General features: G+C 53.4%; 193 protein-coding genes, 5 tRNA genes, 2 rRNA genes, 1 other RNA gene and 1 pseudogene (2 of these 202 only partly in view). 116 read left to right on the top strand and 86 right to left on the bottom strand.

Annotation, left to right across the window (positions count from 1 at the left end; genetic code table 11):
• The 7 genes from infB to ubiM all read right to left on the bottom strand — a co-directional run.
• Positions 1-2,764: the 5' portion of a translation initiation factor IF-2 gene (gene infB / locus ACJJIK_RS19040; RefSeq protein ID WP_444929818.1), read on the bottom strand. It extends 131 nt beyond the left edge of the window; only the first 2,764 of its 2,895 coding nucleotides appear in the window; the start codon lies at positions 2,762-2,764; its stop codon lies off the left edge, out of view.
• Between the two features lie 70 nt (positions 2,765-2,834).
• A complete protein-coding gene (gene nusA / locus ACJJIK_RS19035; protein WP_444943577.1) occupies positions 2,835-4,331 on the bottom strand; it encodes a transcription termination factor NusA in 1,497 nt (498 codons plus the stop codon).
• A 42-nt stretch (positions 4,332-4,373) separates the two neighbouring features.
• Positions 4,374-4,838 carry a ribosome maturation factor RimP gene (gene rimP, locus ACJJIK_RS19030; protein WP_444929816.1) on the bottom strand — a complete coding sequence of 155 codons (465 nt, stop codon included), beginning with the start codon at positions 4,836-4,838 and terminating at the stop codon, positions 4,374-4,376.
• A gap of 467 nt (positions 4,839-5,305) precedes the next feature.
• Positions 5,306-5,382: transfer RNA gene (locus ACJJIK_RS19025), tRNA-Met, on the bottom strand.
• Between the two features lie 40 nt (positions 5,383-5,422).
• Positions 5,423-5,499, bottom strand: a tRNA-Met gene (locus ACJJIK_RS19020).
• Between the two features lie 36 nt (positions 5,500-5,535).
• Positions 5,536-5,612, bottom strand: a tRNA-Met gene (locus tag ACJJIK_RS19015).
• Positions 5,613-5,901: 289 nt separating this feature from the next.
• Complete coding sequence (gene ubiM / locus ACJJIK_RS19010; protein ID WP_444943576.1) at positions 5,902-7,065, bottom strand: 5-demethoxyubiquinol-8 5-hydroxylase UbiM; 1,164 nt, start codon at positions 7,063-7,065, stop codon at positions 5,902-5,904.
• 173 nt (positions 7,066-7,238) lie between these two features.
• Here ubiM and ACJJIK_RS19005 point away from each other — a divergent pair, with 173 nt between their 5' ends.
• The 3 genes from ACJJIK_RS19005 to ACJJIK_RS18995 are packed head-to-tail and all read left to right on the top strand — an operon-like array spanning position 7,239 to position 8,764.
• Entirely contained in the window at positions 7,239-8,030 is a 792-nt protein-coding gene (locus ACJJIK_RS19005; RefSeq protein WP_444943575.1) for a PhzF family phenazine biosynthesis protein, read from the top strand.
• A 39-nt stretch (positions 8,031-8,069) separates the two neighbouring features.
• Positions 8,070-8,492 (top strand): GFA family protein, encoded by a 423-nt coding sequence (locus ACJJIK_RS19000; protein ID WP_444943574.1) that lies wholly within the window; start codon positions 8,070-8,072, stop codon positions 8,490-8,492.
• Between the two features lie 20 nt (positions 8,493-8,512).
• Complete coding sequence (locus ACJJIK_RS18995) at positions 8,513-8,764, top strand: hypothetical protein (protein WP_444943573.1); 252 nt, start codon at positions 8,513-8,515, stop codon at positions 8,762-8,764.
• Positions 8,765-8,892: 128 nt separating this feature from the next.
• On the opposite strand, the gene ACJJIK_RS18990 is transcribed toward ACJJIK_RS18995, so the two are convergent.
• Together ACJJIK_RS18990 and ACJJIK_RS18985 are read right to left on the bottom strand one after the other, a co-directional pair.
• On the bottom strand, positions 8,893-10,053 hold the full coding sequence (locus ACJJIK_RS18990; protein WP_444943572.1) for an NnrS family protein: 1,161 nt from the start codon (positions 10,051-10,053) through the stop codon (positions 8,893-8,895).
• A gap of 431 nt (positions 10,054-10,484) precedes the next feature.
• Complete coding sequence (locus ACJJIK_RS18985) at positions 10,485-11,867, bottom strand: MFS transporter (RefSeq protein ID WP_444945087.1); 1,383 nt, start codon at positions 11,865-11,867, stop codon at positions 10,485-10,487.
• Positions 11,868-12,386: 519 nt separating this feature from the next.
• On the opposite strand from ACJJIK_RS18985, the gene ACJJIK_RS18980 reads away from it, so the two are divergent.
• From ACJJIK_RS18980 to ACJJIK_RS18970, 3 genes are all read left to right on the top strand, one after another.
• A complete protein-coding gene (locus ACJJIK_RS18980) occupies positions 12,387-13,682 on the top strand; it encodes a hypothetical protein (RefSeq protein ID WP_444943571.1) in 1,296 nt (431 codons plus the stop codon).
• A gap of 710 nt (positions 13,683-14,392) precedes the next feature.
• Positions 14,393-15,688, top strand: a complete 1,296-nt coding sequence (locus tag ACJJIK_RS18975; RefSeq protein ID WP_444943570.1) for a hypothetical protein — start codon at positions 14,393-14,395, stop codon at positions 15,686-15,688.
• Between the two features lie 271 nt (positions 15,689-15,959).
• Positions 15,960-17,255 carry a hypothetical protein gene (locus tag ACJJIK_RS18970; protein ID WP_444943569.1) on the top strand — a complete coding sequence of 432 codons (1,296 nt, stop codon included), beginning with the start codon at positions 15,960-15,962 and terminating at the stop codon, positions 17,253-17,255.
• 114 nt (positions 17,256-17,369) lie between these two features.
• On the opposite strand, the gene ACJJIK_RS18965 is transcribed toward ACJJIK_RS18970, so the two are convergent.
• From ACJJIK_RS18965 to ACJJIK_RS18955, 3 genes are all read right to left on the bottom strand, one after another.
• The gene (locus ACJJIK_RS18965; RefSeq protein WP_444943568.1) at positions 17,370-19,829 is read right to left on the bottom strand and encodes a glycoside hydrolase family 19 protein; all 2,460 of its coding nucleotides are present in this window, start codon (positions 19,827-19,829) and stop codon (positions 17,370-17,372) included.
• 599 nt (positions 19,830-20,428) lie between these two features.
• Positions 20,429-20,965 (bottom strand): hypothetical protein, encoded by a 537-nt coding sequence (locus ACJJIK_RS18960; protein WP_444943567.1) that lies wholly within the window; start codon positions 20,963-20,965, stop codon positions 20,429-20,431.
• 230 nt (positions 20,966-21,195) lie between these two features.
• Entirely contained in the window at positions 21,196-22,626 is a 1,431-nt protein-coding gene (locus tag ACJJIK_RS18955; protein WP_444943566.1) for an MFS transporter, read from the bottom strand.
• Between the two features lie 109 nt (positions 22,627-22,735).
• Here ACJJIK_RS18955 and ACJJIK_RS18950 point away from each other — a divergent pair, with 109 nt between their 5' ends.
• Positions 22,736-23,173, top strand: coding sequence for a helix-turn-helix domain-containing protein (locus ACJJIK_RS18950; RefSeq protein ID WP_444943565.1), 438 nt, complete (start codon positions 22,736-22,738; stop codon positions 23,171-23,173).
• A 20-nt stretch (positions 23,174-23,193) separates the two neighbouring features.
• On the opposite strand, the gene cueO is transcribed toward ACJJIK_RS18950, so the two are convergent.
• Positions 23,194-24,765, bottom strand: a complete 1,572-nt coding sequence (gene cueO / locus ACJJIK_RS18945) for a multicopper oxidase CueO (protein WP_444943564.1) — start codon at positions 24,763-24,765, stop codon at positions 23,194-23,196.
• A gap of 200 nt (positions 24,766-24,965) precedes the next feature.
• On the opposite strand from cueO, the gene ACJJIK_RS18940 reads away from it, so the two are divergent.
• Positions 24,966-25,637 (top strand): endonuclease V, encoded by a 672-nt coding sequence (locus tag ACJJIK_RS18940; RefSeq protein ID WP_444943563.1) that lies wholly within the window; start codon positions 24,966-24,968, stop codon positions 25,635-25,637.
• A 751-nt stretch (positions 25,638-26,388) separates the two neighbouring features.
• On the opposite strand, the gene cas6e is transcribed toward ACJJIK_RS18940, so the two are convergent.
• The 6 genes from cas6e to ACJJIK_RS18910 form a co-directional block, all read right to left on the bottom strand.
• Positions 26,389-27,159: a type I-E CRISPR-associated protein Cas6/Cse3/CasE gene (gene cas6e, locus ACJJIK_RS18935; RefSeq protein ID WP_444943562.1), complete on the bottom strand. Its 771-nt coding sequence runs from the start codon at positions 27,157-27,159 to the stop codon at positions 26,389-26,391.
• Positions 27,160-27,169: 10 nt separating this feature from the next.
• Positions 27,170-27,928 carry a type I-E CRISPR-associated protein Cas5/CasD gene (cas5e, locus tag ACJJIK_RS18930; protein ID WP_444943561.1) on the bottom strand — a complete coding sequence of 253 codons (759 nt, stop codon included), beginning with the start codon at positions 27,926-27,928 and terminating at the stop codon, positions 27,170-27,172.
• 8 nt (positions 27,929-27,936) lie between these two features.
• Positions 27,937-29,013, bottom strand: a complete 1,077-nt coding sequence (gene cas7e / locus ACJJIK_RS18925; protein WP_444929798.1) for a type I-E CRISPR-associated protein Cas7/Cse4/CasC — start codon at positions 29,011-29,013, stop codon at positions 27,937-27,939.
• A 158-nt stretch (positions 29,014-29,171) separates the two neighbouring features.
• The gene (casB, locus tag ACJJIK_RS18920) at positions 29,172-29,750 is read right to left on the bottom strand and encodes a type I-E CRISPR-associated protein Cse2/CasB (protein WP_444929797.1); all 579 of its coding nucleotides are present in this window, start codon (positions 29,748-29,750) and stop codon (positions 29,172-29,174) included.
• Positions 29,750-31,351, bottom strand: a complete 1,602-nt coding sequence (gene casA / locus ACJJIK_RS18915) for a type I-E CRISPR-associated protein Cse1/CasA (protein WP_444943560.1) — start codon at positions 31,349-31,351, stop codon at positions 29,750-29,752. Before casA ends, casB begins: the two co-directional genes overlap by 1 nt.
• Before the next feature lie 642 nt (positions 31,352-31,993).
• Positions 31,994-32,539 (bottom strand): hypothetical protein, encoded by a 546-nt coding sequence (locus ACJJIK_RS18910; RefSeq protein WP_444943559.1) that lies wholly within the window; start codon positions 32,537-32,539, stop codon positions 31,994-31,996.
• An 846-nt stretch (positions 32,540-33,385) separates the two neighbouring features.
• Here ACJJIK_RS18910 and ACJJIK_RS18905 point away from each other — a divergent pair.
• The gene (locus ACJJIK_RS18905; protein WP_444943558.1) at positions 33,386-34,057 is read left to right on the top strand and encodes a hypothetical protein; all 672 of its coding nucleotides are present in this window, start codon (positions 33,386-33,388) and stop codon (positions 34,055-34,057) included.
• Between the two features lie 40 nt (positions 34,058-34,097).
• Positions 34,098-34,322: a hypothetical protein gene (locus ACJJIK_RS18900; protein ID WP_444943557.1), complete on the top strand. Its 225-nt coding sequence runs from the start codon at positions 34,098-34,100 to the stop codon at positions 34,320-34,322.
• A gap of 707 nt (positions 34,323-35,029) precedes the next feature.
• Here ACJJIK_RS18900 and ACJJIK_RS18895 read toward each other — a convergent pair.
• The 8 genes from ACJJIK_RS18895 to rlmE all read right to left on the bottom strand — a co-directional run bounded on the left by ACJJIK_RS18895 (position 35,030) and on the right by rlmE (position 41,865).
• Positions 35,030-35,115, bottom strand: a tRNA-Leu gene (locus tag ACJJIK_RS18895).
• 192 nt (positions 35,116-35,307) lie between these two features.
• Positions 35,308-35,393, bottom strand: a tRNA-Leu gene (locus tag ACJJIK_RS18890).
• Between the two features lie 9 nt (positions 35,394-35,402).
• Entirely contained in the window at positions 35,403-35,837 is a 435-nt protein-coding gene (gene secG / locus ACJJIK_RS18885) for a preprotein translocase subunit SecG (RefSeq protein WP_444929793.1), read from the bottom strand.
• 70 nt (positions 35,838-35,907) lie between these two features.
• Complete coding sequence (tpiA, locus tag ACJJIK_RS18880) at positions 35,908-36,642, bottom strand: triose-phosphate isomerase (RefSeq protein ID WP_444943556.1); 735 nt, start codon at positions 36,640-36,642, stop codon at positions 35,908-35,910.
• A 119-nt stretch (positions 36,643-36,761) separates the two neighbouring features.
• On the bottom strand, positions 36,762-38,114 hold the full coding sequence (glmM, locus tag ACJJIK_RS18875; protein WP_444929791.1) for a phosphoglucosamine mutase: 1,353 nt from the start codon (positions 38,112-38,114) through the stop codon (positions 36,762-36,764).
• 94 nt (positions 38,115-38,208) lie between these two features.
• The gene (gene folP / locus ACJJIK_RS18870; protein ID WP_444943555.1) at positions 38,209-39,054 is read right to left on the bottom strand and encodes a dihydropteroate synthase; all 846 of its coding nucleotides are present in this window, start codon (positions 39,052-39,054) and stop codon (positions 38,209-38,211) included.
• Positions 39,055-39,144: 90 nt separating this feature from the next.
• Positions 39,145-41,064: an ATP-dependent zinc metalloprotease FtsH gene (gene ftsH, locus ACJJIK_RS18865; protein ID WP_444929789.1), complete on the bottom strand. Its 1,920-nt coding sequence runs from the start codon at positions 41,062-41,064 to the stop codon at positions 39,145-39,147.
• 180 nt (positions 41,065-41,244) lie between these two features.
• Positions 41,245-41,865, bottom strand: a complete 621-nt coding sequence (gene rlmE / locus ACJJIK_RS18860; protein ID WP_444929788.1) for a 23S rRNA (uridine(2552)-2'-O)-methyltransferase RlmE — start codon at positions 41,863-41,865, stop codon at positions 41,245-41,247.
• A 143-nt stretch (positions 41,866-42,008) separates the two neighbouring features.
• Here rlmE and yhbY point away from each other — a divergent pair, with 143 nt between their 5' ends.
• Positions 42,009-42,311 (top strand): ribosome assembly RNA-binding protein YhbY, encoded by a 303-nt coding sequence (gene yhbY / locus ACJJIK_RS18855; protein ID WP_108734403.1) that lies wholly within the window; start codon positions 42,009-42,011, stop codon positions 42,309-42,311.
• Between the two features lie 35 nt (positions 42,312-42,346).
• Here yhbY and ACJJIK_RS18850 read toward each other — a convergent pair whose 3' ends face one another.
• The 4 genes from ACJJIK_RS18850 to ACJJIK_RS18835 all read right to left on the bottom strand — a co-directional run bounded on the left by ACJJIK_RS18850 (position 42,347) and on the right by ACJJIK_RS18835 (position 47,484).
• On the bottom strand, positions 42,347-42,721 hold the full coding sequence (locus ACJJIK_RS18850) for a hypothetical protein (protein ID WP_444929787.1): 375 nt from the start codon (positions 42,719-42,721) through the stop codon (positions 42,347-42,349).
• Position 42,722: 1 nt separating this feature from the next.
• Positions 42,723-44,318, bottom strand: coding sequence for a S41 family peptidase (locus ACJJIK_RS18845; RefSeq protein ID WP_444929786.1), 1,596 nt, complete (start codon positions 44,316-44,318; stop codon positions 42,723-42,725).
• Positions 44,319-44,529: 211 nt separating this feature from the next.
• On the bottom strand, positions 44,530-45,921 hold the full coding sequence (gene pntB / locus ACJJIK_RS18840; RefSeq protein WP_444929785.1) for a Re/Si-specific NAD(P)(+) transhydrogenase subunit beta: 1,392 nt from the start codon (positions 45,919-45,921) through the stop codon (positions 44,530-44,532).
• 15 nt (positions 45,922-45,936) lie between these two features.
• Entirely contained in the window at positions 45,937-47,484 is a 1,548-nt protein-coding gene (locus ACJJIK_RS18835) for a Re/Si-specific NAD(P)(+) transhydrogenase subunit alpha (RefSeq protein WP_444929784.1), read from the bottom strand.
• Positions 47,485-48,259: 775 nt separating this feature from the next.
• Between ACJJIK_RS18835 and ACJJIK_RS18830 the strand changes: the two genes are divergently transcribed.
• The 7 genes from ACJJIK_RS18830 to ACJJIK_RS18800 all read left to right on the top strand — a co-directional run bounded on the left by ACJJIK_RS18830 (position 48,260) and on the right by ACJJIK_RS18800 (position 59,428).
• Positions 48,260-48,847: an ANTAR domain-containing response regulator gene (locus tag ACJJIK_RS18830; RefSeq protein ID WP_444929783.1), complete on the top strand. Its 588-nt coding sequence runs from the start codon at positions 48,260-48,262 to the stop codon at positions 48,845-48,847.
• Positions 48,848-48,854: 7 nt separating this feature from the next.
• On the top strand, positions 48,855-49,919 hold the full coding sequence (locus ACJJIK_RS18825; RefSeq protein WP_444929782.1) for a CmpA/NrtA family ABC transporter substrate-binding protein: 1,065 nt from the start codon (positions 48,855-48,857) through the stop codon (positions 49,917-49,919).
• 180 nt (positions 49,920-50,099) lie between these two features.
• Positions 50,100-51,563, top strand: a complete 1,464-nt coding sequence (locus ACJJIK_RS18820) for a NarK family nitrate/nitrite MFS transporter (RefSeq protein WP_444929781.1) — start codon at positions 50,100-50,102, stop codon at positions 51,561-51,563.
• Positions 51,553-53,328, top strand: a complete 1,776-nt coding sequence (locus tag ACJJIK_RS18815; protein WP_444929780.1) for a protein kinase domain-containing protein — start codon at positions 51,553-51,555, stop codon at positions 53,326-53,328. Before ACJJIK_RS18820 ends, ACJJIK_RS18815 begins: the two co-directional genes overlap by 11 nt.
• A 275-nt stretch (positions 53,329-53,603) precedes the next feature.
• The gene (gene nirB, locus ACJJIK_RS18810) at positions 53,604-56,141 is read left to right on the top strand and encodes a nitrite reductase large subunit NirB (protein ID WP_444929779.1); all 2,538 of its coding nucleotides are present in this window, start codon (positions 53,604-53,606) and stop codon (positions 56,139-56,141) included.
• Positions 56,142-56,228: 87 nt separating this feature from the next.
• A complete protein-coding gene (nirD, locus tag ACJJIK_RS18805; RefSeq protein ID WP_444929778.1) occupies positions 56,229-56,675 on the top strand; it encodes a nitrite reductase small subunit NirD in 447 nt (148 codons plus the stop codon).
• Positions 56,675-59,428: a nitrate reductase gene (locus ACJJIK_RS18800; RefSeq protein ID WP_444929777.1), complete on the top strand. Its 2,754-nt coding sequence runs from the start codon at positions 56,675-56,677 to the stop codon at positions 59,426-59,428. Before nirD ends, ACJJIK_RS18800 begins: the two co-directional genes overlap by 1 nt.
• 98 nt (positions 59,429-59,526) lie before the next feature.
• On the opposite strand, the gene ACJJIK_RS18795 is transcribed toward ACJJIK_RS18800, so the two are convergent.
• On the bottom strand, positions 59,527-60,459 hold the full coding sequence (locus tag ACJJIK_RS18795; RefSeq protein ID WP_444929776.1) for a LysR family transcriptional regulator: 933 nt from the start codon (positions 60,457-60,459) through the stop codon (positions 59,527-59,529).
• Positions 60,460-60,707: 248 nt separating this feature from the next.
• On the opposite strand from ACJJIK_RS18795, the gene ACJJIK_RS18790 reads away from it, so the two are divergent.
• Both ACJJIK_RS18790 and ACJJIK_RS18785 read left to right on the top strand, forming a co-directional pair.
• Positions 60,708-61,319, top strand: coding sequence for a LysE family translocator (locus ACJJIK_RS18790; RefSeq protein WP_444943554.1), 612 nt, complete (start codon positions 60,708-60,710; stop codon positions 61,317-61,319).
• A gap of 170 nt (positions 61,320-61,489) precedes the next feature.
• The gene (locus ACJJIK_RS18785) at positions 61,490-62,215 is read left to right on the top strand and encodes a dienelactone hydrolase family protein (protein WP_444929774.1); all 726 of its coding nucleotides are present in this window, start codon (positions 61,490-61,492) and stop codon (positions 62,213-62,215) included.
• A gap of 30 nt (positions 62,216-62,245) precedes the next feature.
• On the opposite strand, the gene soxR is transcribed toward ACJJIK_RS18785, so the two are convergent.
• Positions 62,246-62,743, bottom strand: a complete 498-nt coding sequence (soxR, locus tag ACJJIK_RS18780) for a redox-sensitive transcriptional activator SoxR (RefSeq protein WP_444929773.1) — start codon at positions 62,741-62,743, stop codon at positions 62,246-62,248.
• 83 nt (positions 62,744-62,826) lie between these two features.
• On the opposite strand from soxR, the gene ACJJIK_RS18775 reads away from it, so the two are divergent.
• From ACJJIK_RS18775 to ACJJIK_RS18760, 4 genes are all read left to right on the top strand, one after another.
• Positions 62,827-63,000 (top strand): hypothetical protein, encoded by a 174-nt coding sequence (locus ACJJIK_RS18775; protein ID WP_444943553.1) that lies wholly within the window; start codon positions 62,827-62,829, stop codon positions 62,998-63,000.
• A complete protein-coding gene (locus tag ACJJIK_RS18770) occupies positions 62,997-64,220 on the top strand; it encodes an MFS transporter (protein WP_444943552.1) in 1,224 nt (407 codons plus the stop codon). The genes ACJJIK_RS18775 and ACJJIK_RS18770 overlap by 4 nt, the downstream gene beginning before the upstream one ends.
• 93 nt (positions 64,221-64,313) lie before the next feature.
• Complete coding sequence (locus ACJJIK_RS18765; RefSeq protein ID WP_444943551.1) at positions 64,314-65,279, top strand: ABC transporter ATP-binding protein; 966 nt, start codon at positions 64,314-64,316, stop codon at positions 65,277-65,279.
• The gene (locus ACJJIK_RS18760; protein WP_444943550.1) at positions 65,276-66,037 is read left to right on the top strand and encodes an ABC transporter permease; all 762 of its coding nucleotides are present in this window, start codon (positions 65,276-65,278) and stop codon (positions 66,035-66,037) included. Before ACJJIK_RS18765 ends, ACJJIK_RS18760 begins: the two co-directional genes overlap by 4 nt.
• Before the next feature lie 77 nt (positions 66,038-66,114).
• Here ACJJIK_RS18760 and ACJJIK_RS18755 read toward each other — a convergent pair whose 3' ends face one another.
• Positions 66,115-66,747 carry a TetR/AcrR family transcriptional regulator gene (locus tag ACJJIK_RS18755; protein WP_444943549.1) on the bottom strand — a complete coding sequence of 211 codons (633 nt, stop codon included), beginning with the start codon at positions 66,745-66,747 and terminating at the stop codon, positions 66,115-66,117.
• Between the two features lie 134 nt (positions 66,748-66,881).
• On the opposite strand from ACJJIK_RS18755, the gene ACJJIK_RS18750 reads away from it, so the two are divergent.
• Together ACJJIK_RS18750 and ACJJIK_RS18745 are read left to right on the top strand one after the other, a co-directional pair.
• Entirely contained in the window at positions 66,882-68,000 is a 1,119-nt protein-coding gene (locus tag ACJJIK_RS18750) for an efflux RND transporter periplasmic adaptor subunit (protein ID WP_444943548.1), read from the top strand.
• 119 nt (positions 68,001-68,119) lie between these two features.
• Positions 68,120-71,239, top strand: coding sequence for an efflux RND transporter permease subunit (locus ACJJIK_RS18745; RefSeq protein WP_444943547.1), 3,120 nt, complete (start codon positions 68,120-68,122; stop codon positions 71,237-71,239).
• A gap of 64 nt (positions 71,240-71,303) precedes the next feature.
• Here ACJJIK_RS18745 and ACJJIK_RS18740 read toward each other — a convergent pair whose 3' ends face one another.
• The 3 genes from ACJJIK_RS18740 to ACJJIK_RS18730 are packed head-to-tail and all read right to left on the bottom strand — an operon-like array spanning position 71,304 to position 74,642.
• Positions 71,304-72,206, bottom strand: a complete 903-nt coding sequence (locus ACJJIK_RS18740; protein WP_444943546.1) for an MBL fold metallo-hydrolase — start codon at positions 72,204-72,206, stop codon at positions 71,304-71,306.
• Between the two features lie 56 nt (positions 72,207-72,262).
• Positions 72,263-73,162 carry a glycerophosphodiester phosphodiesterase gene (locus ACJJIK_RS18735; protein ID WP_444943545.1) on the bottom strand — a complete coding sequence of 300 codons (900 nt, stop codon included), beginning with the start codon at positions 73,160-73,162 and terminating at the stop codon, positions 72,263-72,265.
• A 58-nt stretch (positions 73,163-73,220) separates the two neighbouring features.
• Complete coding sequence (locus tag ACJJIK_RS18730; RefSeq protein ID WP_444943544.1) at positions 73,221-74,642, bottom strand: hypothetical protein; 1,422 nt, start codon at positions 74,640-74,642, stop codon at positions 73,221-73,223.
• A gap of 669 nt (positions 74,643-75,311) precedes the next feature.
• On the opposite strand from ACJJIK_RS18730, the gene ACJJIK_RS18725 reads away from it, so the two are divergent.
• The 8 genes from ACJJIK_RS18725 to ACJJIK_RS18690 all read left to right on the top strand — a co-directional run bounded on the left by ACJJIK_RS18725 (position 75,312) and on the right by ACJJIK_RS18690 (position 82,309).
• Positions 75,312-75,905, top strand: a complete 594-nt coding sequence (locus tag ACJJIK_RS18725) for a response regulator transcription factor (protein WP_444929763.1) — start codon at positions 75,312-75,314, stop codon at positions 75,903-75,905.
• Positions 75,902-76,330, top strand: coding sequence for a CsgE family curli-type amyloid fiber assembly protein (locus tag ACJJIK_RS18720; protein ID WP_444929762.1), 429 nt, complete (start codon positions 75,902-75,904; stop codon positions 76,328-76,330). The genes ACJJIK_RS18725 and ACJJIK_RS18720 overlap by 4 nt, the downstream gene beginning before the upstream one ends.
• Positions 76,330-76,749, top strand: a complete 420-nt coding sequence (locus ACJJIK_RS18715) for a curli assembly protein CsgF (protein WP_444929761.1) — start codon at positions 76,330-76,332, stop codon at positions 76,747-76,749. Before ACJJIK_RS18720 ends, ACJJIK_RS18715 begins: the two co-directional genes overlap by 1 nt.
• A 31-nt stretch (positions 76,750-76,780) precedes the next feature.
• Positions 76,781-77,653 (top strand): CsgG/HfaB family protein, encoded by an 873-nt coding sequence (locus ACJJIK_RS18710; RefSeq protein ID WP_444929760.1) that lies wholly within the window; start codon positions 76,781-76,783, stop codon positions 77,651-77,653.
• Positions 77,654-77,712: 59 nt separating this feature from the next.
• Positions 77,713-78,255, top strand: coding sequence for a hypothetical protein (locus ACJJIK_RS18705; RefSeq protein ID WP_444929759.1), 543 nt, complete (start codon positions 77,713-77,715; stop codon positions 78,253-78,255).
• A 555-nt stretch (positions 78,256-78,810) separates the two neighbouring features.
• Positions 78,811-79,830, top strand: a complete 1,020-nt coding sequence (locus ACJJIK_RS18700) for a hypothetical protein (protein ID WP_444929758.1) — start codon at positions 78,811-78,813, stop codon at positions 79,828-79,830.
• Between the two features lie 121 nt (positions 79,831-79,951).
• Positions 79,952-80,833, top strand: a complete 882-nt coding sequence (locus ACJJIK_RS18695) for a hypothetical protein (protein ID WP_444943543.1) — start codon at positions 79,952-79,954, stop codon at positions 80,831-80,833.
• A gap of 585 nt (positions 80,834-81,418) precedes the next feature.
• The gene (locus tag ACJJIK_RS18690; RefSeq protein ID WP_444929756.1) at positions 81,419-82,309 is read left to right on the top strand and encodes a hypothetical protein; all 891 of its coding nucleotides are present in this window, start codon (positions 81,419-81,421) and stop codon (positions 82,307-82,309) included.
• A gap of 153 nt (positions 82,310-82,462) precedes the next feature.
• Here ACJJIK_RS18690 and greA read toward each other — a convergent pair whose 3' ends face one another.
• The 8 genes and pseudogenes from greA to ACJJIK_RS18650 form a co-directional block, all read right to left on the bottom strand.
• Complete coding sequence (gene greA, locus ACJJIK_RS18685; protein ID WP_444929755.1) at positions 82,463-82,939, bottom strand: transcription elongation factor GreA; 477 nt, start codon at positions 82,937-82,939, stop codon at positions 82,463-82,465.
• 87 nt (positions 82,940-83,026) lie between these two features.
• Positions 83,027-86,254: a carbamoyl-phosphate synthase large subunit gene (gene carB / locus ACJJIK_RS18680; RefSeq protein WP_444929754.1), complete on the bottom strand. Its 3,228-nt coding sequence runs from the start codon at positions 86,252-86,254 to the stop codon at positions 83,027-83,029.
• 380 nt (positions 86,255-86,634) lie between these two features.
• Positions 86,635-87,783, bottom strand: coding sequence for a glutamine-hydrolyzing carbamoyl-phosphate synthase small subunit (gene carA / locus ACJJIK_RS18675; RefSeq protein ID WP_444943542.1), 1,149 nt, complete (start codon positions 87,781-87,783; stop codon positions 86,635-86,637).
• A gap of 329 nt (positions 87,784-88,112) precedes the next feature.
• Positions 88,113-88,688, bottom strand: a complete 576-nt coding sequence (locus tag ACJJIK_RS18670; RefSeq protein ID WP_444943541.1) for a YfiR family protein — start codon at positions 88,686-88,688, stop codon at positions 88,113-88,115.
• A gap of 168 nt (positions 88,689-88,856) precedes the next feature.
• On the bottom strand, positions 88,857-89,765 hold the full coding sequence (gene rimK, locus ACJJIK_RS18665; protein WP_444932381.1) for a 30S ribosomal protein S6--L-glutamate ligase: 909 nt from the start codon (positions 89,763-89,765) through the stop codon (positions 88,857-88,859).
• A gap of 84 nt (positions 89,766-89,849) precedes the next feature.
• Positions 89,850-90,239: pseudogene (locus ACJJIK_RS18660) on the bottom strand (ATP-dependent zinc protease family protein); the annotation flags it as partial.
• Positions 90,240-90,391: 152 nt separating this feature from the next.
• The gene (gene dapB, locus ACJJIK_RS18655; RefSeq protein ID WP_444929751.1) at positions 90,392-91,207 is read right to left on the bottom strand and encodes a 4-hydroxy-tetrahydrodipicolinate reductase; all 816 of its coding nucleotides are present in this window, start codon (positions 91,205-91,207) and stop codon (positions 90,392-90,394) included.
• A gap of 253 nt (positions 91,208-91,460) precedes the next feature.
• Complete coding sequence (locus ACJJIK_RS18650) at positions 91,461-92,084, bottom strand: hypothetical protein (RefSeq protein WP_444943540.1); 624 nt, start codon at positions 92,082-92,084, stop codon at positions 91,461-91,463.
• Between the two features lie 287 nt (positions 92,085-92,371).
• Between ACJJIK_RS18650 and ACJJIK_RS18645 the strand changes: the two genes are divergently transcribed.
• Complete coding sequence (locus ACJJIK_RS18645) at positions 92,372-92,821, top strand: hypothetical protein (protein WP_444943539.1); 450 nt, start codon at positions 92,372-92,374, stop codon at positions 92,819-92,821.
• A 45-nt stretch (positions 92,822-92,866) separates the two neighbouring features.
• Here ACJJIK_RS18645 and dnaJ read toward each other — a convergent pair whose 3' ends face one another.
• From dnaJ to grpE, 3 genes are all read right to left on the bottom strand, one after another.
• On the bottom strand, positions 92,867-93,991 hold the full coding sequence (gene dnaJ / locus ACJJIK_RS18640; protein ID WP_444929748.1) for a molecular chaperone DnaJ: 1,125 nt from the start codon (positions 93,989-93,991) through the stop codon (positions 92,867-92,869).
• Positions 93,992-94,215: 224 nt separating this feature from the next.
• Positions 94,216-96,156: a molecular chaperone DnaK gene (gene dnaK / locus ACJJIK_RS18635; protein WP_444929747.1), complete on the bottom strand. Its 1,941-nt coding sequence runs from the start codon at positions 96,154-96,156 to the stop codon at positions 94,216-94,218.
• A gap of 142 nt (positions 96,157-96,298) precedes the next feature.
• The gene (gene grpE / locus ACJJIK_RS18630; protein WP_444929746.1) at positions 96,299-96,919 is read right to left on the bottom strand and encodes a nucleotide exchange factor GrpE; all 621 of its coding nucleotides are present in this window, start codon (positions 96,917-96,919) and stop codon (positions 96,299-96,301) included.
• A gap of 230 nt (positions 96,920-97,149) precedes the next feature.
• Between grpE and recN the strand changes: the two genes are divergently transcribed.
• Both recN and ACJJIK_RS18620 read left to right on the top strand, forming a co-directional pair.
• Positions 97,150-98,817 (top strand): DNA repair protein RecN, encoded by a 1,668-nt coding sequence (gene recN / locus ACJJIK_RS18625; RefSeq protein WP_444943538.1) that lies wholly within the window; start codon positions 97,150-97,152, stop codon positions 98,815-98,817.
• Positions 98,818-99,090: 273 nt separating this feature from the next.
• On the top strand, positions 99,091-99,687 hold the full coding sequence (locus tag ACJJIK_RS18620) for a 1-acyl-sn-glycerol-3-phosphate acyltransferase (RefSeq protein ID WP_444929744.1): 597 nt from the start codon (positions 99,091-99,093) through the stop codon (positions 99,685-99,687).
• A gap of 49 nt (positions 99,688-99,736) precedes the next feature.
• On the opposite strand, the gene fur is transcribed toward ACJJIK_RS18620, so the two are convergent.
• Positions 99,737-100,147 carry a ferric iron uptake transcriptional regulator gene (gene fur, locus ACJJIK_RS18615; RefSeq protein ID WP_282931309.1) on the bottom strand — a complete coding sequence of 137 codons (411 nt, stop codon included), beginning with the start codon at positions 100,145-100,147 and terminating at the stop codon, positions 99,737-99,739.
• Between the two features lie 278 nt (positions 100,148-100,425).
• Between fur and ACJJIK_RS18610 the strand changes: the two genes are divergently transcribed.
• The gene (locus tag ACJJIK_RS18610) at positions 100,426-100,770 is read left to right on the top strand and encodes an outer membrane protein assembly factor BamE (protein WP_444929743.1); all 345 of its coding nucleotides are present in this window, start codon (positions 100,426-100,428) and stop codon (positions 100,768-100,770) included.
• Here the strand turns inward: ACJJIK_RS18610 and ACJJIK_RS18605 are convergent.
• Positions 100,767-101,120 carry an RnfH family protein gene (locus tag ACJJIK_RS18605; protein ID WP_444943537.1) on the bottom strand — a complete coding sequence of 118 codons (354 nt, stop codon included), beginning with the start codon at positions 101,118-101,120 and terminating at the stop codon, positions 100,767-100,769. The two genes, ACJJIK_RS18610 and ACJJIK_RS18605, sit on opposite strands and share 4 nt — an antisense overlap.
• On the bottom strand, positions 101,117-101,557 hold the full coding sequence (locus tag ACJJIK_RS18600; RefSeq protein WP_444943536.1) for a type II toxin-antitoxin system RatA family toxin: 441 nt from the start codon (positions 101,555-101,557) through the stop codon (positions 101,117-101,119). Before ACJJIK_RS18600 ends, ACJJIK_RS18605 begins: the two co-directional genes overlap by 4 nt.
• 189 nt (positions 101,558-101,746) lie before the next feature.
• On the opposite strand from ACJJIK_RS18600, the gene ACJJIK_RS18595 reads away from it, so the two are divergent.
• From ACJJIK_RS18595 to ACJJIK_RS18565, 7 genes are all read left to right on the top strand, one after another.
• Positions 101,747-103,165 carry a sodium-dependent transporter gene (locus tag ACJJIK_RS18595; protein WP_444943535.1) on the top strand — a complete coding sequence of 473 codons (1,419 nt, stop codon included), beginning with the start codon at positions 101,747-101,749 and terminating at the stop codon, positions 103,163-103,165.
• A gap of 15 nt (positions 103,166-103,180) precedes the next feature.
• Entirely contained in the window at positions 103,181-103,660 is a 480-nt protein-coding gene (smpB, locus tag ACJJIK_RS18590) for an SsrA-binding protein SmpB (RefSeq protein ID WP_444929739.1), read from the top strand.
• A 40-nt stretch (positions 103,661-103,700) separates the two neighbouring features.
• Positions 103,701-105,047, top strand: coding sequence for a sodium-dependent transporter (locus tag ACJJIK_RS18585; RefSeq protein ID WP_444943534.1), 1,347 nt, complete (start codon positions 103,701-103,703; stop codon positions 105,045-105,047).
• 160 nt (positions 105,048-105,207) lie between these two features.
• Positions 105,208-105,597: a transfer-messenger RNA gene (gene ssrA, locus ACJJIK_RS18580) on the top strand.
• 264 nt (positions 105,598-105,861) lie between these two features.
• Entirely contained in the window at positions 105,862-105,972 is a 111-nt protein-coding gene (locus ACJJIK_RS18575) for an Arm DNA-binding domain-containing protein (protein WP_444929737.1), read from the top strand.
• A 70-nt stretch (positions 105,973-106,042) separates the two neighbouring features.
• The gene (locus ACJJIK_RS18570) at positions 106,043-106,267 is read left to right on the top strand and encodes a phage integrase central domain-containing protein (protein ID WP_444929736.1); all 225 of its coding nucleotides are present in this window, start codon (positions 106,043-106,045) and stop codon (positions 106,265-106,267) included.
• Positions 106,268-106,727: 460 nt separating this feature from the next.
• Positions 106,728-107,375 (top strand): hypothetical protein, encoded by a 648-nt coding sequence (locus tag ACJJIK_RS18565; protein ID WP_444943533.1) that lies wholly within the window; start codon positions 106,728-106,730, stop codon positions 107,373-107,375.
• Between the two features lie 265 nt (positions 107,376-107,640).
• Here ACJJIK_RS18565 and ACJJIK_RS18560 read toward each other — a convergent pair whose 3' ends face one another.
• On the bottom strand, positions 107,641-107,829 hold the full coding sequence (locus ACJJIK_RS18560; RefSeq protein WP_444943532.1) for a hypothetical protein: 189 nt from the start codon (positions 107,827-107,829) through the stop codon (positions 107,641-107,643).
• 532 nt (positions 107,830-108,361) lie between these two features.
• Between ACJJIK_RS18560 and ACJJIK_RS18555 the strand changes: the two genes are divergently transcribed.
• Positions 108,362-108,562: a hypothetical protein gene (locus tag ACJJIK_RS18555; protein WP_444929733.1), complete on the top strand. Its 201-nt coding sequence runs from the start codon at positions 108,362-108,364 to the stop codon at positions 108,560-108,562.
• Positions 108,540-108,677 carry a hypothetical protein gene (locus tag ACJJIK_RS18550; RefSeq protein WP_444943531.1) on the top strand — a complete coding sequence of 46 codons (138 nt, stop codon included), beginning with the start codon at positions 108,540-108,542 and terminating at the stop codon, positions 108,675-108,677. Before ACJJIK_RS18555 ends, ACJJIK_RS18550 begins: the two co-directional genes overlap by 23 nt.
• Positions 108,678-108,913: 236 nt before the next feature.
• Here the strand turns inward: ACJJIK_RS18550 and ACJJIK_RS18545 are convergent, their stop codons facing one another.
• Both ACJJIK_RS18545 and ACJJIK_RS18540 read right to left on the bottom strand, forming a co-directional pair.
• Positions 108,914-109,147: a hypothetical protein gene (locus ACJJIK_RS18545; protein ID WP_444929731.1), complete on the bottom strand. Its 234-nt coding sequence runs from the start codon at positions 109,145-109,147 to the stop codon at positions 108,914-108,916.
• A gap of 41 nt (positions 109,148-109,188) precedes the next feature.
• Positions 109,189-109,329: a type II toxin-antitoxin system YafO family toxin gene (locus ACJJIK_RS18540; protein ID WP_444929730.1), complete on the bottom strand. Its 141-nt coding sequence runs from the start codon at positions 109,327-109,329 to the stop codon at positions 109,189-109,191.
• 807 nt (positions 109,330-110,136) lie between these two features.
• On the opposite strand from ACJJIK_RS18540, the gene hsdR reads away from it, so the two are divergent.
• The 7 genes from hsdR (at position 110,137) to ACJJIK_RS18505 (ending at position 119,808) form a co-directional block, all read left to right on the top strand.
• Positions 110,137-112,575, top strand: a complete 2,439-nt coding sequence (gene hsdR / locus ACJJIK_RS18535; RefSeq protein WP_444943530.1) for an EcoAI/FtnUII family type I restriction enzme subunit R — start codon at positions 110,137-110,139, stop codon at positions 112,573-112,575.
• 82 nt (positions 112,576-112,657) lie between these two features.
• Positions 112,658-114,142 (top strand): N-6 DNA methylase, encoded by a 1,485-nt coding sequence (locus ACJJIK_RS18530; protein WP_444943529.1) that lies wholly within the window; start codon positions 112,658-112,660, stop codon positions 114,140-114,142.
• A gap of 5 nt (positions 114,143-114,147) precedes the next feature.
• Positions 114,148-115,920, top strand: a complete 1,773-nt coding sequence (locus ACJJIK_RS18525; RefSeq protein ID WP_444943528.1) for a restriction endonuclease subunit S — start codon at positions 114,148-114,150, stop codon at positions 115,918-115,920.
• The gene (locus ACJJIK_RS18520; RefSeq protein ID WP_444943527.1) at positions 115,920-117,542 is read left to right on the top strand and encodes an ATP-dependent nuclease; all 1,623 of its coding nucleotides are present in this window, start codon (positions 115,920-115,922) and stop codon (positions 117,540-117,542) included. Before ACJJIK_RS18525 ends, ACJJIK_RS18520 begins: the two co-directional genes overlap by 1 nt.
• Positions 117,543-118,403 carry a hypothetical protein gene (locus tag ACJJIK_RS18515; RefSeq protein ID WP_444943526.1) on the top strand — a complete coding sequence of 287 codons (861 nt, stop codon included), beginning with the start codon at positions 117,543-117,545 and terminating at the stop codon, positions 118,401-118,403.
• Between the two features lie 32 nt (positions 118,404-118,435).
• The gene (locus tag ACJJIK_RS18510; protein ID WP_444943525.1) at positions 118,436-119,356 is read left to right on the top strand and encodes a restriction endonuclease; all 921 of its coding nucleotides are present in this window, start codon (positions 118,436-118,438) and stop codon (positions 119,354-119,356) included.
• Between the two features lie 131 nt (positions 119,357-119,487).
• A complete protein-coding gene (locus ACJJIK_RS18505) occupies positions 119,488-119,808 on the top strand; it encodes a hypothetical protein (protein ID WP_444943524.1) in 321 nt (106 codons plus the stop codon).
• Between the two features lie 45 nt (positions 119,809-119,853).
• On the opposite strand, the gene ACJJIK_RS18500 is transcribed toward ACJJIK_RS18505, so the two are convergent.
• From ACJJIK_RS18500 to ACJJIK_RS18490, 3 genes are all read right to left on the bottom strand, one after another.
• On the bottom strand, positions 119,854-120,105 hold the full coding sequence (locus tag ACJJIK_RS18500) for a hypothetical protein (protein ID WP_444943523.1): 252 nt from the start codon (positions 120,103-120,105) through the stop codon (positions 119,854-119,856).
• 145 nt (positions 120,106-120,250) lie between these two features.
• A complete protein-coding gene (locus ACJJIK_RS18495; RefSeq protein ID WP_444943522.1) occupies positions 120,251-120,952 on the bottom strand; it encodes a cytochrome c biogenesis CcdA family protein in 702 nt (233 codons plus the stop codon).
• The gene (locus ACJJIK_RS18490) at positions 120,945-121,346 is read right to left on the bottom strand and encodes a thioredoxin family protein (protein WP_444943521.1); all 402 of its coding nucleotides are present in this window, start codon (positions 121,344-121,346) and stop codon (positions 120,945-120,947) included. The genes ACJJIK_RS18495 and ACJJIK_RS18490 overlap by 8 nt, the downstream gene beginning before the upstream one ends.
• A 388-nt stretch (positions 121,347-121,734) precedes the next feature.
• On the opposite strand from ACJJIK_RS18490, the gene ACJJIK_RS18485 reads away from it, so the two are divergent.
• Entirely contained in the window at positions 121,735-122,094 is a 360-nt protein-coding gene (locus ACJJIK_RS18485) for a hypothetical protein (protein ID WP_444943520.1), read from the top strand.
• A gap of 45 nt (positions 122,095-122,139) precedes the next feature.
• Positions 122,140-122,703, top strand: coding sequence for a DUF4166 domain-containing protein (locus ACJJIK_RS18480; protein WP_444943519.1), 564 nt, complete (start codon positions 122,140-122,142; stop codon positions 122,701-122,703).
• A 1,291-nt stretch (positions 122,704-123,994) separates the two neighbouring features.
• Here ACJJIK_RS18480 and ACJJIK_RS18475 read toward each other — a convergent pair.
• Positions 123,995-124,435, bottom strand: coding sequence for a YqaA family protein (locus tag ACJJIK_RS18475; protein WP_444943518.1), 441 nt, complete (start codon positions 124,433-124,435; stop codon positions 123,995-123,997).
• A gap of 221 nt (positions 124,436-124,656) precedes the next feature.
• Here ACJJIK_RS18475 and ACJJIK_RS18470 point away from each other — a divergent pair, with 221 nt between their 5' ends.
• Positions 124,657-124,857: a CPXCG motif-containing cysteine-rich protein gene (locus tag ACJJIK_RS18470; protein ID WP_444929702.1), complete on the top strand. Its 201-nt coding sequence runs from the start codon at positions 124,657-124,659 to the stop codon at positions 124,855-124,857.
• A 25-nt stretch (positions 124,858-124,882) separates the two neighbouring features.
• On the opposite strand, the gene ACJJIK_RS18465 is transcribed toward ACJJIK_RS18470, so the two are convergent.
• From ACJJIK_RS18465 to ACJJIK_RS18455, 3 genes are read right to left on the bottom strand one after another with little or no spacing between them, the layout of a single operon-like run.
• A complete protein-coding gene (locus ACJJIK_RS18465) occupies positions 124,883-126,346 on the bottom strand; it encodes a cryptochrome/photolyase family protein (protein WP_444943517.1) in 1,464 nt (487 codons plus the stop codon).
• An 8-nt stretch (positions 126,347-126,354) separates the two neighbouring features.
• Positions 126,355-127,305, bottom strand: a complete 951-nt coding sequence (locus ACJJIK_RS18460; RefSeq protein ID WP_444943516.1) for a MerR family transcriptional regulator — start codon at positions 127,303-127,305, stop codon at positions 126,355-126,357.
• A complete protein-coding gene (locus ACJJIK_RS18455; RefSeq protein ID WP_444943515.1) occupies positions 127,305-128,267 on the bottom strand; it encodes a YbgA family protein in 963 nt (320 codons plus the stop codon). The genes ACJJIK_RS18460 and ACJJIK_RS18455 overlap by 1 nt, the downstream gene beginning before the upstream one ends.
• A 241-nt stretch (positions 128,268-128,508) precedes the next feature.
• Here ACJJIK_RS18455 and ydiJ point away from each other — a divergent pair, with 241 nt between their 5' ends.
• The 3 genes from ydiJ to ACJJIK_RS18440 all read left to right on the top strand — a co-directional run bounded on the left by ydiJ (position 128,509) and on the right by ACJJIK_RS18440 (position 133,251).
• On the top strand, positions 128,509-131,544 hold the full coding sequence (gene ydiJ, locus ACJJIK_RS18450) for a D-2-hydroxyglutarate dehydrogenase YdiJ (RefSeq protein WP_444943514.1): 3,036 nt from the start codon (positions 128,509-128,511) through the stop codon (positions 131,542-131,544).
• Positions 131,545-131,618: 74 nt separating this feature from the next.
• A complete protein-coding gene (locus tag ACJJIK_RS18445; protein ID WP_444929697.1) occupies positions 131,619-132,338 on the top strand; it encodes a tetratricopeptide repeat protein in 720 nt (239 codons plus the stop codon).
• A gap of 505 nt (positions 132,339-132,843) precedes the next feature.
• Positions 132,844-133,251, top strand: a complete 408-nt coding sequence (locus ACJJIK_RS18440; RefSeq protein WP_444929696.1) for a 3D domain-containing protein — start codon at positions 132,844-132,846, stop codon at positions 133,249-133,251.
• Positions 133,252-133,613: 362 nt separating this feature from the next.
• Here ACJJIK_RS18440 and ACJJIK_RS18435 read toward each other — a convergent pair whose 3' ends face one another.
• The gene (locus ACJJIK_RS18435; RefSeq protein ID WP_444929695.1) at positions 133,614-133,874 is read right to left on the bottom strand and encodes a hypothetical protein; all 261 of its coding nucleotides are present in this window, start codon (positions 133,872-133,874) and stop codon (positions 133,614-133,616) included.
• 196 nt (positions 133,875-134,070) lie between these two features.
• Here ACJJIK_RS18435 and trhO point away from each other — a divergent pair, with 196 nt between their 5' ends.
• On the top strand, positions 134,071-135,072 hold the full coding sequence (gene trhO / locus ACJJIK_RS18430) for an oxygen-dependent tRNA uridine(34) hydroxylase TrhO (RefSeq protein WP_444943513.1): 1,002 nt from the start codon (positions 134,071-134,073) through the stop codon (positions 135,070-135,072).
• 3 nt (positions 135,073-135,075) lie between these two features.
• Here the strand turns inward: trhO and ACJJIK_RS18425 are convergent, their stop codons facing one another.
• Both ACJJIK_RS18425 and apbC read right to left on the bottom strand, forming a co-directional pair.
• Positions 135,076-135,471: a hypothetical protein gene (locus ACJJIK_RS18425; RefSeq protein ID WP_444943512.1), complete on the bottom strand. Its 396-nt coding sequence runs from the start codon at positions 135,469-135,471 to the stop codon at positions 135,076-135,078.
• Positions 135,472-136,026: 555 nt separating this feature from the next.
• Complete coding sequence (gene apbC, locus ACJJIK_RS18420) at positions 136,027-137,142, bottom strand: iron-sulfur cluster carrier protein ApbC (protein ID WP_444945086.1); 1,116 nt, start codon at positions 137,140-137,142, stop codon at positions 136,027-136,029.
• A 246-nt stretch (positions 137,143-137,388) separates the two neighbouring features.
• Here apbC and metG point away from each other — a divergent pair, with 246 nt between their 5' ends.
• The gene (gene metG, locus ACJJIK_RS18415; protein ID WP_444943511.1) at positions 137,389-139,416 is read left to right on the top strand and encodes a methionine--tRNA ligase; all 2,028 of its coding nucleotides are present in this window, start codon (positions 137,389-137,391) and stop codon (positions 139,414-139,416) included.
• 10 nt (positions 139,417-139,426) lie between these two features.
• Here metG and ACJJIK_RS18410 read toward each other — a convergent pair whose 3' ends face one another.
• On the bottom strand, positions 139,427-140,329 hold the full coding sequence (locus ACJJIK_RS18410) for an EamA family transporter (protein ID WP_444943510.1): 903 nt from the start codon (positions 140,327-140,329) through the stop codon (positions 139,427-139,429).
• A 154-nt stretch (positions 140,330-140,483) separates the two neighbouring features.
• Between ACJJIK_RS18410 and ACJJIK_RS18405 the strand changes: the two genes are divergently transcribed.
• From ACJJIK_RS18405 to ACJJIK_RS18390, 4 genes are all read left to right on the top strand, one after another.
• Positions 140,484-141,428 carry a D-2-hydroxyacid dehydrogenase gene (locus ACJJIK_RS18405; protein WP_444943509.1) on the top strand — a complete coding sequence of 315 codons (945 nt, stop codon included), beginning with the start codon at positions 140,484-140,486 and terminating at the stop codon, positions 141,426-141,428.
• Positions 141,429-141,628: 200 nt separating this feature from the next.
• Positions 141,629-141,880, top strand: coding sequence for a hypothetical protein (locus tag ACJJIK_RS18400; RefSeq protein ID WP_444929688.1), 252 nt, complete (start codon positions 141,629-141,631; stop codon positions 141,878-141,880).
• Between the two features lie 39 nt (positions 141,881-141,919).
• Positions 141,920-142,426 carry a hypothetical protein gene (locus ACJJIK_RS18395; RefSeq protein ID WP_444929687.1) on the top strand — a complete coding sequence of 169 codons (507 nt, stop codon included), beginning with the start codon at positions 141,920-141,922 and terminating at the stop codon, positions 142,424-142,426.
• Positions 142,395-142,637 (top strand): hypothetical protein, encoded by a 243-nt coding sequence (locus ACJJIK_RS18390; protein ID WP_444943508.1) that lies wholly within the window; start codon positions 142,395-142,397, stop codon positions 142,635-142,637. The genes ACJJIK_RS18395 and ACJJIK_RS18390 overlap by 32 nt, the downstream gene beginning before the upstream one ends.
• A 64-nt stretch (positions 142,638-142,701) precedes the next feature.
• On the opposite strand, the gene yghU is transcribed toward ACJJIK_RS18390, so the two are convergent.
• Positions 142,702-143,580, bottom strand: a complete 879-nt coding sequence (yghU, locus tag ACJJIK_RS18385) for a glutathione-dependent disulfide-bond oxidoreductase (protein ID WP_444943507.1) — start codon at positions 143,578-143,580, stop codon at positions 142,702-142,704.
• Positions 143,581-143,907: 327 nt separating this feature from the next.
• Between yghU and rsxA the strand changes: the two genes are divergently transcribed.
• The 7 genes from rsxA (at position 143,908) to ACJJIK_RS18350 (ending at position 150,746) form a co-directional block, all read left to right on the top strand.
• A complete protein-coding gene (rsxA, locus tag ACJJIK_RS18380; RefSeq protein WP_444929684.1) occupies positions 143,908-144,483 on the top strand; it encodes an electron transport complex subunit RsxA in 576 nt (191 codons plus the stop codon).
• A gap of 9 nt (positions 144,484-144,492) precedes the next feature.
• Complete coding sequence (gene rsxB / locus ACJJIK_RS18375; RefSeq protein ID WP_444929683.1) at positions 144,493-145,107, top strand: electron transport complex subunit RsxB; 615 nt, start codon at positions 144,493-144,495, stop codon at positions 145,105-145,107.
• A gap of 71 nt (positions 145,108-145,178) precedes the next feature.
• The gene (gene rsxC, locus ACJJIK_RS18370; protein ID WP_444945085.1) at positions 145,179-147,230 is read left to right on the top strand and encodes an electron transport complex subunit RsxC; all 2,052 of its coding nucleotides are present in this window, start codon (positions 145,179-145,181) and stop codon (positions 147,228-147,230) included.
• Positions 147,230-148,282, top strand: coding sequence for an electron transport complex subunit RsxD (gene rsxD / locus ACJJIK_RS18365; protein WP_444929682.1), 1,053 nt, complete (start codon positions 147,230-147,232; stop codon positions 148,280-148,282). Before rsxC ends, rsxD begins: the two co-directional genes overlap by 1 nt.
• Complete coding sequence (rsxG, locus tag ACJJIK_RS18360; RefSeq protein WP_444943506.1) at positions 148,282-148,986, top strand: electron transport complex subunit RsxG; 705 nt, start codon at positions 148,282-148,284, stop codon at positions 148,984-148,986. Before rsxD ends, rsxG begins: the two co-directional genes overlap by 1 nt.
• Entirely contained in the window at positions 148,986-149,699 is a 714-nt protein-coding gene (locus tag ACJJIK_RS18355) for an electron transport complex subunit E (protein ID WP_444929680.1), read from the top strand. Before rsxG ends, ACJJIK_RS18355 begins: the two co-directional genes overlap by 1 nt.
• Before the next feature lie 333 nt (positions 149,700-150,032).
• Positions 150,033-150,746, top strand: a complete 714-nt coding sequence (locus ACJJIK_RS18350; protein ID WP_444929679.1) for a TetR/AcrR family transcriptional regulator — start codon at positions 150,033-150,035, stop codon at positions 150,744-150,746.
• A 102-nt stretch (positions 150,747-150,848) separates the two neighbouring features.
• Here ACJJIK_RS18350 and ACJJIK_RS18345 read toward each other — a convergent pair whose 3' ends face one another.
• Positions 150,849-152,012 (bottom strand): SO2930 family diheme c-type cytochrome, encoded by a 1,164-nt coding sequence (locus ACJJIK_RS18345; protein WP_444943505.1) that lies wholly within the window; start codon positions 152,010-152,012, stop codon positions 150,849-150,851.
• The gene (locus ACJJIK_RS18340; RefSeq protein WP_444929677.1) at positions 152,002-153,297 is read right to left on the bottom strand and encodes a parallel beta-helix domain-containing protein; all 1,296 of its coding nucleotides are present in this window, start codon (positions 153,295-153,297) and stop codon (positions 152,002-152,004) included. The genes ACJJIK_RS18345 and ACJJIK_RS18340 overlap by 11 nt, the downstream gene beginning before the upstream one ends.
• 216 nt (positions 153,298-153,513) lie before the next feature.
• Here ACJJIK_RS18340 and ACJJIK_RS18335 point away from each other — a divergent pair, with 216 nt between their 5' ends.
• Positions 153,514-154,032, top strand: a complete 519-nt coding sequence (locus ACJJIK_RS18335) for a hypothetical protein (protein ID WP_444943504.1) — start codon at positions 153,514-153,516, stop codon at positions 154,030-154,032.
• Between the two features lie 596 nt (positions 154,033-154,628).
• Complete coding sequence (locus ACJJIK_RS18330; protein ID WP_444943503.1) at positions 154,629-154,961, top strand: hypothetical protein; 333 nt, start codon at positions 154,629-154,631, stop codon at positions 154,959-154,961.
• Between the two features lie 107 nt (positions 154,962-155,068).
• On the opposite strand, the gene ACJJIK_RS18325 is transcribed toward ACJJIK_RS18330, so the two are convergent.
• From ACJJIK_RS18325 to ACJJIK_RS18315, 3 genes are all read right to left on the bottom strand, one after another.
• Entirely contained in the window at positions 155,069-156,004 is a 936-nt protein-coding gene (locus ACJJIK_RS18325; protein WP_444943502.1) for an alpha/beta hydrolase, read from the bottom strand.
• A gap of 156 nt (positions 156,005-156,160) precedes the next feature.
• A complete protein-coding gene (locus ACJJIK_RS18320) occupies positions 156,161-156,763 on the bottom strand; it encodes a Yip1 family protein (RefSeq protein WP_444929674.1) in 603 nt (200 codons plus the stop codon).
• A 352-nt stretch (positions 156,764-157,115) separates the two neighbouring features.
• A complete protein-coding gene (locus ACJJIK_RS18315; RefSeq protein ID WP_444943501.1) occupies positions 157,116-158,180 on the bottom strand; it encodes a branched-chain amino acid aminotransferase in 1,065 nt (354 codons plus the stop codon).
• Between the two features lie 618 nt (positions 158,181-158,798).
• Between ACJJIK_RS18315 and ACJJIK_RS18310 the strand changes: the two genes are divergently transcribed.
• Positions 158,799-160,097 carry a hypothetical protein gene (locus tag ACJJIK_RS18310; RefSeq protein WP_444945084.1) on the top strand — a complete coding sequence of 433 codons (1,299 nt, stop codon included), beginning with the start codon at positions 158,799-158,801 and terminating at the stop codon, positions 160,095-160,097.
• Between the two features lie 201 nt (positions 160,098-160,298).
• Here the strand turns inward: ACJJIK_RS18310 and ACJJIK_RS18305 are convergent, their stop codons facing one another.
• A complete protein-coding gene (locus tag ACJJIK_RS18305) occupies positions 160,299-160,493 on the bottom strand; it encodes a hypothetical protein (protein WP_444943500.1) in 195 nt (64 codons plus the stop codon).
• A gap of 55 nt (positions 160,494-160,548) precedes the next feature.
• Here ACJJIK_RS18305 and ACJJIK_RS18300 point away from each other — a divergent pair, with 55 nt between their 5' ends.
• The 14 genes from ACJJIK_RS18300 to glpQ all read left to right on the top strand — a co-directional run bounded on the left by ACJJIK_RS18300 (position 160,549) and on the right by glpQ (position 177,052).
• Positions 160,549-161,418 carry a hypothetical protein gene (locus tag ACJJIK_RS18300; protein WP_444943499.1) on the top strand — a complete coding sequence of 290 codons (870 nt, stop codon included), beginning with the start codon at positions 160,549-160,551 and terminating at the stop codon, positions 161,416-161,418.
• A gap of 17 nt (positions 161,419-161,435) precedes the next feature.
• Complete coding sequence (locus ACJJIK_RS18295; protein WP_444943498.1) at positions 161,436-162,656, top strand: hypothetical protein; 1,221 nt, start codon at positions 161,436-161,438, stop codon at positions 162,654-162,656.
• A 104-nt stretch (positions 162,657-162,760) separates the two neighbouring features.
• Positions 162,761-164,317, top strand: coding sequence for a hypothetical protein (locus tag ACJJIK_RS18290; RefSeq protein ID WP_444929669.1), 1,557 nt, complete (start codon positions 162,761-162,763; stop codon positions 164,315-164,317).
• Between the two features lie 275 nt (positions 164,318-164,592).
• Positions 164,593-166,683 (top strand): SUMF1/EgtB/PvdO family nonheme iron enzyme, encoded by a 2,091-nt coding sequence (locus ACJJIK_RS18285; protein WP_444943497.1) that lies wholly within the window; start codon positions 164,593-164,595, stop codon positions 166,681-166,683.
• Positions 166,684-166,692: 9 nt separating this feature from the next.
• The gene (locus ACJJIK_RS18280; RefSeq protein ID WP_444943496.1) at positions 166,693-166,902 is read left to right on the top strand and encodes a hypothetical protein; all 210 of its coding nucleotides are present in this window, start codon (positions 166,693-166,695) and stop codon (positions 166,900-166,902) included.
• 24 nt (positions 166,903-166,926) lie between these two features.
• Positions 166,927-167,721, top strand: coding sequence for a MotA/TolQ/ExbB proton channel family protein (locus tag ACJJIK_RS18275; protein WP_282934287.1), 795 nt, complete (start codon positions 166,927-166,929; stop codon positions 167,719-167,721).
• 47 nt (positions 167,722-167,768) lie between these two features.
• A complete protein-coding gene (locus tag ACJJIK_RS18270; RefSeq protein ID WP_444943495.1) occupies positions 167,769-169,073 on the top strand; it encodes a hypothetical protein in 1,305 nt (434 codons plus the stop codon).
• Positions 169,063-170,145, top strand: coding sequence for a VWA domain-containing protein (locus tag ACJJIK_RS18265; protein WP_444929665.1), 1,083 nt, complete (start codon positions 169,063-169,065; stop codon positions 170,143-170,145). The genes ACJJIK_RS18270 and ACJJIK_RS18265 overlap by 11 nt, the downstream gene beginning before the upstream one ends.
• Positions 170,142-171,146: a VWA domain-containing protein gene (locus ACJJIK_RS18260; RefSeq protein WP_444929664.1), complete on the top strand. Its 1,005-nt coding sequence runs from the start codon at positions 170,142-170,144 to the stop codon at positions 171,144-171,146. Before ACJJIK_RS18265 ends, ACJJIK_RS18260 begins: the two co-directional genes overlap by 4 nt.
• 23 nt (positions 171,147-171,169) lie before the next feature.
• The gene (locus ACJJIK_RS18255) at positions 171,170-171,829 is read left to right on the top strand and encodes a hypothetical protein (protein WP_444929663.1); all 660 of its coding nucleotides are present in this window, start codon (positions 171,170-171,172) and stop codon (positions 171,827-171,829) included.
• Positions 171,830-171,841: 12 nt separating this feature from the next.
• Entirely contained in the window at positions 171,842-172,504 is a 663-nt protein-coding gene (locus ACJJIK_RS18250) for a hypothetical protein (RefSeq protein WP_444943494.1), read from the top strand.
• Between the two features lie 28 nt (positions 172,505-172,532).
• Positions 172,533-173,993: a M48 family metalloprotease gene (locus ACJJIK_RS18245; protein WP_444943493.1), complete on the top strand. Its 1,461-nt coding sequence runs from the start codon at positions 172,533-172,535 to the stop codon at positions 173,991-173,993.
• A gap of 92 nt (positions 173,994-174,085) precedes the next feature.
• The gene (locus tag ACJJIK_RS18240; RefSeq protein WP_444929660.1) at positions 174,086-175,717 is read left to right on the top strand and encodes a long-chain fatty acid--CoA ligase; all 1,632 of its coding nucleotides are present in this window, start codon (positions 174,086-174,088) and stop codon (positions 175,715-175,717) included.
• Between the two features lie 246 nt (positions 175,718-175,963).
• Positions 175,964-177,052, top strand: a complete 1,089-nt coding sequence (gene glpQ / locus ACJJIK_RS18235; RefSeq protein WP_444929659.1) for a glycerophosphodiester phosphodiesterase — start codon at positions 175,964-175,966, stop codon at positions 177,050-177,052.
• Positions 177,053-177,097: 45 nt separating this feature from the next.
• Here glpQ and ACJJIK_RS18230 read toward each other — a convergent pair whose 3' ends face one another.
• The 3 genes from ACJJIK_RS18230 to ACJJIK_RS18220 form a co-directional block, all read right to left on the bottom strand.
• Entirely contained in the window at positions 177,098-177,877 is a 780-nt protein-coding gene (locus ACJJIK_RS18230) for an enoyl-CoA hydratase (protein WP_444929658.1), read from the bottom strand.
• Between the two features lie 214 nt (positions 177,878-178,091).
• Positions 178,092-179,012: a dimethylarginine dimethylaminohydrolase family protein gene (locus ACJJIK_RS18225; protein ID WP_444929657.1), complete on the bottom strand. Its 921-nt coding sequence runs from the start codon at positions 179,010-179,012 to the stop codon at positions 178,092-178,094.
• An 85-nt stretch (positions 179,013-179,097) separates the two neighbouring features.
• A complete protein-coding gene (locus tag ACJJIK_RS18220) occupies positions 179,098-180,345 on the bottom strand; it encodes a Zn-dependent hydrolase (protein WP_444943492.1) in 1,248 nt (415 codons plus the stop codon).
• Positions 180,346-180,475: 130 nt separating this feature from the next.
• On the opposite strand from ACJJIK_RS18220, the gene ACJJIK_RS18215 reads away from it, so the two are divergent.
• A complete protein-coding gene (locus ACJJIK_RS18215) occupies positions 180,476-181,258 on the top strand; it encodes a tryptophan 2,3-dioxygenase (protein ID WP_444929655.1) in 783 nt (260 codons plus the stop codon).
• Between the two features lie 143 nt (positions 181,259-181,401).
• Here ACJJIK_RS18215 and ACJJIK_RS18210 read toward each other — a convergent pair whose 3' ends face one another.
• Positions 181,402-181,827: an ExbD/TolR family protein gene (locus tag ACJJIK_RS18210; RefSeq protein ID WP_444943491.1), complete on the bottom strand. Its 426-nt coding sequence runs from the start codon at positions 181,825-181,827 to the stop codon at positions 181,402-181,404.
• A gap of 184 nt (positions 181,828-182,011) precedes the next feature.
• Positions 182,012-182,464, bottom strand: a complete 453-nt coding sequence (locus ACJJIK_RS18205; protein ID WP_444929653.1) for a methylglyoxal synthase — start codon at positions 182,462-182,464, stop codon at positions 182,012-182,014.
• Positions 182,465-182,799: 335 nt separating this feature from the next.
• Here ACJJIK_RS18205 and ACJJIK_RS18200 point away from each other — a divergent pair, with 335 nt between their 5' ends.
• Positions 182,800-183,204 carry a hypothetical protein gene (locus ACJJIK_RS18200; protein WP_444929652.1) on the top strand — a complete coding sequence of 135 codons (405 nt, stop codon included), beginning with the start codon at positions 182,800-182,802 and terminating at the stop codon, positions 183,202-183,204.
• Positions 183,205-184,400: 1,196 nt separating this feature from the next.
• Positions 184,401-185,303: a hypothetical protein gene (locus ACJJIK_RS18195; protein WP_444929651.1), complete on the top strand. Its 903-nt coding sequence runs from the start codon at positions 184,401-184,403 to the stop codon at positions 185,301-185,303.
• Between the two features lie 59 nt (positions 185,304-185,362).
• Here the strand turns inward: ACJJIK_RS18195 and ACJJIK_RS18190 are convergent, their stop codons facing one another.
• The 4 genes from ACJJIK_RS18190 to ACJJIK_RS18175 all read right to left on the bottom strand — a co-directional run bounded on the left by ACJJIK_RS18190 (position 185,363) and on the right by ACJJIK_RS18175 (position 191,759).
• Positions 185,363-186,358 carry a phosphoribulokinase gene (locus tag ACJJIK_RS18190; RefSeq protein ID WP_444943490.1) on the bottom strand — a complete coding sequence of 332 codons (996 nt, stop codon included), beginning with the start codon at positions 186,356-186,358 and terminating at the stop codon, positions 185,363-185,365.
• 21 nt (positions 186,359-186,379) lie between these two features.
• Positions 186,380-189,526, bottom strand: coding sequence for an efflux RND transporter permease subunit (locus tag ACJJIK_RS18185; RefSeq protein WP_444929649.1), 3,147 nt, complete (start codon positions 189,524-189,526; stop codon positions 186,380-186,382).
• Entirely contained in the window at positions 189,523-190,656 is a 1,134-nt protein-coding gene (locus ACJJIK_RS18180; RefSeq protein WP_444929648.1) for an efflux RND transporter periplasmic adaptor subunit, read from the bottom strand. The genes ACJJIK_RS18185 and ACJJIK_RS18180 overlap by 4 nt, the downstream gene beginning before the upstream one ends.
• A 392-nt stretch (positions 190,657-191,048) precedes the next feature.
• Positions 191,049-191,759 carry a cyclic nucleotide-binding domain-containing protein gene (locus ACJJIK_RS18175; protein ID WP_444929647.1) on the bottom strand — a complete coding sequence of 237 codons (711 nt, stop codon included), beginning with the start codon at positions 191,757-191,759 and terminating at the stop codon, positions 191,049-191,051.
• 345 nt (positions 191,760-192,104) lie between these two features.
• Here ACJJIK_RS18175 and ACJJIK_RS18170 point away from each other — a divergent pair, with 345 nt between their 5' ends.
• The 3 genes from ACJJIK_RS18170 (at position 192,105) to ACJJIK_RS18160 (ending at position 197,583) form a co-directional block, all read left to right on the top strand.
• Positions 192,105-193,322, top strand: coding sequence for a TonB family protein (locus tag ACJJIK_RS18170; RefSeq protein WP_444929646.1), 1,218 nt, complete (start codon positions 192,105-192,107; stop codon positions 193,320-193,322).
• 152 nt (positions 193,323-193,474) lie between these two features.
• A complete protein-coding gene (locus tag ACJJIK_RS18165; RefSeq protein WP_444929645.1) occupies positions 193,475-195,538 on the top strand; it encodes a M13 family metallopeptidase in 2,064 nt (687 codons plus the stop codon).
• Between the two features lie 158 nt (positions 195,539-195,696).
• A complete protein-coding gene (locus ACJJIK_RS18160; RefSeq protein WP_444929644.1) occupies positions 195,697-197,583 on the top strand; it encodes an MFS transporter in 1,887 nt (628 codons plus the stop codon).
• 514 nt (positions 197,584-198,097) lie between these two features.
• Here ACJJIK_RS18160 and ACJJIK_RS18155 read toward each other — a convergent pair.
• Positions 198,098-200,029 carry a cytochrome c/FTR1 family iron permease gene (locus ACJJIK_RS18155; RefSeq protein ID WP_444943489.1) on the bottom strand — a complete coding sequence of 644 codons (1,932 nt, stop codon included), beginning with the start codon at positions 200,027-200,029 and terminating at the stop codon, positions 198,098-198,100.
• A 438-nt stretch (positions 200,030-200,467) separates the two neighbouring features.
• On the opposite strand from ACJJIK_RS18155, the gene ACJJIK_RS18150 reads away from it, so the two are divergent.
• From ACJJIK_RS18150 to ACJJIK_RS18080, 15 genes are all read left to right on the top strand, one after another.
• Complete coding sequence (locus ACJJIK_RS18150; protein ID WP_444929642.1) at positions 200,468-200,947, top strand: glutathione peroxidase; 480 nt, start codon at positions 200,468-200,470, stop codon at positions 200,945-200,947.
• A complete protein-coding gene (locus ACJJIK_RS18145; protein ID WP_444929641.1) occupies positions 200,947-201,426 on the top strand; it encodes a MarR family winged helix-turn-helix transcriptional regulator in 480 nt (159 codons plus the stop codon). The genes ACJJIK_RS18150 and ACJJIK_RS18145 overlap by 1 nt, the downstream gene beginning before the upstream one ends.
• A 402-nt stretch (positions 201,427-201,828) precedes the next feature.
• Complete coding sequence (locus tag ACJJIK_RS18140; RefSeq protein ID WP_444929640.1) at positions 201,829-203,364, top strand: 2-isopropylmalate synthase; 1,536 nt, start codon at positions 201,829-201,831, stop codon at positions 203,362-203,364.
• Complete coding sequence (locus ACJJIK_RS18135; RefSeq protein WP_444943488.1) at positions 203,365-204,153, top strand: hypothetical protein; 789 nt, start codon at positions 203,365-203,367, stop codon at positions 204,151-204,153.
• Entirely contained in the window at positions 204,150-204,626 is a 477-nt protein-coding gene (gene rimI / locus ACJJIK_RS18130; RefSeq protein ID WP_444943487.1) for a ribosomal protein S18-alanine N-acetyltransferase, read from the top strand. The genes ACJJIK_RS18135 and rimI overlap by 4 nt, the downstream gene beginning before the upstream one ends.
• Before the next feature lie 120 nt (positions 204,627-204,746).
• On the top strand, positions 204,747-206,129 hold the full coding sequence (locus ACJJIK_RS18125; protein WP_444943486.1) for an MATE family efflux transporter: 1,383 nt from the start codon (positions 204,747-204,749) through the stop codon (positions 206,127-206,129).
• Positions 206,130-206,327: 198 nt separating this feature from the next.
• Complete coding sequence (locus tag ACJJIK_RS18120) at positions 206,328-207,665, top strand: YHYH protein (protein ID WP_444943485.1); 1,338 nt, start codon at positions 206,328-206,330, stop codon at positions 207,663-207,665.
• A 252-nt stretch (positions 207,666-207,917) separates the two neighbouring features.
• Complete coding sequence (locus tag ACJJIK_RS18115) at positions 207,918-209,228, top strand: YHYH protein (RefSeq protein WP_444945083.1); 1,311 nt, start codon at positions 207,918-207,920, stop codon at positions 209,226-209,228.
• Between the two features lie 406 nt (positions 209,229-209,634).
• Entirely contained in the window at positions 209,635-210,990 is a 1,356-nt protein-coding gene (locus ACJJIK_RS18110) for a YHYH protein (protein ID WP_444943484.1), read from the top strand.
• A 30-nt stretch (positions 210,991-211,020) separates the two neighbouring features.
• Positions 211,021-212,592: a YHYH protein gene (locus ACJJIK_RS18105; RefSeq protein ID WP_444943483.1), complete on the top strand. Its 1,572-nt coding sequence runs from the start codon at positions 211,021-211,023 to the stop codon at positions 212,590-212,592.
• Between the two features lie 30 nt (positions 212,593-212,622).
• Positions 212,623-213,174: a hypothetical protein gene (locus ACJJIK_RS18100; protein WP_444929633.1), complete on the top strand. Its 552-nt coding sequence runs from the start codon at positions 212,623-212,625 to the stop codon at positions 213,172-213,174.
• 273 nt (positions 213,175-213,447) lie between these two features.
• Complete coding sequence (locus ACJJIK_RS18095; protein ID WP_444943482.1) at positions 213,448-214,746, top strand: YHYH protein; 1,299 nt, start codon at positions 213,448-213,450, stop codon at positions 214,744-214,746.
• A gap of 202 nt (positions 214,747-214,948) precedes the next feature.
• A complete protein-coding gene (locus tag ACJJIK_RS18090) occupies positions 214,949-215,470 on the top strand; it encodes a hypothetical protein (protein ID WP_444943481.1) in 522 nt (173 codons plus the stop codon).
• Positions 215,471-215,731: 261 nt separating this feature from the next.
• A complete protein-coding gene (locus tag ACJJIK_RS18085) occupies positions 215,732-217,180 on the top strand; it encodes an ATP-binding protein (protein WP_444943480.1) in 1,449 nt (482 codons plus the stop codon).
• Positions 217,181-217,186: 6 nt separating this feature from the next.
• Entirely contained in the window at positions 217,187-217,861 is a 675-nt protein-coding gene (locus ACJJIK_RS18080) for a response regulator (RefSeq protein ID WP_444943479.1), read from the top strand.
• A 90-nt stretch (positions 217,862-217,951) separates the two neighbouring features.
• Here ACJJIK_RS18080 and ACJJIK_RS18075 read toward each other — a convergent pair whose 3' ends face one another.
• Both ACJJIK_RS18075 and ACJJIK_RS18070 read right to left on the bottom strand, forming a co-directional pair.
• The gene (locus ACJJIK_RS18075) at positions 217,952-219,718 is read right to left on the bottom strand and encodes an aminopeptidase P family protein (protein WP_444929628.1); all 1,767 of its coding nucleotides are present in this window, start codon (positions 219,716-219,718) and stop codon (positions 217,952-217,954) included.
• 835 nt (positions 219,719-220,553) lie between these two features.
• Positions 220,554-220,961: a hypothetical protein gene (locus ACJJIK_RS18070; protein WP_444929627.1), complete on the bottom strand. Its 408-nt coding sequence runs from the start codon at positions 220,959-220,961 to the stop codon at positions 220,554-220,556.
• A gap of 840 nt (positions 220,962-221,801) precedes the next feature.
• Between ACJJIK_RS18070 and ACJJIK_RS18065 the strand changes: the two genes are divergently transcribed.
• The 5 genes from ACJJIK_RS18065 (at position 221,802) to ACJJIK_RS18045 (ending at position 226,636) form a co-directional block, all read left to right on the top strand.
• The gene (locus tag ACJJIK_RS18065) at positions 221,802-223,382 is read left to right on the top strand and encodes a peptide chain release factor 3 (RefSeq protein WP_444929626.1); all 1,581 of its coding nucleotides are present in this window, start codon (positions 221,802-221,804) and stop codon (positions 223,380-223,382) included.
• A 63-nt stretch (positions 223,383-223,445) separates the two neighbouring features.
• Positions 223,446-224,090 (top strand): 1-acyl-sn-glycerol-3-phosphate acyltransferase, encoded by a 645-nt coding sequence (locus ACJJIK_RS18060; RefSeq protein WP_444929625.1) that lies wholly within the window; start codon positions 223,446-223,448, stop codon positions 224,088-224,090.
• Positions 224,074-224,841, top strand: a complete 768-nt coding sequence (locus ACJJIK_RS18055; protein WP_444929624.1) for a TSUP family transporter — start codon at positions 224,074-224,076, stop codon at positions 224,839-224,841. The genes ACJJIK_RS18060 and ACJJIK_RS18055 overlap by 17 nt, the downstream gene beginning before the upstream one ends.
• Before the next feature lie 4 nt (positions 224,842-224,845).
• Positions 224,846-225,196: a hypothetical protein gene (locus tag ACJJIK_RS18050; protein ID WP_444929623.1), complete on the top strand. Its 351-nt coding sequence runs from the start codon at positions 224,846-224,848 to the stop codon at positions 225,194-225,196.
• A 30-nt stretch (positions 225,197-225,226) separates the two neighbouring features.
• On the top strand, positions 225,227-226,636 hold the full coding sequence (locus ACJJIK_RS18045; protein WP_444929622.1) for a M20/M25/M40 family metallo-hydrolase: 1,410 nt from the start codon (positions 225,227-225,229) through the stop codon (positions 226,634-226,636).
• Between the two features lie 914 nt (positions 226,637-227,550).
• On the opposite strand, the gene rrf is transcribed toward ACJJIK_RS18045, so the two are convergent.
• Together rrf and ACJJIK_RS18035 are read right to left on the bottom strand one after the other, a co-directional pair.
• Positions 227,551-227,666, bottom strand: a 5S ribosomal RNA gene (rrf, locus tag ACJJIK_RS18040).
• A gap of 205 nt (positions 227,667-227,871) precedes the next feature.
• A 23S ribosomal RNA gene (locus ACJJIK_RS18035) occupies positions 227,872-230,686 on the bottom strand; it runs 81 nt beyond the window's last position.

The raw sequence follows: 230,686 nt of genomic DNA, 5'->3' as shown, positions 1-230,686 counted from the left end.
GGCGCAGGGATTCCAGTTCACCCTGGTAGATTACAACGTTGTCGCGCAGTACGCGGATCGGCTTGTTGCGGTAGACGGTACCTTCGGTAACCATACAACCGGCAATGGCGCCAAACTTCGGTGAACGGAACACATCGCGAACCTGGGCAATACCCACGATTTCTTCGCGTATTTCCGGATCAAGCATGCCGGACAGCGCCTGCTTCACTTCGTCGAGCAGGTTGTAGATCACGCTGTAGTAGCGAACCTCTACACTTTCCGTCTCGGCCACTTTGCGCGCTGCGACATCGGCACGGGTGTTAAAGCCCAGTACGATAGCGCCGGAGGTCAGGGCCAGGTTGATATCGTTTTCGGCGATACCACCCACACCGCTGGACACAACGTTGACAGAAACTTCGTCGTTGCCGATCTCCGCTAGTGCACTCAGGATAGCTTCCAGGGAACCGCGCACGTCCGCTTTGATCACAACCGGCAGTACTTTGCGCTCGCCGGCTTCCATGTTGGCAAACATGTTTTCCAGCTTGGCCGCCTGCTGGCGCTGCATGCGCTCGCGACGCTCTTTGTCACCGCGCTGCTCGGCCACTTCACGGGCTCTGCGCTCGTCCGCAACCACCATGAACTCGTCACCGGCGTTGGGGGTAGTGTCCAGACCCAGCAGCTCAACCGGGGTTGAGGGGCCGGCTTCTTTTACCTGCTTGCCCAGCTCGTTGGTCATGGCGCGCACACGGCCATAGCTCTGACCCGCCAGTACGATATCGCCGCGCTTCAGCTCGCCGTTTTGTACCAACAGGGTAGCCACAACACCGCGACCTTTTTCCAGGCGGGATTCGATCACAACACCCGTTGCCGGTACCTTGATCTTGGCCTTCAGCTCCAGCATCTCTGCTTGCAGGGAAACAGCTTCCAGCAGTTCGTCGATACCTTCACCGGTGTGTGCAGACACATTGATAAACTGGGTATCACCGCCCCAGTCTTCCGGGATAACGTCCTTCGCTGCCAGCTCGTTTTTAACGCGATCGGGATCGGCAGCTTCTTTGTCGCACTTGTTGATGGCGACAACCAGCGGTACACCGGCGGCGCGGGCGTGGTTCACCGCTTCTTCCGTCTGCGGCATCACACCGTCGTCGGCGGCCACTACCAGGATAACCACGTCAGTTGCCTGGGCGCCACGGGCGCGCATCGCGGTAAAGGCGGCGTGTCCGGGGGTGTCCAGGAAGGCGATCTCGCCCTGGCTGGTTTTTACGCGGTAGGCACCGATGTGCTGGGTAATACCACCGGCTTCACCGGAAGCCACCTTGGTCTTACGGATGTAGTCCAGCAGGGAGGTTTTACCGTGGTCGACGTGACCCATTACGGTAACGACCGGTGCGCGGGAAACCTCAGCGCCTTCACTGGCCTGAGTCTCGGCAACCAGTGCTTCCTCCAGCTCGCTCTCGGAGCGGAATACCACCTTGTGGCCCATCTCTTCGATGATCAGCTGAGCGGTCTCACGGTCCAGGCTCTGGTTGATGGTAGCCATCTCGCCCATTTTCATCAGGCGTTTGATCAGGTCGCCGGCTTTCACATTCATCTGTTTGGCCAGCTCGCCAACAGTGATGGTTTCGCCCAACTGTACTTCGTACACCTGCTTCTCCGTGGGCCTTTTAAAGCCGTGGGTGGGTTTAACCCTCAGAGTCGGACTAGACAGGGAGCGCGTGCTGCGCTTGGATGCTTCGTCTTCCTCAAATACTTCCAGCGCCTGCTCGTACAGAGCGGTCTTGCTGGATTTTTTCGGGCCGGACTTGGAGCGGCGACCGCGACGCTTGCGCGGCTCGTCCTCGGAGCGATCAGTTTCGGCGGGGGCAGTGGTCGCTGCCTCCAGCTTGCGACGCAGAGCCGGCTTGACCTCATTGGTCTTCTCAGCACTTTTCGCCGGTGCTGGTTTAGCCTTGGCTGCCTGAGCAGCTTTCTCTTTCTTTTCCTGGGCTGCGCGTCGATCGGCTTCTACTTTAGCCTTTTTCTCTTCAAGTTCACGCTTTTCCTGCTCAGCTTGCTGCTTGCGACGCTCCATCGCGGCAATACGCATTGCCTCGATATCGTCGGAGTAGCTGGAGCGGATTGGTGCGGCGGGTTCTGCCTTTTTCACTACGTTTTCCGCGGTCTTATCCTCAGATTTAGCCGGCTTTTGCTCGGCCTTCACTTCAGTTGTTGCTTTCACTTTGGCCTTGGCTTCAGCTTCGGCCTTGGCTTTCGCCTCGGCTTCGGCTTTGGCTTTTGCCTCAGCTTCGGCCTGGGCTTTCGCCTCGGCTTCGGCTTTGGCTTTGGCCGCTTCTTCCGCCGCTAGGCGTGCAGCTTCCGCCTCGGCCTCAGCGCGTGCGCGCTCGGCTTCGGCTGCCAGTCTTTCCTGCTCGTTTTGCAGGGCTTCAACTGCCGCGTCCTGTGCGGGGTTGCTGGATTCGTCACCTGCCGCTGTTTCAAGCTCAGCTTGAGGGCGCTTCACATAAGTGCGCTTCTTGCGCACTTCCACATTCACAGTCTTGCGGCCGGTGCCAGAGCCGGTCTTCAGCGTGGTTGTGGTTTTGCGCTTCAAGGTGATCTTGCGCGGCGCAGCGCCCTGCTCCCCGTGACTGCTTTTCAGGAAGCTGAGCAAGACCTGCTTTTCCTCGTCTGACACCGCTGCATCGGCAGAGGTGTGAGGCAAACCCGCTTCTTTCATCTGCTTGAGCAGACGGTCCTCGGTGGCACCAACCGATTTGGCGAGTTCACTAACTGTTACTTCGGCCATTCTCTCTCCTAAAAGTCACTTGGTCGGAGGGGGTTACTTATACGTAAGTTATCTTTCGCTGCGCTTAAGCTTATTCGCCGCTGTCATCGGCAAACCAGGGCTCACGCGCTTTCATAATCAGCGCTGCAGCGCGCTCCTGGTCGAGACCATCGATATCCAACAGATCATCAACAGCCTGCTCCGCCAGGTCTTCCATAGTAGCGATCCCTCGACTGGCCAGTTGGAAGGCCAGCTGGCGCTCCATACCGTCCATATTCAAGAGATCTTCCTGGGGCTCAGATTCATCCAGCTTCTCTTCGGAAGCCAGCGCCTGAGTCAACAGGGTATCCTTGGCGCGGGCGCGCAACTCCTCAGCGATATCCTCATCGAAGCCCTCAATTGCGAGCATTTCCTCGATGGGAACATAAGCTACCTCTTCCAGGGAGGCAAAGCCCTCTTCCACCAGTACACTGGCAACGTCTTCCTCGATATCCAGGCGATCCATAAACACCTGCATAATGGAGCTGGACTCAGCTTCCTGCTTAGTCTGCCACTCGGCACTGCTCATGACATTGATCTGCCACTGAGTCAGTTCGGAGGCCAGGCGCACGTTCTGGCCGCTGCGGCCGATCGCCATAGCGAGGTTTTCCTCGGCTACGGCTACATCCATAGAACCGGTGTCTTCGTCCACGACGATGGACTCAATTTCCGCCGGCGCCATGGCATTGATAACGAACTGAGCGGGGTTTTCGTCCCACAGCACGATATCCACGCGCTCACCGGACAGCTCGTTGGACACCGCCTGAACACGCGCACCGCGCATGCCCACACAGGCACCCACCGGGTCGATGCGACCGTCGTTGGTGTTTACCGCAATTTTTGCACGCAGACCGGGATCGCGGGCTGCGCCTTTAATTTCAATAACCTGCTCGGAGATTTCCGGCACTTCAATGCGGAACAACTCGATAAGCATTTCCGGGCAGGAGCGGCTCAGCATCAGCTGAGGGCCGCGGGCTTCCGGCTGAATTTCCAACAGGATTGCGCGCACGCGATCGCCGAGTCGGAAAATTTCACGACCAACCAGTTGATCGCGGGGCAGGCGCGCTTCGGCGTTATTGCCCAGATCCACTGCGATAAAGTCGCGGGTTACTTTTTTCACCGTGCCGCTGACCATCTCGCCTACGCGATCGCGGTACTCGTCCACAACCTTGGCGCGCTCGGCTTCACGTACCTTCTGTACGATAACCTGCTTGGCGGTCTGTGCGGCGATACGGCCGAACTCCACATTTTCCACCTGCTCGCGGAAAATATCACCGGCTTTTAGCTCCGCATCTTTCTCGTGAGCTTCTTCCAGAGTGAACTGGGTACCCAATTCCGCCAGGACTTCATCGCCGACCACTTCCCAGCTGCGGAAAGTCTCGTAATCACCGGTGCGGCGATCAATGATAACCTCAATGGTTGAATCTTCGTCGTAGCGTTTCTTCGTGGCCGTTGCCAATGCCGCTTCGATGGCCTGGAAAATAATCTCCTGGTCAACGCCCTTCTCGTTGGATACCGCCTCGGCTACCAGCAAGATCTCTTTGTTCATGCAACTGTGCCTCAAAATCGCCTGAGCTCAGGCTCCTACAGGTTATTTGGTAAATTGGGGAATGATATTTGCTTTTTCGATACTGTCGATCGGCAAAAGGTATTCGTTTTCACTATCCACACGCAGAACCACTTCATCACCCTCTACACCGGCCAGCAGTCCGCGCCACTTGCGCTGCCCATCCAGAGGCATACGCAGGCGAACCTCAATCTGGGCGCCGATAAAGCGCTCGTACTGAGCCAGTTTATAGAGAGGGCGGTCGAGCCCTGGGGAAGAGACTTCAAGTGTGTACTTGCTACTGATGGGGTCTTCCACATCCAGCACAGCACTGGACTGGCGGCTCACTTTCTCGCAGTCCTCTACGGCAATACCGTTTTCGGAATCGATATAAATGCGCAGCAGTGCGTTGCGACCGTGTGTTTGGTACTCAATACCCCACAGTTCACAACCCAGCGATGCCACCACCGGCGCCAGAAGCTCTTCCAGCAATTCGCGTTTGCTCGCCATTCTCGTCACCACATACAAAAAATGGGCCTGCGGCCCACTTCGAAAAATATCTGCAACTTTTCTTGCAGATACGAAAAAGCCCCTGACGGGGCTTTGACCGCACATCCGCACAGTCAGTGTGCACGGATGCAAATTTGGTAGCGGGGGCAGATATAATCTGGAGCCTTCGCCCGGCCATGCCGGCCAGAGGTGAAAAGGGAGCCCGAACTGTCAGGCATCGACCTAAGCGCCACTGGCACCTGAATCTGGTAGCGGGGATAGGGTTTAACCTATGACCTTCGCTCGGCTATGCCGCCAGAGGTAAAAGGAGAGCCCGAACCGTCGGACATCGACCTAAGTACCACTGGTACCGGAATTTGCTAGCGAAGACAGAGTTTAACCTATGACCTTCGCCGGCTATGCCGCCAGAGGTAAAAGGGGAGTCCGAATCGTCGGGCATCGACCTAAATACCACTGGCACCTGAATCTGGTAGCGGGGGCAGGATTTGAACCTACGACCTTCGGGTTATGAGCCCGACGAGCTACCAAGCTGCTCCACCCCGCAACAACGAAAGCGCAATCAAAGTTTTGCCCTAAAGGCAAGTTGGTAGCGGGGGCAGGATTTGAACCTACGACCTTCGGGTTATGAGCCCGACGAGCTACCAGGCTGCTCCACCCCGCAACAACAAAAGCGCAATCAAATTTTCCCTCGGGAAATTGGTAGCGGGGGCAGGATTTGAACCTACGACCTTCGGGTTATGAGCCCGACGAGCTACCAGGCTGCTCCACCCCGCAACAACTCCAAGAAACAAAGCCTGGTTGATCTTTGTTTCCTGCGGCGGGACCAGCCCAACCACTCAAGAGGCTGCGCATTCTATTGGGGCTGACTCGGCGAGTCAAGCCATAATTGGCATTTGTTTTCACCTGGCGGGTAAAAGCCGTCGCTACCATCTCGCAGATCAGTATAGAAAAAGAAGAAAATCCCGCAAGCCGAGCGCCTCTGGCCGAGCGTCTCTATATACCTTCTTCTTTCCTGCACATACCCCTTTATAAAAAGAACGAAGAACAGCCCCGTCTAAATAAGTTAGCGGGTCAGCTGATGCACTATCGCCTTGCGGATCGGCGCAAAGCGATCGCTGGCCCGCAACACCACCTTGCGCAGCAACTTGGCCGGCAGGCGATCGTCGGTAAACAAATCCACCACCCGGTTGGTACCGGAGTAAATCGGCTTGGACTCCAGCCGGTGCAGCAGCTGGTAGCGACTCAGGGCGCGGGCCAGTTTGGCCGGCTGATGTAAGCGGCCAGTACCCCCCAACTGGCGCGCCAGAGTATCCGCACCGGCCAAACCCAAATTGAACCCGTGCGCCGTGACCGGGTGCATACCTACAGCGGCATCTCCCACCAGGGCAAAGCGCTCGGCGAAAAAGCACTGCGCATAGGTCGCCACCAGTGGGTAGCAGTGGCGCTCACCAAAAGCCTCGACGCTGCCGAGCTGGGAGCCACTCTCGCGCAACACATGCGCGGCGAAGTCACGGTTATCCATCGCCATAATCTGCGCGGTAAGACTGGCGGGGACAGTGACAACCGCCGATGATACATTGGGCTGAGGCAGCGGCAGCAGCGCCAGGGTCGAACCGTAGCGGAAACACTCGCGGGCAATGCCGCCGTGGGCCAGCGCAGTGCGCACCGGGCCGACAATCGCCACACGGCCAAAATCGCGCATATCGGCGCCAATGCCCGCCATGCGCCGCACCTCAGAAAAACGGCTATCCGCTGCAACCACCAGGGAAGCGCGCACACCCTCCCCCTCTGCCAACTCAAGGTGACGCACAGCACCGTTCAATGTCATCCCGGTAACGGTCGAGTTATCGAGCAGCGTTAAATTCTCGCTCTCCAATACTGTCTCATATAAGATTCGCCGGATCGCAGCGTTGCAGACAATAAAACCCAGAGGCCCCCGCTCACCCCGACCAAAGTGGAGCGTCGAAGGGGAGTTGCCGTCGACCACCTCGGCAGCATTTAGCGGGCTAATCTCTTGCGGGGATAATCTCTGCCAGGCCCCCAGTTCTTGCAGCAGCTTGTAGGATTTGTGTGTCAGGGCAATCTCGCGGCCGTCGTTGACGGGCGCAGACAGCGCCGACTTATCCTGGCGCTCAACAATGGCCACCCGGCAACCCCTGCGGGCCAGCATCACCGCCAGGGACAACCCGGCGGGACCACCCCCCACAATAGCGACATCAGACTCCATCACTCACCCCCGGTTTGCACACAACAAATACGGGCTACTGTAGTGATTCACACCGACTGCCAAGTGATTCAGATCAGGTTAGCGTCAATCTCGGCCCGCGCTATAGCGGTGTAAAGCGAGGTTTTTTAGCGGTATAAATACGGGCTTAGCGCCAACTACCCCAGGAGCCTGCCGTGGAACTTAAAATTCATTTTATTAACGCCTTTACCGACCGGGTCTTTCACGGAAATTCGGCCGGGGTAGTAATTACCCAGGAGTGGCTGGACGCCGAACTGATGCAGTCTATCGCCACAGAAAACAATCTGCCTGAGACCGCCTTTCTGGTAAAGCACCCAGACGGCGGCTATAAGATTCGCTGGTTCTCGCCGCTAACCGAGATCGATTTTTGCGGCCATGCCACCCTGGCTTCAGCCCATGTTCTTTTTTCTCAAAACCCTCAATGCGAGCAACTCCAGCTCCATGCGAGCGCTGTGGGTAAAATGACAATCAACCGAGGAGAAAATGGAATTATTTCCATGGACTTCCCGCGCAGGGAGCCGCAAGCCGTAAATCGCATACCAGCGGAATTGCTGGAGGGGCTTTCAATAACACCGACTCAGGTATTACTTAACAATCAAGCTTACTTTGCCATCTACGATAGCGAACAAGAGGTGCTGGATGTACAGCAGGATGCGGATAATCTAAAGAAACTCGCCCCCTACGATGTGGTCGTCACGGCAAAATCCGATAAGTACGATTTTATCTCCCGCTATTTCTGGCCAGCCAATGGCGGCGCCGAAGACCCGGTAACCGGTTCAATTCATACCGGGCTCGCCCCCTACTGGTCACAAATTCTGGATAAGAAAGAGTTGCTTGCCTATCAAGCCTCCACGCGCGGCGGCCTGCTAAATTGCACTATCGCCGGAGACAGGGTCATTATCTCAGGCAAGGCGGTGCCCTACCTCGAAGGCACAATACAGCTATAAGCAATAAAACCCATATCTACGGAAAGGAATCCAGGACTAATGAACAAAACAGGATCTTGCCTCTGTGGCACCGTTTGCTACGAGATCGACGGAGACTTTGAGGGCTTCTTTCTCTGCCACTGCGGCTACTGTCGCAAAGACACCGGCTCTGCTCACGCCGCCACGTTATTTTCCTCGACCGCTAAGCTCAAGTGGCTGGCCGGTAGTGAGGCCAGCAAAATTTTTAAGCTGGCCGGCACCCGCCACAGCAAGAGTTTTTGCAGGGAGTGTGGCTCCGCCCTGCCGCTGGAGGATAAAGAGCTTGGACACCTGGCGGTGCCTGCCGGCGGCCTGGACAGCCCCATAGCGATAAAGCCCAATGCCCATATTTTTATGGCCAGCAAAGCCGAGTGGGATCAGGACCTCAACGAGATTCCACAAGTCGCCACCTTCCCGCAAGCGGACAAACCCGACACCCTTTAAAGCCGATCGGGAACTTAAAGATGAGTAGAAAACACCTATCCGAACCTACAGATACGCAAATCAAAGAGCGTCTGAAAGAATTTAGCCGCAAGCACCGCGAAAAATATCCCACTCCGCCATTCGATGAAAATGAGCCCACAGGGCTTCTTGCCGGCAACCCCGATAAGATCAATGCGCGTACCGAAGGAAGGGCTGCCAATGCGCGTCAGGGTCAGGCGCAGGGGGAGAAGCCGAAATTAAAACCTACCAGCAAGGAAGACACTAACAACTAAAAGACGGGGAAAATACCGCTCAGTTCAACGCCATTGCGCGAGAAACTGAAATTAACTCACTTTTTACATTAGCGCACCCCAGTTGCTGCGGATAAAAACCACCGCAGCAACCAACGGCCTACAGCGCATTAGCCGGGGTGGCCATCAACGCGCGGTTGGAACAACACCGGGGTGTAATACAGCAGGAAAAGCGTGTAACCGACTACCCAGGCAATAATTGCCGCGAGAAAACCGCTCGGCGCCGGCGCCCAAAAAACGCGCGCGAGCGCCGATAGCGCCAAGGCCACAAACGCCAGGGGCATCCAACGCGGCGCTTGCAGTACTCGACCGGTATGGCCGAGGCTGACCCGGCTGGTCATAGACAAAATCAACCCACCGATACCGCCAACCGCAAACGCGTGCAGGGCCGGGCTCTGCCAGGAGGGGGCAATATGACTCCAGGCCAAAGCCGCGAGAAAACAGCCTAAAATAACCAGCCAGTAACTCACGTGCAGAGACCACACCATCGGTTCTGCCCATATTTTAGTGGGGTGCCAGCGCAGTACGCGAATCACCTGCAAAACCCCCAGGGAAAATACAAAAAAGGCCCACACTATTTTCGGCAAGCCAATCGCCACCGACAGCAATAAACCCAGCACCGCAATATGGGTACCCCACTCCACAGCGGGCAACTTATCCTTTGGACTCACGTGGAAACGACGCGCAGTAAAGAACGGGATAACCCGCCCACCGATCACCAAAATAATGGCCGTCACCAGCAGCAGCGCCAACAGGGCAATCCGACTCTGCGCTGCCGGCAACAGCCAGTGACTGGCCGATAGCGCGGCAAACATCAGCATCGCCGGCAACACAAACATATTCCGCCACTGTTTGGTCCTCAACACCCTGGCGCCGAGCAGAAAAGCCGAAAACAGGAAAAAGGACACTTCGGCAATCACCGGCACCCAGATAGGCACCGCTGCCAACAGGTAGCCCAGGCGGGCCAAAAGCCACAGACCGACCAGCCCCATAAGCTGGCCACCCTTGGGCGAGGGAATACCGGTCCAGGTCTGCATGGCGGTGCCGAGAAAGCCCACCACCACCGTAGCGGCAAAGCCGAACAACATCTCATGGGAGTGCCAGACCACCCCCGCGCGCAGCGCCGGCATCTGCCAGCCCAGCAGCTGCCCCTGCCAGATCAACAGGGCAAGCATACTCCACAGCGCCGCCCCCCAAAAAAACGGGCGGAATGGCATACGCCAAATAGGTGCAATAGATTCCGCGCGCGCGCGGTCAACGATAGGTATCAAAATCCGTTCTCCTTACCAACTACAGGAACCCCAGGCTCCCTATACACATAATTCGCAGCACAAAACCATCCCGGCAGACCCGCCTATTGGGGTGGCAAAGGCGCCCCAACAGGCGGGGCGCAGAGAGATTTATCTGTTCAGCGGCGCCAGCTCAGTAGCCGCGCCGACTTTTTAGTCACCCGCATCGTTGCGGAATATCCCGCGAGAGTCCATTTCCGGGGAGCGGGAAAGCGCCCTATTCTTACTCAATTAAGCAAAATAGTTAACAAAAAAATAAGTACCGGGTAAATTAATTTGTGCGGTGTGAGAAAAATCTTACACTGTCGGCGGCAATGCAAAAACCCTATGTTTTATAGGGTTATTTCTTTTTTAGAAAAGAAAAAAGTGAGGATAAAGTGCACTTTAAAGTGCATTTAAAGTATCGCACAACTTTATGACTTCTGGGAAGCACCGGCCTTAACAAAAAATAAACTCAGCAATAATGCCACAGCGGCCAAAGCCGCATTCAGCGTAAAGGCCCGGTCAATACCCGCAGACAACTCCGGGGCCATTGCCACAACCGTGGTATTTATCGCCAGGCCGATGGCCCCACCAATAATTTGAAACATATAAATTAAGGCCGCCGCCAAACTTGCCTTAGCGGGCCCCAGCACCGTGACACCGGTGGTTGTTATAGTGGGAAAATACAAACCCAGGCCCGCGCCGAGGGCGAGCATCCCCGGCACCAGGTGCAGGTAGCGCTCGTGCAGCATTAACCCGGAGAGTAAAAGCATTCCCAAGCCCAAAAAGAAAGCCGCAGCCGCCAGAATCAAGCGGGCTCCCAAGACCTCATAGAGACGCCCCGCAATATAGGAGACCAGCGCAAAAGTTACCATCACCGGCAATAAACCGACACCGGACCAAACGGCGGAAAAGTCCAATATCCGAATCAAAAACTGGGGGATATACAGCAGCATGGAAACGAAGGTGACCGATAACAGCAGTGTTACCAAACCGACGGCAAAAAAACGCCAATTGGCCGCGACATCCGAGGGGATCAGCGGGTCCGCGCGGGTATGGGGCTCAACCCAGGCAAAAATAACAAAAAAAAGCAACGACGCGCTAATAAGCCCGATAACCAGCGGGCTGAAAAATCCCACATCAATCGCAAAATCCAACGACAGCATCAATGCCAACAGGCAGATTGACAGGGTCAGCATGCCCCAGTAATCGACTTTTTCATTATTGTTATCCGGCTTATCCGCTTCAATAACTTTCCAGCCCACCAGCATTGCCGTCAAGGCAATGGGAAAGTTAATAAAAAATATCCAGCGCCAACTGACAAAATCGGTAAAAAACCCTCCCAGCAGCGGCCCTATCGCATTGGCAAAGCCGCACACCGTCATAATCAAGCCGCCCGCCTGCCCGGCTCTATCCTCGGGCATAATCTGGTAGGTCATACCGAGGACCGCAGGCCACATCAGGGCACCGCCAACCCCCATCAATGCCCGGCTCCCCAGCAGCATCCACTCGTTGACGGCCAGGCCGCCGACAACGGAAAAGCCGGCAAAAATTGCAGTCCCGATAAAGAAAAGACGGCGGCGGCCAAACATATCCGCCAAACGACCACCGGTAACAATCACAATCCCGAACACCAGCGCATAACCATTGATCACCCACTGGAGCGTGGAAATATCGGCGTGGAAGTGTTTTTCCATTGCCGGAATGGCAACAGAAAAGGCCGTAAAATCATTGGCTACTAAAAAAAGGGCCAGCGACAAAGCCACCAGGCCAATAATCTGTGATCGTGTTAGCGGGGTTTTTGCGGCTGCCATAAATGCCAAACTTCACTCTGTGCAAGTTATGCAACGGGTATTAAAGCTTGGACCAAGCGGGGCGCAGTTGCAGCGCCAATTAGTGGACAACACCCAATACCTGCGCTCCAGTAAGAGAATGCGCATAAACTTTATTACTAATATCTCAGTGCTTTTATCCCATTCTCAGTACAACTTTCATTAACAATACTTGTGCTATTACTAAACCCACTCCACTTGGCAAGCCTATCGAACGCTCTATAGAGGAGGATTATGGAATCACTTTTAAAACCATCAAATGTGAATGCGCCAGCATAGCCGAGTATTTATGCTAACAATAATGGCTTGAAGCCAGTGCAAGTCAGCAGTCTCACTACTTCTCTCACCATTTTGGGCCGATCATCCCCCCCCGAGCGCCAGGGGCGAATCGAGTAGCCGCTCGTTTGTACCGGGATGGGATATAGATTTCACCTGTGTAATACAGGAAGCCCTATGGACGCCATCAATGCGCCATAGAGAGCCGAAGTAAAGGAGTTACTTATGAGAATCTTACCTGTAGTCGCTACCGCATTATCTCTTGCCATTAGCGGCCTAGTTTATGCTGACGACAATGAGTCTATCCTCAACCAGGAGGGTACCGATAATACCGCCACCGGGGACCAGAGCGACGCCACCATCAGCGACAATCTTATAGATCAAACTCAAATCGGAACGAGCAATTCTGTGGATGCGACTCAATCTAATAGCAATATCGGCGGGACAATTACCCAGTATCAGGAGGACAGCAATAATTACTCCCTCAGCACCCAAGACGGCAACACTAACTCAACGGTAGAAACCAGTGCTATCGGTGACAACAATGATTTACAAACCACCCAAACTTCCAACTCCACCAGCTTTATCGGCGTTTATGTAACAGGAAACGGCAATGAAATAGAAAATATGCAAACAGGAAATTCAGATACAACGGTGATCTATGCCATTGAAGGAAATAATAACGACGGGGAATCATTTCAAGCGAATAACAGCAATGTCAGTGCTAGTTTTACCGTTGTTGGTGAGGGTAACCGCCCCGATTTAAATCAGCAGGATTCGGATTCCTCAACAACAATTTCGGAAACTTATGGCGATGGCAACGATCCCACTCCAATCCAAACTGATGTTTCAAATTCTACCATTACGATTTTTCAAACGGGCAACACCCATGTTGGCACTGTGCAAGATCGCACTGGCGGCGCCAACAATATCAGCACCCTTACCCAGACTGGAAATTCCCAGCTTACCAACTCCACCATTGCCTCGAGCTTTAATCAGACCAACAACTTTGTACAAAATGGGAATGGCAACTCTATCAATGCAGAAATAAGCAGTGCAAACAATAGTACAGCGGTTGCCCTTCAGAGTGGGCGCTTCCATAATCTTACAATCTTTCAAACTAACGTTTCAGATAGTTATGTGTCGGTTACCCAAAGCGATACTATAAATGTTGCCGTAGTTAATCAATCGGGTTCCGGTCATATGGCGGAAGTTATCCAAATGGATGACTCCAGTAACATAGATGTCGATCAAGACAACGCCGACAACAGCCTGTACGCACTACAAAACGGTGAAGACAATCTGATTGATGCGATGCAGAATGGCGTCAGTGAAATAGCCATGTTAACTCAGGTCGGCACGATCAACGAGATAGACCTTAGCCAAAGCGGCCAGCAGAATGCCGCTATCCTCACCCAGGACGGCAATAATAATACGTTGACGATTACTCAAACTGGCAGCAGTGATACAATCACCGCAACCCAGCTGGGTGACAACAACAGCGCTACCTTTACTCAGTAATCTGAGGAGTCTCTGAATAACGCCGCAATACCGCTATGGGAATTACAGGCTATAGATATTAGGCACAGTCTGTGGCCTGGCCCATCCGCGGGGTTTTCTGGCGTGTTGCGGCGGAGTCCCCATCGATACGCTAAAGCAGCCATTGGGCTTTTATGGCGGCTATAAATGCCAAGCTTTACACGGTACAAATCCCACCGTGCAGATAAAATTTTGCACTCACAAAATGCAAAATGTAAAGTCAATTAGCCCGCCCCTAATTGATCGCAGCGGCAATAAACACCGGGTAGAATTTACTCCCAATATATCAGTACTTTTATCCCATTCCCCTCCCCCGCCCGATTGGCAATACTTGCCCCAAGGTTTAAAAATTCAAATACGCTAGATTTTTATTGATATGCGACTCTAGTGAGCAAGCGACGAACGCTAAACAATGAATAGCCGCCGCAAGGCTAGAATTATTGAGTTTTGTGCTTCAGGGCAACAATGATCAACCCCCGGGCATAGCCAAGTATTTATGCCGATCGCAATGGCGCAGAGTCAGCCCAGGCCGCAGCGTGCCGGCTCTGCAATCATTTAACGGGCTCAAGGCGCGGCGGGAGATATCGCTGTTTGCGACGACCGCGATTGAATATAAGTTTCAGCGGAAACATACCGAAAATTCTATGGCCGTAATCCCCACGCCATAGCCAGTTGACGTTAAGGAGTTATTTGTGAAGGCCTCCCCCATTGCCGCAACCCTACTCTCTCTTGCCATTAGCAGCCTGGTACAGGCAGATAATAATGCCTATATCCTGCAACAGGATGGTAGTGACAATAGCGCTACAGTGGATCAGAGCGATGCCACTATCGCTGACAATTTTATTGAGCAAACTCAAATTGGTGACAACAACGATACCTATGCAAGCCAGGTTGACAGCAATAGCAGCGGCTCAATCTTTCAGTACCAAGAGGGGAGTACTAATTCCTCACTTGGCGTGCAAACTACGACGACGGATTCAATAGCGGAGAGCTATGTTATTGGCGATAACAACAATGTATCAAGCATTCAAACCTCGACCAGCGATAGCACAAAGGAAGTCAGCATTACCGGTAGCAGTAATACCACAGTAGGCAGCCAAACGAATGTTTCTGACACCCAGATGAGAGAGACCCTGATTGGGGATAACAATACAGGATCATCCACCCAGCAAGACTCCACCTATAGCTTAATAAACACCACCCTTATCGGTAACAATAATAACACCACCCCCACCCAAGCTAACGCCCTCGAGGCGGTATTAATCTCGGTGACCTACGGTGATAGCAATACGATTTCTGTCACCCAAACTGACAGTTCGTATATAGAGGTATTAATTTATCAAACCGGCAATAACAATCAGGCGACTACCACAGACCAATCGAGCAGTGGCTATAATATCGGCCTAATTAATCAAGTAGGCGATACAAATACTGGCACTTTTATCAATACGGGAAGTGCTTACCAGGTTAACGTTATCAAACAATATGGCGATAACAACTTTAGCTCTGCGGTTGCCTCGAATTCCACCGGCGGTTTTGGATTCACCCTGCAAAACGGGGACAACAATACCACTACTAGCGTCTTTTCGATGGTTTCCAATAACGAATTTTCCATCAGCCAAACCGGCGACAGCAATACGGCAACTCTGTTGCAATCCGACACCGATCACTGGGTAGAATCTATTCAAATGGGCGACTCAAATACCATAAATATCAATCAGAGTAACTCTGAGAATGACTTATACACCCTACAAAATGGTAACAGCAACCAGATTACATCCCTTCAGAATGGTCTGACTGAGACGGCAAGACTCACTCAATTGGGCGATACCAACGGGGTAGTTCTAACGCAGAGCGGCCAGCAGGAAACCGCCACCATCACCCAGGACGGCAATAACAACTTCCTGCTGCTAACTCAAACCGGCATGGATGCGACGATGACCGTCACCCAGATTGGTGACAATAATCATGCGATTTATATGGAGTAACACAAGAGGGGGGGCTGGCAGACAAGGGGGCGGGCCAGCCCGCTCGGCGATTACGTGCGCAAAAATTTGTGAAAATTATTGGCAAATAACCCCAAGAAATCACACTTATCCCCTGGGCTAATATCCACATTCGATATAACTGGATAAACTGAGATAGAAATATCCACAGACAGAAAAAATAGGCGCTGTGGATAGATCACCCGGTCAGCTCAGGGGTATTCACTACAGCCGTAACCAACACACTTAGCCCACTGACCTTAAGGAGTTACCTGTGAAGTCCTCACCCATTGCCGCAACCCTACTCGCCCTTGCCATTAGCGGTCTGGTATATGCAGACGACAATGAATATATTGTACAACAGGACGGTAGCGGCAATAGTGCCACTGGCGATCAAAGCGATGCCACGATCAGCGGCAACTTGATTGAGCAGGTCCAAATCGGCGACAACAACACCGCCACTGCCACCCATATTAGCGGCAATACCAGTGGCACAATTATCCAGCAGCAGGAAGGAAATACTAATTCCACATTCAGCCAGCAAGATGCGACAACTGGCTCCACAATGAAGAGCTATATCACTGGCGACGATAATGATGTATCAATCAGTCAGGCGTCTACCAGCGACACCATTATGGAAGTCAACATTGACGGGAGCAATAATTCCGCTGGGGGCAGCCAAATCAGCACTTCTGACACCCAGCTGCAAAACACTCTGATCGGGGAGAACAATACGGGTTCACCCACTCAGCAAAACACCACCTCCAGTTCAATCAACGCCACCCTTATCGGTGACAACAATACAGTCTCCATCACTCAAACTGACGCCGTCTCGGCCGCACTTATCTCGGTGACCTCGGGTAATGACAATACTATTTCCGTCACTCAAAATAATAGCGCAGATATTGAGGTATTTATTTTTCAAACCGGGGACAATAATATCGCCACTACCCAGGATATATCTGGCAGCGCCAACAATAGCGCTATTATTACCCAGTTAGGCGATTCCAATACTGCCACCTTTACCAATAATGACAGTGCACAACAGACTAATGCCATTGCACAATACGGTAATAGTAATGTTAGTACCTCGACGGCCGAAGACACTGACAGCAGCACCGGCTCCACCTACCAATACGGCGACAGCAATAGCAGCACTGTCGACTTTTCAGGGGCGGACAATAACAGCTTTTCCATCAGCCAAATGGGCAATAGTAATACGGTGGATTTGAGTTACGTCAGCTATGATCACACCACAGAAATTATCCAAATAGGCAGTTCAAATACGATCACTAGCGATCTGAGCCTCGTTGAGAACGATCTGTACGCCCTACAAAATGGTAGTAACAATCAGATTACCACTCTACAGGATGGTACTACTGAGGCGGCCAGGCTCACTCAATTGGGCAACACTAACCAGATAGATCTGCTCCAGAGTGGCCAGCAGGAAACCGCTATCCTCACCCAGGACGGCAACAACAACTTCCTGATGGTGACTCAAACCGGCATGGATGCGACGATGATTGTCACCCAAATTGGCGATAATAATAGCGCGACCTATATGGAATAAGAGTGGAATAAGAGTGGGGTAAGAGTGAAATAAAAAAGGCGGCCAGGCTGTGGGTAGATGCCGGGCCACCAAAAGAGTGGAATTGAGGCGCTAGCGCGCCTCAGTGGTTAATGCCTAGTCTTGGTAATCGATCGTCATATCAAAGTTACCTTCAACACACTTGGCATAGTCGCCCTCGTTCAACGCCGAGTAAGCGGTCTGGTAATTTACCAGCTGGCACGCGTAACTCTCGTTGTCGGGGGTATCCGCAGACCAGCCCCAATCCTTGTCCCAGTAGATATCCAGGGAGGCGGCACCGCCGGTCTGGAACTGCCCCATATTGGCACAACCGAGCTCTTCATCTGCCGGGATTTCTACACCGAAGTAAGCTGCCGTATTCTCGTAGTAGCCGATGCGGTACTGGGAGCGGTAATCCTCGCTACCGGAACTACATTCGATCGCCCCGTTAATAATATTGGTGGTAACACCAAACCCTGCGGTTAGATTATTTGCCAGGTCCACACTGTTCGGCTCCCAGGTACCATCAATAACGTGCAGAATGCTCGGCTTGGGTGGCTGTGGGTAAACAAAGAAGAAGATGGAGCTGGCCAGGTTCAGCCAGGTATCCGCCACCAATTCCGGCGCTTCCAGCAGCGTGTAAATATCGCTATACATGGCCTGAGAGAAGGGACCGTAGTTATAGTTCCAGCTCAACTGCTTGGCACCGCGGCCAAAGTAGCTCTTGTAACCGCCGTCCGCATTAATCGCACAGGGCCACGCCTCAGCTGCCCAGCTGCTGCTGGCATCACAGGCGCCGTAACCGCCGGAGGTATCTTCGGTCCAGCCGATTTCGCGCAACCAATACAGGCCCTGGCGCCACTCCGGCACTTCCCAGCCGGTTGCGTGGGCACCGGTTTCCTGGGCGTAGTGCGCAAACATAACCGCCAGGGATTTGCGGCAGATCGCTTCGGCATCGCGGCCATCGGTATAGTCGCCGCAGAATGCGGGGAACTTGGCTACCGCGCGCAGGAAATTGGTGTAGGTGTACTCGTCCGCTCTGAGGGCAAAGAGGTAATCCCAGTCCTCTTCAGACAGAATACTCTCAACGCGGAGGACATTTTCAGGGTTGGCACTGCGGCCCGGTTGTACCGCCTCAACGACGGCGTTATCCCGAGTTTCAACCGTGTCTTTGACTTCCTGGAGCAGGGCGTCGCTGCTGGTGATCGACTCTTCCGTTGCTTCCAGCTCGCTGATACCCATCACGTATCCATCCGCTGCGGCACAGCCCTCCTGACTGATGGACACTTCATCCACATCACTGGCCTGGGTGGAATCAGAGGCTGTCAGCTGGAAGGTGTAGGTTACATCGCTGTAAGTCTCGGACAGGGTTACTGAGGTGGCGCTGTCGGTATAGCTGCTCATTTTCACAACCGGGCCACTGGTTTGGCTCCAGATATAAGAGATATCGCTGCCACCGCTGCTGCCGGAACCGTCCAGGGTAATCGTTCCGCTACAGCCGACATCAATACTGGAGGTTGAGATATTGGCCGTTACCGAGCTTGCGGAACCCTCGCTATTATCGCTGTCGTCTTCATCGCTATCCTCCACTGCGAGGTTTTGCACCGTTACCTGCGCCTCTCCGCTCGTCTCGCCATCGCTGACAATCAGACTGAAGACATAGCTCACATCCTCACTACTGGAAGGCAGGGTAACTCTGGTCGATGCACTGGTCGCAGAGGCAATATCCGCTTCCGGTGAGGCCGGAGACAGCTGGGCCCAGCTGTAAGATAAGTTGCCGTCGCCACCGGAGGCGCTCGCATTCAGCGTTACACTACCGCCACCGCTGATCTGTGCCTGCGATGCAGAAACACTGACCGTAATGGGAGTGCTATCGGAGTTATCGCCACTATTATCGCTATTGTCGTTATCGCTGTTATCACTGCCGCTATTATCACTATCGTCGTTATCGCTGTCGCTATCGCCACCGCCGCTGTCATTATCGGAAGTGCCGTCACTGGCGCAGGCATCCGCGTCCTTCAGCAGCCACGGGGAGCCCCAGGTATTTTCCGCCGTTAATGCATCGGTGGGGTGATCGTCGCCATTGACCCACCACTGGGCCACAAATAAATCGCCGTCGTAGCAAACCTCTTCGCCTTTGCGATAATTTTGCCCGGAGATATAGGTGTCGGAATCACCGGAGCTACCACTGTCACCGCCAGAGTTGCCACTGTCACCGCTGTCGGAATCCGCACCGCCGCTATTGCCGCTATCCGTATTCCCACCTGAATCTGAATCTGAATCTGAATTATTGTTGCCGGAGTCTTCATCGGTGCCGCCACTGCTCTCGCAGGCACCGGACGTCTCCAAAATCCAGGGGGAGTCCCAGCGATTTTCTGCCGTTAGGGCATCTGCGGGCGTTTGAGCAGCCGTTGCCCACCACTGGGTTTTATAGAGGTCTCCCTCATAGCAAACCTGGCTACCGCCGGCGTAACTCTGCCCGCTAACATAATCATCGGCCGGTTGTGCGGCGCCTGCACCCTGGGCGCCGAGCATCAGTGCCGATGCGATGGCTGTGCGAATAAAAATAGGTTTCATAGAAACTCCAGTTATCATTTTTAGGGTTCTATTTAAAAATAATTTTATGCGATGGGGTAATACTGGGTAGCCCGGCATTATTTCCCAAAATAGAAATCAAGGATTTGTATAAAAAATCGGTCACGGGGATCACTGTTCAAGCGAGAATCTGCTAGCGGTGTCACTGTTTTTACAGCAGAAGAACTCTCTGAACGGAAGAGAACCAAGTCCCCTGCCCCGTTTTTTTAGTCGGATGCAGCTGCCCCTGCACCTCCTATCCTAATAATTATCACAAATACTCAATTTATTTTTGCACGCTGCTTATAAAGCCCCATACGTACACAGCAATTTCGATAAATAAGCGGGGGAATGGTTCCAGATTGGGGGGGAAAATTTCTCGACCGCCTCCACAGCGGCAGCAGACAAAATCCAGATAAAATATAAAAATTAAAATTTTGTTTTACCATTCCAGTTTTGGTAGGGATAAAAAAGCACAAAAAGCACAACTCAAGGTACAAAACATAAGCCCAGATGCCGCCTGTAGCACTCGCCATCGCGGCCTAAAGGGCATTTTCTTGTATAGGGGGAGGGCCCCTGAGGGCCACCGAGAGATTGCGGAATTATTCAGGAGTTCCCCAAATAGAGGCGGTCTCAGGAAAAATTTTCAAGCGCCCAGCGCGCTTTTCTTCACTGAAATCACAGCTGGTTAGACGAAACATCAAACTGTATTCAGAGCGGCAGCGTGTATCGTGAATATCTCCGGGGAGAAAGGCACTGCAATCACCGGGCTTCATTGAATAATCGCCTCGACTCACCAATTGCTCTCGCCCACCCTGCCGGAATACCCCATAGGTGGACATCTCCACCTCACCAAATTGCAGTGCGTAAAATACCCAGCCAGCGCCATGATTATGCGGCTGGCGATAGAGCCCTCTGGGCTCCACATGCGCCAGCAGAATAAAGCCCTTATCGTTACTGCGATACAGCTCCACACTCGGCTCTTTGCGCCCGTGGAGATCGGCCAGCCAGGCTTCGGCAGAGTTGGATATGGCCAATTTCCCCAGGGCCTCTCGGCATCTCACAATCGATAAAGTATCCAGCCCCTGCCAATTGGCTTTAAGTGCCGCAATACACTGTTTTAAAGAATCATTTGCCACGACTCGGGCCCTCCCCATTATCTGTAGAAAATTATTGCGAGCTCGCACTCTCAAGATACAACTTAAAGCCCGCTTTAAGTCAAGCGGGGCTAGCACTGAAACGCTCTAGGGAGACGCTAAGCGATAGGGGAACACAGATAGATATCAACAATATTGATAGCGCAAGCATTAAACCCGCGTCAAAGCGGGTATTGCGCAGCCTATGGGGCCCTGAAAGAGGTTTTACAGAATTATTCAGAGGCTCCTGCGCTCTGCACTTTAGCTGTGAATCTGCTGGTAACAATAGATAGTACCTGGATAATCAAGGCCATAAACAACAGCAGCGATGCCAGGCAATAAACGGCATTGAGGCCATCCGCTATCTGCGGCGGGCTCATAGCCTGTATGGGTAAATTGCCAACAAAAATAACACTCATCAGCGCGGCCCCGCTCAAGAGCCCCAAACTTCTCGACAAGCTGAGCAGCCCGGAAATACGCCCGCGCACCTCGGCCCGGGCACTATTTATTGTCAGAGTGTTCACCGTCGACAGGTAGGTCCCATAGCCCACCGCCACCGTAATTGAAAATAGCAGATAGCCCATCAAGCCCTGCTCTACCCGCAACAGCCCCATACCCAAGGCTCCGCTCAGCATAATAAGCAGCCCCAATAAAACGATGCCCCGACTCTTAAACCGATCTACCGCGCGACCGGCAAAATTCGAACAGATCGCCACCGTAAATGATCCGCTGGTCATTACCAAGCCCGCGACAAACAAATCGAGTTGCAGGGCCAGGGTCAGATAAAAGGGCCCCACAATCAAACTGCTCATAACCGACGAGGCCACCAGAAAGTGGCCCGCCACATTGGCCAGGAATATCTGCTTTCCCACAGGCCCAATAAACCCTTGGCGCAGGGGCTGTACTCGCTGTCTAAAACAGGACAGTGCTATAGCGCATATCACCGCCAAAGCAACCGCTATACCATTAATAGCGGAATACCCCTCCCCCAGAGGTTTGATCGCCAGGGTGTAAAAAACAATACTAAAAAACAGCGCAGCTGCGGCCAGGTAGCGCCGGGATCGACTCCCCCTATCGAGCACTTCGCCGGCCGCACTTTCCGGCAGAGTGCGATAAGCCAGCAAAAACACCCCCAGTCCCACCGGAACCATTAAGTAAAAAATGCCCTGCCAGCTGAGGTTTTCTACAATCAGGCCACCGATAATAGGCCCCATACCGGTACCGATCGCCGACAAGCTGCCCAGTAAGCCGATCACTTTTCCGGTTTCACTTTTATCGAAAACATCACCGGCTATAGCCATAGACACCACCACAAACATAGCAGCGCCCGCCCCCTGTATCGCGCGGAAAAATACCAATATCCATACATTTAAAGACAGCGCGCAAAAAATTGTCGAAACGGTAAAGATCAATCCTCCGGCGAGGAACAGTTTTCGTCGGCCCCATTGATCGCTGAGACTGCCGGCTATGGGCAGGGTGGCGGTCATGCACATCATATAGGCCACGGTAATCCACTGGGCATGGCTAAATGAAGTTGCGAAGCTATCGATCAATACGGGCAGGGCCATATTGATCGCACTGACCCCCAGGGCCGCCAGTAACGTCGCCAGGCACAGGGTGAGCAGGATCTTCCTTTTCGCAATCCGGGTCAGTGGCTGTGTCATTGAGTCTTCGCAATAACTTTTCGCAGTGTGCATAAGCTGAAGTTTAACTTGCCAGTAATAAGGCGGGAAACTAGCATATAACTTCAAGTGAGCTTGAGGTCAAGTGGCGATGCATAATAATAGGGAAACACTGGATATTCGCGCAGTCTCCAAACTGTCGGGGCTGCCCTCTTCGACACTGCGCTACTATGAAGAAAAAGGCCTGATAAAATCCTGTGGCCGCCGGGGGATTACCCGAATATTCAAAGCCACGGTTGTGGAGCAATTGTCACTGATCTCCCTGGGCCGCTACGCCGGTTTTTCCCTGAATGAGATCGGCGAGATGTTTGCCAGCAATGGCAATCCCTCTATTGATAGAGAGCAGCTTCTCAATAGGGCCGATGATTTGGACAAAAACATCCGCCGGCTTGAAGCCATGCGCGATGGACTCCGCCATGTGGCCCACTGTCCCGAGGACAACCAGCTGGAGTGCCCCAACTTCCAAAACCTGATCAAAAAGGCGAGTAAATTACAGCACCAAGAGGATAGGAAAGCAAAGCGACGCTGAGTGATTAGCAGCACAGCCAATCAGGAAACACTAAACTCCGTCATCATCCCCGAATCCTCATGCTCCAGTACATGACAGTGCGCCATATAAGGCATATCCGCCATAGCCGCTAGCGGAAAACGGACATAAATCTCTGCTTTACCGCCAGCAGATATGGGAATTGTATCTTTCCAGCCGCGCATATAGAGTGGCGGTTCCGCCTCGTTGTATTGTATTACTCGAAACTGGCAGCCGTGAATATGCACCGGGTGCAGCATGCTGTCCTGCCCTTCAGAAATTTCCCAGCGCAAATCCTGATTTCTCGCAACTTTAAATCCCGGCTCGGTCAACGCAAAGGAAACCCCATTAATCCCATTGGCGATTAGCTGCTGTTTTAAAGACAGTGCCGGCCCTTCAGTAATCAGCTTAACGACCTTGGCTACTACATCGGGGTCTGTCGCACCTGTGGCAAGCATCGGCATTAACCCCGTTGCATTAATCGCCGCCTGCGCCTGCTGCTGCCGGTTCATTTGCATTACCAACCTCTGGCTGATTGGTGGCAGATTTTTGGGAATGGGAGGTAGGGAGACGAGGCGCTCCGGCAACTGCCCTTTTCCCTCAGAGGTTGCGGGTAGCACACTGAGAAAACTGTGAGCCCGGTCAAAGGGCGGCAGGCGCATTATTGGCTGAGGTACTGGCAGTGTCTGCAGATCGAATGGCTTGCCATCGCGGGTGTCTATCATTACTTCGTAGCGCTCTCCTGCGGCAATCGGCAGCACCTCCACTTTCACCGGTTCTGACAACAAGCCACCATCGCTAGCAATCACATAGAGCGGGCGTTTATCACTGGTGGCCAAGCGGTAGTTGCGCCCATTGGAACCATCCAAAATACGAAAGCGCACCCACCCTCTAGGTGGCCTGACCACAGGGTTGATGACCCCATTGACCAGTAACCGATCACCGCAGTAGCCCGCCGCAATTGTCACTTCATTAAAACGATGAAAAAACTGGCCATCATCGGTAAAGCGGCGATCCTGAAGTATCAGGGGAATATCATCCACCCCCCAGTGCGAGGGCAATGGCAGTGCATCGCTTTCGTCATCATCGATAATAATAAGCCCCGCCAACCCTTTCAGCACCAGTTCTGCGGTTGTCGGATAGAGGTGTGGATGAAACCACAGGGTGGCCGCAGGCTGGATTATGTTCCAGTCGAGGCGCCAGGTTTCGCCTGGCTTTAGTGGCATATAGGGGCCACCGTCGGCACTACCGGGGATAATTAACCCGTGCCAGTGTGCTGTCACATTTTGCGCCAACTGGTTAACCACACTGACGGTTACCTTCTCGCCCTTGCGTACTCTTATCGCCGGTCCTAAAAACGGGCCATTAAATCCACAGGTGTGCGTAGTCCATCCCGCCAGGAAAGACTGCCTGCCCGGGCGCGCCGCCAATTTAATCTGGCCCTGTTCATCTGCGCGCAACTGCGGGGGAATAGGCAGGGCGTGGCGGCGGTTTGTCTTTGTCTGCGCAGCTTTTGAACTCGACACCCCAGTAAATAGCGCCGCCCCCATTACCCCCGTAGCAAAGCAAAATTCCCGTCGCGATAATTGAGCCATGGACCCACCTCCCTATGCGCCAGCGGGCCAAGTGTCTGAGACACTGCCCCTTTTACCCCTGGAATCTTAGACTTCTCTCTCCATACCCCAGTCGTAGTCTGCGACAACTGCACCCCCAGTGCTAAGTGGTACGCAGAGGTATAACACCACAATCCCCAGCGCTTGTGTTCTAAGCCGGCTCAGTTAACCTTGCGATTGCGTTGTTCACATTGTTAAAGCCGGGCCGACAGGGCCAATACCTTATTCGGCGAAACCCTGCACTGGATAGGCACAATAAGGCGACTCGCAAACGGCGCTTACAGCGGGTCCAACTGGAAGTCCCCGCAGAAAACGGTGCGGATCGAAGCAGTAAGAAAGAGGTTGCCATTATGATTTTGGCGGTAGATGTAGATTATCGGGAGCCCGGTGCCCTAGTGGCCGGGGTCGCTTTTGAGCACTGGTCAGACCCAGAGCCGCAACAGCAGTATCGCAGTCATATAGACAGCACCTTGGAGTATGAGCCTGGTGCTTTCTACAAGCGGGAACTCCCCTGTATCCTCACCTTAATTGAAGAGCACCAGATCAAAGCGCAACTTATTATCATTGATGGTTATGTCAATCTGGGCAAGGAGCAAAGACCCGGGTTGGGCGCTCACCTCTATTCCGCCTTGCGCGGGGAAATCCCCATTATTGGCGTTGCCAAAAAACCGTTTAAGGACACTCCCGCAGAGGCGCAACTGTTGCGAGGCAACAGCATAAAACCGCTGTATATCAGCAGTCTCGGCCTGCCCCTGACAGAGGCCAAACAGCGGGTACTGAAGATGCACGGCAAGCACCGTATCCCCACCTTATTAAAATGGGTAGACCGCGAGTGCCGAAGAACCGCGCTATAGAGGCCTGCCGCAAGCAATTATCGCCAGTATTTATATCAGCGGGAAAGGGAGACAGGGCGGTGGTAGCCCCGCGAATGCGGGGAACGGCTAAACTACCCTTCGACAACTTCTCCATCGTCGGTTTATCCCCGAGCATTCAGGGAACATCTTGCACAGGGCACTGGGGCCATGCCTTATCCGGTTTAACCCTGCACACACAGGGAACAGCTGCGCAAAAGCAGCGCGATAATAGCACAACCCCACAAAATCCCCCGAGTTTTCGGGGAAGCCTTGACTGAGCCAATGCCTGGTCGCTATCGGCTACGGTCCAACCCCGCTGGGCGGGGAAACAAACTCAGGTGTCGGCACAATCCCGTCCCACACTCGGTTTAACCCCGCAGCAACGGGGAATCCCCAAATCAAAACCCGGTGCTTTGACGGTTTTCCACGGTTTAACCCCGCCCTGCGGGGAACAACCACAGTTAGAATCGCCCTATTGCGCAATTACCGGTGCAACTCCGACCGAGCGGAGAACCTGTTCGGCAAGAAAAGTCTCACAGGATACCCTCCGGTTTAACCCCGCAGATGCGGGGAGCAGGCTGATCATAAAACGATTAAACACCGAGGCCATGGTTTATCCCCGCACATGCGGGGAACCTATACTGTTCTCACCCCCTCGCGATGAAGTGGGCGTTTTATCCCCGCTCATGCGGGGAACATTCCAACAATAGGCACGGGCCTGCACAGCCAACCTAAAAATAGTCTCTGCCGTTCAAATACGGCGAATCAACATTAAGCCGCAGCCAAACGCTTTGGCTGGCCCCATACCGGCAAAAATATTTTGCACAAATAATTCCGGTTCGGTTACCAGCAATTCCCCCCGGTAATCCACCGAGCTAAAACCGGCACCGCGCTGTTTTTTATGCAATAGATTCCAGCGGTAACCATTGCAGTGCAGCTTGGGTGGATAGATATCGAAACCGAGGCGGAGGCCCCGGTGTATCAGCCAGCTGCGCGCAGCATTTTGACTGATATCCTGCAATTGGGATTCAATCTGCCCCAGGGCAAACTGCTGCGGTTTTACCTGTATCAAACTCTGCTTGAGCTGCCCCTTGCCGCCCTCAACGGGCAGACCATGAGATTCGCACTGCTCCCGCAGCCAGTGTAACTGAGCATCCATCAGTACATCGTGCCGCTTGCCGCGCTTTTGCCCTTCGCGCTTGCGCGCCACGGTGGGATTGGCGCGCAGGCGAAATGCCAAGCGATCGCCGGGGTTTAAGCGCGGCGCAAAGGTTTTAGTCTCTACGGAAAAAACCGGGTTATCCTGCGCCGGCCGGACTTTTGACAGCAGGTAAAATACCGGTAGGTTGCGCTTGCTGAGCAGCTGTTCCCGCGAGGACTCCTCGCGAAATAAAAAGCGCTCCCCACCATCAAACAGGTCCCACAGAATTTGGTGAATACCGTAACTGTTCTCACTGAGCAGCCGAGCCAGCTGCTTTTGCACCGCCAGCGAGGGAGATAGTTGAACTCTGGATAAATACATAGCCGCCCCCTTATGGCTGCCAGAGGTTTTCGATGCGCGGTTGGAATTGCCAGCGCTTGCGAGATAAGGGCTGATCGAGACGACTGAGCCGCTGTACTGATTCGGCTGAAAAGGCATCATCTTCCGCAGAGAAATCATCTAAGCTGCCCTCCCAGTAGTAGCGACAATGCTCATCCCTGGGCAGCCAGCGCTCCTGCCGGGCCCAGTCCGGCTGGTAGCCCAGCAGTTCCGGGGGAATATAGTGATCCAGCGCACTGCGAAAATTATCCGCACCAATCACCCGCGCAGCGGTGGGCGCCGACAGCGGAAATGCTTTACGCCCCAGATAGAGGTGGTACTTTGGCCGGGCCAGGGCTTCGCTCAGCTCCGCCAGCGACCAGTTGGCCCCCGCACAGGACCTCAGCGCGACGACGGCCTGCGCATCCACCAGATATTCCCGGCGAGACAACAGGGTGCCGAGGCGCGCCTTACCCACAACCAGCTCATCGCGGCGGGTGTGGTAGCGGCGCTTGCCGGCGGAATCCGGCACCTGCACCGTGTGGAAGTCTTTTAGCAGGGTGCCCCCATGTAGAACCTTTACCGCCTGGCGATATTGCTGTGCCAGATTCTGCTGTAGGTCCTCCTGCTCCCGGGGTATGCCCAGTGCCGCACCGAGTAATCCGGCAATGGCCGATTTGCCCGGGTAGTGTGCGCTGTGACGGGATTCGCCCACCGCCACTTCCCCCCAGGAAGCCATGGCGCCGTATAAGCGAAATACGAGGTATTCCATGGCGCCACCTATTCGCTGACAAAGGCTAGAAGTTCCTCGATATTACCTTCACCGGTTACAGCATTGAGCACATAGCGACCATCGGCACAGTCCCCGTACACCCGATCAAAACTCTGCAATTGTTTTTGCAGCGCATCGATCGCATCGTGGGCATAGTCTTCACTGTAGCGGTCTACCGGCTTCAGGTAGGCCGCCGAGAGAGAGCGCGGTTGCTGATCGCCGGCCTCGGCGACTACGTAAGAGGCGTAGGCGCGGCTGGCATAGCTATTCTGTTTACCGCTGGGGGAAACCTTGAGAATAGTCTCTGTCAGTGCCGCTACGGCGCGATCGGCCAGCGCTTTATCCCCGCCCAGATTTTCAATCAGCAGCTCTTTATTAATACAGATATAGGAATAAAATAATCCGGCCGCAAAACCCGCCTCCCCCAGGTGGGCCGCACCCGCATCTTCGCTGCGATCGTTGAGATCATCTACTGCGGTAAAGTAATCGTCCTCAATCACTACTGAGTGCGCCGACAGCGCATGGGCCACCTGACACGCAGCTTCGACGTTATAGGCGGGCTTGGAGGCAAGCATACGGCCAAACAGGGCGATATCCACCGCCATATTCTCTCTGCGCAGTAAATCCAACTCCGCTTTCTCCGGCTCGCGCCCCTCTTCAGCCAGTATTTTCAGCAGTGCATTAATCGCATTTTGCTCGGCACTACTGAGGTGGACCAACTGCTCAATTTCCAGGTCGGCCAGCGGGTTGTCTTTCTCCGGTTTTTTTAACTTGCCAAACTGCTCGGCGATTTTCTGTGCCCACAGTTTGGCTTTTTTCTCAGAGACCCCCAGTTCCAGTAAGGCATTGTAGGCCAGTAAGCCCTGGCGCTTGGTCCTGGTGCCAATAAGGCTGTCCCCCTGCTCCGAGGCCAGCGCCTGTTGGAACAACTCCGACGTTCGCCAGTGACGCTTTAAACTCTGGGAGGAGATCCGCAGACGATCACAGCCCCCCATCTTGGCTGTTTTTGGCCGCCCCAGATCATCCCGGTTCAGGTTCGCAGGGGGATAGGCGGTCAATACATGCAATTGAATAAAGCGGCTCATAAATCTCTCCTTGTGGCGACCGTCAGGCCATTTCATTATTTTGGTCCATTGCGCGGATATCCGGATTAACAACTGTGCCGATCGGCCTGGCTTCGCTGTGCGCCCAGTGTTGCAGCGGGATACACCTTAAAAATTCTCAAACAGCTCAAAAATCCCACTCAGTCTGGTAAAACTGCGTAGTAATCTGTCGCCCAGCGCACGGCCAAACGCTCCTGTGGATAGCGTGCGGGCATTGTGCGCATCTCCTTTTGCCAGTGCAGTAAATCGTTAGCGAGAGAGGCGATACTGGCTTTGCCATCGAGCAGGGCCAGGGCGCGCACTATGCGCCGGTAAAATTCGGCCGTATCGCGGCTTTTTTGCAACTGGAAAAAACGCAGCTCACTCAAAGGCGGCCGCCCTCCCCGCTCCCGGGGAGTAGCCAGGGAGCGGGCAAAACTGAAATCCCTGGATTTACTGCTATCGCCGTCAATCATTTTTGCGGGATTATCGGTTTTCACATGGGCAATCACCGTAGCGACCAGAGCGGCGTCTTCGATGCGAATCTGTTCGTCTTGCTGCCAGCGCTCGGGCATATCCTTTAAAAAACGGATAAAAGCGGGCGTCGGCATAACATCCACAGGATCAACCGCTCGCCTTAAACGCGCCCGGTCGGCCCGGCCAGCGTTATCATTGAGCCAGCGGTGCCACGCACGCAGTCGGTTTACATCTGTATCGCTGAGATATTGATATCCGGCCATCACAACTCCTCCTGTTGTTGCTCAACTTTAGCTGCATCATCCAGAGTTTTTAAACTTGCCAAGCTGGAGAGCTTGCCCTTTAAAAAACGCCTCGCCCGAGTCACCCGCTGCAATTTTAGGCCGTCCAAAGCCTCTTCCAGTGACCAGTGGTCAAACTGCACCAAGGCTGTTTTTTTCAGTATCTGAGCCCAGGCAGAGGCCACTGGTGCAGATATAAATTGAGCCTGTTTGGACTCCCGCGCGAGCGGCTTCAGCAGGCGATAAAACTGGCTCTCCGTCGCCTGCCAAAATGCCTGATCAATAAATGAAAAATCCCCCTTGGCCTCTTTGGGGTTGTTAAACCAAGTGGCCTTGACCCTAAAGCGCAGCTCTTTCAAAACATCCTGTGCCGCCGCTAATAGCTCCCCGACCAGCGAGATAAACTGCGGCCGATACTCGGAGGAGACCGTCAGCACCGGCATTTCCTGCTCATACCAGCAACGCGCCTTCATATTGTCCATGTCATAGCCAAACCCCCACAGGCGCACACCGATATTTGCGTCTGGCTCCTCAAGGATTTCCCCATAGCCCTCGTGGAATAGGCGCACTGCTCGACTGGCTTCATAACCATTGGCGGGGTCGTGCCACAAGAGCCCCAACCAGTGTCGATAACCGAGCCCACCCTGCTGCCCCTTCAAGCTCAGGGGCGGGGACTTTTTCTTGAGATCCTGCCGATAGGGCGTCAAGGGGTGAACCCAGGGGCCCTCGTAATTAATGCCATAATTCTTGCTGGTATATTCGCGAATTAACTGATCGGTCTGTTCCCCACACAGATCACAGTAGCCCCGCCCATCCCTGGGGGTATGCAAACGTATTCTACGCGGCATCCCCCAGTACACTTGCAGGGGGTGGGCGTCGTCGGGGAAAGTAGAGGAGCCCTGTTTATCGGACAGGCGGGAGGGGGCGAGCCAGGGAAAGATACTGCGGGCGGAATTTGTAGACCCCACCCCGAGCCGCTCTTGCGGCAGAATATTGAGCCACAGTTTATGCCAGAGGGTGGCACTTTCTGCCGATGGCATCAGTAGTGTGGTCAGCGGGCCACCACCGCGCAAGCTGGTCCTGTGCCCCACGCCACCGGAAGGGGCGTTTATTTGTAAGGTAAACAGAGCGCTGGCGGCACAACTGGGGCACACCCCTTGCACCCTGCCCCCCTTAATAAAAAGGTCCTGGTTATCCCGGCAGGTTTTACTGCCGGGAGCCTCAATCAATAGGCTGGCGATCGATTTTGACTCCCCCTCCAGCAGCTCTAAATCCTGCATAAATGCCGGCCCGGAATCCCGCAGCAGGGCAAAATTGGGGGCATAGATTTGCAGTTGTGATTTTAGAGTCTCCTCAGTGGGCGCTTTTTTCCAGTGGGCTCTCCAGTCATCTATATCTTTGGGGGCAGAGGCGGTCTGCAAAAGGCCAATTAAAAACTGAAAAAGCGCCCCGCGAAAATCCGGTCGCACCGTGCAGATATCCACAACCGGGTTTTCCCTCTCGGCAATTTGCCAGGGGGCTATTTTTTCCCGCATACCACATCGTCGGACAATCGGCAGCCAGGAGTCTTCAACCAAATTCACTACGACCCTCCCTGATCCGGTCTCCACTCGCTTTTTTTGTTGTAATAATGTCGACTCTCACCCGCGAGAGGAAACAGCTCTACCCCATACAGCGCAGAATCTCTTTTCGAATCCATTCAATTTCAATCTGCGATGGCATGGACACTAACCTCTTTACCTTATGCCACTCTGAGATAGGAAAACTGATCTGGCTCAAGAGCCGGGCATCTTTCTCGCTTCCAGCACCAGGAATCAGCGTCCTCTATCTGGCACAAAGTGTGCGGTTACCGCATAAACCACACGGGATATAGGGATATTGATCCTGCTATAGCCAAGCAGCAGAGCGCCTTTCTGTGCGGACAAGCTTCCCGGCTTTTGGCCTGCGCCAGCCACGGCTCTCAACTGTCAATCAACAGACATAAAAAAGCCCCTTAACGGGGCTTAAAACGAGTAACAGCGTCTATTGTGGGGTGAACTTAATTCATCGACATCCGGCTCAAGAGTAAACCCACCACTGTTAGCCGCTTCAGACTCCAGCACAGGTGGCGGCACCATTACGCTTAGATATACAGAGATCCAATACTTTCGAACGCAGGGTGATATGGGATTGGGCTTCGAGTGCAAAAGTGCCGGCAATAGTTGCCGACACTTGCCGCCTATCAACTAGAAGCGTTCATAGGTGAAAACTTTTAAATTCACATCGTTAATGGCCTCTAGATCACCCTGAATATCAACAATCAAGGTTTCGCACTGATCAGCGGCAATTGAACCATTATCTATCGTTAAGACCACATCATTGCGAAAATCTGTAATAGGCACATTGGTATAAATATTCTTGTTATCCCTATCAGCGCCTATTGCAGTTCTGCTACCGTCTCTGCCAACACAACTTGCCGTGAGTGCAACATCATACACAAAGTCAAAAATCCTGGGGTGATTTCTAGTGTAGCAATGCTCTCCCCCGTATGAGTCGCGACAAACAACATCGGGCTTTAATCGTCCCAAACCAGATACAACCGCAGTAATATCAAAACTGATTTCTTGCGCACCATCACCTAAAACTTCAATCTCGGCAATGCGCCGGGTATCCGAACTATAAGAGTACTCCGTAACACTATGCTTAACGCCACTAATAAAAACCGTCTCCGCAAACGACTGGCTCGCCAACACAAAACTCAACAGCGGAAATATGCACTTTAAATATTTCATTTTTCATCCTTAAAAAATATTTACGCGAGCAGTATAAATGCCCAACCATTAACTAACAAGAAAATTAAACTGAAAGATTAAAATTTTAAACTTAAGTCTTACACCCCAAATAACAAAGCAAAAAAAACAAAAATATTTAGCAAAACCTCCTGCAAATCCCAGCATTTTCAGGCTGCATTCATGTTTGGTGTGCCTTACAAATACCCCACATAAAAACAACGCAAATAAAATTTTTTTACCCTCGCAAATCATAAAAACACAACTCCCCCACCGACAAGAACCCACCCCGAAGCACTCAACTTTTATTTTTGACCTTACTCTATAACTGGCAAGCAACAAATAACGGAGCAAAGGGAATATCCATGCACACCGTATGCACCAACTATATATACGGGCACATTGACACCTGATGACTGTTAACGAAAGCAAACAGCATAACAATTATTCCGCTCAACTTGTTCTTGGCTTATATTGCAGCTCTATCCACGCTTCTTTCGCATCCAAACCTTACATCACTTAACTCCTTGATGGATAAGAAACGACAGATATCGCCGCCATCCAGCCATTATTTTCCAGGCGATTAACTGATATACTTCAGAATTGAATTCGGGCACACTATTACCACCGATAACGGTAAAGAGTTTTCTCTATACGAGAATATTAGTGAGGCTCTTTATGCAAAGGTCTATTTTTTATATCCTCATTAATTTTTAGAGAGGAACCTAAATAAGGATACCAATAGCCTACTGCGCCAGCACTCTCAGAAAACGACTTCTAATTTGTGAATTAAGTGGATGTCAAAGTGACAATGAATTGCCCTAGAAAAATTTTGACCTATAAAACTCCATGAAGAATAAAATCAGAATAATAAGCACCCAAAGGGTTTATTCAGCAATGCTTAACCGCCTTTTCGCCTCCCGTCGCCGCCCCTATATCCCCCACCGCAATAAACGGGAAGCAATCTCCATTGATTTTTCTGGCAACCGCCTAGAGCTTAGCCTCCCGCCCCACTCTTGCTACGACAGTTTTGCCGATCTCGACCCAACCAGCTACCCAGAAAGGGTCAATATTTTTGATCCTAGTGATTATATCGCTGATAGCGGGTACGAAGACTGGGAACGTGAAGGGGTTTCCAGGCAATGCTTTATAGAAAGGAGCTGGGAGCTATTTGGCCCCATCTGGCACAGCCGTCCTATTGGCACGATTGATTTTAGGCTTATTTTGAATCGCCACGATAAACTTCCCAGTGATATGAGCTGTTTAAATCCTCAGCATTTGGAGCAGGTGGTTATGCGCCGCTTATATTATTCAGGCCCTTGTCGCCCTGATTATTATGTGCAATTAGCCCCTGTTAACTGGAAGCTCTATGAGTTAAGCGGAGTTACAGCAATATTTTTTGAAGAGCATAGAGTCAACCCCCCCGGAAGAATTGAAGCACAACCCCCATCACGACACCTACTTTTCCAGCAGCTTATTTATACCGTTAAGCAGCGAGCATTATCTGAGCATTGTTTTTAGATATCTGGGTTATGCCCCGGTTAAACCCTGCTTAACCGCAATGAACAGTATTCGCGACTCTGTATGCAACAGCATTAAATTTCAGCCGGGTATCGATACACAAAAACAACTGGCAGAAGCCCAATATAAATGGCCCAATGCCAAGGCAAGCACCACACGTGAAATTGAGCGCTGGATTTATCCTGAGTGGCGTCGAGATGGAGAATTTAATAGCGATTTGATCATCACCAAACCCGGCAGCCCGCCCCCAGCCTGGCAAAGCTAATTCCTACTAATTCTATCTCTTAACTTACAGCAAGGATAAGCTATGAAAAAGCATTCTTCCCACTGGGTTGCCGTTATGAATAGAGGGGAAAACCCGAATATTAATCGCAATGTCTATGTATCTTCAGCTAAGTGCAATGCTGAAATTTAAGCTCGGCTTCACCTATTTCAAACCGACAAAGGGTCGATCAAGTACAGAGCCCCAAACCGCAGAAGCGGCAGTTTGATAGTCAGCTCAAAATCACATAGGCCACTGGGGCGGCACAATTCAGCTATGCAGATGCGCGCCTGTAAAAATCTTCATTCATCCTCACCATACATTCCAGAGTAAAGCCACATCGAGAAACCGACGAACATTGCACCAACGACAAGAAAGCCCACCACCCACAGCCATGAAAGGGCAAGAAACCAGTGCCCCACTCGGCCAAAGTTAAGATTTAAAGCTGAATCCTAGGCTCAAGTTATATTGGCTAGAATTGAACACTGGGGCGGAAGTGTCAGATACAGAGCTACCAGATAGCCCCCATTTATCCACAAGCCAATCGCTGGTGCTAGCAGTCCCTAAATTGAACCAGATAGCAGAAAATGCAGCAGCAGAGAGCGCTGGATGACAGCGAACAAGAAGGAAGGCTGCATACCTTGCAGATAGCAAAAAGCCCGGATCTACCGGGCTTTTTGGATGATTCCGAAGTTTTTCGGATCTTGATGTGGTGCCCAGGGCGGGACTTGAACCCGCACGAGCATAGCTCACTACCCCCTCAAGATAGCGTGTCTACCAATTCCACCACCTGGGCAAAAATCTGTTACTACTGTTTCTCACTTTCCGACAGGTTATCACTGTCGATAACCGGCAGCTATCGGCAAAATCAAAGCACCATTGCGGAAGAGCAGAGTCTTCACTGTGAGACGCATGACAAGCCTATAGCGCTTAAATAAAAAAACCCTGCTTAGCAGGGCTTTTTGCTTCAGTTTAACGAAGCTTTGTGTGGTGCCCAGGGCGGGACTTGAACCCGCACGAGCATAGCTCACTACCCCCTCAAGATAGCGTGTCTACCAATTCCACCACCTGGGCAAAAATCTGTTACTGCTGTTCCTCACCTTCCTGGTTAGCAGCGGGCTCTTCTGAGCTGTTGCTGTCTACAGGAATCTGTGGGATATCGCCAGTTTCCAAATCTGTTTCGAGCTGCGGGATATCGCTATCGATAGCCGGCAGTTCTTCGGCTGGGCCAATCTGCTCTACCGCCGCTGGAATTTGCGGAAGGTCCGCATCAACGTTGGTATCTGAGCTTTGCTTTGCCAGAATGGCCAGACCAAAACTGGTGACGAAGAATACCGTCGCAAAAATTGCTGTCAAGCGGGAAAAGAAGTTTCCGCTACCTTGACTGCCAAAAACTGTCTGAGATGCGCCGGCACCAAAGGATGCACCAGCTTCGGCACCTTTGCCCTGTTGCATCAGGATCAGGCCGATAATGCCCAGTGCAGTCAATACGTGTACAACTAATACCAATTTTTCCATCTTCTGGAAACTCTCTACCGGGGTCTCAACAACCCGTTATTCAGTATTCGCTAATCCGCGTGCTATTCCTTCAAACAGCAGCGCGACAAATCTCGGCAAACTCGCTGGCATCCAACGAGGCTCCGCCCACCAGGGCACCATCAATATCTGCCTGAGCAAAAAGCTCGCTGGCATTTGCGGATTTTACACTACCGCCATACAAAATCTGCACTTCAGCGCCCAAATCTCCCAACTGTGAGCGAATAAACGCATGTACAGTCTGGGCCTCATCAGGGCTAGCCGTTTTTCCGGTGCCAATGGCCCATACCGGCTCATAGGCAATTACGGACTGCTTCCAGTCAGCTGAATCGATGATATCGGCGACGGCTTGAAGCTGTTCGGCAACCACGCTCAGAGTGCGTTCCTGCTCGCGCTCCGCAAGGGTTTCCCCGACGCAGAGTATTGGAGTCAGTCCCGCCTTTTGGGCCGCGACAAATTTTTTCGCTACCAACTCACTGGTTTCACCGTAGAGACTACGGCGCTCGGAGTGCCCGACGATCACGTAACGGGTATTCCAATCCAGCAGCATGCTAGCGGAAACCTCACCAGTAAATGCCCCTTTGGGCTCCTGGCTGAGGTCCTGGGCACCCAGGCTAAAACCTCCGCTCTTTTCCGCCGCATCAGCCACCAGGCCTAGGTACGGGAAAGATGGACAGACAACAACACCAGACGTCACACCTTCGAGGTTGAGGTCGGTGAAAAAACGCTCGGCAAACTCGCGGCTGCCGTTCATTTTCCAGTTTGCTGCTACTAGCGGTGTTCGCATGTGTGCTCCTTCAAGGGGCGCAAATCTTAGCGACATTGGCGCCAACATACAACCAAAATTATACGAGTTTGCCCTGCGCCCCGGTAGGACCGATTTACTACGGGTTAAATCGCAGCAGATCAGTTGTTTCCAATTCGCTCCACCACGGAGGAAATATCTTTGGCCAGCTGCTCCACCAGGGCGCTGTCGCGGCCTTCGACCATTACCCGGATCAGCGGCTCCGTGCCCGATGGCCGCAATAGTACACGCCCGCTGTCCGCCAGCTGGCGCTCGGCATCGGCAACGGCGGCCTTGACCTCTGCATGATCGAGCACGCCGTCGCGATGGGCCAGCCGCACATTAATCATATGCTGGGGGAACATTGTCATGTGGGATTTAAGCTGGTGCAGGGGCTCGGCAAAGTCGCACAGACCTCGCAGCACCTGTAGCGCGGCAATAATGCCGTCACCGGTGGTAGACGCATCGGCGCAGATAATATGGCCGGAAGACTCGCCCCCCAGTTTCCACTGGTTGGCAGACATCTTCTCAAGTACATGGCGGTCGCCAACCTTGGCCCGCTCAAATGGGATCTTGTTATCGCGCAGGGCCAACTCAAAGCCGTAGTTGCTCATCAAGGTGCCGACAACACCGCCACAGCCGCCGAGGATTTTATGCTGGTGCATGGCGATGATATACAACAGCTGATCGCCGTCGACCAACTCCCCGTTGGCGTCGACAAACAGTACCCGGTCGCCGTCGCCATCAAAGGCGATGCCCAGGTCCGCACCCTGCTTCACCACGGCTCGCTGTAACTGCTGCGGGTTGGTGGAGCCGCAATCCAGGTTGATGTTGAGCCCATCGGGGCCCGCGCCAATTACGCTAACATCCGCCCCCAGCTCACGAAATACCATCGGCGCTACGTGATAAGTTGCACCGTTGGCGCAGTCGAGGACTATTTTCAAACCCTCCAGGGAGAAGCCCCAGGGAGTGGACGCTTTACAAAATTCGATATAACGCGCCGCCGCATCGTCGATGCGATAGGCACGGCCGAGATCGGCCGAGGTCTCCATCGGCAATTCGAGAGCAGCTTCAATCTCCTGCTCAATCTCGTCTGGCAGCTTGGTGCCTTCCGCACTGAAAAACTTGATGCCGTTGTCGTGGTAGGGGTTGTGCGAGGCACTGATTACGATACCCGCGCCCGCGTGGAAAGTCCTGGTCAGGTAGGCAATCGCCGGGGTCGGCATTGGCCCCAGCAGGGCGACATCGACACCGGCATTAATCAGGCCCGCTTCCAGGGCCGCCTCAAACATATAGCCGGAGACCCGGGTATCCTTACCAATAAGGATGCGGGGGCGGCGGTGGTGTTTAGCCTTGAACGTTCTCCCCAGTACCTTGCCCGCTGCATATCCCAGGCGCAGCATAAAGTCGGGAGTGATCGCCCCCTCGCCGACGCGACCGCGAATACCATCAGTGCCAAAATACTTTCTTTCCATAACGCTTCTCAATAGTGTACTTCGCCGCTTTTCTTTTGTGCCGGAAAACTACAACAGGGCCCTGCGGCTTAGGGCCTCTGTAAGACATCTCTGATTAGGGGGCGCGGTCAACCAACTGCTGCATACGCAGCACATCGACAGTTTCCGCAACATCGTGGACACGCAATATTTTTGCCCCCCTTTGCGCAGCCAGCATCGCCAGAGCCAGACTGCCGGGGAGGCGACCATCTACATCCCGATCGAGCAGACGACCGATCATCGATTTGCGCGACAAGCCCGCCAGTATGGGCATATCCGCCGGCGCCAGCTGCGACAAATTGCGCAACAATGCCAAATTGTGCGCGTCGGTTTTACCAAAACCGAAGCCCGGATCGACAATAAGCCTATCCCGAGCAACCCCCAGCCCAATACAGCGCTCGACCCTGGCTTGCAGGTATCTGGCGACATCCCCGACAACATCAGTGTAAGACGGATCATCCTGCATAGTGCCGGGCTGCCCCTGCATATGCATCAAGCAGATCGCCAAGTCAGTCTCTGCGGCGGCTTCCAGGGCACCGGGGCGCTCCAGGGCACGAACATCATTGATCAGCCCCGCCCCGGCGGCGGCCGACTCGCGCATCACCGCTGGGGTGCTGGTATCGACAGAGATAATCGCATCAAAGTTCGCTTTGATCGCCTCAACCACCGGCACCACCCGGTCCAGCTCCTGCTGCTCGGATACCGGAGTGGCGCCAGGACGTGTCGACTCCCCGCCGATATCGAGAATTGTCGCGCCCTCAGAGAGCATCTGCTCCGCTCTCTGCAAAGCCAGGGACAGATCCAGGCTGCCGGAGGCGTAGTAGTGGCCCCCATCGGAAAAGGAATCCGGCGTTGTGTTGAGAACGCCCATCACTACAGGCTGGGTGAGATCTAAGGTGTGCTTAGCGCAAATAATTTTCATTGTCTGCAATAAAAAATGCCGGATCGGGGCAGGCTATCGCCCTATCCCCAACCCGGCATTTGGTTTTGTCCAGTTAGTCGCTTCGGAGAATCAGTGGCCGTTGAGCGGGCCGCCGACCGTACTGCTCTTGTCCGCCTCAGTTGAGGACTCTGTGGTTTCAGTATCCTGGGTCGGACTGTTGCCACCGGAACCGAAGTTGTTGTCGTCCCAATCCCTCGGCGCGCGAACCTTGCGGCGAGCCATCAGGTCGTCCACCTGTTCCGCATCCAGGGTTTCGTACTCCATCAGCGCATCTTTCATCGCTTCGAGGATATCGCGGTTGTCTTCCAGCAGTGTCTGCGCCCGGTCGTAGCAGCCATCGATAATGCGGCGCACTTCAGCTTCGATCTCATAGGAGGTCTTACCGGAAACCGGGTTGCCCTGGCCGGGCTGACCGCTTTCGTCTTCGCCGTAATGCAATGGGCCGAGCTTCTCGGACAGCCCCCACTTGGTCACCATATTGCGCGCCAAATCAGTGGCTCGCTCAATATCGTTGGAGGCGCCGGTGGTAACACCATCGATGCCCAGGGTCATCTCCTCGGCAATACGGCCACCGAACAGGGAGCACAGCTGCGATTCGATCGCGCGTTTGGACAGGCTGTACTTGTCTTCCTCTGGCAGGAACTGGGTGACACCCAGGGCGCGGCCGCGGGGAATAATGGTTACCTTGTGTACCGGGTCGTGCTCGGGTACCAGGCGACCAATAATCGCGTGACCGGCCTCGTGGTAGGCGGTGTTCACCTTTTCCTTCTCGTTCATAACCATGGACTTGCGCTCGGCACCCATCATGATCTTGTCACGGGCGCGCTCAAACTCTTCCATAGTCACAGTGCGTCTATTGGCACGGGCGGCAAACAGGGCGGCTTCGTTGACCAGGTTGGCCAGGTCGGCACCAGAGAAACCGGGTGTGCCGCGGGCAATTGTCTGCGCATCGACCTTATCGTCCATCGGCACTTTACGCATATGGACCTTGAGAATCTGCTCGCGACCGCGAATGTCCGGCAGCCCGACAAATACCTGGCGGTCGAAACGGCCCGGGCGCAGCAGGGCGTGGTCGAGGACATCCGGGCGGTTGGTGGCGGCAATCACGATCACGCCCTCATTGCCTTCGAAACCGTCCATCTCAACCAGCAGCTGGTTCAGGGTCTGTTCGCGCTCGTCATGACCACCGCCAACGCCGGCGCCGCGGTGGCGGCCAACAGCGTCGATCTCATCGATAAAGATGATACAGGGGGCCTGCTTCTTGGCCTGCTCGAACATATCCCGCACTCGGGAGGCGCCCACACCCACAAACATCTCGACAAAGTCAGAGCCGGAAATGGAGAAGAAAGGCACTTTGGCTTCACCGGCAATCGCTTTGGCCAGCAGGGTCTTACCGGTACCGGGAGGGCCACACATTAGCACACCACGGGGAATATTGCCTCCCAGGCGCTGGAACTTGGTAGGGTCACGCAGGAACTCTACCAGCTCCTGTACCTCTTCTTTCGCTTCGTCGACACCGGCGACATCGGCAAAAGTCGTCTTGATCTGGTCTTCACCCAGCAGGCGCGCCTTGCTCTTACCAAACGCCATGGGCCCGGAGCGACCGCCGGCGCCGCCCTGCATCTGGCGCATAAAGAACATAAACACGGCGATAATAATCAGGATCGGGAAGCTGGCTACCAGGAGCTGCTGCCAGATACTCGGGGACTCGGGCTCGCGGCCAATAAACTGCACATTGCTGCGCACCAGCTCATTGGTGAGTTCATCGTCAATAATCTGCGGCTGAACGGTCTTGAAGCGGCTGCCATCGGCTTTCTCACCGGTGATCACCAGGCCATCCACGACCACGTTCTTAACTTGGCCCGACTGCACATCCTGAACAAAGTCGGAGTAGCTGAGGGCCTCATCCCGGGACTGCGGTTTAAAGTTTTGAAAAACCATCAGCAGTACCGCTGCGATGATCAACCACAGTACTAGGTTCTTTGCCATATCATTCAAAGGGATAGCCCTCTCGCAATCAAAATCCGTCCATTCCGGCAGCGCCGGCCACATCGATACCGGATAAACCCAGTATAGGTGCGGGGGTAAACAGCCTTTGCCCCCAGTACAGGTATCGCTTATACCATATAGGGGCCCAGACTAGAAATACGCCGATATTGTCAGTCGCCGTCAGCCCTTAAATCCTCGCGCCACCACATACACTTCACGCGAGCGGGGACGGGAGGCTCCAGGTTTACGGGTGACGACACTGTTGTAGCTACCGCGCAGGTCGCGTATCAACTCGTCGAAACCCTCTCCCTGGAATACTTTGGCAACAAATGCACCGCCGGGTTTTAACACCTGCCGGGCCATATCGACTGCCAGCTCGACCAAATACATGGAAGCGGGCTGATCAACATCGCGTATCCCACTCATATTGGGGGCCATATCGGAAATCACAAGGTCTGCCAGCTCATCGCCCATGCGCTGTAACAGCTCACCGAGCACCGACTCCTCGGTAAAATCCCCCTGGACAAAGTCCACGCCGGCCAGCGGGTCCATCGGCAGTATATCTGACGCCAACACCCGGCCTTTGTGTCCAACCAGTTCCATAGCCACCTGGGACCAGCCCCCCGGGGCTGCGCCCAGGTCGACAACTGTCATGCCCGGTTTAAACAGGCGGTCCTTGTTTTGCAGCTCCTGCAGCTTGTAGCTGGCACGGGAGCGGTAGCCCTCTTTCTGCGACTGTTTGACGTAATGGTCATTAAAATGTTCACGCAGCCAACGGTGGCTGCTCTTAGATCGGCCCATCGGGTACAATGCCTACAATCACTACAACTTAATTGTAAGAGCGGCCACTAACCGCAATCGAGTCAGCCGAACAAACGCTGGCGACGATCGCGGCCTGTGGCCGTTCCCACATCGAATTCCACAAAGTGGTAATGGAGTATTGTATGCCTTTAACCGCCGACCGCAAAAAAGCTCTTCGCTCTCTGGGTCACAATCTGAAACCTGTCGTGACCGTAGCCGGCAATGGGCTGAGCGAGGGGGTGATGGAAGAACTGAACCGCGCGCTCGAAGACCACGAGCTGATCAAGGTCAAACTGATGATTGCCGACCGGGAAGTTCGCCATCAGATCGTCGGCGAACTCTGCGAGAAATCCTCATCCGAATTGGTGCAGGAAATCGGCAAAATCGCCCTGATTTTCCGTGCGGCGCAAAAGCCGGATATTCGCAAGTCTAATTTGCTGCGTTAAATAAAAAAGGGAGCTAGCGCTCCCTTTTTTATTTCTCAACCCCTGGAAACAGGTTTACACAACACCGGCACTTCCCACGAATCTCCACTGGAAAGCCGCGTCAGCCAGCACTTTTCACCATTACCCACCAGTTGGAACTTAATCGGCCGCCCCATACCCCGGCCAATCAAAGCCATCTGCTTTGGGGTTTTCTCGACCACCAAAACACTATCTTCCACAAACGCCTTCGGGCCCAGAGTTACTTTAACCCCTCCCAGCGCTTGCGAAACCGCCGCTTGTAACACGCTCCGAATTTCGGGACTCGTTTCTTGTAGCAGTGCCGCTTGAGCCGTTTCAGCATTTTGCTGGGAGGAGCAGCCGAGACACATCATTGCAAAACCACAAATCTTAGCCAGAGCTGCCAATTTCATTTTATTTCACCATTATACGATTACTGCGGGAGACTTCTTTGGTGACTCGCGCATCGAAAACCGGAGCACTCTGGCTTTCACCCGAGATAGAGAATGCGCTGACTGCAATATCCCCACACTCTCCTGTCTCGATGTAATTTAGCGCAGTGGCAAAGCGCGCTTCATCTTCATCACCCAAGAGGTTATCAAAGTCGTCACCAATCACACAGCCGGGTAAATCGGCGTCAGTGCCGTAGCTACCATTGGGCATAAAGCCGTCAGAGTAATCGCCAAAACCTTTTGCATTCACTCCGGAGAACTGAATGGTGAAGTAAGTAGTGCCACAATTATCCAGCGGGTAAAAACCATAGGGCTTACCGCAGGTGGTCTCACCGATCTGAATAACCTCAATATCGATTCCACGCAGACCATTGATAATGGCCTCACTGGCAGAACAGGTATTTCCGCTGGTCAGAACAAATAGGCGTGACAGATTTAAAGTCGGTAGTTCTCGCCCATATAAAGAGTCGTCAATAAAACCCAGACCGGTTGAATGAAAAGGAGTTCCATCCAGCGGCTCTCCAGTAATAGGGTTGGTTTCCGGGTGCTGATCATTGAACTGGGCGGTTTCAAATGTTCGCCCTACCGTAACATCACCGGCAATCATATAGGCGAGCTGAGCAGCTAGATCGAGATAGCCACCGCCGTTATAGCGAAGGTCCAGAACTAACTCATCAACAGATTCAGATTCGAGCTGGGTAACCGCATCAATCAGTTCCGCTTCTGCGGTCCCAATATGCTCATTGAACAACATATAACCAACTTTGTGGCCCGACTCCGTCACCTGGGTTTTAACATATTGCACAGGGTCAGATTGCACCGGCGCTGCAACCAAAGTAACAGTTTCAATCGTTGAGGAACCCAGGGGTCTGATTTCAAATTTGTGAGATTCCCCCTCGGCTGCCGGCCACATACCGTAATTTAAGGTATCGACATCATCACCGTAAGCCAGGTCAACACCGTCCACACTGATAATTTCAGCACCCCGGGTTATAGTATCCGGCAGATCGCCGCCGTTTTCCTCATCCAGATACGCCACTACCGCCTTGCGTGGTGGTGTGCTGGAAAGTAGCGCCCACTGAACCCCATAACCGACGTAAACCCCGGATTCGGTTTCCGATATCCATTCATCAGTTGGAACCGTGTAATGGAAGCGATCTTTTTCCTGGCCGGAGGCCGTCAGGGCAAACGTTCTCAGCTCGTCGAAATAAGCCAGGGAATCGTCAAAATCAGCGGGGTTCTGATCTTCAATTTCGTCGTACCACAAGTAGAGCTCATTGCTCATTGAGCGCAGCCAGTTATTCTCATTCTCACGAGTGCCCGCTACATCTGCGTACGCAGAATCCGTTACCGGGTTGATGCCGCTGCGGGGAGAGACGCACCGGTTTACATAGGTTGAGGAGGGCAAAAAGTTACCCTCTTCCCAGGTGCCGTCAACAACGGTCGGTGAATCCGGCACATCCCCGGAATCAGAGCCGCCGCCTCCGCAGGCAGCCAAACCCAAGGCTCCCAGAGTAACAACCCCGGTTAAAGCGATCTTACGCAGACGGATTTCCATCCCAAACTCCTTTTAACCCTTCTATTTGTAAAGATACGTAAAGATGCGAAGCCTATCACTATTTGCTCAGGGTTCAATAGCCAAATTTTTCATCAAAAAAAATAATCAAAGCTAAATGCAAAAGGGCCTGGGGAAGTGCCTTCTAATGCGCACCACTCCAAGCCCTTCACTGCAAAACAGGTTAATTGCTTTTAATCACCCCGGTCAATAATTAACCGCTGAATTTACCCAGCACCCCCTGCAAGCTATCTTTCGCATCACCGAAAAGCATACGTGTGTTTTCTTTGTAAAACAGTGGGTTGGCAACCCCTGCGTAACCGGAGGCCATGGAGCGCTTGAGCACAACGGTTCTTGCAGCCTTCCACACTTCCAGCACCGGCATACCCGCAATAGGGGAACCGGGCTTTTCCACTGCATCCGGGTTTACCGTGTCGTTAGCACCGATCACCAGAACCAAATCCGTACTGGGAAAATCCGCATTAATTTCATCCATTTCCAGAACGATATCATAGGGCACATTAGCCTCGGCCAGGAGCACATTCATATGTCCGGGAAGCCGGCCCGCCACCGGGTGAATGCCAAAGCGCACGGTTTTACCTTTTTTTCTCAAGCGATCGGTCAAATCGCTCACCGCTTGCTGGGCATGGGCCACCGCCATACCAAATCCCGGCACAATAATGATACTGTCCGCCGCATCCAGGTCATCCGCCAGCTCCTGCTGCTCGATGGCAATCGCTTCGCCGTCGACCTCTTCATCGGAGACTTCGCCCCCATCAGAACCAAATCCACCGAGAATCACGCTGATAAACGAGCGATTCATGCCCCGGCACATAATGTAGCTGAGGATGGCACCTGAAGAGCCAACCAGAGCGCCCACCACAATCAACAGATCATTGCCCAGCATAAATCCGGTAGCGGCTGCGGCCCAACCGGAATAGCTGTTCAACATAGAAATAACCACCGGCATATCCGCTCCGCCAATGGCGGCTACCAGGTGAATGCCCAGCAGCAGTGCGATTGCGGTCATTAGCAGTAAATTGATCACCGTGCTCGCATTGACATCTGCCGGCACAAACAGCCCACCAAGGACAACACAGGCCAAAATGGCAATCAGGTTGAGCCAGTGGCGGGCGGGTAGCATCAGCGGCTTTCCGGATACCAGTCCCTGTAATTTACAGAAAGCTACCAGAGATCCGGTCAGGGTAATTGCTCCAATAAATACCCCCAGGTAGATCTCAGTGCTGTGGACAACATGAGCGGCCCCGTGCAATTCCACAACCGGATCGAGGAAACCACCCCAGCCAATCAACACCGCAGCGAGACCGACAAAACTGTGCAGCAGCGCCACCATCTGCGGCATTTGGGTCATAGCCACACGCTTGGCCAGTGCCAATCCGATCACCGCTCCGACAATCATGGCGGTAGCCACCATCCAGTAAGCCCCAGCGGCCACACCGGCAATAGTGGCGATAATGGCAACCGCCATTCCCACCATGCCGTAAGTATTTCCCCTGCGAGCCGTTTCGTGGCTGGACAAGCCTCCGAGACTTAAAATAAACATCACTGCGGAGAAGAGATAAGCCATTGCAATCATACCGTTCATCACTCTCTCCCCTCCTTAGCGGCGAAACATTTTCAGCATGCGGTAAGTCACAAAGAAACCACCGAATATATTAATACTGGCCACCAGCACGCCAATAAATGCGAGCAGACTGACCAAACCCGAACTGGTAACACCCAGCTGTACCAACGCTCCGACAATGACAATGCCGGAAATAGCATTGGTAACACTCATCAATGGTGTGTGCAGCGCGTGAGTGACATTCCAAATCACCTGCCAACCGACAAAAATGGACAGGACAAATACGGTAAAGTGAGAGACAAAGTCCGCCGGTGCCACGCGCCCCAGCCACAACAATAAACCCGCAGCCACCGCCCAAAATGCAAAAATCGATAGGGAGGAATTTTGCTTCTCAGCTTTCTCCTCAACAACTTTTACCTCCTCAGCGGGTTTTGCCGATGGCTTCGGCTGCGCGGAAATTTTTGGTGCGGGCGGCGGCCAGGTAATCTCACCGGACTTAACGACTGTGGCACCGCGAATAACTTCATCATCAAAGTTAAGATCTATCTCGCCATCCTTTTGCGGGGTTAACTCCCCGAGCAGGTGTGCGAGATTGGTTGAGAACAGACGCGAAGATTGAGCCGCTGCGCGGCTGGGCAAGTTGGTATAACCGAGAATAGTGACGCCATTGTGCTCCACTTTTTCATCGGCAACGGTATAGTCACAGTTACCGCCCATTTCCGCCGCTAAGTCCACCACCACAGAGCCCTTGGGCATACTGTCGACCATATCTGCGAGCCACAGCTTGGGGGCGGGTCTCCCCGGAATCAGGGCAGTGGTAATTACAATATCCACTTCTTTGGCCTGCTCGCGGAACAGCGCCATTTCAGCATCGATAAATTCCTTGGACATCTCCTTGGCATAGCCACCGGAGCCCGAGCCCTCCTCCTCAATTTCTACGGTAAGGAATTCGGCCCCCATGGATTCCACTTGCTCGCGCACTTCAGCGCGGGTATCGAAGGCCCGCACAATGGCCCCCATACTTTTTGCTGTGCCTATTGCAGAGAGCCCCGCAACACCGGCGCCAATAACCAGTACTTTTGCTGGAGGAATTTTTCCTGCGGCGGTGATCTGTCCGGTAAAAAATCGGCCAAAATTATGCGCCGCTTCCACAACTGCGCGATAACCGGCGATATTTGCCATAGAGCTGAGCGCATCCATTTTTTGCGCACGGGAAATTCTTGGAATCGATTCAACTGCTAAGGCATTGATATCGCGCTCGGCAAGCTTTTGCAGAAATTCGGCATTCTGTGCCGGCTTTATAAAAGCGATCAGTGTAGCCCCTTTGGGAATCAGAGCTAACTCTGGATCAGTGGGCGCCTGTACTTTTAATACTATCCCCGCATCGGCCAAACACTGCTGTATATCCTCACGGATTTCAGCACCGGCTTCAGCATAAGCGTCATCGGTAAAACTGGCTCTGGTACCAGCCCCCCTCTCCACCGCTACGGAAAAACCCAAATCGCGTAAGCGTTTTACGCTATCAGGAGTTGCTGCAACACGCGCCTCTCCCTCTGCGGTCTCTCTAGGTATGGCTATAATCACCGCCGTGCCCCTCTTAGTTGATTTTATGAACTTACCGCTACATCTACCTCAAAAAGTATTGGATTGCCCAATTTATAAACAGATCGAGTGTAAACGTCGCTACAGGGGATGAAAAGAGGAATAATCTGATAGCCGTAATTGGTGAAATTTATAAGGCTAGAATTCCAGCGAGTGCTGTAGCCATAAATAGACAAGTCAAAAGTTGTCTCACCCATAACCTTTTCTCGGCAAAAGGAAATATCAAACGCTCTCGACCACACCCGCCCGAAAAAGCCCGGCTGCATCGGATGGCCTCGACATGATTCACAGCAAATTTCTCTCCTGAAACCCGTGCCTCAACAGGGCTGACAGTCACGAAAAAACAAAAAATTACAAAGAGCGGGCATTTATTCCGATTTTTTTTGTAAATGTAAATCTCAGCAAAAATAGCGCATTACTCGAATTTAATCGAAAAACTACATCTAAGCATCAATTTGTAATAAAAAAATAACGTGTGAAATGATATTTAACTCAAACTATCATCCCAGATTAAGACAGTTTTGCTTCCCTGGAACTGAATCACATTTTTCACGACAAAAATAACCCTAAGCCCCCCACTTGTGCAGAAAAAGTAATATCCGCAGAATGTCGCACTATAAAAAGTCGTAACTACCAGATGTATCTCATGGAATTAGAGAAATATATTTGTCTTCCCGCCTCAGCGCACTTGGCACAACTATTGATTAACAATTGGGGAAACCTCAGTAAAGCTGTTAGATAAGTGCCGCGATAAACTGTGACTAATCCAAGCCCTGGAATCATGCTGGTCGATGACAATCCCGAGCGATCCCGCCTGGTTTGTGAGCGATTACGTGCAGCTGGCTATACCATTCTCGCCCAAGTGAGCAGTGCCGAGGGACTGCTCTTTCAGGTGGAGAAATACCGCCCAGATATTGTGTTGATTGATATCGAATCCCCCGATCGGGATATTCTGGAAAGTCTGGCCGTAGTCAATCGTGAAGCACCCACCCCGGTAGCGATGTTTTCCAGCAGCGGCAACGCAGACTTTATCAGCCGCGCTGTCGATTCCGGTGTGAGTGCTTATATGGCAGAGGGCATTACCCCCGAGCGCGTGGCACCGGCGATAGAAATCGCCATGGCACAATTTAAGCAGTTCCAGCAATTGCGCCTGTCCCTTGAGCGCACTCAGCAACAGCTATCGGAGCGGAAGGCGATCGAGCGGGCCAAAGGACTGCTCATGGCCAGAAAAAATCTCAGTGAAGAGGAGGCCCATAAAACCTTGCGCAACCTCGCCATGAACAGCAACTCAACGATGCATAAAGTTGCGGAGCAAGTTGTCCACCACTTCCAGAGTGAGCATTAGAGTACCGATGTCAGCCCTTCTGTGTCCGGAAAAAAAGACCCTCAAACTGCTTTACTTGCGCCTGACCGACAGCGCGCCGCTGATTGTCGCCAAGGAGCAGGGCTACTTCCACGAGTTTGGTTTGGAGGTAGAATTACAGCGAGAGACCAGCTGGGCCACCCTGCGCGATAAATTAATTGGCTGCAAAGCGGATGCTGCCGCGATGCTCGCCCCCATGCCTCTCACACTGGAACAGGCACTGCCCAACTGCCGCGAACGCTTGCTGAGTGGATTAATTCTCAGCTGCAACGGCAATGGCATTACCCTATCGGCAGAGCTATTCCAGCGCCTGCAAAATTACTGCGAAGGCGATTCACACCGCGATATTGCCTCGGCACTGAAACGTTACCTGCACGATAATAAATTCCCCCCCACGGTCAGGCTCGCTACGGTTTATCCATTTTCCAGCCACAGCCTACAATTGCGCTACTGGCTGCGCTCTGCCGATATCGACCCCGACCGGGATATCAAACTGGTGGTCTTACCCCCCGAGCAAATGCTGGAAAATCTCAACAGCGGTATTATCGATGGCTACTGCGTAGGAGAGCCGTGGAATTCCCTTGCCGCCCACAAGGGCAGCGGTGTCATTATCGCAGCCTGCAATACCCTACTGCCGGCAATGCCGGAAAAAGTACTGACCGTTACCGACAGCTGGCACCAGGCCAATCCAGCGACCCACTTGGCGCTTAGGGCCGCGCTGCTTAAAGCCTGTACCTGGCTCGCCTCGCGGGCACACAGGGCAAGCGCAGCCAAACTGTTAGCGCAGAGAGAATATCTCAATCTCCCTGAGGAACTGATTCATCGCTCCCTCAATGACCAGATTCTCTACCGGCGGGACCGCGAGATCCTCGCCAACCCCGGCTGGCACCTGTTCGCCCACCAAGACAACGATTGCGGGCGTCCAAGCCAGGAAAAAGCCCGCCAACTTCTAGAGATGTATTCAGAGTTGGACGAGTCTGCGCTTCGTGCAGCAGAAGCTTTTCGCCCAGACCTCTACCGTCAGACAGTGGAATTCCTAGCCGCACAAAAATAATGGCACATTAATTGAATGGAAGTAATTTGATGATGCAATGGCTTTATCTCGGACGCATCAGCACGGTGAAGGGGTTATTCGCCGAACATAACGGGCAACGAAGTCCATTACCTGCAACCAGGCGGCTGCGGTTTTGGGCTTTTTTTGTGTCTGCGGAATTAGTAAACAAAGGAAATATGTATGTCCAGTGACTCTCTCAATCTATTCTCGTTCCGCGGGAAGATTAAGGTGCTCCACCTAACCTGGGTGGCCTTCTTTATCACTTTCTTTGCCTGGTTTAACCATGCTCCCCTGTTGATGGCAATCTCAAAAAGTCTGTCGCTAACACCGGACCAGGTAAAAACCCTGCTGATTTTAAATGTCGCCCTGACCATCCCCGCCCGTATTGTGATCGGGATGCTCACCGATAAATACGGCCCCAGACTCACCTATTCACTACTACTGGCCATCGGTAGTGTGCCCTGCTTTATTTTTGCCCTGGCAGATAATTTTGCTCAAGCGGCAATCGGTCGCTTCCTGCTCGGCTTTATCGGTGCCGGATTCGTCGTGGGTATTCGCATGGTGTCAGAGTGGTTCCCCGCTCGACAGCTGGGTACGGCCGAAGGTATCTACGGCGGCTGGGGTAATTTTGGTTCCGCAGCCGCAGCCATGTCCCTGCCCACCATTGCCCTGTTTTTTGGTGGTGACGACGGCTGGCGCTACGCCATTGGACTCACCGGGGCTATCGCGCTGGTTTACAGTGTTATTTACTACTTCTCAGTAACCGATACCCCCAAGGGCTCAACCTACTTCAAACCCAAAAAAATCGGCGCTATGGAAGTCACCAGCACCGGGGATTTTATCCTGTTACTGGTGATGAAGGTGCCCATGTATGCAGCCCTGGCCCTGCTCACCTGGAAATTATCCAGTGGCGTAGCACTGATATCCAACCTGGCCGCCAACCTGATTTATGCGGGCCTGGCACTGCTCTATCTACTGGATGCGCGCAAAACTTATAGTATTAACCGCGAAATATTCAGCAATCCTCCCGCGCCGGTACACCGCTATAAGTTCAAGCAGGTCGCCGTATTGAACCTGCTTTATTTCGCGACTTTTGGCTCGGAACTGGCCGTCGTATCCATGCTGCCCCTGTTCTTCTCCGAGACCTTTACCCTGGACCCGGTAAAAGCGGGCTTGCTGGCCTCCGCCTATGCCTTTATGAACCTGATGTCGCGCCCTGCCGGTGGGTTGATCAGCGATCGCTGGGGACGCAAATCCACCCTGCTGGTGCTGACTGCTGGCCTGGCACTGGGCTACTTCACTATGAGCCTGATCGACGCCGAGTGGCCTTTGTACCTGGCGGTCGCTGCGGCAATGGCCTGCTCTTTCTTTGTGCAAGCTGGTGAGGGAGCGGTATTCGCCGTAGTCCCCCTGATCAAGCGTCGCCTTACCGGGCAGATTGCCGGTATGACCGGTGCCTACGGCAATGTGGGCGCGGTATTCTATCTCACCGTTCTCAGCATGGTGTCTTACCAGACCTTTTTCCTGGTAATCTGCGCTACCGCACTGCTCGGCTTTGCCGCCCTGCTTCTACTGGAAGAACCGGAGGGACAAATGGCAGAAGTACACCCTGATGGCAGCGTCTCCATGATCGATGTCGCCTAACACCGACCTGTCCACAGCAGCGAGCAGCGACGACGCCAAGCTCGCTGCGACCAACGGTTCGCAGGGCCATAAAACCAATGCCCTGCAACTGTTCAGCGCCTCCTGCGCCGGTCTTCGCCCACACAATGACGATGCCTGCGCAGTGCGGCTTGCCGAGGGCGCTGAGTTACAGTGCCACGGCAGCCTCGCCGCCGTGGCCGACGGTGTTGCCACCGCCGACGCCGGCGGTGAAGCGGCCCGCGCCGCCATCAACGGATTCTTTGCCGATTATTACAGCACGCCCCAAACCTGGTCGACAAAACACGCCGCTGCCAGAGTTCTCCACTCACTTAACAGCTGGCTGTTTCGACAAAGCGGCGGCAGTAGTGAAATTAAACGGGGCTGGCTGACCACCTTTTCCGCCATTATTTTTAAAGGGACCAGCGCCCACTTGGTGCATATCGGCGATTCCCGTATCTACCGGCTGCGCGGCGAAAAATTAGAGTGCTTGAGCCGCGACCACAGCCACGCCCTGGGACCGGGGCGCACATTTTTGAGCCGCGCCCTGGGTATGGATGCCCATATTGATGTGGACTATCGCTGTGAAGCATTACAGCCTGGGGATATTTTCCTGATCAGCAGCGATGGTATTCACGACTTCCTGTCAGAGGCGGAGGTGACTGAGCTGCTGCTCAATTTTTCCGAGTCGACCCCGCAGCAACTGATTAATAGCGCTCTGCGAGCGGGCTCCATCGATAACCTGAGCGCTGTCACCTGCCGGATAGATGCTATTGGGCTGCCCCTGTGCGATGAATTGGCCATGCGCAATCGCGAGCTGCCATTCGCACCAGATCTTCGTCCCGGGCAGCAACTCGATCACTTCCTGGTTTTACAGGAGTTGCATGCCAGCAGCCGCAGCCAGCTGTATCTGGCTCGCGATCTCAATAGCCAAGCATTGCGAGTCATAAAAACGCCCTCGGTAAATTTCTGCGATGACGCCCACTATATCGAGCGGTTTATCGCCGAGGAGTGGAGCGGGCGGCGAATTTGCCACCCGGGCATTATCAAAATTTTCCCCCCACCTCCCGACCGACGCTGCCTCTACCATATTCTCGAGTATATCGAGGGGCAGACCCTGCGACAGTGGATGCAATTAAACCCCCAAGCACAAATTTCCCAGGTGCGGGAGTTGATGGCGCAACTGGTTAGTGCGCTGCGCAGCTTGCAGCGCTTGGAGATCGTACACGGCGATCTCAAACCGGAAAATATTATGATGCGCAATGACGGGCGCCTGGTGATCATCGATCTCGGCGGCGCCGATGGGCCGGGGCTCAGGGAGCAGTTACACCTGTGTGCGGAATCCGTTCCCGGCAGTAAAAATTATGCAGCGCCAGAATTCTTTTTTGGCGATAGCCCCAGCCACCGATCGGATATCTTTTCTCTGGGAGTGATTGCCTACGAATTGCTCACCGGTAAATACCCCTATCCAGAGCGCTTCGGCAGTTACCACTACCACTTAAAGAGCTACGCGCAAATGCGCTTTACCCGCGCCGCCCTACACCGCGACGATATTCCCCACTGGATAGACGGTGCCCTGCACAAAGCCTGTGCCGCTGACCCCAAAAAACGCTACAACGCCCTATCAGAATTTATCCAGGACCTGCAATCCCCCAACCCTGAATTTAAAGCGCCGCAGAACCGTCCTTTACTGGAGAGAAACCCCGTTCTTATCTGGCAACTATTGGCTTTAGCGCTACTGCTCTCACATCTGCTCTATCTCTTTTAAGCTAATACATAAAATTTGAACAAGCACTTTTGCAGCGCAAAAACTTTGTTAAATGCACCACATTGTCGCAAAAATTGTGGACAATCAGGCCAACTGCGCTTTATTACTAGAAATAAAACTGGCATAGAGATTGAATGTATTTAAGCACCAACAATTTATTCCCCCATTACGAGGCAACGGCGCCTGTACTCTTCGGCAGAAGAGGAGGCGCCCCTGCCATACCAACGGGGCCCACCCCCTGCCGAATAAAACGAATCGAGACGGCAGGATTGTAAATGACGGACAATGTTAAACAGCAAAAGTTGATTGTGATTGGCAACGGTATGGTCGGGCACCATTTCCTCGAACAGCTCGCCAATCATCAGCGGGCTAACTCGTTTGCTATCACCATATTCTGTGCAGAGCCCCGCCCCGCCTACGACCGGGTTCACCTCTCCGAATACTTTGCCGGACGCACAGCGCAAGATTTGTCCATGGGCAATCTCGCTCAGTATCAGCAGTGGGGATTTAATCTCCTGCTCAACGACAAAGTAGTGCAAATTGATCGGGACAAGAAAACCGTTATTTCCGCAAGTGGCGCCAGTCACGCTTACGATCAATTAATACTCGCCACCGGCTCCTACCCATTTGTGCCACCAATTCCCGGGCACCAGCACCAGCGCTGCTTTGTCTATCGCACCCTGGAAGACCTCGACGCAATCCGCTCAGCTGCCGCCAGCGCAAACAGTGGCGTTGTTGTCGGCGGTGGCCTGCTCGGCCTGGAGGCCGCCAATGCCCTGAAAGCCCTCGGGCTCGAAGCCCACGTTGTCGAGTTCGCACCAGGTCTGATGGCCACCCAGCTGGATGAAGGTGGCTCCGCTTTATTGAGAAAAAAAATTGAAGCACTCGGTGTTCAGGTACACACCAGTGCCGCCACCGAACGGATTGAAGAGATCGACGGCCGCCTGCGTATGCAGTTTAGCGGCGGTCAAACGCTATTCACCGATATGATCGTTTTCTCTGCGGGAATTCGCCCTCAGGATGAGCTGGCAAAGTCCTGCGGGCTGGAGCTGGGGGAACGCGGTGGCATCGTTATTGACAGCCACTGTCGCACTTCCGATACGAATATTTTTGCAATCGGCGAATGCGCGCTCTACGACCAGAAAATTTTTGGCCTGGTCGCTCCCGGCTACAGTATGGCGCGCACCGCTGTCGCGCAACTGACTGGAGGAGAAGAAAGTTTTAACGGTGCGGATATGAGCACCAAGCTCAAACTGCTGGGTGTGCAAGTTGGCTCTATTGGCGATGCCCACGGCCGCAGCGAGGGCGCCGCTGCAATTACCTTTGTGGACGAGCAGAGCGGCGTTTACAAACGTATGATCACCGACAGCGAAGGGAAAAAACTGCTGGGCGCGGTGATGGTGGGAGACACCGATGACTATGACACCCTGCTGCAATACCACCTCAATAGTATCGACCTCCCCGAACATCCGGAACAATTAATTTTACCGGCAACCGATGGCGTCGCTCCCGGGTTGGGTGCCGCCGCACTACCCGCCTCTGCCACCGTATGTTCCTGTCATAATGTGAGCAAAGGCCAAATTATCGACGCGGTTGCCGCTGGCTGCCACTCTCTCGCCGAGGTTAAGGATGCCACCAAAGCATCCACAGGTTGTGGCGGTTGTGCGGGACTGCTGAAGAATATCGTCGACGAAGAGTTGGCGGCGCTGGGCATGGAAGTGAGCAATCACCTATGCGCTCACTTTTCCTTCTCCCGCCAGGAGTTATTTCACATTATCCAAGTGGAGGAAATCAAAACCTTCAGTGAATTATTGAGCAAACACGGCTCCGGGCGCGGCTGTGAAATTTGTAAACCCGCCGCAGCCTCCATATTTGCCTCCCTGTGGAATGAACACATTCTGGAGCAGACCCACGTCGGCCTACAGGATACCAACGATACCTTTATGGCGAATATGCAGAAAAACGGCAGCTACTCTGTCGTTCCGCGTATTCCCGGCGGCGAGATCACACCGGATAAGTTAATCGTGATCGGTGAAGTGGCCAAACGCTACAACCTCTACACCAAAATTACCGGCGGCCAGCGTATCGACTTGTTTGGCGCACGGCTGGAACAGCTGCCGGAAATTTGGCGAGAACTCATTGATGCCGGTTTCGAAACCGGACATGCCTACGGGAAATCGCTGCGCACAGTGAAATCCTGTGTCGGCAGCACCTGGTGCCGCTTTGGGGTTCAGGATAGTGTCGCTATGGCCCTGCAAGTGGAAAACCGTTACAAGGGACTGCGCGCTCCACACAAAATAAAAATGGCCGTGTCCGGCTGCACCCGTGAGTGTGCCGAAGCACAGAGCAAAGATATCGGAGTTATCGCCACGGAAAAAGGTTGGAATCTATTTGTGTGTGGCAACGGCGGCATGCGCCCCCGCCACGCCGATCTGTTTGCCACCGACCTGGATGACGAAACACTTATCCGCTATATCGACCGCTTGCTAATGTTCTACGTACGCACCGCAGATAAATTACAGCGCACCTCGGTGTGGTTGGAAAATCTCGATGGGGGCCTGGATTACCTGCGCGAAGTCATTATCGATGACAAGCTGGGCATTTGCGCGGAGCTGGAAACCCAGATGGCCCGCGTTGTCGGCAGCTATCAATGCGAGTGGAAAACGGCCATCAACGATCCGGAAAAGCTCAAGCGCTTTCGCCAATTTGTCAATAGTAACGAAACCGATGAAAACATTGTTTTCGTTAACGAACGCGGACAGCCGCGTCCTGCTGCCACTGACGAGCTAGTGGAAACCAGCGAATCCCTCTGAAGTTGTACCCGGCGGCGCAAGCCGCCGGTTTTACTGCAATAAATCAATCGCCTTTATATCCTTTCCATCCACTGTGAGGAAACTATGATGAGCTCGCCTGCCCCAAAAGAAATCTGCGTAAATTCACTGACCACACGCCCCTCCCAATGGTCACCCATCTGCCAGCGCTCGGATCTGGTTAGCAACTCTGGAGTATGCGCGCTTTGGGACGATACCTGCCGATACCCAAACGCAGCTTTACAGACACTGGCTAAAACTGTCGAGCAAAGCGCTATTGCCCTATTTTTTTTACCCGATCAGGAACAGCAGCTCTACGCCGTTGACAACTGGGACCCAATCGCACAAGCTGGAGTAATTGCACGAGGAATTATTGCGGAACTGGAGGGGGAGCTAACAATCGCCTCCCCACTGTATAAAAACCACTTTCGCCTTAGCGATGGAGTCTGCATGGAAGATAGCAGTATCAGGCTTGCCACCTACCCACTGGCATTGAATGGGGACACGGTTTACATCGGCAAGAATAAGTTACAGTAATGGCAGCACAGGATTTTTTGAGCGCACAGCGCACCTGCACTACCTGCCCTTATTGTGGTGTCGGTTGTGGTGTTTCGGTTCAACGGGAAGAGCGCACCGGCAGCAGTTCAATTAGCGTCAGTGGCGACGCCCAACACCCGTCAAATTTTGGCAAGCTGTGTGTTAAAGGTTCTGCGCTCGGTGAAACCTTCGGTGAGCACGGCCGCCTCTTGCGCCCGCGCCTACACGGACAAGACTGTGATTGGGATAGCGCCCTGTCTTATATGGCCGATGCCTTTAAGCAGACAATTCGCGATCACGGTCCCGACTCAGTCGCTTTCTATCTGTCCGGACAGCTCCTCACCGAAGACTACTATGTCGCCAACAAGTTGATGAAGGGGTTTATTGGCTCTGCCAATATCGACACCAATTCACGGCTTTGTATGGCCTCTGCCGTGGTGGGGTATAAGCGCGCATTTGGTGCCGACGCAGTACCCTGCTCCTATGAAGACCTGGAGCAAGCTGAGCTGATTGTACTGATCGGCTCCAATGCCGCCTGGACACATCCGATTTTATTCCAGCGCATGCAGGCCGGCAGTGCAAAGCTGATCGTCATCGATCCCCGTGGCAGCGCCACCAGTGAGATGGCCGACCTGCACCTGGCGATTAAACCCGGCACTGATGCAGCCCTGTTCAATGGGCTGCTGCGCTTCCTCAGTCGGCACTATTACCTCGATACCGACTACATTAAAAATCATACTCAGGGATTTGCCGACACCTTAGCAGCGGCGCAAGACTGGTCCCCAGAATTAACCGCAGCCACCTGTGGTATCTCCATTGAAGAATTACTGGAGTTTTTTCAGGCTTTTGCCGCAACGGAAAAAACCATCAGCTTTTATTCCATGGGAGTCAATCAGTCCAGCAGTGGCACTGATAAAAATAACTCGATCATTAACTGCCACCTGGCTACTGGGCGCGTGGGCAAAGTGGGCGCGGGCCCCTTTTCCATTACCGGCCAACCCAATGCAATGGGTGGGCGCGAGGTGGGCGGACTCGCCAATACCCTCGCCGCACATATGGAGTTTAATGAGCCGGATATCGAGCGGGTCTCACGCTTCTGGAATTCAGAACGTGTAGCGACAAAGCCGGGGATGAAGGCTGTGGATATGTTCCGCGCGGTGGAGAGCGGAAAAATTAAAGCCATCTGGATTATGGCCACCAATCCTGCCGTCAGTATGCCCGAGGCCGATCGAGTCACCGCCGCACTAGAGAAATGTCCGCTGGTGGTGGTCTCCGACTGTGTTGCCAATACCGATACCGCGCGCTGTGCCGACCTGCTCCTGCCCGCAAGTGGCTGGGGAGAAAAAAATGGCACCGTGACCAATGCAGAGCGCCGCATATCCCGACAGCGCGGCTTTTTACCCCCGCCCGGCGAGGCCCGCCACGACTGGCAGGCCCTGTGCGGACTGGCCCAACACTTGGGCTATGCCGAGCAGTTTAACTACTCCCACCCCGCCGATATTTTTCGCGAGCACGCCGCGCTGTCCGGCTTTGAAAACCAGGGCTCCAGGGCTTTCGATATTTCCGCATTCGCCAATATCAATCGCAGTGAATACGATGCACTGGCCCCGGTGCAGTGGCCAGTCAACCAGGAGCACCCGGGCGGATGTAAACGTCTATTTAGCGATGGACAGTTTTTTACCCCGGACAAGCGCGCGCGCTTTATCCCCATAGCGCCGCAGCCCCCCGAGCAGCAGATCAGCAGCGACTATCCAATATGGCTCAATAGCGGCCGTATGCGCGACCAGTGGCACACCATGACCCGAACCGGACGGGTGCGCAAATTACTCGACCACAGCGAGCTGCCAGAAATTCAAATCAATCCCCAGGATGCCGCCCGCTACCAGGTGAGCGATGAGCAACTCATCTACTTAAACAGCGCTTCAGCGACAATGATCGGTCGCGCCGCTCTCAACGGAGGGCAAAAAGCCGGGCAGGTCTTTGCCCCTATCCACTGGAGTGAAACCTTCTCGCAAAATTCCAAACCCAGTGCCCTGGCAGATTCCTGTGTCGACCCCTATTCCGGTCAACCGGAATTTAAACAGGTTCCCGTCAATATCCGTCCACTGGACGCCAGCTACTTTGCCACCCTGATCTGCACAGAGGAAACTGCGGGCAAATTCTGGGACTGGTTACAGCGCGCGGGCGACAGCAGTATCCTGCACTGGTATCGAGTGCCCCTGGCCAATGGTTTCCGCTATGAGATTACCGCGAGCCACCCTATCCACGGGCGGGAGTTGACCTCCAAGGTACTGGGCGAAGACATCCAGTTATTCTGGCAGGAGTTGCTGACCCCCAAAAGTCAGCGCTGGATTGCCTACGACAACCGCTTAAAACTGCTGGTTTTCTCTGGCCGCGACTGGCATCAACTCCCCAGCCGACAGCACCTGGAAAATTACCTGGCTGTGCCGCTACCGGAATTACCTGGACAACTGCTGCACCCGGTCAAACCCGGTGTGAAGATGGTTTGTACCTGTCTCCAGGTTTCCCGACCTCAGATAGAGGAGGCTATTGCCCAGGGCGTCAACACTGTCGAGGCACTGGGGGAAACCCTTGGCTGCGGTACCAACTGCGGTTCCTGTAAACCGGAAATTGCCAGTATTATCCGCACGGTTAATGCCTCTTCTATGGAGTCAACTCCGGTAAAGCAAGACCCAGCTGAGACAGGCAGAAATATCCAAAGAAATATAGTTCAGGAATTTATTCCGCAGTAAGTTTTAAATTCCCTCTTGAATAAAGGAACCTCTGCCCGCAAATGGCCAACCTTAAGGGCAGGGGCCTCTATCGAACTATTGAGAGCTTTCCAGGAAAATCAATCAAGCACTTCTGCGGGTAGCTTTTGCGCTAAATCGCGAGGATGGCAGGCGGCCAGCTGGGTATCACTAGCGGCCAAATAATCAATCAATTTCTGTATAGGACCTTCAGCGTTCCCATTTGAAGGTCTAACGGCATAGGCGGGTAAATTCGGAAGCTGCCAGTCTGGCAGCAATTTTTGTACATCATCCTGTGCGCTTATTAAAAATCGTGGTGGCGCCGATAGTCCCAGGCCACAGCTCGTCAGTCGATAAGCGGCTTCAACGCTGTCGACAGTCGCGACCGGGGTGTAGCTAACTTCATATTCGCCCTGCTGCCGATGCAGAAATTGCCGGTGATTGGGCCGCATTGTCAGCCCAATCCAAGGCCAGACTGCAAGGTCGCGAGGATGACTCGGAAAACCATAGCGATCCAGCATATCGCCGCTGGCAATTAACACCCGCTCTAATTCAAATATCTTACGCGCTTTCAAATTGCTGTCAGGCATATTACCCAGGCGAATTGCCAAGTCAAAACCACCGCCGATTACATCCTCGTGCTGATCGCTGCATTGAAGTTGTAAATGAATACCCAACTCCCGCCGAACAAAGCCCACTATTTTGCTCAGCAAGCGGCTGTGGATCAAAACGGCGGGGATTGCAACTTTAAGCCGACTGATACTGCGTTCCTCTCGCGCTTTGTATTCTCCGAGACCATCGGCGTACAAATCCAATATATTCTGTGCCGTTTTATAAACCTTTCCCCCATCTTCGGTCAGGGACAATTTGCGGGTATTGCGATACAAGAGCGCAACGCCAAGACTTTCCTCCAACCTCGCCACATAGGAACTAACACTGGCGACAGAGATATCCAGTTCCGAAGAAGCGCCTCTGAAAGAGCCACTTTCCACAACCTTGGCAAACACCAGTAAATAGCGAATATCCTTTAGCACAATAACAGCTCCCTATGAATTCTCTAAAGGTACTTCTGGGTCAGAAGGAAAGGATACACCGCTCTCGCGAAGACCTGTGAATATATTAGTGTTAGCGCCTAATCGGTATCCATGTTTCATGCGGCACACTCGTTCATACCTACTCAAGTAAATTTTTATAAACAATATATTTCAGTTTTAGGTATCTAATCATTTTCCTACCAGGCCATTAAAGTCTCCAAACAATTGATAACTGCCAGGAGCAGCGAATGTCACTACTTCTTGCTATGTTTGGGTTTTCCCTGGCTATGTCCATTACACCGGGGCCGGTGAATATGGTTATCATTTCCTCCGGGGTGAATTATGGATTTATCCGCACTTTGCCCTTTGTATCAGGAGCCACAATAGGCTTTACACTGCTACTTGCGGCTATAGGCTTTGGGCTCTATCAGGTAATAGAAATTTATCCCCAGTTACTACGATATGTTGCGATACCAGGATCAATTTATGTGGCTTATACCGGCTACCAAATAGCGGCTGCACCTACGAATCATGCGGATATTGAGCGGTTACAGGAGCCACGCTTCTACCAGGGGGTTTTATTGCAATGGCTCAACCCAAAGGCCTGGATCGCCTGCCTTTCCGGGGTGGCTATTTTTTCCAGCAGCGATAGCCACAGCAGTTTACTCACATTTATCCTGATTTACTTTCTGATCTGCTACATATCATTAAGTGTTTGGGCACTTGCCGGGGATCGGGCTCAATTATTGCTGACAAACCAATATCGACGCAAAGTATTTAATCACGCGATGGGTAGCCTGCTGATTATTTGCGCTGTATACCTTCTCTACAGTCAGATTTTTATCCCCCAATCCATTTAAACAAGCCGCGCCCAACAATTAACGCTTTTGCCCACAGAGGCAGTTAAAGCTTTGTGCTTTGCTGCCAGAGGCTGCCTAGAGCCTGCCCACTGGCAACCAGCGGAGTTTGTGCCACGCTTGCGGAGTAACCGAACTCCTTACCCACTTTCTCTATCAGCAGGCGACTCACTATGGAAACGGAAGCGATTAATTACACCGTTAATGGCGACTCCTTTTGCGGCTATCTCGCGTGGGATGCAAATATCAGTGACAAACGCCCCGGAGTTTTACTGGTACACGAGTGGTGGGGCCACAATGCGTTTGTGCGGCAACAGGCGGAAAAACTCGCCAACTGCGGCTATCGCGCCCTTGCGGTGGATATGTTTGGCGCAGGTAAACATACCGACGATCCACAGGAGGCCCAGCAGTTCAGGGATGAAGCACTGAAAAGCCCGGTGGCCCTGGAGGCGCGCTTTCGCACCGCCCTATCTCTGCTTCAGCAACATGCCAGCGTGGACCCAGCGCGTATCGCCGCGCAGGGCTATTGTTTTGGCGGCGGCGTAGTGCTCACCATGGCCCGCCTGGGCCTGGACTTGCGCGGCGTGGTCAGCTACCACGGTGCCCTGGCCAGAAGCACTCCCGCGCATAAAGAGCCGATTAAAGCGGAAATACAGGTCTATACCGGCGGCGCCGATGCCCTGGTTCCACCGGAGCAGGTGGGCGACTTTGTCACAGAGATGCAGGAGGCCGGGGCTAAATTTACCCTGGTGAGCTACCCGGAAGTCCTGCACGGATTTACCAACCCCTGTGCCACTGAGCGGGGGGAGAAATTCGGCCTGCCCCTGGCCTATAACCAGCAGGCGGCCGAAGATGCCTGGCGGGGAACCCTGGCATTTTACGAAAAAATATTTTCGTGACTAAAAATACACTCCCTCCATAAAAGGGGATCAACAACCACCTTCCCCCAAATCCAGGTAATGGGCTCCGCCGCCCTGCTGCCCCGCCTTGTCACCGGGATTGCGCAAAGGGCATTTCTGCATAGACAGACACCCGCAGCCAATGCAGCCCTCCAGGTCATCGCGCAATTTGGTCAACTGCTGAATGCGCTGATCCAGCTCTTCACGCCAGTGGGAAGAGAGCGATGACCAATCCCCCCCAGTGGGCGTGCGCCCATTGGGCAGCTCCCCAAAGGCCTCGCGTATTTCCGACAGGGGAATGCCCGTGCTCTGCGCCACCTTGATAATGGCCACTCGGCGCAGTACATCCCGCGAGTAGCGCCGCTGGTTCCCCGAGGTGCGCCAGCTGCTGATCAGGCCCTTGCTCTCATAGAAATGCAGAGCACTGACCGCTACGCCACTGCGCTCCGCCACCTCGCCAACGGTCAGCTCCCGCTTGATGGACTTTGACTTCGCCGCGCTTTTTCCAGCCGGTTTTACCGTTGCCATAAAAGTGCCTCCCACTATTGACCTCAATATTAGTTGAGGTTCTACACTGCTGCGCAACCTAATGCAAGCGAGGGAGAAGAGTGATGGAGAGGTATCCGGCAAGCAGAGTTGCACAACCAGGCGAACAGGCCTACCCCCAGCTGTTTTTACCGCTGGTGGTGGCGAGCCAAAACCCCAAACTTGCCGGTGAAATAGGCCGGCGGGAAGATTCTGCCAAGAAGCCCCAGGGCACGCCAAGCCGCAGGCAAGTATTATGAGAGCGCTGGAGAGTAAAATATCCGCTCGGGGTCGTATCACCTTACTGTGCCTGGCCGCGCTCACTATTATGTCGGGGGCCACTGTGGCCCCGTCACTGCCGGCGCTACAGCAGTACTTTACCAGCACATCGAACAGCGACTTGTACAGCCGATTGGTGCTGACCCTGCCCGCATTAAGTATCGCCCTCTGCGCTCCGCTGGCCGGCTGGATTTCCGATCGCTACGGCCGCCTGCGCCTGCTGCAAGCGGCCCTGGCACTCTATGGGCTCTCCGGTTTCCTCGCCCTGCTTCAGAACAGTCTCGCAGGTATCCTGGCTAGCCGCCTGCTACTGGGTGTTGCCGTGGCCGGCACTATGACCTCTGTAACCGCCTTGGTCGGAGACTATTTTACGCAGCAGCAGCGCTTAACCTATTTGAGCCAGCAGAGTACTTTTATCAGTATCGGCGGCATCGTCTTTCTGACACTGGGCGGACTGCTGGCAAGCCTGCACTGGCGCGCGCCCTTCGCTATATATCTCGCGGCGCTACTGCTGCTTCCAGCCGTGCGGACTTTCCTGTGGGAGCCCGCGCGAGTAAAGCTTGCCCAGCGCGGCGCCCCGCGACAAGAGAGCCCCGCCGGCCGCCGCGCATTTTATGCCCTGCTGGCAGCGGCGACGTTAAACAGCCTGGCTTTTACCCTGATACCCACGCAGATCCCGTTTTATTTGCGCGAGATAGACGTTTCCTCTCCCAGTGTTATTGCGCTGACGATTGCATCGAGCAATATTATGGGAGCCATTGCCTCACTGCTGGTTTACCGGCGGGCCCGCATCCGGCTGGGAACGCTCGGCATATTTGCCCTGAGCTTTACCGCTATGGCCGCCAGCTTTGCCCTGCTTGCCAAGGCGCAAAACCTGATAGAGATAACCTCTTGCCTCGCGCTCTACGGCCTGGGAATGGGTACCCTGATACCCCATATCTTTGCCACCGCCTTAGCGTCTGCCTCGGGTTCAAAACGGGGGCGCACGGCAGGACTTTTGACCACCGGAATTTTTCTTGGGCAATTTATTTCGCCGTTCATCAGCCAGCCCTGGATTGATCAAATGGGCTATGCCAGTGCATTTTCCTCCACCGCCTTAGCCTTGCTACTCGCCGCTGCTTGTGCGGCGTTAATAGGCGGCATTAAAATAAAAAAGAACGCTCAATCGCATATACTTTCGGGCTGGGGTCAAGGAAGCTGATTCCACAGGAAAGGTTTTCTGCCTTTCTGCCCGATAAATCCACCTGATAATACACCGCCAAAGCCGTACGAGTAATTTTGGCAAGGAGAAAAAGTGGAATCGATTATTTCGATCAAAGGCCTGGGAAAAACCTATGCCGATGGGTTTTCCGCCCTAAAAAATATCGATCTGGAAATTCAACGGGGAGAACTGTTTGCACTGCTCGGTCCCAACGGCGCGGGCAAGACAACCATGATCAGTATTATCTGCGGTATCGTCAATCCGAGCTGCGGTGAGGTCACGGTCAATGGTTACAATATCCAGCGGGACTATCGCAAAGCCCGCAATGAAATCGGCCTGGTGCCTCAGGAAATATCCACCGATGCATTTGAAACCGTATGGAATGCGGTAAAATTCAGTCGCGGCCTGTTCGGCAAAGCCCCCAATTCCGCCTACCTGGAAAAGATCCTGAAGCAGCTATCCCTGTGGGAGAAAAAAGATAACCGGATTGTGACGCTGTCAGGGGGAATGAAGCGCCGCCTGATGATCGCCAAAGCCCTGTCTCACGAGCCCAATGTGCTCTTCCTCGATGAACCCACAGCCGGAGTCGATGTGGAGTTGCGCCAGGACATGTGGAAGATGGTGCGCGAACTAAAAGAATCCGGAGTAACCGTTATTCTCACCACCCACTATATCGAAGAGGCCGAGGAAATGGCCGATCGCGTCGGCGTTATCAATCGCGGCCAGCTGGTTCTGGTTGAGGAAAAAAGTGCGCTGATGAAAAAAATGGGCGAGAAAGAACTCAGCCTGCAACTGCCCACACCACTGCAACAAATTCCCGAGAGCCTTGCCGATCTGCCGCTGAGTCTCAGCAGCGATGGCAACCAGCTGATTTATCGCTTCGATATCAAAAGTGAAGACAGCGGTCTGGCCGAGTTTTTGCGCCGTTTAAATGCCGCCAATATTGAATTCCGCGATTTGCACACCCGCGAAAGCTCCCTGGAGGAGATTTTTGTCAATTTGGTTCACGGTGCCCAGCAGGAACAGGAAGCACTGCCGCACAAGGAGGCACAGGCATGAATTGGTATGGAATCAAGGCAATCTACAAGTTTGAGATGTCGCGCACCTGGCGCACACTGATGCAAAGTATCGCCTCACCGGTGCTCTCCACCTCGCTCTATTTTATTGTGTTTGGCGCGGCGATCGGTTCGCGTATGGGAGATATCGACGGGGTCAGCTATGGGGCCTTTATTATTCCCGGATTGGTGATGCTGGCACTGCTGAGTGAGAGTATTTCCAACGCCTCATTCGGAATATTTTTCCCAAAATTTTCCGGCACTATTTATGAAGTGCTCTCCGCCCCGGTATCGCCGTTTGAAATCGTGACCGGTTATGTGGGGGCCGCAGCCACAAAATCTATTTTACTGGGGCTGTTGATACTGCTGACCGCACGCTTTTTTGTCGACTACGAAATTGTACACCCCTGGTGGATGCTCGCTTTCCTCGCGCTCACTGCGCTCACCTTTAGCCTGTTCGGCTTTATTATCGGCATCTGGGCCGATGATTTTCAGAAGCTGCAAGTGATTCCACTGATGGTTATTACACCGCTCACCTTTCTCGGTGGCGCCTTCTATTCCATCAGTATGCTGCCGGAAGTGTGGCAGAAAATCACCCTGTTCAACCCGGTGGTTTATCTGATCAGCGGCTTCCGTTGGGCCTTTTACGGCGTGGCCGATGTCAATCTGGGGCTGAGTATCGGCATGACGCTACTCTTCCTGCTGCTGTGCCTGACTGCCGTCTGGTGGATTTTCCGCACCGGCTACCGCATCAAAACCTGATAGCGCCCCGCGCTGGAATTTATCCAGCGCGGACACGCATGCAACTAAAAATGCGCGCGACAACGCAGTAAGCGGCGCTAGTGGTGGGCACACATAAAGGTTCGCACCGCTTTTTGCACACGCTCGCGGCGCTCTTGCGGCGTCGACATCTGCCGGCAGCCGATCAGTACGCGCATATGATGGCAGCCGAGCAACAGGCCGATAAAATCCTCCGCCGCCACAGCGGGATCATCCACCATCAACATTTGCAACTGGTTAGCCCTGCGCAACAGCTGCTCTATCTCCCCCAAAACCCGCTGTGGGCCGGCATCAAAAAACAGCTGGGACATTTCCGACTCCTGCGATGCCAGGGCGCACAACAGCCGTAACAGACGCACGCTATCCTCGCTCTCCACCATGCCCAGGAAGGCATCGCCGATACGCTCCAGTACCTGCTCCACCGCATCCCCCTCGTCCAGGGCAAAGATCGGCAGGGGCATCATCATTTCACAGCGAGAGGCAATCGCCGCGCTAAAAAGTGTCTCCTTGTCGGAGAAGTGGCTGTAGACCGTGAGCTTGGAAACTCCCGCAGCCGACGCCACCGCATCCACGCTGGTGGCGGCGAAACCGCCGGATAAAAACAGATCCTTGGCGGCATCCAGGATGGCCTGGCGCTTCACCGGGTCCTTGGGGCGACCGCGCGGGGCGGCCGTCTGGGTCTGCTCAGACATGGCTCTCCATATACTAGACTCTGTAGTTCATTAAATATACTATACTCGCGAGTATAACATTAATGGCCGCCAGGCCATGCTTGACCCAGTCACGGATCTACCTCGCCGCGCCAGCGCCGGGGAAGGAAGCCAATATGTACCGAATACTAACCCTCGCTGCGCTTTCACTCAGCTGTTTACTGAGCGCCTGTGCCCCCTCTGAATCCCAGGAAACAGAAACCAAGCCGCGCCCCGCCGTTATGGTGCGCCCCACCCCCGCCAGCGCCCAAACCGATGTCTATCCCGGTGAAATCCGCGCCCGCTTCGAGCCGGCCCTGGCCTTCCGCATCGGTGGAAAAATCCAGCGGCGCCTGGTGAATGTGGGCGACCGCGTAGAACAGGGCCAGCCCCTGGCGGAGCTGGATACCGAAGACTTGCTGCTGCAATTGGACTCCGCCCGCGCCCGCCTCACCTCCGCCGAGGCGGACCAGCGCCTGGCGAGCAGCGAGCTGGCGCGCCACCGCAAGTTGCTGGAAAAGCAACTGGTGAGCCTCTCCCAGTTCGATACGGTAGAGACCCAGTTTGAAGCCAGCGAAGCGCGCCTACAACAGGCCAAAGCGCAGCTGGATGTGGCCCGCAACCAGGCCGCCTACGCCGTATTGAAGGCGCCGGAGAGTGGCGTCATCGCCCGTCGTATGGCCGAGGCCGGACAAGTGGTCGCCGCCGGGCAGGGCATTTTCGCACTGGCGGCCGACGGTGAGCGCGAAGTGCGTATCGACCTGCCGGAGCAGTCCATCGGCCGCTTTAAAGTGGGCCAACCGCTCACGGTCGAATTGTGGTCCCAGCCGGGCGAGTCTTTCCCCGCCCGTATCCGCGAACTGTCACCGGCTGCCGATCCCGTATCCCGCACGTTTGAAGCCAGAGTCGCATTCGAGCATAAGGTCAGCGGCGCTGAAATCGGCCAGAGCGCGCGGGCATTTGTGCCCAGGGCGGAACAAACCGAGGTGCTGCAAGTCCCCATGTCGGCGGTCAGTGCCGACGATGGCGCCGCATTTGTATGGGTGCTGAACCCACAGACAAAAACACTGCACAAAACCCTGGTTAGCCTGGGCCCCTACGGTGAAGAGTTTGTCGCGGTATTTTCCGGGCTGAAGCGCAGCGATTGGATCGTGGCCGCAGGTACCCATCTGTTACAGGAAAATATGCTGGTGCGCCCGGTGGATCGCATGAACCGCCCCATTGGCCAGGCACTCTCCCTCGCGCAGCAGAAATAAATAGCCGGCGCGGGAAACTTCCCCCCTTCCCGCGCACAGTTATCCCGATAAAGCCTCGATAACAATTTCCAAAGTGTGGCCGCGATCAGCAGAGCCACCCTTGAAACAGAGAAACTGCCATGGGTTTTAACCTTTCCGAGTGGGCCTTAAAAAATCGCCCACTGGTGCTCTACGCCATGATCGTCCTGGGACTGCTGGGAGCTTTCTCCTACACCCAGCTGGGACAAAGTGAAGATCCCCCCTTTACCTTTAAGGTAATGGTGATCAATACCGTCTGGCCCGGTGCCAGTGCCGAGGATGTGTCCCGCCAGATTACCGAGCGGGTGGAAAAGAAATTACTGGAGACCGGTGATTACCAGCGTATCTCCTCCTTTTCCCGCCCGGGGCAATCCCAGGTATTGTTTGTTGCCCGCGACGATATGCACTCGCGGGATATTCCCGATCTCTGGTATCAGGTGCGCAAAAAGGTGGGGGATATTCGCCACACCCTGCCGCCAGATATTCAGGGTCCCTTTTTTAACGACGAATTTGGCACCACCTTCGGCAATATTTATGCCCTCAGCGGCAGTGGCTTCGATTACGCCCTAATGAAGGACTACGCCGAACGCCTGCAACTGGCCCTCCAGCGGGTTAAGGATGTGGGCAAGGTCGAGCTGCTGGGCTTGCAGGACGAAAAAATCTGGGTGGAGATTTCCAATACCAAATTGGCCTCCATGGGCATCCCCCTGTCGGCGATACAAAACGCCCTGCAAGCCCAGAACCAAGTGACCGATGGCGGCTTTGTGGATACCGTCAGCGACCGCGTGCGCATCCGTGTGAGCGGCCAGTTCACCTCGGTCAGTGAAATCCGCCAGTTCCCCATCAGCGCCGATGGCCGCACCCAGCGCCTCGGTGATATCGCGCAGATACACCGCGGCTTTAGCGACCCGGCCCAGCCGCGTATGCGCTTTATGGGCGAAGATGCCATCGGCCTCGCCGTGTCGATGAAAGAGGGCGGGGATATTTTAAAGCTGGGCAAGGCCCTCGATGAAACCTTCGCCCAACTACAGCAGGACCTGCCCATTGGTATGGAGCTGCACAAGGTCTCCGACCAGCCGGCGGCGGTAAAACGCGGCGTTGGCGAATTCCTGCAAGTGCTGGCCGAGGCCCTGGGTATCGTGCTGCTGGTGAGCTTTTTCTCCCTCGGCAGCCGCCCGGGATTAATTGTGGCGCTGTCGATTCCGCTGGTATTGGCGATGACCTTCGCGCTGATGCACTACTTTAATATCGGCCTGCACAAGATTTCCCTGGGGGCACTGGTACTCGCCTTGGGCCTGATGGTGGACGACGCCATTATCGCGGTGGAAATGATGGCGATAAAAATGGAGCAGGGGCTCAGCCGGCTAAAAGCCGCCGGCTTCGCCTGGACCAGCACCGCCTTTCCCATGCTCACCGGTACCCTGATTACCGCCGCCGGATTTTTGCCTATCGCCACCGCCCAGTCCGGCACCGGTGAATACACCCGCTCGATTTTCCAGGTGGTCACCCTGTCGCTGATCGTGTCGTGGATTGCCGCTGTGGTCTTTGTGCCCTACCTGGGCCACTACCTGTTGCCGAACCTGGCGCGACACGGCCACGGCGGTGAAGTGGAAGACCCCTACCAGAAACCGTTTTACCAGCGCTTCCGCCGCTTTATTACCTGGTGCCTGCGCCACCGCAAAACAGTGATCGCCGCCACCCTGGCGATTTTTGTCGGCTCCCTCGCCCTGTTCAAACTGGTTCCACAGCAGTTCTTCCCCTCCTCCGGGCGCCTCGAATTGATGGTGGACCTAAAGCTGGCTGAAGGTGCCTCGCTAAAATCCACCGAGCAGCAGGCCAAGCGACTGGAAGCGCTGTTGGCGCAAAACGATCAGGTGGAAAATTACGTGGCCTATGTGGGCACCGGCTCACCACGCTTCTACCTGCCCCTGGACCAGCAGCTGCCCGCCGCCAGTTTCGCCCAGTTTGTTGTAATGACCCGCAGCGTCGAAGAGCGCGAGCAGGTGCGCAGCTGGCTGATCAACACCATGAAGGAGGAGTTCCCCACCCTGCGCAGCCGCGTATCCCGCCTGGAAAACGGCCCACCGGTGGGCTATCCGGTGCAGTTCCGCTTATCCGGTGAACATATTCGCGAAGTGCGCGGACTGGCCCGGGAAGTGGCCGAGCGCCTGCGCAGTAATCCACAGGTAACCAATGTACACCTGGATTGGGAGGAGCCGAGCAAATCGATCAACCTCAATATCGACCAGGACCGCGCCCGCGCCATGGGGGTCAACAGCGCAACCCTGTCCCAGGCGCTACAGAGTTCCCTGACCGGTATCACCGTAAGTCAGTACCGGGAGGATAACGAGCTGATCGATGTGCGGGTGCGCGGCAATGAAGACGATCGCTATGCCCTGCGCCAGTTGGGCAACCTCGCGGTACAGACCGACAGTGGCCGCAGTGTGCCGCTAAACCAGATTGCCACCCTGGAATACGGTTTTGAGGAGGGCATTATCTGGCACCGCGACCGCCTGCCCACCGTCACCGTGCGTGCGGATATTTATGGCGACGAGCTGCCGGCGACTGTGGTCAATGCCGTGTGGCCCCAGCTGCAATCCATTCGCGATAAATTGCCGCCGGGCTATTTGCTGGAGGTGGGCGGTACCGTGGAGGAATCTGCGCGGGGGCAAAAATCGGTCAATGCCGGTATGCCGCTATTCGTGCTGGTAGTCTTTACCCTGCTGATGTTGCAGCTGCGCAGTATGTCCCTGTCCACCATGGTGTTTCTCACCGCGCCTCTGGGCCTGATCGGCGTGACCCTGTTCCTGCTGCTGTTTGGCAAGCCCTTTGGCTTTGTCGCCATGCTCGGCACCATTGCCCTGGCCGGGATGATTATGCGCAACTCGGTGATTTTGGTGGACCAGATTCAACAGGATATCAGCCAGGGCCTCAGCCCCTGGGATGCAATAGTCGAATCCACTGTCAGGCGCTTTAGGCCGATTGTACTGACCGCGCTGACGGCGGTATTGGCGATGATTCCGCTATCGCGCAGTGACTTCTTTGGCCCTATGGCAGTCGCCATTATGGGCGGGCTGATTGTCGCGACCGGACTCACCCTACTATTCCTGCCAGCACTCTATGCCGCCTGGTTCCGAGTGCGGGAAGAACACAATGAAGAGGTGGTGGAAAGTAACCCTGAGTTTGGCCGGCCCATGACCCCTAGCGCCACTACAGAATAAAATCACAGGCTAATCCAACAAAAAAGGCGGCGCAGGTTTTCACTGCGCCGCCTTTTTTTATTTTCTAAGATTGTGTCAGGGAGTCGTACACAATCCCGGTCCAAATATCCGGTGTCATAAATCCCTGGCCATATTGCGCATCGAACTCCGCCGTGGGTTTTGCCGAAATCACTTCCTGGCGGGTTTTACCTTCATCCACCAGTGCTTGCACCTTGTCCCTAAGCCCCGCCAGTATATTGCGCTGCTGTTGCAGTTCCTCCCGATTGCTGAGGGGACCGTGGCCGGGAATAATTTTGGTGTCCTCCCCCGCCATTGCCAGAGCGGTATCCATTGCCGCAATCACGCCGTCTACCGAGCCGCCGGAAGAGAGGTCGATAAAGGGGTAGTTGCCGTTAAAATAAATATCGCCCATATGAATCACATCGGCTTCGGCAAAATGCACGATGGAATCACCGTCCGTGTGTGCAGGCCCCACATGTTGGACTCTTACCCGATCGCCATTCCAATAAAAGGTCGTGGCATCGGTAAAGGTGATCACCGGCAAAGCCTGTGTTGGCGAGGGCTCCACCTTGCGCTTAAACACCTCGATAAACTGCTCGGTGCTCAGCCGTTTGCGCACATTTTCGTGGGCCACAATCAGAGCACTACTTTTACCCAGGTTTTCATTGCCGCCGGTATGATCGCCATGCCAGTGGGTATTAATCACAAAACGCAACGGTTGCTCAGCTAACTGAGCAACGGCCTGTTGAATTTTTGCAGTCAAAGGCGCGTACTGATCATCCACCATAAAGGTGCCGTCCTCACCCACCAGTACGGCAATATTACCTCCGGCGCCTTTGAGCATATACACATTGCCAGACACCGGCTCAGTACTAATTTCCACACTGGCAAAGCGATCCTGTGCAGAGGTAAAAGATACGGCCAATACAGCAACCGCCAGAGCGGCGCAACGCGCTAAATTCTTCATAGAGACTTCCCGTTGTTATTATTAATTTTTTAACCGCTGGCAACTGAGTATTTTATTCAGGCTGCCTGTTTCAATAGAGCCTGTCGCTGCTGCGCCAACATCGCCATCAGCAGATCCGGCCGGTCGGTGACAATACCGTGTACGCCCAGATCAATATAGCGCCGATAGTTCTCCGCACCATTTACCGTCCACACGGCCAGGTGTACCTTTTTCCTGTTCGCCGCACGCACCAGGCTTGCGCTAACCACGGGAATACCGCTCTGTTCCATGGGTAGCTGCATCGCGCTGTAGCTTGGGCACAGCAGTTTCTCGGCACGCAATAACTGCGCAAGATAAAACACCAGCGCCTCCAGCGTCGGCGAACCTGTCGCCACCTGAGGACAGAGCCGGCGAAACTCGTTGATCACCCCCTGGTGAAACGACGAAACAACCACCTGCTGCTGTTTTTCGCTGTCCGCCAGTACATCGCGCAACACTTTTGCCGCGCGATACTGGCGGCTCTTGAGTTCCAATATCATCGGCATATCCCCCACCATTGCCAGCGCCTCTTGCAGAGTAAGCACCCGCTGGGGGTTATCCCGATAGGGGTAGTGCTCCCCATCCCGAGTCCAGAAGTAGGCAATATTCAGCTGGCGCAACTGCTCAAGCGTCTTATCCTCCACCAAGCCCGCGCCATCGGAGAACATTTCCAATTCTCTGTCGTGAATGAGTACTAAATGGCCATCGGCGGTAAGCCAGAGATCTATCTCAATAGCATCCACACCCAGCTGAACCATTGCCCCAAGGTAGGCCGCCGTATTTCCCGGGTAGAGACCGTTGCCGCAGTCGTTGCCGTGCGCAATCACCATAGGCCCCTGCCCCTGTGGGAACCACAGGGGACCGGGTTTACCCGGCGCCGAGCGCGCGTAGAGGAAGAGGACTAGCAGCACAATTAAAAAAAATAACAACCAAAGCATGCTTCAGCGCACCTAATTTTTTGCAAGTTTTCTTATTCAATAGGGCTGCCCGCGCCTATCACACTTTTTCCGTCACCGGGGGCGCAGCCCCCACGGTAATATCCACGGAACCAGGCGAACCCTTGTCTAGCGATGCCTGTGCGGCGCCCTGTTGACGGCGCAAATACAGCGCCTGCAACCACAGCGGCACAAAAATAACGATATCGTAGCAACGGTTAACCAAGACTCCCAAATGCAGGGAAACCATCGCCAGAAAACGCAGAGCCGATACCGTGCCGCGCAGGAACAGCCCCAGGCCAATACCCATCACCGTGCGCGCCGCGCGGATAAACTGCTCCAGGGGAATCGCCAGAAATGCCAAAATCAAGGGAAGTACAAAGCCCAGCCCCATCTGTGCCAGCGGAATGGACCAGAGCGGCTCAGAACCCGGTAACGGCTGGTGCAGTATCCACTCCCGCGAGAACGCCAGATTCGCACCGATTGCAGCCAACAGCAGTAAGAGTGCCAGGGCTACCCCCAGCAATCCCCTGCGCCGACCCCGCCCCAGAGCACCCACCGAGGGGAACATAGCGGTGACCTGAAGACACTCCATAATCACCAGCCCCAACGCGACCTGCAAAACGATAATCACCGCCGCCGCAATACTGGCGAGACTATAACCGCCGAGCGTCGCCTCAGCGCCCATTACCGCCGCCATCGGCTGTGCCAATAAGTGGAAATTAATCAGGGCTGCGGCAATAGCAATAGCCAATACCAGCGAGGCGCTCAGAAAGCGACTGAAAGAGGAGGAGGACAGTAAATAAAGACTTCTATCCGTTTCCTGCAAGATATCCTCGTAGCGCGCCATATGGCCATCCAGCGCTTTGGCCCGCCGGATAACCGATTGTATATTTTTATTAATACGCCCCAGGGTAGAGAGCATTGCACGCCAGCGGGGCAGCATGCGTTTGAGCAGCTGGTGTCGCTCCCGCGTGGACTCCCGATAGGACTCCAGCGCTTTGGACTCGGCCTTGCGCACAGACTGGTTAATGGTATCGAGAACATCGGCTATCACCGGGTCCTCTGCGGCGGGAATTTCCGCAACCGCGCGAATCGCCCGGGCCCAGTTAGAGGGCTCCGGCGCTAGCTCCGCACTGCGCACATAGTCCTCATCCAGACTGCTGAGCTGTTCGCAGAGCTTTCGATGTAGTGTCGGATAGAGTGCCAGATCCCTCTGTACCGTTTGCTCGATACGCTCAAACTCCCGCTCGATACGCCGCTCTGCTGCATCCCGGCCCTCAGCAAAAAGTACTTGCCGATTGCGTTGCACCAGGCGCCGCTCGGCAGAATCGATACTGTTCGCGATAAATCGCAGTGCCCGGTGCCCCAGACGCGCCAGGGAATAAACTGCGCGGTGTAGCGGCTCGCGGGCCACAAACAGTAGCACCAATCCCAGGATACTCCACAGCCAAAGCGGTAAACCCTGCATTAATTGATTCATAGCTCCCCCTCAAGCAGTCCAGCTGACCTCCATCCTAACAGCTGCCGACAACACATTCGCCCACAAAATCACAGTTTGTACCCGTGTGCGACGATATGCTCCCCGGGAAAATGTGCCCCAAGGTTATAAAATAGCGGTAAAACCGACAGCAGAATTATCCCGCCGTTCGTATCGACATCGACATTGATGCCCTATGCTGGGAAGAGTGACAGTCGGGCCCCTTTCGACTAGTCACTATTTTTTATTCACTCTATAAACTACAAAATAACGGGACCTTTGCGCCCTGCGCCAGTCTATTCCGGTACAGAAAAAAACAGTATTCACAAGGTGCGCGCCGTCAAAAACCTAAATTTTGCCTTCCTTCCCATTCCCCCCATCCTCTCAGTCCCCACTTCGCGGAAACAATTCACCCCAAAAACAGAAATTACCCGCAAAAATAAATAAGGCACATTTTTTCCTGAGCGTTATTTACCTGCGTCTACACTTCAAACTAAATTCTCACTAATTGAGTATTTTGCCCTAACACGTTGCAAATTATTGCCGTTTAACCCCCGCGCCTTCACAACAGATAGAGCGGGACAATTGTGCAAACCCAAACGACAGGAGTCGACAGAAGTTCAGCCTCTTTTTAAGAGGCACCCATCTGTATCAAGGAGAGGTTCGAGGTATATGCCGGTTCTTTTTTTTAGCAATTCCGGCCTTCAAGGCGATCTATTGTTTTCACTGTTTTCCAAAGCGATACCCATACCCTGGGAAAAGTCCAGCATAGGAAAACAAAAAAACTGCCTACAACACTATCAAGCTATCGTAATAGACTGCTGGAAAATCGAGGTAAATTCTGACTCCAAGCAGTTTCTGTCAGATTTAAACAAGATTAATCACAGCAAAGCTCTACTGATCAATCTCCCCCCCAACCTACCGGTACATATATCGGAAAAGTTACGCCAGAGAGGCTTTCACCTGCTCTGCGACAGTAATAGCAGTCAGGAAAATCTGCTGCAAAAACTGGGTATGGCCATCCACAGCAACGAAGGGCGGCGGCCCAGTCGCCGCCCGCCGCCCTCGCCTCTCACCCGCAGGGAACAGGAAATACTCGGGCAGCTCACCACTGGTGAGCCCAACAGTGTGATCGCAACAAAATTACACCTGAGTGAACACACGGTGAAAAACCACATGTACAACATTTTCCGAAAAATTGGAGTAAAAAATCGCCTGCAAGCCAGCAATTGGGCCAAGCTCAATCTCCAGGAAGAGAGGATATGAGACTCCCCCTACTGATATTGACACTGTGTACATCCCTGGCCTTTGGCCAGGGTGACACAGCTGTACCCCCGGCAGATACCGACTCGGGAAAACTCGAAGATGAAATCAGTGGATTTAATATCGACCGCACAATAACCCGTACCGGGCACGACTTTGCCCGCTATATGAGTGAGTACCGAAATCTCAACTACCCGGATGCCAGTTATAACTTAACGATTTATGAAAGACCTTCGGCGCGCTGGGGAAATCTTATTTGGGTCACCTATAACGACAAAATTGTTTTTAGACGTTTTATCAGCCCGAGCACCAACAATATTCATCGCCTGGCCGATGAAGCCGCACAGCACATTCACCAGCAAGTGCTGCAAAACCGCGTTCGCAACTCTCTCTCAGATAACTTTGATTTGGGTAAGGATGAATTCTAATGAGGATAAAATCACTGCTAAGTACCACCGTTTGTTCTCTGGCCGCGCTCTCTTATTACCACAGCGCTGCTACAGAACTTATCTACACACCGGTGAATCCCAGCTTTGGTGGCAACCCACTAAACGGCACCTATCTACTACAAAATGCCCAGTCGCAGGACACCCACGAGGACCCGGATACGCCCGACAGCCTCTATGAACAGCCCAGCGCCCTGGACCGGTTCAGCGACTCACTGGAGACCCGCCTACTCAATCAACTGCTCACCGACGTAGGTGACGGCAATAGCGGCGAGCTGGTGACAGACGATTTTATTGTACAAATAATCGATGTCGACGGTGTGCTGACAGTGCTGATTACCGACCGCAGTACCGGCGATAAAAGCGAGATTGTTATCAGCGGGCTCAACCCAACCAACTAACGAACCGATAACTCTAAAGGATTATTTGGCAATGCGTAATGCAATAAAAAAAGCGATAGCTTTGCCCATCGTTACAACGCTGATGACACTGAGCGGCTGCTCTGCGGTAAAAAGTGTTAGCGATGCGCTTTTTGGTCCAGGCATAACGGACGCAATGCTCACCCCGCGAAAAAATACCTACCGGGACCTGATTAATCTCCCGGAACCGAGAGGTAAAATACTGGTAGCGGTGTATAGCTTTCGCGATCAAACCGGTCAATATAAGCCCTCGCCGAATAGCAGCTTCTCCACCGCTGTGACCCAGGGCGGCGCGGCGATGTTAATGGACGTGCTAAATGAGTCTGGCTGGTTTATTCCGCTAGAGCGGGAAGGCCTGCAAAACCTGTTAACCGAGCGCAAAATCATCCGCGCAGGGCTTACCAAACCAGATATTCCCGTCAACAACAGTGCGCCACTCCCCACTTTGGTCGCCGCCAATGTCCTGCTGGAAGGCGGCATTGTCGCCTACGATCAAAATATTCAAACCGGCGGGGCCGGCGCCCGCTACTTCGGTATTGGCACCGATGAGCAGTACCGGGTCGATCAGGTAACGGTCAATTTACGGGCCGTTGATATTCGCTCGGGCCGTGTATTGCACTCGGTGCTCACCTCAAAAACCGTTTACTCCAAGGCAATTAGTGCCGATGTATTCCGCTACGTGAAGTTCCGCCGCCTGCTGGAACTGGAGGCGGGCACTACCTATAACGAACCCGCACAGCTTGCTATGCTTTCAGCGATGGAGTCTGCGGTGATTCACTTGATCAGTGAAGGGATAGTCCACAACTCCTGGGCACTGGCCAATCCAGATGAAATTGAAAATCCTATATTGCAGTACTACCTAAACGATAGCACTGTCATTATGTAGCCCTCGGCATCACCTTCAGGGCTTATACAACAGATCCGTATTTTCAAGGTTTTAAAAAGATGTGCCACAGAATTAGAAAAGTCGTTCACGCCACTCTAATTTCCGCACTCCCGCTAATACCCACTATTAGTCTGTCCTCTGATATGGACGCCAGCAGTGAATTGGCTGTAACCAGTGAGCTGAGTACAGCCAACCTTTATTCGGTGTCAAATCTGGCCGTCATCAATCAGGAGGGCGGCGTCAACAATGTTCATATCCAGCAGAGTGGATACAATAACTACACATACGCCCACCAGGATGGAAACCGAAATATCGTTTCGGTAACACAGTCAGGGGAGGACAATATAGTGACATCGAACCAAGTGGGCGACTATAACTTCTCAACCCTGATACAAGTAGGCTATGAGAACTTTATCGATATAAACCAGTATGGCATCAGCAATAGGGCCGGGATATCCCAATTTGGGCTGCAAAACAGCGCTCAAGTCGAAGAAATAGGCAGCTGGCATACGGTCAATATTTATCAAAGTGGCAATGGCCTACATACCGCTGTCACCGTGACCGGCACTGCCACTGTAACAACCATCAATCAATACGATTAAAAGTATCCAACCCAATCTCTAATTTTTACAACAGCCCACGAGATGCGGTTTCAGCGGCAACTTAATCTGCGGAGCAAACGCCTACGCGCAAAATTGTACAGAATAAGTCTAGCCATCGCATACATAGGTATGCTCCCCAAGCAAATCGATACGGCGCCGGGCTTTATACAAATTCCGAGTCCGTTAAATATCTCAGAAATTTTATACCCTCAAAAACTACCCTATCCTCAATCTATACAGACACCGATAACAACCCGACGGACAATCCCCGCGACGACCTCTAAAAACAGAACTTTCTTCCTAAATTTTCGATACTTCCGTCCTATGGCTGAAACCAGCGGGATCAGCAAAACTCTAGTCAGTATCAAGCTTCTGTTAAAAATGATATTTCACCGGTGATGTGATGCAGTAAAAGCAGCCGGGGGCATCCCAACCTCCTCACAAACTCTAGATACGGAGGTATTGTGCCCGACCACCTCACTATCAAATGATGCTGATTTCTGATTGTTCGTGAAAAGCTGTCTATCGATATTTGACACCGCCATGGAGTTACAGATGAACAAATACAAGCCTATCGCCGCCGGTCTTCTTCTGGCGATTACAGGCAGCGGAGCTCTCGCTACAGAAAACACTGCCATTCTCTACCAATCCGGCATCGATAATATGGCCACTGCGGACCTGAGCGATACGACCGTTAAAGACGGTCTAATTAATCAGACCCAGATCGGGGACAACAACGAAGTCTACGCGGAACAATTCAACAACACCAGTTCTGGCGTCATTATCCAGGTCCAAAATGGGGATATGAATTTCGCGGAATCTTTCCAGGATGACTCCGACTCAACCCTAGTGACAATTAATCAAATTGATGATGGGAATTTCGCCTTAACGGTCCAGAGTTTTTCTGTGAACAGCGTTATGATTATCACCCAAAGTGGCGGGCCGCAATTCGCCGATGTGTTACAAATTGGCAGTACAGATGATCTAATGATCGTCAATCAATCTGGTGACGACAATACCGCTCTACTGCTCCAGGATGGTGGCTCATCCAATACCTTGCTAGTTACCCAGACAGGAGACGGTGATATTGCCTCAGTGATACAAGATAACAGTAGCGGCAATTCGGTCACTCTTATCCAGGCGGGCACCAGCAATTTATCCACCCACACACAAAATGTGGCCATGAATAACACAACCCGCTCCTACCAGGATGGCTCCTTCAATACCCTTTCATTTACCCAGGTGGATGATGACCACTACAGCGAAGGCCTCCAGAGTGGCGACAGCCAGAATCTAATCCACACACAAAGTGGCGAGGATAACTGGGCCTACACTGAGCAGGTGGGGACGAGTAACTTTGCCTTTGTTATTCAGACCGGTTTAGATAACGCTTCAGAAGCCTACCAGGATGGCAGCCTTAACCAGTTCACCATCACCCAGACTGGCGACTTAAATAGTTCCATGGCTACTCAAATCGGAGACAATAATATCATTGCGATAACACAAGTTAATGATGACAACAGTGCTACAACCTCTCAAGTAGGAAATTCAAATTTTGTAGGTATTAGCCAGTAATAGCTCAGTTAAGGCCAACCTTGGGGTAGGCCTTTTTACTTTCGCCAAGCCGGTCAATAGATTCACTTTAAACGAGTCAAAATTTCCGTTACCTGAACGTTGAAATTTCGCGGAGACAGGAATGATACGCTATCAGAGCCTGGCAATTGCAATAATACTTTGCACAGCCAGTTACAGTACTATCGCCGAAGATAATACCGCCACCATTTCCCAGGCCGGCCTAACAAATAGTGTTATTGTCAATCAAGCTGATTCCACCGCAATCGAAAATACGATCAACCAGACCCAAACAGGTAACCTGAATACAGTTTCAGCTATTCAGGAGACCAATAGCTATCTCAATCTAATCGACCAAGAGCAAGTCGGTGTCAGCAATCTTATTAATACCATTCAGGCAAATTCTATCGATACGCTAGCCGAGGTTTATCAAGATGGCAACAATAATTCAGTGGCCATTAATCAAATTAATGCGACACTGAGTGTCAGTTCCGTTGGGCAGCTCGGCAACGATAATACGGTCATTATCAACCAGAATACCAGCACCTCAGATGTCGCAACACTGGAACAAAGCGGCAGTCAAAATATGGCCACGGTTAGCCATGCAAACAGCGACTCAAATACGACGGCCTCTATACAAAACGGCAATATGAATAGCGCCGGATACACCCAGACAGGCTCCTCCCATTTAATCAGTGCCAACCAGGTTGGCAATTCCAACACCATCAGCGCTGTGCAAAGCAATCAGGATGGCTCTATTACGATCACTCAAAGTGGAGACAACAATACAGTATCCACTTTACAGCCGGGCATGTTTGTAACAGCGACATCCACCCAGGTAGGATCAATGAACACCGCTACTATAAATCAAAGCGACATGTATAGCTCAGCAGCAACCCTGCAAATAGGCACAGGTAACTCCCACCAAACCTTCCAGACAAACGCAAACCAAACCGCCAACGCCTCGCAGTATGGCGATAACAATACCGGTATTATTCAGCAGTAAATAAGTAATCTTATCGACACCAGTAGCAGGGCTGTCCTTGTAGACGCCCCTATAAAGAAGCAATCAAAAAAACAAGTGCCGTCACTTTGCGCTAACTACTTAACTTCACAAGAGAGCCCCAGTTGCAGGAATATTTTCTCATTTTTTAGGTGCTAATTTCCTATGGCAACAGCTCGGACTTGCAATAAAACTCATACCAGTAACGAAACAGACTCTAAGGTTTCTGCATAATTTGCTGATACCCCGATGAAGTCGCGCCTTGAGAGTGAAGTGCGGTACAACCCCGGGGGCACATAAGGTATGGATACCTGTGAGTTTTACGGGAGATATTGACAGCAAATTTTGAGTCCAGTGTATTCTTTCCCTCTGGCCCAGCAGTACCACAGAACTTAGCAATACACATCGGGAAAATTATCTAACCACAAAGAAATAACTGCGATGTATCACTGGCGACAATTACTCTGCTCTTATCCAGTCCCACAAAATTACTCACGCGGTATTACTGAACCCCTATAGAGCGATCGTTTTGCCTGGCAACAATTGTGCGCATTTAATCATCGGGCCTACTGTCAAACGGAGTTGACCGTGCAGAAACTGACCTTAATACCACTGGCACTGGCGCTATCGACGAGCAGTCTGCTGCATGCGGGAGAGAACTCCACACTTATCAACCAAAATGGCAGCAGCAATTCCGTTTCAACCGATCAAACTGATATTAATGCCATCGACAATCAGCTGGAAATAACGCAAGAGGGCACAGGACATACGGCGGAAGCCATCCAACAAAACGAGATAGAAAGCAGCATCATTCAAACACAGGAAGGTAGCTTTAATGACAGCTACAGCTTACAGAGAGGGGGCATTGGCAACAGTGTAGAGATAGTCCAATCGGGGTTTTATAACCGCGCCAGCAGCTACCAGATGACAGGCCAAAATGGCGCATCGACAATACACCAGGTCGGATCGGATAACGAAGCTGAAATCCAGCAGCACCAGGGCAGTGATAATCTGGCGGTGATAGCACAGGAGGGAGATCTACACGGTGCCCTAATTGAGCAAAACGCCAGCTTTAGCGCCGATGCGATGATTTTCCAACAGGGCTCGGGCCACGAGGCAATGATCAGTCAGGAGGGTATCGGGCACTATGCCAGCCTCCAGCAGATCGGCACGTCCCACAGTGCGGATATTGCCCAATCCGACATGTACAACGAACTGGATATCTACCAGGATGGCGAGGGCAATACCGCTACAATTACCCAGGTGTCCTGGTATAACAGCGCCTTTATCACACAGGACGGCTTCCTAAACTCAGCCGCGATTATGCAAGACGGCAGTGGCGGAATGGGGGGCGGCCATATGGTGATTGTGAACCAATCCGGCAGTATGAATTCCACAACCGTGTTACAAAACGGATTCTCACAGTCTGCCAATATTACCCAAACTGGCACCGGGAATACGGCCGTGGTCATACAGTAAGGGGGCACGCGATTGCCACAACGCCAACTGGCGCGCATAAAAAAATCCGGAGCCCTTGTTTAATAAAAGCTCCGGATTTTTCCTGCCTTGCGCAACAGCTAACAGGGGGTAGCGGCCTGCGCTCGCCCCTGGCCAGCTCCTAAAGCGCTGTTTTTACAGGTGCGCAACCGCGTCGATTTCGTACTCCACCGCCCCGGAAGGGGTTTGGACTACCACTATGTCACCCACTTCCTTGCCGATCAGCGCGCGGGCAATCGGCGAGTTCACCGAAATCTTGTGCTGTTTCACATCGGCTTCATCGTCGCCGACAATTTTGTAAGTGACTTCTTTATCGTCATCCAGGTGAATAATCGTTACCGTAGTGCCGAAAATTACCTTGTCACTGGGCTCGATGGTTTTCACATCGATCACCAACGAATGGGACAGCTTGCTCTCGATTTCCTGAATACGGCCCTCGATAAAGCCCTGCTTCTCCCGCGCCGCGTGGTATTCGGCATTTTCCTTTAAATCACCGTGTTCGCGCGCTTCAGCAATCGCCTGTACAACAGTAGGGCGTTCAACTTTCTTCAGATTGTCCAGCTCTGAGCGCAGCGCCTCTGCGCCTTCAACGGTCATTGGTACCCGGTTCAATGTGGGACCTCCATTATTGTTACGACGAAACCGGGCCCAGTGATATCACGGGGCCCGGTCGGATTTCACAAATTGGCTTTAAAGCGATTAAGACAGCTTTACTACACGCTGGTGCAGGTCTTGCAGGCGGCGAACCTGGAGCGGCTGCTCCTGGCGCATAGCCATCGCCATTGCCTGAGCCGCCGCCAGGGTGGTGGTGTAACACACCTGGTGGTTCTCGGCACTGCGACGGATATCCGCAGAGTCGCGAATCGCCTGACGTCCTTCGGTGGTGTTCACCACCAGTGCAATCTCGTCGTTCTTAATCATATCGACGATATGCGGACGACCTTCACTCATCTTATTGACGGTTGTAACGGGAATATTGTTTTCTTGCAAGACCTTGGCGGTGCCGCGGCTGGCAATTACCTCGAAGCCAAGCTCTACCAGATCGCGGGCAACGCCCACTGCGTCGGCCTTATCGAAATCACGCACAGAGATAAACGCGCGGCCGGACTCCGGCAGGCGATCGCCGGCGGCAACCAGGCCCTTGTCGAAAGCTTCTGCAAAAGTCGCGCCTACGCCCATTACTTCGCCGGTGGACTTCATCTCGGGGCCGAGAATCGGGTCCACTTTCGGGAACTTGTTGAACGGGAATACAGACTCTTTAACGGAGTAGTAGTCCGGTACGATCTCTTCGGTAAAGCCCTGCTCCTGCAGGCTGATACCCGCCTGACAGCGCGCAGCCACTTTCGCCAGTGAAGTGCCGATGCACTTGGAGACGAAAGGTACGGTACGGGAAGCGCGCGGGTTCACCTCGATCACGTAGATCTCGCCGTCCTGGTAGGCCAGCTGGGTGTTCATCAGGCCGACTACGCCCAGCTCGCGGGCCATGGCTTTCACTTCTTCGCGCATACGGTCCTGCACATCCGCCGGCAGGCTGTAAGGCGGCAGGGAGCAAGCGGAGTCACCGGAGTGAACACCACACTGTTCAATGTGCTGCATAATGGCGCCGATCACAACGTCCTTGCCATCGGATACCGCATCGATATCCACCTCAATAGCGGCGTTGAGGAAGTGGTCCAGCAGTACCGGCGCTTCGTCGGAAACCTGTACCGCTTCTTTCATATAAGTGAGCAGTTCGTCTTCTTTGTAGACGATCTCCATAGCGCGGCCGCCCAGTACGTAAGACGGGCGCACAACCAGCGGGTAGCCCACGTCTTTCGCCGCCTGGATGGCTTCGGAGACAGAGCGCACGATGGCGTTCTTCGGCTGCTTGAGGCCGAGACGCATAATCATCTGCTGGAAGCGCTCGCGGTCTTCGGCGCGGTCAATCTGCTCTGGGGTGGTACCGATAATCGGCACACCTTCGTTGGCCAGGTAGCGCGCCAGGTTCAGCGGAGTCTGGCCGCCGAACTGTACGATCACGCCTTCCGGCTTTTCTTTGGCAACGATTTCCAGCACATCTTCCAGAGTTACCGGCTCGAAGTAGAGGCGGTCGGAGGTATCGTAGTCGGTGGAAACAGTCTCCGGGTTACAGTTGACCATAATGGTCTCGTAACCGTCTTCGCGCATCGCCAGAGCGGCGTGTACACAGCAGTAGTCGAACTCGATGCCCTGGCCGATACGGTTGGGGCCACCGCCGAGTACCATGATCTTCTTCTTGTCAGACGGCTGCGCTTCGCACTCCTCATCGTAAGTGGAGTACATATAAGCGGTGGAGGTGCTGAACTCAGCGGCACAGGTGTCCACGCGCTTGTAAGATGGGAAAATCCCCAACTTGTGGCGGAATTCGCGCACGGTCTTCTGGCTCACCCCCAGCAGGTCTGCCAGGCGGCGGTCGGAGAAGCCCTTGCGCTTGAGGAAACGCATTTGCTCTGTGGTCAGTGCCGAGGTAGGCAGGGACTTGAGCGGCTCTTCGATTTTGATCAGCTCTTCGATCTGCACCAGGAACCAGGGATCGATACCGGACAGGTCGTAAATTTCGTCGACGCTCATGCCCATACGGAAGGCGTCGCCCACATACCAGATGCGCTCGGCGCCCGGTACGGACAGCTCGCTGCGCAGGCGGTTCTCGGCGCCGTCTTTGCTCGGGTCGATCTTGCTTTCCAGACCGAAGCTGCCCACTTCCAGGCCGCGCAGCGCTTTTTGCAGGGATTCCTGGAAGGTGCGGCCGATCGCCATCACTTCACCCACAGACTTCATCTGGGTGGTCAGGCGCGCATCGGCTTCACCGAATTTCTCGAAGGTGAAGCGCGGAATCTTGGTGACAACGTAGTCGATAGACGGCTCGAAGGACGCCGGGGTGGCACCGCCGGTGATATCGTTTTGCAGCTCGTCCAGGGTGTAACCCACTGCCAGCTTGGCCGCGACCTTGGCGATCGGGAAGCCGGTGGCCTTGGAGGCCAGGGCGGAGGAGCGGGATACGCGCGGGTTCATCTCGATCACCACCACGCGGCCAGTCTTCGGGCAGACGCCGAACTGTACGTTGGAGCCGCCGGTCTCAACGCCGATCTCACGCAGTACCGCGATAGAGGCGTTGCGCATCAGCTGGTATTCCTTGTCGGTCAGCGTCTGCGCCGGGGCAACGGTGATGGAGTCACCGGTGTGTACGCCCATCGGGTCGAAGTTCTCGATGGAACATACGATGATGCAGTTGTCGTTCTTATCACGAACCACTTCCATCTCGTACTCTTTCCAGCCGAGCAGGGATTCGTCGATCAACAGTTCGTTGGTGGGGGAGAGGTCGAGACCGCGCTTACAGATCTCTTCAAACTCCGGCCAGTTGTAGGCCACACCGCCACCGGAACCACCCATGGTGAAGGACGGACGGATAATCACCGGGAAGCCGAACTCTTCCGGTACTTTCTTCGCCTCTTCCATGGAGTGGACGATCTTGGCGCGCGGAGTTTCCAGGCCGATGGCCTTCATCGCCTTATCGAACAGGTCGCGGTCTTCCGCTTTCTCGATAGCGTCTTTGTCCGCACCGATCAGCTCGACATTGAACTCCTTCAGGACACCGTGCTTGTCCAGGTCCAGGGCGCAGTTCAGTGCTGTCTGGCCGCCCATGGTGGGCAGGATGGCGTCGGGGCGCTCCTGCTCGATAATCTTGGCAACGGTGCGCCACTCCACCGGCTCGATGTAAGTGGCATCGGCCATGGCCGGGTCGGTCATGATGGTGGCCGGGTTGGAGTTCACCAGGATCACCCGGTAACCCTCTTCGCGCAGCGCCTTACAGGCCTGGGCGCCGGAGTAGTCAAATTCGCACGCCTGGCCGATCACGATGGGGCCTGCGCCGATAATCAGAATGCTTTGGATATCTGTGCGTTTTGGCATCTTTCTTCCGTTCTACTACCGGCAAAGGCCGGCTGCGCTAAATTTCATTCGTTTCTTGTTAAGGAGACTCTAAACAACTCCGTGATGCCTCTGGCTTGCAGAGCGGTTCACAATCAAGGCGCGGCTTCGCAGGAATGTCTAGACCTTTCAAGAAGTCGCAACGCGGAGTGTGAATCGCTCTGCAAGCCCCGAAGGGCGGTCCTTGAAGGCCACAGCTGCTGCGTTGCAGCTCTTGCCAAGGGCTATGGCCATTCGCGGCGAGCTGCGCCTAACATCTGCAGCCTTCAAGGACCCGCAGAGGTATTACGGCGTCATTCAGAGTCTCCTTAAAACCGCCGCAAAAGCGGCGGTTGTTTGCCCTACCCTGAGCGGCTGCGCCCTTAGGCGCGCTCTTTCATCAAATCGATAAAGTGGTCGAACAGCGGCGCCACATCGTGTGGGCCCGGGCTCGCCTCCGGGTGTCCCTGGAAGCTGAAGGCCGGCTTGTCCTTCAGCTGGATACCCTGCAAGGTGCCGTCGAACAGGGACTTGTGGGTAACTTCCACATTTTCCGGCAGGCTGTCGGCGTCCACTTCGAAACCGTGGTTCTGCGCGGTGATCATCACCTTGGTGCTGTTCAGGTCCTGTACCGGGTGGTTACCACCGTGGTGACCGAACTTCATCTTGGCCGTTTTACCGCCCACCGCCAGGCCCAGCAGCTGGTGGCCCAGGCAGATACCGTAGGTGGGGATGCCGGCGTCGAGGATTTCGCGGATAGCGGCGATCGCGTATTCGCAGGGCTCGGGGTCACCGGGGCCATTGGACAGGAACACACCATCGGGATTCATCGCCAGTACTTCGGAGGCCGGGGTCTCCGCCGGTACTACGGTGATATCGCAGCCGCGATCCACCAGCATGCGCAGGATATTGCGCTTCACGCCGAAATCGTAAGCCACTACTTTGAAGGGCTGCTCCGGCGCGGCCTTGTGGCCTTCGCCCAGTTCCCAGGTGCCTTCGCTAAAGGTATAGGCTTCCTTGGTGCTCACCACCTTGGCCAGGTCCATACCCTTCAGACCGGCAAATTCCTTGGCCTTGACCAGGGCTTCTTCGCGGTCGATATTGTCACCGGCGACGATGCAACCGCTCTGTGCGCCCTTGTCGCGCAGCAGGCGGGTCAGGCGGCGGGTATCGATATCGGCGATACCGACGATATTGCGCTCGCGCAGGTAGTCTTCCAGGGACTGCTCATTGCGGAAGCTGCTGGCCAGCAGCGGCAGGTCGCGGATCACCAGGCCGGCGGCCCAGATATCAGCGCACTCTTCGTCTTCCTGGTTGGTGCCAGTGTTGCCGATGTGCGGGTAGGTCAGAGTCACAATCTGGCGGGCGTAGGAGGGGTCGGTGAGGATCTCCTGGTAGCCGGTCATGGATGTGTTGAACACTACTTCGCCAACAGAACTGCCGTGGGCACCGATTGCGCGTCCTTCAAAGACGCTACCATCAGCGAGCACCAGCAGCGCGGGAGTTGTACTCTGCATAAAGTTGTGGGGCATGAAGGCCTCCGACGTAGGGACAGCTTTAGTCAAATTGAACTCCAATCTTCAGAACTGCTTCCGGGCGGGGTTTGCGGGCTTCGGAGCACGCGGCTCCTGACTGGCGCGCGCATAAAAAAGCGAGATGAAACATCGCAGCTTCATCTCGCTTTAAAAATCTGTTCACGCGTGATTCTCACAAAGTGGCCGACGCTTGCCGCCAGCTTTTTAGTAGGCTCACGCTGCGCGATTCAGCTTCGCGGCACCGGCCCAAATCGGGCGCAGATTCTACGCGAATTCGCCGCTAGACGCTAGTGCAAAAATGCGCCAGGCTACTTCCCCTGAAAATCTCACTCCGGCTTGCGCCCCAGGCGGAAAAGACTGCTGCCCATTTTCAGCTCCGCCCTCTCCAGCATGGTCTTATTCATGCGCAGGGCCACCTCGCGGCCGCTGTCGGCAAATTCGATCATACCGCCGGTGGCGGCGAAGCGCTCGGCGTCGCTGACGGTCAGCACCGGGAAGAACTCCAGCGCGATCAGCGCCTTGAGCAGCGTGGCCCGGTCCAGGGTGCTCAGCACCACTATCTGACACTTGCGCGCGCGCAGCATCTCCGCCACTTCAATTTTCTCAAGCTCCACCGTGCGCCCGTCGATACGTTGGTTCTTAAAGCGCGCCGCCAGCGGCTCACTGAGAGAATCCCCACCCATCAGGCACACTTTGAAAGGGGCACGGCTATTAGAAAAGGCATTGACCGGCCACTGCAGGTGATAGGCGAAGTGTACGATGTAATCCACCATCACCCGCCGCCCCAGGGGCGTATCGGAGAGCTGCACCGCCCCCCGGGCGCCCGCAGCAAAAAACAGTGCGACCAGGAACAGTAGCAGAGTGGATATCGCGCGGAGTGAACGGGGGCGGCGTATCGTCATAGAAGCTCAAACCCTAGGATTTGCAACTCCCCAAGAGAAGCTGCGGGGCTGGTATCTGCAAGCGGCAAAAGCCCGCTGCAACTCTAATCTGCGCGCCAGCAAAACGCCCGGCCACCTATGTAGATTAGCCCAACACCCAGCCCCCCACCGGGTCTTTGCCAGGCGCCGCTAGCCCTCCTCCGCCGCCACCGCCGGGCGCCACTTCAAGGCCTTTTCAATCGACATAATCATGGCTCCGGCCACATCCTTGCGCGTGGCACTCTCAATCCCCTCGAGCCCCGGAGAGGAATTCACCTCCAACAGCAGCGGCCCCTTGCGCGAGCGAATAATATCCACACCGGCCACCTTGAGGCCCAGCGCCTTAGCGGCCTTGACCGCCAGGCGCTTCTCCTCCGGAGTCACCTTGACCACCGATGCCGTACCGCCCTGGTGAATATTCGCGCGAAACTCCCCCGGCGCCGCCTCCCGCTGGATTGAAGCCACCACCCGGCCGTCGATCACAAACAGGCGCAGGTCCTTGCCCTGGGCCTCGCGAATAAACTCCTGCACGAGAAGATTGGCCTTCAGAGACTTAAACGCATTGATTACCGATTCTGCGGCCTTGCGGGTTTCCGCCAGGACCACGCCGCGCCCCTGAGTCCCCTCCAGCAACTTCACCACCAGCGGCGCACCGCCCACCATCTCAATCAGCTCGTTGGTATCCACTGGGGAGTTGGCGAATCCGGAGGTGGGAATATTCAGGCCGCTCCGCTGCAACAGTTGTAGGGAAAACAGCTTGTCCCGCGACTGACTGATCGCGGCAGAGCCGTTGAGGGCAAAGACATCCAGACTCTCGAAGTGCCGCGTCAGCGCACAGCCGTAAAACGTCTGGCTGGGGCGGATACGGGGGATCACCGCATCTAAATTATTGAGAATTCTGCCATCCCGGTAGTGCACTTCGGGCTCATCCGCATCCAGCTTCATATAGCACTGGCGCACATCCAGGAAGGTCATACGGTGGCCGCGCTCGGCCCCCGCTTCCATAATCCGGCGGTTGCTGTACAGGTCCGGATTGGAGGCCAGCAAGCCGATACGCAGGCCGGTACCGGCGATATGGTGCTCGTCCCGGTAGTATTCATCCAGCTGGCTTTTCGGTATATCGCCGAGGCAAAAACTCTCCGCCGGGTCCACCAACATGCGCCCCACCATGGCCTCGCGCCCCAGCAGCATGCGGTAGCCCATGCTGTCCCGGTTGGTCAGGGTGAGCTCGATATCCCAGACGCTGCCGCCAATCGACAGGGATGTGCGGATCACCGGGCGCTTCTCGCTCTCACCAGAGGAGCTGCGCACCAGGCGCCGGTCTAAAAGTCGCGCCTCGCAGCGCACCGATGGGCGGTTGCGGTGTTGCAGTGGGTGCGCCTCAAAACTGACCCAGGATTCGCCGTCGCGCTTAAAGGTATGGATATTGTAAGCGTGCAAACAGGAGGTCTTGGCCCCAGAGTCCACACGCGCTTTAATCGCCGGGATACCCAGCGCGGGAAATCCACACCACTCCTCACTGCCGACAATCAATTTATTTTCCAAGCAGGCGTCCTCACAGGAAGGTTACAGGGTGGCCGGTCGCGCCGGCCTTTGGCTTTTACACAAAAAATACCGGGTAAATAAAAGTACAAAAAACCGTACAGCGCCCCTGCAGGCGCTGAAGATATTTGCTCGAGGCCGGGTTAATTCAGACCGAGCACATCGCGCATATCGTAGTGGCCGGCGGCCCGGCTGGCGCCGCCCTCCCCCATCAACCACACCGCCGCGCGCACCGCGCCGCGCGCAAAAGAGAGACGGCTGCTGGCGCGGTGACCAATTTCAACGCGCTCGCCCTCCGCCAGAAACATCACCGAGTGTTCGCCCACCACATCGCCGCCGCGCACGGTGGCAAAACCGATAGTCTCGCGATCGCGGGCACCGGTCTGGCCCTCGCGGCCGTAAACCGCCACCTTGTCCAGATCGCGGCCGAGGGTTTCGGCAATCACCTCCCCCATACTCAGCGCCGTGCCGGAAGGTGCGTCCACTTTGTGGCGGTGGTGGGCCTCGACAATCTCGATATCGGCCTCCTCCGCCATCACCCGCGCAGCGGTTTCCAGCAATTTAAAGCACAGGTTTACCCCGGTGGAAAAATTACTGGCGAGACACAGCGGCACCTGGTCCGCACGCGCCAACACTGCGGCTTTTTCCTCGCTATCAAAACCGGTAGTACCGATCACAATGGGAAGGTTTTTCTCCGCACAATAGGCGGCATTTTCCACCGTGGCCTGGGGGGCGGTGAAATCGATCAGCACGTCGAACTCCGCCTGATCGAGGCTATCCACAATAGCCAGACCACTGCGGCCCAGGCCGGAAACTTCGCCGGCATCGGCGCCGACCAAACTGGAGCCCGGCCGCACTACGGCCGCTGAGAGTTCAGCCCTATCGGACAGGGACAGGGCCTCTGCCAACGCCCGCCCCATACGACCACCAAAGCCCGTTACCGCTACCTTCACCGCCATTTCACCACTCCAATCCGAGTCCATAAGATTCCGGATTCTACATCGCCCCCAGTAGCGCGCATAGATATCCAGAGGGGGCAGCGCCGGCCCCCATCTGCGGCAGTAAAGTGGCGCTTGTGTAACGTTTAAACGGAGGGCGACTCTGGTGCAAAAGAATAAGCCGCCAGAGTCCGTCCGCAGAGGTATACCTATTTTTCCACCGGCAAAAGCTGGCTTACACGGTACCTCAGGGGGAAAGCACCTCAAAGCGGCATCACGCTGGACTCCACCAACTCCAACTGATATCCGTTAATTTATGGATACTGCACTTGGCAAAACTCTCGTTGAGGAGCTTTGCCGCTTCCGGGTTTTCCTGAAAGTATTCAATATTCGTGGGGTTTACCTCTTCAAAGGCAAACAGCGAGTAGCACCAGGCATATATAATTTTGTATCCCTTGTCGTAATACTCTCGGGTCAATTTTTTCAGGTTATCGGAAGAGCGGCTAGAGGTCTCCTCCTTCAGATCAACACAGGTAATTTCGCAGTCCAGCAGGTGTTTTCTGGTCTCTGTCGCCGCCTGTTTGTCTCCTGCGAAGTGATCCGCATCCCACATTAATCCATACAGTGCGCCATTATTCTGCGAGGGGTTCAGAATGCTTCCGTGTCGCCCACCGAAGATGGCCACCTTTCGACATCCGCGAGCGTAAAGCGTATTTACCAGGGGAATCCAGCTGGTATTCCCGGTTATTGTTACCGAAGCAAAAACCCCGCGAATCTCTACCCAGGGGCAATCTTCGGATAGGATCGGGTTGCGCGCCATCATATTTTCTTTCAGCTCATAGGGCGTCCTCTCGGAATTATATTGCTCTATGATTTTCGTTTCCTTGGCGGTATACATATTTCTACAATCCTTTGTCAGTCGAGCATTAAAAGTGGGAATGAGCACTGATCTCACAGACTCCAAAGGAGGAAGAAAACGTCCATAGCACTCATACACCAGGCTAATTACCGCCGAAATTAAACCCCCGTTGCAGGGGGCAGGATCTCCCCTAAAAACAAAGCGCCGCGCCCCGTTGGAGCAATTATTAGAAAATGGAATAAAAAATAACTTTAAAATTACCAGGGCGCGAAACAAACGTGGCAGCCACTGCTACGCTTTAGCGGGAGGGTAAATGGAGCGCCAATATGCGACTGATGATCCTGTCCAACCAGCTGCCACATATTCTGGCAGTGGTTATTTCCCTGAGCTTGGCTTTTGGCAGCGCACCGGTTTCCGCCCAACAGCAAGGTGCCAGTGCCGATTTTTGGGAAAAATATGATGATATTACCGACTGGGTGACGCTGCGTTTGCAGCTCACCCCCGCACAGAAAAAGGTGGTAGTCCCCATTCTGCAGCAGAGTTTTGCCGAGAAAAAAGCGGTGCTAAAAAGCCATGGATTACTGGGCGATAACAAGGTGACCCTCAGCCCCAAACTGCGCAGCGAAATAGGCACAGAAATGGCTGTAATTAGCAATCAGAGTCTGGAGAAATTGCGGGAGGTTTTAAGCACAACACAAATGCGCGAAGTGCAGAAAATACAGATGGAATTTATCAGTGAAGTGGCAAATAGACTGCGGGCCCAGCCCAGCCAATAAAACTGGCCTGAAGCGGTTAAGCTTCAGGCCAGCCGGATTTTCGCCCTAAAGCTTCATATCCCCAAAGAAGTTCTTCACCCCTTCAAACCAACCGGTTTGACGCGGTGAATTTTTCTTTTCACTGAGGGTATTGGCGAACTCCTGCAACAAGTCTTTTTGCTTGCCGGACAGGTTTACCGGAGTCTCCACTACAACGCGACACAGCAGGTCGCCGGTTGCACCGCCGCGCACCGGGGTAACGCCTTTGCCGCGCAGGCGGAACAGCTTGCCAGTCTGACTCTCTGCCGGAATCTTCAGCTTCACCTTGCCGTCGAGCGTCGGCACTTCCAGCTCGCCGCCGAGGGCTGCGGAAACAAAACTGATCGGCACTTCGCAGTAGAGGTTTTTGCCATCGCGCTGGAACAGGTCGTGCTCTTTTACCACCACCTGTACATAGAGATCGCCGGCGGGACCGCCGTCCGGTCCGGCCTCACCCTCACCGGACAGGCGAATGCGATCACCGGTATCCACACCGGGCGGAACCTTAACCGACAGAGTCTTGGTTTCCTCTACGCGACCGCGACCGTGGCAGCTGCCACAGGGATCGGAGATAGTGGTACCGCGACCGCGACAGTTGGGGCAGGTTTGCTGTACAGAGAAGAAACCCTGCTGCATGCGCACCTGGCCGGCACCGCCACAGGTGCCACAGGTTTGCGGGGAGGAGCCGGGCTTGGCGCCAGAACCGCTACAGGTACCACAGGACGCCAGGGTCGGAACGCGAATCTTAACCGTGGTGCCGCGCACTGCGTCTTCCAGATCCAGCTCCAGGTCATAGCGCAGATCGGAACCGCGCGCCGGGCCGCCGCGACGGCCACCGCCGCCACCACCGAAGATATCGCCGAACACATCGCCGAAAATATCGGAGAAGCCGCCGAAACCACCGGCGCCACCACCGCCCATCTGGCCTTCCACACCGGCGTGGCCAAACTGGTCATAGGCTGCGCGCTTCTCGGAATCCGACAGGATCTCGTAGGCCTCATTGGCTTCCTTGAACTTGTTTTCCGCTTCCGCATCATCGGGGTTACGGTCCGGGTGAAACTTCATCGCCACCCGGCGGTAGGCTTTCTTCAGCTCTGCATCCGAAGCGCCGCGCTCGACGCCGAGGACTTCGTAATAATCGCGTTTCGACATAAAACTATGTTCTCTGGTCCGGCATCAAGAACGGCCAAACTCTCTCTACTTCTCGGTTTCTAATTAAGCTCCGCGCGCGGAGCGCCAGCAAAGCGGCAGAATGCGGCCACTATTGCTGGGTGCCTGAAACAACACAGGGCGCGGGCCTCTAAAAGTAAGGCGCCGCGCCCCTGAAGTTCTCCAGCGACACCGCAAAAGCCGCCGCCGGAAATGCAAGCGTACGCTTACTTACCTTCTTTTTTGTCGTCCTTAACTTCTTCGAACTCCGCGTCTACTGCGTCGTCACCAGCGGAGGACTGCTGCTCGTCCTGGGCACCAGCGGCACCTTCAGCACCAGCGGCTTGAGCCTGCTCGGCGTACATCTTCTGCGCCAGCGGACCGGAAGCTTCAGTCAGCTTGGTAGTCGCCGCTTCCATAGCCGCCTTGTCGTTGCCTTTAACGGCTTCTTCCGCTTCGCTAACGGCCGCTTCAATCGCCGCTTTCTCTTCAGCGGTGGCTTTGTCGCCCGCTTCTTCCAGAGTCTTCTTGGTGGCAGAAATCAGACCGTCGAGCGTGTTGCGAGTCTGCACCAGCTCTTCGAACTGCTTGTCCGCTTCGGCATTGGCCTCGGCGTCCTGAACCATCTTGTCGATCTCGTCCTCGGACAGACCAGAGGAAGCCTGGATCACGATAGACTGCTCTTTACCCGTGGCCTTGTCCTTCGCGTGTACGTGCAGGATACCGTTGGCATCGATATCGAAGGTTACTTCGATCTGCGGCATGCCGCGCGGTGCCGGCGGGATATCGGCCAGGTCGAAACGACCCAGGGACTTGTTCTGTGCCGCTTGCTTGCGCTCACCCTGAACCACGTGAATGGTCACCGCAGTCTGGTTGTCGTCCGCAGTGGAGAAAACCTGAGACTTCTTGGTGGGGATAGTGGTGTTCTTGTCGATCAGCGGAGTCGCAACGCCACCCATGGTTTCGATACCCAGGGTCAGCGGGGTTACGTCCAGCAGCAGTACGTCTTTAACGTCACCGGACAGTACCGCGCCCTGGATAGCAGCACCCATGGCCACAGCTTCGTCGGGGTTAACGTCTTTGCGCGGCTCTTTGCCGAAGAACTCGGTTACTTTCTGCTGTACCAGCGGCATGCGGGTCTGACCGCCCACCAGGATTACTTCGTCTACGCCGGAAGCGGACAGGTCGGCATCTTGCAGAGCGATTTTTACCGGCTCCAGAGAGCGGATAACCAGCTCTTCTACCAGGCTTTCCAGCTTGGCGCGGGTCAGCTTAACCACCAAGTGCTTGGGACCAGTGGCATCTGCGGTGATGTACGGCAGGTTAACTTCGGTCTGCTGGCTGGAGGACAGCTCAATCTTGGCTTTTTCCGCAGCTTCTTTCAGGCGCTGCATCGCCAGGGGGTCGCCTTTCAGGTCGATGCCCTGGTCTTTCTTGAATTCGTCTGCGAGGTATTCGATCAGGCGCAGGTCGAAGTCTTCACCACCGAGGAAGGTGTCACCGTTGGTGGACAGTACTTCGAACTGCTTCTCGCCGTCTACGTCGGCAATTTCGATAATGGAGATATCGAAGGTACCACCACCCAGATCGTATACCGCTACAGTGCGGTCACCGCCCTGCTTGTCCAGGCCGTAGGCCAGAGCAGCGGCAGTCGGCTCGTTGATAATACGCTTAACGTCCAGGCCCGCGATGCGGCCGGCGTCTTTGGTAGCCTGGCGCTGGGAGTCGTTGAAGTAAGCCGGTACGGTAATTACCGCAGCGTCAACTTTCTCACCGAGGAAATCTTCCGCAGTCTTTTTCATTTTCTTCAGAACTTCGGCAGAGATCTGCGGCGGCGCTTTTTTGTCGCCTTTCACTTCTACCCAAGCGTCGCCGTTGTCAGCGCCAGTGATGGTGTAAGGCACCATCTGAATATCTTTCTGGACAACGTCGTCTTTGAATTTGCGACCGATCAGACGCTTAACCGCAAACAGAGTATTTTGAGGATTGGTCACCGCCTGACGCTTGGCAGACTGACCTACCAGAATTTCGCTATCGTCAGTGAAAGCAACAATAGAGGGGGTAGTGCGATCGCCTTCGGCGTTCTCGATTACACGCGCCTTGTCACCATCCAGTACCGCTACACAGCTGTTAGTGGTACCCAGGTCGATGCCGATAATTTTTCCCATTAGTCAATTCCTCGTTTGGTGCGCGCCGCCAGCTCTGTTCTGTACTCAACGCGCAAATAATTCTTCTGATGTCAGCTATATTGGTGCCGGCCGCAAAAATTCAAGGCCGCTTTACACTTCTGCCACTTTTACACTTTTGCCACTAGAGCGCTTTGCTGACCACCACCATGGCCGGGCGCACCAGGCGACCGTTAAGGCGATAACCTTTCTGAAACACCTCCAGAACCGTGTTCGGCTCTACCTCGCCGTTGGGCACCTGGGTCATAGCCTGGTGCAGTTCCGGGTCGAAGGGCTCACCGGCGGGATCGACCACTTCCACAGAATTTTTCGTCAGGGTTTCAACGAAAGATTTGTGGGTCAGCTCGATACCCTCTACCAGGGCCTTGTTGGCTTCGTCGGCGCTATCGATAGTCGCCAGGGCGCGCTCGAGGTTGTCGACAACCGGCAACAAATCCTGCAACAGTTTCTCTACCGCAAATTTGCGCGCGCGCTCGATATCCTGCTGCGCGCGGCGGCGGGCATTCTGCTCTTCCGCCTGAGCGCGCAGGGCCATATCCTTGTGCGCTGCCAGCTGCTCCTGCAACTTGATAATTTCCTCGTGCAGGGCATCGGCACCTTCGGCCTCACCCTGCAAAGCCTCTTCGGCGAGCTCGCTCTCTATAGAGGAAGGCTCTTCAACCTCTGCTGAAACGCCCTCGTCTGTAGCTGGTGCGTGCTCCGCCCCCTCTTTAATCTGATCTTCTTCGCTGCGCTCTCTGGCCACTGCTTTCTCCGTCGCGTCGACTCTGTCAGTAATGTGAGTTGAGCCCGCCTCGCGGGCACTGGAGGCTATATGGGGACATCCCCGCACAGTTCAAGTGGTTTTTCGCGCAAGCACCCCACCCCGGAGGCAATATGACCCCGCCGCTATAGCTAAGCGCCAGCGAATACTGTATAAATAACCACTAACTGGGCCCGATGCCCGTCGATTAGCAAGGACACAAAGCGACCTCTATGCTGCTGCATCTGTCTATCAGCCAATTCACTCTGGTGGACCAACTGGAGTTGGAATTTGGCCCGGGTACCAGCACCTTGACCGGTGAGACCGGCGCGGGTAAATCCATTACGCTCGACGCCCTCGGCCTGGCACTGGGTGGGCGCGGCAGCGCTGAGCTAGTGCGCACCGGCGCCAATCGCGCCGATATCAGCGCCACCTTCGATATCGGCGCGCACCCCAGCGCCGCCGGCTGGCTCGAATCCCAGGAGCTGGACGCCGGGCAGGAAGTGATTCTGCGCCGCACTATCGGCGCCGACGGCCGCTCCCGCGCCTATATCAACGGCCAACCGGTGACCCTGCTGCAACTGCGCGCCCTGGGCGAACAGCTGATCGATATCCACAGCCAGCACGAACACCAATCCCTGCTAAAAAAGGAAACCCACCTGCGCCTGCTGGATGAATACGCCCAGGCCCAGGAACTGACCGCCGAGACCCGCAGCCGCTTCAAAACCTGGCGGGATCACTACCGCCGCTACCGCAGCCTGGCCGACAGCGCCGAAGAGGCCGAAGCCCGCCGCCACCTGCTGGAATACCAGCTCAAGGAGCTGGAGCAACTGGGTTTGAACGAGGGAGAAATAGAGGCGCTGGAAAGCGAACAGCAACAGCTGGCCAACGCCGGGGAAATTCTCAGCGGCAGCTATCAACTGGCCGCTTTTCTGTCCGGTGGTGAGGGCGATATCGCCGAACAGCTGCACCGCGCCCTGCAACTGCTGTCCTCCATGCCCGGGCAGGCACCGGCGCTGGTGGAAGTGGCGCAGATGCTCGACAGTGCGCGCATCCAAGTGGATGAAGCCGCAGCCACCCTGTCCCGCCATATCGACCGCTTCGAGATGGACCCGGAGCGGCTCTCCGAAGTTGAAGAGCGGCTCAGCGCCATCTACCAGGCGGCGCGCAAACACCGGGTGCAACCGCAGGAGCTGCCGGCACTGCAACAGCAACTTCAGGCGGAGCTGGACGATATCGGCAGCCCCGACGCCCTGGAGCGCCTGGCCGCCAACTGTGAACAGCTGGAAAAACAGTACCGCAAAGTCGCCAGCCAACTCAGTAAACTGCGCGGCAAAGCGGCAACCTCACTGGCGGCGGCGGTCAACAGTCAACTGGCGGACCTGGCCATGCCCCACGCCTGCGTGGAGCTGTCCCTGCAAGAACTGGATACCCCCAACAGCCAGGGGTTGGAGGAAGCGGAAATACTGATTTCCACCAACCCGGGCCAACCGCCGCGCCCCCTGGGCAAGATCGCCTCCGGCGGTGAACTCTCCCGGGTCAGCCTGGCGATCCAGGTAGTCACCGCACAGACCTCGCGCACCCCCACCCTGGTATTCGATGAGGTGGATGTGGGTATCGGCGGGGCCACCGGTGATGTAGTGGGCCGCCTGCTGCGCCAACTGGGAGAGACCCGCGATGGCCGCAGCGGCCAGGTGATCTGTGTCACCCACCTGGCCCAGGTAGCGGCGCGGGCCCACCGCCAATACCTGGTGGAAAAGCACAGTGATGGCGAAAGCGTGTTTGTGGCTCTGCGCGAGCTCACCAACGGCGAGCGCCGCGAAGAGGTAGCGCGCATGCTCGGCGGCGCTCCCACCACCCAGTCCCTGGCCCACGCCGAGGAAATGCTGGGGAGGAGCTAAACTCCAATATTTTTGTGGGGCCGGCCATAGCGCCAGCTCCAAAGCGTTATAACTGCGCCGCATGTCGCAAAAAGGCAAAAATGGCACATTTAGCTAAGCAATCTTGTGCCATAGATCAATAAATAGCTGCCACACAATCCGGTAAATCACCCCTTTCGTCGGATATATGTGCCGATTTAGAACAAACGAACAAATATGACTGTGAGTGGCGGGTAAAGTCACCATATACTGGGTAACCTATTTTTCTATGTATGAGTAGTCCCGGCTGAGGTTATGCAGAGAACAATTTTCAACACCCCCATTGTCACCCCGATCCTGCGCCTGGTTGCGCGGATGCTACTGAAGCTGCACGGCTGGCGCGTCAAAGCTGACGAGCAGTCCCTCAAGCTCAAGCAGTACGTACTGATCGGCGCCCCCCACACCACCAACTGGGATGGCTACTACTTTATCCTCGCCGCGCTCAAGCTGAAGATGACCCCGCAGTGGATGGGCAAAGACAAGCTGTTTACCTTCCCCCTGGGCGTCCCTATGCGCTGGTTCGGCGGTATTGCCGTAGACCGCAGCAAGGCCAACAACCTGGTGGAAGCCACTGCCAGGCAGTTCAAACTGCGCAAAGAACTGATTATCGCCATTCCCCCCGAGGGCACGCGCGGCCTGGCGGAGCGCTGGAAGAGCGGCTTTTACCATATCGCCCGCAGCGCCAAGGTGCCGGTGGTACTGGGCTATATCAACTTTCCCAAGAAGGAAGTGGGCATAGGTCCTATCGCGCAATTTGGGGAAAACCTGGAAGCCGAACTGCTGAAGCTCAAGGAGTTTTACGCGGATAAAATTGGCAAGTTCCCGGAGCTTTACACTCCGCCCTGTCGCTAGTCGCAGCGCGCGTCATTGAAGGGTGCGGTGAACACCGCACCCGCAAGCATTACTTCTCTTTTTCTGTCACATACAGAACCAGGCTGTGGCCGGTCAGCTCATAGCCGTGCTCTTCGGCAATCTGACGCTGTAGCTCCTCAATCTCCTCATTGTGGAACTCGATAACCTTGCCGGTATCGGTGCAGACCATATGATCGTGGTGATCGCCGCGATCCAGCTCAAATACAGAGTGACCGCCATCGAAATTGTGGCGCACTACCAGGCCCGCGCTCTCAAACTGGGTCAACACCCGGTACACCGTGGCTAGGCCCACATCCTCTCCCGCTTCCAGCAACAGCTTGTAGACATCCTCAGCACTCAAGTGCTGCTCGCTAGTGCTCTCAAGCAATTGCAGAATTTTTACTCGCGGCAGAGTGACCTTGAGGCCAGCCTTGCGCAATTCCTGGTTTTCGTTCGACATGTATCAATATTTCCCGGCAGGATTTTAAAAGTGATCCGAAGTTGCCCAAGCTCACAGCTGCCGTTTAGCAAGGATTCCGACCTTGGAGTCCCGTCTGTCAGCGAGTCAACTCTTCGGGTATTATCCCATGCCCTGCGGAGTCAGAGAAACCCCGTACTGCTCACTTAGTGCAGAACGGCGAGGTGGAGGAACTTTTTTTCTTCGCATCGAACTAAACTGACTGTTTATAAGAAATCAGCGCGAGCGCTGCCGTTTGAAACCAAATAATGGAGCAATGAATGCCGCCTAGTCTGAGATTTCTCACCATCGCCTTCCTCTGCGCCCTACTGGGTGCCTGCACACTGGTAAAATTCCCCGGCGTACACCGCATTGAGGTGCAGCAGGGCAATATCATTACCCAGGAGATGGTGGACCAGCTGAAGCCCGGAATGACGCGACGCCAGGTACAATTTGTGCTGGGCACTCCGCTGCTGGAGGATACCTACAATCCCAACCGCTGGGATTACGTCAACCGCCTGCGCGACAAGAAAGGCAATATCACCCAGAAGACTTTCAGCGTCTACTTCGACGAAGACGCCCTGGTAGCCACCAGCGGTGACTGGCAGCCGGCGGAGTGGCCCTAGGCAGAAGTCCCCTCGGTCCCCTTTTTCTTCTCGGCCTGGCGCTTGGCCTTCTCGGCGCGCTGTTTGCGCGCCTCTTTGGGATCGGCGATCAGCGGGCGGTACACCTCGACCCGGTCGCCGGGTTGCAGGACATAGCTATCCGCCGGCGGCAGCCCCTTACTCCCCAGCGCCTGGGCAAAAATCCCCATTTTCGCACTATCCGGGTCGACTTCCGGATACTCTTCGGGGATGCCCGAGCGAATTAGCGCCTCCCGCGCAGTGGTGCCCTCCACCACCAACAAACGCATCAGGCGCTGCTCGTGAGGCAGCGCGTAGACCACTTCCACCGAAATTGTTTTTTGTTCTGTCATTGGGGTTTCCCGTAAATTGCCTCGGCGCGCTCACACATAACCGCAACCATTTGATTAGCCAGGTCGCTGAAAATTTTTCCCGCCGCCGCCGCGATCAATCGATTTTTCATCGAGAACGACAGGGTAAAACTCACCTTGCAGGCATTTTCAGCCAGCGGGGTAAACGCCCACAACCCCTCGAACTGCTCAAAGGGACCGTCCACCAGCTTGAGCGTCATCGACTCGGGGCGCACCAGCTGGTTGCGGGTTACAAAGCTCTGCTTAATCCCCGCACGCGACAAATCCAGGCGCGCCTCTAAAGTAGTGTCATCGCTGTGGATCACCTCCGCCGCGCGACAGCCGGGCAAAAATTGCGGGTAACTGGCCACATCATTGACCAGATCAAACATCTGTTCTGCGCTGTACATCACCAGCGCGCTGCGTTCTATTTCAGTCATTCCTACCGTCTAACCCAGTCCACCAGGCAAAATCACCTGGGATCACCATTCAGCGGCTAATTTTGCCAGCCGGCGCTACTCAAGCAAGACAATTCCTGTAACAATCGCATTTATTACCGCTGGGTCACGTTTAGCCCTAGCCGCAGTAACAAAAACAAGCATTCATAAAAAATAATAGCGAGACTACTTATGACCGCAGTGAGAGAGCATTTTGGCTCAAGGCTGGGCTTTATCCTGGCCGCCGCAGGTTCCGCCGTCGGTATTGGCAACCTGGTCGCATTCCCCGTAGCAGCCACCAAGAGCGGGGGCGGCGCCTTTTTACTGGTCTACGCTCTCTTTGTCTTCCTGATCTGTCTGCCGGTGATGATGGCGGAGCTCGCTATGGGGCGCAGCTCAGACAAAGACCCCGTCGGGGCCTATCGCACCATATCCCGGGGTTCACCCCTGTGGAGTATCCCCGGCTGGCTGGCCCTGATCACCCCATTTATGATCGCGGTTTTCTATCTGGTGGTCACCGTCTGGGTGATGGGCTATCTGGTAGAAATCTTTTCCGGCAACCTGGATAAGCTCGCCACACCGGATTTCTTTGTCCACTTTATTAACACCCCCACGATATTTATTTATCTGGTTATCCTGATGCTGATCATCAACGCCATTCTCGCGATGGGCGTTAAAGACGGTATCGAGCGGGCCGCCAAGACCCTGATGCCCATGCTGTTTGTGATGTTATTGGGACTGGTGTTCTTTGTACTGACCCTGGATAACGCCGCACTCGGTTTGCGCTACTACCTGGTACCCGACTTCAGTAAAATTGACGGCAACGTAATCAGCAAAGCCATGGCCCAGGCCTTCTTCTCCCTGTCGCTGGGTATGGGCATCATGATCACTTACGGCTCCTACATGAAGAAGCGGGACTCTATTCCCGGCTCCTCCCGCGCCGTAGCCATTACTGACACACTGGTGGCCTTTACCGCTGGCCTGCTGATTCTGCCGAGTATTTTCCACTTCAATCCACAAATCGACCCGACCGAGCTGAGCGACTCCTCCGCCGGTATGATCTTCCTGTTCCTGCCGAAGATTTTCCTCGCCCTGCAGGATGGTATCGGCTATATAGGCGCCAGCGCCGTAGCGGCAGTGTTCTTCTTCCTGGTACTGGTTGCCGCAATTACCTCGCTGGTTTCCATTATCGAAGTGCCCATCGCCACCCTGCGCGACGAGCGCAATATGGAGCGCAAGAAGGCAATTTGCGTGGTCGCGGCAGTTCAATTTGTGCTGGCCATCGCTTGCGCCGTATCATTCGGTATGGCCACTTGGTTTACTGAATTTGTACAACTGGCCGGCGAGAACAAATCCTTCTTCGATTTGGTGGAGATTATCTTCTACGACACCATCCTGCCTTTAAACGGCCTGCTGGTTTGTCTGTTCGTGATCTACAAATGGAAGAAATCCAATTTTGATCGAGAGCTGCAAGAAGGCGACAATGGCTTTGCAGGCTCGTTTTCGCAAAAATACGTTAACTTCTCCCTGGGCACTTTTATCCCATTGATACTGTTGCTGATCTTTATCAATACCGTGGCCCTGAAGTTTTTTGGACACAGTTTTATTTAGTTACTCGTAGTTTTCATGGCCAAGAAAAAGAAAGCACAAACCTCCAATACCATCGCCCTCAACAAGAAGGCCCGCCACGACTATTTCATTGAAGAAAAGTTTGAGGCGGGCGTTGAGATGAAAGGCTGGGAAGTCAAAAGCTGTCGGGAGGGCAAAGCCCAACTGACCGACAGCTATGTCATATTCAAAAACGGTGAAGCCTGGCTGCTGGGTTCCAATATCCAGCCGCTAGCCAGCGCCTCCACTCACTTTGTCACCGAACCCGACCGCACCCGTCGCCTGCTGCTCACCAAGCGCGAGCTCTCCAAGCTGATCGCCGCCGTTGAACAGAAGGGCCACACCGTGGTCGCTACCGCCCTGTACTGGAAGGGGCACCTGGTGAAGTGTGAAATCTGCCTGGCCAAAGGTAAGGCCCACCACGACAAGCGCGAAACGGAGAAGCAACGCGACTGGAACCGCGAAAAGCAACGCCTAATGCGCTCGGCGCACAAATAATGCACAGTGAAGCATCAGAACAATAAATACAGGATTTAGCATGAGTGCACCGCGAGGACAGTTCAGCTCGAATATTGGCTTTTTGATGGCTGCGGCGGGCTCCGCCGTGGGTCTCGGCAATATTTGGGGCTTTCCAACCAAGGCCGCCAGTAACGGCGGTGCCGCCTTTGTAGTCGCCTACTTATTTTTAGCCTTTGCCCTCGCCTACCCGGCCCTGATGGCCGAACTTACCATCGGCCGCCACGCGCGCCGCAATATGGTGCAGGCGCTGCGCTCCATTGCCAGCGGCCCCATCAGCCGTTTTTTCGGCGGCCTGACCGGCTTCGGCGGCATCCTGGTGGCGTCTCTGATCCTGAGCTTCTACGCCATTGTAGCGGGCTGGATGGTCGCCCACCTGGCCGGGCCTTTCGCCAGCCTGTTCGGCGCCCAGGAGGCCGCCCAGTGGCTGGCCGGCAACAGCACCGAGCGCAATATGGTGATGACCGCCATTTTCAGCGGCCTCACTATGCTGATTATCGCCAGTGGCGTTGAGAAGGGCATCGAGCGCTGGTCCACCCTGTTGATGCCATCGCTGATCATCCTGTTACTGCTGTTGATCGGCTACGTACTCACCCAGCCCGGCGCCCTCACCGGCCTGGAAGTGTACCTGATGCCCAACTTCGACCACTTCACCCCGGACCTGCTGATTTCTGCCATGGGCCAGGCGTTTTTCTCCCTGTCCCTGGGTGTAGGCACCATGCTGATCTACGGCTCCTACCTGAGCCAGCAGGAGAGCCTGCCGCGCCTCGGCGCCCTGGTAACCCTGATTGATGTGGGTATCGCCTTTACTGCGGGCCTGCTGATCCTGCCCGCCATGTACGTGGCCCAGGAAGCCGGCACCCAGATCTTCGCTGCCGACGGCGCTCTGATCGCCGGCCCCAACCTGATTTTGCAGGTGCTGCCCGCGCTGTTCGACACCATGGGCGAAGCCGGGATATTTGTCGCCATCGCCTTTTTCGCGCTGATGGTTATCGCCTCCCTCACCTCCTCCATCTCCATGTTGGAAGTACCGGTGGCCTTCTCTATTGAGAACCTGAATATCCCCCGCCGCATCGCCACCCCGATCGTTGGCCTGATTATCTTCGGGGTGAGCAGCACTATCATCTACAACTTCGACGACCTCTTCGGCCTGGCCGTCAGTATCAGCACCGAATACGGCCAGCCTCTGCTCGGCATTGCCCTGTGTATCTTTGCCGGCTGGATCTGGCGCCGCGACCAATTGCTGACGGAGTTAAAGAAGGGTCACCCGGATATCGAACGCACCCTGTTCTGGAAGATCTGGCCCTGGTACGTGCGCATCGTCTGCCCACTGTTGATCCTAACCGCTTTTGTGCAATCCATTCGCTGATCAAGCCCTCCCCCGGCGGCCCCCACCGCCGGGCACCCCCTCCTCCCCAAACCATCCCCTGACAACAGCGATTCTGATCGCCTAAACGCCAGTGACATAAAATTTATTACTCAGAGAAGTTTTGGGGTATACTGGACGACACACGAAAGTGTTTCTTATCGGGGATGACTTGGATTCGACGCCGGTGACGAAACCTTGGGTGCATGCCGTGATGGCAGCGAATCACGTAAATCCAAAGCTGTATTTTATTAGTTGCCAACGACGACAACTACGGTGCCCAACTCGCTGCGTAAGCAGCTTGTGAAGCACTAACTAAGGGTTCGTCCCTTAGCAGTCCTCAGCAAGGTTCCAGTATCGCGCTGTTGACTGTTATACAGAACTGGATCGCCGCAAGCCATACCCGTGGGTAAGCGGTTAAACATCTTACGGGATCGCCCTATACGTCCTGACCGCCGGGCTGTACTGGGTTAAATCAATAGACGGAGCTAAGCATGTAGAGCCTCTGGCAGAGTGCTGACGGACGCGGGTTCGACTCCCGCCATCTCCACCAGATTGCTGTCTCAGACAGCCCACAAAAGCCCCGCAAACTTAGCGTTTCCGGGGTTTTTGTTTATTTGGACCATCCCAGTTAATCTAACTCAAACCCACCAAATCCAGCCATTTTTGGTGGGGTTAATTGTGGGGTCGAGCAGATTTGAGCCACTGACCTCACCAAATTGCCGGAGGGCAAGGAAGTACGCAGGGTTGCCCCGTCGCCCTCAAGCCCCGCGAGAAAAAGTACATCGAGTCCGATGAGAAAGGGCTGGCAATCGAAGTGACCCCGACCGGGGCCAAGCGCTGGGTATTCCGTTTCCGCCTTCACAGCAAGCGTCCAGAAATGGCACCTGGGCTCTCCCCAGATGTAAGCCTGAAGCGAACTCCGTAATAAAGCTCGGTAGCATGTAGCTGAAGGCGTTGACCCTCGCGACACAAAACACGCCCGCAAAGAGTCCGCCTTGGAAGCCAACTACAACAGCTTCTCCACCGTTAGCGATGAGTGGCTCGCTGCCAAGATGGCCCATCTATCCAACTCATCAAAGGACCGTGCCACCCTCACTTTAGAGCGTGACCTAAAACCCTACTTGGGTAAGCGTCCTATCTCCGAGATAAGCCCACCGGAAGTACTTTGCTACCTGCGCCGTATTGAGAACCGGGGCACCCGGAAGGCTGTAGTGGCATAGTAAAAACAGCCCTAAAACTACCCCCTCTCCTATTCTGCCACCCTGGAGAATTACGAAAACTTGAGTGGACGGAAATCAATTGGAATACCAAGCACATAGAAATACCCAGCGAAAAAATGAAACTGGGCCAGCCACACATTATCCCTCTTGCTAAACAGACTCTAGCCTTACTGCAAGAATTGGAGCCACTAACAGGCCATGACAAATAGGTTTTGCCATCAGCTCGCATCCACTGTCTAATAACGGTGTGAAGACAGTGCTCAGATCACTGGGCTATAACAATAAAACCATGGCCGCCTACAGCTTCCGCGCAATGGCCCGCACCCTATTAGACCACGACACTCGGCAGATTTGATTTAGAAATCGCATTTTCATCAAGGAAAAGATTGAATGTGGTATATGCATCTCAAATCAGAGAGGTAGAACACATTCTTCAACGGATTTACGAGGATAAAAGGATATGTCTATCGACGCACATGCAACCAAGGCAAGGGTGGATCAACTGATTGGCACCGCTCTGGTAGAGATTAAGTCTGGAAATGTGGGCTCCTATCAGAAGCTGACTAGCATCGTGCATGACCTCAGCTTCGTCATGCGGGACCTGGATACAGCCAAAGATCAAATACATCACTATAAGAAAATGGTGCCGACCGGCCATGGACCAGAAGCCTACCGAGCCAAGCAATCTATAAATTCGAAGCTTGAAACGATCTCATCACTTGAAGTCTTCCTCATAGAACAATGGGAAAAGGTTCGTGATGCGCTTCAGGAGGCGCTGAAAAAGGCAGAACTGTCAATAGGAGGCAGGAACAAATGGGAAAGCCTAGCTAAGCTTTTCAAAGATATTCAGGCTTTCGATAAAAAATTTAATGGCACTAAAAAATTTAATGACAAGATATCACCTAAAGAAAAAACTACCCAGATTGCAAAGCTCCAGTCCATTCCATATCTAGATATGGCCAATACTAAAGCTCAAATGAAAGTCATTCAAAAAGAAATCAACCAATTAAAGGAAATACCCATTATTTCAGCGCCAATTATGCTTGCCATGATTACTCTCACCCTTCAGTTATTTGCACTATACTTCCTCAATCTCAATAATAAATGAATGGCTACAGGTACAGAGTCTCAATCTCCCTTATAGCAGCTCGCTTGATGCTTTTCATCCGACAGGCTCAATGCCTGTCGGAGCCTTCTAAATAAATGGGATCAGATCAAAAAGGTGTAACGGAACATCCATAGAAGATGATGATTACATTATTGACTACTACAGCTAAGTGCAGCCACATCAGCTCAACAACGGCTTGCCGCCAAATGTGGCAGAAGAAAAATTTCGAGATACTCAAAAGAAACTGGTCAAAAATACTTGACCGCTACACTACCACTTCTACACCGCATCCAAGACTCCACTGGTTATCATTCCATGAAGCCAGATCGTAAGCACCAAAATCATGAAGATAACGAACTACAACAACATAATTAGCAGATATTGCTGGCTCACTTTGCTCGCGCCACATAGACCCCAAACCACTACCTTCAACCACTGCCACTTCCTTATTCAAAACTTTTCAGCTTTGGCGATCACCCGATTCAGGTAATTGAATAAGTCCCGTTTAGGATAAATATAGATTGCTAGCCCTCCATATACAAAAGTAACCCCAATAAGCTATAGAGATTTCCTTAAAGCAAGTTCGTGGGCACAAGGAGAGCCCGGAAAACACAATGATTGGCACTGGACAATAGAGCACCCCGGTTATCAAAAGCTTTTCAAACCGTTTGACACAGCTTTTAAGCAAGGCCAGACATGAGTAAGCTTGTCTTATGGCATGCCCACTGCTCGTAACACCAGCTTAAAAATCAATATTATTGAACCCACACCTTTTAAAGACGACAAACTTGGCTTCAAGGGATTTAAACTAATCTCATATGCCGCACAAGCCTATGCGACTATGCTAGGAGCCGACGAAATTAGGATCATAAGACCTACCTCAGCCAAAACTCGCACCTACAATGAAGCACAGGGGTACCACTATGTCAGTACTGCAAATAAGCCATCTCTGCCAGATTACTGTGTTTTGAAGTTGAGGTAGATATATGAACGACCAAATAAAAAAAGTGCTTGAAGACGCGGAGAAGCGACTTGAAGAACTGTTGCCTGATATAGAAAAGCGTTACAAGGAAGCAGACCAAAACAGCCCCGATGAACCAGATAACCTGAAAGAAGGCATCGTAGACGATCTGGAAATCCCAAGAGCGATAAAGGAGCAAAAAGATGAACAACTCCTCAAAAAATAAAACTGATATGGGAAAAGAATTAAATGGAGCAATGGGACGGGCAGGCCAAAAAGAGCCTCATTTTATTAATAACACCAAGAAAACAGCAATTAAGCGTAACGCTGAACGGACGTAAATTTAGTCAGCAGAAGGCATAGCTCAATTTGGCGGCAAGCCATCGCTGTACTGATGTAGCCGCACTTGGCTGTAGCAACCAGTAATGTAATCGTTGATTAGCTGTTTTGCCGAAGGAAAATTTGAATAGCATACTTCCGCCCCCCTTTAAGCTCCTGAATAAGAATTCAGTTGATGTGTTATCCCTAACTATGCCTCCGGAGAGACCCCGCTTAATCACGCATAGAAAAACTGCGATTAATACCCCTCACCGTCATCTTCCCAGAAATACGGCAGCTGCTTAACAACATCCTCCAAGTGTATAAAACCTCTCACCTCGTCATTCGGAGCAATGTTTGCCCAACCCTCAACGGGACTCCAATAAGAGGCGCTACTTGAGGCGATTCCACAAGTTTCGACAGCGATAATGTATACACCCTGCTTCTTCGGGGCATCTCCCTTGATCCACTTAATATCTTTTAAGTTTGCCATCAATTTTTCATCCTAAACACTTCTGCTTCAAGTGCGCAGCCTCACAACTTAGAGTTTTCTTTTTCAAGAAAATCATGCGTATCTTCCCACACTATCGCAACTAGAAGGTATCGGTCATCATATATAACACCACCACAATAAAGCAACATTGTATCACTGTGACGACAGTCTTGGGACTTCAACTGAAAACAAGCCTTCTCTGCCAGGTTACTGTATTTTGAAGTCGAGGTGGATATATGAACGGCCGGATAAAAAAAACACTTGAAGACGCGAAGAAGCGACTTGAACAACTGCTGCCTGATATAGAAAACATCACCAGGAAGCAATCCAAAACAGCCCCTATGAACCAGACAACCAGAAAGAAGGCACCGTAGACAATTTGTAAATTTCAAGAGCGATAAAGGAGCAAAAAAATAAAAATGATATTAAAAAAATTAAAGGAAGTGATGAAATGGGCAAGCAAAAAAGAGCCTCTTTTTATTAATAACACCTCAAACTAGCGATTAAGTATAATACTAAACGGAAGTAAATGTAGCCAATAGAAGGCGTAGCTCATTGTGAATCAGTGCATCTAGCACCTACACCAACAGCCTCACTCATCAACTAAGAACCACCAACGCTAATAAGGAAAACCCTAAATCATATTGAAACCCTTGATAAAAATTCAATTGATGAAGACAGCCTAGCTGATTTGCTCAACGATGCAGAGAACCTAAAGGGTGTCGAAACACACTTGGCAGAGCTATTCAGTAAAAAATTTGGTCCTTACTAGCACTAAATTCAAAGATATTTGGGTAATTACAGCTGCCCCACACTTACCCACCTGATACGCACTTGCTTCCACCACTAAACAACCACAAAAAACACCCCCCAAACTAACCCACCCACACACATCCCCCTCAAGCCCATCCTGTGATAAATTTAGTCGCAATAATCATTCAAAAAGTGTATCGGGCCTACTATATGGCCCAGCTGTAGGCCTGCATCATATGGACAAGAAGCGGTTTTCCGAAGCGGACATCATTACGAAATACATCCTCCCCGCCATTGAACAAGCCGGCTGGGACCGGCACAACCAGCTGCGCCAAGAGGTCAAGCTGCGGGATGGCAAGGTGATTGTGCGCGGGCAAGTCGGTGCGCGTAAAACCGTTAAATCCGCCGATATCGTCCTCTACCTCAAACCCGGTATACCGCTGGCCGTAATTGAGGCCAAAGCCAATAAGCATAGTGTCGACAAGGGCATGCAACAGGCCCTCGACTACGCCAAATTACTGGATGTGCCCTTTGTATTTGCCAGTAACGGTGATGGCTTTGTGTTTCACGATAAGACCGCGCTAGACCATGGCGGCCCACTTGAGCAGCAAATCCAACTGGACGACTTCCCCAGCCCCGAGAGCCTATGGCAGAAGTACTGCACCTGGAAGGGCTACACCGAAGAGCAACTGCCGGTTATTACCCAGGATTACTACGATGACGGCAGCGGCAAAACGCCGCGCTACTACCAGCTGCAAGCCATCAACAAAACCATAGAGGCCGTCGCCTCTGGGCAAGATCGCATACTGTTGGTGATGGCCACCGGTACCGGCAAAACCTATACCGCGTTTCAAATTATCTGGCGGCTGTGGAAGGCGAAGAAGAAAAAGCGCATCTTATTTCTGGCCGACCGCAATATTCTGGTAGACCAGACCCGCACCAACGACTTCCAGCCCTTCGACACGGCCATGACCAAAGTCAGCGGCCGCACAGTCGACCCGGCCTATGAAATCCACCTGGCCCTCTACCAAGCCCTCACCGGGCCAGAGGAGCACCAGAAAGCCTACAAACAGGTAGACCCCGGCTTCTTCGATCTGATCGTGATCGACGAATGCCACCGTGGCAGCGCCGCCGAGGACAGCGCCTGGCGTGAAATTCTCGAATACTTCAGCTCCGCCACCCAAATCGGCCTAACCGCCACGCCCAAAGAAACTGATGAAGTCTCAAATATCGATTACTTCAACGCCCCCATCTACACCTACTCCCTCAAAGAGGGCATTGAAGACGGCTTCCTCGCCCCCTACAAAGTGGTGCGGGTAGACCTGGATGTAGACCTGCAAGGCTGGCGCCCCACCAAGGGCCAGCTGGACCAGAATGGCGAAGTGATTAAAGACCGCATCTACAACCAAAAAGACTTCGACCGCGTGATGGTGATCGAAGAGCGCACCCAGCTGGTGGCAGAGACCATCACCGCCTATTTAAAGCGCACCGACCCCATGGCCAAGACCATTGTCTTCTGCAACGACATAGACCACGCCGAGCGCATGCGCCGCGCCCTGGTAAACCTGAACAAAGATCAGGTCGCCAAGAACGAGAAGTACGTGATGAAAATCACCGGCGATGACGCGATCGGCAAGGCCCAGCTGGATAACTTTATTAACCCCAAAAAAGCCTATCCGGTAATCGCCACCACCTCCGAACTCATGACCACTGGCGTGGATGCCAAAACCTGCAAGCTGGTGGTGCTGGATCAAAACATCCAGTCCATGACCAAGTTCAAACAGATTATCGGGCGCGGCACCCGTATTGATGAAAAATTCAACAAACTTTGGTTTACCATCCTCGACTTCAAGAAAGCCACCGAGCTGTTTGCCGACGAGCGCTTCGACGGCATCCCGGAGAAGGTCTTAGCCGCCAATCCGGCGGAGATTATCGACCCAGACAATCCCACCTTCGATAACGAACTCAACCAAATCGAAGACCAGCCACAAGCGGACGAATCCAATACGGATAACGAAGAAAACACACTAATCGACGGAGCCTCCAGTAACTCCATTCAATACCCGAATTTGCAGGAGGAGGACGAGCCCTTTATCAAGTACCGGGTCAACGGCGTCGCCGTGAAAAAGATGGCTGAGCGCGTGCAGTACTACGATACCGACGGCAAACTGGTCACCGAATCCTTTAAGGACTACACCCGCAAAGCCGTCAGCAAATGCTTTGCCTCCCTGGACGACTTCACCCGCAAATGGAAAGACAGCGAGCGCAAACAAGCCGTGATTGACCAACTCGCCACTGAAGGCGTGATCTGGGAAGTACTGGAGGAAGAAGTGGGCCGGGATATGGACCCGTTCGACCTTATCTGCCACATCGTATACGATCAGCCGCCACTGACCCGGCGCGAACGGGCCGAGAACGTCAAGAAGCGCAACTACTTCAGCAAATACTCCGATGTTGCACAAAAAGTGCTCGATATGTTGATCGAGCAGTATGCCGATGACGGTATCAAACAGCTGGAACAGCCGAGCTACGCCGAGCTCAAGGTGCCGCAGATTAAACCCCTGGGCAGCCCCAAAACCATTGTCCAAAAAGAGTTCGGCGGTAAAAACGAATATCGCCAGGCGCTGCACGAGCTGGAAGACCAGCTCTATCGCGACGACGACCTCAGCGCCTAGCCACTAAGGCCGCCCAGCAACCACCCAAATACCCCAGCTGCGCTCAGCCAACGAGCGCAGCCATTTACGATTGAGAAGTACTATGTCCGTCAGCACTGTCATCAAATCCATCCAAGATATTATGCGCAAAGACGCCGGCGTCGACGGCGATGCCCAGCGCCTCGGGCAAATGTCCTGGCTGCTGTTCCTGAAAATCTTTGATGCCCAGGAAGAGGAACTGGAGTTTGAGCAGGACGACTACCGGGCCCCTATTCCCAAAAAATACCTGTGGCGCAGCTGGGCCGCCGACAGCCAGGGGATTACCGGCGATGAACTGCTGGAGTTCGTCAACGAACAGTTGTTCCCCAAGCTCAAGGGTCTATCGGCGCCGATCAGCAGTAATCCCCGGGGCTTTGTCGTCAAGGAGGCGTTCAATGACGCCTTCAACTATATGAAGAACGGCACCCTGTTGCGCCAAGTGATCAACAAGCTCAACGAAATCGACTTTACCGACTCCAGCGAACGCCACCTGTTTGGCGATATCTACGAGCAGATCCTGAAAGACTTGCAGAGCGCTGGTAACGCCGGGGAGTTCTACACCCCCCGCGCCGTAACCCGCTTTATTGTGCAGATGATCGACCCACAGCTGGGGGAAACCATTTTCGACCCCGCCTGCGGCACCGGCGGCTTCCTCGCCTGCTCCGTGGACCACGTTGAAAGCAACTACGTAAAAACCGCCGAAGACCAGCTGGCCCTACAAGAGCAAATCCGCGGCGTCGAGAAAAAGCAGCTACCGCACCTGCTGTGTACCACTAATATGTTGCTGCACGGCATAGAAGTGCCGGTGCAAATCAAGCACGGCAATACCCTCAGCAAGCCCCTATCCAGCTGGGAGGAAGATATCGATGTAGTGGTCTCTAACCCACCCTTCGGCGGCACCGAGGAAGACGGTATCGAGAAAAACTTCCCCGCCGAAATGCAGACCCGCGAAACCGCCGACTTGTTTTTGCAGCTGATTGTCGAGGTATTAAAAAACAAGGGCCGTGCCGCCGTAGTATTGCCAGACGGCACCCTGTTTGGCGAGGGTGTAAAAACCAAAATCAAAAAAATGCTGCTGGAAGAGTGCAACCTGCACACCATTGTGCGCCTGCCCAAATCGGTATTTGCCCCCTACACCAGTATCAAGACCAATATCCTGTTTTTTGAGAAAGGTACACCCACCAAAGATATTTGGTACTACGAAGTGCCCTTGCCCGAAGGGGTAAAAGCCTTTAATAAAACCAAACCTATGCAGCTGGCTCATTTCGATGAGTGTGCCGACTGGTGGGGCGAGGGCAAGCGCCAGAAAACCAAGCTTAAGCGCAAAAACCGCCTGGCCAACGAGCGCGCCTGGCAAGTGAGTATCGATGAGATTATCGAGCGCAATTACAACCTGGATATTAAAAACCCCCACCAGGAAGAGGAAGCCAGCCACGACCCCGATGCCCTATTGGCCCAGTACAGTAAGCAGCAAGTAGAGATCCAGAAGTTGCGCGACCAACTGAAAGGTATTTTATCCGAAGCCCTTACTGGCAAGAGCGAGGGTTAACAGCAATGAGTGCGGAAAAATTAATTACTGAGAATCTGGAACTCTGGACCTCTGCGGTTAAGGCCAAGAAAACCCAGGGCCGAGGCAGCAACAGCAAAAGAGAACTGTACGGCATTAAGAAACTGCGCGAGCTGATTCTGGAGTTGGCGGTGCGTGGTAAGTTGGTGCCGCAAGATCCGAATGATGAGCCGGCTAGTGTGTTGCTGGAGCGGATTGCTATAGAGAAGGCGAAGCTCATCAAAGATAAGAAGATTAAGAAACAGCCCCCTCTTCCTGAAATAACTAAAGAAGAAATGCCTTTTGAAATTCCAAATGGCTGGTCATATGTTCGCTTAGGGGACCTAACGAGTAAACTCGGTTCAGGAAGTACTCCTAGAGGCGGCAAAAATGCTTACGTTGATAAAGGAATACCCTTTCTTCGCTCCCAAAATATCTGGAACGAAGGCTTACGATTAGATGATATTGCTTACATTACAGATGAAACTCACCAAAAAATGGGAAATACGAAGGTAGTACCTGATGACGTATTGCTCAATATTACAGGTGCATCCCTGGGCCGATCTGTTGTGTTCCCCAAACACCTAACAGAAGCTAATGTAAGCCAGCACGTAACCATCATACGTCCGATAGAAAACCAAATGAGTAGATTCATTCACTTGGGAATTTTATCCCCTATGGTTCAGCACTTAGTCTGGGGCAGGCAAGTCGGCATGGCTATTGAGGGGCTAAGCAAAAAGGTATTAGAGCAGTTTGAGTTTCCTATTCCACCATTAAGTGAGCAGAAAAGAATCGTCAACAAAGTCGACGAACTCATGGCCCTCTGCGACCAACTGGAACAGCAAACCGAAGCCAGCCTGGACGCCCATCAACAGCTGGTGGATACCCTGCTGGCAACCCTAACCAGCGCCCAAGACGCCGAAGAACTCAAGCAAAACTGGGCCCGCCTGAGCGAACACTTCGACACCCTAATCACCACCGACTACGCCGTAGAACAACTCAAGCAAACCATCCTGCAACTGGCCGTTATGGGCAAACTGGTACCCCAAGATCCCAACGACGAACCGGCAAGTGTGTTGCTAGAGCGGATTGCAGCGGAGAAGGCAGAGCTGGTTAAAGAGAAAAAGATTAAGAAGCAAAAGCCCTTGCCGGAGATCGGCGATGAAGAAAAGCCGTTCAAACTCCCCGCAAATTGGAAGTGGTGTCGCTTAGACGATATTTGCTTCGGCATAACCTCAGGCTCAACGCCGCCTAAAAGTGAATTTATTGACGACAAAGGGATTCCATATCTTAAAGTTTACAATATTCGCAATCAGAACATTGATTTCGAATATAAAGCGCAATATATCGAACCCACTTATCACTCTACAAAACTCAAGAGATCCATTCTTTATCCAGGGGATGTAATTATGAATATTGTTGGCCCTCCATTAGGAAAGGTCGCGATAATCCCCGATACGGCTCTAGAATGGAATTGTAATCAAGCTATCACTTTTTTCAGGCCAATTGATGAACATTTTAGCACCTACATTTATACATACTTGAAAGCTGGCATTTTCCTCGCAGATATTGAACTTATTGGCACCGCTGGGCAAGACAACATTTCCGTTACCAAAAGCCGGAGTATTGTACTACCTACACCACCAATTGAAGAGCAGCAAAGAATCGTTGCTAAAGTCAACCTACTATTAAGAATCTGTGAAAAATTTGAAGCTCACTTGGAAGAATCTCGAAACACTCAACTACTGCTAACCAACACACTGATTCATAAAACTACATAATGACAGCAATCACACATAAAAACGTTGAATTCATTTTAAATGATAGGCCGGCAAGAGCCCAAGACAATCAGATTGTTGTCTGGCAAACAAGAGATGAAGACAGTGATTTCTCATACATTATTAGATCTAAATATAAGGCAAATATCCAGGGAAGGAAAGCTGAGGGAGAAATATTTACTGGAATATTAAAACAGAAGCCAGAAAAGGAGTATGTAAGTATAGATCAATACCTTGAGGCCAAAAGAAACGGAGAAGAAGACGATCTATTTAATGGAACAACTGTATATTCCATGCTTCCATCACTTGGCCACTATAGAAACCTAATCAACTCATTAGGCTGGACCGCCGCCGAAAAATTTCTTGACAGCGCAAATGATTTGATTTTTGCCAAAACATTAAAGAATCAACCGCAATGGTTATCTAGCGCAATTAAATCAAATTGCTTTAAACGTGCATTCATGAGAAATTCTGAACCATTTTTTGCTTTTCACAATGCTGAAATGCTTTTTGGAGAAGACTCACGTGAGGATTTCACTAGAATAAGCCAAAAATTAAGCCTCTCTTTTCAGCTCGATGGATTTTCAAACAGACATGAGATAGAGCTGAGATATGATGCGAACAGCCTTATCCCCAGAAGAATTAACATTCTAATTGGACGAAATGGCACCGGAAAAAGCCAAGCTTTAAATAGATTTTGCCGTGCTGCATTACAACGCAAGGTTAAAAGCACCTTACTTAAAGATACTGACTTATCTGCTAGACCAATGATAAGTCGACTTATTGCAATTGAAACTCCAGGGGAGACCGCAAATACTTTTCCCACTGAAAGAAAACAGACTCAAAAACTCTATTATCGAAGGCTCAGTCTGACTAGATCATCGGGACAGCCTTCAAAGAGCAACATTGGTAGCGACCTAGTTCAGCTATTTCGAAGTGAGGATGAAATTGGCAAAGACACTAGGAAAGGCCTTTTTTTTGAAGCTGTCACTAAATTAATCCCCAAGAACGAATTATATATTCAACATGAAAACGGCCCTATCAGCATAAAGAGACTCGTGAGTGGTGGAGAACAAGAGAAACTGGATAATTTTAACCTTATTTCTGATGGTTCGGAATTTATACGCGTTATAAACGAGCAATCATTTCCACTAAGTAGCGGTCAGCTGGTCTTTATTAAGTTCGCCTTATTATGCTGCCTTCATATAGAGAATGGTTCATTTGTGGTTATGGATGAACCTGAAACTCATATGCATCCAAACATGATATCAGATTTTGTCAGACTTCTAGACTTCATATTAGAAAATACAGGCTCCCAAGCTCTAATAGCTACGCACTCTTCTTATTTTGTTCGGGAGGTTCCAAGGGAGCAGGTTCATGTAATCAAAGTCCAAGATGATGATGTATCCAGGGTAACCATAACCACACCTCGTTTGAAAACTTTCGGCTCTGACGTAGATTCAATTTCACAATTTGTTTTTGATGAAAGATTTGAGAATAGCCTTGCCGAAAAAGTACTAGATAACTTTAAAGGAAGAACCTTTAAGGATATCGAGTCAGAAGTTGGCAAAGACATCGCCCTTGGCTGCCTTATGAATATTCGCCAAAAACTGGAAGGTGTTTAATTGAAATTTCTAAGCGCTCCCCCCGTTGATGATTTGAACGCGATCAAGAACAATTCTGAAAATTCTCGATTAAAAAAAACAAGCTACCCGTATCTTAAGCATAAAATTCATTTAATTCGCAGACAATATAAACATTATCATCTTAAGCGAGGCAATGCCTGGAATATAGAAAATAGAATAATACCCGAAGAGTTAAAAAACGGACTCTTTAAAAACTATAACAAACCGAGACCAAAAGATTTAAAATTTATAGATGATATTGAGAGTAGCTCTCCAGATACTTGCCCTATGTGTGGGTCATTTAAAACCACCGACGTCGATCACTTTTTACCCAAGAAACATTATCCAGAGTTCTCTGTATTCTCAAAGAATCTTATTCCTGCATGTAATTGTAATAGGAATAAGGCGACTAAGATTGTCGGTGAAGCAAGTACGAAGGCTAGATTTTTACACCCATATTATGACTCTTGTTTAAATCATAGGCTAATAACTTGCTTCATTGAGTTTTCATCCGAGTCAGACACGCCTAAAATTAGTATACAATCTACTGAGCAGGGTCATGAACTTGAAGCATCAATCAATTACCATATTAATGAAATTGTAATTCCTAGTGGTATCATAACTACTCTTAACTCTTTTTGGTCAAGATTATGGGTATTTCCACTCAATGTGATACAGACACTTCCAAGATCTACAGTTTCTAATAAAGAAATGTTAAATTGTCTAACAGATAGACTGGTTAGACTAGATCAACGTTTTGAGACACCAAACAACTGGGAGTCTATTTTCACTCATGGTCTAATTCACTCCCCAGGCTGCATTGCCCGCATTACAGCTAGGCATAATGAGTCACTTTCATAACTCCTAAACCAATACCTTTATGGAAAAGCTTAATGACCAACGCATGGATGATCCGCGCCGGGCGCGGTGGTATTTACAGTGAAGACTTCGAGAAAGGCTTTGCCGCAGTGGGTTGGTCACAGCCGGGAGACCTAAGCCAGTATTCAAGCACCGAGCGCTTGCGGGATGAATACATCAAGATTTACGGCAATGATAAGCCTGCGGCCACTGCCAATGCCCTCGCTATGATCCTGAAGTTTCGCGATCAGATTGCCGCTGGCGACTATATTGTGAGCTACAACCCGGAGACACGGAACTACCTATTGGGCGTCGATAAAGGGGAGTACCGCGACCAGCTGCCACAAAAAGCCAAGAACTCCCTCGGTTCAACCCTCACCCTCTTCTCCCTAAGCCAGGAAACCATTGATGCCTTCTTAACCATATTCGAGGGCCGTACAGTAACGCCGCAGGAAGACGAGGCCGCAGAAACTGATAGCGCACAGCTCAAAGACGAAACCGTGGCCCAGAGCCACGAACTCATCAAAGACAAGATCGCCGCACTGCTTCCCGAAGAAATGGAAGAACTGGTTGCGGCAATACTGCGCGCGATGGGCTTTAAGGCCAAAGTATCCCCCAAGGGCCCGGATCGCGGTGTGGATGTGATCGCCTCACCGGACGGCCTGGGCCTTACCCAGCCGCGTATTAAAGCCGAGGTTAAACATCGCAACGGCTCCATGGGCGCCCCCGCCATACGTGGCTTTATCGGCGCCCTGCGGGAAGGAGATTCCGGCCTTTTCGTGAGCACTGGCGGCTTCACCCGCGAAGCCCGCTACGAAGCCGACCGCTCCACCTTCCCCCTCACCCTGGTGGACCTCGATGACCTGGCCGATTTAATCGTCAGCCACTATGAGAGCTTCGATTTGGAAGGCCGAGCACTAATGCCGCTGGTGCGTATTTACTGGCCGGTGGATTAAAGCCGGCTTGAATATTGCGGTTCAGAAGAGGCCATTCATCACCGCAAGCTCTTCTGGACCAAGGTTAATAGTGCTAGCCAGAAGCTATTACTTATGGAAAGTGGAACACATATTCAGGCTTATAAATAGTAATGGAATTCAATAAATATGAGCTGGCCGCTAAGGATATAGCCATTCACTATGCCCGACAGCTAAACAATCAGTGGGCTGAAAATATTATCCTCGGCAATAGTGACCTTCTCTCCGAAGACAAAGCTCGCAGACTAACCCAGTTTTTCTGGGACATGGCAGATCAAGCAGCTGAAGATTACCAGGCCGACGAAGAATTAGAGTTTGAAGTAGACCTTGAGAGCTGCATGGAAAGGCTAATGAATATTTTTATCGGCCATATCCAAAAAGCAGGTTTTGGCCAGCAATGGATTGAAGAATCCGGCAGGATTAACAGCGCATAGGATGCGTTAACTCATGGAAAGAGTCTCGATTCGAATCGTCAAACCTTAATAAACAATTGCGTTATAGCCATTCTTTTCTTTGAAAAGTACAGAAACCGGCTTGTTGCCACGCTCAAATTCAATCATTGCGTATTGGCATCTATCAAAATTCATCACCTCAAGCCCTGAGTAAACAGTAATTTCAGTTAATATCACTACCGCCTGGTTGACTTCAAAATCCGGGCACGGTGTATCTCCCGATATAGTTGGAATAGTTAGCCAGATATTATTAAACTCTTCCTGATCGTAAACATTCAATATCCTAGCTTAAGGTATATCCGCCTGATAACCCTGAGAAAATAGATGGTATTCCTTCTCATAAAATTCATCTTCGTTTGCAGAACTACCAGATCCCGCCCCTACAGCCCCCCAGATATCCAATTCTAGATTTAATAAAACAAAATCAAAAACTAAACGTCCACTCGGGCATCCAGTTCAAAGCCCAAGTTTCCAGCACCTTATCAAAGCCAGTTAAAACCATAACACCGAGCAGTAAAAGTATGACGCCAAGTGCCACTTTGCCACCAAGTGCAAAAGCCCCCACTGATGGGGATAAGCGGCTATAAATTTTCCGCGAGAGCCCCCCGGCCACCAACAAAGCGGCAGCGGTACCCAACCCAAAAGAAAACATCACTATAAAAGATTGGCCCAGCTGCTGGCCTATGGAGGCGAGCGCAATTGCCGCTCCCAGAGTGGGGCCTACGCAGGGCAGCCAAATAATTCCGGTGAGGAAGCCGATACCAAACTGCCCGGCCCAGGCACCATCACCGGTAATACTCGCCCCGGCGGTAAGCTTGGACAAACGCAGCGTCACCCAGTCGGACAGGGGTTTGATAAGCAGTATAAGGGCCACAACCACCAACAGGATGGCCGCGATATAGCGAAATAACTCTGGGTCCAGCCCTAAAGAGACCAGCAGAAAGCTCAGTACGGTTCCAGCCAGGGCAAAGGATAAGCTAAGCCCTATGGCGAGCGCATAGGGACCCCAGCGCCCTGCACTGCTGGAGGCGCCAACGACCATTGGCACCAGCGGCCAGACACAGGGGGAGAGAATACTCAGCGTGCCCGCAACCAAGGCCAGGGGGATAGCACTGTATTCAAGCATTTTCGCCGCAAGCCTTCACCGAGTTAAAGATATTCTGGCGAATCACATCGGCGCGTGTTTCGGCAATGCTGAACCAAACCTGCTGCTCCCCAAGATAGAGCAACAGGGTTGACTGTCTGGGCGCACGAAAGTGCTTTACCCACTCTTTTTGTTGATCAAAGTTCACATCCAGAACAGTGAGGCCACACTGGGGATTCTCTTTCTGGAATTGCGCAAGAATCACACTCTGCTTCTTACAGGTAGGGCACCAGTCTGCCCGCACATCAATCAATACCGGTTGCTTGGCAGCTTGCAGCTCTTTAAAGCGCATCTCGGAGAAACGCTCACCGGCTGATACGAGGGGTACAGAGAGCAATAAGAGAGTTGCGAACAGGGTGCGGTAAAGTAGTTTCATATTAGTGATACCTCAAGTGGAGGGGTACGAGTCCCAATAAATAGACTAATTTGCTGGTATAGCAAGGGAGCCCCTGTGTCATTGCGCAATCTCTCTGCGAGCCTTAAACAGATATGACCCTAAAGTCGCGCCCTGCTGGACTTACAGAGACACGCAGAATGACCCAGAAGCTCTCTAGCTTTGTCGTACCAGGTAGCGAATTCTTACAAAGGACTCCGATATTTCTCTGGCTCCAGTTATTGCCCACCTATTGAAGCTATCTATTTACAGACTCACTTGATTACTGGCCATATCCCGATAAGATCCTGCGGGTTATTTTGCTGACCGCAATCAGCGTGTCCCAAAGCTCTACAGCAGTATTCAATATCAGATGGACTTAGATCGAAAAATGAACAAACTTTTTCCCCTTATTGCCATGACTCTCGCCACTACTGCCTGCATGCAATTCGAAGTCAAACCGGGTCGTGTTATTGGCGATACTGTGGATGCGAGCAAAGAGGCTTACCAAAGTATTCAACGCAGCCGCCGAGGCGAGGAGGAAAGAGCTTTCTCCCACAAAACCAGTTACGACGCTGCCATATCTAATGCCGCCAATATTGCCAGCTGTAAGAAAGAATTGATGGAAGTGGTTAGTCTGTCAGACCTGGTTGTATCCCAGGTGATCTCTGAGTCCTCAGAGGTGCAGGATAAAGACGGGGACAAGACCATTTACTGCGCAGTGCAAGCGGTGGTTCGCCCTAAGGCTTAAACATTCGGGAAACAGCGCTCTAGTGATTTATTCAGGTATTACCCGATGAATAATGCGGTTCTCAACTGGTTTGGGCCCGACTTTAGTACGCTGAATCCACTTTTACAGCGCTTACATACCCAGGGAGCCCAACTGAATGGGGCGGTGAATATCCGCTTTGGCTCCGGCATCGCCGGCTGGATTGGCCGGCGCATGGCGCGCAAATTGGGGGCGCCCACAAAAGCTGGCAAGGTACCTTTTTCTGTAGAAATTCATCACTCCTCAGAAAAACTAATCTGGTCTCGCACTTTTGCCAGCACCCATCCCCTTACGTCAGAGTTCTACCCAGTAAGGACTTATCAACAAGGGGGGTACTGGATTGAATCCACCGGCCCGGTCAAAATACAGCTTGGGATTTCAACCGAGGGCGGTAACTGGCAGTGGCAACAACAATCCGTGTCTATTTTTGGGGTACCTATTCCAGCACTATTCAGACCCAAGGTTTATGCCGGAAAGGCTATTGTGAATGGGCTCTACCAGTTTGAAGTGAAAATCTCCTTGCCAGTACTGGGCTTTCTCTTTGGCTACTCTGGCATATTGCACGAAGGTGGTAAAAAACTAATCGATTAGATTCGTGTGGTTAACTATGTACTTTCCCTGTGGATAGATACGAGATAATTTCGAACAAAATGCTGAGCACAAGTTTTATCCAACTAAATTAATCCGTGTTAGAGAATCATTCGATATATTTTTCTCAGCGATTCTAAGGGCGGCCGGGGAGAAAGAATAGTTATTGAGCCACCCCTCTCAATTTATAGCTATCTATTAATTTTTTACCGTTAGGGTTTCGAGAGGGACTTTGCCACTGTGGGTTGCTCAAAGCTGGAAGAACTTAACTGGTACTTCAGCGCCAACAACTACCTACTGGATATCGATAACAGGGAGCACCTTTAGCAGCCGGCCCCGACCCTCACCTCCCTAAGCTAGGAAAGCATCAAAATCTTTCTGAGCATATTCGAAGGCTGTACGGCAATACCTCTTTAAGTGAATTCTATACCGTTAATTTCTAGGCTTTTTCTATCGCCCTTCCACACTTTCCATCTACCAATACTTCGGACACTTTTGAGAGGCAAATTGGGGGCGTAGTGCTGGAATCCATGGGCGGAGACTGAGAGAATAAGGTTTACGAAATCTGATTAACGCAGTAACTGCCCATGGAAGACACAATTAAAAAAGTTTTTGCCAAAATGTCCAGTGTTGATAAGCCCCAGCAGAATGAAGCCATAAACCTTCATGTTAATTCGTTCCTAACAGCGCTGAATTTGCTGAAATTTTAAGATCGCAGAGAGGCGCAGACAGATGCACCTACAGTTATCTCAATCGCCAGCTGGAAGCGCCGCAAGTTCAACCAACATCTAATAGATAGGGTTTTTAGCAGCTTAGGTCTGGACCGAAGCTGTGAAAAAGTCAGCTACATTTATGATCACTACAGCGATTACGCGGCAATTGCGGCATAAAAGTGTCCGAAGTATTGTTACTATGTACTCGAAAACTATTTGCCCGATAAAGTCGGTCAAATATGTCAATTCTTACTGGATGGTGATGTGGTTCTCTTAGATTATGAAACATAATATTGATATAAATAATTTTTCTAAATCTTTATCTCATGCAGGTCTTATAGCTTCTTATATAAAAAATAAGCAAGTTCTCGCAGAAATTTGGGGTGGCAATCTGTAAAAATGATAGAAGATTCTGACATAGATTTATAACTCGAAAGAGGATGGTGCCGGCAATGTAGAAGGCCGACCCGCAGAAATAGCTAATGGCTCAATCTTCAGGCATCTAAAGCTCAAGCTTTTGGATATCTAAAAGGGCCGGGAATTTCCGTCAAGGTACTGTGAAAATCCGGCCAACTAACCACTCAGGCGGCCTGCAAGACCACATAGGCAATCGCCATATAACGCAGACCTTTACCCAGAGTCACCAATAGCAGAAACCAAAGCAGTCGAATCCGTAAAATACCCGCCATCACAGTAAGGGGATCACCAATAATGGGAACCCAGGCGAAAAGCAATGAGAAAACACCATATTTTTTAAACTTCTGCTCGGCCTGAACAAACTCCTCTTCGGACATTCTCAACCATTTCTTGATAACCCCCAAACTGGCCCAGTAACCCAGCGCATAATTGAGTAGTGAGCCGGCGACATTCCCGCAGGTGGCCACTGCAACCAGGACCCAGGGCGAGTATCCATGCAGTAAAAGGCCGGACATAACCACTTCGGAGCTCAGCGGTAAGATAGTTGCCGCCAAAAACGCCGAGACAAACAGCCCCAAAAACCCCAATTCAAGAAAATACGCCATAACAACCGCTCAAGCCTGTTGGGGCTAATCCCCTTGATACCGCCACTCCTAACTGCGTCACTATAATCGAAAACGGAAAGCAACCGAACTATTCGCGGATAAAGAACAAAGGAATCGCTCTTCTAGCCATATAAGCACTAGGCGCTATTCTAAAGTTAACCAGCAGGGACAGACTACAAATGGAATATCACTACCCGGCTAGATAAGGGAGATCTCAATTTATGCCTGAAGCAATAACCGAGAGAAGTATTGGTTGCCCCTATTGTGGCGAAACCATCCAGGTGCTAATTGATACATCGGCCTTACCGCAACAGTACATTGAGGACTGCCAAGTGTGCTGTAGACCTATCGTTTTCTCTGTGAAACTGGATTTTAGCAGCGACTTATCTGTCGAAGTACATACTGAGGACGAAGCGCTCTAAGCCGCACTATCGCCCTCCTCTCAATTCACTTCAAACTGGCGAAAACTTCAATGGCCCGCTTGCGCCCCGCTGCGACATCGCAAATCACCGGGGGATAACCCGCTGTCGGCGCCGGGTCGTGGATGGTTCTGTCACTCAGTCCGCTCAACTCGGGCACATATTTGCGAATAAACTCCCCCTTGGGGTCGAAGCGCTGCGATTGGCTATAGGGGTTAAATACGCGGAAATAAGGGGCGGCATCGGTGCCGGTAGAGGCGGTCCACTGCCAGCCGCCGTTGTTGGAGGCAAAGTCGGCATCGATCAGATTCCGCATAAAATAGCGCTCGCCCCAGCGCCAATCTATCAGCATATTTTTACTGAGAAACGAGGCTACGATCATACGCAGCCGGTTGTGCATCCAGGCGGTCTCGCGCAATTGGCGCATGGCGGCATCGACGATTGGCACTCCGGTTTCACCCTGTATCCAGCGCTCAAACTGCTCCCGGTTGTAGGACCAGGGGATTTGCTCGGTCTCCAGTTTAAACGGCTTGCCTTTACTCAGACGGGGAAAGTCCGCTAACAGGTGGGTGTAAAACTCCCGCCAGATTAATTCACTGATCCAGCAGGCCATCCCTTCATCCCCGCCCAGCCAGTGGCCCTCGTTCAAACTCAGTGCTGCGGTGATGCACTGGCGAATCGAGATGGCACCACTACTGAGATAGGGGGATAAGCAGGAGGTACTATCCAGCGCGGGAAAATCTCTTTCCGCTCGATAGGTTGAGATTTTTCCCGTGAATTTTTTGAGTTGCTGTTGTGCCGCCTTTTCCCCCGCTTGCCAGCCTTTTATCAAACCAGCAGTCGAAATTTTATCGAGGTTATAGCCACGCAGTTGCGTTGGAATTTTCTGGTTTAACCTCTGCCCTCCCGATAGGGAGAACCACTTGGGCCAGTGAGCCCCATCTTTTGCACCGGCAAACCTCCGGGGTTTAGGCAGGGTTTTTATAGCGCTATCGGCACAGAGTTGGATCAGGGCACGCTTGAAGGGGGTGAAAACCTTGTAGGGTTCACCACTGCCGGTTCTCACGGCTCCGGGAGGCAACAGGGTGCGGTCACTGAAAAATTGCACCTGTACGCCATCTTGTTTCAATAAGTCTCTTACCGCCGCATCGCGACGCTGCTCATTGAGAGGGTATTCTGTATTCGCATAAATAGCGTCTATTTTCAGGCGCTCGGCCACCTGCTGAAGAACCTCCGGCACCTGCGCAAATGAGGGGACTTCAATAAAATACAGCGGTAGGTTGCGCGCTGCACATTCAGTTTGCAACTCCCGCAGGCAGGCCATGCGAAAGGCCACCAAGGGTTCGCCTTCATCCTGGCTCTGCCAGGTCTCCGGGCAGGCGATAAAGATAGCGGCTAACTGCTGGCACTGGGTGCTCGCCTGGTAAAGCGCGGTATTGTCATGTAGACGCAAATCACTGCGCAGCCACACCAGCCCACGCGGCAAATTCACAGGGCGGCTCATAACGGTAAAGACCCCCGCAGTTGTGTAACGGCGCTCTCTGCCGTGCCGGCCAGCACGTGCGTGAATGGAAGCTGTTCCAGTTCTACGAGCGCCAGGCGCTGCATCTCGATAAAGTCACCGGCAAGCCACAGGGGAGCGTTTACACCCCGGATCGCCTCCGGCAGCGCCCGCGCGAGGATATCGCTGGGGAGAGCTTTGTGGCTATAGCAAACCACACCCTGTGCCGCGAACTTTTTTACGCTATTTCCAAGGTCCGATAACCCCGCCGGATAGGCCAGGGTAACCACTTCAATACCTGCGGCGAGAAGGACGGCGATAAACATCTGGATAAAAGCCAGCTGATCCTGCGCGGCCACTTCCAGTAAAAGAACACGGGGCCTCGGCCGGGACTTGTCCCCGAGCAAATTTTTTCTGGCCATACCATTTGCCAGCAATAATTGCTCCTGTAACAGGGGCCAGAAAAACTGCTGTGCCCGCCGACTTTCAGCCAGGCGAGAGCGCTCAAGCCGCACATGCAGAGGTTTAAGCCAGTGCTCCAACAGCAAAGCGGCGGGGAATGCGGCAAACCATTCATCCAGGCGGCGGCGCAATTGGACCTCGGCATAATCGCGAATCAGGCTGGCAGTTTCCTCCCGCATCGCCTGCCAGCTGCTTGTGTTATCAGCCGCGCTTGTCACTATTGGGTTTTTGTCTTTATCGCGCCGCAACAGGTCCCGCACCAGACCAATGGAAACACCGCGGGCGAGACATTGAAGTACCCTTTCGATTTGCCGCACCTCCTCTTCGCTGTAAAGGCGGTGTCCCTTACCGGTGCGCAAGGGGGTCAGCAAACCATAGCGGCGCTCCCAGGCCCGCAATGTCACCGGGTGAACACCGGTCCTGCGGGCCACTTCGCGAATCGGAAAGAAATTTTGTTCAACAACTTCTGGATCGGTCATGGCGGCCATTAGCGAAATTCACACAAACCCAACTCCGCCGGCTCGGCGGCGAGTAAAACCTGACTGTGGATAAAGTGATGGGGGCTGCGCGGCAAATAGTGGCGCAGCATGGTGAGCACCGCCGAAATCGGTTTGCGCCCCTGGCGGTATTCCTCGATAAGCTGGGCCAGTTCGGCGCGCTCCTCCCGGTTTAAATAGCCCTTTAAGTGCCCCTGGCTGTGCATCAGGGCATTGGTGCGGTCTTTGCGCGACGCCTGCTGGGACAGGATCTCCATAATCCGCCCACGGACTTCATCGGCAAATTTTTCCGGGGTCAGCGCGCGGGAATTGGCAACGAACTGGCCCAGGGCGCGGGTCAGCGGCTGACTGTGGGCCAGCAGCAGGTACTTGTAGGCGGTATAAAACTCGATCACCTTGGCCGGCCGGGGATCCGGCGAGACGTAGCGGTGCCAGGCGTCGTAGGCAAACACGCGAGTTAAAAAGTTCTCGCGGATATCGCTGGCATTCAGGCGCCCCACTTCCTCCATGGGCAGATGCGGGAAGTTTTGCCGCAGGCGCGCGGTAAATAATCCGGCGGCGTGCGCCAGTACACCCCGCCCCCCTTTTTGATAGTGCGGCGTCGTGTGCACGCCGCAGCTGGGGGATTTTTGCATCAGGATAAAACCGCGAAGCTGTGCCACTTGCGGGCTTATCTCGTCGGCGTAGGCTTCGAGATCGTCGGTGACATCAATATTGGTATCATCCCGCCCCACCGCGCGCAGGCGGTCACTGACAATCAGGTGAATGGGCGGGCGCGGCACCCCCAGGCCCACAGCCACTTCGGGGCAATAGGCCTGCAAGTCAAAACAACTGCCCAGCAGTTGGGTGCAGACTTTGCTGTGCTTGTGGCTACCGTTGTATCGCACCGGATCACCCACCGCGCAGCGGCTGATACCCACGGGGATTTTCTCTGGCAGAAACTGAATATTCATAATCACACTATGCGCAAGTCATCGCTTCTCTTTTTATAGTCCGCCACCAAAACTTATACAAGGATAGAGCTTGTATAAGTTTTGGTGGCGAATTGTCAGCCCGGTGCCGGCTTGCGCAAATACGAAGCGCAGCTACAATGCAAAGCCGCGTTCATTCCGAGTTTTAGTGCTGCGCACACTCTTATCGCCAGTCTTCGGTCTGCGATGCGGCCCACACCTCCCGGAAAGTACGGATTAGCTCATGATTCCAGCATTGCGCGAAGTCGACGAGGTTCAGGCGCTCTATTTGCAGTTCTTGCAGGAACTGAAGGACGCAGGTTTCCGTGGCGATACCACCCCCAGCTATGCCAGCCGCACGGTTCTGGCTACCGATAACTCGATCTATCAGGTTCTACCCCAGGCCGTTGTTTACCCCCGCGACAATCGCGACTTACAGTTGCTGGCCGAGCTGGCTGAGCGGGAGGCGTTTCACTCGGTAGTCTTATCTCCCCGCGGCGGCGGTACCGGTACCAACGGCCAGTCCCTCACCGATGGGCTGGTGGTGGATATCTCCCGCCATATGAACCAGATTCTCGAAATTAATGTTGAGCAGCGCTGGGTGCGGGTGCAGGCCGGTGTGGTCAAGGACCAGCTGAACGCAGCACTCAAACCCCACGGCCTGTTTTTTGCGCCGGAGCTCTCCACCAGTAACCGGGCCACCATTGGCGGCATGATCAATACCGATGCCTCGGGCCAGGGCTCCTGTGTCTACGGTAAAACCCGCGATCACGTGCTGGAGCTGCACACCGTATTGATCGGCGGTGAGATTTGGCACTCGGCCCCGATCGATGATGAAGCGCTGGCACAGGTCAGTGCCGGGGATCAACGCTCTGCGCAGGTACACCAAGTCTGTGATGATATAGCGCGCAGCAAAGTGGATTTAATCGCGGCAAAGTTTCCCAAGCTCAATCGCTGCCTCACCGGTTACGACCTGGCGCATATTCGCAGCGACAAAAGCTTTAACCTCAACAGTGTTCTGTGTGGTTCAGAGGGAACCCTGGGCTTTATCGCCGAGGCCAAACTCAACCTGCTGCCCATTCCCAAGTGTGTCGCCCTGGTCAATTTAAAATACGACCACTTCCAGGAGGCCCTGCGCGACGCCAAAGACCTGATGCTGGCCGGCCCCATGTCGATCGAGACGGTGGACAGCAAAGTGTTGCAGTTGGCGATGGAAGATATTGTCTGGCACAGCGTCAGTGAATTTTTTCCCTCCGAGGATCGCCCGGTTAAAGGCATCAATTTAGTCGAGTACGCCGCCGATAGCGAAGAGGAACTGGAGCGGGCACTGGCACAATTTATCGCCCATATCGAGGAGGCCATTGGCCAGCCGGGTAAGAGTTTCGGCTACTCCATTGCCCGGGGCCACGCCGAGGTCAATCGCATCTGGGCCATGCGCAAACGCGCGGTGGGCTTACTGGGCAATGCCCAGGGAGAAAAGCGCCCGATTCCCTTTGTCGAGGACACTGCGGTACCGCCGGAAAACCTGGCGGACTTTATCGCTGAATTCCGCGCGGTGCTGGACGAGGCCAATCTCGATTACGGCATGTTTGGTCATGTGGACGCGGGCGTGCTGCACGTGCGCCCGGCCATCGATATGAAAGACCCGCAACAAGCCGCACAAATTCGTCCGATCACCGATCGGGTGGTCGCCCTCACGCAGAAATATAAAGGGCTTTTGTGGGGCGAGCACGGCAAAGGCGTGCGCTCAGAATACGCACCGGAATTCTTTGGCGAGCTCTACCCAGAGCTGCAAAAAATTAAAGCCGCCTTCGATCCCCGCAACCAATTAAATCCCGGAAAAATAGCCACCCCCAATAACGACAGCCAGCTGCTAAAAATCGATGCGGTAGCCACCCGCGGCGAACGGGATCGGCAGATTCCCGCCCAGGTGTGGGAGGGCTACGCAGAGGGAGTACACTGTAACGGCAACGGCGCCTGTTTCAATTGGAATCCCGACGATGCCATGTGCCCTTCCTACAAGGCCACTCGCAACCGCATCCACTCCCCCAAAGGGCGCGCCTCACTGATGCGCGAGTGGCTGCGCCTGCTCAGCGAAAAAAACGTCGATGCGGTCGCCAGCGCTCAGCATTTGCGCGAGCGCTCCTTTTTTGTCGGACTGCCCAAGCGCATTATCAATTCCCTGGCAAAAACCCGTGGCGAGTACGATTTTAACCACGAAGTTAACGAGGCCATGCAGGGCTGCCTGGCGTGTAAATCCTGTGTGGGGCAGTGCCCGATCAAAGTGGATGTGCCGGAGTTTCGCAGTAAATTCCTCGAGCTCTACTACAGTCGCTATTTGCGCCCGCTAAAAGACTACGCCGTCGGTGGCCTGGAATTCCTGATGCCGCACCTGGCCAGGCTGCCGCAGCTGTACAACTGGCCGCTAAAGCTCAAGCCGGTTGCCTTCCTGATGGAGCGCCTGCTCGGCATGGTGGACAGCCCGCAGCTATCGGAGAAGCCCCTGAGGACCACCATGGCGGAACTGGGTGTCCCCATCGCCAGCGCCGCCTGCCTGGAGTCCCTCGGCCCCACGCAGCGCAGCCGCGCGGTGGTGATCGTGCAGGATGCGTTTACCAGTTACTTCGATGCGGAAGTGGTGGCAGATATTGTCCGCCTGCTGAAACAGCTCGACTTTGTACCTATGCTGGCGCCCTATCGCGCCAACGGCAAACCCCTGCACGTACACGGCTTCCTGCGCCAGTTCCAGCGGGTCGCCGAGTTGAACAGCGAGATGCTCAATAATCTCGCCGCCAGCGGGATTCCCCTGGTGGGCGTCGACCCCTCGATGACGCTGACTTATCGCGCGGAGTACAAGAAACTGATGGGCAGTGAGGCGCCCAAGGTCCAGTTGCTACAGGAGTGGCTGGTCTCGCAGCGGGAGCACCTGGAACAACAGCGCCACCGCATCGCGCCCGCCAGCTTCCAGCTTCTGCCCCACTGTAGCGAACAGACCAACGCCACCGCCTCGGTGAAAGACTGGCAGAGTGTCTTCGCCGCCCTGGGCCTGGAACTGACGACCGAGAGCCTCGGCTGCTGCGGTATGGCCGGCACCTATGGCCACGAAGCGGAGCACAAAGAGACCTCTCGGGTCATTTTCCAGCAGTCCTGGGCCCCCCGCTTAAATAGTGGCGAAAACCAGCTGGCCAGCGGCTACTCCTGCCGCTGCCAGGCCAGTCGCTTTGCGGGTGTATCCCTGCGCCATCCGCTCCAAGGGTTACTGGCACAACTGGATAAATAGGCATTTACTGACGTAAGAGGCCCACACTGCCGGGTCTCTTATCGTCCACCCAAGGTCACCTGCGGGAAGTGCCTATGCACAAACATCTCTCATACCTGCTGATGCTGTTTTACGCGGTGCTGGGTACCATCGTGCTGCTGGCGGCAATTTCCATGACCTTACACCCGCAGCGCCCCCCCCAGATCGAGCACTCTGTGGCATTCGTGAGCAAGGCCGAAACCTACGCCCGCACAGGCAACTACGCCGATGCCCTACCACTCTACGAAAAAGCCATCTCCTCCCTCGCAGACTACCCGGACCAACAGCAGGCTCTGCGCTACCGCTACGGCATTGTGTTGAATGCCTTCAGCGCCCAGGAGAGACCGGACCTGTACCCCCTGGCCCGCGCCCAGTTCGAGGCGGTGCTCAATTATCTGGACAGCGGCGCTGTGCTGCCCCAGTCCGCCGCAAAGGTGCAGTCCGCTATGGCGCACACTTACCACCAGCAGGCGGCCACAGAGACGGAGACCACCCAGCGGGCCCACCTGTTGCGCTCCGCCTACCTGCTCTACAAGAGTGCCATTCCGGGGCTGCGCGCGCAGGGGGAGTGGCAGAACCTGGCGATCACCTATTTCAACCTGGGGCAGGTGTGTGAATGGCAGGGGAATTTAGAGGAGGCCATCGCCTGGCTGGAGAAAACCGTGCGACTGGATATACAGCACAAGCTGCCGGACCTCCAGGAGGACAGTGACTACCTATCCGCATTGCGCAGCCAGGTGGAGCCGATATCGCAAAACCCGGAAACCGCCCTATAAATAGAGGGAATCACCCCGCCACTCTTCACTGACGACCGGGTTTCCCGGTGAAAAGTCTCTACTTTTGCCCAATCAGAGAGATATGGCGATCTAGTCACAAATAATTAATTCGGAATTTTTTACTTTTTCAGTCCGATGAAGTGCAGCGCCCCATCATCAACAGCACAGCGCATTAGAATGACATCGCTGTCACACAAAATTTCTCTTTTGAAACCATTTACCAAAGAGCCAGGTTCTCACCCGCCTTTTCAGGCTGCACAAAATATATACAGCGCCACTTTATTCTCAATTTTAATTAAAAATTAATTCTCTATTTTAATTTCATTAAATAACCTGCCAATTCATACGGTTTCTCTCCCGCTTTACAGGAAAAGTTGATACCTCAGGCGCCATCGGTAATATAGCCAGCGTTGATTAAATATTGATCAGCGATTTCCAAACAAACTTGGAAATTTCACAAGCAACCTTTGGCTTGTGACCATTTATGACCTGGAGGTAATGGGACATGATGAAACAGACTCTGCGACGTACTGCCTTTTTTATTGCCGCCCTGCTCGCGATCGGCGTGAGTGTCAATGCCTCAGCAGCAATGAAGAAAACCATGGTTGTTGATGCTACCGCCTACAATTCTGTACCCGGTCAAACTGACAGCGACCCCTGGGTAGCGGCCTGGAACAACCGCCTGCGCCCCGGTGACAAGATTATTGCAGTATCCCGCGACCTGGAAAGACACGGTCTGACCAACGGCGCCAAAGTCAAAATTGAAGGGCTACCGGGCACCTATACCGTGCGCGACCGCATGAACAAGCGCTTTAGAAACCGCATTGATGTTTGGATGGAGAAAGACATCCGAAAAGCCCGCGCCTGGGGCAAGAAAAAACTGAAGATTATTTTTGAACCGGTAAAGAAATAAGCAAAACGTTTTCAACGAGCTTGTAACCCCGCCCTCCAGCGGGGTTTTTTTATGGGGGTTCCGGCTATCGCGGCACACGCCTCGCTCTGTAAGTGCGCCCGGGGCGCCCCAGCGGGAGTAGGTAGTGACTTAAATTCGTCGCCGGCAGGATGCGGCGCGCAGGTTGATAAGGGACTGACAATTAGAAAGTGCCACCGGAGACTTGGATTCCACCATGTCTCGCGGCGGCACCGTGATTGGCTGTGCTGTTACACGATTGCGATTCCTTTCTCCCCTTAACCATAGCAGCTCGAATAGGGACCAGCAGAGCCGATACCCCTCCCGGGGGGAATTACCGGCCAGCGGATTCGCTCAGGCCCGGCTTACCAGCTGCCACCGGCCTCCTGGACCGGCCCGATAAAGGTCGCGATTCCCTCTTCCCTGAGCGCATCGAGGGCTTCATCCAGCGCTTCCTGCTCGCTGTCAAACGCATCTTCCCAAACCGTGGAATTATTGTGCTCGTCGACAATCTCGAGCAGCCAGCCGCCCTCGCCATCTTCATAAATATCGATCTGGACGGAAACCTCGCCCTCCCGATAGATCTGGCTCAACTCCGACTCTTTCGGTGCAAATTCTTCGCCCATGGGATTCGCCTCGCTGTGACCTTTAAATTTCGGCCAGAACTTTGACAACTTGTGGCCCGCTGGTCAACTACAAATCCCTACTGCTACGGGGTGGGCCGCCTGCTTACTGTACGACAAGTTTCTTTTTTTGCGATAAAATGCGCGGCGATTTTTTCTGCTCCGGATTTGCGATCCGGCCCGCAACTGAGGAAGTACCATGAATCAATTTGTTGTCTGTGCCCTGTATAAGTTCGTCACCCTGGAGGACTTTGAATCCCTGCGCGCGCCCCTGCTCGATGTGATGCAGGAGAACCGTGTGCGCGGCACCCTGCTTTTGGCCCGAGAGGGTATCAATGGCACCGTAGCCGGCTCCCGCGAGGGAATCGATGCGGTATTGGCCCACCTGAAGTCCGACGAGCGCCTGGCAGAGCTGGACTATAAGGAATCCATCACCGATGCAATGCCCTTCCTGCGCAGCAAAGTAAAGCTGAAGAAGGAAATCGTCACCATGGGGGTCGAGGGTATCGATCCGCTGCGCACCGTCGGCACCTACGTCAAACCCAAAGACTGGAATGCCCTGATCAGCGATCCGGAAGTCGTTGTCGTGGACACCCGCAATGACTATGAATTCCAGGTGGGTACTTTCAAAGATTCCATCAACCCCAAGACCGAGACTTTCCGCGAGTTCCCCCAGTACGTCAAAGAGAATATGGACCCGGCCAAGCACAAGAAAGTCGCCATGTTCTGTACCGGCGGTATCCGCTGTGAAAAATCCACCGCTTACATGAAGGAGCAGGGCTTTGAGGAGGTCTACCACCTCCACGGCGGTATCCTGAAGTACCTGGAGGAGGTTCCCGCAGAAGAGTCCCTGTGGGAGGGCGAGTGCTTCGTGTTCGATGAGCGCGTAACCGTCAACCACAACCTGGAGCGCGGCAAGTACGATCAGTGCAACGCCTGCCGTATGCCCATTACCCAGGAAGACCAGCAGTCTCCCCTGTTTGAACAAGGCGTCAGCTGCCCCCACTGCCACGACAAGGTGCCGGAGGCCGATCGGACCCGTTTCCGCGAGCGAGAGAGACAAATCCAACTGGCCAAACAGCGCGGTGAAGTCCACCTTGGCCAGGACGCCCGCGAACAGACCGTATCCCGCCGCGAGCAGAAAAAAGAGGAGCGCCGCCGCCAGGCCGAGGCGCAACAGGCCCACAGCCAGCAGGCTTAATTCTCAAAGTGCCAGCAGAGGCTGCGCTGCGCCCTTCGCCTGGGCCAGCCAGGCCTCTGCCTCGGCCTCCACGATAAACTCCCGCGAGCTAAACCGGCACAGGTAGGCGCTGTGGCTGGGCAGAGGGCAGGTCCAGCGGCTGCGCGGGTGCAACACCGCGATAAAAGCCCGTCGCAACACCGAATTCTCTGCCATATAGCGAATATATTTCTGATGTTCCTCCAAAGTAATGTGGCTGCGCGCATAGCGCAGGTCGAGTAATACGCGTAGGGGGTTTCGGTGGCGATACTTACCCACCAATCGCGCCGTGGCTTCTATTTTGTCCGCATACCCCAGCGGACCCAAAAAAAGTACACGCGCTATACCCCCTGTCGGTTGATAGCTAATATGAAAACTCATTGATAACAGCACCCGTGCGCTTGTCTTTTTTATTTTTATCGACTACAGCTTCCGCAATGCCTCTTTTTATTGTCCTAGCGGTATTGGATACCGCCTCTACAGCGGACTTTTTTCTCGTACACTCCTGATATTTACCTCTACAGCAACACCAACCCAATAGCTGTATAAAAGATACGACGTTTATCGGCGCAAATACTGCAACCGTAAACCCGGTTTATCGCTCTCAGCAGCAAATATTTTTAGCCAACGATAAAAAAACCAGCAATATAGCCACCGCAAAATAAAAAGTGGACCAGATCACAAAATTATCGACTTTTTAACGGTTAAAAATAAGAAAGCAAAACATCCCTATGTTTTTACCGGCCGTCTCTGGAGTATTTTCGCTGCACTCGCGTACCCGTCCTGTAACAGAGGCGAGCCCCACGCAAAAAATCTATCGCGTAAAAACCAGGGATAAGGGGAACACCGGGCCGCATCAATATAGGAATATTGGGGCCCGGTAAAAACCGAAAAACAAAGAAAATTATTTCTTTGTGATCAGTATCGCGAATGGGTTCAACTTATTTCGATTTCCGGCATATCGTCGTCGTCAGCGCTGTTAAGCCAGATCTGAGCGGCCGCTTTGCGGGCAATCTCCCTATAAAAACCGGCAATTTCACTGTCTGGATCGGCGACCACACTGGGTTGCCCGCTATCGACATCCGCGCGAATTTTCTGGGCCAGCGGCAGCTCACCCAGCAACTGGGTGCTGTACTCCGCCGCAATGCGCTCACCGCCACCGCTACCGAAAATCGGTTCGCTGTGACCGCAATTAGAGCAGGTGTGCAGTGCCATATTCTCCACGATACCCAGCACCGGCACAGATACCTTGCGGAACATTTCCACCCCTTTGATCGCATCTTTCAGCGCCAGGTCCTGGGGCGTCGTTACAATCACCGCACCGGCCAAAGTCGTTTTTTGTGCCAATGTCAATTGGATATCCCCTGTGCCCGGGGGCATATCCACAATCAGGTAGTCGAGGCCATCGCGGCTCTCCCCCCACAGGGTTTGGCTGAGAATCTGGTTGAGCGCGCCGCTGGCCATAGGACCGCGCCACACCGCCGGGGTCTCCTCGGTCATCAGATAGCCCAGGGACATGGTTTCGATACCCTGAGCTTCCACCGGTACAAAGAACTTCTGCGCTTTTACCTGCGGGCGCCGATCTTCCGTGCCCAGCATCGTGGGCAGGCTGGGGCCGTAGATATCCGCATCCAGCAGGCCCACCCGGGCGCCCTCGGCCGCCAGGGCCAGGGCCAAGTTGACCGCTGTGGTGGACTTGCCCACCCCGCCTTTGCCAGACGCCACAGCAACAATATTTTTTACCTTGGCCAGGGTCTCCGGCGCTCCCGCTGTGGGCGTCGCGGGAATATCGCTAAACAGCTCGAACTGCAAAGCCGAGCCCTTCAGCGCTCCAGTATTCAACAGCGGCTGACAGCACGCCTCTGCGCGCCGCTGCCAATCCGCCTCCTGGCTGCCACAGGGGTAGCCCAGGGTAACCCCGGCAAAAACAGTGTTATCCGCAAATCCCACTTCGATTTCTGCGTCCAGGTCATCCAGTGGCAAACCACTGGCGGGATCGTGCAACTGGCCGAGGCACTCCGCCAGATGTTCCAGTTCAGCCTGAACCTCCATTGATAGCTCGTCATGCTCGTGATGATGATCGCTCACGGTATCTCCCTCTCAGCGCTTCTAGGTTGGCTCGCATTGTGTCGGATGACGCGACCTAACACCAGCACTGGCCAGCAGCCGCCGGTTAATTCAAGCCCGCTAGATCCCTCCACGGCATAGTGCAAATCTGCTATATTCTGCGGTCTTTTGACGATCTCCGGCCCGCTCCGCAAGAGCCCCCGGCCGCAACCCACAGCGATGGAAAAACCGATGTCCGATACGCGCAACATTCTCGTTACCAGCGCACTGCCCTACGCCAATGGCTCCCTACACCTGGGCCATGTGCTCGAATATATCCAAACCGATATTTGGGCCCGCTTCCAGCGTGCGCGCGGTAATAACTGCCTGTATATCTGTGCCGATGATGCACACGGCACTGCAATTATGCTGAAAGCCGAACAACTGGGCCTGACCCCGGAGCAGCATATTGCCAATATGCAGGCGGAACACGAGCGCGACTTCGCCGACTTCCTGATTGGCGTGGACAACTACCACTCCACCCACTCAGAGGAAAACCGCGAGCTGTCGGCGATGATCTACCGCCGCCTCCGCGACAACGGCCACATCGCATCGCGCACCATTACCCAGGCGTTTGACCCGGAAAAACAGCTGTTTCTGGCGGACCGCTATATCAAGGGCACCTGTCCGCGCTGTAGCACCCCCGACCAGTACGGCGATAACTGTGAAGCCTGTGGCGCCACCTACAGCCCTACCGAACTGATCGATCCGGTGTCGGCAATCTCCGGCGCCACTCCGGTAGAAAAAGAGTCCGAGCACTTCTTCTTTACCCTGCCCGCCTTTACCGAATACCTGCGCGAGTGGACCCGCTCCGGCACCCTCCAGGATGAAGTGGCCAACAAGCTGGCCGAATGGCTGGAAGAGGGCCTACAGGAGTGGGATATTTCCCGCGACGCCCCCTACTTCGGCTTCGAAATTCCCGATGCGCCGGGCAAATATTTCTACGTGTGGCTCGACGCCCCCATCGGCTATATGGCCAGCCTGAAAAATTACTGCGACAGCAACGGGCTGGACTGGCAGGCCTACTGGAAAAAAGACAGCGATGCCGAGGTGTATCACTTTATCGGCAAGGATATCGTCAACTTCCACGCGCTCTTCTGGCCGGCCATGTTGGACTCGGCGGACTTCCGCACCCCCAACAAAGTTTGCGTACACGGCTTCCTCACCGTTAACGGCAAAAAGATGTCCAAGTCGCGCGGCACCTTTATCAATGCGCGCAACTACCTGGACCACTTGGGCCCCGAGTACCTGCGCTATTACTTCGCCGCCAAACTGACCGCCGGCGTCGACGATCTGGACCTGAATCTGGATGACTTTATCGCCAAGGTGAACTCTGACCTGGTGGGTAAAGTGGTCAATATCGCCTCGCGCACCGCCAAGTTTGTCAGCAAGTCCGGCGGCAAGCTGGCCGGCGAACTGGCCGACGAGGCGCTGTGGAACCAGTTTGTAGAGGCGGCCCCGCGCATTGCCGATTACTACGAGCAGCGGGAATACGCCCGCGCCATGCGCGATATTATGGCCCTGGCCGACGCCGCCAACGCCTGGATCGCCGACAAGGCCCCCTGGTCCCTGGCCAAGCAGGAGGGCAGCGAAGCCGAGGTCCTGGCAATCTGCTCCCAGGGCGTCAATATGTTCCGCGCCCTGATCACCTGGCTGGCCCCGGTACTGCCCAATACCGCACAAAAAGCGGCGGAATTCCTCGACTGTGAGCTGGATTGGGACAGCGCTATCCGCCCGCTGGCAGATCACGAGATCAAGAAGTTCAAACCGCTGCTACAGCGCGTGGAGAAAACTCAGGTGGATGCCATTATGGACGCCGCCAAGGAGTCCCTGGCGCAGCTGGAGGCGGAAAGTAAAGCCGCTAGCGGTCCCCTGGCCGAGGACCCCATTGCCGCCGAAATCCAGTTTGACGACTTTGCCAAAGTAGACCTGCGCATCGCCCTGATCGCCAAGGCCGAGCACGTGGAGGGCGCCGGTAAACTGCTGCGCTTAACCCTGGACCTGGGCGGCGAAACCCGCCAGGTGTTTGCCGGTATCAAGAGCGCCTACGCGCCGGAAGATCTGGAGGGCAAGCACACCGTGATGGTCGCCAACCTGGCGCCGCGCAAAATGCGCTTTGGTGTCAGTGAGGGCATGGTGCTGGCGGCGGGCCCCGGCGGTAAGGACCTGTGGATACTGGAGCCCCACGAGGGCGCCAAGCCCGGTATGCGCGTGATGTAATTAGGCCGCGCTAGCGCAGGGAAACCGCAATCAAGCCGGCACACACCAACCCCACCCCCAACAGCTGGGGTCTGTGTGCCGGTTCCTTGAGCAGCCAAACTGCCAGACCTACGCCGAGGGGGATACTCAGCTGCCTGAGAGCCACCACATAGCTCACATTTTCTGTCATCGTCATCGCCAGCAGTACCAGGCCGTAAGTCGCACCCATCATCATTCCCGTCAGGGCCCCGATTCTCAGATCCCGCAAACTGTGCAATAGCTGCGCGCTACCACTCTGCCCCAGACACCCCAGCAACAGCCACAAGCCGCAGGCGAGAAACTGCATGCCCAGATAACTGTAGGCCTGCACCACGGAAGGCACGCTCTCCTGCGCCGCCGCGCCCAGGTATACCAGTGCGCCCTTATCCGCCAGCGAATAACCCACAGTGCCGATCGCCGCAACCAGGGCCCAGGCACAATCGGCGCGCCAGTAGACGCGCCAGTGCCACTCGCGGAAGTACACGAGCGGCACCAGCAGACAACCTATAGTGACCAGCAACATGCCGCCCCAGGCGAGAGGGGGCAGTGACTGCCCCAGTAAAATCGTTGCCAGCGCAACCAGCAGTACCGGCAGCGCCCGCGCAACGGGGTAGACCAGTCCCATATTCGCCCGCTGGTAAGCCAGCGATAATCCCCCCATATAAATCATTTGAAAAAAACCACTGCCGATAAGGAGCAGCCAAAAACTGAGCGGGAGAGAGTTAACCTGATATAAAAGCCAGAGATTTAGCGGTAAAAGAAATATTCCAACACTCAAGGTCGCGATACAAAAAAAAGCCGGGGTCGGTGTGCGGGATTTTCCCAATAAATTCCAACCAGCGTGAAGAAATGCAGAGATAAAAACTAGACTGGCAGCCGTGACCGATATTCCCATGAAAGCCCCCCTTCAATTGCGACAAGAAAGGCCCCGAAAAAACCAACCGTAGCCAATAGTATCCACCGACAAGGCCGCTCACCAGTAAAATTTTGTATTCGAGCCGCACTGCCGTAGCATATCCATCACACAGCAAACCTATCGAGGAGATGCCATGCGCGGCGTATTTCTGGACACTTTGACAATGAAGCTCGAGGAGCTGGATACCTCGGCCTTAATAAATAGTCTAGACCAGTGGGATTTTTATGAGACCACTTCCCCTGAAACAGTCGCCGAGCGGATCGCCGAAGCCGAAGTTATCGTCACCAATAAAGTCGTTATAAATCGCAGCTTATTGGCCCAGGCCGGAAAATTAAAAATGATTTGTGTCTGTGCAACCGGCACCAACAATATTGATCTCAGCGCCGCGGAGGAGTTCAATATTCCCGTTTACAACGTAAAGGGTTACGCCGATGCATCAGTACCGCAACACACCCTCGCGCTGATTTTGGCCCTCGCATCCAAGTGGCACAACTACCACAGCGATGTATTGGCCGGCCGCTGGAGTCAGTCAGAAATTTTTTGCCTGCTCGATCACCCCGTTATTGAACTCTCGGGAAAAACACTGGGTATTATTGGTTTCGGCACGCTCGGACAAAAAGTGGCAAAACTGGGTCAAGCCCTGGATATGCGTGTGCTCGTGGCCGAATCATTCCGCGGTGCCCCCGCTGAGGGGCGCACCGCTTTAAAACAATTGTGTGCAGAATCCGATGTTATCAGTCTGCACTGCCCGCTCACGCAAGAAACTGAATTATTGGTGGACGAGCGATTTATCCGCGCAATGAAACCGGGGGCGCTGCTGGTCAACACCGCGCGCGGCGGCCTGGTCGATGAGCGGGCACTGGCAGAGGCACTGCGCAGCGGTCACCTGGGCGGTGCAGCTCTGGACGTACTCAGCCAGGAGCCCCCACCTGTCGATCATCCACTGCTGGACGGCGCTATTCCCAACCTGATTATCACCCCCCACAACGCCTGGATAAGCCGTGAATCACGCCAACGCCTCCTAAACGGCGTGGTGGAAAATATTGTGTCCTGGCAGCGTGACAGCGGCCGCCATTAATCAGCGCTGCACTGCCATTTTCCCGTCGCCGGCAGACGCCGGCGCAGGCCTAATCCCCAGTACCCTTCCGGCCCGTAAATCACCCCCGCAACAGCGGCGCTCTGTGCAAACATTGCCTGAAAAAAGCGCTTTTTCAAGTGGGAATCATCGCACGCGACTATAGACTTCCTCGGCAATCCAACCCCGAGAGGAGAACCCCGATGGCAACCGCAAGATCTCCACATACGAACTCCAGTAGGGAGAAGCTGCAACAGGCCTATAATCTTGCAGGAGAGGCGGCATCACAAGCTGCTGGCAGCTTGAAAGAGAGAGCCAAATCCTCGGTAGAATCCCAGAAACAGCGCGCAAGTAACGTTATGGAAAGAGCGGAGTCCTCACTGCGAGAGCGCCCCATTCTCGCCGTTGGCTGTGCATTTGTGGTTGGCTGGGCCATTGCGAAACTGTTTAAGTAGTGCTGTTTTCTTTTTTACGACGGGGAAGGACACCTGCTGATGGGCAATGAAAAAAAGTCCCAAGCGTCTGACTCAGGCGCCGACGCCGCTGCGCAGAAACGCAGCCCGGATCAAGCCTCACCTTCTCCCTCAGAGGAGCCGACTGATGGAGAGGGTGAAAACGGCGTGGAGATAACCCTCGCCCGTGTCGAGGCGACCCTAACCCTGCTGAGCGCATGGCTGGCCAATATCCAGAAACTATTTCAACTAGAACTGGATAGAACCGTCTGTGCCGGCAGGCGTATTATTACTTTGCAACTGATTATCCTGCCGCTGTGGGCGTCCCTGGTTGTCAGCCTCTGCGCCGGTGTCGGGCTTATTGCCTACTATTTTTCCAACTCTATTTATTTTGCTTTTCTGGCCTTTATTCTCGCCCAGGTCGCTATTTTAGCCGGGGTGTTAACCTATCAAAAAAGACTGGCGCCGCTGCTTGGTTTTGAGGAAACCAAACGGCAGGTCAAAGAGGCTTTAAACGATGCCACTGAAATCTTTAAATCGACAAATTGAACAGTGCCGCCTCACTAGCGAGCGACAGAGACTCAGCGTTGTCGCCATCCTAAACCAGCAACAGCAAGATATTGAGGCGCGTATACACGCTATCCCCCTGCCCCTGATGTTGGGGGTAGCACTGGTTGCCGGTTTCGCCGTAGAAAAATTATGGCACCTGCCGCGCACCTCACAAGTTATTCAATTTATAGTGAGTCTGCGGGCTTTCTAATCTCGCCGGCAGTCTGCCTTCCAGTGCCACTCAGCGGTATGGGCACTACTATTTCAGCAACCTGTTAATCCGCTGCCTTGCCGGCAACTTTATCCTCGGTCTTTTCCTCGAAATCACTGGCGTTGTGGCGCTCATGTAATTGTCCGGCGGGCTCGCCCCACACCCGGTTGACCATACGCCCGCGCTTTACTGCGGGGCGCTCAGCGATTTCCGCCACCCAGCGATTGAGATTTTTATAACTCTGGGCGTCGAGAAACTCCGCCGCGCCATAGCCCTCATTGAGAACCAGGGTGCCATACCAGGGCCAGATAGCGATATCGGCAATGGTGTAGTTTCTGCCGGCAATATAGGGGTGCTTGGCCAATTGCTGATCCAGTAGATCCAACTGGCGCTTCACCTCCATCGTAAAGCGATTGATGGGATACTCATACTTTTCCGGCGCGTAGACATAGAAGTGGCCGAAGCCCCCGCCAAGATAAGGGGCGGCTCCCATCTGCCAGAAGAGCCAGTTCAAGGTCTCGGTGCGCTGCTCCGGCGTATGGGGCAGGAAGGCATTAAATTTTTCCGCCAGATACAGCAATATGGAACCGCTCTCAAATACCCGAATCGGTGGCGTGGTGCTGTGATCCACCAGTGCTGGAATTTTAGAGTTCGGGTTTGCCTGTACAAATCCACTGCTGAACTGCTCTCCCTCATTGATACGAATCAGGTGAGCATCGTACTCCGCCCCCTCAAACCCCAGCGCCAACAGCTCCTCCAGCATCACCGTCACTTTGATACCGTTAGGCGTGGCCAGCGAGTAGAGCTGCATCGGGTGCTGTCCCACAGGCAGCGCTTTATCATGGGTCGCGCCCGCCACCGGGCGATTGATACTGGCAAAAGCGCCCCCGCTGTCCTTATCCCACTGCCAAACTTTAGGTGGGGTATAGGTTTGATTCGACATTAAATAGCTCCAAGTGAAATTAACGTTGTTCTCAACCAAGGGTACCGATCGGTCAATATACTGCATTGCCGATACCCTCTACTTAACAGCAGCGCTCAAACTGGATCACCGATCCTGTACTTGTCACAAACCGAAGCGTGTTCTAAGTCGCCCCTTTTCCCCGCCGCTTCGCGCACAAGTTGAAGCCCCCCAGCGACTCACCCATAATAGCCGCCCAGCGCGGCATTCGACGGTGCTCCCCAGGAAGGTACTAGTCTCACCTAAACGCTGCCGACGCCACTTGCCGCTGTTCGCGCAATCTGCCCTCGGGCTTCAACCGGACTTGTTATGACCGAATTTGCCGTCATTCTGCTCAGCACCATCTTGGTTAACAATTACGTGTTAGTGCAGTTTCTCGGCCTGTGCCCGTTTATGGGGGTCTCCAATAAACTGGAGACCGCTGTGGGTATGGCCGGCGCTACCACTTTTGTACTTACCTTGGCCTCTATTTGCTCGTACCTGGTCAACACTTACCTGTTGGCGCCCTTTGGTATTGAGGACCTCCGCACCATCTCGTTTATATTGGTGATTGCTGTCGTCGTACAGTTCACACAGATGTTTATCCAGAAAACCAGCCCGCTGATGTACAAGGTGTTGGGGGTTTTCCTGCCGCTGATTACCACCAACTGCGCCGTCTTGGGTGTCGCCCTCCAGAACACCATGAAGGCACATACGTTTATACAGTCGACCCTCTATGGGTTTGGTGCCGCAGTGGGCTTCTCCCTGGTGCTGATTTTATTTTCCTCGATGCGCGAGCGCCTCGCCGCCGCCGATGTCCCGCTGCCATTTCGCGGTGCCGCGATCGGCATGGTCACCGCCGGGCTGATGTCACTGGCGTTTATGGGCTTTAGCGGTCTGGTATAGGGGGTTGTAATGCTGGACTGGATTTCACAAATTTCGCCGCCGCTGCTGATACTCGGCGGTATGGCGCTGGTATTCGGCGCCCTGTTGGGCTTTGCCGCCGTGCGCTTTCGCGTCGAGGGCGATCCACTGGTTGAGCAGGTCGATGCCCTGCTGCCGCAAACCCAGTGTGGCCAATGCGGCTATCCCGGTTGTCGCCCCTACGCCGAGGCGATTGTAAACGGCGACACCATCAACAAGTGCCCGCCCGGGGGCCAAGGCACCATCAATGAACTGGCCAACCTGCTGGATATAGAGCCCATGCCGCTGGACGCCGAACACGGCGTTGAAGATATCAAGAGGGTGGCGTTTATTCGCGAGGCCGAGTGTATCGGCTGCACCAAGTGCATCCAGGCCTGCCCGGTAGATGCCATCGCCGGCGCCGCCAAGTATATGCACACAGTAATCACCGATGAATGCACCGGCTGCGACCTCTGTGTCGAACCCTGCCCGGTGGACTGTATCGATATGGTGCCTGTGGCGACACCCTTACAAAATTGGCATCCACACAAGCCCAGTGATAGCGCGGCCCTGATCGCCAGCGACCGCCGCGCTATCCAACAGAACACCGGGGGAGGTGCGGTTTGAACTCCGTCGACAGCAAGACACAACAGAGAGAGGCCGTGCAGGAGAGACGCGCGACCCGCGATGCACAGCTGATTGCCAGCGAGAAAGCGCGGGAGCTGCGTCCCAACGACTTTCCCGGCGGCATACACCCTCCCGAAAATAAACACCAGAGCACCGCCGAGCCGATAGGGGTAATCCCCCTCGCCGAAGATTTGATCGTGCCGCTGCTACAGCACTCCGGTGCCAGCGCACAGCCACTGGTAAAACTCGGCGACACGGTGTTGAAGGGGCAAAAAATTGCCGAGGCCGACGGCCTGATCAGCTGTCCGGTTCACGCCCCCAGTTCCGGCAGAGTTATAGCCATAGAGCCCCACCCGGTGCCCCACCCCTCGGGCCTACTGGAAGACTGTATCGTGATTCGCACCGACGGCGAAGATGCCTGGTGCGATCTCAGTCCCTGTGAGGATTACCGCCAGGTTTCCCCTATCGAGCTTCTGGACAAGATCCGCGATTGCGGTATTGCCGGTATGGGCGGCGCGGGGTTCCCTACCGCCGTCAAGTTGGACCCCCACGGCGGCGCCGAAATTGACACTCTGATTATCAATGGCACAGAGTGCGAGCCCTATATCACCGCCGACGATATGCTGATGCGCGAGTGCGCCGATGAAATTATTGCCGGCGTCGAGATCCTCGCCCATATCCTCGATCAACCGGAGCGGGTATTGATCGGCATCGAGGACAATAAGCCCAAGGCCATCCGCGCCATGCGCAAGGCCGCCAAGGGCACCCGTTTCGATATCGTGGTGTTTCCCACCAAGTATCCATCCGGGGGCGAAAAGCAGCTGATCCAAATCCTGACCGGCCGCGAAGTCCCCAATAAGGGACTGCCGGCCAACGTGGGGATTGTCTGCCAAAATGTCGGCACCACCCGGGCGCTATACCGCGCCATTCGCTTTGGCGAGCCGCTGGTCAGCCGAGTGACCACTGTGGTCGGCAAGGCGTTGGAGCAACAGCGCAATATCGAGGTGCCGATCGGCACCCCGATACAGCACATCCTCAATTATCACGGCATCCACCGCCGCCTGATGCAAAAAGTCATTATCGGCGGACCCATGATGGGTTATACGATTGACGACCTGAACGCTCCGATCGTAAAAACGACCAACTGCCTGCTGGTGCCCACCTTCGAGGAGCTGCCCCCGGCCCCCGTGGCCCAGGCCTGTATTCGCTGCGGTTTCTGTGCCGAGGCCTGCCCCGCGTCGCTGCTGCCACAGCAGCTCTATTGGTATGCCCGCGCCGATGAGCGGGAAAAGTTGCAGGCGTACAATCTGTTTGACTGTATCGAGTGCGGCGCCTGCTCCTATGTCTGCCCCAGCACCATCCCCCTGGTCCAATACTACCGCGCGGCCAAGGGAGCAATTCGCACCGCTGAAGCGGAAAAGGAAAAGTCCGACCGCGCCCGCGATCGCTTCGAGTTTCGCCAGTTGCGCCTCGAAAAGGCCGAAAAAGAAAAAGAGGCCAAACGCGAAGCCCGGCGCAAAGCCGCCGAGCAGGCGCGTCAGCAGAGGGAGCAAAACCCGGAGTCTGCGGCGGCCAAAGCTGAAAAACAGGAGGCGGACGTTGTCGCCGCCGCCCTGGCCCGGGTCAAATCCCGCCAGGAAGACCCCAAACAGCTTTTGGCCCGTGCCCAGCGCACCTTCTCCAGTGCCCAGAGCCGAGTGGAGCGTATGCGCAACAAGCTGGAAAGCGCCGAGGAAAGCCAGCGCGACCAACTGGCGGCGCAACTCAAAGCCGCCGAGGTGAAGTTGCAGGAGGCGCAGCACAAGTTGACCCTGGCCGAGCGCCGCGCCGACCGGGACAGTACGCGAGAGCCCAATCAGGAAGAGACCAGCGCAGCCGTGCGGGCAATTACCAAAGCCCGCGCCGCCGCAGAGGCGCGCGCGCAGATGAGTGACGCCGATAAGCTCGCCGCAGATATCGAGGCCCTGCGCAAGCGCGTCACTAAAGCCGAAGCTCGCCTACAGAAGGCGCGAGATGAAGATGATGCCAATCTGGGCGCATTTGAAAGCGCGCTGGAAAAGCTACAAGAGAAACTGGAAAACAAAATGCGCGAACAACAAACCGCACAGGACGGAAAGCAATAATGTCTCTGATGCGCGCCACCTCCCCTCACGCCCGTTCCGGCAATGACACCGGCAAAGTCATGCTGCAAGTTGCCGCCGCCACCATTCCCGGTGTGCTGGCCATGGTGATCTACTTCGGTATCGGAGTACTGATCAATATTGCCCTGTGTACCATTACCGCGCTGCTGTGCGAAGCGGCGGTGATGAAACTGCGCGGCAGGCCGGCGGCCTTCTACCTGCGGGATTACAGTGCTTTTGTCACCGCACTACTCCTCGGCATCGCCCTGCCCCCCTACTGCGCCTGGTGGCTGCCGCTGGTGGGTACTGCGGTGGCGATCATACTGGCCAAGCACCTGTATGGCGGCATGGGCTACAACCCATTCAACCCCGCGATGGTGGGCTATGTTGTCTTGCTGATCAGTTTCCCGGTAGATATGACCCGCTGGGTGGGCGCCGCCGAGGTTATCGGTGGCACGCCCAGTCTGGAGGAGGCCTTCTCCCTGGTGATCGGCAGCTATAACGTCGATGGCTTTACCCGCGCAACCCCGCTTGAAATTGTGCGGCTCAACGAATCACTGCTGTTATCCCAGCTCTATGAACTGGAGCCCGTTCTCAACCAGGGCACTTTTGCCGGCATCGGCTGGGAGAGCGTCAGCTTCGGTTTCCTGCTCGGCGGCCTGTTTTTACTATTTCGCGGCATTATTACCTGGCACGCGCCCGTTGCCATGCTGGTTACACTGACGCTGATTTCCCTGTTTTTCTACGACAGTGGCAGCTCTCTGTCAGAGGGCTCCCCGCTGCTGCATTTATTTTCCGGCGCCACCATGCTCGGGGCCTTTTTTATTATCACCGACCCGGTCAGCGGGGCTACCAGCAATCGGGGGCGGCTAATTTTTGGCGCCGGTGTTGGCGTGTTAACTTATATCATCAGGGCCTGGGGAACCTACCCGGATGCGGTGGCCTTCGCCGTGCTGTTGATGAACTTTGCCACACCCACCATCGATAATTACACCCTCCCGCGCACCTATGGTCACAAGCAGCGCCGCCGCGCCACCGACCTGGAGGAACACTGATGCTCAAGCAATCGATGGCCTCCAACGCCGCCGTGCTCACAGTGATCGCCCTGGTCACGGCCGGCACTCTGGCGGTGACGCAAATTACCACCCGCGAACCGATCAAGAGAGCCATTCGCGAGGCCTCGGCAAAAGCACTGTTGGAAATTATCCCGCTGGAGCGCCACAGCAACGATATGCTGGTGGACACCTACCCAATCCCAAGGTCCTACTGGAACCAGCTGGGCCTCAAACAGGGCGGAGATATCAATCTCGCACGGGAGGAGGATGGCAAAGTTTCTGCGGTGATTGTTCCTGCGGTCACGCCCGATGGCTACTCGGGGCCGATTAAAATGCTGGTCGGTATCAACCGCGATGGCACTATCGCCGGAGTGAGGGTGACAGGCCACACTGAAACCCCGGGACTCGGCGATAAAATCGAGCTGAAAAAAAGCGACTGGGTGCTGCAATTTGACGGCCTGTCTCTACAAAATCCGCCCTCGGCTGACTGGAAAGTAGAAAAGGATGGCGGTGTTTTCGACCAATTTACCGGCGCCACAATTACTCCCCGCGCCATCGTCAATGAGGTGCACCAGGTGCTTGAATTTGTCAGCCTGCATCACGAACAGATATTTAATGCGCCAATGTCCCAGCGAGCCGTAGAGATTGAGACTTCTGCAATCGATTCAGAACAAGAGCCGACGGCGGTTAAGGAGCAAAACTGATGGCAACTCCCGGCTATACGGAAATCGCCCACAACGGGCTGTGGAAAAATAACCCGGCACTGGTACAGCTACTCGGGCTCTGTCCGCTGCTGGCAGTCACCGGTTCCGTGGTTAACGGCATTGGCCTGGGCCTGGCCACCACCGTCGTTCTTATCGGCTCCAATCTGGCGGTATCCCTTATTCGGCGACAAATTCCAGATACGGTCCGATTGCCGGCCTCGGTGATGATTATCGCCACCTTCGTGACCTGCGTTGAGCTGCTGATGAAGGCCTATACCTACGAGCTTTATTTAGTGCTGGGTATTTTTATCCCCCTGATTGTCACCAATTGCGCAATTCTGGGGCGGGCAGATGCCTTCGCCAGTAAAAACCCGGTACTCCCCTCCTTGATGGATGGGCTGATGATGGGGGTCGGTTTCACTGCGGTGCTGATTGTTATTGGCGCGATAAGAGAAATCCTGGGGCAGGGCACACTATTTTCAGATATGGATTTATTATTTGGCCCTATCGCCAAAGACTGGAGCCTCTCTGTATTTGGCGGCGACTATCCCGGCGTTCTCGTCGCCGTGCTACCGCCCGGTGCCTTTCTGGTCGCCGGCTTATTAATTGCGGGGAAAAATGCCATTGATATCGGCATTGAGAGACAGAAAAGCCAAAAAATTAAAATTATTCCCGGCTCAAAACGTGTGCGTGTTACTGGAAAAATTTCTTAAAGAAACACCTCGCTAATCAATTAAATTCTGCAATCGAGGGAAAATTAAATTTACCCCTCGATTGCAAAACTCTGGCTATTTCACCAAAAGCCAAAAACCGATCCTCCTCGGCCGCCTATTTCCTGTTAATTTTTCACTTTTTACGTTTTTAGAGTGATATCCGTCAGCCATTAAACCCGGCTATTTAACCTAATTACGCTATACCGGTGTAATTTTCGTGTAATCAAATGTAATAGCGTTATTCCCTTTTTTTAATTCTGTTTCGCTAGAATGGCACGGCCGAACAGCTTCACCTTGCTATCGGTGCCAATGCAATAAGATAGGGATAACGCTATGACTGTAGACACCGGAAAGTCTGAACTGGTCTACCACGGCCGCCGAGCCCAACGCGCAGATAGCCGTTTGCGACGCAAGGCGATTCTAGAGGCCACTCTGAGACTGATCGTTAAAGAAGGTATCCGCGGAATCCGGCACCGTGCCGTAGCCCGCGAAGCTAACGTTCCTCTCGCCGCGACCACTTATTATTTCAAAGATCTAAATGACCTGATCAGCGATTCATTTACTTATTTCGTTGAACAGGGGCTCGAAGCTACCCGTCAATTACAGGAAGAGAGCTTTAGTGCTGCACGCAACTTATCGGCACAAGAACGAGCCTCGCACAGCAGCCGTAAACTGCTGATTCAGCAATTGACTCACTTTATTCTTACTCATATTCGCACGCAGTCTGAAGATCGCGATCGCAGATTGGTTGAGCTGGCATTCCGCAATGAAGCGCTGCGCAATGAGCAATTAACCCGCGCGGTGCGGATGGCCAATCACGCTAGAGAATCCCTGATTAAGGAATTCTTCCAGCTGCTGGGTCTGTCTGATTCTGAAGCCGCTGCGCAAATTGCCCACGGTACGATTCTGAACCTTGAGTATGAAATTTTGAGCGGTGCCATTACTCTGGACTCACCGCTACTGGAACGCACTGTCACCCTGATGGTCAACGGATTGATTCCAGCCGCAACTGCAAACGCAGTGGCTGAAACCGCAGCATACGGCTGATTGCTACAGAATTTTCCGTCTCCAGGAAACGGGTATGGAGTTGTCCCCTCCATACCCAACTTCTCCTCCCGGCAAGCGCCGCTTTATTTTCCCAGTGCTTAATTAAATACAGCTCCCCGATAGAGAACTCACCCACTGCCTCAGCAGTTCCACGCCCTCCTTATGCACAAGACTTCTCCCCAATTCCGGCATCATCGCTCCCGGCGCAGTGGACGCCACACGAAAGTTCAGGATCGAGTTTTCAGGCTCTCCCGGTACTATGGCGAATAAGTGCCCGCCACTACCCGTACCTGCGGCGATCGGCGGCTTGCACAGTCCCAGCTTGCGCCAGTCGCTCTCCCCGCGATGTAGCATCAACCCGGAAGTATCTGCCGGTCCGCTGGGGTTGTGGCAGTGACCGCAGTTAATATCCAAATACGCTCTGGCGCGATCCTCCAGCGGCACCGTTAAATCATCGATACTGGCATTTCGCGGCAGGCGCTCCAGTGCTGGCACACCGCGTAAAAATCCTATTTTTTGCCAAAATAGCAGCTGATTTTCTGCCCCACCGGGATAGGGGTAATCCCTATTCAGATGGCGCGCCTTGGGCCCCAGCGGAGAGATCACTCTCTGGGTAAACTTTTCCGCATGGCAACCCGCACACTGGTTGGCATCGGGCACCACATAGGTCAGCTCTTCGCTGCGCCCATCCCCGCTGACCAATTTGAAACGCTGCACATCGCCAGCAATCTCAAGGGTTGCCTCCGTCTGCGCATCGTTCCACACATAGGGCAGCGCCTGCCAATTGTCTTGTCTGCGGATTAAAAGACGGGTTTCTACCAGGCGAACGCGTTTTAGATCGAGAACCTCACCGAAACGCCCCTCGACATAGTCCCCGGAGAAGTCACCGGTGCGTTGCAGCGCACCGCTGCTATCCTGCGGGTAGTAAAAGGTCTTCGTTAGAATAGTGCCCACAGGGTAATCAAATTGCTCCACCCCATAAAGAGCAGCGCTTCCCTCAGGTAGCCAAACTGTTCTGAATTTATGTGCGTAGTCAGTAAATAAGCCGGTATTCAAATCGTAGGGCACTGCCCTTGCTGTGGGAAAGAGCGTGTCCTTTTCCAGTTTCAACAACTTCCACGCGCTTAGTTGCTCAGGAATACTCTCTGCGGGGAATAAATGCGCATCACTGCGCAACAGGTCACACCCGGACAGGCCGAGCAGCAATACAAGGCCCAGTGTGGTTAAAACTCGCGGAGTTTGCCACCGCTGTGCACTACTCTTCATTGGCAGCCTCTAATACCGCTAAATGGGTATCAGACGCCCGTTCGGTGTCGAACTCCAAAACCACCTTGGCGAGCTTACTCAAGTGACAGCGATGGGGTGCTATATCTGTACTGATATTCTTATAGTTATTGAGCGCATCGACATTGAGAATACCGGCCGAACCATTATCAATACACAGTTTCAATTCATCCGCCAGATGACCGTCAAGCAATTTTTCCGGGTCGACAGCGCCATCCCAAAGAATGTCCGGTAGAGCCCCCGATACGCCAAACCGGGCCAGCTTCAAAGTCTTCAACTGGAAGTGATCCGGCGCAGTGCCACCACCGGAAAAATTATTGGCATAGATGTAAATTCCCTCGGGATAGGGATCAAAATCTACCTGTGTAGATTTATCACTATAATAGCCAGCGGTAAAATAACTGCTAATTAAAATATTGGCGGTATTGTTGTCGGCGATGTTATTTTTAAAAATTTCCACACGGTCATTTGAATTGACAACCACTCCCGAACCTGCGGGCACGGCGGCAACCGCCGTACCTTTGTGGGCAAAATTAGCCGTATTGTTATTCTTTATCGTATTGTGATAGATACGAGTGCTATGCCCCGGCTGTGGAAGGTTGGGCATATTAAAAACAAGTATTCCCCCCGTATTATTGACCGCAACATTATTGTACACATCCGCAGCGATGGTATTTTCCACCTCGATACCCGCCACATTAAATTCCGCACGACTATTGCGCACAATAACATTCTGCGATTGTCCGACATAAATACCGGCATCTGAGGCGCCAATAGCCACAACGCCATCAATCAAGGTGTTTTTAGTCTGCACCGGATAAATACCGTAGGCACCATTGCGGGTGGACGGGCCGTTGGTCCACTCGACCCGCACATCCCTGATCACGATGTTCTCGCCCTCGTTAACTTTTAAGGCGTCCCCCAGCGTATCTTCAATCGCCAAATTCTCAATAGTGAAATCACTGGCATTCACCAAGATCCCTTCAGCCCCCTGAATTTGTCCCTTAAAGGAGAGAATCGTTTTATCCATCCCCGCCCCGCGCAGCGTTACCCCATCGACATTCAGGGACAAGCTGCGGTTAATGGGAAATTTTCCTGCGGGAATATCGATAACATCCCCGGCCTGCGCAGATATCATCTTTTTCAGCAGTTGCTTCTGGAAATCCACACCACTCAGGCCATTTTCCACCCCCGATTCAGACCGCTCGGCACAACCCAGAAAAACGCCAACAAACAGAAACACCCCTATATAAGCTAAAACCTTCATAGCTATACCTTTTATATAATTTATTGTTAATAAAGCTACCCAACCTTAAAATGGTACTTCTGTGCCAGTTTTGAGGCAAAAACCGGACTAAAAACACATTTTGATACTATCCAACCAACATCCCAGCTTCAAGGCACTACTATGATTACAGCAGATTGCTCTTATGGGCAATTTGACTGGCGCCGACGGGCAATATCAATAATCTAATGAAATAAAATGGACATTGCTTTAATTAAAAAGTATTACCTGTTGTATTTCCTGATATATGCGCTGCATATCCCCACCACTGCCGCAGAAACCATAGCCATACAGATTTCTGCACGCAATGGTTCAAATCTTTATAGTGAACAAGTTCTCAGTAACCGTGCACTGCCGCCAAAAAACCAACCTATTTATATCAAGATGGCATCGAATAAATTTCAGGCGATAAAGTGTAAAGGCGCTTGGGGAGCGACAAAGTACGAGGTGTCATTAATTGAGGGGCCGGGTTTTAAACTCTATCAGGACGATAAGCAGCTGACGATCCAGGTTATTGAGCACCGGGTGATCAACGCCGATTCGATCATCAATGCCATCAGCATACACTGCATCGATGCTGAGCCCAAGCAAACCATAACCTCGATCGCAGAAGTGGTCATCGACAGAGCGAAAAACTCGGAGGAGATATTAGAGTTTGATAACGGCTATACCCTATCCTACCAATACTCAGTCACAGAAAAAAATAGTGATAGCTAGTGTACTGTATTAAATAGATTACTGAAAAGGTAAGCCCTTTGGCATATTTAGACACTAAGCTTCCACAAGCGGCAGAAAATTTTTGGGTTGTTCACCTGAGATCGCTGTACAAATACGCTCTTGAATCGAAATACAATCATAGCCTTAAAAATGTTAGCACAGATGAAATTAAGATTCATATGGATGATACGGGTGGTGAGAGCTCTTTTATCCAATAATCACTAAACTTTTAAAAGGGTCTAAAAAATTTGACTTGCACAGCCATTTCCTGTGTCGACCTAGCAGGCAACACACTCATTTAAACAGCGTATAAGGCAGATCATATCCATTAACAGGTAAGCCTAGCCCTTCCGATCAGAGTTTTAGATTACTTCACCTGCGTCTTCGATAAGATAGCCAAGAGAACATGAAATTATAGAATAGCTGATTTATATCTATTTCTGTACGGTTATATCACCTAGGAGTTGACTGTTAATCTTTGGCATTTCTCTTGTTACCTAGAGCGAGCGGGGTTTGTGATCATAGAGAAGTATGATATATATGCTCCGCTTTTAATTCGTTGTTTGAAGCTATATAAAACTTAAGGATTTTTCCACATGAAAATTTTTTCAAGATTTTTATTGGCGGTAACATTAGTAATTTCTGCTAACGCATTTTCCAACGAAATATGGCATGGTTACACTGGTATTGACTACTTATATCCAGCCTCTAGTGGATACTACGTTCTTGTCACAAATGCACTTCCTGAATATAGTTTGTGTGATGCAGGAAAGCGGTTTTACATCCCCTTAACTCATGCAAACTATGATAGCCTTGTTGATACACTTATTGCTGCAGCCGTTTCAAATAAAGAAATTCGCATTAATATTGGCTCCCCTTCAGAAGCCTCATGCGCTCCTGAAATAAATAGAATGTTCATGAAGATTTAATTCTAACAGTCAAACTCTGGTAGCGGGCTGCCGCACGTGCCAGAGTTTGACTGTTAGCGGACCGGTGAAAGGCCCACAGCGCTATTAAGGAGTTCTTCAAAAGTGTTCTAGTCACTTAAAAAACGATTCATACTGGAATACACCTGCGCACACTCCTTCTTCACCAAGTCTTCAAAAATAAGGAATGGATGAATCATATCGTCAAAGTGAATGTTTTCCGACCTCACCCCAACCTCTTCCACTTTGCGATAGTAAATCCCCCCGGTATCCCGGTGCGGACAAAACTCCACAGTAAATACCAAAGTTTCAGGCAGCGCCGCCGTAAAATCCATAAATAGAGGAGACGCGGTTTTTCTGCACTGCGCCTCGGTAAAATACTGCCCCAAATACCAAGTCGATTTTCGCGCCTCAAGAAAATAGCCCACCGCATTCTCTTCATGGGACCTTAAGTGCATGGTGTAATCGAGAACCGGGTAGATCAAAATTTGTTTTTTGATATTTACACTGTAATCAAATTGCGCCAAATGAGACATGGTGGCGGCCAATGCCCCGCCGGCGGAATCTCCCGCCACCGATAAACTCGGCTGATAATATAGCCCCAGTCGATCCAGTGTCTTCCAAACACCAATGATCGTTGCATAGCAATCGGTTACCGCACTGGGATAGCGGTTTTCAGGGGCCAAGCGGTATTCGGGGGCGACAACAATATGGCGGGTCTCACGGGCTATTTTCCGGCAGATAGGATCAAAGGAATAAACATTGCCAACGACATGGCCACCGCCATGGAAATAGACCAGAACCGGTAATACCTCATCGGGATAGGGGACAAAGACTCTCACCGGCACATCGTAACTACTGCTATACACCATGCCGTCGTGCACAGACGCCACTTGCGGAATATCCGTTACATACTTGGCGAGTATTTTTTCCGTTGATTCGCGCACATTGATGGGATTGAACTCAAAACCCTTTGAGTAAAGCTCCTTCATCGAGCGGTTGTATTCATCGAGAAATCCGCAGAGGCGATCATTCACTTTACGCATGGTTGTTACAGCCAGGATGATGGGGACTTTGCCGAGCCCATAAAGAGAGGCGCTCTTTATGGGCTCGACTTTGACAGAGGGTATCCCACCGCAACATCCGGCTAATTACCTGGGCTGAAGCGGCATTTTTCTAGCAGCCACTACAAGCCCCGCTATTTAGGAGGAATAAAAGACCGGTGCGGATACATAGCTCCAGAATAGCACTGTAGCAACCATCACAATGACGGCCATGACGAGTGACACCGTAATAATTGCACTGGCAAAAAGGAAGCCGCGCTCCTCAGAAACCCCCATCACAATGGGAATTCCCAAATAAAGCAGGTAGACCGCATAGGCAACCGCGAGGGTTGCAAGCAGTATATCCAACCACAACAAGGGGTAAATCCCCGCAACCCCCACAATAAAGATAGGCGTGGCGGTAAAGCCCGCTACAACAACACCTTTAATCGGATGAGTTTCGGCACCGTAAGTTTTTGCCATCCAGTGAATAAAATAGCCGATAGCAGTCACGCTCAAAACCATTGTGCAATAAAATACGGCCACCAACTCCAGGGCACTTTGCCCGGTAATTCTCACCGGGTCGCCGCTGCCAATCGTCCAGCCAACCTGTGTCGTACCAAAATACCAGGCAGCGGCTGGCAGCAGCGCCAAAACAATGACATAGGGGACCTGTCTGCGCAGACTGCGCTCGGAGAGATTGCCAATAAGCTGCCACTGTTTACGTGGTTGCAGCATAAGGCCAAACATATGGGTCAACATCTCGGTATCCTCAACTGTGCGAGGAACTGTAAGCGAGACCTGTTAGCTCAATTTGATCTTGGAACTGCTGGTCAAAATGAGGTGTACCACAATAAGGCCACTCTCAAGCTCCAATTTATTTTTTATTTAACCCCCTCACTTGTAGGTGTTAAGGTCGCTCAAGTCAACAAATACAATTAAATTGGCGGGAATATTTACACCGGCGTTTCACTTGGAAACAGGCGGCAGCGGAGCACTGCTACAAAAGAACCCGGGAAGATATAAAGAGGGGGATAAAATAAAATTTGCGGCGGGAAAAACAGCGTTTAGACCCGGGCAATCACAGAGACTGCCCGGGGAGAAACTTCACAACTTAAGCGACGGGTTCAACCCCGTGCATCCAGCCGTAAATATCCTCACTGCGCCCCTCTTGAATATCCAGCAGCGCTTGGCGCAAACGCTCAGCAACAGGACCGGGCGCATGGGCGAGTGCGTACTCCTTGTCGCCATCGCCAATCGTACTGATCGGGCTGATTATTGCAGCGGTACCGCAGGCAAACGCCTCACTACAGTCCCCACAGGCTATTTGCTGCAACAGCTCATCGATAGGGATAGCGCGCTCGACCACCTTGTAACCCAGGCTCTCTGCAAGCTGAATCAGAGAGTAGCGGGTAATGCCTTCGAGAATTGAGCCATTCAACCCCGGGGTATATAAGGTACCGTCGATCACCGCAAAAAAGTTCATACCGGAGAGTTCATCGATACTCTGCCGGTTTGAGGGACTCAACCAGAGCGACTGGTCATAACCACGCTCTTTCAGGCGGCCGATGCTAAGTAGAGAGCTGGCATAATTTCCCCCCACTTTGGCATCCCCGGTGCCCCCCACTGCGGCCCTGGCATCTTCGCGCTCAACCCACAAGCGCATATTACCGGAGTGGTAGGCTTCAGAAGGGCTGGCTATAACATAAAACTCGTAGGCATTACTGGCCGAAACCGCCAGATCCGCCTGGGTGCCCATTAAGAAGGGGCGCAGGTAGAGGGATTCGCCACTGTTGTTGGGGATCAAACCGGCACAGTAAGCAGTGACAATACGCACACCGTCCAGAAACAGGGATTCCGGCACCGGGGGCATGCACAGGCGCTTGGCAGAATAGGCCATACGCGCGGCATTCATTTCCGGTCGAAACAGTGCCGCTCCCCCCTCGGCCGTGCGATAGGCCTTCAGGCCCTCAAAACACGTCTGGGCGTAGTGAAGCACCTTAGCCGCAGGGTCGACAGTCAGAGGCGCATAGGGAATCAACTCCCCACTGCTCCAGCAACCATCCTGCCATATGGCGCGGAACATTACTGGTGCCATGGCGGTTCCAAAGCCCAGCTTTTCGGGCACTTCATAACCCCGGAGGCTGACCGCGATCTCAGGATCGATATAGATACTCACTGAACTCTCCTCTGAATTCGAATCCGCTGATTATGGCGCTTGTTACGCTGTAATCCAAATAGATCAACCCTTGATAATGCTGGAGCAGTAATCTACACCCAGGTTCAGCGTATTTGTTAGGATAAGAATCTAGATTCTCTCACAGATTCCCTCTCAAGATGACACGCCCATCGACCGGATAACTGCCGCAAGTTCCCGCCAGGTCGCCCCATCAAACCTAGTCGATAAATTTTTGGCATCTCCTTGCAGAGCGCCGAGCCTACTTTCCACTCCCACCTGCTAAACCAAAAGAGTGGTCACAGGCATGCTGGCGCAACGAGCATTAGGTGCTGAAGTTTCCGCCGTCGTTTCCTTATTCGCACATAGCGCTAGCTATACTGACTAATACGCGGCCAGGCACGCACCCATAAGCATCCAGTCGCGCCGTCACTGTGAGCTTGAGGCACCCCCTCAATGCCCCCGGGGGCGAGAGAACCACATTCAGGAGAGAAGTTCCGCCGTATTCACTGGTGCAGTGGGCGAGCGGAAATGAGACCCAGAAGCTGACAGGTGCCGGCCCCGCCACAGCTGTTTGATTTTGGGTAAAGCCAAATATGAAACGGAAGTGGTTCAATCGTGATGCAGACAGATACCAGCAATTCCTTTGCTATCGGCTTGATGTTTACAGCCACAGCTCTGCTGTGTAACGGCGCTTTTGCCGAAGATGCCACACCTTTGGCAGACCAATCCAACGCTCCCCCCCAGGCCTTTATTGAAGCCGCCTCCAAACCATTAAAGAAAACCCCGCGACAGCTGCGCCCCTCTGAAGCGGCAGAGAATTACCGTGAGCGCATCGAAGAACTCGAGGCCCAACACGGCGCCTATGGCGCCGGTATTGACGAGCAGCTGTTGGGGCTGGCGACCGCTTTGCAAAAAGCTGGTGCGCACGAACAGGCCATCAGTGAATTTCGTCGCGCCATGCTCATTAACCGAGTAAATGAGGGGCTCTATTCTCTCAACCAAATTCCCATGATCAAGCGCTTAATCGAAAGCCAAATAGCGCTCAACCAATGGGAGGAAGCCAACGATAATCAGCAGTACCTCTACTGGCTGTACCAGAGAAATTATGGGGAAAAAGACCCCCGCATGCTGCCGGTTATTAACAGTTTGAGCCGCTGGCATCTACGCGCCTATGTGGAGGAAAAAGGGGACACTTTATTCGAACACCTTATCAGTGCCACCAAACTCTACAGTTTGGCGGTGGACATTATCACCAAGAATTTTGGTTCCGCTGACTTGCGCCTTGTGGATGCCTTGCGCGGATTAAAAGCCACCAATTATTATCTCGCCACCTACAAAGGCGAACCCAGCGCACCGGTTATGATCAACGCCAATTTTGGCGGTGGTAGCAGCCACAGCTCACAGCAGCAGAGCAAGTTGGATCACTACCGGATGAAAAGTTTTCACTCGGGCAAAAAAGCCATTACCCGCATCGTCGATGTGTACCAGCGCAACCCCCAGTCCCCACCGGCGGCCTCAGCAAAGGCCAAAGTTGAACTCGGCGACTGGTATATGATGTTTAACAAATGGCATTCTGCCCGCCAAACCTATGGCGAAGCCTATAAAGCACTTTGGGATAACGGCGCCTCTAACGATGAGATAGAGGACATCTTTGGAAAACCAGTGGCTCTGCCCGCACTCCCGGTGCTGGAATCCGACAGCAAAGCTCTGGCCAATTCCCGCGTCACCGTCTCATATGATGTCACCGCTTTTGGCAAAGTCAGAAATATACAAATACTCAGGGCCTATCCCTCCGACAAAGTAAAAATCCGCACAAAAGTCAGAAGCATTCTAAAACGCGCCAAATTCAGGCCGCGCTTTGAAGAGGGTGAGGCGGTGGAAACTCGCGGAATTGTACAGCGCTTTATCTTCGACTGAGAAATTATCACAGCAGATACAAGCTCGCTGTGGAACCTACACAAAGATTCAAATAACAACTATTTTTAAGGTTCCATATCAGGCATTTGCTCATGCCGGAAAAAGGCCCGCCGGGTTGCAAAATTCCCACAGAAACCCGGCCACACCGGCAAACAGTCTAGGAGAGAAAGAGATGACACCTCGAGCAGCGGTAGAAAATATTCACCGCCACAGCTGTTTGTCAAAAGCCCTGTTACCGATTGCTTTGGCGGCGCTCTTAACCGGTGGATGCAAGAGCCAGCAAACCCAGTCGCAGCCACAGGCGATGCCATCACCGCCATCGTCAAGCTCATCATCGTCAAGTTCGTCATCGAGCTCATCCTCGAGTTCCGCATCGCAATCCTCGAGCCAGTCCACGGCCTCGAGCGGTGGCCAGCCCAGCAGTAGCTCCTCCAGCCAGCCCAGTGCAAATATGCCAAGCGCGCGCTCAGAGCAGAGCCAGTCCTCCAGTAGTGGGGCCAGTGGCGCAGAGTCGAGGGATCAGAGTTCGCCGGGTGATCAAGTGCCAGAGGCCAACGGCGCCAGTGAGCCCTCATCCCCCATCTATACCGACCCCGAACAAAACCAACAGAACCGGGAGGCGCCCTCGGACCCCTCATCTGGTGAAGATGGCACGCCTCCCGAAGAGATTGATTTCTCCGAGGAGGAGCAATCCTCCTCATCCGCTGCCAGTGCCTCCTCCAGCAGTTCGGCTTCCAGCAGTAGTGCCGCAGCTGGCGGTGCTCCCGCCAGTAGCTCGGCCTCGGGACAACCCGGCGGCGGGTCGCCCCGCTCCGGCAGCGCCCCCAACGAAGCCCCCGCCTCCTCGGCAGAGCGTGTTGCCGAATTAGAGGGCCAATTTGAATCCACCATGGTCAGCTATGACGGCATGATTTTGCGGGAGCGGGACTTTGTCCGCAACAGACCCGGGGCCGCTGGTGCCGCCGCTGAAGAGGAGGCCATGGACGAAGCTCCCCCTGCGGGAGAATCCCTGGAAGACCTGATTCAATCCGCAGAAGCCGAAATTCCAGCGCCACCCGGCGCCGAACCGGCATCCGGCAACGGGCCGCAAAATAATAATTCCAGCGGCCAGATTACCGGTCCCGGCCTGCCCGCCTCTGGCCGCAAAGGGGATTTTGACCACAGCAGCTCTCAAGTGGTTGTCCCCGCCGATATACCCAGCGGCACCGATGATGACGTCGTAGCCCGACAGATTCGCGAGGCCGCTACGCGCGAGACCGATCCCGAATTGCGCGAGAAGCTTTGGGAAGAGTACCGCAAGTATAAAAGTGCAACGCAGTAGCCTTGGAGAACGCCAATATGTTGACCAACCAAAGCGCTCGCGCTCTAAAGGATCAGTTGATATTGAGAGGCATCGCATTTTTTCTGACCCTTGTTGTCCTCAACGGTTGTACCTCGACGGAAGTCAGAACCACCGCATTTACCCCCCTGACTCTCGAAGATAACAGCGTCCCGGAAGAGAGACTGCTGGACGTCGGGATCATCCAATTCGATCCCGGACTCGACACAGCCCAAGCCGATGAAGATGAGCTTATTTTTCCAGAGCTCCGCCAGGCTGAATCCCGCTATATGGCTGTCACCCTGGCAGATTCGCTGCAATCCAGTCTGGGCTGGGGCGCCGTCAGGGTAATTCCATCGGAGCGCACCAATATCGATGTCACCGTATCCGGGCGAATCCTGCAATCCGACGGGGAAAAGCTCACGGTGGAAATCAGCGTATTCGATTCCCGTGGGCAATTGTGGTTTACCAAACAGTATTCAGAAAACGCTTCCCACTACGCCTACGACCGCAAACACCCGACAGAGGGGGATGCCTTTCAGGGGATCTACAACCGTATCGCCAACGATATGTTGAGTTATCGACAACAGCTCTCAAATCGACAGATTGCCGAACTGCGCACCATTTCTGAAATGCGTTTTGCACGGGATTTTTCCCCACAGGCATTTAACCGCTACTTAAATCAAAGTAGCGAAGGAGTTTATTTTCTCAGCGCCCTGCCCGCTGAAAATGACCCCATGTTGCAGAGGGTGAGAAAAATACGGGAGAGGGATTACCTGTTTGTCGACACCCTACAGGAGTACTACGGCACTTTCGCCAAAAGTATGGAGGTACCCTACCAGGAGTGGCGCGCTCGCAGTTATGAAGAAGTGCGGGAAATGCGCGAGTTACAACGCAAAGCGCGCAACCACTCCATTATGGGAGCCGCCGCCATTATCGGGGGTATTGCCGCAGCCGGCGCCGGTTCGGGAAGCGCCAGGGCCGCAGGCCAGGTTGGTATCGGTGGCGGAGGCTATCTTATTAAGAGTGCATTTGACCGAAAGTCAGATGCGAAAATGCATCTGGAAGCCTTACAGGAGTTGGGGGACTCCATGGAGGCAGAGGTAGAGCCCCAAATTGTTGAATTGGAGGACCGCACAATCACTCTAACAGGCACCGTTGAAAATCAGTACCGGCAGTGGCGCGAGATTTTGAAAGAACTCTATGAAACCGAGACCGGTGCCATCAGCAATAGTATTTAAATTACCCTAGAGGTAGCGACCCAAATCCCCTAATCACTGTGATTAGTTCTGACATAAACCCAAAACGCTTCACTGGAATCATTGAATAACACGGCGGAATTACTATGCAGCACTGCAATAATTCCAAGGAAGATACAGTTCATATAGAGCCCGCAGAATTTACTTTCGGCGGAGAGGAAGGCTCTAAATCTGCAAATAAAGCCAACGCCAGCTCAGTTCAGCGGGATGAGCGCAAATCCTACTGGCCGGCCTTTCTTGCTGTGATCATGTTAAGTGCCTTGGTGGGGGTATTTTGGGGACTTCCCCAGATCGTAGAAGCCCCCAAGCGCTCCGCCGACAAGGTGGTCTCGACTGCGCCGAGTAGCGCCCCTGCTGAGGAGCCGCCCCAGGTATCCCCCTATACCGATGCAGAGATCATGCAGCAGCGCCGGGAAGTGCAAAACGTTCTCCAGGAAATCCTGGAAATTAAAGAAGAGCTCAAGGATAGAAAAGTAGAGCTGTGGGCTGTTGCAGAGTTCAGCGCTGCCGAGAGTCTGGCATTTCAGGCCGATGGAATCTATCGAAAGCGTAATTTTATCGCCGCTCTGGAAAAATACCGGGAATCACTGCAAGCGCTAGAGCACTTGAGAGATAGCATTCCCGCGCGCATAGAGCGCCATATCGAGGAGGGCAATCGAGCCCTGAGCCAGGGGGATAGAGACTCTGCCAGTGATGCCTTCCGGCTGGTATTGACCATCTCAGACAATCACCCCAGAGGTCTAAAAGGCCTCGAGCGGGCAGACAAACTGCCGCTCTCCTGGTGGCACTTTACTCAGGGAACAAAAGCGTTTGCGCAAGCCGAATTGGATTTTGCCCGCGAACAGCTCAAAAAATCCCTCGCCGTCGATTCGGAGACAACTGCAGCACAGGATTTATTGACCAAGGTTGAAAGTGCAATTACCGAAAGGAATTATCAAACTGCCATGTCATCGGGTTATAGTGCCATTGCCGGGGGACAGTTTGAATCTGCAAAAATTTATTTTCGCCGGGCAAAGAATTTAAAACCCACAGCCAAAGCCCCGGATATTGGCCTGACCCAAGCGCGCAATGAAGCCAATAAAGTAAAAATAGAAAACCTCCTCCAGCAAGCGCGCAGCCAAGAGACCAAGGAGAACTGGCACAGCGCCCTCAAGAGCTATTCGGATCTTGTCAAAAAAGATTCCACCCTGGTGGCGGCGATAACCGGCAAGGCGAGAGCAGCGGCCAGAGCCAAACTGGACGATCAACTACAGGCGTTAATCCAAGACCCCCTGACCCTTGGCGAAGGCCAGAGAAATTATTTTGCCCGCCAAGTACTGACAGACGCCCGCAAGCTCAACACCCAGGCCCCCAGATTGCAACAGCAAATTGAAGATCTGGAAAACGCCCTCACCCAAGCACTTATTCCACTGCCAGTTAAATTCACATCGGATCGAAGTACCAGCGTCACCATATACCATGTGGGGAAATTGGGTCATTTTGATCAGCGGGAAATTGCACTGAAGCCCGGGCGATATATCGCCATAGGTACGCGAGAGGGTTATCGGGATGTGCGCCAGGAATTTATTGTCAAACCGGGCAAACCCACCACAGAAGTTTTTATCCAATGTGCAGAAAAAATAAATAGCGCCAATAATACTTAAATGGGAGAACCCGAACCGCAGCTCAAACTCTAAAAATAAGATTTTCGCTATGATCTGCGGATGACAACAGACACCTCGTTGAGCTGAGCGAAACGAGGTGTTCTGCGACAAACATCCGCTAAATCCCCAGGTAGATTGCGCCAGCAAGCTAAGCTTTCTGCAATGAGGAAATTGTGTACCCGCCTTTGCTCTGGCCGCTAACGCGCAAAAGCTAAAAGTGCCAGAACCAATGTCATTGCGAAAAATCTATAAGTACTAGCAATAGGGAAACATAAATGACAGTGAAGGAAGTCGCGCCTGTCCAGGATGAAAAGCCGCCAATCCAAGCGCAAAGCCCAATTGAGCCGATTGGCTTTACCCCTGTACAAATAAAGTCGACCCGCGCCCGCCTCTTCTTTTCCAAGCGGGCGATCATTGTCGCCGCTTGCCTTTTACTCACTATTTTTGCACTCACCTATCTTATTCTGGCACGCTCATTAATCTTTGATACCAACCCGATTGACGCCCGTATTCAGGTCAGCGGGCTCGCCATCCCCCTCGGCGATGGGCACTTGCTACTGCCCGGCCACTATCGCTTTACCATCAGTGCCGAGGGCTATTTACCCCACAGTGGCGAGGTCGAGGTAAAAAGTGAGGGGCACAGCCGCCACTCTATTTCGCTGGAAAAACTCCCCGGCCATCTACAGGTAGCGACAAGCCCTACCGTGCCGGTGAAAATATTGCTTGACGGCCGGGAAGTCCCCAATAAAAACGGCTTGGTGGAAGCTATCAAGGCCGGCCCGGTGCGCGTAACCATCCTCTCGGATCGGCACCTGCCGCTCACCCGTGAAATCAACATTGAAGGACTCGATAAGACCCACACCCTGGAGGCGACACTGCGACCGGCCTGGGCCAATATCACCATCAGTAGCATCCCCTCGGGAGCCACAGTCACTTCTGCGGGAAAGATTCTCGGCAAAACCCCCCTCACCACAGAATTGATACAGGGCGATAGAACCGTTTCCATCTCCCTGCCGGAACATAAAACTGTCGATATCCCCATCGCGGTGACAGCCGGTGTCGATCAAACCCTGGCCACGGTCAGTCTGGGACCTGCCGACGGGGTTTTACGTGTCGTTACCACACCTCAGGGAGCTGGAGTTACGGTCAATGGGGAGTTTCGCGGGCACACGCCTCTGGAACTTGAACTGGCTTCCGGCCACCGGCATAAGCTCCGCTTCTTTAAAGATGGCTATGCCTCTATTGAACACACCATCGACCTCAGCGCCGGCACCCAGCGCGATCTGAACATCAACCTCAACGCCGTTTACGGCAAGGTGTATGTCACCAGTGTGCCATCGGATGCAGAGGTCTATATCGACGGCAGCTACGCCGGGCGCAGCGGGCAAACCTTTAACCTGCCCACTCGCAGCCACAATATTGTCGTGCGCAAACAGGGCTATCAGGCCTTTGATACCCGGGTCATTCCCAGCAACAAACTGGAGCAAACTGTCAGGGCGGTACTGCTGACTTCCGAGCAGGCCCGCTGGAAAAATATTCCCACAACGCTTCGCCACGCGGCCGGTGGCACCATGAAACTGATGCGCCCCAACGCCGTATTTACCATGGGCTCATCCCGTCGCGAACAGGGCCGACGGGCAAATGAGGTTCTGCGTCAAGTAGCTCTCAACCGGCCTTTTTACATAGGGACAACCGAGGTCACCAATCGGGAATACCGGCGCTTTAAGCACTTGCACAGTTCCAGTCATGTCAGTGGTGTCAGCCTGGACAATGACAATCTGCCCGTAGTGAATATCAGTTGGGCAGAGGCGGTACTCTTCTGCAACTGGCTCAGTGAAAAGGATGGTCTTACGCCGGTCTATCTGACTGAGGCCGGGCGCGTTATTGGCTTTGATGGCGCAGCCAATGGCTACCGCCTGCCCACTGAAGCCGAGTGGGCCTGGGCGGCCCGCTACGACCAGGGCAGTATGAAAAAATTCCCCTGGGGTGATGAGCTGCCCATCGCCAGCAATTCGGGAAATTACGCCGATACCACGGCGACAAAACTCATCGCTGCTGTCCTGCGCACCTATAGCGATCGCTACGCCGCCACCGCACCCGTTGCCAGCTACACACCCAATACACTGGGTCTCTATGACTTGGGTGGCAATGTCTCCGAGTGGATTCACGATCTATACACAATAGGAACGGGCCTATCCAGCCGCGTCGAAGAGAATCCGCTGGGCCCACAGGATGGAGATTTCCATGTTATTCGCGGTTCCAGTTGGCGCCACTCGGGGCTCACCGAACTGCGGCTGTCCTACCGGGATTACGGTGAATCCGCTCGCAATGATATCGGCTTTCGGCTGGCCCGCTGGGTGAACTAGGTGACTACGATGAAATTTTTATGGCTGAGTTTCTTCCTTGTTTGGGTCACTCCCGTATCTGCACAAGAGAAAGAGCAGAGCGGCGACACGCAGCAAACCGCTGCAATCACCCCACAGAAAGAGGCGGTAAAAGCCCCGCGTAAAAGTAATTCAGATGACTATAAGGCCTCCGAAGAAATTTCTGAGGACTTATCAGTTTCCTTCCCTGTGGACATATAGAGAGCGCTTCTCAAGAGTATCGCCATGAAATTTAAATCATCGGATTTTGTCTTCCAAGTCTTCGCTCTGCTGGGGTCTATTATTCTGGTCCACGCCATTTATGTGGCAATTATCCGCCCCAACGCGGATGCGCTGATCGAGGAGCAGCTAGCGCGGGAGGCCGCCGGCGAAACCTATGTGCAGCAGCGCTCTATTTATATTGTGATGCGCGATTACGAGCAGGAGGCCTGTTTTGTTCTGATGCTGTGGGCCATGGCGATTATGGGACTGAAAGCGCAGAGAAGTATTCGCGAGCGCAAATTGCTGGATAAAGCGCTACTCAATATCAGCGAAGGCACACCGATACTGCCGGAAGACACCCGCGATCTATCCCGCCCCATTCAGGCACTGCCGGAGGAAGAGCGACGATATTTAGTGCCTAGGGCACTGCTTACGGCTCTACAGCGATTCGGCTCCACTAAAAATGTGGCCGCCGTTTCCAACTCAGTTAAAGAGGTCTGTGAAACTGAGGGGGACAGGCTGGATTCTGAACTGGCAATGGTCCGCTATATTACTTGGGCCATCCCCTCTATCGGTTTTATTGGCACGGTACGCGGTATCGGCGAGGCGCTATCCCAGGCACATCGAGCGGTAGAAGGGGATATAGCCGGGGTGACGGTGAGTTTGGGCGTAGCCTTTAATTCCACTTTTATTGCCCTGGTCATCAGTATCGTCATTATGTTTTTCACCCACCAGTTACAACTCATGCAGGAGCGCCTGGTGTTGGATACACAAAGCTACTGTGACAATCGTCTGTTGCGTTTTCTAAAGATCAGCTAGCAGTCTCCAGAGAATTTATCGACTAAGTCGTCGCGAGGAAAAAACCCATGGGGCAAGGCGTCCTGGAAATAAACGACTGCGGACTGCGCGTATTTTCCGCTACCAATGAGGTGCTGGAAAGTCCCGGCATCGCCGTTATTGAACCCAGTAAAATTCATATTGGCACCTCTGCCCAAATGCGCGCCCGCAATCATCCGACCCAGGTTAACAACCAGTTCTGGAGGCGCCTGAGCCTGGAGTCCCTGAAGTCTGAGAACCAGCGCTGTCGCCACCACGCCGATCTGGTCTACTGTCACCTCCAGGAAATCGCCGAACACTGTGACCTCCCCGATGAACTCATTCTCGCCGTTCCCGGCAATTTTACCCGCGAACAATTGGCGTTGCTTTTGGGGGTTATCAAAGTCAGCAGTATCAATATCGTCGGCATTGTCGATGCGGCCACCGCTTGCCTGGGGAATTTAGCCCCCGCCGGTAACCAACTACATATCGACCTACAGCTGCACCAGACTCTGGTGACAAAAATTGCTGTCGGCGAGCAAGCTACGGTGAGGGCGGTGGAGACGGTTGCCGATACCGGCTTGCACAACTTCCAGGAATCCTGGGCCCGGGTATTTACCGATGCATTTATTATGCAGTGCCGCTTTGACCCGCTGCACTCCGCCGAATCAGAGCAACAGCTCTACGATTTAATGCCCCAGTGGACCGATCGCGCCATGCGCCAGGGAGAGGTTTTAGCCGAACTCGATGATCGAACGGCAAAGATCAGCTTGCGCCAGCTTCAAGATGCCACCACCCCCCTGCTGTCCCGTATTCGGGCAATGATCGAAAATATGCAGGAGAGTAATACGATCAGTTTTATCTCCCACCGCTGGGCCGACATTCCCGGGGGCATTCAGCTGGCCCAACGGGTACATTTGCTCTCCAGAGATGCCATTGCACAGGCAATCAACCGCCAGTGGCAAGAGTTGCGCAGTGATAGTGGCGCGCTGAAGCTCGTTAATGCGGTCACGGCCCTGCCCCCGAGTGAAGTCAAGGTACAGGTAGAAAAATCCTCCGCTACCGTCGCCACCCACTTACTGTTCGGCCACAAGGCCCTCGCCGCGCAGGAACCGCTATTTGTCTTTTGGCACGATGAGCAATTCCAGATCACCCCAACACCACCGGACCACCCCGCCGCCACTGTCACCAATCACGCGGGCAGGCTCGCCTTGCGGGTAGATGCCGGCATTCAGCTCACACTCAATGGCAAAGAGATTGAGTCACCGGTTAATCTCAGCGCCGGCGATACAATTGGAGTTGCAGATTATCAGGATGTGATAACTGCAATCAGCGTGGAGCGATATGGGGCGTAAGAAGCGTCGTTTTTCCACTTTCAGCCTTTCATTTCTCGACATCATGTCCTGTGGTTTTGGCGCCGTAGCGCTTATTTTTCTCATTATCAAACACGGCTCCGATCACCAGATTGAAGTAGAGACCGAGGACCTCAGTGCCGAGGTCAACTTTCTCGAGGAGGAAGTGCTACTGGGGCAGGAGCACCTGGTCCAGGCCAGAAATACCCTGGATACCGTCAGCGATGAATTAGTTGAAGCCCAGGGGCTTGCACGGCGTATTTTGGCGCAGATCAAGGAAACCAAGGGCAATATCGCCGAGATCGACAGCGTTGATGAAGAAGAGGATATCAAGAGGCTCCAGGATAAGCTCAAAAAGCTGGAACAGGCCAAAAAGAAACTGGAGGAGGAAAATAACAAACTGGGCAACAATGTCCGCAAGTTTGTCGGTGATGGCGATCGCCAGTACCTCACCGGCTTGCGCCTGGGCGGCAACCGCATCCTGATATTACTGGATTCATCCGCATCTATGCTCGGCGATGAGCTGATTAAAATAATCCGCGCCCGCAATATGTCCTCCCCGGTCAAACGCAAGACGGAAAAATGGCGCCGGGCCGTCAGTACCGTTTCCTGGCTCACCGCACAGTTTCCCAGGGACAGCCAATACCAGATCTATACTTTTAATACCTCTTTTCGTGCCGCAATCGCCGGCACAGAAGACCGCTGGCTCAATGTGGATGACCGCGACCAACTGGACCAGGCGATCAAGGAACTGGATGACATAGTGCCGGAAAATGGCACCAGTCTGGAGAGAGTCTTTAACGCTGTTCACGCTATGAAACCACTGCCTGACAATATTATTCTTATCACCGATGGGTTGCCCACTCAGGGAATGGATGCGCCGAGAAAACCCACAATTTCAGCCAGAGACAGGCGCAGCCTATTCAAGCGCGCGATCAAAGTGTTGCCGAAGAATATCCCCATCAATGTCATATTGGCCCCCATGGAGGGAGACCCGTTTGCCGCCAGTGAGTTTTGGAAACTGGCGATGCAAACCCGCGGCTCTTTTCTCGCACCATCGAGGGACTGGCCATGATCGGAGCACAGAGAAAACGCCGGCAGGAAGAGTTCAGTATCTCCTTTTTGGATGTTATCTGCTGTGGATTTGGCGCAATCGTCCTGCTGCTGATGATTGCCAAAACCGCAGAGCCGATTGTGCTGGAAGAGGCCGAAGTGGACCTCGAGGGACAGGTGCTGGAGTTGCAGCAACAGGTGGCTGAAATTCGCGGGGAGACCATAGTGATCAACCGGGACCTCAACGCCAAGCGGGAACAGATTGATATCGAGCGCCAGAGAATTGCCAATCTGCGCGGTGAACTGGAGGCCCTGCAAGCGGAGTTTGCCAGTAAAACCGAGGGACAAAGTGAAGAGGGTAAACTCAAAGGCGAGCTGACCGTTGCCCTGCAAAGCATCACCGATGAAATGCGGCGCCTGCTGGGGGAGAACTACCAGCGCAAAAATAATGTGATCGGCGGCATCCCTGTCGACAGCGAATACATCCTATTTATTATCGACACCTCCGGCAGTATGTTCAATTACGGCTGGGACCGCATGATGGCGGAGATGGTCAACACCCTGGACCTGTACCCCAATGTCAAAGGTATCCAGGTTATGAACGACATGGGGGACTATATGTTCTTCAATTATCGCAATAAGTGGATACCGGATACCCCCGGGCGCCGCCAAGCAATACTTAAGCGGCTAAAATCCTGGAATCCCTTTAGCAATTCAAGCCCCGTTGAGGGCATCCAAAAAGCAGTTCGCAGCTTTTATGACCCCAATAAAAAAATAAGTATTTATGTACTTGGCGATGAATTTACCGGCAAGTCGATTCGCAGAGTCATGTTGGCAGTCGAGCGGGTGAACGCCAAACACGGTGAGGGAAAGCGAAATATTAGAATCCACGCAGTGGGGTTCCCAGTACAATTTTCACGCCCCCCACACCTGCAAACCACAGGGTTGCGCTTTGCCGCACTGATGCGCGAACTCACCTACCGAAATGGCGGTACTTTTGTCGGTCTAAATGATTTTCGCTAGCTGATTGATTTATGGAGGAACATATGAAGTATAGGATGACTCCCTTTCGACATCTCAAGCTGCTAATTCTGGCAAGCCTCCTCGCCGCTTGCAGTCATACCGTGCAGGTAGATGGAAATTATCCCGCCCCCATCGGCGATCAACTCCCTTTAACGGTGGGTTTTTACCTCAGTGAAGATTTTAAAACCTTTACTTATACCGAGGACAGCGAAGATCGGGAGGAGTGGAATATCAGCACGGGGCCGGCACAAAAAAATCTCTTTGAAACGGTTTTGGGGTCCATGTTTACCGACGCCATATCCCTTCCCAGTTACCCACAGGATGTTCCAGAGCATATCGAACTGGTGATCGTTCCCGAGGTGCGCGAACTACAGTTCACCATGCCCCGGGAAACACGGGTCAATATTTTTGAAGTGTGGATTAAATATAACATGACCGCATTTGATCCCAGCGGTGGCCAGGTTGCCAGCTGGGTGATCACCGCCTACGGCAAAACGCCTTCTGCATTTTTACAGTCACAAGAGCAGGCTCTAACACAGGCGATTAATATCGCCCTGCGCGATGCCGGAGCCAATCTCTACACCGGTTTTGGCAAGGTGCCTGAACTACAGGCTTTTCTCTCGCGCAAACACCGCTCGCTCTCACTGCGAGAACTCAAGATGGAAGCGAATAGGACTGAATAGGAGGCGTAAATCGTGTTCAAGTCACTGTTAGTTGTCACGCTAATCTTTATTAGCGGTTGCACCACGGTTGTAATTGATGAGTACCGGCGCTCCGATGGAGAACTCGCCGAGGGGGATTCCGTCGTTATTCTCGGCCGGCGCCACTCCAGCGACTATGAAACAGAGCCCGATTTAGTCTCGTGCGTTGGCCGGGAACTGCACAACCCTGAGCGGGGTGTCACTATCATCCCTGAAAAAGACTTTGTCGACCTTATGTATCCCTGGTTCGAACCCAGGACAGCGCCCATGCATGTTCGCTCCCTCGACCGGCTGATGGAAAATGACAGTGTCCGTGAGCGCATGGAGGCCTATGGAGTGAAATATATCGTCTGGATCGATGGCTCGACCGAGACCACCGCCAGTGCGGGTTCTATCAGCTGCACCATCAGTACCGGCGGCGCAGGCTGCTTTGGCTTTGGCACCTGGGACAAGGAATCGGACTACGAGGCGGCAGTATGGGACTTCAGAGACCGCGAACTCTCCGGAAAACTCAGTGCAGATGCCAAGGGTACCTCCTATATGCCTGCCATTGTCGTTCCAATTCCACTGATTGCCAGGGTGCAAAATAATGCCTGTAAAGGAATGGCACTGCAGCTACAACAATTTTTAACCCCGTCGGGAACCCCCAGTTCATAAATAATAAGACTTTGAGAGGCTAGGCTTTATGAAACTTGTCGAGCGGATTTTTGTCAGTATCCTCCTGCTATTTTGTGCCGGATGTGCCTTCAATCCCGCCACAAACAAACCCGATTTGGTTTTAATGTCAGAGGAGAAGGAGATCTCTATTGGCAAGGAGATGCACGAAAAGCTGATCGAAAGCACTCCAGTTTATAGAGACCCGGTTCTCACGGCCTATGTCAATCATGTCGGTCAAAAAGTTGCCGCCGCCAGTGACAGGCCCGATCTTCAGTATCACTTCACCATTATCGATAGCCAGGATATCAACGCTTTCGCCCTCCCCGGCGGCTATATCTATATCAACCGGGGCCTGCTGACCTACCTGCACTCTGAAGCGGAGATGGCCGCCGTACTCGCCCATGAAATTGCTCATATCACCGCCCGCCATGCGGTGAGGCAGAAAACAGCGGCGACCGGGGCCAGCGCGGTATCTGTACTATCAGTGTTAGTGACCGGCAGCGGCGTGGTTGGGGATGTTGCAAACCTGTATAGCACCGCCGCAGTCAAGGGCTACGGCCGCGAGATGGAACTGGAAGCTGACCGCTTCGGCGCCCAGTATATGTTCAACGCCGGTTATGACCCACAGGCCATGATCAATGTGATTGGACTGCTTAAAGATCAGGAGACTTTTGCCCGGCGCCAGGCCCGTATTGAGGGCAAGAAATCGCAAACTTATCACGGTGTTTTTGCCTCACACCCCAGAAATGACCTGCGCCTACAGGAAGTGGTGAACGCTGCCGGTCAGCTGCCCGAGGAGAGCAAAGAAATCAAAGTCGAATACTATCGGGAAAAAACCGATGGCCTGGTTTATGGAAACAACACTCAGCAGTCCAGCAAAAACCGCTACAACCACAAGCGACTGGGCTTCTCTCTTCTATTCCCCGACGGCTGGCTGGTGGAAAACCAGCGCTCGGCCATTGTCGGCTCGGCAGCGGATAAAAGTGCAAAAATTACCATCACGGTTGCCCAGCGCGACGGCAACCAGCCCGCCGATATGGCACTGCGCTCAGAGTTCGACCTACGCAATCTTGAGCAGGGGGAAAAACTCAATCAATATCGGCTTGAGGGCCATACCGGAAAGATTCCAACCCAAGAAAAAGACGCGGCAGATCCAGACAGAATTGCAGTTATCTTCTATGGCAGCCGACAGTTTGTGCTACAGGGAAAAATTACCAGTAATGACGACTCCGAGCAGGAACTTATTGATAAATATGACAATTTATTCTTAACCAGCATCAGGAGCTTTAGGCCCCTGCGACAATCAGACATTGTGGAAGTCGATATCAAGAGGGTGCGCTACGTCCAGGCCAATGAAAAAACCACCTTTGCCTCCTTGGCAAAGCATATGAAAATCGGCGAATATGCAGAGGAGCAATTACGCCTGTTAAATGGTTATTATCCTCGCGGAGAGCCCAAGCCCGGGGAGTGGATAAAGATCGTTCAGTAGTTTTAACCTCTTGTCCTTTTGCTATTACCCTCTGGAATCTCTGGAGGGTTAGTGTCTATCTGCAAATAAAAGATAATAATAAGGAGTAAGCGATGAACGGCATGATGATGCAATCCCAGCTCATCCTCACCGGCATTATGAAACATGCACTGAGCAATTCACCAGATAGTGAGATTGTCTCAGTTACCCAGGATGCCCCCCTGTTCCGCTACAGCTACCGGCAAGCTTTTGCACGGGCTTCACAATTGGCACACGCACTGCAAAAGCTTGGCGCCAACAGCGGGGATCGGATTGCAACTCTCGCCTGGAATGATCACCGGCACTTTGAAATCTACTACGCCACCTCGTGCAGTGGTCTTGTTTGCCACACCATTAACCCGCGACTATTTGCCGAGCAAATCGCTTACATTATTGAGCACGCCGCAGACCGCTGGCTGTTTATTGATCCGCTGTTTATCCCCCTGATTGAGTCCCTGGCGGAGAGCCTGGGTTCAGTTGAAGGCATTGTTGTGCTGACCGATAAAGCACATATGCCCGACACCTCGCTCACAAATATTTACTGTTATGAAACCTTGCTTGCTGGAAAACCCACGGAATTTCACTGGCCAGACTTAGAGGAGGAAAGTGCGGCAGCACTCTGTTATACCTCCGGTACAACCGGCAACCCCAAAGGCGTGCTCTATTCCCACCGCGCACTGATGCTGCATACCTACGGCGTGCTGATGCCTGATGCCTTCGCGATCCGCAGAGACGAGGCGATATTGCCTGTTGTTCCCATGTTTCATGTCAACGCCTGGTCGATTCCCTATGCCGCAGCGGCTGTCGGGGCAAAACTTGTGTTGCCCGGTCCGAAAATGGGCTGTGGGGAAACACTGAGCCAATTAATCCAGCAGGAATCTGTCACTATCGCAGCCGGTGTTCCCACCGTTTGGCTCGCCCTGCTCAAGTACCTGCGCGAAACTGGCGAGAGCCTAGCCAGCCTAAACCGGGTAGTGGTTGGGGGCTCGGCCTGCCCCTGGAGCATTATGGAGGAGTTCGAGCAAAAGCACGGGGTCTACACCCATCACGCCTGGGGTATGACTGAGATGAGCCCACTGGGAAGCTACAATGCCCGCATTCCGGACAAGCTCCCCAGAGAGGAAGCGCAAGCCCTCAGGCTCAAACAGGGCCGGGCGGGATTTGGGGTTGAGATGCGCATTGTCGATCCCGAGGGCAATACACTGGCACAGGACGGCCTGGCCTTTGGTGCCCTGCAAGTGCGCGGCCCCTGGGTGTGCGAGCGCTACTACCGCGCCACTGAGTCAGCACTTACCGAGGATGGCTGGTTTGATACTGGCGACGTTGCCACGATTGATGCCGACGGTTACCTGACAATCACCGACCGCACCAAGGATGTGATCAAGTCCGGCGGCGAGTGGATTTCCTCCATTGAGCTGGAAAACTTTGCCATGGCGCAGGCCGGCGTCGCAGAGGCCGCCGTGATTGGTGTAGCCCACGAAAAGTGGAGCGAGCGCCCGCTCCTTATTGTTGTTCCCGCCGAGGGCAAGGTGGTAAACCCCGGGAAGCTACTGGCAGCCTTTAGAGGTCATTTTGCCAACTGGTGGATTCCCGATGATTGCGTTATTGCCAAAACCATTCCCCATACAGCCACCGGCAAAGTCAGCAAAAAAGATCTTAGAGAAAGCTACGCTGACTATTTATGGCCCCACGAGGCGTTAGTCTAGAAATTACTATTCCACCCTTGCGCAGGGATGCAGTCGACAAGCCATTTCCTGCGCAATATTCAAATTTTATATACAAATTATTGGGCCAGTCGATATGGTTTAGTTATGCTCGGCCCTAAAAATTTACTCGGCGCCCGGAAAAATATTAAGCGTTCACAGGGGGCAACATTGCCCGACTCGCTGATATATCCCTGTCATATTTATCTGCTAGAAAGTGCCCCACACTTACTCAAGGGTCATTTTCATATGTTTAAAAAATTTCTCTCACTCGTGTTGATCGGCCTATCTGTAGCCGCAACACTAACTTGCGCAGACAATATTGATAATAAAAATAAACAGACCCTTGTGGTAGCTCATCGAGGCGCCTCCGCCTATTTACCCGAGCACACCCTGGAATCCAAGGCTTTGGCTTACGGTATGCGCCCAGACTATATCGAGCAAGATCTGGTGCTCAGCAAGGATGACCACCTGATCGTAATGCACGATATTTACCTCGATAGCGTGACTAACGTCGCTGAGGTTTTTCCACTGCGCGCCCGTGATGACGGCCACTTCTATACCATTGATTTTACCCTCGCCGAGCTGAAGCAGCTTCAGGTGTCGGAGCCCTTTATCAGTGGAGAGGATGGCTTAGAGGCAAAATATCCGGAAAGATTTCCAATATGGCAGTCGAACTTCAAGCTTGCCACTTTCGAGGAGGAGCTGGAACTGATTCAAGGGCTTAACCGCTCACTGGGGTACAATATTGGTATCTACCCAGAAATTAAAAAACCCTATTTCCACCACTGGGAAGGCAAAGATATTGCCTTAATCGCACTGCAAACATTGAAAAAATACGGCTATACCGCTCGTGAGCAGAAAGTTTTTTTCCAGTGTTTTGATGCGGAAGAATTGCAGCGCGTCAAGTTTGAATTAATGCCCGCCATGGGGATGGATTTATCCTTAGTTCAATTAGTCGCCGCTACCGACTGGGGGGAAAAGCTGATTGAAGTTGATGGCGAGATTGAGAAGTACAATTACGACTGGATGCTGGAACGGGGCGGTCTGCGCAAAATCGCCACCTATGCCGACGGTATTGGCCCCTGGTATCCGATGCTGATGGAAGTTACAGACGGCGAGCCCAGCGCCAATAATGTCGTGCGCCGCGCACACCGCCGACAACTGCAAGTCCACGCCTATACCTTCCGCGCAGATACGGGGGCAGTGCCCGAAGAGTTTGACACCTTCGAGCACTTCCTGCATTTCGCCGTCTACCAGCTAGAGCTTGACGGCCTCTTTACCGATCACCCGGACAGAGCTATCAACTACCTCAGTGGTGCCCACAGCCCCCGCTGATAAACCGCAGGCGAGAAAAAAGGCCGCAAATCGCGGCCTTTTTTCTCAGTCAAACTTGGAGAAATCTGCGGGTCGCTTCTCCATAAAAGCGGTAGCCGCTTCTTTAAATTCATCCGAGGCCAAACGCTCTTTAAAGTAGCGCCCTTCATCCCGGATAAATTCCAAGCCCTTCTCCTCGGTTGCCCGGCGCAGCAGCTGTTTGCTCAGGCGCACTGCCGCCGGCGCTTTTTTCGCGAGTTCCGCTGCCGCTTCACGGGCGCGGGCGATCGCCTGTTCTGGCGCCACCGCCGCGTTACAGATTCCTAGCTCAACCGCTTCCTTCGCGCTAAAACGCTTGCTCAAAAGCAACAGCTCAGAAGCTTTGGCATGGCCGGCAATCCGCGGCAGTAAGTAGCTGGAACCATACTCAGGACACAGGCCCAGATCCACAAACGGCATCTGGAACATGGCGTCCTCTCCGGCAAAAGACAGATCACAGTGCAACAACATAGTGGTGCCAATACCGACTGCCGGACCATTCACTGCCGCAACTACCGGCTTGGGGAAATGGTAGAGGGCACTCATAAACTGGAATACCGGAGACTCTTCCCCGTCAGTAGAGCCGCCGAGGAAATCGGTCAGATCATTACCACTGGTGAATATACCCTCTGCACCCGTAATAATTGCCACGCGGACATCTGGGTTTGTCGACGCATGATTCAGCAAGCCCGCCATCGCAGTATACATGGCCATAGTCAGGGCATTTTTACGTCCGGGTCGATTAATCGTAATCTCGAGGATGCGGTCCTTAAGCTCGGCCTGAATTTCAGCGCATTCGCTTTGCATAGTGTTCTCCGGGGTAAGACGTAGATCGGGCGGCTCACAGCGGCCTCGCTATAAGGCTTCAGCGGAAACAATTTTCCTGCGCTGCAAGCCGCCTGTTTAGGCGATTCATATTAACCGCTGTTCCCAGAGGTGCGAGTTCCTAATCAACCACTTTCGTTGACGGGATTAACCCGGCCACCAGCGACCGGGCTCTAGTCATGGACTGCGCGGCGAATCAAGCGCTTTTGGCTGAATCCCGGCGCAGGGGCTGGCACATGCAGTGAACACCACCGCCACCGGGAGTAATCATGGAAATATCCGGGTCGATCACTTCCAGACCATGGGCGCGGCACTTCTCCGCTAAACCGCGATTGGCCTTCGGCAACATCACCCGATCATTCCCCAGGGCAACAACATTGACGCCAAGCTCCAGTACCTGCGGGAAGGGAATATCGATGATTTCTATATTGCGGTTCTTAAACCACTGCACCAGCTCCGGCTCAACTGCATCGACGCAAATGGCCGCCAATTTTTCTGCGAGCATCGCTACCATTACATCGATATGCAGGAAGAATGGGTCGAACTGGTAACCTTTAACCTCCCAGCCCTCCTTTTCCACCCAGCTTTTCATCTGCGCAAATCCCTGTGGGCTGGTGCGCTCGCCGGAGTAGCCACACAGGATAACGCCGGGCTCTAACACCATAAAATCGCCGCCCTCCAGGGAGCCCGCCGTAATAATGTCGTAAATCGGAATATCCAGCTCTGCGTACTTCTTCACAATGGGCGCCCACTCACCGCGACGCCATGGGCTGAACATCTGTGTCACAATTGGCCCCCACGGAGTCATCACCGAGGAATCGCGCCCATAAATTTGGTAGGGCAAGGTGCTATCCGCTGGAATCAGATGTGTCTTCACCCCAGCGTGGCGGTAGGCATCGAGCATTTCTCCATGCTGCGCCGCTGCCACCTTGTGATCAAACTGCATACCGAGGCGCTCAGCGCGCCGGGCACTGGCGTTACCGGTGCGCCAGCTAAAGTTATCCACAGGACCGATCAATACATCCCGCAGCACGCCGTATTCAGAGTCCATGCCCCAATCGGCCAGGGCTGCGGTGCCGCCGTTATCCTGGCGGTGCTTCAAAGTAAAATTACCCATTCGCTTATATTCCAACTTATTATCAATTATGCCAAAGCCAGGGGGGACGACTGCATCAAAGCAGGTGTCCTACCTGCACTGCTACTTACACCAATTCTGCACTGCTCAACATTGCGTGAAGCAACACATTACAGCCCGCCTCCAGGTGATCCGGCGCGGCCGACTCCGCTTCATTGTGTGACAGGCCCCCTTCACAGGGCACAAAGATCATAGAGACAGGCGCAACCCGGGATACGTAGACAGAGTCGTGCCCGGCACCGGAGACTATCTTGCGATTGCTGTATCCCAGATGTTGCACAGCACTGTTCACCGCCTCGATACAATCCCGGTCAAAAGCCACGGGAGGGGAGTACCACTCTTCGCGAATATCAATGCGGGTGCCGGTCTCCTCCTGCACCGTTTCAGCCGCGCGATACAGGGCCTCGTGCAGATAATTTAACCCCTCGTCCAGGGGGTGGCGGAGGTCCAGTGCCAGTACCACCTCTTCGGGTACCGTGTTGCGACTGCCCGGCGCCGCCCTCAGATCGCCACAGGTGATGCGCGCATCTTCTGAATACTCCCGCACTTGGCGGTACAGGCGTTCGCACAGTATGGACAGCGCCTGGACCGGATCGCGGCGATCCTCCATCGGGGTTGGGCCCGCGTGGCAGGGCACTCCGTAAAAAGTCACGTCATACCAGCGAATCCCCTGTACCCCGGTGACAACACCGATCACCTGGTCCTGCTTCTCGAGAATCGGCCCCTGTTCGATATGCGCCTCGAAGGAGGCTTTGATTGGGCTCGGTTGAGCGGGCTCAGTGCCGAGATACCCTATCTGCTTTAACGCGTCACCGATGGTGATACCGGATTTATCCGCGCGGTTATGCCCATACTCCAAGCTGAATTCACCGGCCCAAACACCAGAACCTATCATCGCCGGAGAGAAACGCGCGCCCTCCTCATTGGTCCACACAACCACCTCTAGCGGAGCCTGGGTTCTGATACCCCGCTCCTCCAGAGTGCGCAGCACTTCCAGACCGGCAAGTACGCCATAGACACCGTCAAATTTGCCACCGGTGGGCTGAGTATCCAGATGAGAGCCCGTCACTACCGCAGGCAAGCTATTATCTGCGCCAGCCCGGCGGGCAAAAATATTTCCCATCCGGTCCACCCTAATTTCACAGCCAATATCCCGACACCAGCGCACGAACAGGTCGCGCCCTTCGCGGTCTTCATCCGTCAGGGCTTGGCGGTTGCAGCCGCCCGCCGGGGTCGCACCTATCTCGGCCATTGCCATCAGGCTATTCCAAAGGCGAGAGCCATTGACACGTAGGTTTTGTGCAGGGTTTTCCATTCGCAGAGCTCCGGAGCTTTATAATATGCCCAATATTAATCACTTTGCCGTAACTTTTATTTTGATCAGCACCGGCTAAAGAGAGCATTATTTTGTAACTGGTTAAAACACACTCAGGAAGCAGCTGACTATGACAATAACTTATAGCTCTTACCTTAAAGTAGACGAGCTTTTACAGTGCCAGAAACCTCTTTCCGATGGCCCCGAGCACGACGAGCTACTATTTATCACCATTCACCAAAGCTACGAACTCTGGTTCAAGCAAATGCTGCACGAACTGGATTTCCTGGTGTGCCTGTTCAATGCGGGAGATCGCAATCGCGCCCTGCACACCCTCAAGCGCGTCGATGCGATTTACCGCACGCTGATACAGCAGGTCGATATCCTGGAAACCCTCACCCCACTCGAATTTATGTCTTTCCGCGATCGACTCTCCACAGCCAGTGGTTTTCAGTCGTACCAATTTCGCGAGCTGGAATTTCTCTACGGCGCCAAGGACCCGACAAAGCTGGAAAACTACCCCCCCGGCTCAGAGCACCGCCAGCGTTTGCAAAAACGCCTCGAGGCGCCGACGCTTTGGGACGCTTTCCTAAAATTTTTGCTGCACGATGGGCACAAGGTACCGGATACCGAACTCAACAGGGACTTTAGCCTGGTAGCCGAACCCTCTGCGGCCGTTCAAAAGATATTGGTCGAGATCTATCGGAGTGATCCACTGGTAAGTGAAATCTGCGAGGCGCTAGTGGATATCGACACCTCGTTGCAGCAGTGGCGTTATCGGCATGTCAAAATGGTGGAGCGGACTATCGGCAGCAAAATGGGTACCGGTGGCTCAAGCGGGGTGGGCTATTTACTGGGAACCCTGTTCAGGCCGGTATTCCCGGACCTCTGGGCAATCCGCTCAGAATTCTGATATCAGTTCCCATCAGTAGGGTCATTTAAGCTAGTAGGGTCATTTAAGCCCCCAATTTTATGACCCATTCAAAAGCATAATTCACAAACGAAAAAAGCCAGCGATACGCTGGCTTTTTAAGCGGGGACAAGTCGCCGGGAAGCTTAGTCCTCGTAGGGTACCAGGGAAACCTGAATGCCCAGACTCACTTCCTTCGCCGCGTCCGCAATCTGTACGTAGGTATCCGCACTGGACTTGTTGTGCGCACGCACGATCACCATTGCCTGCGGGTTCTCCGCATACATCTGCGCAATACGGGCGCGCACTGCACGGCTGTCAATGCGGCTGCCATCTGCCATGGTGATTTCATCATTTGCGCTGACCATCAGCAGAATATTCTGCTTGTTGGGATCTGGCTCAGCGTTGCTGGTCTCATTGGGATCAGGCACATTCACATCCAGCGCCTTCTCTTTAACAAATGAAGCAGTCACGATAAAGAAGATCAGCATGATAAACACAACGTCCAACATGGGCGTCAGGTCGATATCCGCCTTTTCCTCTTCTACGGCCTTTCCGCGTCGTCTACTCATAAAACACCGTGCAATTTTCAAATATCAGGGGTGCCGGATTGACCGGTCTAATCTGGAGGGAAGATTGCCGCGATTTCGCAAGCATTGCAAGTGCGAGCGACAAGCCTGATAAATAAACCTTAAAAATCAATGAGTTACAGAATAGAATCGACAAGAAAGATCAAATTTTAAGCAGAAATTCCGACTAACGCCCCGCTAGATAGCTCTGGTAGTCAGGCACTTCGTGTTCAAAAGCCTGGTCCATTAATGGTGACTGTACCACCATATCAGCACTGCTCTGGTTGCAGGCCACAGGGATATTCCAGGCTGCGGCAATACGCAGCAGTGCCTTGACGTCCGGGTCATGGGGCATGGGTTCAAAGGGGTCCCAGAAGAATACCAGCAGGTCCACCTGTCCCTCGCTGATCCTCGCCCCCAGCTGCTGGTCACCACCCAGTGGACCACTTAAGAGCTTCTCAACACTTAACCCCGTCGCCGCCTCTATTTTCCCACCGGTTGTCCCGGTGGCTAACAACTGGTGCTTTTTGAGCAAATCGCGGTGTCGAAGGCACCACTGAATCATGGCATCTTTGCGGTTGTCATGGGCTACCAGAGCCACTCGTTTGGTCGCCGGCAGTGCTTTAGCAATAAATTCCATGTGAACCTCAAGGTAAAGAATCACCGTTATAGTATCCGAAATACTACCCGAATATAGCGGCGCCTCTGAATAATTCCGCGATGTCTACCCCGCGCCTAAAGGCTGCCAATATTAAATGTGACTCACTGCTCATTTGGCAGGGGCGGCAAGACGGGTCTAGGAACCCTTGCCGGCCCCTCACACTCTGTATCGCCGCTTGTCTCAGTGGCGAGGCTACCCGCCACACGCACGCCCCAAAAAAGCCAGAGGTATCACCGAGTGAATCAGAAGCTCCCCAGAATGTTTTTCTCCTCGCTATAATGCGGCAAGAAATAGGACCATGATAAGGAGTCAGTATGAGCGTAGGAGCCTGGGAGCCACAGGTAAGTAGCCCAAACAGTGAAACGAAAGAGGAATTTAACCGGGAGCAGTTGCTCAAACTTATCGAAATTGCTGAATCCAATAATTCTTTTACCGAATCAGTGGAAAGTATTGAAAATATATCCTCCAAACTGATTCGTCTCCCCACCCAGCACTGGCTTGAGGAGAGCGAGAATTGGAGCAGCGCCCAGCTGTGGCAACTGATCCGCTTCTTTACCCTGGCAGAAATGCAGCTGCCGGGCTGGGACGCCGGCGCTGAGTCCGCAGTGATTCCGCTGGCCAAGGTGCTCAAACAGCGCGCTACGCCATTAACAAAAGAACAGCTGCTGTGGATTCGCCAGAACTCCAATAATCGCTATTTACCCTACGGGCCACTATAAAACTAAAGTACCGGTGTCCATATCCCCCAGTGACAGGTATGTCCTGTTACTGGGTTTAATAAATCTTACCGCTCTAACTTCTGCAAAGCTGACAAGCGTTAACCTTAATTGCCAATTCCTCCAAAGCAGAGCTGTTGTCCATAAAAATATCATTAAACCTGAAAATTGGCCCATAGTGGTTGGGGCGTCATCCTAATTACTGCGGATAACACCAAAATTCGACCAATAGCACCTTATCTCGCACTCTTATAATTAGCAGAGTTGTCACCTTATAGCAAAACAAAAGACTGGAGACCAAGCGCTCGCTTTCCCGTTAGATTAAAAGCGCCAGCACCAAAACCACAAAACGCATACAGGCCAGCGGAACAAACAGCGCGATATAAGCGGGTTTAGCCCTCTGCAATTTGCCCACAGAAAAGAACAGTTTCTACATCCAGATTGAAATACCCCGGTGGCCAGCGATTCCCGTGAACTAATCATCCCGCCCCCGGCACTCATATACCCTGCACTCCACCCGCTATATAAATGTCAGCGCTATCCGTTTTAATTCCTTATACAGCGCAGGGGTACCACAGTAGTACTCAAGCTAGCCCTGGCAGCTTGCCCCCGTTCAATTCCTCACTATTCGAATATCGCTCTCCCCCAGGCCAGATAACAAACTCAGCCAGGGTGAGTCCCGTCGCCAATTAGTGGGGAGGAAAGCGCGCAGTTAAGTTTTGTTAGCCGGCCTCTCGCTGAATGGAGCGAACAAAACCATCGTTCGCAAACAAGCTTTAGGGGCAAAAGTCAAAACAACTAAACCAACAAACCGATAAAACTTACAGATTTACTCAACTATTTAACCTCACATTTACTGATTTGCAACGGGTAATGTTGGCGATAAAGAAGCTCTAGTGGAGACCCCTTGTAAGTTCCCAAAAAGATCAAAAACACAGTTCAAATGGCCCCCAATGGAAAAATATGTAAAAAAAAGCCATTTTTTTTACATTAAATAGAAAAAAACCATTCAAAAGACTTGCAATTAGGTATACAAATAAGCTGCAATTAGCGCCGCTAGCTTGGGGGGACTCACTATCAATTGTTTTCTGCCGAAAACACGCATCTTGAACGGCGCCTATTTCCGTTAAAGATGGCTGAGAATAATTGATAGGAATGCCCCCACTTACTAAAACAATTCATTTTGCAGGGATATTTAAATGGCTACTAAAAAAGCTACTCAAGTCGCTACCAGCGACGTTGCACAACTGGAAGCGGAGCTGCGCTCCCTCACCGCTAAACTGGAAAGCGCCCGCCTGAAACAGGAAAAGGACGCAACCGCCAGCGCTGAAAAATTGGCAAACAATGCCAAGAAAGCTGCTGCTAAAGCAAAAACCACTCAAGATAAAGTGGCAACTGTTCGAGCGAAGAAAAAGACTGCCGCTCAGCAGCAACAGCTGAAAAAAGCGCGTGAAGCCGCTGCCGCAGCCAAAACTGCTGCAACTGAAGCCAAAACAGCTGCAACCGCAGCCAAAAACGAGCTGGCTGAGATCAAAGCCGCTAACAAACTGGCTTCTCAAGTAGCTAAGATCGTTGCTAAAGAAGAAGCTGCTGTAGCCAAGAAACTGGCCGCCAGCGAGAAGAAAAAAGCTGCTGCCGAAGCTAAGAAAGCCGCTGCCAGCAAGAAGAAAGCTACCACCGCAAAGAAAAAGCCTGGTCGCCCCGCTAAGACTGAAGAAGCCAAGAAGAAGCCCGGCCGTCCCGCTAAGACCGAAGAAGCCAAGAAAAAGCCTGGCCGCCCCAAAAAAGAAGCTACTGAAACCACTGAAGCCAAAAAGAAGCCCGGCCGCCCAGCAAAAGCGGAAACCGCTAAGAAAAAGCCCGGTCGTCCTAAAAAAGCAGAGACCGCAGCCGCCGCAGCAACTGAAGCTGCTCCTGTAAAACGCGGTCGCGGCCGCCCACCAAAGGCAGAAACCGCACAAAAGAAGCCCGGTCGCCCAGCAAAAGCGGAAGCCGCTAAGAAAAAGCCAGGGCGCCCCAAAAAAGCAGAATCCGCAGCCGCAGCAACAACTGACGCTGCTCCTGTAAAGCGTGGTCGCGGTCGTCCGCCCAAGGCTAAATAAGCCAGCGCTTACTCGAGGCTGATTTATTCAGCCCGTTTAAACCCTGGCCAAGCCAGGGTTTAAACCCGCCGGGAGCTATCTGCACCCAGCTGAACGCCCCTCACCTTGTGATCTTCCCCCAACGCTATAACACAGTCCGCCCAATTCGGCATATCTTCCAATAAGTTCCGCGTCAGCCTTTCGTAATGCTGTACAAACTGTGCAATTTGCCGACCCGTCATCCCCCTGCCCGATCGGGCCCTGAGCTTGTGCTCCTGTAACTGACGCCAGCGAACAATACACGCCATACTGGGTGCTTTGAGCATAATCCATATATCAATCAGCGAAAAAAGATCCCGATAAGGGCCCTCCAGCTGTTGATTTACATAATTCCGCCATTTGCCACAAGCATCCCTCTTGTCTTCCAGCTCATTGAGCGGCCCTTTGGGTTCAAGGGAGGGTCTGGCACCGAGGCACCAGCCCTCGAATAAAACAATATCCACCCGTCCACTGACAACGGGCCACAAATGCGCGGGTATACGGTCATCGCTGCCCTTATCAAATCGGGGCAAGGAAACCGTCGAGTCTTTATCGGCGGAGCACAGGGCCTTCAGGGTATTAATCCCCAGGGCGGTATCGTGGGTACCCGGCACCCCCCGGGTTTTGAGCAAAGGGTGCACTTTTGTCGCCAGGGCTCGGCGCTGCTGCTGGGTTAAGTAGATATCATCCAAAGACAAAGTACAGCAGCGATAACCGATCTCCCGATAGACACGCTGCCACACATCCGCCAGCGTAGACTTGCCTGTGCCCTGCCCGCCACTTATTCCGATCACCAGCGGCCTATTGTGCTGATGGCGATTAAGCGTCCAGATGGCCAGAGGCAGAAAAACTTGAGTGAGCACCGGCAAGAAATCCTCCGGCAATTGATGCTCGTGTAATAAATCCCGAAAAGGTGCAGCAAGCTGCGCTTGCAGCTGCTCACTGCGCTGTAAAACCTCCGCCGGCCACTTGCCCTTATCCATAATTCCCCGCGATAAAAACGGGGGCCTAAGCCCCCGAAATTTGTACTCACTCATTGAGACTCAGAAAGTCTCTGATCAATTCCCGGCAAGCTCAGCAGCCTGTTGGCGACCTCCCCTCCTATAGCGACCCGGCAACACCAACATAATCGGAGTGACCAGCAAAGTCAGCAAGGTGGAAAAGGTAAGTCCGTAGACAATTGCACTGGCAAGCTTCACCCAAAAAGAGGCAATTACCCCATCGACAACGATATTGCGCCCCACCATATCAACACTGACTCCCAGCGCCAGGGGTAACAACCCGAGGATTGTTGTCGCAGTTGTCAAAAAGACCGGTCGCAACCTCTGTGTCGATGCCTTGACTGCGGCCTCAGCCGATGTGAGACCCGGCTCACTCTTGCGCACGAAATTGTAAGTATCTATCAGCACGATATTGTTATTCACCACAATCCCGGCCAACGCCACAATACCTACTCCGGTCATAATCACACTAAAAGTGCTCTGTGTGATAAGCAGGCCCAGCATCACACCCAAAGTGGACATAATCACCGAGGAGAGCACTAGCAGGGATTGGTAAAAGCTGTTGAACTGGGTCACCAGCAAAATGAACATTAAAAACAGGGCCAAAATAAAGGCTATACCAAGGAATTGAAAAGACTCACTCTGCTCTTCATCGGCTCCACGGAACAATAGCTCAATCCGCTTATCTACCGGGTTGCTCTGTAGCCATGTCCTTATTTCTTGCACTTTATCATCCGCCAGCACACCCTCCTGTGCATCAGCCTTAATTTGCATGCGGGTAATGCCATCGATTCGCTCAATTTTATCCACCTTAGGCATGGCTTCTGTCTGCACAAAACTACTAATGGGAACCGTGCCCTGAGTGGTATTCACCTTTAGCTGATCAAGCGCCGCAATCCCCCGGGCACTTTGGGGGTACCTGATACGGATATCGACCTCTTCATCGGTATCATCGGGCCGATACTCTGCGACGCGAACACCGTTGGTAACCAACTGCACCGCCCGCCCCACTTCAGTGAGATCGGCTCCGTAAAGCGCCGCCTTGGCACGGTCGACTTTTACCTCCCACTCAATGCCGGGCAGTGGAGCCGTATTGACAATATCGCGCAAGCCGCCGATCTGCTCCATTGCGCGGTGCAATCGCCAGGTCTCCAGCAGTAGCTGCTCGTAATTCTGGCTGCGCAACTCCAATACAATATCTTTACCGACTGGCGGCCCACCTTCCATAACGTTGGCCGTTACTTTAATACCAGCAAAGTCTGCGGTGCGCGTGCGAATATCGATAAAAATATCTCGACTCCGCCGTTCGCGCTCCTCCGCCGGGTAAAGCTCGACTAGCATATTGGCAATCTGGTCCGGAGAGCGGTCAGAGTTCCCGCTAATTCCCCCGGAGCCAATGGTGGTATGCGCTATCCTAACTTCGGGCACACTCAGTACAGCTCTTTCCACCTGCGCCACCAGAGCTTTTTTCTCCGCCATAGACAGATTGCCCTGGGCCCTAATTTCTACATTGCCGTACTGCTCTTCGGTATCGGTAAAAAACTCGACCCCTGCGCCAAAATTAATAAAACCGATAAAAATCGCAACCAGTATGGCGATAGTGGCAAAGAATCCACTCAGAGGGCGCCGCAAAACCTTCTCAATAAGTCGGGCATAGCCGCCGGTAATTCCGGGTAGGGAGCGAGGCAAGCCGCTCTCCAGCTGGCTCAGATAATTGCGCGTAGAGGCATCCATGGCACTCTTGCCAAACAGTGACCCCAGTACCGGGGCAAAAAACAGCGCGTACAGGAGTGACCCGGCCAATACCGCGAATACGGTAACGGGCAGGTAGCGCATAAAATCTCCGGTAACCCCGGGCCATAACATAATCGGCAAAAATGCGGCAAGGGTGGTCGCGGTTGAGGCAACTACCGGCCAGAACATACGGCTGACCGATGCAATATAAGCCTCCCTGGCAGATAGCCCCTCGGCCATTTTCCGATCCGCAAACTCGGTAATCACAATGGAGCCATCAATTAACATACCGAGGGCCAGCAACATCCCGAACATCACCATAAAGTTAAAGGAATAACCCAGGTGCCAGGTGATGATGGTGCCAAACAGCAAAGAAAAGGGTACTCCCAGCCCCACCAGGATACCCGAGCGGAAACCGAGGGCGGCAACGATAATAATCATTACCAGCAGTATTGCCGTCAGGATATTTCCCTGCATTTCACTGACCATATCCCGGGCAAAACCGGACTGGTCAAAAACAAACTCCAGGGTGACGCCCTGTGGCAGCGCAGCGAGTTCACTCTGCACCACTTCGCGAACCCTATCTGCGACATCGACAGAGCTGGCATCGTTGCGTTTTTCAACGTTAATCGCCAGTCCCGGGCGACCATTGATACTGGTATAGCTCACCGCATCTTTGAAAGTTCTGCGAATATCGGTGACCGCTCCCAGAGTCACAACACCATCGCGGGACTTCTTGAGCGGAATATCGTAGACATCCTGAGCGGTTTCAATCAACCCTGGCACTTTCACTGAAAAGCGGCCTCGGTTGCTCTCCAGCTCTCCTGCGGGAATAAGCAGATTATTGCCCAATACCGCATTGATCAGCTCGGCACTGGTAATTTGATGGTGCTCCAGGCGCACCGGATCAATCACCGCCTCGACTACCTCCTCCCGGTTGCCGTGCAGGTCGGCGCTAAGTACCTCGGGAATCCCCTCTATCTTGCGCTTGAGCAATTCAGCGGTGCGCAATAGAACCCGCTCGTTGACCTGCTCGCCAGATAAAGTCACTACGATAGTGGGAAAAGGTTGCGCCGACGCCTCTTCGACGCTGGGCTCATCGGCATCCCGGGGCAGTTCCGACCTGGCCCGATCGACCGCATTGCGAATATCGTCGACGGCATCATCCACACCAATAGCAGAATCAAATTCAACCACGATATAAACAAGGGATTCCCGGGCCACGGCGATCACTTCGACGACCCCCTCCACCGCGCGAATTTCTTTCTCCAGGGGGCGAACCAACAGGCGCACACCATCCTCGGGAGAAATACCCTCGTGGGTAACCTGCACGATCACAAAGGGGGGATTCACCTCGGGACTCGATTCAATAGTCATCGCTGCGCGGGCAACGATCCCCAGCAAAACAATCAGCAGCATCAGACATATGGTGCTGCGATTTCTTTGAATAGCGCTTTCCAGTAGCCTCATCGCGGTTCCCCCTCGGGGATCACCGCCGCTGCGGGTGCCGGAGCGACTTCCTGCGGCTGATTTTCGCCGGAGAAATTTTCTGTGGGTTGCAAGATTTCTGCGCGGACCACATCCCCAGCAGCGACATATTCCTGCCCCACAGTAATCAGGGTGACGACCTCCGGCAGCCCCGCAACCCAGACACCTTTGTCGCCGTCCCCCACTAAGGAGACATTGATAAATTCCACCCGATTTTCACCGTCGAGCGTCCGCACCCCCAGGGCACCGCTATCATCTAGCGTGAGTAGAGAGGCATTAATAAGATGAGCGGTCACCTCACCGGTAGGCAGGGCCAGCTGGCCGCTCAATCCCCCCGGAAGCTGGTTGCCGGGATTATCCACCGCAACTTCCACCCGGTAGGCTCGGGTAACTTCCTGTGCTTGTTGACTGATATAACGGAGGTACCCCTCTACCGATACCCCGCGCTGTAACTGCGCCCTGGCCGGCCCTCCCGCAATAAGACTGCCCACCTGGGTCTCTGCAACTTCGCCCACAACCAGGATGGGGTCCAGATCGAGAAGAGTCGCACACTCCTCTCCACGGCGAATAAAATCTCCCAACTCCACCGCCCGGCTATTCACCACGCCAGCAAAAGGGGCGCGGATATGCAGCTTGTCCACCGTAACCTTGGCGCGGGTATATTCTGCTTTGCTGCGAGCCAGTTCCACCTGCTGCTGGGCCATTGCGGTATCCGACTGCAAGCCTTTTTTCTTGAGTCGCTCGGCGCCGGCAAAATCCAACTCCGCCTTGCGCTTCGCCGCTGCGGCCAGAGCCAGTTGCTCAATACGGTCCTCCGCTTCAATTTCGCAGATGACCTCACCTTTTTTAACGGTTTGCCCCTCTGCAACCGGAAGCGCTGCAATAGTGCCGTCTAACTCCGCGCGCAAGCGTACACTTCGGTTTGCCTCAGTGCGCCCATTGACCAGTACCTGCGTCGCGTAGGGTTGGGATTTAATAATCTGCGCCTGGATTCGCAGCTCGGGCTCAATGGCCGATGCAACTGTCGATTTATTCTGATCGCCCTGCGCGCCGGAAAACAACTGCCCGCTCAACAGCCAAAAAATAGCAGACACCGAAACAATAATTGCCATTCGGTAATTGCGCCTTGACCAGATAGATGCCAATACATTCATAACTTACTCAACCTGTTGGGCAGTGATGCACTATTGCAAAAAGCGTTTTGCAATCCTACTGGAGGAATCTCCGACAACTATTTACCGCAGGACAATTTTTGCACAGGCACATCCATTTCTAAAAATACTCCACCACGCTCTATTCAAATTTCATCTATAAACACACGATTAGTAGCGAATAAATGAAGTATACGAGTGATCTATAAATTTAGACTGAAACACACAGATAATTCACACACTCACAGGGAACGAGCACTTCAGTACCAAAAAAAGAATAAATAAGAAGGAGGAGAGAGGGCAGCCTGGAGCGAGAAAACCCCTCTCGCCCCTTTACTATTTGCAGGAAATCGTTACGACAACATCGACTCTAGAAATCCCAACATATCGGACTCATCGTCAACCAGTTCTCCAGAACCAAATTCTGCGTTCCAATCGAGAAGTATTTGAGCCAGAGCCTTTGCCTGCTCCGCCAGTGCCAGCAGCTCCTCCCGGCAGTTTTTCGGGCCGGTGTAGAGTTTCAATTTACGGTGGCTATTTGCCAACTGGTGTCCCGGATACTTGGAGCGATAGACTTCGAGCTTCCAGCGCAATGAGTGCACCATATTGCGGTAGAAGACCAGTTTTGCCGGCAGCTGTAACAGCGACAGATCCTCGAGATCACCAAACAGCGTACAATCAACACCCAGCACCTGGGTATCCTGGCTGCTGTACGCGGCAAAAACATCGGCACTGCGCGGCTCCGCCAACAGCATCGACAAATCACCAAATAACTCACCCGGACGTATTACAGCCAGGGGGCGCGCACTCCCCAGCATATCTTCTGAAGCCAAACCGTCCACTTTCACATGTAACTCACCGCGCAGCAGGAAATAGACCCATTGATCCACATCACCTGCACGCAGCAGCTGTTCTCCCGGTTGAAGACTGACCAAGCGGGAGCGCTTGAGTAAAACATCGTACTGCCATTCACTGGAGGCTCGAATATCTCGAAATAGATGGATGACATTGAGAAGGCGATCCACAGCATCTCGTGGATACTCGCTAAGGGGTTTAATTTCCATGCACAATTCAAATTTAGTGAAAACTATTCCATTTTTTGGCAAAGCATGGCTTAAGCCACTTCGCAAATCGCCATTCTAAACGATATCGCCCCATCACACCTGTTTCTAAGTGTGACAATCGTTTCTTTACCGGCTCTTTTTCTTGGGCGAATGAGGACAGCCTGCCCCTATCAGGCTTGAACTCAGTGCCAGTTACAGTAGAGTTAGCCATAGCGGGTAGAACTTTGGACTCCCGCGAGCTTTGGGCGCGCACTTTTGAACCTGACTGGTGTGCATTGGGGTCGGGGCCCCGGAACTCTTACCTAGCGGAGCATTTTGCTCCCGCTACTCAGACACCGTAGAACAATGAAATTGATAAAAATAGCCCTCTCTTTTTGGGTGTTTACATTTGCTCTCACTGCAAAAGCGGCACCACTTTTAAACGGTCTTGCTCTAGAACAACAATTTAATAAAGATATTTATATTGCGGCGATCTACTCGGAGAGCCTGAGCCGAGACGCCGCGACACTACTCGATAACGACATTCCTCGGCGCTTGGAAGTTCGTGTTATTACCAAAAGCCTCCCCGCGCGACGGTTCCGCAATCAGTGGATGGAAGCCATTGCGATTAACAACTCCGGCGATACGCTGAGCAGCCAGGCCGAAAACATGGTGACTTTTGCCAACCTGTTTAAAGGCCGCTTTGCCCACGGCGATCAGTTGAGTATTGAGTTCGCCGCAGGCACCGGCGCGACAACTATCTCGCTCAACAGTATTCAACTGGGAGAGATTGCCGATCCCGACTTTTTCAACACTTTGCTGCGCGCCTGGATTGGCTCAATTCCCCCCTCCACTGACTTCAAAGACGGACTCCTCTCCGCCGGTCAGGTCTCCGGTAGCCTGGTGACTACATTTGAATCCCTGGCCCCAACCAGTGAGCGTATTGCCGCACTACAGCTCAAGAGAATAAGCCAGGAGCAAGCTATTGCCGCAGAGGAGGCACCGGCGGAAACAGCGACATCGGCACCGGCTATTGAAATTGCCGACCTGCCCCCTCCCACCCTGGCCCTTGCCGCAACCGCTCCCGCAGTAGCCGCAGGGGCTGGAGTTGATGCTATCCCGGGGGATTCTGAGCAGAGCCCTGAAGTCGAGGCGCCGCTCCCCGCACAGGCTGAGGAAGACGTGGAGCTGATTACCCTGCCCCCAGAAGATGGCCCTGCGCTCGCTGACAATACAGAGGAGATGATGGAGGAAGAAGAGGAAGAGGCTCCTCTGACTGCCGATATGATCCTGACACGCCAGATCTACCACTCGGGCCTGCTCAGTCACACCTTCCGCCATATTCGCTATCCCAAGCGAGCCCAGGCACGGGGCCAGGAGGGCAGTGTACGCCTTAATGTGACCATAAATTCTCAAGGTGAAGTGGAAGATATCCAGCCGATCTCGGAGTCCCGCTTCTCAAGCCTCAACCGGGAAGCCCAAGCTGCGGTTCGCCGGGCGGGCCCCTACCCGGCCATCCCCCCGCTGCTGGGTGCCGATACCTATAGTTTTTCTATCCCCATCACTTTCCGCCTGCCGGATTAAATCGCCAGTCACATGGCCCCGAGGCCCCGCTCTGCGGGGCTTTCGCTCCGCTCGTCCCAACGCACCTCCCCCCCGGCTAAACGCAGCCCGCTTGCCCCCACTCGCTCCCTGCTCTTAGTATGCTCTGCGGATATTCAGCCAAAAGAGCAAAGATGAAAAAGTTACTATTACCACTCGCTATTGCCACTGCCCTGGCCGCAGCCCAGGCCCCCCTGCTTGCCGTGGCTCACGATCACGCCAGCGCCAGTCAAGCTTCCGCAGAGCAGGTGCAGCTTTCCTCGGGGATTGACCTGAACGCCATGGATACCAGTGTGCGCCCGCAGGATGATTTCTTTGCTTATGTCAACGGCACCTGGCTGAAAAATACCGAGATCCCAGCGGACAAGTCTCGCTGGGGCGGCTTCTCCATCCTGCAAGATCAAAGTACCGAGCAGGTAAAAGCGTTGATTATGGAGGCCAGCCAAGGGGCCAAAGGCGCCGATGCCAAACAGATTGGCGATCTCTACAACAGCTTTATGAATAAGGCGCTGATCGAGAAAAAAGGCCTCTCCGCCGTTTCCGCTGAACTCGCCAAGGTCGATGCCATTAAGAACCGCAAGGATCTGACCGATTTCTTCGCCTACGCGGATATTGCCGGCTACGATGTGCCATTTGGCGGAAGCATCTGGCAGGATCTCAAGCAGGTAGAAAATTATATGACCTTCCTGTGGCAAGCAGGACTGGGGCTCCCCGACCGCGATTACTACTTCGAGGACACGGAAAAGAGCCAAAAACTTCGCACAGCCTATATTACCTATCTGACCGACCTGCAAAACCTGGCGGGACTCAAAGGGGCTGACGACTTTGCCAACAAAATTTTCAAGCTCGAAAAAAGCCTGGCCAAACATCATCGCAGCCGTGTCGATAACCGGGACCCAGAAAAGTACTACAACAAGAAAACTGTTGCGGAACTAAAAGAGCTGATGCCCGCTGTAGACTGGGACAGCTACCTGGCCAAAGCCCAACTGAAAAAGGCGGACAGCTTTATTGTCGGCCAGCCTGAGTACCTGGAGGCCGCCAACGGAATTATTGCCAATACTGAACTGGCAACCTGGAAGCGCTACCTGAAAATCAAAGTGCTCAACGCGATGGCGCCCTATATGCATGACGAAATCGCACAACTGCGTTTCGACTTCTACGGCACCACCATTAATGGCATCGAACAAATGGAACCCCGCTGGAAGCGCGGTGTGGAGTTCGTCAACGGTTCTGTCGGTGAGCTGGTCGGCAAGCGCTACGTCGAAAAGCACTTCCCACCGGAAGCTAAAGAGCGCATGGTCGTATTGGTCGACAATCTCAAGGCCGCTTACCGCGACTCTATCGAGTCCCTCGAGTGGATGGGAGAGGAAACCAAAAAACAAGCGCTGTTTAAGCTCAACAACTTCTCCACCAAAATCGGCTACCCAGACAAGTGGCGCGACTACAGCGAACTGAGCGTAAGAGCCGATGATCTGGTCGGCAACGTACTGGCAGCCCATTTGTTTGAGGCCTCCTACGATCGCAATAAACTGGGCAAGCCCATTGATCGCGGCGAGTGGGGGATGAGCCCACAAACGGTAAATGCCTACTACAACCCGGCCATGAACGAAATCGTGTTCCCCGCCGCTATTTTGCAACCGCCATTCTTCAATATGAAGGCGGACGACGCGGTTAACTACGGTGGTATCGGCGGAGTGATCGGCCACGAAATCGGCCACGGATTCGACGACAAGGGCAGCAAGTTTGATGGCCGCGGCTACCTCAACAATTGGTGGACAGACTCCGACCGTAACAATTTTGAGCAGCTGACCAGTAAACTGGTCTCCCAGTACAACGCCTACGAGCCACTCGAAGACGAGCATATCAATGGCGAACTTACCCTCGGCGAAAATATCGGCGACCTATCTGGCCTCGGTATTGCCTACAAGGCTTACAAAATGTCCCTTAATGGTACCGAGGCACCAGTCATTGATGGCTTTAGCGGCGATCAGCGGGTATTTATGGGCTGGGCGCAAGTATGGCGCAGTAAAATACGCGACAAAACCCTCAGCAGCCGCCTAAAAGTGGACAGTCACTCACCGGCAGAGTACCGGGTACAAGGTGTTCTGCCGAATATTGATGCCTTCTACGACGCTTTCGATATTCAGGAAGGCGACGGTATGTACCTGCCCGAAGAAGAGCGCGTAAAAGTCTGGTAAACAGACACCGCCCCTGGCCGCAAGTGTGGCCAGGGGCTCCTCTCCTTTCCCCCGCACTTTCCCCGCCCGCCGCACAGGCGTACCAGCCACAACTGGGGATACCTCGAATACCCACTATGGCTTACCATTGGCTCTCTTACATAAGAAGAGAGTTGCCAATGGCTAACCAGTCTCAGTTTCATCTTCTCGCCAGTCGCCGTTTTTTACCCTTCTTCTGCACCCAATACCTAGGCGCTCTGAACGACAATGTGTATAAAAATGCCCTCGCGGTGATGATTGCCTTTCGCCTGGCGGAAAGCGAGGCAAACGCCTTAATCAACCTAGCCGCCGGCCTATTTATTCTGCCCTTTTTTCTATTTTCCGCATCTGCCGGCCAAATCGCAGACAAATACGATAAGGCACGGCTGATACGCTGGATAAAATTGGGGGAAATTGGAGTGGGCTGCCTGGCGGTCGTCGCGCTCTACAGTGGCAGTACCGCCCTCTGTCTGGCGATACTCTTTCTCCTCGGTGTCCAGTCTGCTTTTTTTGGTCCGGTAAAATACGCAATCCTCCCCCAACACTTAAAACGCAATGAGCTGGTTGGCGGTAATGCGCTGGTAGAAATGGGGACATTTGTCGCTATTTTGACCGGCACCATTGCCGGTAATCTTCTCGCTGGCCTCACCAACCAGAGCAGCCAGGGAATATTTTATTTGAGTTTAGCCATTATGCTGCTGGCAACTCTCGGCTACATTGCCAGCCGCGCGATTCCCTCAGCACCGGCCCCAGACCCCAATTTAAAAATCAACCCCAACCCCATTACCCAAACTAGAAAAGTCCTTCGCGCCAGTTCGGCAACGCCCTCTATTTTCTACTCCATTATTGGTATCTCCTGGTTTTGGCTGATGGGCTCCGCCTATTTAACCCAGATTCCCAGTTTCACCGTCAATGTCATAGGCGGCAGTGAATCGGTAATTACCCTGCTACTTTGCACATTTACGATTGGAATTGCCCTTGGCTCGCTGATCTGTGAGCGCCTGTCGGGTGGGGTTATTGAGTTGGGACTGGTGCCGGTTGGCGCTGCGGGTTTAACCATTAGCGGCCTGACCCTCGGCATCAGCGCTGGCAATCTGCCTATGCTCCACGAAGCGAGTTTTATCGTCTTCTTAAATACCGAGGGGACCTATACTTTCCTGAGTAGCTTAGTATTGCTCGGTGTCTTTGGCGGCCTCTATATTGTGCCCCTCTACAGTATGATTCAGGACCGCTCCGATCCGACAATTCGCGCACAAATCATTTCTGTCAACAATATCTTAAACGCCCTGTTTATGGTGATTTCCGCCCTGCTTGGAATTCTATTCCTGAATATACTGGGCGCTACCATACCGCAGTTCTTTCTTGTTATTGCCCTGATGAATGCAGCGGTGGCCGTTTTTGTATTTACAAAAGTACCCGAATTCGCCATGCGTTTTTTAATCTGGGCCCTTTCCCACACCCTGTACCGGGTCAAGCACCAGGGGCTGGAACAGATTCCCACAGAGGGGCCCGCCCTAATCGCATGTAACCACGTCAGTTATGTCGATGCGCTGCTACTCGCCGGGGCTGTGCGCCGCCCTATCCGCTTTATTATGTACAAGCCCATCTACGAAATTCCAATTCTGCACTTTGTTTTTAAAACCGGCCGGGCAATTCCCATCTGCTCAAAACACAAAGACCCGGAGGGCTATGAGCAGGCTTTTAAAACTATCGAAGAGGGACTGGCAGCCGGCGACCTTCTCTGTATATTTCCCGAGGGCCAATTGACCCAAGATGGAGAGCTGCAACCCTTTAAGGCGGGCATAGAAAAAATCCTGGAGAAAACTCCGGTCCCGGTTATTCCCATGGCCCTCCAGGGCCTCTGGGGAAGTTTTTTCAGCCATAAAGACGGCCACGCCTTTACTACATTGCCCAGGCGTTTTTGGTCGCGGGTCAGTGTCGTTGCCGGCAGACCTGTCGAGGCCGCGAGCGCCAAAGCAGAAGCCCTATATCGCCAGGTACTGGGCTTGCGCGGGGAGAGGCGCTAGCAACCTTTTTCTCAGTAGACAAAGATAGGTGCCTACTTCACTGGTAGGCACCTATTACTGAGCCAGAATGTTTTGCACTCGCCACAGGCTATCCCCCCAAAAAAACAACCCCCATGCCCTATTGCAAAGGCATTGAGCGATTCCCCCTTCTGAAGGTTGTGCACTCCTAGCTGTCGGTTACTCTAAACCGTTAACGCCACTGATTATTAGTGGGGTAACGCCAGATACAGCCCGCTAAAGAAAAGCACATTGCCATTTGTAATGGCCGAGGCCAATCGGCAGCTTCTGTCTATTTTGCGAGAAGAGCTTGCGGAGCCAGTATCGATCAAGGCTGCGCTAAGCCGTGGGCGAAATCTAAAAACAATAGTGCAGGTTGGCGCTCCAATAGCGCTTGCAGAAATATCTCCAGAGCGATTATTCGATCAGCTGAAGAGCGCTTAATTGAGTGGGCGTAAAACAGAAGGGGCAGATAATTGAAAAAGGGTACCCACAGATTGTGGGTACCCGAGGCTAATTAAGCCGATTTTATCGGGGTTGAGCCCGAGCTGCGGCCCTTCAGCAGCAGCCACAGAGCGACAGCCAGTACCGCACCCTGAACGCCAACACCCTGCCAGGTCGGGTAAATACCCAGCAGATCGAAGCTGAGGTTGACCGGCAGCGGGGAAATGGCAACCCAAGCCGCTTCCTGTAGTGCGGCAACGGCCTTACCGGCAAGAATGATGGACAGCGCCAGCAGCAAGTAAGTGGTCATCGCGAAGAACTTGCCAATAGGCAGGCGCGCGGAGAAGCGCACAAAAGCAGTTCCCAGGGCGACTAACAACACTGCACCGGCGGCGAGGCCACCCCATAGGGCGCCGTACTCACTGGGAGCGGTCTGCACTAACAGCGCTTGATAGAACAGGATCGTTTCAAAGATCTCCCGGTACACGGCGATAAAGGCCAAGCCGGCAATACCCCACAGGGCACCGCTGCTGAGGCTGCGGTTGACGCTGTTATGGATATATTGCTGCCACTGATCGGCCTGGGTCTTGCTGTGCATCCAGAAGCCGACATAGAACAATACTACCGCAGCGAGCAGCGCTGCGACGCCTTCCATAACTTCACGGCTGGCGCCACTAATGGAAATCAGGCTCTGCGCGACAACCCAAGTCACAACACCGGCAACTGCGGCGCTTATCCAACCGAAATGAACAAACTTCAGAGCGTCGCGGCGACCGGTCTTAACCAGAATAGTGGTCAGGGCAATAACAACCAACAGCGCCTCAAGCCCCTCGCGCAGGAGGATCACCAGGCTGGCGAGGAACAGAGCACCCGCAGAGAGACTCGTCTCCTGCATCAACAATTCTGCGCGATCCAACTGCTCGAGAATTCTCTGTACCTGAACCTTGACTTGCTCGGGATCACTCTCCGCATTCAACTGGCTGCGCAGGCCCAGGAGCTCTCGCTCAGTGGCTTTACGCAGATCCGCATCGAGAGAGTCCAGGGAGCTCTCTGCCAACTCAAAGCCGTCCAGGTAGGCACTGATAGCCAGAGTGCGAGACTGATCGTAGTTGCCCTCCTGATAGGCCTGTAGCGATTTCTTCAGTTGCGCCCGCGCCGTCTCAATCGGCTGGACTCCCAGATCCTGAGCACTGCGGAAGAGGGGACTCGGGTCCGCGCGCAGAGAGGCAATCGCCGCCGCAGACAGCTCTGGACGATCCTGTTGCAGTACATTGGGGCTGTACATCACGATATCCTGCAAGCTCGGCTTAGCGCCTTCGCCCTTGCTCTCTTCCCCCTGGAAGGCCAGGCCGCCCACATAAAATGCCAGGGACCAACGCTGCTGCTCGTTCAGATTTTTGAACGCGGTCATTGCCGTGCCATCGATACCGTTGCTGATCGCATCGTAAAGGCCCAGCAGGGAGCGGTTCTCAGCGCGCTCCAACTCGTGGAAGTTGGTCGGCGCCGGCTCCAGCTGGGCTGCCAGTGGTCCATCGCCTTTACCTTCAATCCCGTGACAGGTCACACACTGCGCCTGGTAGATAGCGCGGCTCTCGTCTAGGCTCAGCAGCGCTGTGGGTAGGGACAGTGCGGGGGCAATCGACAGCAGCCCCTGGCGCAATTTGGCCGTGTGTGCCTGTACCTCGGCAACACTGGCCTTGCGCAGAATCGCAGCCTGCAAGGCATCCGCTTCGGCGCGGATCACCTGTGCGGCGGGGGAGTCCGGCAGCTGGGCGCCGCGATCGATCAGCACCTCGGCGAACTCTTGCATCTCCGCGAACTCATCCTCACTGATGACCTCCCCATCCGCCACCGCTTCCGGGTAATCTACGCCGATATACTCCGCCATCTGCATCAATTGGCGCAATTCCTGCTCCGATAGACCTGAGGGCTGGGCTTGGACGGATAGTACCGTGATGGCCAATATCGCCAATAGCAGGCGGGCCAAATGTAAGGTGGAGCGCATGAAGAGTCCTTTACTGATTCGTGCAAAAGGTTTTTATCAATTGGTACATAATATAATTGATAATTATTCTCACAATAAGACCTGCAAAAGAACTAAGGAGCCTCTGAATAACTCCGTAATGCCTCTGCGGGTCTTGAAGGCTACAGATGTTAGGCGCAGCTCGCCGCGAATGGCCATCGCCCTTTGCAAGGGCTGCAACGCAGCAGCTGTGGCCTTCAAGGCCCGCCCTTCGGGGCTTGCAGAGCGATTCACACTCCGCGTTGCGACTTCTTGAAAGGTCTAGACATTCCTGCAAAGCCGCGCCTTGATTGTGAACCGCTCTGCATGCCAGAGGTATCACGGAGTTATTCAGAGGCTCCCTAACCCTTAATAAAGTTATTGCAAAGTGCATTGCGCACAATTAAATTGTACACAATACAAACCTGTGAGGACCTCTCAATGACCGATCTCTACAGCATCCCGGTACAAACTGCCGATGGACAGACCAGCTCCCTCGCCGAGTACAAAGACAAGGTGGTACTTGTCGTCAACACCGCCAGTAAATGTGGTTTCACCAAGCAATACGCCGGCCTGGAAGAGCTGTATAAGAAATACAAAGATCGCGGATTCGCCGTCCTGGGCTTTCCCTGCAACCAATTTGGCAAACAGGAGCCCGGCAGCGATGAAGAGATTCAGACGTTTTGTGAACTGAATTTCGGCGTCAGCTTTCCCGTCTACGCCAAACTGGATGTCAATGGCGATCAAGCCCACCCCCTGTTTGTCGAACTCAAGAAGCGCGCACCGGGCCTGTTGGGCACCGAGGGGATCAAGTGGAATTTCACCAAATTCCTGATCGGCAAGAATGGCGACAATATAAAACGCTACGCGCCAAAGGACACACCGGCATCCCTGGAAGCCGAGATCGAGCAGCTGCTCTGATGGTTGTCTGTGACGGTGATGCCGATGAGTTAGCCCTGAACCGACAGCTGTGTTTTGCCCTCTATGCCGCATCGCGGGCCATGACCCGCGCCTACCAACCCATGCTGAAGGACCTGGGCATTACCTATCCGCAGTATCTGGTTTTAATGGTGCTGTGGGAGTGGGCCAGCGCCAAAGCCCCCGCAGAGGAAGCGCACAGTGTCAGCGCACTGGGACAGAGGCTGATGCTGGATTCCGGCACCCTGACCCCACTGCTCAAGCGCATGGAGCAAAACGCTCTGGTGCAACGCCGTCGCAGCAGTTTGGACGAGCGCATCACCCTGATCACCGCCACCGAGGCAGGCCTAGCCCTCAAGCCGAGGGCCAGGGCGTGGGTGACATCGCAGTTAGACAACAGCCGTATCAGCCGCAGCGAAGTAGAGCAGCTGCGTGGCGACCTGTGGCAATTTCTGCATAAATTGACCGACAGCGCCCCTTAAAGGGCCTCAAAAAGCCCCGCAGATCGGGCCCCACTGGTAGATCCAGTGGGGCAACTTAATAAATTGAGGATAAAAACCCACAAAAAAGCAAAGCAGGGAACAACTTATAACAAATAAATAAAATAAAACGACAAAATTAGGATGCGTATTGACCTGAAGATTATTTCCATTTCATAATGCCCTGAATCCGACCCAATGCGGAAATCGTTGTATATGAAGACTCCATTGATCACCCAGCGCCAGTCTTTTCTCTCCCTAGCTTTCTCGCTACGACTGCCCTTGCGCGGCATATAATTTTTCTCCCCCCACCCCCAACAGAATTCCAAACTTTATTTGAGCGGTGCGTAGACAGCGGCAAGTCCCCCTGTTTAGCCTCAAAGCAAATAAGGAGAACAAACGAAAATGAGCACTAAAAAAGATAAATTAGTCATTTTTGATACGACTCTGCGCGATGGCGAGCAGAGCCCCGGCGCCTCTATGACGAGAGAGGAAAAGATTCGTATTGCCCGCATGCTCGAGAGGATGCGAGTCGATGTCATTGAGGCCGGGTTCGCAATTGCCAGCCCCGGGGACTTCGAGTCGGTCAAGGCCGTCGCAGAAGCCGTTACCGAATCGCGGGTTTGCAGCCTCGCCCGAGCGGTCAATGCCGATATCGTGCGCGCCGGTGAAGCCCTGAAAAACGCCAACGCCTCCCGTATCCACACGTTTATCGCCACCTCCCCCATCCATATGAAGTACAAGCTGCAAATGGAGCCGGAGGCTGTATTGCAGCAGGCCGTGAAAGCGGTGCAAACAGCGCGCAACTTTACCGACGATGTGGAGTTCTCCCTCGAAGATGGCAGCCGCTCCGAGCCGGAGTTTATGTACCGCATTATCGAAGCGGTTATCGCGGCAGGGGCCGGCACTATCAATATTCCCGACACGGTTGGCTACGGGGAGCCGGATGAGTATGGAGCCATGTTCCGCCGGGTTATCGAGAACGTACCCAACTCCGACCGGGCCATCTTTTCGACCCACTGCCACAACGACCTGGGCCTCGCTGTCGCCAACTCCCTGTCGGCGGTGATGAATGGTGTGCGCCAGGTGGAGTGCACCATCAACGGCCTGGGAGAGCGCGCCGGCAATGCCTCCCTGGAGGAAATCGCGATGGCGGTACAAACCCGCCAGGACCTCTACCCAGTGGAAACCGGCCTGGATACCCGTCATATCGTGCCCACATCGAGAATGGTGTCGTCGATTACCGGCTTCCCGGTGCAGCCCAACAAGGCCATTGTCGGCGCCAACGCCTTTGCCCACGAGTCCGGTATTCACCAGGACGGCGTGTTGAAACACCGCGAGACCTACGAAATTATGCGCGCAGAGGATGTCGGCTGGGGTCAAAATCGCCTGGTACTGGGCAAGCACTCCGGTCGCGCCGCCGTCCGCGCCCGCTACGATGAACTCGGGGTGGACTTCGCCAGCGCAGAGGAATTCCAGCAGGTATTTGCCCGCTTTAAAGACCTGGCCGACAAGAAGCACGAAATCTTTGACGAGGACCTGCACTCCCTGATCAGTGGTGGCGAATCCCCCATCGATCGATTCCAGCTGAGCGACCTGGATGTGCGCACCAAGATCGGCTCGGCCCCCCAGGCCTTTGTCAGCCTCACGGTCGACGGGGAGCCCCGGCAGACCGAAGCCAGCGGCGGCGGACCGGTAGACGCCACCTTTAAAGCCATTGAGCAACTGGTTAACAGCGGTGCCGACTTAAAACTCTATTCCGTCAATGCGGTCACCCAGGGCACAGACTCCCAGGGGTCCGTGACCGTGCGCCTGGAGAAGGATGGTCGCCTGGTCAATGGGGTGGGGGCAGATACCGATATCCTGATTGCCTCAGCACAAGCCTACATGGATGCGTTAAACTTGCTCGCCAGCAGTGAGAGTAAAAAACAGGGCGTATAAGTGAACGAGCTTCAGCGAGCGGAATATTTATCAGTACTTGGGGTGCCGAGCTATGTGCCCCGATTTGTATTACCGCTCGCCCCCAGTCCTCGCCAGGCCGAGCTGCCCCCCGCCGAAGAGGCCGCTGGGGCGCAGCCGGCGCTATCGGCAAGTGGATTGAGCGGCAACCCGCTGCCCCACTCGGCAGAGCAGATAATTGCCCCGGTGCTACAGAGCCCGGAGCGCAACCCGCGCGTACTCGATGAAATAAGCGCTCTCACCAACGAAACAAAACTGCCGCAGGAAGCGCCCAGCGCAGCCCCAGTTGCGCTGGCCCCTCCCCGGCAAAGCGTCAAACCGTTCGTCTTGAACTGCTGGCGTATCGGCGAAGAACTCCTGGCTGTGGACAGCCACGAGCCCGGTGCCGCCCTCCCCCTGGAGGCCCTGTTCAACAATATGCTCCGCGCCCTACAGTGGCACCAGCGCCCGCGCCAGCAGGAGCGCTTACAGTGGCCTTTAACCGAAAACCGTTTTGGCCCGGCAGAGGATGCCTCCCAGGCCCGCGATACCTTCTCCAGTTGGCTGGAGGCCTCTTACACGCGCATGCCGGTAAAATCCATCTGGCTTATGGGCCGTGAGGCGCAGGACTTTTGCAGCCCGGTTCCCCTGGAAAATCCGCTTGTCGACTGGCAGGGGGCCCGCTTAATAAGTATGCCCAGCCTGTCCCAGCTGCTGCGGGAACCGGCACTCAAACGCCCCCTGTGGCAACAGCTGCGCAGCTATTACCCAACCGATACCCGCGCTGAATGAGCGAGTTAAAGCGCACCGGGCTACAGTTGCGCGCCGCCACGGCCCGCGACTGCGCACCCCTGGCCCAGCTGGCAGCGAGCGCCCACAGCCACCCCTGGAGCGAAGCCCAGTACCAACAGAGCCTCAGCGCCGGCCACCACTGCTGGGTGCTGCTCGATAGCGATAAGGTAATTGCCTGCTGCGTCGTCAGTCGCCTGTTTGATGAAGCGGAAATTTTGGATATCGCCGTATCCCCAGAGCGGCGCCGGCAGGGGCTCGCCGGGGCCCTGCTGAAGGCAGTAAGCGCAGAGCTGCCCGCTGAAGTTGAGCGGCTGCTACTCGAAGTGCGGGTCTCCAATCGGCCCGCGCGCGCCCTCTATCACAAGTGGGGTTTCTCTGAGGACGGGATACGCAAAAACTATTACCCCGCAGGCAAGGGTGCGCGTGAGGACGCGGTACTCATGAGTCTCGCTCTGGATGACTCTCAGTCGTAGAATAGAGTTATCAACCGGAATTCCCGCCTTACCCACAAGGCTTTCATAGCGCGAGCAATCGACGCCTGCGGCGCTGATCCCGATTTCCCAACCCGCCCGTTGGACTGACAAGAGTTTTACATGTCTCTATCAAAAAGCAGCCCCTCACTGCTGGAAGGTTCCGTATCCAGTCATTTACAAAGACTGGCGCTACCCATGGTCTGGGGCATCCTCGCGGCCATGTCCTTTAATATCATCGATACCTATTTTGTCTCCCAACTGGGGGATGGGCCCCTGGCGGCGATGAGCTTTACCTTTCCCGTGGTGATGGCCATTAACAGCTTTGCCATTGGCCTGGGTGCGGGCACCTCTTCTGCCGTGGCCCGGGTATACGGCGCCGGCGATATCGCGAGTGTGCGCCGCCTGGTCACCGATGCCTCACTGCTGGCACTGCTGATTGCAGTGGCAATTACCGCCATAGGCCTGGCCACTATGGGCCCCCTGTTCGAGCTGCTCGGTGCCGGTCCCGATATACTGCCGCTTATCGCCGACTATATGATCCCCTGGTATCTGGGCACCATTTTTGTCATTGTGCCGACCGTCGCTCTCGCCGCCTTGCGCGCCATTGGCAACAGCGCTGTCACCGGGCGGATTATGGTGGCGGTCGCCCTGCTCAACCTGATATTGGACCCTATTTTAATTTTTGGGTTATTCGGTTTTCCCCGGCTGGAGCTACAGGGCGCGGCCATCGCTACGATTGCGGTGCGCGCCTTGAGTTTTGCCGCCGCATTCTATTTCATCATTAAAAAAGAACACCTGATGACCGCCCCGCAGTGGCAACTGAGCGGCCTGATCGCCTCCTGGCGCAAAGTCCTGGCCGTCGGCCTTCCGGCAGTACTGACCAATGTAATTATTCCGATTTCGGGCGGGGTGGTGGTTGCACTCGTTGCGGTGCACGGCGAGGATGCCGTTGCCGGCCTGGGGGTCGCGCTGCGGGTAGAGCCCCTGGCGTTGATTGTATTTTACGCGCTCTCCTCCGTTGTCGGTCCCTTTATGGGACAGAATGCCGGAGCCAACAAATCCGAGCGCCTGCGGGAAACCGTGGGGGTATTGGCGAGATTCTGTCTGGTATTTGGCGCCGGGCTGGCCGTGCTGCTCTATTTTGTGGCAGAGCCCATTGTGAGCCTGTTCAGTGACTCCCCTGAGGTTCTCGCCGTGGCGATTGCCTACCTCACCCTGGTGCCCTTCAGCTACGCCGGATACGGCTTTGTCATGTCGGCCAATGCGGCCTTCAATGGGCTGGGCAAACCGCTGCCCGCAACTGTTATTTCCTTCCTGCGCGTGCTCGGTCTCTATTTGCCCCTGGCCTGGATTGGCAACAGCTTGTGGGGTATGACCGGTCTATTTGTCGCCACCGCCGCATCCAATTTAATTCTCGGCGCCATTTCATGGTGGTGGCTGCGCCGCGATACCCATCAGCGCATCGCAGAGGCCGCTGCCAGCCCCAAACTCTCAACCAACTGATCTCTCCGTGGGCCGAGCCATTTTAGGCTCGGCCCATATCCGCCGCACTATCCAGAGCGCAATAAAAAGGCGTTCAATCCCTTAACCGCTCCACCCATCCCCGCCCATAATTTAAACAGTCGCCAAACCCCGGCAGACATTCCCCCAGGCAGCCCAGCCCAGCCTTCTCTATTACCGAGAAATATGGATGGTAATTCGATGAAGTCCCACAAGATTGATCCCCTGCAAACCCGCGCCCAATTGCTAAGTGCGCTGACAATACTTCTGCTGTGCGGCCCTTTAACCGGCTGTATCAACGACGACGACAACGACGATTCAGGCCCCGTTTTTTTTGATGACAACGTCGGCGACGATGACGATGACGACGACGACGACGACGACGACGACGATGATTACAGCCCCTGGTTACTGAACACCGATGGTGAACGCTCCCTCTATATCTACGAAAACAATAGTAATCAGCGGGTCCTGGTCAACGTACAAAGTGTCGAAACAGCCACTGTCGACGGCAAGGTATACACCCGGGTTACCGCCACCGGCGTCCCCAATTATGAGACTGAAATTACCGCCTCCCTTTACGACGAGCTGATCAGCCGACCCAATGTGAACAGCGATTTCATCTCCGGCAGGCCCAGTGTGCAAATTGGCGATATCGTAAGTTTTGGCCAGGATATCGGCTATAACAGCAACCCAATCAGCTGCCAAGTCGGTGCGGGCTTTGGCTACTGGCCCCCCGGGCCCGTCACCTGCGCGGAAGACGCCGCCCACGAAGGTTATTTTCCCACAGAGCCCGAACCTGCGACCGAGGCCTGTGAGAGCGGACTGGGAGCACAGGGCTATTGGGTTAACGGCGCCGCTATTTACCAGTGGAGCGACGGGATATCCGTCGATAACATCTGGCACACCCTGGCACCTCTGGCCGAAACCTACGATGTCGATATTTGCAGTGGACATGCCGCGAACGGAGAGTATCACCACCACTCTTACAGCAGTTGCCTGGCGGATTTAGTCGGGGATACTGGCGATAGCCACTCCCCCATCTACGGGTTTACGGCCGATGGCTACGCTATTTACGGCCCCTGGGAAGCCGATGGTGTCCTGGCCAAAAGCAGCTGGGTCACCCGCAACTACGACGACCCCCTCTCCAATACCGGCTGCGGTATTGCCGGCCAGCGCACCTGTCTGCTGATCGATGAATACAATGTCGGTCTCGGTGTTACCCCTGCCAGCAATATCGGCCCCACAACCAGCGATACTTACACCTCTGGATCTGGCAACGAGTTTGAGACTACGACAGGCTTTTTCTACGAGGATTACTACTGGGATGAGACCCTGAGCGCACAAGGTGGCGAGTACCTAGATCAGTTCAATGGGCACACCGATAATGAAAGAGGCTATCACTACCACCTGACTGCCATCCAGAACAGTAGCGGGAAATTGACCTCGGCCTTCCCATTTGTATTTGGTCCGCGCTTTGCCGGCCAGCTGGATGACCAAACGATTGTCAACCAATGCTCAACCACTTTTGATTTCTAACTTATCGCAAATTGGGCGAGGGGGGGCACCATACACCACCCACATAGCGGCGGGTGTATGGTATCAATCTCGAAATACTGCCTCCCCACCCCGCTCACAACACCCGCTAAAACACAACAAAAGGAATTCAGCGCCTTAACAGGCCTTGTGCACATTGCCTCCCACTTTTGCCGATAGCTTCACCTATCTCCAAACCCCGGCAGGCAGCATGGCCGCCCTCTTCTCTTACTGCGAAACATGGATGGTGATTTGATGAAGTTTCAGGAGATACCCCACTCACACCCCCCTTCCCGATTAATCAGCGCACTGACAATATTGCTCACCTTTACCCCTTTAGCGGGCTGTGACAATGGCGACTCAGACACGCCCCCCTCTGATAGCGATGGGGACACCGGCACTCCCTGGATAATCAACAGCGGCGATGAACGCGCGCCCTATATCTACGAAAGCAATAGCAATGAGCAGGTTCTGGTCAACGTACAAAGCATCGAAACGGTGACTGTCGACGGCAAGGACTACACCCATGTCACTGCGAGCGGCATCCCGGATTATGAAGTTGAGATTACCGCCTTCCTGTACGACGAGCTGATCGGCCGGCCCAAAGCGGCCAGCGACTTTGCCTCCGGCAGCCCCACAGTACAAATTGGCGATATCGTGAGTTTTGGCCAGGATATCGGCTATCGCAGCAACCCCGATACCTGCTACAGCGAAGCGGGGCTTGGATTCTGGCCCCCCGGGCCCGTCTGTCCGGAAAACGTTTCCCACAGCGGCTACTTGCCCACGGAACCAGAGGCGTCGGAAGAGTCCTGCGAGAGCGGGCTCGGACCACAGGGCTATTGGGTCAACGGCACCTCGATCTACCAGTGGAGCGACGGGCAATCTGTCGATGGCACCTGGCACACCCTGGCCCCCGTCGCTGAGAGGTACGATGTTGATATCTGCGGAGGGCACGCGGCGCGGGGAGACTACCACCACCACTTCTACAGTGATTGCCTGGCAGACCTGGTAGGGGATACTGGCAATAGCCACTCCCCCATCTATGGATTTACGGCCGATGGCTACCCTGTTTACGGCCCCTGGGAAGATGCGGGAGTAGTGGCAAAAAGTAGCTGGGTTACTAGAGATTACGACGACGCCAGCTCTGCTAGCGGTTGCGGTGTCGCCGGTGAGCGCAGCTGCTTACTGGTCGATGAATACGACTTATCACAGGGCACCATATCGATCGCCGAACCGGGCCCGAGTACCAGCGATGATTTCACTTCACTATCGGGCAATCTCTTCCAAGCCAGCAGTGGGTTTTTCTATGAGGATTTCTACTGGGACTCGAATTTGACCGCTCAGGGCGGTGCCTACCTGGATCAATACAATGGGCACAGCGACGATGAGCGGGGCTATCACTATCACCTAACGGTGGAATTAAACAGTGAGGGCCAGCTGATCCCGTCATTCCCCTACACCTTTGGGCCGCGCTTTTACGGCAAGCTCGACGATCAGACAATCGTGAATGTGTGTGCAGGTTCGGTGGGTGAGGGTTTCCCCCCCGGTCCACCACCACCGATGTAGCGCACTCGGGAAATCATCGTTTACAACACTTCACGCCGGCCTGGAATGGATTAATATTTTCAGGCTGGCAAATCAAGAAGAATAAATTCCTAAAAACCACCCCTGAAATTGTAAAATTTCAGGGGCACAGATCCCCCTTTAATAGGGCCGAGTCCGTCGGGCAAAATACTTCTCGCCAGAACAGCGTTCTGCCTAGCAGCCAAATAAAAACAAACAACCGCTAAAAAGCAGCTAAATAATCAATCTTTTTGACTAAAAAAATCAGTCTTGTGACCTCAAGCACAAAGTCAATATAAAAGTGCGAGCAAATTTATCGCGGGTCAGATCAGCCCAGTATTTATCCACATTATCTCCACTTTTATACGCTAATTTCTGGCTCGTTCCCCTCTTAAATTCACGGTGTGATATGAAGCTAACGGAAATCTTTGACACGGACCGGCAGTCCATTTTGCCTTATGCAATATCTCTGGTACTGCTATCCGGTGCACTACAGGCGTGTGGTGGAGGCGGCAGCTCTTCATCTGACTCATCAGACACGGAAACTGAGGACACCAGTGACGACTCGGGCTCCAGTAGCGATGACGATTCATCAGATGATAGCGACAGCTCAGACTCCAGCACCGATAGTGGAGTTTGGATTCTCAACACGGATGATGAACGCGCGCCCTATATTTACGAAAGTAACAGCAATGAACAAGTGCAGGTCAATGTGCAGAGCGTTGAATCTGAAACTGTCGACGGTAAAGAATACACCGTGGTATCTGCGAGCGGCATTCCAAATTACACCATCGAAATTACACAAACGGTTCTCGATGCACTGCTGGAACGCCCCAAAGCCTCCTCGGATTTTTTAACTGGCAGCCCCTATGTGAGCGTTGGCGATATTGTCAGTTTTGGACAGGATATTGGTTATCGCAGTAATTCCTCATGTGGTAGCGAAGCCGGCTATGGCTTCTGGCCACCGGGGCCCGTTTGTCCTGAAAATGTCTCCCATGTCGGTTATTTTCCCGTTGAACCTGAACCCGCAACTGATAGCTGTGAAAGTACTTTAGGGGTACAGGGTTACTGGGTAAATGGCACCTCTATTTATCAGTGGGGTGATGGCATGAGTGTCGATAATACCTGGCATACCCTCGCCCCCCTCGCCGAAGTTTACGATGTCGATATTTGCGGTGGCCATGCGGCCAACGGCGATTATCACCACCATTTTTATAGTGAGTGTCTCGCAGAAATGGTTGGCGATATTGGTGACGAGCACTCGCCCATTTACGGCTATACCGCCGATGGCTATGCCATTTATGGCCCCTGGGAAAGTGAGGGGGAATTGGCAGAAAGCAGTTGGGCAATTCGCGATTACGACGACGCCTCATCGGAAAGTGGCTGTGGTGTTGCCGGTGAGCGCAGCTGTGTATTTGTCGATGAATACGATATTTCCCAAGGAATGGAAACTACTTCCAGTACCGGCCCAAGCACTACAGATTCCTACACCTCGCCCTCGGGCAATGAATTTGAAACCAGCGCTGGCTTTTTCTACGAAGATTATTATTGGGATGAAGAACTTACAGCCCAGGGAGGAGTCTATTTAGATCAGTACAATGGCCATTCAGATGATGAGCGAGGATATCATTATCACCTTACGGTCACTGTCGATAGCGATGGACAATTAATCCCCGCATTCCCCTTCACTTTTGGACCGCGCTTTTACGGACAATTAGATGATCAAACGGTTGTCAACCGTTGCTCAACAACTATAGGGCGGTGACCAATAAAGATAAAATGAGGTAACTTTCTCGTGAAAATTAACAGGTACTTTCTTGCCGGCTCAATAGCCTGGCTAACGGCAGCCAGTGCTGTCGCTCAACCCAATCCCAACTCGGGGTTTAGCAACAACCAACCTTCGGTTAGGGAAGTACCTGTTCGCAACAACAACGGAGGAAGTTGGCAGAACAACAACTCAACAAATTCACAAAACACTACAAATAACTCGACAAATAACTCGACAAATAACCCGACAAATAACCCGACAAATCCCGCAACCGATACCACTGAGGAGCAAAACTCAGCAACCGCGACTACCGATGAGACAAACAATCCGTCGGCAAACAGTGAAGACACTGCCACTGAAGCGAATACAGGCAGCAGCACAAATAATTCCAGTAATTCTGACAGCGGGGAAAATAACCCCAGCAATTCTGGCGGCGGGGAAGATTTAGAAAGTGCCGCTCCCGGCACAACCTGGATTGTCAACTCAACGGGCGAACGCGCCCCCTATATTTACGAAAGCAACAGTAACCAGCAAGTTCTGGTCAATGTGCAAGAGGTTGAGTCTGTAACTCTTGCCGGAAAAGAATATACCCGTATCTCCGCTAGCGGCATCCCCGATTATCAAATTGAGATAACCCAGGAAATATTAACCGCACTGATCAGCCGCCCCAAAGCCTCGACAGATTTTGTCAATGGCTACCCCCAGGTACAGACCGGCGAGGTTGTCAGCTTTGGTCAGGACATTGGTTATCGCAGTAATTCCAGCTGTGGCTCCGAGGCGGGTTATGGCTTCTGGCCCCCCGGTCCCGTCTGCCCGGAAAACGTCTCCCATGTAGGCTATATCCCGGCTGAGCCCGAGGCATCCACAGAAACTTGTGAAACCACCCTCGGGGTACAGGGTTACTGGGTGAACGGTACCTCTATCTACCAGTGGGGCGACGGACAGTCTGTCAATAACACCTGGCACACCCTGGCGCCCATGGCAGAAGTTTACGATGTCGACATTTGTGGCGGCCATGCAGCCAACGGCGATTACCACCACCACTTTTACAGTAGTTGCCTGGCGGAAATTGCCGGCGACACTGCCGATGGTCACTCGCCTATCTACGGCTACACCGCCGATGGCTACGCAATTTATGGGCCCTGGGAGGACACCGGCGTGTTGGCCAAAAGCAGCTGGGCAATCCGCGACTACGACAACCCCCGTTCAGAAACCGGCTGTGGTATTGCCGGCCAGCGCAACTGTCTGTTAGTCGATGAGTACAATGTCGATCGCGGCGTTACCACTACTAACAACATAGGCCCCGCAACCAGCGGCAGCTACACCTCTCTATCTGGCAACCAGTTTGACACTCCGGCAGGTTTTTTCTACGAGGATTACTACTGGGATGCAAACCTGAGCGCACGGGGTGGCGAATACCTGGATCAGTTCAATGGGCACACCGATAGCGAGAGAGGCTATCACTATCACCTGACGGTAACCGAAGACAGTAGCGGCCAATTGACTCCAGCGTTCCCGTTCACATTTGGACCGCGCTTTGCCGGAAAATTGGATGGGCAAACGATTGTCAATCGCTGTACAACCACCGTTGGCGGCTAATTCATAGACAAACTTGGGAGTGAGAATTCAATGAACATGCACAGGTTCTTTATCGCCGGAGTTTTCGCCGGTATTGTTTCAGCTGCGATGGCCGCACAGGCGGCACAGCCAAATCCCCATGCGGGCCACAACGGCGATCAACACCCGGTGATAGAGATCCCCGTGCATATTGCCGCTCCCAGGATCGAACTGGATATAAGCCGCGACAATATGTCCGGCTATAACCTGCATATTGACTACGACCGCTTTGAGCTGGAATCCCCTCGCTTTGCCAATGACGACTCTGAACAGTTCCTGGAGGGACACGCCCACCTCTATATCAATGGGGAGAAGATCCAGCGACTTTATGGCCCGGATTTACATATTCCTGGAAAATGGCTAAAGCCCGGCTTTAACCAGGTCACGGTGACCCTCAATGCCCACGATCACAGCACCTGGAGTCGCGGTGGCAAGCGGATATTGGCAACGTTATTTTTGCAGCAGGATAAAAAAGAATTGGTACTCCACCGCTTTTCAACCTCACCTATCAAGGGGAGCAAAGAAGTTGCCAAAGTTAGCGTCCCAAACCGCCAGTTAAAATAGTGCAACCCTCGGAGAGAGCCTTTGAGCTTATATCGGGAAGAAATTATTGCTGACCGGAAAATTTTCAAGGCTCCTTCCGCTTATCCAGTAAAAGTCGTTATTTTTATTTGAAGCAATCAGCCGGCGAATCCCCCTGCGAGATACAGCGCACAAATTTGCAAATTTTTTAACTGCATAGAGAAGATAAAATCTAGCTAGCCCTCCATCCACATTTCATTCACTTTTCTGCGCTAGGTTCGGGCCGATGTCCCTCCTTTTATGCCACGGTGTGATATGAAAATAATGAAAAATTTTGACCGGAATGGCCAGCCGATTCTCTCTTATACGCTAGCGTTGCTAATGTCTCTCGGAGCTCTACAGGGATGCAGTAGTGGCTCCTCCTCTGATAGCGATGAGGATGACTCCTCTGAAACCACCTCTGATGACTCAGACTCCAGCACCGATACCGGTGTCTGGATTGTGAATAGCGATGACGAGCGCGCGCCTTATATTTACGAAAGTAACAGCAATGAACAGGTTCTGGTCAATGTCCAGAGCGTAGCAACAGCAACCATTGACGGCAAAGAATACACCGTTGTCTCCGCAACCGGCGTGCCCGATTACGAAATTGAAATTACCCAGAGTATTCTCGACGCCCTGCTCGAACGCCCCAAAGCCTCCTCGGATTTCGAGAGCGGCAGCCCCACGGTCAGTGTCGGCGATATTGTCAGCTTCGGGCAGGATATTGGCTACGCAAATATCGGCACCTGTGATGTCGATGCCGGCTACGGATTCTGGCCCCCCGGACTCGTTTGCCCGGAAAATGTCTCCCATGTCGGATATTTTCCTATAGAGCCCGAACCCGCGACAGAGGACTGTGCGACCGGGCTCGGCGTGCAGGGTTACTGGGTAAACGGCGTCTCTATCTATGACTGGGGAGATGGCCAATCTGTGGATGGCACCTGGCAAACCCTGGCCCCCGTCGCAGAAATCTATGACGTTGATATCTGTGGCGGGCATGCCGCCAACGGCGATTATCACCACCACTTTTACAGCGACTGCCTCGCTGACCTTGTCGGTGATAGCGGCGATGACCACTCCCCAATCTACGGCTATACCGCCGATGGTTACGCTATCTACGGCCCCTGGGAAAGCGAGGGGGAGCTCGCGGAGAGCAGCTGGGCTATACGCGACTATGACGACCCCACCTCTGCAAGCGGTTGCGGTATCGCCGGCGAGAGAAGCTGCCTATTGGTGGATGAATACGACCTCTCCCAGGGCGTTGAAACAACCTCTAATACCGGCCCGACGACAAGTGGCTCTTATACGTCCCTGTCCAGCAATGAATTTACAACCACGGCCGGCTTTTTCTACGAGGACTATTACTGGGATGAAGACCTGACTAACCAAGGGGGCGTGTATTTGGACCAGCATAACGGCCACTCCGATGACGAGCGCGGATATCACTACCACCTGACCGTAAGCGTCGATGATGACGGCGAGCTGGTCCCCGCTTTCCCCTACACATTTGGCCCCCGCTTTTATGGCAAGCTAGATGATCAAACTATTATCAATGAGTGCTCGACACGCTAATCCGGTCGTGCACTGGCACTTGTCAGCCAAATCCCTTGATTGAGGCCTCTAAAGCCGCAGTAGCCACTGCGGCTCCCCCCCCTAAGGGGGCCCACAAAATACAGCCGTGCCACCCTACAGACAGAGAGCTGCTGTATCCCGGGTTATTCACCGGCAGCTAAATGCTTGGTGGCAGGGCTCTAAGCCTGAGAGCAAGACTACGATGAAAATACTTCGCCGCCTGATTATGGGCGCTATTATCTGCGCACTGAGCAACGCCGCCACAGCACAGCAAGGTCACCATGCGGGCCATAACGGCGACCAGCACCCCATTGTCGAGATCCCTTTGCACCGCGCCGCCCCTCGCATTGAGCTAGATATTCGCCGCGATACTATGTCCGGTTATAACCTGCATATCGACTGCGACCGGTTCGAATTGGAATCCCCTCGCTACGCCGATAGTGCCTCAGCGAAATTTCTCGAAGGCCACGCCCATCTCTATATCAACGGCAAGAAAATACAGCGGATATATGGTCCAGATCTACACCTGCCCGACAAGTTATTTAAGCCGGGCTTCAATCAGATTACCGTTACCCTTAACGCCCATGACCACAGCACTTGGAGCCGGGCAGGAAAGAGAATTCTTGCAACCCTGTTTATCCGGCTCGACAGACCCGAGCTAATACTGCACCGCTTTTCCACCTCCCCGCTAGCGCCCGATACAGGCAGCGATAAACCCAGCTAGCAGCAGCGGACAAACGCCTACAGAAACCCACTCCCTTTGACACTCTCAGGGCATGGAAGCCCCGCAAGCCGCTCGGGACAGCCGAGAGCTGCCCTGCCCGCTCGCAGCCCTATTGCGCGGCTTCTGCGCGTTAAAAGATTGCTCTGATATTTGCAGTAAGTGTAGGCTTAATCTGTTGGCCAGCACTCTCTGCGCACAGGCACAGCAATACGCACCTGAGCTCACTGTGGACACAGACTACTGAAATCTAAGCTATCGGTTATGTCGCTAAATATTCGCTATAAACTCAGCCTCGCTTTCTTACTGACGACAGCCATTACCGTTGGCGGAATGTTCGTATTCTTTCAGTGGAGCTTTAAGCACGGCTTTACGAACTATATCCAGTCCCAAGAACTGCGCGAAGTGGGCGACCTGGTGGACGAATTACAGAGCATCTACGCCCGCGAGGGCAGCTGGAAGTCCCTGCGTGGCAATGGCGCTCTCTGGCAGAATCTGCACAGGCAACTGATGCCCAGCTATTTCGAGAGAACGCCACCCCCACATCTCCCGCCGCCGGGGATAAGAGGCCCCCACCACCGGCCGGAACCCCCGCCTGAACACGGCGGAGATAAGTCTCTCAGCAGCCGCCTGGCCCTATTGGACCAAGAGAAAAAATCGCTGATTGGGCGCTACTCAAAGCCTGAAAATATGGCCATGCAACCTCTGTTGGTAAACGGGGAAACCGTTGGCTACCTGGCCATCAACCCATTACCGGTGCTCGATGATGAACTGGCAGCAGGCTTTGTTCGCGAGCAATCGCAAACCTTCACACTGATTTCTATCGCCACCTTTATTCTGGCCCTGGCCATTGCCCTGCCCCTGGCCTGGCAACTGGTAAGGCCTATCCGCAAGCTGACCGAAGCCACATCGCAGCTGACATCAGGCAATTTCAAAACCCGTATCGATATAGAGCAGAGAGATGAGCTGGGCCAATTAAGTGCTGACTTCAATCGCCTCGCCGCGACCCTGGAGGCCAACGAACACGCGCGCAACCGCTGGATGGCCGATATTTCGCATGAATTGCGCACCCCTCTGGCGGTACTCAAAGGGCAGATTGAGGCCATTCAGGATGGCATTAGATCAGCTTCCCCAGAGAACCTGCGTATACTTCACAGCAAAGTCCAGCAATTGAGTCGGCTGATCGATGATCTCTATGAGCTGTCGCTCTCCGACGCCGGGGCGCTGAGTTACTGCAAGACCGATATCTCCCTGGTCAAAATTCTGCGCAGTATTGTCGAAGACTTTGACATTCCACTTGCACAGAAGGGCATTCGCTTAAGTAGCGATCTGCAACTGGCAGAAGATAAACTGATCTACGCAGATGAAGCGCGGCTCAACCAGTTATTTAGCAACCTGTTAACCAACAGCCTGCGCTACACCGATAGCGGAGGACAACTTAAAGTCGCCGCGCGCTGTGAGGCCCAAACCGCCATTATTACTTTAGCCGATTCCGCCCCCGGTGTTGCCAGCGCCGATATACCGCACCTGTTCGAGCGCCTGTATCGGGCAGACAGCTCACGCAGTCGGGAAACCGGCGGCGCGGGTTTGGGGCTGTCAATTTGCCAAAATATTGTAACAGCGCACGAGGGTAGTATTTCTGCAACTCCGTCCACCCTCGGCGGCCTTGAGATAAGTATTTTTTTACCCCTAAGCCAAAGGATTAAATGGTAGGAAGTTATGAGCGCCAAAATACTAATAGTCGAAGATGAAACCGAGCTTGCGCACCTACTACTGGACTATCTTCACGCTGCCAACTACCAAGCCGAGATCATTTCTGACGGCAATCAGGTCATTCCCAAAGTGGAAACCATGAAGCCGGATTTAATCCTTCTCGACTTGATGCTACCCGGGAAGCACGGGATGGAAATTTGCGAGGAAATTCGCCAGCAAGGCAACGATACTCCAATCATTATTATGACGGCACAGATTGAGGAATCGGATCGTTTGCGCGGCCTGGAGTCCGGTGCCGACGACTACGTTTGTAAACCCTATAGCCCGAGAGAGCTTGTCGCCCGGGTAAAGGCGGTCTTGCGGCGCCTCCCGCAAAAGGATACCGGCGCAAGTAGCGGCATCGAACTAGATAGAAATACCGGACAGCTGCGCATCGGGGGCAAAGACGCCAACCTCACGGCACTGGAATTCCACTTGTTCGACCTGCTCTACAGTGAGCCCGGCCGAATTTTCTCCCGCGAACAAATAATGGATCGTATCTATTCCGATTACCGCGTGATCAGTGATCGCACCATTGACAGCCATATCAAAAAGGTTCGCAAGAAAATATCGGTCCTTATGCCGCAAAAAGAATTAATTCACTCCGTTTACGGTGCCGGCTATAAATTTGAGATCAATTAAAATTAAGGCACCCCTGAATAATTCTGTGATGCCTCTGACGCTCAGTAGCTCCGGCGACGATTTGGGGGCGCACAGCCCCCAGTCTTGATATTACAAGGCCTCAGTCGCCCGTTTTACCCACTCTGCCGTTTTCTCGTTAACCAGCGGCACAATCTCTTCTCGCACCCTCTGGTGATAATCGTTCAGCCAGGTCCGCTCAGCTTCGGTAAGCAGTGTTATATCGATTAGATTGCGATCAATCGGTGCCAAAGTGAGCTCTTCAAATTCGAGAAAACCGGGATAATCATCACTCTTTTTCACAAAAACCAAGTTTTCAATACGAATACCGTACTGGCCTGTGAGGTAAAAACCCGGCTCATTTGACACAATCATCCCCGGCTGTAGCGGAACGCCAGTTGTCACCTTGCCTATCCGTTGCGGCCCCTCGTGGACACTCAAGAAGCTGCCGACACCGTGGCCTGTTCCGTGGGCATAGTCCAACCCCACATCCCACAGTGCGCGGCGGGCAATCGCATCAATCTGCTCGCCACAGGTCCCCCGGGGAAATCGCAAGGTCGCGATTGCAATATGCCCCTTTAAAACTCGGGTAAAATTTTCTTTGGCCGAGGGTGGAAACTCACCCAGCGCAACCGTCCGAGTAATATCGGTAGTGCCATCTGGATACTGGCCGCCGGAATCGCACAGGTACACGCCCTGCGCCTGCATGGACAAACTGGATTGCGGGCTGACTCGATAGTGCACAATAGCGCCATTCGGACCGTAGCCGGAAATTGTCTCAAAGCTGTTGCCCTGAAATCCCTCGCGGGCCTCCCGTTTACTGCGCAATAGTTTTACCGCTGACAGCTCATCAAATTGCCCTGTGGCAACCTGCTCGGGTATCTCCGCCAGGAACTCACATACTGCGGCACCATCTCTTTGATGGGCAGCCTGGCTGCCCGCCAATTCAACTGCATTCTTGCAGGCCTTGGCTTCGCTAACCGGGTCGCCCTCCAACAAAAGCTCAATATCCAGTGCACGCAACTGCTGTAGGCTCCAGCAATTACTGATCAGCGGATCTACCCATATTTTATCGACACAGCGGCGCCGAATATTTGCAAATAACTCCGCCTTATCCACGACCAGGGTAACGTCCTTGCCCAAGTGTTCGAGCAGCGCATCCCCCACGGCGCCCTCCGCCAAATAGAGAGTCGCGCTGCCATCCCGGTACAGTACCCCCTGGGCCAGAGCTACGGGTAAGTGCGGGACATCTTCTCCACGGATATTAAAAAGCCAAGCGCAGCTTTCGGGGTTTGGCAGCCACAGGGCATCGGCCCGCTTTTCTGCCAGGCAACTGGCAATCCTCTGGCGCTTATCTTTGGAGTGCTCACCGGTAAAGGGGAGAGGGTGCGGGCGGGCTCGCCCGCAGGGCGGCGCGGGGCGATCCTGCCAAATGGCATCAATCGGACTCTGCACCAATGGCTGCAATAGAATATCCCGCTCTGCCAGCCGTCTCCTGATCAAGGCCAACCCCGGCTCGGTGTGCAATCGCGGGTCATACCCCAGTGACTGACCGGCATCTAACTGACTGCTAAGCCACTCTATGATCGCCGTCTGGCTGAGGCTCATCAATTCAATGGGCTGGTCGCCGAGCTGCTGTTGTGCCTGTAGGGTATAGCGCCCATCGACAAATAATGCCGCTTCCCGGCTACCCACTGCGGCCATTCCGGCAGATCCGGTAAAGCCGGTGAGCCAGGGTAGCCGCTCATCTGCCGCAGGCACACTTTCATTCTGATACTCATCGGCACGGGGTATCAAAAAAGCATCGACCCCCTGTCGCTGCAACTCTTCGCGCAATGCCTGTAAACGCTCCCGGCTCATAACCTCTCCCCTTTATTGACTAAACTTGCGACTGCACCACCCAGAGCCATTTCAAGGACCTGTAGTCGCGCTAGATTAAACCCAACTGAGTTTGAATAACTTATCCCAGTTGTGCCAGCGCCGCAGGCAGCCGAGCCCATTGGCACAACCCCATTTATCCAGCGGGCGCTGAGTCTAATTTTGCAGTATACCCCAGCCTCAGGGCGGCGCCTGCTGATAGGATTCAGCGCTCTCGCCACCTCAATAAAGAGCAGTAGTAACTGGCCCAAAAATTTGGCCACAGGACAGTGAGACACAACAGTCTGTGGCCTACCCTGATATAGCTGCAATAACAAGGAGAGGGCAAAATAAACAACCGTGTCCTTCAGTAACCTACACCCTAGCACCATAAATATTCGATGCTTTTCATATTCCCAAGGGGCATCGTATTACTGCGACTATTCATCTATAAAAAAATAAACCCATCACTATTACTACTCGCTATTGCGTAAAATGAACCAAAATTCAACCCGCAACGAACTAAAAAATGAGCTGAAAAAGTTCAAGCTGGTTAAGATTGGAAGGAGGGGAAAACCGTGATTAAAGGGCATTACTCCAGCAAAAACTAAAGTTTGTACTATCACTGCTAAAGTCGCACAATTTTTGGATAATGAAACGAAGTGCAAACTATTTTTCAATAGCTACACATCGAAGTACCAAGTAGCCATAACCTTTGGTCAATTGAAGATGTAGATAAATGGAAGTATCAAGCTTCACACCTTGAAACTGTATAACAGCTATTCACTCCACTTGGCGATGGCGATCTCATCACCCTCGCCAAGGGCTAATTCCTGATTTAATCGTCAATATTAAATCTTATTTGATATTCTCCAGTAAATGCATTCTGGACCAAAACATCAGAACTACACTTAGACGAGGGGGTCGCCCCTATTGAGAATCTATAGGTACTGCCTATCTGGATAATTGACCAATTGAACCTACATGATTGATAGGTTAAAACCCCAGCATCTACCGAACCGCTAGTTGTTGAAGTGTGAGAGGTAGAACTGTTTGCAGTTGCTGGACTCGGAAATGCAGGCGAAATGATGCCAGTTGTATTTGTTCCATCAATAAGAGAATTATCGGAAGAAGTGTTATTTTTCAGCTCTATACTTGTTGATAGTGTAGCAGCCAGGGTAGGTACAGAATGAGCCACGGAGACAAGCAATACTGCGGTAAGAAAAAAATTTCGCTTAACTTCCATTGTCAGAACTCCTTAAAAACATTAGAAAATTTACAGTTAAAGACTTTCAATAAGTCAGGTGTAATTTCAACTCGCAACATCACCCGCTGTCAACAATCCAATTATTATGCATAGCACTAAGTACTCAAAATAACCAACGAAATATTGACGAGGGGATCAATTCAAGAGTTCTCCGTGTATACAGCCGAGTCCGAGCTTCTAAAGGATTTTCTGCTATCGATCTATTAGTATCGACAGAATAAACTAGACAAAACTCATAAATTACCAGGCAAGACAATATTAGATATCACCCTTAAAGAATAAAATTATATTGCTAAGATCTGTGCTATTACGACTTATAGGAAGGGAAACTGATCCGGCGATATTTTGAATTTAAACAAACGTATAAAAAGACTTCCATTGGGCCCCAAATTTCTTTCGGAAATTTTATTTCTCAAGAAACTTTGGGTCATCTACACAAGGGACTGGAAGTCAGTATTACCAATACAATTATTGCAGCAGCAAAAATTCTTGGACAAGGTGGTCCTCAATCACTAACCTCCTACACTAGTTGTAGAGGAATCCTAGCTACTCACTGTAGCCTCCCAAGGTTGATTCGGGGAGGTCTCAGGCTAAAATCTGACCAATAGGTCATGATTTCCTTTTGGGCACACAGTGGCCCCCTATCTCCCCCAGAAGTGACTCGAATGGCATAGAATACCCCGACCAGATACCATCTATCAGTCACCGCTCAAGAGCAAAACCAAAGGTCATTTTGCTATAATGCCGCCTTTCAGGTTCGGCCTTGGGGTATATTTCATTATGTGTACACAGGGCGTACACAGATAAGGTTAAATCTAAGTGAACAAAGATTTTTCTCAACAATTTCAAAGACGTAGAACTTTCGCCATTATTTCCCACCCGGACGCCGGTAAAACTACCGTGACCGAAAAGCTGCTTTTGTTCGGAAATGCCATTCAGCAGGCGGGCTCGGTAAAGGGAAAAAAAGGCCCCCATGCGCGCTCCGATTGGATGACTATGGAGCAGGAGCGCGGTATCTCTGTTACCTCCTCCGTGATGCAGTTTCCCTACAAAGAGCGGACGGTAAACCTGCTGGACACCCCCGGGCACGAAGACTTCTCTGAAGATACTTACCGGGTACTCACCGCTGTTGACTCAGCCCTGATGGTGATTGACGGTGCCAAAGGCGTGGAAGACCGCACCATCAAATTGATGAATGTGTGCCGCCTGCGAACCACACCGATTCTCTCGTTTATCAACAAGCTCGACCGGGATATTCGCGATCCGATCGAAGTGATGGACGAGATCGAAGAAGTACTCAATATCCAGGCCGCCCCCATCAACTGGCCTCTCAGTTCCGGTAAAGATTTCAAAGGGGTCTACAACCTCTATACCGATACCATCCATGTGTTCTCCCAGGGCCAGGGCCACAGAATTCCCGATGATATTCAAATTAAAGGCCTGGACTCCGCTGAAGCTGACGCCCTGCTCGGCGAATACGCCGAAGATATTCGCGACGAAATTGAATTGGTTCGCGGAGCCACTCACGAGTTTGATCTGGAAGCTTATCTTGCCGGCAAGTTGACGCCAGTCTTTTTTGGTACGGCCTTGGGTAATTTTGGCGTAAGGGAAATGCTCGATGGTTTCGTTGAGTGGGCGCCCTCACCTCAGTCGCGGGAAACCAAAGAGAGAAAAGTAGAACCCAGCGAAGATAAGTTCTCCGGTTTTGTATTTAAAATCCAAGCGAATATGGACCCCAAACACCGCGATAGAATTGCCTTTATGCGCGTCTGCTCAGGCACTTACAATCGCGGCATGAAAATGAAGCATGTTCGTATTGGCAAGGATGTAAAAATTGCCGATGCCGTAACTTTTATGGCGGGTGACCGCACCCATGTGGAAGAGGCAATTGCCGGCGATATTATCGGCTTGCACAACCACGGTACCATTCAGATCGGCGATACCTTTACCGAAGGCGAAACCCTAAAATTTACCGGTATTCCCAATTTCGCCCCGGAACTGTTCCGCCGTATACGGTTAAAAGATCCGCTAAAATTAAAGCAATTACAGAAAGGGCTTCAGCAGCTTTCTGAAGAGGGATCCACCCAGGTATTTTTCCCCCTGGACAATAACGACATTATCGTCGGTGCGGTTGGGGTACTACAGTTCGAGGTAGTCGCCTACCGACTAAAAGACGAGTACAAAGTAGAGGCCATCTACGAAAACGTCAATGTGAATACCGCGCGCTGGGTGGATAGTGAAAGTGCCAAAGAACTGGATAACTTCAAGCGCAAGGCCAGTACCAACTTGGCACTCGATGGCAGTGGGCACCTGACCTACCTGGCACCGACACGCGTTAATTTACAGCTGGCAGAAGAGCGTTACCCGGATATTCGTTTTTATGCCACGCGAGAACACTAGAGGCGCAAGGTCAAACAGCTTGACTGTAACCTTAGTGTCGCAGCAGTAACAAAGAGGCAAGTAATGAGCCAGTTTGTAAAAATACCTACGGAAATACCATCTGAAGTACCTCGCCTGGGCAATCGCATCACTAAAGCTATCGGCAAGTTGATGATCAAGATTCTCGGCTGGCGGATGGATGGAGAAGTTCCTCCAGAGAGAAAAGTGATGGTGGCTTTGGCCCCTCACACATCCAACTGGGACTTTGTGGTTGCCATGCCATTTATTTTGGCACTGGGTATTAAAATTTCCTGGCTCATGAAAAAGGAAGCTTTTTTCTTCCCGTTCAAACGGCTGTTTATATGGCTTGGCGGCGTCCCTACCGATAGGCGCGCCGCTGGCAATATCGCGTTACAAGTGGCCTCGAGTTATCGGGAAAATGAAAAAATGTGGGTGGGAATTACTCCAGAGGGAACCCGCAAAAAAGTAGGGCGCTGGAAAAGTGGCTTTTTAAGGATTTCCTATGCCGCCGAGATCCCCATTTTGCTTGTTGCCTGGGACTTCCCCAACAAGCGTCTCTGCATTGACTCCCTGTATCAGCCCACCGGGGATCTGGAGCAGGATATGACCGAGATTCAAAAGCGCTTTAGCAAATATCAGGGCTACCATCACGATGGTCAAACTACTCTCGAAGGGGGTAACCAGTCCAGTCGTGATACAGCTAAGTAGTGAGCTTTCTACTTATACCTATCTGATACTAACGGCAATCGCCTTTAGCGCCGGCTTTGTCAGCGCCATTGCCGGGGGAGGGGGTATCATCACCCTCCCCGCCTTGCTCTGGGCCGGCATTCCCCCGCTCGATGCCCTCGGTACCAATAAATTTCAAAGCGTCTTTGGCACCCTGTCATCGACTGTCAACTTCCTGCAAAAAGGCCAGCTGAATTTGCGCCCCCTCTGGCCAGGGCTGATTGCCGCCGTTATCGGCTCCTGCCTGGGGACTTTTACCGTTACATCTCTGGGGGAGGCCGGCCTCAATACAATCCTGCCGATTCTACTTATAGTCATCGCCCTCTACTTTGTCCTATCTCCGCGAATTTCTGACATTGACTCAAAACCCAGAATCAGTAACTTTACCTTTAACTGGACTGTTGGAGCTGGGCTCGGCTTTTATGGTGGCTTCTTTGGCCCCGGAATGGGATCTATCTGTACCGCCGCCTTCGCAGCCCTACTCGGCTACAATATGCGCACGGCTACGGCGTCAACGAAACCCATTGTGCTCGCTACCAATGTAACCTCTATGCTTATTTTTATTGCAGGGGGGCATATATCTCTATTGCTTGCAGTCACTATGTCTTTCGCCCAAGTTGTGGGAGCGCGACTCGGCTCTAACCTCGTCATCGCCAGAGGGGCGAGTATTATCAAGCCTGTCATTATTGTTGCCACTATTGCTGTGGCCATAAAACTGTTAATGGAGGAGTGAAACTGTGACCTGGCTGGCAACGCTCTTTCTCTCTTTTATTGCCTTTGCCATTGTTATCTGGGTCCTGATGCACCTGCGCAGCCCCAAGTTCCGCATGGATCGGGGCAGTTTTATTCAGGGCCTTGAGGATGTAATTACCGGGCAGGCCAGCGATATGGAGTGGCGGGCACTCCTCGCCTACCCGATGCGACACGATCCAAAACTCGAAGAGATGCGACAGCGCTGCCTCAGTATTGAAGACAGCGAATATACAGGCGAACCACCCTATTTATTTACACAGAAAGGCCTGCAAAAGTTGCGTGAAATTCGCGAGCAACTGATTGCGGCCTCAGCCAATAATGAGCCAAAAGCTTAAGACCGAAGAGTATTCACAAAGGATAAACCGATGTTGAAACCATTGCTTTCCCTAACCGGGGGACTGATCACCACCATGGCACTGGGTATAGCCCAGGCGGCCCCACTGCCCCAGGAAGACCTCTCCGTGGCGGAAGTACTGCGTGATCGGGCACTGGAAAGCTCCGACGCCTACAGTATTGTCGAGTCACTGACGGTTGAGGTTGGACCTCGGCGGGCGGGCACTGAGGGCGACCAGAGAGCCGTTGCCTGGGCGCAGGAAAAAATGCAGGCGTTTGGCTTTGATCGGGTCTATACCGAACAGATTGAGGTACCCCGCTGGGTTCGGGGCCATGCGCACGCCGAAGTGGTAGCGCCTTTTCCCCAGCCATTGGTGGTTTCCTCGCTCGGCTATGGCGCCGCCACCCCTGAGGGCGGGTTAACCGCAGAAATCATCGCGTTTCCCGATGTGGAGGCTCTGTTAAAAGCGCCAGCCCGCCAAGTAAAAGGCAAGATCGCTTTTATTAATAAACGCATGGAGAGAGCCCGCACAGGGGAGGGCTATGGCCCTGCGGCACAGGGGCGGAAACTGGGCATGCGCGCAGCGGCTGAAAAAGGAGCCGCAGCCATGCTGTTGCGCTCAGTAGGGACCGACTCTGATCGCTTCGCCCACACCGGTATGATGTCTATCAGTGGAGTAGAAAACCCCGTTCCCGCACTCGCACTTTCAGCACCTGATGCAAACTTACTTGAAGCCATGCTCAAACGCGGCAAGCCCGTCCAGGTAAAACTCGATGTAGAGACAGAGCGCCTGAATGACGGTCCCTCTTTTAATGTTATCGGCGAGATCACCGGCCGTGAGAAGCCGGAAGAGGTGATGATTATCGGTGCACATCTGGACTCCTGGGACGAGGGCACCGGTGCCCTCGACGATGGGGCCGGTGTTGCCATTGTGATGGAAACCGCACGTCTAATTGCCCAGCTGCCACAGCGCCCCCGCCGTACACTGCGAGTGGTCCTCTTTGGCGCAGAAGAAATTGGACTGGTGGGGGCTAAACAATATGTTGAGGCCCATGCAGATGAACTGGACAATATTGTTGCCATCTCCGAGTCCGACTTTGGCGCAGGAAAAATCTGGCGCTTTGATACACGTCTACCGGAAAGCAAATTTGATATTGCCGACCAAATAATGCAGCTCCTCGCACCACTGGGCATTGAACGCGGTAATAACAAGTCTTACGGTGGCCCGGATAGCAGTGTCTTTGTTACACGTGGTGTTCCAGCTTTCGGCCTCTATCAGGATGGTAGTGATTACTTTGATTATCACCATACGCCCAACGATACCCTCGACAAAGTCGATCCCGAAAATCTTCGCCAGAATGTTGCGGCTTGGGTAGTGATGTCTTTCCTAGCCACAGAGATGGAAGAGGACCTCGGCCGGGTACCTAGTGCCGCTCAGTAAATTGTTAATTTATTGAATATTCTAAAGCCCCACCCTGTGGGGCTTTTTTATTTCCAATAGTTTCTTTCCAGCAAATACTGGCGTACCAATCAGCCCCAGTAATCCACAGCTTTGTCCTCCATTACTCTGTTAATAACTGATGTCCGTTTTATGGCGCCTTTGTTACCAACAGAAACCATGGATAGACTTGTGTATAACTCGGGGATATCCCCTGCCAGCCCCGTGTTTCCTTGGCTGCACGGGAGGCGGGTAAAAAAGCAGCACTTTTTGCGTAGATTTCCACAGCCCTGTGTTACTAACAGAAAGTCTGGATAGACTTGTGTATAACTTGAATAAATCGCCTACAGGCCCCGTGGTTACAGGGGATCAGCGCACAGATTAAAAAATCACCAATATTTTTAATTGCTAAATTAAATTTTTGCCCGGAGTGGCATTAGTATTTTTCTGGTTTTTGCGTGGATTATTTTTGCCGGGTCTTTTTGTCAGAGCGCCGAGAAACTTGCCGGAGAAGGGACGTAAACCGCTATTTTTATAGGTTTATTTCTTCAGAGAGACGCGGGTAATTTGTGCATCGCTATTTTTAGCTTTTGTTTTTTATTTTTACGCGACTTTTTGAATAAAAATCAGAATGTAAAAATTTCGATTTATTTTTCTGGCCTTTGCCAAAAAAGCCAGCGCAGTAAAAATTAGCTTTTTAATTATTTTTATAAGCTGTCGGGTGTACCCAACCTACACTGTATGGCGAGCAGTGCTCGCCACCCTGCGGGCGCCTTCGGCGTACCAAGCTGGCACCTTCGGTGCACCGCTTGTCACATGGCAGCGCAGGCGCTGCGAGGTAGTAAAAATATTGATCGGGATTTTTTCCAGGCATAAAAAAAGGGCCACCCTATTGGGTGGCCCTTTTCGGATTAGAAGCCTGACGATGACCTACTCTCACATGGGGAAACCCCACACTACCATCGGCGATGTTGCGTTTCACTTCTGAGTTCGGCAAGGGATCAGGTGGTTCCACAACTCTATGGTCGTCAGGCAAACTGGCTTGGGTTGGCGTTGGTCTTATAAGCAATCTGCTTGGCCTGCCGTGTTATCGCTGTTTGCCTCGGTCATTAGTGACCGGCGATAACCCCAAATAAGTCGGTAAAACAATCTGTAGTAATACACCGCAAGCGATTATTGTGTGTCTTTCATTCCACAATCCGCTAGCTTAGCTAGTCGTTAGTAACCATCTCTGTTGTATGGTCAAGCCGCACGGGCAATTAGTACTGGTTAGCTCAACGCCTCACAACGCTTCCACACCCAGCCTATCAACGTGGTAGTCTTCCACGGCCCTTCAGGAGGCTCAAGGCCTCAGGGAGATCTTATCTTGAAGGAGGCTTCCCGCTTAGATGCTTTCAGCGGTTATCCCGTCCGAACATAGCTACCCGGCAATGCCACTGGCGTGACAACCGGAACACCAGAGGTTCGTTCACTCCGGTCCTCTCGTACTAGGAGCAACTCTTCTCAAATCTCCAACGCCCACGGCAGATAGGGACCGAACTGTCTCACGACGTTCTAAACCCAGCTCGCGTACCACTTTAAATGGCGAACAGCCATACCCTTGGGACCGGCTTCAGCCCCAGGATGTGATGAGCCGACATCGAGGTGCCAAACACCGCCGTCGATGTGAACTCTTGGGCGGTATCAGCCTGTTATCCCCGGAGTACCTTTTATCCGTTGAGCGATGGCCCTTCCATACAGAACCACCGGATCACTATGACCTACTTTCGTACCTGCTCGACATGTCTGTCTCGCAGTCAAGCGCACTTATACCATTATGCTCATTGCATGATTTCCGACCATGCTGAGTGCACCTTCGTACTCCTCCGTTACTCTTTGGGAGGAGACCGCCCCAGTCAAACTACCCACCATACACTGTCCTCGATCCGGATAACGGACCAGAGTTAGAACCTCAAACATACCAGGGTGGTATTTCAAGGACGGCTCCACAGTAACTAGCGTTACTGCTTCAAAGCCTCCCACCTATCCTACACAAGTAGGCTCAAAGTTCAGTGCAAAGCTGTAGTAAAGGTTCACGGGGTCTTTCCGTCTAGCCGCGGGTACACTGCATCTTAACAGCGATTTCAATTTCACTGAGTCTCTGGTGGAGACAGCGTGGCCATCGTTACGCCATTCGTGCAGGTCGGAACTTACCCGACAAGGAATTTCGCTACCTTAGGACCGTTATAGTTACGGCCGCCGTTTACCGGGGCTTCGATCAAGAGCTTCGCCGAAGCTAACCCCATCAATTAACCTTCCGGCACCGGGCAGGCGTCACACCGTATACGTCCTCTTACGAGTTTGCACAGTGCTATGTTTTTAATAAACAGTCGCAGCCACCTGGTCACTTCGACCGGCCTCAGCTTAGGGAGCAAGTCCCATCACCAAAACCGGCGTACCTTCTCCCGAAGTTACGGTACCATTTTGCCTAGTTCCTTCACCAGAGTTCTCTCAAGCGCCTTGGTATTCTCTACCTGACCACCTGTGTCGGTTTAGAGTACGATTCACTATTACCTGAAGCTTAGAAGTTTTTCCTGGAAGCAGGGCATCAACCACTTCACCCACTAAGTGGGCTTCGTCATCAGCTCTCAGCCTTCTCATTAAAGAGTATGACCCGGATTTGCCTAAGTCATAAGCCTACAACCTTAAACATGGACAACCAATCGCCATGCCGGCCTAGCCTTCTCCGTCACTCCGTCGCAGTAATAGCGAGTACAGGAATATTAACCTGTTTCCCATCGACTACGGCTTTCGCCCTCGCCTTAGGGGTCGACTAACCCTGTCCCGATTAGCGTTGGACAGGAACCCTTGGTCTTCCGGCGGGGAGGTTTTTCACCTCCCTTATCGTTACTCATGTCAGCATTCGCACTTGTGATACCTCCAGCAGACCTCTCGATCCACCTTCAACGGCTTACACAACGCTCCTCTACCATGCTAATAAATTAGCATCCGCAGCTTCGGTTATCAGTTTGAGCCCCGGTATATCTTCCGCGCAGGCCGACTCGACTAGTGAGCTATTACGCTTTCTTTAAAGGATGGCTGCTTCTAAGCCAACCTCCTAGCTGTCTGGGCCTTCCCACATCGTTTCCCACTTAACTGATATTTGGGACCTTAGCTGGCGGTCTGGGTTGTTTCCCTTTCCACGACGGACGTTAGCACCCGCCGTGTGTCTCCCGCGATTGCACTCCTCGGTATTCGGAGTTTGCATGGGGTTGGTAAGTCGGGATGACCCCCTAGCCCAAACAGTGCTCTACCCCCGAGGGTGAGACGCGAGGCGCTACCTAAATAGCTTTCGAGGAGAACCAGCTATCTCCCGGCTTGATTAGCCTTTCACTCCGATCCACAGGTCATCCCCTAATTTTTCAACATTAGTGGGTTCGGTCCTCCAGTTGATGTTACTCAACCTTCAACCTGCCCATGGATAGATCGCCGGGTTTCGGGTCTATTGCCTGCAACTAAACGCCCTATTAAGACTCGATTTCTCTACGGCTCCCCTAAGCGGTTAACCTTGCTACAGACAATAAGTCGCTGACCCATTATACAAAAGGTACGCAGTCACCCCGTAGGGCTCCTACTGCTTGTACGTATACGGTTTCAGGTTCTATTTCACTCCCCTCTCCGGGGTTCTTTTCGCCTTTCCCTCACGGTACTGGTTCACTATCGGTCAGCTGGGAGTATTTAGCCTTGGAGGATGGTCCCCCCATATTCAGTCAAGATAACACGTGTCCCGACCTACTCGATTTCACTCTAAATGCCTTTTCGTGTACGGGGCTATCACCCTGTATCGCGGTACTTTCCAGAACCTTCCACTAAAACATAAAGAGCTTAAGGGCTAATCCCCGTTCGCTCGCCGCTACTAAGGGAATCTCTATTGATTTCTTTTCCTCCGGGTACTTAGATGTTTCAGTTCCCCGGGTTCGCCTCCATAACCTATGTATTCAGTTATGGATACTCCTAAAAGGAGTGGGTTTCCCCATTCGGACATTCTAGGATCAAAGCTTGTGTGCCAGCTCC

Source organism: Microbulbifer regidiadema (SeqCode) (assembly GCF_052466995.1).
The sequence above is the reverse complement of the archived record's forward strand: the minus strand, read 5'-3'. Positions and strand labels throughout refer to the sequence as shown.

Coding starts and splice junctions, on each gene's coding strand:
- nusA (WP_444943577.1), bottom strand. CDS start 4,331: ATGAACAAAGAGATCTTGCTGGTAGCCGAGGCGGTATCCAACGAGAAG.
- rimP (WP_444929816.1), bottom strand. CDS start 4,838: ATGGCGAGCAAACGCGAATTGCTGGAAGAGCTTCTGGCGCCGGTGGTG.
- ubiM (WP_444943576.1), bottom strand. CDS start 7,065: ATGGAGTCTGATGTCGCTATTGTGGGGGGTGGTCCCGCCGGGTTGTCC.
- ACJJIK_RS19000 (WP_444943574.1), top strand. CDS start 8,070: ATGAACAAAACAGGATCTTGCCTCTGTGGCACCGTTTGCTACGAGATC.
- ACJJIK_RS18995 (WP_444943573.1), top strand. CDS start 8,513: ATGAGTAGAAAACACCTATCCGAACCTACAGATACGCAAATCAAAGAG.
- ACJJIK_RS18985 (WP_444945087.1), bottom strand. CDS start 11,867: ATGGCAGCCGCAAAAACCCCGCTAACACGATCACAGATTATTGGCCTG.
- ACJJIK_RS18980 (WP_444943571.1), top strand. CDS start 12,387: ATGAGAATCTTACCTGTAGTCGCTACCGCATTATCTCTTGCCATTAGC.
- ACJJIK_RS18965 (WP_444943568.1), bottom strand. CDS start 19,829: ATGAAACCTATTTTTATTCGCACAGCCATCGCATCGGCACTGATGCTC.
- ACJJIK_RS18955 (WP_444943566.1), bottom strand. CDS start 22,626: ATGACACAGCCACTGACCCGGATTGCGAAAAGGAAGATCCTGCTCACC.
- ACJJIK_RS18950 (WP_444943565.1), top strand. CDS start 22,736: ATGCATAATAATAGGGAAACACTGGATATTCGCGCAGTCTCCAAACTG.
- cueO (WP_444943564.1), bottom strand. CDS start 24,765: ATGGCTCAATTATCGCGACGGGAATTTTGCTTTGCTACGGGGGTAATG.
- cas6e (WP_444943562.1), bottom strand. CDS start 27,159: ATGTATTTATCCAGAGTTCAACTATCTCCCTCGCTGGCGGTGCAAAAG.
- cas5e (WP_444943561.1), bottom strand. CDS start 27,928: ATGGAATACCTCGTATTTCGCTTATACGGCGCCATGGCTTCCTGGGGG.
- cas7e (WP_444929798.1), bottom strand. CDS start 29,013: ATGAGCCGCTTTATTCAATTGCATGTATTGACCGCCTATCCCCCTGCG.
- casB (WP_444929797.1), bottom strand. CDS start 29,750: ATGGCCGGATATCAATATCTCAGCGATACAGATGTAAACCGACTGCGT.
- ACJJIK_RS18910 (WP_444943559.1), bottom strand. CDS start 32,539: ATGAAATATTTAAAGTGCATATTTCCGCTGTTGAGTTTTGTGTTGGCG.
- ACJJIK_RS18905 (WP_444943558.1), top strand. CDS start 33,386: ATGAAGAATAAAATCAGAATAATAAGCACCCAAAGGGTTTATTCAGCA.
- ACJJIK_RS18900 (WP_444943557.1), top strand. CDS start 34,098: ATGAACAGTATTCGCGACTCTGTATGCAACAGCATTAAATTTCAGCCG.
- secG (WP_444929793.1), bottom strand. CDS start 35,837: ATGGAAAAATTGGTATTAGTTGTACACGTATTGACTGCACTGGGCATT.
- tpiA (WP_444943556.1), bottom strand. CDS start 36,642: ATGCGAACACCGCTAGTAGCAGCAAACTGGAAAATGAACGGCAGCCGC.
- glmM (WP_444929791.1), bottom strand. CDS start 38,114: ATGGAAAGAAAGTATTTTGGCACTGATGGTATTCGCGGTCGCGTCGGC.
- folP (WP_444943555.1), bottom strand. CDS start 39,054: ATGAAAATTATTTGCGCTAAGCACACCTTAGATCTCACCCAGCCTGTA.
- ftsH (WP_444929789.1), bottom strand. CDS start 41,064: ATGGCAAAGAACCTAGTACTGTGGTTGATCATCGCAGCGGTACTGCTG.
- rlmE (WP_444929788.1), bottom strand. CDS start 41,865: ATGGGCCGATCTAAGAGCAGCCACCGTTGGCTGCGTGAACATTTTAAT.
- yhbY (WP_108734403.1), top strand. CDS start 42,009: ATGCCTTTAACCGCCGACCGCAAAAAAGCTCTTCGCTCTCTGGGTCAC.
- ACJJIK_RS18850 (WP_444929787.1), bottom strand. CDS start 42,721: ATGAAATTGGCAGCTCTGGCTAAGATTTGTGGTTTTGCAATGATGTGT.
- ACJJIK_RS18845 (WP_444929786.1), bottom strand. CDS start 44,318: ATGGAAATCCGTCTGCGTAAGATCGCTTTAACCGGGGTTGTTACTCTG.
- pntB (WP_444929785.1), bottom strand. CDS start 45,921: ATGAACGGTATGATTGCAATGGCTTATCTCTTCTCCGCAGTGATGTTT.
- ACJJIK_RS18825 (WP_444929782.1), top strand. CDS start 48,855: ATGTCAGCCCTTCTGTGTCCGGAAAAAAAGACCCTCAAACTGCTTTAC.
- ACJJIK_RS18820 (WP_444929781.1), top strand. CDS start 50,100: ATGTCCAGTGACTCTCTCAATCTATTCTCGTTCCGCGGGAAGATTAAG.
- ACJJIK_RS18815 (WP_444929780.1), top strand. CDS start 51,553: ATGTCGCCTAACACCGACCTGTCCACAGCAGCGAGCAGCGACGACGCC.
- nirB (WP_444929779.1), top strand. CDS start 53,604: ATGACGGACAATGTTAAACAGCAAAAGTTGATTGTGATTGGCAACGGT.
- nirD (WP_444929778.1), top strand. CDS start 56,229: ATGAGCTCGCCTGCCCCAAAAGAAATCTGCGTAAATTCACTGACCACA.
- ACJJIK_RS18800 (WP_444929777.1), top strand. CDS start 56,675: ATGGCAGCACAGGATTTTTTGAGCGCACAGCGCACCTGCACTACCTGC.
- ACJJIK_RS18790 (WP_444943554.1), top strand. CDS start 60,708: ATGTCACTACTTCTTGCTATGTTTGGGTTTTCCCTGGCTATGTCCATT.
- ACJJIK_RS18785 (WP_444929774.1), top strand. CDS start 61,490: ATGGAAACGGAAGCGATTAATTACACCGTTAATGGCGACTCCTTTTGC.
- soxR (WP_444929773.1), bottom strand. CDS start 62,743: ATGGCAACGGTAAAACCGGCTGGAAAAAGCGCGGCGAAGTCAAAGTCC.
- ACJJIK_RS18775 (WP_444943553.1), top strand. CDS start 62,827: ATGGAGAGGTATCCGGCAAGCAGAGTTGCACAACCAGGCGAACAGGCC.
- ACJJIK_RS18770 (WP_444943552.1), top strand. CDS start 62,997: ATGAGAGCGCTGGAGAGTAAAATATCCGCTCGGGGTCGTATCACCTTA.
- ACJJIK_RS18760 (WP_444943550.1), top strand. CDS start 65,276: ATGAATTGGTATGGAATCAAGGCAATCTACAAGTTTGAGATGTCGCGC.
- ACJJIK_RS18755 (WP_444943549.1), bottom strand. CDS start 66,747: ATGTCTGAGCAGACCCAGACGGCCGCCCCGCGCGGTCGCCCCAAGGAC.
- ACJJIK_RS18750 (WP_444943548.1), top strand. CDS start 66,882: ATGTACCGAATACTAACCCTCGCTGCGCTTTCACTCAGCTGTTTACTG.
- ACJJIK_RS18745 (WP_444943547.1), top strand. CDS start 68,120: ATGGGTTTTAACCTTTCCGAGTGGGCCTTAAAAAATCGCCCACTGGTG.
- ACJJIK_RS18740 (WP_444943546.1), bottom strand. CDS start 72,206: ATGAAGAATTTAGCGCGTTGCGCCGCTCTGGCGGTTGCTGTATTGGCC.
- ACJJIK_RS18735 (WP_444943545.1), bottom strand. CDS start 73,162: ATGCTTTGGTTGTTATTTTTTTTAATTGTGCTGCTAGTCCTCTTCCTC.
- ACJJIK_RS18730 (WP_444943544.1), bottom strand. CDS start 74,642: ATGAATCAATTAATGCAGGGTTTACCGCTTTGGCTGTGGAGTATCCTG.
- ACJJIK_RS18725 (WP_444929763.1), top strand. CDS start 75,312: ATGCCGGTTCTTTTTTTTAGCAATTCCGGCCTTCAAGGCGATCTATTG.
- ACJJIK_RS18720 (WP_444929762.1), top strand. CDS start 75,902: ATGAGACTCCCCCTACTGATATTGACACTGTGTACATCCCTGGCCTTT.
- ACJJIK_RS18715 (WP_444929761.1), top strand. CDS start 76,330: ATGAGGATAAAATCACTGCTAAGTACCACCGTTTGTTCTCTGGCCGCG.
- ACJJIK_RS18710 (WP_444929760.1), top strand. CDS start 76,781: ATGCGTAATGCAATAAAAAAAGCGATAGCTTTGCCCATCGTTACAACG.
- ACJJIK_RS18705 (WP_444929759.1), top strand. CDS start 77,713: ATGTGCCACAGAATTAGAAAAGTCGTTCACGCCACTCTAATTTCCGCA.
- ACJJIK_RS18700 (WP_444929758.1), top strand. CDS start 78,811: ATGAACAAATACAAGCCTATCGCCGCCGGTCTTCTTCTGGCGATTACA.
- ACJJIK_RS18695 (WP_444943543.1), top strand. CDS start 79,952: ATGATACGCTATCAGAGCCTGGCAATTGCAATAATACTTTGCACAGCC.
- carB (WP_444929754.1), bottom strand. CDS start 86,254: ATGCCAAAACGCACAGATATCCAAAGCATTCTGATTATCGGCGCAGGC.
- carA (WP_444943542.1), bottom strand. CDS start 87,783: ATGCCCCACAACTTTATGCAGAGTACAACTCCCGCGCTGCTGGTGCTC.
- ACJJIK_RS18670 (WP_444943541.1), bottom strand. CDS start 88,688: ATGACGATACGCCGCCCCCGTTCACTCCGCGCGATATCCACTCTGCTA.
- dapB (WP_444929751.1), bottom strand. CDS start 91,207: ATGGCGGTGAAGGTAGCGGTAACGGGCTTTGGTGGTCGTATGGGGCGG.
- ACJJIK_RS18650 (WP_444943540.1), bottom strand. CDS start 92,084: ATGTATACCGCCAAGGAAACGAAAATCATAGAGCAATATAATTCCGAG.
- ACJJIK_RS18645 (WP_444943539.1), top strand. CDS start 92,372: ATGCGACTGATGATCCTGTCCAACCAGCTGCCACATATTCTGGCAGTG.
- dnaJ (WP_444929748.1), bottom strand. CDS start 93,991: ATGTCGAAACGCGATTATTACGAAGTCCTCGGCGTCGAGCGCGGCGCT.
- dnaK (WP_444929747.1), bottom strand. CDS start 96,156: ATGGGAAAAATTATCGGCATCGACCTGGGTACCACTAACAGCTGTGTA.
- recN (WP_444943538.1), top strand. CDS start 97,150: ATGCTGCTGCATCTGTCTATCAGCCAATTCACTCTGGTGGACCAACTG.
- ACJJIK_RS18620 (WP_444929744.1), top strand. CDS start 99,091: ATGCAGAGAACAATTTTCAACACCCCCATTGTCACCCCGATCCTGCGC.
- fur (WP_282931309.1), bottom strand. CDS start 100,147: ATGTCGAACGAAAACCAGGAATTGCGCAAGGCTGGCCTCAAGGTCACT.
- ACJJIK_RS18610 (WP_444929743.1), top strand. CDS start 100,426: ATGCCGCCTAGTCTGAGATTTCTCACCATCGCCTTCCTCTGCGCCCTA.
- ACJJIK_RS18605 (WP_444943537.1), bottom strand. CDS start 101,120: ATGACAGAACAAAAAACAATTTCGGTGGAAGTGGTCTACGCGCTGCCT.
- ACJJIK_RS18600 (WP_444943536.1), bottom strand. CDS start 101,557: ATGACTGAAATAGAACGCAGCGCGCTGGTGATGTACAGCGCAGAACAG.
- ACJJIK_RS18595 (WP_444943535.1), top strand. CDS start 101,747: ATGACCGCAGTGAGAGAGCATTTTGGCTCAAGGCTGGGCTTTATCCTG.
- smpB (WP_444929739.1), top strand. CDS start 103,181: ATGGCCAAGAAAAAGAAAGCACAAACCTCCAATACCATCGCCCTCAAC.
- ACJJIK_RS18585 (WP_444943534.1), top strand. CDS start 103,701: ATGAGTGCACCGCGAGGACAGTTCAGCTCGAATATTGGCTTTTTGATG.
- ACJJIK_RS18565 (WP_444943533.1), top strand. CDS start 106,728: ATGTCTATCGACGCACATGCAACCAAGGCAAGGGTGGATCAACTGATT.
- ACJJIK_RS18555 (WP_444929733.1), top strand. CDS start 108,362: ATGAACGACCAAATAAAAAAAGTGCTTGAAGACGCGGAGAAGCGACTT.
- ACJJIK_RS18550 (WP_444943531.1), top strand. CDS start 108,540: ATGAACAACTCCTCAAAAAATAAAACTGATATGGGAAAAGAATTAAAT.
- ACJJIK_RS18545 (WP_444929731.1), bottom strand. CDS start 109,147: ATGGCAAACTTAAAAGATATTAAGTGGATCAAGGGAGATGCCCCGAAG.
- hsdR (WP_444943530.1), top strand. CDS start 110,137: ATGGACAAGAAGCGGTTTTCCGAAGCGGACATCATTACGAAATACATC.
- ACJJIK_RS18530 (WP_444943529.1), top strand. CDS start 112,658: ATGTCCGTCAGCACTGTCATCAAATCCATCCAAGATATTATGCGCAAA.
- ACJJIK_RS18525 (WP_444943528.1), top strand. CDS start 114,148: ATGAGTGCGGAAAAATTAATTACTGAGAATCTGGAACTCTGGACCTCT.
- ACJJIK_RS18520 (WP_444943527.1), top strand. CDS start 115,920: ATGACAGCAATCACACATAAAAACGTTGAATTCATTTTAAATGATAGG.
- ACJJIK_RS18510 (WP_444943525.1), top strand. CDS start 118,436: ATGACCAACGCATGGATGATCCGCGCCGGGCGCGGTGGTATTTACAGT.
- ACJJIK_RS18505 (WP_444943524.1), top strand. CDS start 119,488: ATGGAATTCAATAAATATGAGCTGGCCGCTAAGGATATAGCCATTCAC.
- ACJJIK_RS18495 (WP_444943522.1), bottom strand. CDS start 120,952: ATGCTTGAATACAGTGCTATCCCCCTGGCCTTGGTTGCGGGCACGCTG.
- ACJJIK_RS18490 (WP_444943521.1), bottom strand. CDS start 121,346: ATGAAACTACTTTACCGCACCCTGTTCGCAACTCTCTTATTGCTCTCT.
- ACJJIK_RS18485 (WP_444943520.1), top strand. CDS start 121,735: ATGAACAAACTTTTTCCCCTTATTGCCATGACTCTCGCCACTACTGCC.
- ACJJIK_RS18480 (WP_444943519.1), top strand. CDS start 122,140: ATGAATAATGCGGTTCTCAACTGGTTTGGGCCCGACTTTAGTACGCTG.
- ACJJIK_RS18475 (WP_444943518.1), bottom strand. CDS start 124,435: ATGGCGTATTTTCTTGAATTGGGGTTTTTGGGGCTGTTTGTCTCGGCG.
- ACJJIK_RS18470 (WP_444929702.1), top strand. CDS start 124,657: ATGCCTGAAGCAATAACCGAGAGAAGTATTGGTTGCCCCTATTGTGGC.
- ACJJIK_RS18460 (WP_444943516.1), bottom strand. CDS start 127,305: ATGGCCGCCATGACCGATCCAGAAGTTGTTGAACAAAATTTCTTTCCG.
- ACJJIK_RS18455 (WP_444943515.1), bottom strand. CDS start 128,267: ATGAATATTCAGTTTCTGCCAGAGAAAATCCCCGTGGGTATCAGCCGC.
- ydiJ (WP_444943514.1), top strand. CDS start 128,509: ATGATTCCAGCATTGCGCGAAGTCGACGAGGTTCAGGCGCTCTATTTG.
- ACJJIK_RS18445 (WP_444929697.1), top strand. CDS start 131,619: ATGCACAAACATCTCTCATACCTGCTGATGCTGTTTTACGCGGTGCTG.
- ACJJIK_RS18440 (WP_444929696.1), top strand. CDS start 132,844: ATGATGAAACAGACTCTGCGACGTACTGCCTTTTTTATTGCCGCCCTG.
- ACJJIK_RS18435 (WP_444929695.1), bottom strand. CDS start 133,874: ATGGGCGAAGAATTTGCACCGAAAGAGTCGGAGTTGAGCCAGATCTAT.
- trhO (WP_444943513.1), top strand. CDS start 134,071: ATGAATCAATTTGTTGTCTGTGCCCTGTATAAGTTCGTCACCCTGGAG.
- ACJJIK_RS18425 (WP_444943512.1), bottom strand. CDS start 135,471: ATGAGTTTTCATATTAGCTATCAACCGACAGGGGGTATAGCGCGTGTA.
- apbC (WP_444945086.1), bottom strand. CDS start 137,142: ATGGAGGTTCAGGCTGAACTGGAACATCTGGCGGAGTGCCTCGGCCAG.
- metG (WP_444943511.1), top strand. CDS start 137,389: ATGTCCGATACGCGCAACATTCTCGTTACCAGCGCACTGCCCTACGCC.
- ACJJIK_RS18410 (WP_444943510.1), bottom strand. CDS start 140,329: ATGGGAATATCGGTCACGGCTGCCAGTCTAGTTTTTATCTCTGCATTT.
- ACJJIK_RS18405 (WP_444943509.1), top strand. CDS start 140,484: ATGCGCGGCGTATTTCTGGACACTTTGACAATGAAGCTCGAGGAGCTG.
- ACJJIK_RS18400 (WP_444929688.1), top strand. CDS start 141,629: ATGGCAACCGCAAGATCTCCACATACGAACTCCAGTAGGGAGAAGCTG.
- ACJJIK_RS18395 (WP_444929687.1), top strand. CDS start 141,920: ATGGGCAATGAAAAAAAGTCCCAAGCGTCTGACTCAGGCGCCGACGCC.
- ACJJIK_RS18390 (WP_444943508.1), top strand. CDS start 142,395: ATGCCACTGAAATCTTTAAATCGACAAATTGAACAGTGCCGCCTCACT.
- yghU (WP_444943507.1), bottom strand. CDS start 143,580: ATGTCGAATCAAACCTATACCCCACCTAAAGTTTGGCAGTGGGATAAG.
- rsxA (WP_444929684.1), top strand. CDS start 143,908: ATGACCGAATTTGCCGTCATTCTGCTCAGCACCATCTTGGTTAACAAT.
- rsxB (WP_444929683.1), top strand. CDS start 144,493: ATGCTGGACTGGATTTCACAAATTTCGCCGCCGCTGCTGATACTCGGC.
- rsxD (WP_444929682.1), top strand. CDS start 147,230: ATGTCTCTGATGCGCGCCACCTCCCCTCACGCCCGTTCCGGCAATGAC.
- rsxG (WP_444943506.1), top strand. CDS start 148,282: ATGCTCAAGCAATCGATGGCCTCCAACGCCGCCGTGCTCACAGTGATC.
- ACJJIK_RS18355 (WP_444929680.1), top strand. CDS start 148,986: ATGGCAACTCCCGGCTATACGGAAATCGCCCACAACGGGCTGTGGAAA.
- ACJJIK_RS18350 (WP_444929679.1), top strand. CDS start 150,033: ATGACTGTAGACACCGGAAAGTCTGAACTGGTCTACCACGGCCGCCGA.
- ACJJIK_RS18345 (WP_444943505.1), bottom strand. CDS start 152,012: ATGAAGAGTAGTGCACAGCGGTGGCAAACTCCGCGAGTTTTAACCACA.
- ACJJIK_RS18340 (WP_444929677.1), bottom strand. CDS start 153,297: ATGAAGGTTTTAGCTTATATAGGGGTGTTTCTGTTTGTTGGCGTTTTT.
- ACJJIK_RS18335 (WP_444943504.1), top strand. CDS start 153,514: ATGGACATTGCTTTAATTAAAAAGTATTACCTGTTGTATTTCCTGATA.
- ACJJIK_RS18330 (WP_444943503.1), top strand. CDS start 154,629: ATGAAAATTTTTTCAAGATTTTTATTGGCGGTAACATTAGTAATTTCT.
- ACJJIK_RS18325 (WP_444943502.1), bottom strand. CDS start 156,004: ATGCGTAAAGTGAATGATCGCCTCTGCGGATTTCTCGATGAATACAAC.
- ACJJIK_RS18320 (WP_444929674.1), bottom strand. CDS start 156,763: ATGTTGACCCATATGTTTGGCCTTATGCTGCAACCACGTAAACAGTGG.
- ACJJIK_RS18310 (WP_444945084.1), top strand. CDS start 158,799: ATGCAGACAGATACCAGCAATTCCTTTGCTATCGGCTTGATGTTTACA.
- ACJJIK_RS18300 (WP_444943499.1), top strand. CDS start 160,549: ATGCCAAGCGCGCGCTCAGAGCAGAGCCAGTCCTCCAGTAGTGGGGCC.
- ACJJIK_RS18295 (WP_444943498.1), top strand. CDS start 161,436: ATGTTGACCAACCAAAGCGCTCGCGCTCTAAAGGATCAGTTGATATTG.
- ACJJIK_RS18290 (WP_444929669.1), top strand. CDS start 162,761: ATGCAGCACTGCAATAATTCCAAGGAAGATACAGTTCATATAGAGCCC.
- ACJJIK_RS18285 (WP_444943497.1), top strand. CDS start 164,593: ATGACAGTGAAGGAAGTCGCGCCTGTCCAGGATGAAAAGCCGCCAATC.
- ACJJIK_RS18280 (WP_444943496.1), top strand. CDS start 166,693: ATGAAATTTTTATGGCTGAGTTTCTTCCTTGTTTGGGTCACTCCCGTA.
- ACJJIK_RS18275 (WP_282934287.1), top strand. CDS start 166,927: ATGAAATTTAAATCATCGGATTTTGTCTTCCAAGTCTTCGCTCTGCTG.
- ACJJIK_RS18270 (WP_444943495.1), top strand. CDS start 167,769: ATGGGGCAAGGCGTCCTGGAAATAAACGACTGCGGACTGCGCGTATTT.
- ACJJIK_RS18265 (WP_444929665.1), top strand. CDS start 169,063: ATGGGGCGTAAGAAGCGTCGTTTTTCCACTTTCAGCCTTTCATTTCTC.
- ACJJIK_RS18260 (WP_444929664.1), top strand. CDS start 170,142: ATGATCGGAGCACAGAGAAAACGCCGGCAGGAAGAGTTCAGTATCTCC.
- ACJJIK_RS18255 (WP_444929663.1), top strand. CDS start 171,170: ATGAAGTATAGGATGACTCCCTTTCGACATCTCAAGCTGCTAATTCTG.
- ACJJIK_RS18245 (WP_444943493.1), top strand. CDS start 172,533: ATGAAACTTGTCGAGCGGATTTTTGTCAGTATCCTCCTGCTATTTTGT.
- ACJJIK_RS18240 (WP_444929660.1), top strand. CDS start 174,086: ATGAACGGCATGATGATGCAATCCCAGCTCATCCTCACCGGCATTATG.
- glpQ (WP_444929659.1), top strand. CDS start 175,964: ATGTTTAAAAAATTTCTCTCACTCGTGTTGATCGGCCTATCTGTAGCC.
- ACJJIK_RS18230 (WP_444929658.1), bottom strand. CDS start 177,877: ATGCAAAGCGAATGCGCTGAAATTCAGGCCGAGCTTAAGGACCGCATC.
- ACJJIK_RS18225 (WP_444929657.1), bottom strand. CDS start 179,012: ATGGGTAATTTTACTTTGAAGCACCGCCAGGATAACGGCGGCACCGCA.
- ACJJIK_RS18220 (WP_444943492.1), bottom strand. CDS start 180,345: ATGGAAAACCCTGCACAAAACCTACGTGTCAATGGCTCTCGCCTTTGG.
- ACJJIK_RS18215 (WP_444929655.1), top strand. CDS start 180,476: ATGACAATAACTTATAGCTCTTACCTTAAAGTAGACGAGCTTTTACAG.
- ACJJIK_RS18210 (WP_444943491.1), bottom strand. CDS start 181,827: ATGAGTAGACGACGCGGAAAGGCCGTAGAAGAGGAAAAGGCGGATATC.
- ACJJIK_RS18205 (WP_444929653.1), bottom strand. CDS start 182,464: ATGGAATTTATTGCTAAAGCACTGCCGGCGACCAAACGAGTGGCTCTG.
- ACJJIK_RS18200 (WP_444929652.1), top strand. CDS start 182,800: ATGAGCGTAGGAGCCTGGGAGCCACAGGTAAGTAGCCCAAACAGTGAA.
- ACJJIK_RS18195 (WP_444929651.1), top strand. CDS start 184,401: ATGGCTACTAAAAAAGCTACTCAAGTCGCTACCAGCGACGTTGCACAA.
- ACJJIK_RS18190 (WP_444943490.1), bottom strand. CDS start 186,358: ATGAGTGAGTACAAATTTCGGGGGCTTAGGCCCCCGTTTTTATCGCGG.
- ACJJIK_RS18185 (WP_444929649.1), bottom strand. CDS start 189,526: ATGAGGCTACTGGAAAGCGCTATTCAAAGAAATCGCAGCACCATATGT.
- ACJJIK_RS18180 (WP_444929648.1), bottom strand. CDS start 190,656: ATGGCAATTATTGTTTCGGTGTCTGCTATTTTTTGGCTGTTGAGCGGG.
- ACJJIK_RS18175 (WP_444929647.1), bottom strand. CDS start 191,759: ATGGAAATTAAACCCCTTAGCGAGTATCCACGAGATGCTGTGGATCGC.
- ACJJIK_RS18170 (WP_444929646.1), top strand. CDS start 192,105: ATGAAATTGATAAAAATAGCCCTCTCTTTTTGGGTGTTTACATTTGCT.
- ACJJIK_RS18165 (WP_444929645.1), top strand. CDS start 193,475: ATGAAAAAGTTACTATTACCACTCGCTATTGCCACTGCCCTGGCCGCA.
- ACJJIK_RS18160 (WP_444929644.1), top strand. CDS start 195,697: ATGGCTAACCAGTCTCAGTTTCATCTTCTCGCCAGTCGCCGTTTTTTA.
- ACJJIK_RS18155 (WP_444943489.1), bottom strand. CDS start 200,029: ATGCGCTCCACCTTACATTTGGCCCGCCTGCTATTGGCGATATTGGCC.
- ACJJIK_RS18150 (WP_444929642.1), top strand. CDS start 200,468: ATGACCGATCTCTACAGCATCCCGGTACAAACTGCCGATGGACAGACC.
- ACJJIK_RS18145 (WP_444929641.1), top strand. CDS start 200,947: ATGGTTGTCTGTGACGGTGATGCCGATGAGTTAGCCCTGAACCGACAG.
- ACJJIK_RS18140 (WP_444929640.1), top strand. CDS start 201,829: ATGAGCACTAAAAAAGATAAATTAGTCATTTTTGATACGACTCTGCGC.
- rimI (WP_444943487.1), top strand. CDS start 204,150: ATGAGCGAGTTAAAGCGCACCGGGCTACAGTTGCGCGCCGCCACGGCC.
- ACJJIK_RS18125 (WP_444943486.1), top strand. CDS start 204,747: ATGTCTCTATCAAAAAGCAGCCCCTCACTGCTGGAAGGTTCCGTATCC.
- ACJJIK_RS18120 (WP_444943485.1), top strand. CDS start 206,328: ATGAAGTCCCACAAGATTGATCCCCTGCAAACCCGCGCCCAATTGCTA.
- ACJJIK_RS18115 (WP_444945083.1), top strand. CDS start 207,918: ATGAAGTTTCAGGAGATACCCCACTCACACCCCCCTTCCCGATTAATC.
- ACJJIK_RS18110 (WP_444943484.1), top strand. CDS start 209,635: ATGAAGCTAACGGAAATCTTTGACACGGACCGGCAGTCCATTTTGCCT.
- ACJJIK_RS18100 (WP_444929633.1), top strand. CDS start 212,623: ATGAACATGCACAGGTTCTTTATCGCCGGAGTTTTCGCCGGTATTGTT.
- ACJJIK_RS18095 (WP_444943482.1), top strand. CDS start 213,448: ATGAAAATAATGAAAAATTTTGACCGGAATGGCCAGCCGATTCTCTCT.
- ACJJIK_RS18090 (WP_444943481.1), top strand. CDS start 214,949: ATGAAAATACTTCGCCGCCTGATTATGGGCGCTATTATCTGCGCACTG.
- ACJJIK_RS18085 (WP_444943480.1), top strand. CDS start 215,732: ATGTCGCTAAATATTCGCTATAAACTCAGCCTCGCTTTCTTACTGACG.
- ACJJIK_RS18080 (WP_444943479.1), top strand. CDS start 217,187: ATGAGCGCCAAAATACTAATAGTCGAAGATGAAACCGAGCTTGCGCAC.
- ACJJIK_RS18075 (WP_444929628.1), bottom strand. CDS start 219,718: ATGAGCCGGGAGCGTTTACAGGCATTGCGCGAAGAGTTGCAGCGACAG.
- ACJJIK_RS18070 (WP_444929627.1), bottom strand. CDS start 220,961: ATGGAAGTTAAGCGAAATTTTTTTCTTACCGCAGTATTGCTTGTCTCC.
- ACJJIK_RS18060 (WP_444929625.1), top strand. CDS start 223,446: ATGAGCCAGTTTGTAAAAATACCTACGGAAATACCATCTGAAGTACCT.
- ACJJIK_RS18045 (WP_444929622.1), top strand. CDS start 225,227: ATGTTGAAACCATTGCTTTCCCTAACCGGGGGACTGATCACCACCATG.